Origin of the sequence: Streptococcus cristatus, assembly GCF_003943515.1 — a bacterium.
In the GTDB taxonomy this organism is placed as follows: Bacteria; Bacillota; Bacilli; order Lactobacillales; family Streptococcaceae; genus Streptococcus; species Streptococcus cristatus_D.
In genome coordinates this window covers 115,343-346,028 of the sequence record NZ_RJPT01000001.1, presented here as the reverse complement: position 1 = coordinate 346,028, position 230,686 = coordinate 115,343, and the positions used below count along the sequence as shown (strand labels likewise).

The 230,686-nt window shown below is 42.8% G+C and carries 224 protein-coding genes, 3 tRNA genes, 1 other RNA gene, 5 pseudogenes and 1 riboswitch (2 of these 234 cut by a window edge); of the genes and pseudogenes, 43 read left to right on the top strand and 190 right to left on the bottom strand.

The window, feature by feature from the left end; genetic code table 11:
• The 3 genes and pseudogenes from lepB to D8791_RS01775 form a co-directional block, all read left to right on the top strand.
• Nucleotides 1–541 carry the 3' portion of a signal peptidase I gene (gene lepB / locus D8791_RS01785; protein ID WP_125446053.1) on the top strand. The gene continues 89 nt to the left of window position 1, outside the view, so only the last 541 of its 630 coding nucleotides appear in the window; its start codon lies beyond the left edge, outside the window; the stop codon is at nt 539–541.
• Nucleotides 542–617: 76 nt separating this feature from the next.
• Nucleotides 618–2,984 (top strand): SF1B family DNA helicase RecD2, encoded by a 2,367-nt coding sequence (gene recD2, locus D8791_RS01780; RefSeq protein WP_125446052.1) that lies wholly within the window; start codon nt 618–620, stop codon nt 2,982–2,984.
• A gap of 527 nt (nt 2,985–3,511) precedes the next feature.
• A pseudogene (locus tag D8791_RS01775) lies at nt 3,512–3,795 on the top strand (transposase); the annotation flags it as partial.
• A gap of 88 nt (nt 3,796–3,883) precedes the next feature.
• On the opposite strand, the gene D8791_RS01770 reads toward D8791_RS01775, so the two are convergent.
• From D8791_RS01770 to dinB, 4 genes are all read right to left on the bottom strand, one after another.
• Nucleotides 3,884–5,923 carry a hypothetical protein gene (locus D8791_RS01770; protein ID WP_185760529.1) on the bottom strand — a complete coding sequence of 680 codons (2,040 nt, stop codon included), beginning with the start codon at nt 5,921–5,923 and terminating at the stop codon, nt 3,884–3,886.
• A 151-nt stretch (nt 5,924–6,074) separates the two neighbouring features.
• Nucleotides 6,075–7,289, bottom strand: coding sequence for a TRAFs-binding domain-containing protein (locus tag D8791_RS01765; RefSeq protein WP_223367936.1), 1,215 nt, complete (start codon nt 7,287–7,289; stop codon nt 6,075–6,077).
• A gap of 14 nt (nt 7,290–7,303) precedes the next feature.
• Nucleotides 7,304–8,140: a toll/interleukin-1 receptor domain-containing protein gene (locus tag D8791_RS01760; RefSeq protein WP_125446050.1), complete on the bottom strand. Its 837-nt coding sequence runs from the start codon at nt 8,138–8,140 to the stop codon at nt 7,304–7,306.
• 127 nt (nt 8,141–8,267) lie between these two features.
• Complete coding sequence (gene dinB, locus D8791_RS01755) at nt 8,268–9,332, bottom strand: DNA polymerase IV (protein WP_125446049.1); 1,065 nt, start codon at nt 9,330–9,332, stop codon at nt 8,268–8,270.
• Nucleotides 9,333–9,725: 393 nt separating this feature from the next.
• Between dinB and pflB the strand changes: the two genes are divergently transcribed.
• The 3 genes from pflB (at nt 9,726) to D8791_RS01740 (ending at nt 13,396) form a co-directional block, all read left to right on the top strand.
• Entirely contained in the window at nt 9,726–12,041 is a 2,316-nt protein-coding gene (pflB, locus tag D8791_RS01750; RefSeq protein WP_125446048.1) for a formate C-acetyltransferase, read from the top strand.
• Between the two features lie 118 nt (nt 12,042–12,159).
• Nucleotides 12,160–12,933, top strand: a complete 774-nt coding sequence (locus D8791_RS01745; RefSeq protein WP_125446272.1) for a threonine/serine exporter family protein — start codon at nt 12,160–12,162, stop codon at nt 12,931–12,933.
• A gap of 4 nt (nt 12,934–12,937) precedes the next feature.
• Nucleotides 12,938–13,396, top strand: a complete 459-nt coding sequence (locus D8791_RS01740) for a threonine/serine exporter family protein (protein ID WP_045498515.1) — start codon at nt 12,938–12,940, stop codon at nt 13,394–13,396.
• A 171-nt stretch (nt 13,397–13,567) separates the two neighbouring features.
• Here the strand turns inward: D8791_RS01740 and D8791_RS01730 are convergent, their stop codons facing one another.
• From D8791_RS01730 to D8791_RS01625, 22 genes are all read right to left on the bottom strand, one after another.
• Nucleotides 13,568–14,848, bottom strand: coding sequence for a hydroxymethylglutaryl-CoA reductase, degradative (locus D8791_RS01730; protein WP_125446047.1), 1,281 nt, complete (start codon nt 14,846–14,848; stop codon nt 13,568–13,570).
• Complete coding sequence (locus tag D8791_RS01725) at nt 14,845–16,023, bottom strand: hydroxymethylglutaryl-CoA synthase (RefSeq protein WP_125446271.1); 1,179 nt, start codon at nt 16,021–16,023, stop codon at nt 14,845–14,847. The genes D8791_RS01730 and D8791_RS01725 overlap by 4 nt, the downstream gene beginning before the upstream one ends.
• Nucleotides 16,024–16,311: 288 nt before the next feature.
• Entirely contained in the window at nt 16,312–17,622 is a 1,311-nt protein-coding gene (der, locus tag D8791_RS01720; protein ID WP_125446046.1) for a ribosome biogenesis GTPase Der, read from the bottom strand.
• A 42-nt stretch (nt 17,623–17,664) separates the two neighbouring features.
• Nucleotides 17,665–18,381, bottom strand: a complete 717-nt coding sequence (locus D8791_RS01715; RefSeq protein WP_125446045.1) for an NADPH-dependent oxidoreductase — start codon at nt 18,379–18,381, stop codon at nt 17,665–17,667.
• Entirely contained in the window at nt 18,378–19,277 is a 900-nt protein-coding gene (gene dnaI / locus D8791_RS01710; protein WP_125446044.1) for a primosomal protein DnaI, read from the bottom strand. The genes D8791_RS01715 and dnaI overlap by 4 nt, the downstream gene beginning before the upstream one ends.
• The gene (locus D8791_RS01705; protein WP_125446043.1) at nt 19,278–20,432 is read right to left on the bottom strand and encodes a replication initiation and membrane attachment family protein; all 1,155 of its coding nucleotides are present in this window, start codon (nt 20,430–20,432) and stop codon (nt 19,278–19,280) included.
• 6 nt (nt 20,433–20,438) lie between these two features.
• Nucleotides 20,439–20,912, bottom strand: coding sequence for a transcriptional regulator NrdR (gene nrdR / locus D8791_RS01700; protein WP_005591110.1), 474 nt, complete (start codon nt 20,910–20,912; stop codon nt 20,439–20,441).
• A 148-nt stretch (nt 20,913–21,060) separates the two neighbouring features.
• Nucleotides 21,061–22,392: an alanine/glycine:cation symporter family protein gene (locus D8791_RS01695; RefSeq protein ID WP_125446042.1), complete on the bottom strand. Its 1,332-nt coding sequence runs from the start codon at nt 22,390–22,392 to the stop codon at nt 21,061–21,063.
• 90 nt (nt 22,393–22,482) lie between these two features.
• Nucleotides 22,483–22,572, bottom strand: a riboswitch (glycine riboswitch).
• Between the two features lie 427 nt (nt 22,573–22,999).
• The gene (locus D8791_RS01690; RefSeq protein ID WP_009659051.1) at nt 23,000–23,548 is read right to left on the bottom strand and encodes a carboxymuconolactone decarboxylase family protein; all 549 of its coding nucleotides are present in this window, start codon (nt 23,546–23,548) and stop codon (nt 23,000–23,002) included.
• Nucleotides 23,549–23,730: 182 nt separating this feature from the next.
• On the bottom strand, nt 23,731–24,501 hold the full coding sequence (locus D8791_RS01685; protein WP_125446041.1) for an acetyl-CoA carboxylase carboxyl transferase subunit alpha: 771 nt from the start codon (nt 24,499–24,501) through the stop codon (nt 23,731–23,733).
• Nucleotides 24,498–25,361: an acetyl-CoA carboxylase, carboxyltransferase subunit beta gene (gene accD, locus D8791_RS01680; protein ID WP_125446040.1), complete on the bottom strand. Its 864-nt coding sequence runs from the start codon at nt 25,359–25,361 to the stop codon at nt 24,498–24,500. The genes D8791_RS01685 and accD overlap by 4 nt, the downstream gene beginning before the upstream one ends.
• Before the next feature lie 65 nt (nt 25,362–25,426).
• Nucleotides 25,427–26,794, bottom strand: coding sequence for an acetyl-CoA carboxylase biotin carboxylase subunit (locus D8791_RS01675; protein WP_045500622.1), 1,368 nt, complete (start codon nt 26,792–26,794; stop codon nt 25,427–25,429).
• A gap of 18 nt (nt 26,795–26,812) precedes the next feature.
• Nucleotides 26,813–27,235, bottom strand: a complete 423-nt coding sequence (gene fabZ, locus D8791_RS01670; RefSeq protein WP_125446039.1) for a 3-hydroxyacyl-ACP dehydratase FabZ — start codon at nt 27,233–27,235, stop codon at nt 26,813–26,815.
• On the bottom strand, nt 27,232–27,729 hold the full coding sequence (accB, locus tag D8791_RS01665; protein ID WP_125446038.1) for an acetyl-CoA carboxylase biotin carboxyl carrier protein: 498 nt from the start codon (nt 27,727–27,729) through the stop codon (nt 27,232–27,234). The genes fabZ and accB overlap by 4 nt, the downstream gene beginning before the upstream one ends.
• Entirely contained in the window at nt 27,730–28,962 is a 1,233-nt protein-coding gene (fabF, locus tag D8791_RS01660; RefSeq protein ID WP_045500616.1) for a beta-ketoacyl-ACP synthase II, read from the bottom strand.
• Nucleotides 28,963–29,013: 51 nt separating this feature from the next.
• On the bottom strand, nt 29,014–29,748 hold the full coding sequence (gene fabG, locus D8791_RS01655; protein WP_125446037.1) for a 3-oxoacyl-[acyl-carrier-protein] reductase: 735 nt from the start codon (nt 29,746–29,748) through the stop codon (nt 29,014–29,016).
• A 12-nt stretch (nt 29,749–29,760) separates the two neighbouring features.
• Nucleotides 29,761–30,681 (bottom strand): ACP S-malonyltransferase, encoded by a 921-nt coding sequence (gene fabD, locus D8791_RS01650; protein WP_125446036.1) that lies wholly within the window; start codon nt 30,679–30,681, stop codon nt 29,761–29,763.
• A complete protein-coding gene (gene fabK, locus D8791_RS01645; RefSeq protein WP_005591707.1) occupies nt 30,674–31,648 on the bottom strand; it encodes an enoyl-[acyl-carrier-protein] reductase FabK in 975 nt (324 codons plus the stop codon). The genes fabD and fabK overlap by 8 nt, the downstream gene beginning before the upstream one ends.
• A 130-nt stretch (nt 31,649–31,778) precedes the next feature.
• Nucleotides 31,779–32,003: an acyl carrier protein gene (locus tag D8791_RS01640; protein ID WP_005591706.1), complete on the bottom strand. Its 225-nt coding sequence runs from the start codon at nt 32,001–32,003 to the stop codon at nt 31,779–31,781.
• A gap of 54 nt (nt 32,004–32,057) precedes the next feature.
• Complete coding sequence (locus D8791_RS01635; protein ID WP_125446035.1) at nt 32,058–33,032, bottom strand: beta-ketoacyl-ACP synthase III; 975 nt, start codon at nt 33,030–33,032, stop codon at nt 32,058–32,060.
• Nucleotides 33,032–33,466: a fatty acid biosynthesis transcriptional regulator FabT gene (gene fabT, locus D8791_RS01630; protein ID WP_045500607.1), complete on the bottom strand. Its 435-nt coding sequence runs from the start codon at nt 33,464–33,466 to the stop codon at nt 33,032–33,034. The genes D8791_RS01635 and fabT overlap by 1 nt, the downstream gene beginning before the upstream one ends.
• A gap of 117 nt (nt 33,467–33,583) precedes the next feature.
• Complete coding sequence (locus tag D8791_RS01625) at nt 33,584–34,375, bottom strand: enoyl-CoA hydratase (RefSeq protein ID WP_125446034.1); 792 nt, start codon at nt 34,373–34,375, stop codon at nt 33,584–33,586.
• A 246-nt stretch (nt 34,376–34,621) separates the two neighbouring features.
• Here D8791_RS01625 and D8791_RS01620 point away from each other — a divergent pair, with 246 nt between their 5' ends.
• Entirely contained in the window at nt 34,622–35,989 is a 1,368-nt protein-coding gene (locus D8791_RS01620) for an aspartate kinase (protein ID WP_125446033.1), read from the top strand.
• Nucleotides 35,990–36,055: 66 nt separating this feature from the next.
• Here D8791_RS01620 and D8791_RS01615 read toward each other — a convergent pair whose 3' ends face one another.
• The 10 genes from D8791_RS01615 to D8791_RS01570 form a co-directional block, all read right to left on the bottom strand.
• Nucleotides 36,056–36,967, bottom strand: a complete 912-nt coding sequence (locus tag D8791_RS01615; protein WP_125446032.1) for a DMT family transporter — start codon at nt 36,965–36,967, stop codon at nt 36,056–36,058.
• 103 nt (nt 36,968–37,070) lie between these two features.
• A complete protein-coding gene (locus D8791_RS01610) occupies nt 37,071–37,367 on the bottom strand; it encodes a hypothetical protein (RefSeq protein WP_260473497.1) in 297 nt (98 codons plus the stop codon).
• A gap of 45 nt (nt 37,368–37,412) precedes the next feature.
• Nucleotides 37,413–37,769, bottom strand: coding sequence for a hypothetical protein (locus tag D8791_RS01605; protein WP_125378959.1), 357 nt, complete (start codon nt 37,767–37,769; stop codon nt 37,413–37,415).
• A 90-nt stretch (nt 37,770–37,859) separates the two neighbouring features.
• Complete coding sequence (gene gatB, locus D8791_RS01600) at nt 37,860–39,293, bottom strand: Asp-tRNA(Asn)/Glu-tRNA(Gln) amidotransferase subunit GatB (RefSeq protein ID WP_005591698.1); 1,434 nt, start codon at nt 39,291–39,293, stop codon at nt 37,860–37,862.
• Entirely contained in the window at nt 39,293–40,759 is a 1,467-nt protein-coding gene (gene gatA / locus D8791_RS01595; RefSeq protein WP_125446031.1) for an Asp-tRNA(Asn)/Glu-tRNA(Gln) amidotransferase subunit GatA, read from the bottom strand. Before gatA ends, gatB begins: the two co-directional genes overlap by 1 nt.
• Nucleotides 40,759–41,061: an Asp-tRNA(Asn)/Glu-tRNA(Gln) amidotransferase subunit GatC gene (gatC, locus tag D8791_RS01590; protein ID WP_048763476.1), complete on the bottom strand. Its 303-nt coding sequence runs from the start codon at nt 41,059–41,061 to the stop codon at nt 40,759–40,761. The genes gatA and gatC overlap by 1 nt, the downstream gene beginning before the upstream one ends.
• 202 nt (nt 41,062–41,263) lie before the next feature.
• On the bottom strand, nt 41,264–43,000 hold the full coding sequence (gene aspS / locus D8791_RS01585) for an aspartate--tRNA ligase (RefSeq protein WP_125446030.1): 1,737 nt from the start codon (nt 42,998–43,000) through the stop codon (nt 41,264–41,266).
• 311 nt (nt 43,001–43,311) lie between these two features.
• Nucleotides 43,312–43,869, bottom strand: coding sequence for a cysteine hydrolase family protein (locus tag D8791_RS01580; protein ID WP_125446029.1), 558 nt, complete (start codon nt 43,867–43,869; stop codon nt 43,312–43,314).
• Nucleotides 43,869–44,657 carry a GTP-sensing pleiotropic transcriptional regulator CodY gene (gene codY, locus D8791_RS01575; RefSeq protein ID WP_005591692.1) on the bottom strand — a complete coding sequence of 263 codons (789 nt, stop codon included), beginning with the start codon at nt 44,655–44,657 and terminating at the stop codon, nt 43,869–43,871. Before codY ends, D8791_RS01580 begins: the two co-directional genes overlap by 1 nt.
• Before the next feature lie 212 nt (nt 44,658–44,869).
• Nucleotides 44,870–46,084 (bottom strand): pyridoxal phosphate-dependent aminotransferase, encoded by a 1,215-nt coding sequence (locus D8791_RS01570; protein WP_125446028.1) that lies wholly within the window; start codon nt 46,082–46,084, stop codon nt 44,870–44,872.
• Between the two features lie 257 nt (nt 46,085–46,341).
• Here D8791_RS01570 and D8791_RS01565 point away from each other — a divergent pair, with 257 nt between their 5' ends.
• Nucleotides 46,342–46,797 carry a universal stress protein gene (locus D8791_RS01565; RefSeq protein WP_125446027.1) on the top strand — a complete coding sequence of 152 codons (456 nt, stop codon included), beginning with the start codon at nt 46,342–46,344 and terminating at the stop codon, nt 46,795–46,797.
• A 114-nt stretch (nt 46,798–46,911) separates the two neighbouring features.
• On the opposite strand, the gene uvrA is transcribed toward D8791_RS01565, so the two are convergent.
• Nucleotides 46,912–49,737, bottom strand: a complete 2,826-nt coding sequence (gene uvrA, locus D8791_RS01560) for an excinuclease ABC subunit UvrA (protein WP_125446026.1) — start codon at nt 49,735–49,737, stop codon at nt 46,912–46,914.
• A gap of 122 nt (nt 49,738–49,859) precedes the next feature.
• Here uvrA and D8791_RS01555 point away from each other — a divergent pair, with 122 nt between their 5' ends.
• On the top strand, nt 49,860–50,804 hold the full coding sequence (locus D8791_RS01555) for a magnesium transporter CorA family protein (RefSeq protein ID WP_125446025.1): 945 nt from the start codon (nt 49,860–49,862) through the stop codon (nt 50,802–50,804).
• Nucleotides 50,805–50,822: 18 nt separating this feature from the next.
• On the top strand, nt 50,823–51,497 hold the full coding sequence (locus D8791_RS01550) for a DUF1129 domain-containing protein (RefSeq protein ID WP_062123419.1): 675 nt from the start codon (nt 50,823–50,825) through the stop codon (nt 51,495–51,497).
• 31 nt (nt 51,498–51,528) lie between these two features.
• On the opposite strand, the gene D8791_RS01545 is transcribed toward D8791_RS01550, so the two are convergent.
• From D8791_RS01545 to gla, 11 genes are all read right to left on the bottom strand, one after another.
• The gene (locus D8791_RS01545) at nt 51,529–52,038 is read right to left on the bottom strand and encodes a GNAT family N-acetyltransferase (RefSeq protein ID WP_125446024.1); all 510 of its coding nucleotides are present in this window, start codon (nt 52,036–52,038) and stop codon (nt 51,529–51,531) included.
• A 97-nt stretch (nt 52,039–52,135) separates the two neighbouring features.
• Entirely contained in the window at nt 52,136–52,375 is a 240-nt protein-coding gene (gene rpsR, locus D8791_RS01540) for a 30S ribosomal protein S18 (RefSeq protein WP_000068664.1), read from the bottom strand.
• 40 nt (nt 52,376–52,415) lie between these two features.
• Entirely contained in the window at nt 52,416–52,910 is a 495-nt protein-coding gene (locus D8791_RS01535) for a single-stranded DNA-binding protein (RefSeq protein ID WP_061422217.1), read from the bottom strand.
• An 11-nt stretch (nt 52,911–52,921) separates the two neighbouring features.
• Nucleotides 52,922–53,212: a 30S ribosomal protein S6 gene (rpsF, locus tag D8791_RS01530; protein ID WP_002896497.1), complete on the bottom strand. Its 291-nt coding sequence runs from the start codon at nt 53,210–53,212 to the stop codon at nt 52,922–52,924.
• A gap of 177 nt (nt 53,213–53,389) precedes the next feature.
• Nucleotides 53,390–54,394 (bottom strand): type 2 isopentenyl-diphosphate Delta-isomerase, encoded by a 1,005-nt coding sequence (fni, locus tag D8791_RS01525; RefSeq protein ID WP_125446023.1) that lies wholly within the window; start codon nt 54,392–54,394, stop codon nt 53,390–53,392.
• Complete coding sequence (locus D8791_RS01520; protein ID WP_125446022.1) at nt 54,378–55,397, bottom strand: phosphomevalonate kinase; 1,020 nt, start codon at nt 55,395–55,397, stop codon at nt 54,378–54,380. The genes fni and D8791_RS01520 overlap by 17 nt, the downstream gene beginning before the upstream one ends.
• Nucleotides 55,387–56,334 carry a diphosphomevalonate decarboxylase gene (gene mvaD, locus D8791_RS01515; protein WP_125446021.1) on the bottom strand — a complete coding sequence of 316 codons (948 nt, stop codon included), beginning with the start codon at nt 56,332–56,334 and terminating at the stop codon, nt 55,387–55,389. Before mvaD ends, D8791_RS01520 begins: the two co-directional genes overlap by 11 nt.
• Nucleotides 56,316–57,194, bottom strand: coding sequence for a mevalonate kinase (gene mvk / locus D8791_RS01510; protein WP_125446020.1), 879 nt, complete (start codon nt 57,192–57,194; stop codon nt 56,316–56,318). The genes mvaD and mvk overlap by 19 nt, the downstream gene beginning before the upstream one ends.
• A gap of 178 nt (nt 57,195–57,372) precedes the next feature.
• On the bottom strand, nt 57,373–58,305 hold the full coding sequence (locus tag D8791_RS01505) for a serine hydrolase domain-containing protein (RefSeq protein ID WP_125446019.1): 933 nt from the start codon (nt 58,303–58,305) through the stop codon (nt 57,373–57,375).
• Nucleotides 58,302–59,039, bottom strand: a complete 738-nt coding sequence (locus D8791_RS01500) for a CppA N-terminal domain-containing protein (RefSeq protein ID WP_125446018.1) — start codon at nt 59,037–59,039, stop codon at nt 58,302–58,304. The genes D8791_RS01505 and D8791_RS01500 overlap by 4 nt, the downstream gene beginning before the upstream one ends.
• 192 nt (nt 59,040–59,231) lie before the next feature.
• Complete coding sequence (gene gla / locus D8791_RS01495) at nt 59,232–60,128, bottom strand: aquaglyceroporin Gla (RefSeq protein ID WP_125446017.1); 897 nt, start codon at nt 60,126–60,128, stop codon at nt 59,232–59,234.
• A gap of 102 nt (nt 60,129–60,230) precedes the next feature.
• On the opposite strand from gla, the gene D8791_RS01490 reads away from it, so the two are divergent.
• Nucleotides 60,231–62,522, top strand: a complete 2,292-nt coding sequence (locus D8791_RS01490) for a Xaa-Pro dipeptidyl-peptidase (protein ID WP_125446016.1) — start codon at nt 60,231–60,233, stop codon at nt 62,520–62,522.
• Between the two features lie 36 nt (nt 62,523–62,558).
• Here D8791_RS01490 and D8791_RS01485 read toward each other — a convergent pair whose 3' ends face one another.
• Nucleotides 62,559–62,972, bottom strand: coding sequence for a glycosyltransferase (locus D8791_RS01485; RefSeq protein WP_185760528.1), 414 nt, complete (start codon nt 62,970–62,972; stop codon nt 62,559–62,561).
• A 169-nt stretch (nt 62,973–63,141) separates the two neighbouring features.
• Between D8791_RS01485 and D8791_RS01480 the strand changes: the two genes are divergently transcribed.
• The gene (locus D8791_RS01480; RefSeq protein ID WP_061908727.1) at nt 63,142–63,441 is read left to right on the top strand and encodes a YbaB/EbfC family nucleoid-associated protein; all 300 of its coding nucleotides are present in this window, start codon (nt 63,142–63,144) and stop codon (nt 63,439–63,441) included.
• A 119-nt stretch (nt 63,442–63,560) separates the two neighbouring features.
• On the opposite strand, the gene purH is transcribed toward D8791_RS01480, so the two are convergent.
• The 22 genes from purH to rsgA form a co-directional block, all read right to left on the bottom strand.
• The gene (purH, locus tag D8791_RS01475; RefSeq protein WP_125446015.1) at nt 63,561–65,108 is read right to left on the bottom strand and encodes a bifunctional phosphoribosylaminoimidazolecarboxamide formyltransferase/IMP cyclohydrolase; all 1,548 of its coding nucleotides are present in this window, start codon (nt 65,106–65,108) and stop codon (nt 63,561–63,563) included.
• Complete coding sequence (locus tag D8791_RS01470; RefSeq protein ID WP_125446014.1) at nt 65,101–66,183, bottom strand: PDDEXK family nuclease; 1,083 nt, start codon at nt 66,181–66,183, stop codon at nt 65,101–65,103. The genes purH and D8791_RS01470 overlap by 8 nt, the downstream gene beginning before the upstream one ends.
• Complete coding sequence (gene purN / locus D8791_RS01465; RefSeq protein ID WP_125446013.1) at nt 66,180–66,734, bottom strand: phosphoribosylglycinamide formyltransferase; 555 nt, start codon at nt 66,732–66,734, stop codon at nt 66,180–66,182. The genes D8791_RS01470 and purN overlap by 4 nt, the downstream gene beginning before the upstream one ends.
• On the bottom strand, nt 66,731–67,753 hold the full coding sequence (gene purM / locus D8791_RS01460; RefSeq protein ID WP_125446012.1) for a phosphoribosylformylglycinamidine cyclo-ligase: 1,023 nt from the start codon (nt 67,751–67,753) through the stop codon (nt 66,731–66,733). Before purM ends, purN begins: the two co-directional genes overlap by 4 nt.
• Before the next feature lie 39 nt (nt 67,754–67,792).
• Entirely contained in the window at nt 67,793–69,235 is a 1,443-nt protein-coding gene (gene purF, locus D8791_RS01455) for an amidophosphoribosyltransferase (RefSeq protein ID WP_125446011.1), read from the bottom strand.
• 12 nt (nt 69,236–69,247) lie between these two features.
• Nucleotides 69,248–72,973, bottom strand: a complete 3,726-nt coding sequence (locus D8791_RS01450; RefSeq protein WP_125446010.1) for a phosphoribosylformylglycinamidine synthase — start codon at nt 72,971–72,973, stop codon at nt 69,248–69,250.
• Between the two features lie 67 nt (nt 72,974–73,040).
• Nucleotides 73,041–73,748, bottom strand: coding sequence for a phosphoribosylaminoimidazolesuccinocarboxamide synthase (purC, locus tag D8791_RS01445; protein WP_125372567.1), 708 nt, complete (start codon nt 73,746–73,748; stop codon nt 73,041–73,043).
• 184 nt (nt 73,749–73,932) lie between these two features.
• Nucleotides 73,933–75,279: a type I glutamate--ammonia ligase gene (glnA, locus tag D8791_RS01440; protein ID WP_005591666.1), complete on the bottom strand. Its 1,347-nt coding sequence runs from the start codon at nt 75,277–75,279 to the stop codon at nt 73,933–73,935.
• Nucleotides 75,280–75,309: 30 nt separating this feature from the next.
• On the bottom strand, nt 75,310–75,675 hold the full coding sequence (locus D8791_RS01435; RefSeq protein ID WP_005591665.1) for a MerR family transcriptional regulator: 366 nt from the start codon (nt 75,673–75,675) through the stop codon (nt 75,310–75,312).
• Between the two features lie 76 nt (nt 75,676–75,751).
• A complete protein-coding gene (locus tag D8791_RS01430) occupies nt 75,752–76,276 on the bottom strand; it encodes an FUSC family protein (protein WP_005591664.1) in 525 nt (174 codons plus the stop codon).
• A 243-nt stretch (nt 76,277–76,519) separates the two neighbouring features.
• Complete coding sequence (locus D8791_RS01425; RefSeq protein WP_125446009.1) at nt 76,520–77,719, bottom strand: phosphoglycerate kinase; 1,200 nt, start codon at nt 77,717–77,719, stop codon at nt 76,520–76,522.
• Nucleotides 77,720–77,962: 243 nt separating this feature from the next.
• Nucleotides 77,963–78,970, bottom strand: coding sequence for a type I glyceraldehyde-3-phosphate dehydrogenase (gene gap / locus D8791_RS01420; protein WP_005591661.1), 1,008 nt, complete (start codon nt 78,968–78,970; stop codon nt 77,963–77,965).
• A 239-nt stretch (nt 78,971–79,209) separates the two neighbouring features.
• Nucleotides 79,210–81,288, bottom strand: coding sequence for an elongation factor G (gene fusA, locus D8791_RS01415; RefSeq protein WP_125446008.1), 2,079 nt, complete (start codon nt 81,286–81,288; stop codon nt 79,210–79,212).
• Between the two features lie 278 nt (nt 81,289–81,566).
• Nucleotides 81,567–82,037, bottom strand: coding sequence for a 30S ribosomal protein S7 (rpsG, locus tag D8791_RS01410; protein WP_005591659.1), 471 nt, complete (start codon nt 82,035–82,037; stop codon nt 81,567–81,569).
• 19 nt (nt 82,038–82,056) lie between these two features.
• Entirely contained in the window at nt 82,057–82,470 is a 414-nt protein-coding gene (rpsL, locus tag D8791_RS01405; RefSeq protein ID WP_005591658.1) for a 30S ribosomal protein S12, read from the bottom strand.
• Between the two features lie 302 nt (nt 82,471–82,772).
• Nucleotides 82,773–83,390 carry a hypothetical protein gene (locus D8791_RS01395; protein WP_125387286.1) on the bottom strand — a complete coding sequence of 206 codons (618 nt, stop codon included), beginning with the start codon at nt 83,388–83,390 and terminating at the stop codon, nt 82,773–82,775.
• Nucleotides 83,391–83,405: 15 nt separating this feature from the next.
• A complete protein-coding gene (gene purR, locus D8791_RS01390) occupies nt 83,406–84,221 on the bottom strand; it encodes a pur operon repressor (RefSeq protein ID WP_005591656.1) in 816 nt (271 codons plus the stop codon).
• 201 nt (nt 84,222–84,422) lie between these two features.
• Nucleotides 84,423–85,367 (bottom strand): 3'-5' exoribonuclease YhaM family protein, encoded by a 945-nt coding sequence (locus D8791_RS01385; protein ID WP_125446006.1) that lies wholly within the window; start codon nt 85,365–85,367, stop codon nt 84,423–84,425.
• On the bottom strand, nt 85,357–86,613 hold the full coding sequence (locus tag D8791_RS01380) for a DNA recombination protein RmuC (protein ID WP_125446005.1): 1,257 nt from the start codon (nt 86,611–86,613) through the stop codon (nt 85,357–85,359). The genes D8791_RS01385 and D8791_RS01380 overlap by 11 nt, the downstream gene beginning before the upstream one ends.
• Nucleotide 86,614: 1 nt before the next feature.
• Complete coding sequence (locus D8791_RS01375; protein WP_125446004.1) at nt 86,615–87,247, bottom strand: thiamine diphosphokinase; 633 nt, start codon at nt 87,245–87,247, stop codon at nt 86,615–86,617.
• Nucleotides 87,240–87,899 (bottom strand): ribulose-phosphate 3-epimerase, encoded by a 660-nt coding sequence (rpe, locus tag D8791_RS01370; RefSeq protein WP_045500502.1) that lies wholly within the window; start codon nt 87,897–87,899, stop codon nt 87,240–87,242. The genes D8791_RS01375 and rpe overlap by 8 nt, the downstream gene beginning before the upstream one ends.
• Before the next feature lie 14 nt (nt 87,900–87,913).
• Nucleotides 87,914–88,792: a ribosome small subunit-dependent GTPase A gene (rsgA, locus tag D8791_RS01365; RefSeq protein ID WP_125446003.1), complete on the bottom strand. Its 879-nt coding sequence runs from the start codon at nt 88,790–88,792 to the stop codon at nt 87,914–87,916.
• Between the two features lie 99 nt (nt 88,793–88,891).
• Here rsgA and D8791_RS01360 point away from each other — a divergent pair.
• Nucleotides 88,892–88,974, top strand: a tRNA-Leu gene (locus D8791_RS01360).
• A 116-nt stretch (nt 88,975–89,090) separates the two neighbouring features.
• Here D8791_RS01360 and rsmA read toward each other — a convergent pair.
• The 6 genes from rsmA to D8791_RS01330 form a co-directional block, all read right to left on the bottom strand.
• Nucleotides 89,091–89,963 (bottom strand): 16S rRNA (adenine(1518)-N(6)/adenine(1519)-N(6))-dimethyltransferase RsmA, encoded by an 873-nt coding sequence (gene rsmA, locus D8791_RS01355; protein WP_125446002.1) that lies wholly within the window; start codon nt 89,961–89,963, stop codon nt 89,091–89,093.
• 20 nt (nt 89,964–89,983) lie between these two features.
• On the bottom strand, nt 89,984–90,838 hold the full coding sequence (locus tag D8791_RS01350) for an SDR family NAD(P)-dependent oxidoreductase (RefSeq protein ID WP_125387280.1): 855 nt from the start codon (nt 90,836–90,838) through the stop codon (nt 89,984–89,986).
• An 11-nt stretch (nt 90,839–90,849) separates the two neighbouring features.
• Complete coding sequence (gene rnmV, locus D8791_RS01345) at nt 90,850–91,446, bottom strand: ribonuclease M5 (protein WP_125387279.1); 597 nt, start codon at nt 91,444–91,446, stop codon at nt 90,850–90,852.
• Nucleotides 91,412–92,182, bottom strand: coding sequence for a TatD family hydrolase (locus D8791_RS01340; RefSeq protein ID WP_125387278.1), 771 nt, complete (start codon nt 92,180–92,182; stop codon nt 91,412–91,414). Before D8791_RS01340 ends, rnmV begins: the two co-directional genes overlap by 35 nt.
• Nucleotides 92,183–92,284: 102 nt before the next feature.
• Nucleotides 92,285–93,517, bottom strand: a complete 1,233-nt coding sequence (locus tag D8791_RS01335) for an MFS transporter (RefSeq protein ID WP_125387277.1) — start codon at nt 93,515–93,517, stop codon at nt 92,285–92,287.
• A gap of 133 nt (nt 93,518–93,650) precedes the next feature.
• Nucleotides 93,651–94,688, bottom strand: a complete 1,038-nt coding sequence (locus tag D8791_RS01330; RefSeq protein ID WP_125387276.1) for an ArsR/SmtB family transcription factor — start codon at nt 94,686–94,688, stop codon at nt 93,651–93,653.
• A 252-nt stretch (nt 94,689–94,940) separates the two neighbouring features.
• On the opposite strand from D8791_RS01330, the gene D8791_RS01325 reads away from it, so the two are divergent.
• Genes D8791_RS01325 through D8791_RS01315 form a run of 3 tightly spaced genes read left to right on the top strand, consistent with a single transcriptional unit; the run spans nt 94,941 to nt 97,065 of the window.
• Entirely contained in the window at nt 94,941–95,417 is a 477-nt protein-coding gene (locus D8791_RS01325) for a DUF2975 domain-containing protein (protein ID WP_041826919.1), read from the top strand.
• 8 nt (nt 95,418–95,425) lie between these two features.
• Nucleotides 95,426–95,644 (top strand): helix-turn-helix domain-containing protein, encoded by a 219-nt coding sequence (locus D8791_RS01320; protein ID WP_005591644.1) that lies wholly within the window; start codon nt 95,426–95,428, stop codon nt 95,642–95,644.
• A gap of 2 nt (nt 95,645–95,646) precedes the next feature.
• Nucleotides 95,647–97,065 carry a DUF4153 domain-containing protein gene (locus D8791_RS01315; RefSeq protein ID WP_125446001.1) on the top strand — a complete coding sequence of 473 codons (1,419 nt, stop codon included), beginning with the start codon at nt 95,647–95,649 and terminating at the stop codon, nt 97,063–97,065.
• Nucleotides 97,066–97,486: 421 nt separating this feature from the next.
• Here the strand turns inward: D8791_RS01315 and rpmH are convergent, their stop codons facing one another.
• From rpmH to D8791_RS01235, 15 genes are all read right to left on the bottom strand, one after another.
• Nucleotides 97,487–97,621, bottom strand: a complete 135-nt coding sequence (rpmH, locus tag D8791_RS01305) for a 50S ribosomal protein L34 (protein ID WP_000831905.1) — start codon at nt 97,619–97,621, stop codon at nt 97,487–97,489.
• 139 nt (nt 97,622–97,760) lie between these two features.
• Nucleotides 97,761–98,393 carry a ribonuclease P gene (locus D8791_RS01300; protein WP_125446000.1) on the bottom strand — a complete coding sequence of 211 codons (633 nt, stop codon included), beginning with the start codon at nt 98,391–98,393 and terminating at the stop codon, nt 97,761–97,763.
• A gap of 51 nt (nt 98,394–98,444) precedes the next feature.
• Nucleotides 98,445–99,455, bottom strand: coding sequence for an RNA-binding cell elongation regulator Jag/EloR (gene jag / locus D8791_RS01295; protein ID WP_125445999.1), 1,011 nt, complete (start codon nt 99,453–99,455; stop codon nt 98,445–98,447).
• A gap of 18 nt (nt 99,456–99,473) precedes the next feature.
• Nucleotides 99,474–100,289 carry a YidC/Oxa1 family membrane protein insertase gene (locus tag D8791_RS01290; RefSeq protein WP_005592102.1) on the bottom strand — a complete coding sequence of 272 codons (816 nt, stop codon included), beginning with the start codon at nt 100,287–100,289 and terminating at the stop codon, nt 99,474–99,476.
• Entirely contained in the window at nt 100,273–100,632 is a 360-nt protein-coding gene (rnpA, locus tag D8791_RS01285) for a ribonuclease P protein component (protein WP_045500481.1), read from the bottom strand. Before rnpA ends, D8791_RS01290 begins: the two co-directional genes overlap by 17 nt.
• Before the next feature lie 316 nt (nt 100,633–100,948).
• Nucleotides 100,949–101,596, bottom strand: a complete 648-nt coding sequence (locus tag D8791_RS01280; RefSeq protein ID WP_125445998.1) for a DUF6287 domain-containing protein — start codon at nt 101,594–101,596, stop codon at nt 100,949–100,951.
• Nucleotides 101,597–101,693: 97 nt separating this feature from the next.
• Nucleotides 101,694–103,151, bottom strand: coding sequence for a glutamate--tRNA ligase (gene gltX, locus D8791_RS01275; protein ID WP_125445997.1), 1,458 nt, complete (start codon nt 103,149–103,151; stop codon nt 101,694–101,696).
• 111 nt (nt 103,152–103,262) lie between these two features.
• Entirely contained in the window at nt 103,263–104,042 is a 780-nt protein-coding gene (locus D8791_RS01270) for an alpha/beta hydrolase (RefSeq protein ID WP_125445996.1), read from the bottom strand.
• Between the two features lie 160 nt (nt 104,043–104,202).
• A complete protein-coding gene (locus D8791_RS01265; protein ID WP_125445995.1) occupies nt 104,203–105,870 on the bottom strand; it encodes a ribonuclease J in 1,668 nt (555 codons plus the stop codon).
• A 462-nt stretch (nt 105,871–106,332) separates the two neighbouring features.
• Nucleotides 106,333–107,370 carry a zinc-binding dehydrogenase gene (locus tag D8791_RS01260; RefSeq protein WP_125445994.1) on the bottom strand — a complete coding sequence of 346 codons (1,038 nt, stop codon included), beginning with the start codon at nt 107,368–107,370 and terminating at the stop codon, nt 106,333–106,335.
• Between the two features lie 769 nt (nt 107,371–108,139).
• A complete protein-coding gene (locus tag D8791_RS01255) occupies nt 108,140–108,346 on the bottom strand; it encodes a CsbD family protein (protein ID WP_005591616.1) in 207 nt (68 codons plus the stop codon).
• A 34-nt stretch (nt 108,347–108,380) separates the two neighbouring features.
• Nucleotides 108,381–108,980 (bottom strand): Asp23/Gls24 family envelope stress response protein, encoded by a 600-nt coding sequence (locus D8791_RS01250; RefSeq protein ID WP_005591615.1) that lies wholly within the window; start codon nt 108,978–108,980, stop codon nt 108,381–108,383.
• A 13-nt stretch (nt 108,981–108,993) separates the two neighbouring features.
• Nucleotides 108,994–109,167: a DUF2273 domain-containing protein gene (locus D8791_RS01245; RefSeq protein WP_005591614.1), complete on the bottom strand. Its 174-nt coding sequence runs from the start codon at nt 109,165–109,167 to the stop codon at nt 108,994–108,996.
• A gap of 12 nt (nt 109,168–109,179) precedes the next feature.
• Entirely contained in the window at nt 109,180–109,746 is a 567-nt protein-coding gene (gene amaP, locus D8791_RS01240) for an alkaline shock response membrane anchor protein AmaP (RefSeq protein ID WP_125445993.1), read from the bottom strand.
• A gap of 45 nt (nt 109,747–109,791) precedes the next feature.
• Entirely contained in the window at nt 109,792–110,031 is a 240-nt protein-coding gene (locus tag D8791_RS01235) for a GlsB/YeaQ/YmgE family stress response membrane protein (RefSeq protein WP_015605856.1), read from the bottom strand.
• 283 nt (nt 110,032–110,314) lie between these two features.
• Between D8791_RS01235 and D8791_RS01230 the strand changes: the two genes are divergently transcribed.
• Nucleotides 110,315–111,796 (top strand): AcpB/EbpR/MafR family transcriptional regulator, encoded by a 1,482-nt coding sequence (locus D8791_RS01230; RefSeq protein WP_125445992.1) that lies wholly within the window; start codon nt 110,315–110,317, stop codon nt 111,794–111,796.
• A gap of 163 nt (nt 111,797–111,959) precedes the next feature.
• Here D8791_RS01230 and D8791_RS01225 read toward each other — a convergent pair whose 3' ends face one another.
• The 14 genes from D8791_RS01225 to D8791_RS01150 form a co-directional block, all read right to left on the bottom strand.
• The gene (locus D8791_RS01225; protein ID WP_125379008.1) at nt 111,960–112,718 is read right to left on the bottom strand and encodes an ABC transporter ATP-binding protein; all 759 of its coding nucleotides are present in this window, start codon (nt 112,716–112,718) and stop codon (nt 111,960–111,962) included.
• Nucleotides 112,715–113,581, bottom strand: a complete 867-nt coding sequence (locus tag D8791_RS01220) for an ABC transporter permease (RefSeq protein ID WP_125445991.1) — start codon at nt 113,579–113,581, stop codon at nt 112,715–112,717. Before D8791_RS01220 ends, D8791_RS01225 begins: the two co-directional genes overlap by 4 nt.
• Before the next feature lie 102 nt (nt 113,582–113,683).
• Entirely contained in the window at nt 113,684–114,178 is a 495-nt protein-coding gene (locus D8791_RS01215; protein ID WP_125445990.1) for a beta-class carbonic anhydrase, read from the bottom strand.
• 168 nt (nt 114,179–114,346) lie between these two features.
• Nucleotides 114,347–115,042 carry a TIGR00266 family protein gene (locus D8791_RS01210; RefSeq protein WP_125445989.1) on the bottom strand — a complete coding sequence of 232 codons (696 nt, stop codon included), beginning with the start codon at nt 115,040–115,042 and terminating at the stop codon, nt 114,347–114,349.
• Between the two features lie 75 nt (nt 115,043–115,117).
• On the bottom strand, nt 115,118–116,482 hold the full coding sequence (gene radA, locus D8791_RS01205; RefSeq protein WP_125445988.1) for a DNA repair protein RadA: 1,365 nt from the start codon (nt 116,480–116,482) through the stop codon (nt 115,118–115,120).
• A 10-nt stretch (nt 116,483–116,492) separates the two neighbouring features.
• Entirely contained in the window at nt 116,493–117,008 is a 516-nt protein-coding gene (locus D8791_RS01200) for a histidine phosphatase family protein (protein ID WP_185760527.1), read from the bottom strand.
• Between the two features lies 1 nt (nt 117,009).
• Nucleotides 117,010–117,453, bottom strand: coding sequence for a dUTP diphosphatase (locus D8791_RS01195; protein ID WP_125445986.1), 444 nt, complete (start codon nt 117,451–117,453; stop codon nt 117,010–117,012).
• 85 nt (nt 117,454–117,538) lie between these two features.
• Nucleotides 117,539–117,988, bottom strand: coding sequence for an 8-oxo-dGTP diphosphatase (locus D8791_RS01185; protein WP_125379015.1), 450 nt, complete (start codon nt 117,986–117,988; stop codon nt 117,539–117,541).
• 254 nt (nt 117,989–118,242) lie between these two features.
• The gene (locus D8791_RS01175; RefSeq protein ID WP_125445985.1) at nt 118,243–118,932 is read right to left on the bottom strand and encodes a gamma-glutamyl-gamma-aminobutyrate hydrolase family protein; all 690 of its coding nucleotides are present in this window, start codon (nt 118,930–118,932) and stop codon (nt 118,243–118,245) included.
• A 169-nt stretch (nt 118,933–119,101) separates the two neighbouring features.
• The gene (locus tag D8791_RS01170; protein ID WP_125445984.1) at nt 119,102–119,845 is read right to left on the bottom strand and encodes a 16S rRNA (uracil(1498)-N(3))-methyltransferase; all 744 of its coding nucleotides are present in this window, start codon (nt 119,843–119,845) and stop codon (nt 119,102–119,104) included.
• Nucleotides 119,846–120,799: a 50S ribosomal protein L11 methyltransferase gene (prmA, locus tag D8791_RS01165; protein ID WP_125445983.1), complete on the bottom strand. Its 954-nt coding sequence runs from the start codon at nt 120,797–120,799 to the stop codon at nt 119,846–119,848. It abuts the gene before it with no gap.
• 143 nt (nt 120,800–120,942) lie between these two features.
• Nucleotides 120,943–121,413 carry a GNAT family N-acetyltransferase gene (locus D8791_RS01160; RefSeq protein WP_125445982.1) on the bottom strand — a complete coding sequence of 157 codons (471 nt, stop codon included), beginning with the start codon at nt 121,411–121,413 and terminating at the stop codon, nt 120,943–120,945.
• Entirely contained in the window at nt 121,410–121,862 is a 453-nt protein-coding gene (locus D8791_RS01155; protein WP_125445981.1) for an NUDIX hydrolase, read from the bottom strand. Before D8791_RS01155 ends, D8791_RS01160 begins: the two co-directional genes overlap by 4 nt.
• Nucleotides 121,863–121,871: 9 nt before the next feature.
• Nucleotides 121,872–122,342, bottom strand: coding sequence for a DUF3013 family protein (locus D8791_RS01150; RefSeq protein ID WP_125445980.1), 471 nt, complete (start codon nt 122,340–122,342; stop codon nt 121,872–121,874).
• Between the two features lie 87 nt (nt 122,343–122,429).
• Between D8791_RS01150 and D8791_RS01145 the strand changes: the two genes are divergently transcribed.
• From D8791_RS01145 to D8791_RS01110, 6 genes are all read left to right on the top strand, one after another.
• Complete coding sequence (locus D8791_RS01145) at nt 122,430–123,698, top strand: replication-associated recombination protein A (RefSeq protein WP_125445979.1); 1,269 nt, start codon at nt 122,430–122,432, stop codon at nt 123,696–123,698.
• 265 nt (nt 123,699–123,963) lie between these two features.
• A tRNA-Lys gene (locus D8791_RS01135) sits at nt 123,964–124,036 on the top strand.
• Between the two features lie 484 nt (nt 124,037–124,520).
• Nucleotides 124,521–124,952, top strand: coding sequence for an Rrf2 family transcriptional regulator (locus D8791_RS01125; protein ID WP_125445978.1), 432 nt, complete (start codon nt 124,521–124,523; stop codon nt 124,950–124,952).
• Between the two features lie 77 nt (nt 124,953–125,029).
• Complete coding sequence (locus D8791_RS01120) at nt 125,030–126,034, top strand: NADP-dependent oxidoreductase (protein WP_125445977.1); 1,005 nt, start codon at nt 125,030–125,032, stop codon at nt 126,032–126,034.
• 13 nt (nt 126,035–126,047) lie between these two features.
• Nucleotides 126,048–126,884 carry an alpha/beta fold hydrolase gene (locus D8791_RS01115; protein WP_125445976.1) on the top strand — a complete coding sequence of 279 codons (837 nt, stop codon included), beginning with the start codon at nt 126,048–126,050 and terminating at the stop codon, nt 126,882–126,884.
• A gap of 1 nt (nt 126,885) precedes the next feature.
• Nucleotides 126,886–127,761, top strand: a complete 876-nt coding sequence (locus D8791_RS01110) for an SDR family NAD(P)-dependent oxidoreductase (protein ID WP_125445975.1) — start codon at nt 126,886–126,888, stop codon at nt 127,759–127,761.
• Between the two features lie 277 nt (nt 127,762–128,038).
• Here D8791_RS01110 and groL read toward each other — a convergent pair whose 3' ends face one another.
• From groL to D8791_RS01085, 5 genes and pseudogenes are all read right to left on the bottom strand, one after another.
• On the bottom strand, nt 128,039–129,661 hold the full coding sequence (gene groL, locus D8791_RS01105; RefSeq protein WP_125445974.1) for a chaperonin GroEL: 1,623 nt from the start codon (nt 129,659–129,661) through the stop codon (nt 128,039–128,041).
• Between the two features lie 23 nt (nt 129,662–129,684).
• Nucleotides 129,685–129,966 (bottom strand): co-chaperone GroES, encoded by a 282-nt coding sequence (gene groES / locus D8791_RS01100; RefSeq protein ID WP_048766103.1) that lies wholly within the window; start codon nt 129,964–129,966, stop codon nt 129,685–129,687.
• A 140-nt stretch (nt 129,967–130,106) separates the two neighbouring features.
• Nucleotides 130,107–130,289 (bottom strand): annotated as a pseudogene (locus D8791_RS01095) (DUF202 domain-containing protein); the annotation flags it as partial.
• A 57-nt stretch (nt 130,290–130,346) separates the two neighbouring features.
• Nucleotides 130,347–132,125: an ABC transporter ATP-binding protein gene (locus D8791_RS01090; RefSeq protein WP_125445973.1), complete on the bottom strand. Its 1,779-nt coding sequence runs from the start codon at nt 132,123–132,125 to the stop codon at nt 130,347–130,349.
• 1 nt (nt 132,126) lies between these two features.
• Nucleotides 132,127–133,833 (bottom strand): ABC transporter ATP-binding protein, encoded by a 1,707-nt coding sequence (locus tag D8791_RS01085; RefSeq protein ID WP_125445972.1) that lies wholly within the window; start codon nt 133,831–133,833, stop codon nt 132,127–132,129.
• 158 nt (nt 133,834–133,991) lie between these two features.
• Between D8791_RS01085 and D8791_RS01080 the strand changes: the two genes are divergently transcribed.
• Nucleotides 133,992–135,008, top strand: coding sequence for an NAD(P)H-dependent glycerol-3-phosphate dehydrogenase (locus D8791_RS01080; protein ID WP_125445971.1), 1,017 nt, complete (start codon nt 133,992–133,994; stop codon nt 135,006–135,008).
• A gap of 30 nt (nt 135,009–135,038) precedes the next feature.
• The gene (gene galU, locus D8791_RS01075; protein ID WP_125387238.1) at nt 135,039–135,941 is read left to right on the top strand and encodes a UTP--glucose-1-phosphate uridylyltransferase GalU; all 903 of its coding nucleotides are present in this window, start codon (nt 135,039–135,041) and stop codon (nt 135,939–135,941) included.
• Nucleotides 135,942–136,232: 291 nt separating this feature from the next.
• Here galU and D8791_RS01070 read toward each other — a convergent pair whose 3' ends face one another.
• The 12 genes from D8791_RS01070 to D8791_RS01005 form a co-directional block, all read right to left on the bottom strand.
• A complete protein-coding gene (locus D8791_RS01070) occupies nt 136,233–136,916 on the bottom strand; it encodes a rhomboid family intramembrane serine protease (RefSeq protein WP_125445970.1) in 684 nt (227 codons plus the stop codon).
• The gene (locus tag D8791_RS01065; RefSeq protein ID WP_125445969.1) at nt 136,900–137,436 is read right to left on the bottom strand and encodes a 5-formyltetrahydrofolate cyclo-ligase; all 537 of its coding nucleotides are present in this window, start codon (nt 137,434–137,436) and stop codon (nt 136,900–136,902) included. The genes D8791_RS01070 and D8791_RS01065 overlap by 17 nt, the downstream gene beginning before the upstream one ends.
• 20 nt (nt 137,437–137,456) lie before the next feature.
• Nucleotides 137,457–138,590 carry an N-acetyldiaminopimelate deacetylase gene (locus D8791_RS01060; protein WP_125445968.1) on the bottom strand — a complete coding sequence of 378 codons (1,134 nt, stop codon included), beginning with the start codon at nt 138,588–138,590 and terminating at the stop codon, nt 137,457–137,459.
• A gap of 88 nt (nt 138,591–138,678) precedes the next feature.
• Nucleotides 138,679–139,377 carry a 2,3,4,5-tetrahydropyridine-2,6-dicarboxylate N-acetyltransferase gene (dapD, locus tag D8791_RS01055; protein ID WP_048791915.1) on the bottom strand — a complete coding sequence of 233 codons (699 nt, stop codon included), beginning with the start codon at nt 139,375–139,377 and terminating at the stop codon, nt 138,679–138,681.
• A gap of 278 nt (nt 139,378–139,655) precedes the next feature.
• A complete protein-coding gene (locus D8791_RS01045) occupies nt 139,656–140,480 on the bottom strand; it encodes a hypothetical protein (protein WP_125445967.1) in 825 nt (274 codons plus the stop codon).
• Nucleotides 140,481–140,532: 52 nt separating this feature from the next.
• Nucleotides 140,533–141,450 (bottom strand): hypothetical protein, encoded by a 918-nt coding sequence (locus D8791_RS01040; RefSeq protein ID WP_223368184.1) that lies wholly within the window; start codon nt 141,448–141,450, stop codon nt 140,533–140,535.
• 75 nt (nt 141,451–141,525) lie between these two features.
• Nucleotides 141,526–142,875 (bottom strand): hypothetical protein, encoded by a 1,350-nt coding sequence (locus D8791_RS01035; RefSeq protein ID WP_125445966.1) that lies wholly within the window; start codon nt 142,873–142,875, stop codon nt 141,526–141,528.
• Between the two features lie 600 nt (nt 142,876–143,475).
• Entirely contained in the window at nt 143,476–144,825 is a 1,350-nt protein-coding gene (locus D8791_RS01030) for a glucose-6-phosphate isomerase (protein WP_000018244.1), read from the bottom strand.
• Nucleotides 144,826–145,089: 264 nt separating this feature from the next.
• An RNA gene (gene ffs, locus D8791_RS01020) (signal recognition particle sRNA small type) lies at nt 145,090–145,175 on the bottom strand.
• A gap of 38 nt (nt 145,176–145,213) precedes the next feature.
• Nucleotides 145,214–145,681 (bottom strand): tRNA adenosine(34) deaminase TadA, encoded by a 468-nt coding sequence (gene tadA, locus D8791_RS01015; protein WP_185760526.1) that lies wholly within the window; start codon nt 145,679–145,681, stop codon nt 145,214–145,216.
• A 181-nt stretch (nt 145,682–145,862) separates the two neighbouring features.
• Nucleotides 145,863–146,519, bottom strand: a complete 657-nt coding sequence (locus tag D8791_RS01010) for an HAD family hydrolase (protein ID WP_125445963.1) — start codon at nt 146,517–146,519, stop codon at nt 145,863–145,865.
• A gap of 214 nt (nt 146,520–146,733) precedes the next feature.
• Nucleotides 146,734–148,026 (bottom strand): adenylosuccinate synthase, encoded by a 1,293-nt coding sequence (locus D8791_RS01005; protein WP_048792129.1) that lies wholly within the window; start codon nt 148,024–148,026, stop codon nt 146,734–146,736.
• A 302-nt stretch (nt 148,027–148,328) separates the two neighbouring features.
• Between D8791_RS01005 and gshAB the strand changes: the two genes are divergently transcribed.
• The 3 genes from gshAB to D8791_RS00990 all read left to right on the top strand — a co-directional run bounded on the left by gshAB (nt 148,329) and on the right by D8791_RS00990 (nt 152,932).
• On the top strand, nt 148,329–150,581 hold the full coding sequence (gene gshAB, locus D8791_RS01000) for a bifunctional glutamate--cysteine ligase GshA/glutathione synthetase GshB (RefSeq protein WP_185760547.1): 2,253 nt from the start codon (nt 148,329–148,331) through the stop codon (nt 150,579–150,581).
• Between the two features lie 224 nt (nt 150,582–150,805).
• Nucleotides 150,806–151,651 carry a coiled-coil domain-containing protein gene (locus D8791_RS00995; RefSeq protein ID WP_005591556.1) on the top strand — a complete coding sequence of 282 codons (846 nt, stop codon included), beginning with the start codon at nt 150,806–150,808 and terminating at the stop codon, nt 151,649–151,651.
• A gap of 24 nt (nt 151,652–151,675) precedes the next feature.
• A complete protein-coding gene (locus tag D8791_RS00990; protein WP_125445961.1) occupies nt 151,676–152,932 on the top strand; it encodes a toxic anion resistance protein in 1,257 nt (418 codons plus the stop codon).
• Nucleotides 152,933–153,084: 152 nt separating this feature from the next.
• Here D8791_RS00990 and tpx read toward each other — a convergent pair whose 3' ends face one another.
• The 4 genes from tpx to D8791_RS00970 all read right to left on the bottom strand — a co-directional run bounded on the left by tpx (nt 153,085) and on the right by D8791_RS00970 (nt 156,245).
• The gene (gene tpx / locus D8791_RS00985) at nt 153,085–153,576 is read right to left on the bottom strand and encodes a thiol peroxidase (RefSeq protein ID WP_125445960.1); all 492 of its coding nucleotides are present in this window, start codon (nt 153,574–153,576) and stop codon (nt 153,085–153,087) included.
• 157 nt (nt 153,577–153,733) lie between these two features.
• The gene (gene scbA, locus D8791_RS00980) at nt 153,734–154,666 is read right to left on the bottom strand and encodes a metal ABC transporter substrate-binding lipoprotein/adhesin ScbA (protein WP_125372645.1); all 933 of its coding nucleotides are present in this window, start codon (nt 154,664–154,666) and stop codon (nt 153,734–153,736) included.
• A gap of 21 nt (nt 154,667–154,687) precedes the next feature.
• Nucleotides 154,688–155,524, bottom strand: a complete 837-nt coding sequence (locus tag D8791_RS00975; RefSeq protein ID WP_015605901.1) for a metal ABC transporter permease — start codon at nt 155,522–155,524, stop codon at nt 154,688–154,690.
• Between the two features lies 1 nt (nt 155,525).
• On the bottom strand, nt 155,526–156,245 hold the full coding sequence (locus tag D8791_RS00970; RefSeq protein WP_125445959.1) for a metal ABC transporter ATP-binding protein: 720 nt from the start codon (nt 156,243–156,245) through the stop codon (nt 155,526–155,528).
• Between the two features lie 148 nt (nt 156,246–156,393).
• Here D8791_RS00970 and D8791_RS00965 point away from each other — a divergent pair, with 148 nt between their 5' ends.
• Nucleotides 156,394–158,286, top strand: coding sequence for a M13 family metallopeptidase (locus tag D8791_RS00965; protein WP_125445958.1), 1,893 nt, complete (start codon nt 156,394–156,396; stop codon nt 158,284–158,286).
• 72 nt (nt 158,287–158,358) lie between these two features.
• Here D8791_RS00965 and D8791_RS00960 read toward each other — a convergent pair whose 3' ends face one another.
• Complete coding sequence (locus D8791_RS00960; RefSeq protein WP_125445957.1) at nt 158,359–159,060, bottom strand: ion transporter; 702 nt, start codon at nt 159,058–159,060, stop codon at nt 158,359–158,361.
• Nucleotides 159,061–159,240: 180 nt separating this feature from the next.
• Between D8791_RS00960 and leuS the strand changes: the two genes are divergently transcribed.
• Both leuS and D8791_RS00950 read left to right on the top strand, forming a co-directional pair.
• A complete protein-coding gene (leuS, locus tag D8791_RS00955) occupies nt 159,241–161,742 on the top strand; it encodes a leucine--tRNA ligase (protein ID WP_125445956.1) in 2,502 nt (833 codons plus the stop codon).
• Between the two features lie 180 nt (nt 161,743–161,922).
• A complete protein-coding gene (locus D8791_RS00950) occupies nt 161,923–162,612 on the top strand; it encodes a VIT1/CCC1 transporter family protein (RefSeq protein ID WP_125445955.1) in 690 nt (229 codons plus the stop codon).
• 82 nt (nt 162,613–162,694) lie between these two features.
• On the opposite strand, the gene tsf is transcribed toward D8791_RS00950, so the two are convergent.
• Together tsf and rpsB are read right to left on the bottom strand one after the other, a co-directional pair.
• Complete coding sequence (gene tsf / locus D8791_RS00945) at nt 162,695–163,738, bottom strand: translation elongation factor Ts (RefSeq protein WP_005591546.1); 1,044 nt, start codon at nt 163,736–163,738, stop codon at nt 162,695–162,697.
• Between the two features lie 81 nt (nt 163,739–163,819).
• A complete protein-coding gene (gene rpsB / locus D8791_RS00940) occupies nt 163,820–164,602 on the bottom strand; it encodes a 30S ribosomal protein S2 (protein WP_015605907.1) in 783 nt (260 codons plus the stop codon).
• 274 nt (nt 164,603–164,876) lie between these two features.
• On the opposite strand from rpsB, the gene D8791_RS00935 reads away from it, so the two are divergent.
• Nucleotides 164,877–164,947, top strand: a tRNA-Cys gene (locus D8791_RS00935).
• 198 nt (nt 164,948–165,145) lie between these two features.
• Here the strand turns inward: D8791_RS00935 and nusG are convergent.
• The 4 genes from nusG to pbp2a form a co-directional block, all read right to left on the bottom strand.
• The gene (nusG, locus tag D8791_RS00930; RefSeq protein WP_005591544.1) at nt 165,146–165,682 is read right to left on the bottom strand and encodes a transcription termination/antitermination protein NusG; all 537 of its coding nucleotides are present in this window, start codon (nt 165,680–165,682) and stop codon (nt 165,146–165,148) included.
• A gap of 294 nt (nt 165,683–165,976) precedes the next feature.
• Nucleotides 165,977–166,156, bottom strand: a complete 180-nt coding sequence (gene secE, locus D8791_RS00920; protein ID WP_005592084.1) for a preprotein translocase subunit SecE — start codon at nt 166,154–166,156, stop codon at nt 165,977–165,979.
• Between the two features lie 9 nt (nt 166,157–166,165).
• Nucleotides 166,166–166,318: a 50S ribosomal protein L33 gene (rpmG, locus tag D8791_RS00915; protein ID WP_015605910.1), complete on the bottom strand. Its 153-nt coding sequence runs from the start codon at nt 166,316–166,318 to the stop codon at nt 166,166–166,168.
• A 60-nt stretch (nt 166,319–166,378) separates the two neighbouring features.
• Nucleotides 166,379–168,601 carry a penicillin-binding protein PBP2A gene (pbp2a, locus tag D8791_RS00910; RefSeq protein ID WP_125445954.1) on the bottom strand — a complete coding sequence of 741 codons (2,223 nt, stop codon included), beginning with the start codon at nt 168,599–168,601 and terminating at the stop codon, nt 166,379–166,381.
• A 151-nt stretch (nt 168,602–168,752) separates the two neighbouring features.
• On the opposite strand from pbp2a, the gene D8791_RS00905 reads away from it, so the two are divergent.
• Nucleotides 168,753–169,640 carry an RluA family pseudouridine synthase gene (locus D8791_RS00905; RefSeq protein WP_125445953.1) on the top strand — a complete coding sequence of 296 codons (888 nt, stop codon included), beginning with the start codon at nt 168,753–168,755 and terminating at the stop codon, nt 169,638–169,640.
• 346 nt (nt 169,641–169,986) lie between these two features.
• On the opposite strand, the gene D8791_RS00900 is transcribed toward D8791_RS00905, so the two are convergent.
• The 12 genes from D8791_RS00900 to comW all read right to left on the bottom strand — a co-directional run bounded on the left by D8791_RS00900 (nt 169,987) and on the right by comW (nt 178,265).
• Nucleotides 169,987–171,180 (bottom strand): acetate kinase, encoded by a 1,194-nt coding sequence (locus tag D8791_RS00900; protein WP_061910225.1) that lies wholly within the window; start codon nt 171,178–171,180, stop codon nt 169,987–169,989.
• Nucleotides 171,181–171,215: 35 nt separating this feature from the next.
• Nucleotides 171,216–172,181 carry a class I SAM-dependent methyltransferase gene (locus tag D8791_RS00895; RefSeq protein WP_125445952.1) on the bottom strand — a complete coding sequence of 322 codons (966 nt, stop codon included), beginning with the start codon at nt 172,179–172,181 and terminating at the stop codon, nt 171,216–171,218.
• Between the two features lie 80 nt (nt 172,182–172,261).
• The gene (gene comGG, locus D8791_RS00890; RefSeq protein WP_125445951.1) at nt 172,262–172,660 is read right to left on the bottom strand and encodes a competence type IV pilus minor pilin ComGG; all 399 of its coding nucleotides are present in this window, start codon (nt 172,658–172,660) and stop codon (nt 172,262–172,264) included.
• Complete coding sequence (gene comGF, locus D8791_RS00885; protein ID WP_005591538.1) at nt 172,641–173,078, bottom strand: competence type IV pilus minor pilin ComGF; 438 nt, start codon at nt 173,076–173,078, stop codon at nt 172,641–172,643. The genes comGG and comGF overlap by 20 nt, the downstream gene beginning before the upstream one ends.
• On the bottom strand, nt 173,062–173,355 hold the full coding sequence (gene comGE, locus D8791_RS00880; protein WP_185760525.1) for a competence type IV pilus minor pilin ComGE: 294 nt from the start codon (nt 173,353–173,355) through the stop codon (nt 173,062–173,064). Before comGE ends, comGF begins: the two co-directional genes overlap by 17 nt.
• Nucleotides 173,321–173,755 (bottom strand): competence type IV pilus minor pilin ComGD, encoded by a 435-nt coding sequence (gene comGD / locus D8791_RS00875; RefSeq protein WP_125445950.1) that lies wholly within the window; start codon nt 173,753–173,755, stop codon nt 173,321–173,323. Before comGD ends, comGE begins: the two co-directional genes overlap by 35 nt.
• Complete coding sequence (comGC, locus tag D8791_RS00870) at nt 173,715–174,032, bottom strand: competence type IV pilus major pilin ComGC (protein WP_125404877.1); 318 nt, start codon at nt 174,030–174,032, stop codon at nt 173,715–173,717. The genes comGD and comGC overlap by 41 nt, the downstream gene beginning before the upstream one ends.
• Entirely contained in the window at nt 174,029–175,045 is a 1,017-nt protein-coding gene (gene comGB / locus D8791_RS00865; RefSeq protein WP_125446266.1) for a competence type IV pilus assembly protein ComGB, read from the bottom strand. The genes comGC and comGB overlap by 4 nt, the downstream gene beginning before the upstream one ends.
• Nucleotides 174,993–175,934 (bottom strand): competence type IV pilus ATPase ComGA, encoded by a 942-nt coding sequence (comGA, locus tag D8791_RS00860; RefSeq protein WP_125445949.1) that lies wholly within the window; start codon nt 175,932–175,934, stop codon nt 174,993–174,995. The genes comGB and comGA overlap by 53 nt, the downstream gene beginning before the upstream one ends.
• An 85-nt stretch (nt 175,935–176,019) precedes the next feature.
• Nucleotides 176,020–176,391, bottom strand: a complete 372-nt coding sequence (locus tag D8791_RS00855) for a DUF1033 family protein (RefSeq protein ID WP_061910210.1) — start codon at nt 176,389–176,391, stop codon at nt 176,020–176,022.
• 134 nt (nt 176,392–176,525) lie between these two features.
• Complete coding sequence (locus D8791_RS00850) at nt 176,526–177,794, bottom strand: CapA family protein (protein WP_125445948.1); 1,269 nt, start codon at nt 177,792–177,794, stop codon at nt 176,526–176,528.
• A gap of 243 nt (nt 177,795–178,037) precedes the next feature.
• Nucleotides 178,038–178,265, bottom strand: coding sequence for a sigma(X)-activator ComW (comW, locus tag D8791_RS00840; protein ID WP_185760524.1), 228 nt, complete (start codon nt 178,263–178,265; stop codon nt 178,038–178,040).
• A gap of 325 nt (nt 178,266–178,590) precedes the next feature.
• Here comW and D8791_RS00835 point away from each other — a divergent pair.
• Together D8791_RS00835 and D8791_RS00830 are read left to right on the top strand one after the other, a co-directional pair.
• A pseudogene (locus tag D8791_RS00835) lies at nt 178,591–179,516 on the top strand (transposase family protein).
• A 47-nt stretch (nt 179,517–179,563) separates the two neighbouring features.
• Nucleotides 179,564–180,097, top strand: a pseudogene (locus tag D8791_RS00830) (transposase); the annotation flags it as partial.
• A 40-nt stretch (nt 180,098–180,137) separates the two neighbouring features.
• Here the strand turns inward: D8791_RS00830 and D8791_RS00825 are convergent.
• Nucleotides 180,138–182,942: an SEC10/PgrA surface exclusion domain-containing protein gene (locus tag D8791_RS00825; RefSeq protein ID WP_125445946.1), complete on the bottom strand. Its 2,805-nt coding sequence runs from the start codon at nt 182,940–182,942 to the stop codon at nt 180,138–180,140.
• Nucleotides 182,943–183,101: 159 nt separating this feature from the next.
• Here D8791_RS00825 and D8791_RS00820 point away from each other — a divergent pair.
• Nucleotides 183,102–184,261: pseudogene (locus D8791_RS00820) on the top strand (IS256 family transposase); the annotation flags it as partial.
• Nucleotides 184,262–184,548: 287 nt separating this feature from the next.
• Here the strand turns inward: D8791_RS00820 and D8791_RS00815 are convergent.
• From D8791_RS00815 to D8791_RS00655, 33 genes are all read right to left on the bottom strand, one after another.
• Nucleotides 184,549–185,376: an acyltransferase family protein gene (locus D8791_RS00815; protein WP_260473496.1), complete on the bottom strand. Its 828-nt coding sequence runs from the start codon at nt 185,374–185,376 to the stop codon at nt 184,549–184,551.
• A gap of 72 nt (nt 185,377–185,448) precedes the next feature.
• A complete protein-coding gene (gene glf, locus D8791_RS00810; RefSeq protein ID WP_125445945.1) occupies nt 185,449–186,549 on the bottom strand; it encodes a UDP-galactopyranose mutase in 1,101 nt (366 codons plus the stop codon).
• An 11-nt stretch (nt 186,550–186,560) separates the two neighbouring features.
• On the bottom strand, nt 186,561–187,973 hold the full coding sequence (locus D8791_RS00805) for a flippase (RefSeq protein ID WP_125445944.1): 1,413 nt from the start codon (nt 187,971–187,973) through the stop codon (nt 186,561–186,563).
• A 40-nt stretch (nt 187,974–188,013) separates the two neighbouring features.
• Nucleotides 188,014–189,003, bottom strand: coding sequence for a stealth family protein (locus tag D8791_RS00800; protein ID WP_125445943.1), 990 nt, complete (start codon nt 189,001–189,003; stop codon nt 188,014–188,016).
• Between the two features lie 17 nt (nt 189,004–189,020).
• The gene (locus tag D8791_RS10755; protein WP_514133006.1) at nt 189,021–190,022 is read right to left on the bottom strand and encodes a glycosyltransferase; all 1,002 of its coding nucleotides are present in this window, start codon (nt 190,020–190,022) and stop codon (nt 189,021–189,023) included.
• Between the two features lie 16 nt (nt 190,023–190,038).
• The gene (locus D8791_RS00790; RefSeq protein ID WP_125445941.1) at nt 190,039–191,184 is read right to left on the bottom strand and encodes a glycosyltransferase family 1 protein; all 1,146 of its coding nucleotides are present in this window, start codon (nt 191,182–191,184) and stop codon (nt 190,039–190,041) included.
• On the bottom strand, nt 191,184–192,122 hold the full coding sequence (locus tag D8791_RS00785) for a beta-1,6-N-acetylglucosaminyltransferase (protein WP_125389913.1): 939 nt from the start codon (nt 192,120–192,122) through the stop codon (nt 191,184–191,186). The genes D8791_RS00790 and D8791_RS00785 overlap by 1 nt, the downstream gene beginning before the upstream one ends.
• Nucleotides 192,112–193,104, bottom strand: a complete 993-nt coding sequence (locus D8791_RS00780; protein WP_125389914.1) for a glycosyltransferase family 2 protein — start codon at nt 193,102–193,104, stop codon at nt 192,112–192,114. The genes D8791_RS00785 and D8791_RS00780 overlap by 11 nt, the downstream gene beginning before the upstream one ends.
• Before the next feature lie 16 nt (nt 193,105–193,120).
• On the bottom strand, nt 193,121–194,308 hold the full coding sequence (locus tag D8791_RS00775) for a polymerase (RefSeq protein ID WP_125445940.1): 1,188 nt from the start codon (nt 194,306–194,308) through the stop codon (nt 193,121–193,123).
• An 8-nt stretch (nt 194,309–194,316) separates the two neighbouring features.
• Nucleotides 194,317–195,123 carry a DUF4422 domain-containing protein gene (locus D8791_RS00770; protein ID WP_185760523.1) on the bottom strand — a complete coding sequence of 269 codons (807 nt, stop codon included), beginning with the start codon at nt 195,121–195,123 and terminating at the stop codon, nt 194,317–194,319.
• Nucleotides 195,110–196,486, bottom strand: a complete 1,377-nt coding sequence (locus tag D8791_RS00765; protein WP_125445938.1) for a sugar transferase — start codon at nt 196,484–196,486, stop codon at nt 195,110–195,112. The genes D8791_RS00770 and D8791_RS00765 overlap by 14 nt, the downstream gene beginning before the upstream one ends.
• A gap of 3 nt (nt 196,487–196,489) precedes the next feature.
• On the bottom strand, nt 196,490–197,206 hold the full coding sequence (locus D8791_RS00760; protein ID WP_125445937.1) for a tyrosine-protein kinase: 717 nt from the start codon (nt 197,204–197,206) through the stop codon (nt 196,490–196,492).
• 8 nt (nt 197,207–197,214) lie between these two features.
• Complete coding sequence (locus D8791_RS00755; protein WP_125445936.1) at nt 197,215–197,910, bottom strand: CspC family polysaccharide chain length determinant protein; 696 nt, start codon at nt 197,908–197,910, stop codon at nt 197,215–197,217.
• A 28-nt stretch (nt 197,911–197,938) separates the two neighbouring features.
• Nucleotides 197,939–198,670 carry a capsular polysaccharide biosynthesis protein Cps4B gene (gene cps4B / locus D8791_RS00750; protein WP_125445935.1) on the bottom strand — a complete coding sequence of 244 codons (732 nt, stop codon included), beginning with the start codon at nt 198,668–198,670 and terminating at the stop codon, nt 197,939–197,941.
• A gap of 3 nt (nt 198,671–198,673) precedes the next feature.
• Entirely contained in the window at nt 198,674–200,131 is a 1,458-nt protein-coding gene (cpsA, locus tag D8791_RS00745) for an LCP family glycopolymer transferase CpsA (protein ID WP_125445934.1), read from the bottom strand.
• Nucleotides 200,132–200,613: 482 nt separating this feature from the next.
• Entirely contained in the window at nt 200,614–201,213 is a 600-nt protein-coding gene (nrdG, locus tag D8791_RS00735) for an anaerobic ribonucleoside-triphosphate reductase activating protein (protein ID WP_015605938.1), read from the bottom strand.
• The gene (locus tag D8791_RS00730; protein WP_125445933.1) at nt 201,179–201,724 is read right to left on the bottom strand and encodes a GNAT family N-acetyltransferase; all 546 of its coding nucleotides are present in this window, start codon (nt 201,722–201,724) and stop codon (nt 201,179–201,181) included. Before D8791_RS00730 ends, nrdG begins: the two co-directional genes overlap by 35 nt.
• Nucleotides 201,725–201,733: 9 nt before the next feature.
• Nucleotides 201,734–202,231, bottom strand: a complete 498-nt coding sequence (locus D8791_RS00725) for a GNAT family N-acetyltransferase (protein WP_125445932.1) — start codon at nt 202,229–202,231, stop codon at nt 201,734–201,736.
• Nucleotides 202,232–202,286: 55 nt separating this feature from the next.
• A complete protein-coding gene (locus tag D8791_RS00720) occupies nt 202,287–202,424 on the bottom strand; it encodes a hypothetical protein (protein ID WP_005592063.1) in 138 nt (45 codons plus the stop codon).
• Nucleotide 202,425: 1 nt separating this feature from the next.
• The gene (nrdD, locus tag D8791_RS00715; RefSeq protein ID WP_125445931.1) at nt 202,426–204,621 is read right to left on the bottom strand and encodes an anaerobic ribonucleoside-triphosphate reductase; all 2,196 of its coding nucleotides are present in this window, start codon (nt 204,619–204,621) and stop codon (nt 202,426–202,428) included.
• Nucleotides 204,622–204,742: 121 nt separating this feature from the next.
• Nucleotides 204,743–206,299 carry a heme transporter CcmD gene (locus D8791_RS00710; protein ID WP_125445930.1) on the bottom strand — a complete coding sequence of 519 codons (1,557 nt, stop codon included), beginning with the start codon at nt 206,297–206,299 and terminating at the stop codon, nt 204,743–204,745.
• 35 nt (nt 206,300–206,334) lie between these two features.
• Nucleotides 206,335–206,481 carry a hypothetical protein gene (locus D8791_RS10280; RefSeq protein WP_185760522.1) on the bottom strand — a complete coding sequence of 49 codons (147 nt, stop codon included), beginning with the start codon at nt 206,479–206,481 and terminating at the stop codon, nt 206,335–206,337.
• Nucleotides 206,482–206,767: 286 nt separating this feature from the next.
• On the bottom strand, nt 206,768–208,303 hold the full coding sequence (gene cls, locus D8791_RS00705) for a cardiolipin synthase (protein WP_125445929.1): 1,536 nt from the start codon (nt 208,301–208,303) through the stop codon (nt 206,768–206,770).
• A gap of 181 nt (nt 208,304–208,484) precedes the next feature.
• The gene (locus D8791_RS00700; protein ID WP_125445928.1) at nt 208,485–208,982 is read right to left on the bottom strand and encodes an SP_0198 family lipoprotein; all 498 of its coding nucleotides are present in this window, start codon (nt 208,980–208,982) and stop codon (nt 208,485–208,487) included.
• Nucleotides 208,983–209,042: 60 nt separating this feature from the next.
• Nucleotides 209,043–210,275 (bottom strand): bifunctional folylpolyglutamate synthase/dihydrofolate synthase, encoded by a 1,233-nt coding sequence (locus D8791_RS00695; RefSeq protein ID WP_125445927.1) that lies wholly within the window; start codon nt 210,273–210,275, stop codon nt 209,043–209,045.
• Between the two features lie 175 nt (nt 210,276–210,450).
• Nucleotides 210,451–210,762 (bottom strand): DUF1292 domain-containing protein, encoded by a 312-nt coding sequence (locus D8791_RS00690; RefSeq protein ID WP_005591498.1) that lies wholly within the window; start codon nt 210,760–210,762, stop codon nt 210,451–210,453.
• Nucleotides 210,763–210,782: 20 nt separating this feature from the next.
• Nucleotides 210,783–211,202: a Holliday junction resolvase RuvX gene (ruvX, locus tag D8791_RS00685; protein ID WP_005591497.1), complete on the bottom strand. Its 420-nt coding sequence runs from the start codon at nt 211,200–211,202 to the stop codon at nt 210,783–210,785.
• Complete coding sequence (locus tag D8791_RS00680) at nt 211,202–211,468, bottom strand: IreB family regulatory phosphoprotein (RefSeq protein ID WP_005592119.1); 267 nt, start codon at nt 211,466–211,468, stop codon at nt 211,202–211,204. Before D8791_RS00680 ends, ruvX begins: the two co-directional genes overlap by 1 nt.
• Before the next feature lie 168 nt (nt 211,469–211,636).
• Entirely contained in the window at nt 211,637–212,194 is a 558-nt protein-coding gene (locus D8791_RS00675; protein WP_125387185.1) for an SP0191 family lipoprotein, read from the bottom strand.
• Nucleotides 212,195–212,237: 43 nt separating this feature from the next.
• Nucleotides 212,238–212,804, bottom strand: coding sequence for an SP0191 family lipoprotein (locus D8791_RS00670; protein WP_125387184.1), 567 nt, complete (start codon nt 212,802–212,804; stop codon nt 212,238–212,240).
• Between the two features lie 107 nt (nt 212,805–212,911).
• On the bottom strand, nt 212,912–213,310 hold the full coding sequence (gene spx / locus D8791_RS00665; protein WP_005591493.1) for a transcriptional regulator Spx: 399 nt from the start codon (nt 213,308–213,310) through the stop codon (nt 212,912–212,914).
• A gap of 85 nt (nt 213,311–213,395) precedes the next feature.
• Nucleotides 213,396–214,544 (bottom strand): recombinase RecA, encoded by a 1,149-nt coding sequence (gene recA / locus D8791_RS00660; protein ID WP_125387183.1) that lies wholly within the window; start codon nt 214,542–214,544, stop codon nt 213,396–213,398.
• 57 nt (nt 214,545–214,601) lie between these two features.
• Nucleotides 214,602–215,858, bottom strand: a complete 1,257-nt coding sequence (locus D8791_RS00655; RefSeq protein WP_185760521.1) for a competence/damage-inducible protein A — start codon at nt 215,856–215,858, stop codon at nt 214,602–214,604.
• 276 nt (nt 215,859–216,134) lie between these two features.
• Here D8791_RS00655 and relB point away from each other — a divergent pair, with 276 nt between their 5' ends.
• Nucleotides 216,135–216,545 (top strand): type II toxin-antitoxin system RelB family anti-toxin, encoded by a 411-nt coding sequence (relB, locus tag D8791_RS00645; protein WP_125445925.1) that lies wholly within the window; start codon nt 216,135–216,137, stop codon nt 216,543–216,545.
• 43 nt (nt 216,546–216,588) lie between these two features.
• Here relB and D8791_RS00640 read toward each other — a convergent pair whose 3' ends face one another.
• From D8791_RS00640 to ruvA, 4 genes are all read right to left on the bottom strand, one after another.
• Nucleotides 216,589–217,146: a GNAT family N-acetyltransferase gene (locus tag D8791_RS00640; RefSeq protein WP_125445924.1), complete on the bottom strand. Its 558-nt coding sequence runs from the start codon at nt 217,144–217,146 to the stop codon at nt 216,589–216,591.
• A gap of 71 nt (nt 217,147–217,217) precedes the next feature.
• Nucleotides 217,218–217,877, bottom strand: coding sequence for a CPBP family glutamic-type intramembrane protease (locus tag D8791_RS00635; RefSeq protein WP_125445923.1), 660 nt, complete (start codon nt 217,875–217,877; stop codon nt 217,218–217,220).
• Between the two features lie 4 nt (nt 217,878–217,881).
• Nucleotides 217,882–218,436 carry a DNA-3-methyladenine glycosylase I gene (locus D8791_RS00630; RefSeq protein WP_125445922.1) on the bottom strand — a complete coding sequence of 185 codons (555 nt, stop codon included), beginning with the start codon at nt 218,434–218,436 and terminating at the stop codon, nt 217,882–217,884.
• Between the two features lie 9 nt (nt 218,437–218,445).
• Nucleotides 218,446–219,036: a Holliday junction branch migration protein RuvA gene (gene ruvA, locus D8791_RS00625; protein WP_125445921.1), complete on the bottom strand. Its 591-nt coding sequence runs from the start codon at nt 219,034–219,036 to the stop codon at nt 218,446–218,448.
• A 169-nt stretch (nt 219,037–219,205) separates the two neighbouring features.
• Here ruvA and D8791_RS00620 point away from each other — a divergent pair, with 169 nt between their 5' ends.
• A complete protein-coding gene (locus D8791_RS00620; RefSeq protein ID WP_125445920.1) occupies nt 219,206–219,709 on the top strand; it encodes a helix-turn-helix domain-containing protein in 504 nt (167 codons plus the stop codon).
• Nucleotides 219,693–220,214, top strand: a complete 522-nt coding sequence (locus tag D8791_RS00615; RefSeq protein ID WP_185760520.1) for an RDD family protein — start codon at nt 219,693–219,695, stop codon at nt 220,212–220,214. The genes D8791_RS00620 and D8791_RS00615 overlap by 17 nt, the downstream gene beginning before the upstream one ends.
• 35 nt (nt 220,215–220,249) lie before the next feature.
• Here the strand turns inward: D8791_RS00615 and mutL are convergent, their stop codons facing one another.
• Entirely contained in the window at nt 220,250–222,193 is a 1,944-nt protein-coding gene (mutL, locus tag D8791_RS00610; protein WP_125445918.1) for a DNA mismatch repair endonuclease MutL, read from the bottom strand.
• Nucleotides 222,194–222,377: 184 nt separating this feature from the next.
• On the opposite strand from mutL, the gene D8791_RS00605 reads away from it, so the two are divergent.
• Both D8791_RS00605 and D8791_RS00600 read left to right on the top strand, forming a co-directional pair.
• On the top strand, nt 222,378–222,818 hold the full coding sequence (locus tag D8791_RS00605) for a LytTR family DNA-binding domain-containing protein (RefSeq protein ID WP_125445917.1): 441 nt from the start codon (nt 222,378–222,380) through the stop codon (nt 222,816–222,818).
• On the top strand, nt 222,815–223,285 hold the full coding sequence (locus D8791_RS00600; protein WP_125445916.1) for a DUF3021 domain-containing protein: 471 nt from the start codon (nt 222,815–222,817) through the stop codon (nt 223,283–223,285). Before D8791_RS00605 ends, D8791_RS00600 begins: the two co-directional genes overlap by 4 nt.
• Before the next feature lie 192 nt (nt 223,286–223,477).
• On the opposite strand, the gene mutS is transcribed toward D8791_RS00600, so the two are convergent.
• Together mutS and argR are read right to left on the bottom strand one after the other, a co-directional pair.
• On the bottom strand, nt 223,478–226,027 hold the full coding sequence (gene mutS / locus D8791_RS00590) for a DNA mismatch repair protein MutS (protein WP_125445915.1): 2,550 nt from the start codon (nt 226,025–226,027) through the stop codon (nt 223,478–223,480).
• 72 nt (nt 226,028–226,099) lie between these two features.
• On the bottom strand, nt 226,100–226,540 hold the full coding sequence (gene argR / locus D8791_RS00585; protein ID WP_062122804.1) for an arginine repressor: 441 nt from the start codon (nt 226,538–226,540) through the stop codon (nt 226,100–226,102).
• Nucleotides 226,541–226,665: 125 nt separating this feature from the next.
• Here argR and argS point away from each other — a divergent pair, with 125 nt between their 5' ends.
• Together argS and D8791_RS00575 are read left to right on the top strand one after the other, a co-directional pair.
• Complete coding sequence (gene argS / locus D8791_RS00580) at nt 226,666–228,354, top strand: arginine--tRNA ligase (RefSeq protein WP_125445914.1); 1,689 nt, start codon at nt 226,666–226,668, stop codon at nt 228,352–228,354.
• 51 nt (nt 228,355–228,405) lie between these two features.
• Nucleotides 228,406–228,672: a MarR family transcriptional regulator gene (locus tag D8791_RS00575; RefSeq protein ID WP_125445913.1), complete on the top strand. Its 267-nt coding sequence runs from the start codon at nt 228,406–228,408 to the stop codon at nt 228,670–228,672.
• A 46-nt stretch (nt 228,673–228,718) separates the two neighbouring features.
• Here D8791_RS00575 and nrdI read toward each other — a convergent pair whose 3' ends face one another.
• The 3 genes from nrdI to glgP form a co-directional block, all read right to left on the bottom strand.
• Nucleotides 228,719–229,180 (bottom strand): class Ib ribonucleoside-diphosphate reductase assembly flavoprotein NrdI, encoded by a 462-nt coding sequence (gene nrdI, locus D8791_RS00570; protein ID WP_125445912.1) that lies wholly within the window; start codon nt 229,178–229,180, stop codon nt 228,719–228,721.
• Between the two features lie 73 nt (nt 229,181–229,253).
• On the bottom strand, nt 229,254–229,772 hold the full coding sequence (locus D8791_RS00565) for an ABC transporter permease (RefSeq protein WP_125445911.1): 519 nt from the start codon (nt 229,770–229,772) through the stop codon (nt 229,254–229,256).
• A 193-nt stretch (nt 229,773–229,965) separates the two neighbouring features.
• Nucleotides 229,966–230,686, bottom strand: partial view of a glycogen/starch/alpha-glucan family phosphorylase gene (glgP, locus tag D8791_RS00560; protein WP_125445910.1) — the final stretch only. It continues 1,541 nt past the right edge of the window; the window shows 721 of its 2,262 coding nt (coding positions 1,542–2,262); the start codon falls outside the window, past its right edge; the stop codon is at nt 229,966–229,968.

The following is a 230,686-nucleotide window of genomic DNA, read 5'->3' as shown; positions in this document are numbered from 1 at the left end:
GCTGCTCTGGGCACCTGTCAAGGTAGACGGCCACTCTATGGATCCAACCTTAGCCAATGGTGAGTATTTGATGGTTTTGAAATACCAGTCCATTGATCGTTTTGATATTGTTGTAGCCACTGAGACAGATGCTGGTAAAGATAAAGAAGTTATCAAGCGAGTGATTGGCCTTCCAGGTGATACCATCCAGTACGAAAACGATACCCTATATATCAATGGCAAAAAAACTGATGAACCTTACTTAACAGAATACATCAAGAAATTCAAAAAGGACAAGCTCCAATCCACTTATGTAGGCAAGGATTATAAGGACAACGGAACTTTCTTCCGCAAGCTAGCCTCTCAAGCCCAGGCCTTTACCGTGGACAAGGAAGGTAGCCCCGTCTTTACCATTAAACTTCTAGACGATGAGTACCTCCTTCTAGGTGACGACCGAATTGTTTCCAAAGATAGTCGCCAAGTCGGTACCTTCCAAAAGGAACAGATTCAAGGCGAAGCTAAATTCCGCATCTGGCCAATCCTACCTTTCAAGACTTACTAATACTTAAGAGTATACCCCATCCAAACTCAGTTGACTACTCAGCTGGGTTTGCTTTTTAAAAACAGATACATAAACAATGACAGAATTTTATTTTTCAGGCACTATTGAGCGCATCATTTTTGAGAATCCCAGCAACTTCTTTCGAATCCTCCTCTTGGATATCCAAGACACGGATTGTGAAGATTTTGATGATTTTGAGATTATCGTGACCGGAACCATGGCCGATATTATCGAAGGCGAGGATTATACATTTTGGGGAAACCTAGTTCAACATCCAAAGTACGGACAGCAGCTAAAAATTTCCCGCTACGAGAGGGCAAAACCAACTAGCAAGGGGCTGGTTAAATATTTTTCCAGTGACCACTTTAAGGGTATCGGGGTCAAGACAGCTCAAAAAATCGTGGAACTCTATGGGGACGAAACCATTGACAAGATTTTAGCTGAGCCAGAAAAACTCAAAGAAATCACTGGCCTTTCTGCCAAGAACCGAGAAGCCTTTGTGACCAAACTGCAACTCAACTATGGAACAGAGCTGGTCTTAGCTAAACTGGCCGCCTATGGCATTCCCAACAAACTAGCCTTTCAGATTCAGGAAACCTACAAGGAAGAAACGCTGGAAATCGTCGAGCACTATCCCTACCAACTAGTTGAAGATATCCAAGGTATCGGCTTTAAAATCGCCGATCAGCTGGCCCAGCAGTTGGGAATTGAAAGTGATGCTCCTGAGCGTTTTCGAGCTGGCTTGCTTCATACCCTTCTGACCCAGTCCATGGAAACTGGCGACACCTATTTGGATGCTAGAGACCTATTGGCTCATACGATTGAGCTTTTGGAGAGTTCGCGTCAAGTAGAACTAGATCCCAGTCTGGTAGCCGATGAATTGGCTCACCTGATTGAAGAAGACAAAGTCCAAAATGTTGAGACCAAGATTTTTGAAAACAGCCTCTTCTTTGCCGAGGAAGGCATCCGCAGCAATCTGGTCCGCCTCTTGGAAAAAGGCCATCAGGATCGCTTTGAAGAGGGAAAAATCCTCGACGCCATCAGCCAAGCTGAAGATGATCTAGGCATCAACTATGATGGTATTCAGAAACAGGCCATTTTCGATGCTATCACGCAAAAAGTCTTTATCCTGACGGGTGGACCAGGAACAGGAAAAACAACGGTTATCAATGGTATTATCGCTGTCTATAGCCAGATTCGGGGCTTGGATTTGAAAAAGAAGGCAGATTTACCCATTCTCCTTGCTGCACCGACTGGGCGAGCTGCTCGCCGTATGAACGAGCTGACTGGCCTGCCCAGCGCTACGATTCACCGACATCTCGGTATGACTGGAGATGATGATACCAGTCATTTGGATGATTATCTAGATGCTGACTTTATCATCGTAGACGAGTTCTCTATGGTAGACACTTGGCTGGCCAATCAGCTCCTCAGTAATATCTCTTCCAATACCAAACTGCTTTTGGTGGGCGATGCAGAGCAGTTACCCTCTGTCAGTCCTGGCCAGGTATTAGCTGACCTACTGCAAATACCGAGTATCCCCCAGACCAAACTGGAAAAAATTTACCGTCAGAGCCAAGATTCGACCATTGTCACTCTGGCTAGCCAGATCCAAAAGGGACTGTTGCCAGAAGATTTTACTGAAAAAAAAGCGGATCGTTCTTATTTTGAAGCTCGAAATGAGCACATCCCGCCCATGATTGAACGAATTGCCAGCGCAGCTATTCGCAGCGGCATTCCTGCTCAAGATGTGCAAGTGCTGGCTCCCATGTACCGCGGACAGGCAGGCATTGACCAGATTAACAGCCTCATGCAAAATCTCATCAATCCTGTGGAAAAAGACCAGCTGACCTTTGAGGCACCTGACTGCCAATATCGACAGGGAGACCGGGTCATCCACCTCGTCAATGATGCCGAAAGCAATGTTTTTAACGGTGACTTAGGCTATATCGTCGACCTGCTCCCAGCTAAGTACACCGAGTCCAAGCAGGACGAATTAACCATCAACTTTGACGGCAATGAAATTAGCTACCAGCGCAGCGAATGGTACAAAATTCGCCTAGCCTATGCCATGAGCATCCACAAGTCTCAAGGTAGCGAGTTTCCCGTGGTTATCCTTCCCATTACCCGAAGCAGCCACCGCATGCTCCAGCGCAATCTGGTCTACACAGCTATTACCCGAGCCAAGAGCAAACTGATCCTACTTGGGGAAAAGTCAGCCTTTGACTACGCCATAAAAAATACCGGAACAGCCCGCAAAACCTATCTGATTGAACGTTTTGGAGATGTAGAATCCCCTCAAGAAATTATCCACATTCCTGTGGATAGGTTGGAAAAAGCTGTGGAAAACTACATCCTGACGGAGGAAAACTTACAGAAAATTAACCCTATGATTGGGATAAGGGAAGAAGATATTAACAGTATTTTTGGCGATGGCAATTAAATGGAAACCGAATCCAATAGGTTTTACTTTTTATGCTGTCACAGAACCTTACTAAGAAAGCCTCACAAGTTCCTTCTTTACTCAGATTCGACCAAGAGTGCTTTATCAAATATTCCCCTTTAAAACAGCAGAGTCTGAGACAGTTTTATACGAAAGCTTCAAAAAGTGCAAAATCTCTTCCTTATGTTACAATGAGGGCGAAAAATTTATATTAAGAAATGTGAGCTCATCTCCCTCGTCTCTTTTTAAGCTTCTTGTATTCTTTTCTAAAGTCAGATAATAGGAAAGTAGAAAATAAGCTAATTTTAGTAACGAAGATGACTAGAGAAATATCCATCCATAGCCAATATTAATCAAGAAACTTTATTTTTTAGCTATTGTAAACCGCAGAACGGAGAGGTTTTCTGTGAACACCTCTCTGTTCAAGAACAGATCAAGAAGAGTCCAATCTAATTTTCCCATAATACGATCAATGTAATTAATTTATAAAATCCTTCCCATTGAAGATTTTATAAATTTGAGTCACTCTTGCTTTTCATTTTCAAGGGAAACAAGCTAAGCATTTCTTTGGTCTCATTGAAAAACTATTTCTTGTGTAAATCCTATCTTTCTAACTGTTTTTCAGACCTTTTTGGAAGATAAGGATAAAACCATTAATAAACTAGGATTTCCCTACTCAAACACAAAACTAAAAGATGCCAACAAACCTCATCAAGGTTATCTAGCGAAATGCTCCCAGCTTTCGGAGCTTTGATAACTTTAGAATAGAATTCTTACCAATTTGAATATCAAAAAGGAGAGGAAAAATTGATCCTCTCCAGTAGATGACTTTTCGTTAACCCACTACAGTTGATAAAGAGTCGATTTTTTCTGTCTAACTTTTGGGGTACAATCAACAATTAATTTGTTTCACTTATTTTTGTGTTCCATATTTCTATCAATAAATCTATTCGTTCAACTGATTTATTGCTCCCGTATTCGTAGTAGATAAACCTTAACTTCTGCAATGTGTCTTGAATTGTTACTATATCTTTTATTCTTTTTCCAATTTTATATCTCCTATTTAAGTTTTTTCTTATTTCACATAAATAGAATTTTTTCTCACTTGGATTACTATTCACATCTAGCCAACAATAATAGAAACAAGAAATCCTTTCCAGTGTCTCTAACTGGTATTTGATATTTCCAGTTTCATTAGCTAAATTTAATCGTTCTTTAAGAATAGAAATAGCTTCCCTAAATTTTCCTTGATTCATAAGCTCCGTTGATAAATCATAAGCAATTTCAATTAAATCCTTGACTTTGGCAACATACTTAGCGCTTTGATATAGTAATTCTAAGATTTCTACACGAAGTGATAATGGGACACCATCATCATAAATATACTGGTACGCATCTTCTAAGTATTGAAACTGAGCCTCAACCGATCTTTTTGCTTGAAATTCGTTAGGCATGAAATGAGAATTCCTTTCTTCTAAAACCTTAACCAATTCAACATACTCTTTTAGTATTTCCATCGAATTACCTAACTCAATTAATCCATCATATAGAATACTAGAATGGTAATAAGGATTGTGAAAAAGCAATGGATCTGTTCGTAAAATGACATTCCAAAAATTAATAATGCTTTCGTAATTCTCTGTTTTACACCATTTTCTGTATAATTTCTTATTATCCTTAATAATTCTATAAATCGTTTGAAAATCAGAATCGTTTGAAATTGTATAAAATGTAGGTATAGTTTCTTCTAGTTTGTCAGGGTTACGATTTCCCCTAGCTTTAAATTTATTATCTATATCTATATATCCAAGCATAATACTTAAATAGTAAGAAAAAAAATCTCTTCCATAATCCATATACCAAACAGGACTATTGTTATCAAAACTTAGTCCAATAAATTGGTTATTATAAAATTCATTAGGGAATTGTACATCCTTTATTTTAAATTGTAACTTTAGTTTAGTTATTAGAGGAAAATCATCTCCTTCATGCAATGGAAGTAAAAACATTGTTTTCCCTTTAACTCCTAACTCCTCTACTAGATTTAATTCCCATGATACTCCCTCTGTATTTCCTACTAGAGATATTATTTTATTTACTTTAGGCAATAAATAAAAAATTTCTTTTTTCCACTTATCTTTGTTATCGTAATCATCAACAATTATCGTTTTAAAAAAAGTCCCTTTATACCATTTTTTTTTATTAGGATTAGCGACACCAATTAAAATTCCAAAACCAGAAGTATTTATTAAGCGAGATAGTCCCTCAGAAAAATTAATCAACGGAAAAAGTGCGAATCTTAAAATTGTAGGTCCAGCAATAAATGGGAAGTATATTAGATCATCATCTTTCACAAAAGGACGTAAAAATAACACAACAGGTTCTTGGCGATTAATTAGATTTTGAAAACTGAAGTTTTGTTTTGAGTATATTAATGCAAATAAATAGTCATATAATAGTTCTGAACATAATAACACACTGTAGCTGAACATTGCTATTTTAAGATTTGTTAAAAATTCTCCTCTAAAAGTAAGTAAAATCTGAAAAGCACTACTTGTCATTATTAAAGAAATCGTCCATATTAATAGTAAGCCCATTTTTTGCATAGTATTGTAACATATATAGTAACCTGCAACCTTTCCTCTTTGTTTATTCTCCAAAAAAGAATAAGAAAAGTTACATATTGAAAGAATAATGGAAAAAATGTACTTCCAACTTGTAGGAAACTTTGAAATATGAATTAATAATAATAATATAAAAAAAAGAAATGGAACTAACAGTGTAACCCTAAATTTAAACATTACCAATAATTCTTGAGCAACGTCACTCAACATGTACACCTTAGTATTTTCAGTTTGATTTAATTTATTGAGCTGATCGTATTGCTTTTCTACATCCTCTATCAGAATACTAGCACTCGCTGAAAAAAAACGAAACAATCTTTTAGAAACTGCACTACGATCTGCCAGAAAACAACAAATATGAACTATAATAACAATTATTAAAAAGTAAAGAAATATCATATTACTTCATACCACTTTATATATTAAATGAACAAGAACTCTACAAATAATATCCCCATATGATTCGCTATATTAAATGTTGTCTAATTTTTTCAATTTCATCTATTGTCTCCTGCAAAGATGCTTGCTCCCATGCCACACTTTTAGATTTAAATACGTCTAAATACTGTTTGTAAAGTGTTTCACATTCCAAATAGTAGTAAGCAACTGCTAAAGTTGCATATTTCCAATAGTCGTCTTCATCCGCATTTTCAGTAATCAGGTCTATAAGTTCTCTATAAACTTTGTTAGCTTCAAATTGATTATATTTAATCTGTTCCTTATCAGTAATATGTAAAAGCTGCAATAATAAACAATTAGCATAATTCTCCCCATTATAATAATCTTGTTTAACTATGTATCCTTTTCTATAAATATTTATCGCATCTTCTAAATAATCTGGATTTTTATTTACTCTATACAATCTCTTATATATAGCACCAGCTATGCCCAATGTTTCAGTATCAAGGGTCTTCTTTAACGGCAATTGCTGAATAATCTTTAACGCCTCCATTAAAGCTCTTGTCTCATTAGGAACCTTGGATTTATATGTAACAAGAGCCAATTGCTGGATAAAATAATCTTCCCCTGGTGATTTTTCAACTAATTTTTTCCAACAATTTTTTGATTCTACAAAATTTCCCTTCTTTTTAAAATCTTTCGCTTTTTGTAACAATTCTCCAATCGTATCCGAATAGTTTTCTGCATCAGAAATCAATTTACAATAATAATTGTTGTCGTATTGAAGAGGTTTTACTTTTGGAATATAGGTATATAGAGGGCTATCCGTTTGCTGTTTTTCTGATTCTTTAATATATTTTTTGAGTTTACTCATCATTTCATCTGATTCAGATTTCGAAATTTTTTCACCAAATTTTTTGTATCTATAGATACGAGAATGGTTTAGATCAAATGGAATATCGTGATCTTCTTGAATCATCATCACAGTAGAGAAAGGCTTCGCAGCATGTCGAACACCCAATTCATAAGCAGCATTTATATTATAAGTCGTCAAGTCGGCAATAACTAAATCTGCATGCAAAAGTAGTTCATACATGCTAACATCAATGATTGTTGATCCAGCAACATCATCTGCTCTAATTACTTTATAATTCTGAAATTCTTTCTCAAATAATGGTTTAATAACTTCATTATAGATTTCATCCAAATCAATTAATTCATTCGTTTTAAAATATGTTTTTTTCCCAAATCCCATCACAACAAAACAAACTTTATTTTTCATTAAAATCCTCTTCTCTAAAAAATTCTGATTCTTTTCCCATCTATATAAATATTTCTGAAATTCTTTCCTCCATAAGCTTCATCATGAAAAGATGTTATTTTATTCGGAATAAAAGTTATTGACTTTCCCTTCTTTACCATCTCTATAATATCTTTGTTATACTCTCGACTAAGTTGAATCCAATGAGACTCACCTTCATGAAAACCTTCCTCTATTGGCAGCAAGGTATCTAATTTACAAAATATATAGGCTTTTCTTTCATCTACTTCTGCAATTTTAGCAGTAAATTCTTTTTTTAAAACAGATATCTTTCGAAATTTTCCACAAGCTTCATCAAGCTCTTTTTCTAACCTATAATTATCGCAATTTAATTCAAAATGATGAAAAATAAAACCTAAAAATCTTTTCAACGCAGAACGACACTGACTATCTCCATTCAAAAAGACACCTTTTGAATTACTGTCTATACAGCTATTCAAAAATTTATCATCTTTTAAATTGAATCCTGGAACATAAAAATTATAGTAGTCATGTTTTTTTACCCACGTTGCCCCCAGCTCATTCAGACAAACTACACTAGAAAAGTAATCCGAGGAAAGTAGAAATAATACAATTGTCTTACCATTAAGATATTCTTGTAAATAGTCATATATATTTTTACCGAATGGCACATCATTATTTTCATTCGAAGTATAGATTAACTTATTATTAGTTAAACCTACACCAATCAACAATTCTCGTAATACATCCCCATACTCTTTATTCTTTGAATTATGACTCAAAAATATATTAACTTCATCATTCTCAAATTCATTAGAAGTACGTTTACCAAAAAAAGGAAAAGAAGACATCTTATCACCTCGAACTCAATATACAACTAATAGTACCAAATTATCTATAACTTTTCTACTGTACAGTACTTAAAATAAATTATCATATTAATCCACAAACAAAAGCATACATATTTCGTTATAATTCTTACCTAAACCCCGTCACTGTCAGTCCTAGCAGCCGGATACCTCGTGGTTGTTCTTCCAAGCTATCGTATATCTCATGCGCAGTTCGCTCGATTTGCTCCTTGTCTTGAGTGGCTAGAGCCAAACTTTTTCTTTTAGTCAAGGTTGAAAAATCAGCATAGCGGATTTTGAGGACAACCGTCTTGCCAGCTTTCTGGTGTTTCTCTAAGCTGAGAGCGACCTTAGCTGCCAAACGAGATAGTTCTTTTTTTATATCCTCCTCGCCATGGAGCAATTTGGCATAGGTTCGCTCCTTACCGATAGACTTACGGATACGATTGGACTTGACGGGACTATTGCTGATGCCACGCGCTTTCCGGTAGAGATCGAAACCAAAGCGACCAAACTTATCAATCAAGGTCATTTCCGGTATCTTGAGCAAATCTGCACCAGTATAAACTCCTATTTCATGCAGTTTCTCGACACTCTTCTTGCCCACCCCATGAAACTTAGCAATGTCCATGGACGCCAGAAAGGCCTCTGCCTCCTCGGGTAAAATAATCGTCAGACCGTGCGGCTTCTCATAATCACTGGCAATCTTGGCCAGAAACTTATTATAAGAAACGCCAGCTGAAGCTGTCAGTTGCAATTCATTCCAGATATCGTGCTGGATCAGCTTGGCAATTTTGACTGCAGATTTGATACCCAACTTATTTTCCGTCACATCCAGATAAGCCTCGTCGATGCTCATGGGCTCAATTTTATCCGTGTAGCGCTTGAAAATCTCTCGAACCTGCAAACCAACTGTTTGATATTTTTCATAATTTCCCGAGATAAAAATCCCCTGCGGGCAGCGCTCGTAGGCTTCCTTGGAACTCATAGCTGAATGAACTCCGAACTTTCTGGCTTCATAATTACAAGTCGAAACCACACCACGTCCACCCGTCTGACGCGGATCACTACCGATAATCACAGGCTTTCCCTTAAGCTTAGGATTGTCCCGCTCTTCGACCGAAGCAAAAAAAGCATCCATATCAATATGAATGATCTTTCGCGATGTATCATTGATTAGCGGAAAAATTAGCATGCTGTCTCCTATAAGTTAGATTAGCTCTTTAGCAAATTTTATCATTTTTAAAGCAAGTTTCAAAGGATTTTTATTCAAAAGCAAGACCGGAAAATGTGAGAAACTTTCTGAAGTACATAAACAAAGTATAAAAATAGGAATTTCAGTATTGGGCAAATTTCTACACAGTAACATTCAAAACAAGGACAAAATAATTCAACTTATCAGCTTCTTTCTACTATTTTCATTTACTATTTTCAAAATTATAAAACAGTTTGCAATAAAATATCAATCTGTATTATAAAAGAAAGCCTCTTTTAGCACTGAAATTCGTTTGTGAAACCGATTACCTTATGATATACTTTAATTATAAATGTAACAGTTTATTGTTGCTAGAATAAAGAGGAAAATCTAATGGTTGTTAAAACAGTTGTGGAAGCTCAAGATATTTTTGACAAAGCTTGGGAAGGCTTCAAAGGTGAAGACTGGAAAGAGAAAGCAAGTGTTTCTCGCTTCGTTCAAGCCAACTACACACCTTATGATGGAGATGAAAGCTTCTTGGCAGGTCCTACTGAGCGCTCACTCCACATCAAGAAAATCGTAGAAGAAACAAAAGCTCACTACGAAGAAACTCGTTTCCCAATGGACACTCGTCCAACATCTATTGCAGATATCCCTGCTGGTTATATCGACAGAGATAACGAACTAATTTACGGTATTCAAAACGATGAACTCTTCAAATTGAACTTCATGCCAAAAGGTGGTATCCGTATGGCTGAAACAACTTTGAAAGAAAATGGTTATGAACCTGATCCAGCTGTTCACGAAATTTTCACAAAATATGTGACAACTGTTAACGACGGTATTTTCCGTGCTTATACTTCTAACATCCGCCGCGCTCGTCACGCTCACACTGTGACTGGTCTTCCAGATGCTTACTCACGTGGACGTATCATCGGTGTTTATGCACGTCTAGCTCTTTACGGTGCAGACTACTTGATGCAAGAAAAAGTCAACGACTGGAATGCAATCAAAGAAATCGACGAAGAAACAATCCGTCTTCGTGAAGAAGTAAACCTTCAATACCAAGCTTTGCAACAAGTTGTTCGCTTGGGTGATCTTTACGGAGTTGATGTTCGTAAACCAGCGATGAACGTTAAAGAAGCGATCCAATGGGTTAACATCGCCTTTATGGCTGTCTGCCGTGTTATCAACGGTGCTGCAACATCCCTAGGACGTGTGCCAATCGTATTGGATATCTTTGCAGAACGTGACCTTGCTCGTGGTACATTTACTGAATCAGAAATCCAAGAATTCGTTGATGATTTCGTTATGAAACTTCGTACAGTTAAATTTGCTCGTACAAAAGCTTATGACCAATTGTACTCAGGTGACCCAACCTTCATCACAACTTCTATGGCTGGTATGGGTAACGATGGTCGTCACCGTGTTACGAAGATGGACTACCGTTTCTTGAACACACTTGACAACATCGGTAACTCTCCAGAGCCAAACTTGACAGTTCTTTGGACTGATAAATTACCATACGCATTCCGTCGCTACTGTATGCATATGAGCCACAAACACTCTTCTATCCAATACGAAGGTGTAACAACAATGGCTAAAGACGGATATGGTGAAATGAGCTGTATCTCATGCTGTGTGTCTCCACTTGACCCAGAAAACGAAGAACAACGCCACAACATCCAGTACTTCGGTGCTCGTGTAAACGTTTTGAAAGCTCTTCTTACTGGTTTGAACGGTGGTTATGACGATGTACATAAAGACTACAAAGTATTTGACATCGATCCTATCCGTGACGAAGTTCTTGAATTTGAATCAGTTAAAGCGAACTTCGAAAAATCACTTGACTGGTTGACTGACACTTACGTAGATGCTTTGAACATCATCCACTACATGACTGACAAGTACAACTACGAAGCTGTTCAAATGGCCTTCTTGCCAACTTATCAACGTGCTAACATGGGATTCGGTATCTGTGGATTTGCTAACACTGTTGATACATTGTCAGCTATCAAGTATGCAACTGTTAAACCACTCCGTGATGAAAATGGCTACATCTACGATTACGAAACAATCGGTGAATACCCACGTTGGGGTGAAGATGATCCTCGCTCAAACGAATTGGCAGAATGGTTGATCGAAGCTTACACTACACGTCTACGTAGCCACAAACTTTACAAAGACGCTGAAGCAACTGTATCACTTTTGACAATCACATCTAACGTTGCTTACTCTAAACAAACTGGTAACTCACCAGTCCACAAAGGTGTATACCTTAACGAAGATGGTTCTGTGAACTTGTCTAAACTTGAATTCTTCTCACCAGGTGCTAACCCATCTAACAAAGCTAAAGGTGGATGGTTGCAAAACTTGAACTCACTTGCTAGCCTAGACTTTGGTTACGCAGCTGACGGTATCTCATTGACAACACAAGTTTCACCACGCGCTCTTGGTAAGACTCGTGACGAACAAGTGGACAACTTGGTAACAATTCTTGATGGTTACTTCGAAAACGGTGGACAACACGTTAACTTGAACGTTATGGACTTGCAAGATGTTTACGACAAGATCATGTCTGGCGAAGATGTTATCGTACGTATCTCTGGATACTGTGTAAACACTAAATACCTCACTCCAGAGCAAAAGACTGAATTGACACAACGTGTCTTCCACGAAGTTCTTTCTATGGATGATGCACTTAGCTAAGCCTCTTTCCTAATTGTAAAACCAGCTGAAAATCAGCTGGTTTTCTTTTGCTTTGGAGAGATAGCTTTGAGCATTTGTGTTATAATAGAGTTATTGTGAAATGAAAAAAGGGGATGCAATGGCTGAGAAAATGTCTACAGATGAAAAAAATCTTAATCTGGCCGTCGATGTTATCATGCTAGCTGGGACTTTGCTATTACAAAGTGGTTCAGAGATTTATCGGGTCGAAGACACCATGATCCGGATTGCCCATTCGCAGGGCATCGTGGACTGCAATGCCTTAGCCATGCCAGTTGCCATATTCTTTTCCATTGAAAATACCAATATTTCTCGAATGAAGCGAAATATCCATACGAACTATAATATCGAGAAGGTCTGTGATGTCAATCAAGTCTCTCGCCAACTGGTTAGTGGTGCCATCAATCTAGAAGAAGCGCTTGAGCAACTAAAGGAACTTAAAATAAAAAAACTTCCTTATAGCAAAAAAGAGTTGATTACAGCTGCTACGCTCAGTGCTCCCTTCTTTTCGATCATGTTCGGAGGAAATTTCTACGATGCTCTTGGGGCTGGTATAGCGACCCTATTTGGCTTTTCTTTCTCCCTTTATGTCGATAAATACATTCGGATTCCTTTCGTATCAGCCTTTGCTGGGGCTTTCGTCTTCGGATTATTGGCCCAGATTTGGGCTCGCTACTCAGGCTTCGATTCAACAGCAGACTTGATTATCGCAGGGGCTGTTATGCCCTTCGTCCCAGGAATCGCTTTGACCAACTCAGTTAGAGATATCATGACCAACCATATCAACTCTGGAATGAGCAAACTCTTTGAATCACTCCTCATTACCCTTGCTCTCGGCGCCGGTACCTCTGTCGCCCTCATTCTTATGAAATAAGCCTATGACAATCTTGACTTTCTTACTGCAAGCCCTTGCCAGCCTACTGGCCATCATCACCTTTTTAATCGTTCTAAATGTCCAGCGGAGTATGCTGATTCCTGGCGGAGTTTTAGGTATGGCTACTTGGCTACTCTATCTCCTACTCAAGGGACCGACTAATGTTATCATTGCAACCTTCGTGGCTGCCATCATTGGTTCCTGTGCCAGCCAAATCCTCAGCATCATCTATAGAACGCCGGCTGTCGTCTTTATTTTGGCTATTCTAGCGCCTCTAGTACCTGGATATATTTCCTATCGGACAACCGCCTTCTTTGTGACAGGTGATTACAGTCATGCTATGGTCAATGCTACCTTGGTCGTTATCCTAGCCTTGGTCATCTCTATCGGCATGGCTAGCGGGACTGTCGTCTTAAAGATCTACAGCTACCTTAAGAAACATCCTCTTCACTATAAAAAATGAGAGTGGGACAGAAATCGCTAATTCGTTAGAATTCGATTTCGTCGTCCCACCTCCGCACAGTTGAGTAGGGCTGTAAAAGCTGATAAAATCAGCGTAATAGAGCCCACTCAACTACTGCGTCTTGCTCGATAATCCAAAGACAATTAAGAGGCTAGGACTTTTGTCCCAGCCTCATTTTTCTTTATGCATTTTGGTTAGAATTTCCTTAGCTTTTGCCTGATTAAATTGCTTCTCTTTGAGAAGTGCTGCAACAACAGCAGCAACCTCATCTTCCTGAGCACCGGCCAATAAAGCTAGAGATTTAGCTTGGAGCTTCATGTGCCCAGCCTGAATTCCCGTGGTCACCAGTGCTCTTAAAGCCGCAAAATTTTGCGCTAAGCCGACAGAAGCGATAATCGAAGCTAATTCTTTGGCTGTCGGTTGCCCCAATAAATCAAAACTAGCGACAACCATTGGATTAAGACCGATGGAGCCTCCCTTAGCCGCAACCGGCATGGGTAAAGTCAACTGGCCATAGAGTTTTCTTTCCTCTAAATTGGCCTTCCAGTTACTCAATCCTTGATAACGGCCCTCACGAGCGGCATAGGCATGGGCTCCAGCTTCAATGGCCCGCCAATCATTTCCTGTCGCCAAAAGAACTGCATCAATTCCGTTGAAAATGCCTTTATTATGCGTGCTGGCTCGATAAGGATCCTGTTTTGCAAATTGACTAGCTAGAGCGATTCTTTGAGCAGCTCGTTCAGCTTCTGCCTTGTCTCGACTGAGTGAGTGGAAATCAATTTCACAAGAGGCTGTTACAAGCGCTTCAGTCGCATAGTTAGATAAGATAGCCATCAAGCTCTGTCCACCTGTTAGCTCCTCCAATCGTTCTTTTAGGGCTTCTAGCATTGTATTAAGGATATTGGCACCCATGGCTTCCTGAGTGTCCACGACAAGGTAGAGAACTAGAAAGTCCGTCTCTCCCTCTAGGAAATCCGTTCTCAAATCACGCGCCCCACCTCCTCGCTTGACGATAGAAGGATGGGCTTGATTTGCCAATTCTAATAAGGCTGACTTCTCATTTTGGATTTGCTCTAAGGCTTTAGCTACATCGGGCACATCATAGAGTGCGACCTGCCCAACCATCTGCCGATTATGAATTTTGGTTTTGAAACCGCCGTTGCGCTTAATGATTTTTGCTGCAAAACTAGCAGCAGCAACGACAGAGGGCTCCTCTGTTGCAAAAGGTACCTGATAAACCTGCCCATCTATAAGAAAGTCTGGTGCAATCGAATAAGGTAAAGCCAAAACAGAAAGCACATTTTCACTCATTTGATTGGCAGTCTCCAGCGGCAAATGGCTTTGATTAGCAAGATTTTGCCAATTCTCAGTCTGGAGTAGTTCATGGGCTTTCAGAAACTCTAGTCGCTCTGCAGGCATTTTTTTAGAAAATCCAGTCCAATTTATTTTCATGATGGTTTCTCAACTTTGATATACTTGCGCTGGTGTTGGTCAATTTGAACCAAGGCGTAAACTTGGTCATCGTAGTAAGAGAAAACAGCTGAGCCATTTTCATCCAGCTGGGCCTCTGCAAAGAAAAGGTCTTCATAGGCTGCAACCGTCAGTTCTTGACGTTGATTTAATTTCTCCAAACGATTAGTCGTCAGCTGTTCTTCATAACCTTCTACCAGATTGGCACTGAAAATCTCAGCCACAGCACCACTCCCATAACTAAAGAGAGCAATCTTGTCACCAGCCTTAAGATTTTCAGAGTTTTCTAAGAGGGACAAGAGCCCCAAGAAGAGGGAGCCTGTGTAGATGTTTCCGACCTTTTGGCTATAGAGAATAGACTTGTCAAAGTTTTCTTGCAGACCCTTTTGCTCCTTCTGAGACAAGCTTTTATCCATAATTTTATTCAGCCCCTTCAGCGCCAATTTTGGATAGGGAAGATGGAAACAAATCGCCGCAAAGTCTCCCAAAGCTAAACCATGACGTTTTTGGTATTCGTTCCAAGTCGTCTTGAGGCAATCCAGGTACTGCTGGGTTGAGTAAACACCATTGACGTAAGGAGTCGTAGAGTAATTTGGTCGCCAGAAATCCATAATATCACGAGTCTGAGCCACATTATCTTCATTGAATTCAAGGATGCGTGGATTTTGACTGATCAACATAGCGACAGCGCCTGCGCCTTGAGTCGGCTCGCCTGGCGCCTCTATCCCGTATTTTGCAATGTCACTAGCGATGACCAAAACCTTGCTTTCTGGATATTGTTTGATATGTAGCTTGGCATAGTCTAGAGCAGCAGTTCCAGCGTAGCAGGCTTCCTTCATTTCAAAGCTACGAGCGAAGGGCTGGATACCCAAAAGACCGTGAATAAAGACCGAAGCCGCCTTGCTTTGGTCGATGCTAGACTCTGTTGCGACAATGACCATATCAATGGCCTGCTTATCCTCTACGGTCAAGATTTGTTCAGCGGCTGTCGCACCCAGAGTGACAATATCCTCAGTTAAAGGAGCAATGCTAATCTCCTTCATCAATAATCCCTTGCTGAGCTTGTTGGGATCAATCCCCCGCTCCTCAGCCAGATGATCTAATTTTAAAACATAATTGCTGGTCGCAAAACCGATTTGATCGATTCCGATTTTCATCATAAAGACCTCATTCAATTCATTTGATAGCTAATAGTATTCAGACACTATTTTACCATAATTAAGGCTAAAACTCTTTTAAAAACCATTTTTTAAGCTCAAATCCGACTTGAGACGGAGAAAACTCATCATCAAAAAATGAGAGAAACTCAATTTTTCCAATTCAGTTTCCCTCATCAATCTATTCCAAATTTTGAGCTAGCAAGTTTATGGATTTAAGGATAAGCTTCCCTCCATAAAGTCCTTGCAATATCCCTTGTTTTCTTTGTAAACAGGCTGAAGCAAGCCCTACTTCCGCTTCCTTGCAATCAAGTGAATAGGTGTTCCTTCAAAGACAAAGGCCTTGCGGATTTGATTTTCTAAGAAACGCAGATAAGAGAAGTGCATAAGCTCTTCTTCGTTGACAAAGATGACAAAGGTCGGCGGTTTGGTCGCTACCTGAGTCGCATAAAAAATCTTGAGACGTTTGCCCTTGTCAGTCGGTGTCGGATTAATCGCGATAGCATCCATGATAACATCATTGAGCACCGCTGACGGAATACGGGTATTCTGACTCTGACTGATTTGCTTAATCATTTCCGGCAGCTTATGGAGACGCTGCTTGGTTAAGGCAGAAACAAAAATAATTGGCGCATAAGACAAGTACTGGAACTGGTCTCGGATATCCTCTTCCCAGTCTTTCATAGTGTGGTTGTCTTTTTCCAGCGTATCCCACTTATTGACGACGATGATAATTCCTTTTCCTGCTTCATGGGCAAAGCCAGCGATTCGCTTGTCGTACTCACGAATTCCTTCCTCAGCATTCAGCACCATCAGAACGACATCTGAGCGGTCAATGGCCCGCATAGCCCGCATGACAGAGTATTTCTCTGTGTTTTCATAGACCTTTCCGGATTTGCGCATTCCTGCTGTGTCAATCATGGTAAATTCCTGACCTTCACTGTCCGTAAAGACCGTATCAATCGCATCGCGTGTTGTACCGGCCACTGGACTGGCAATGACCCGATCCTCACCCAAGATGGCATTGATCAAGCTAGACTTGCCGACATTAGGACGGCCAATCAAGCTAAACTTAATCATATCAGGATTTTCAACCACTTCCTCATGTGGAAGATTTTCAACGATCGCATCCAGAACATCCCCTGTACCAATCCCGTGGACAGAAGATACTGGGAATGGATCGCCCAAGCCCAGTGCATAGAAATCATAGATTTCATTGCGCATCTCGGGATTGTCCACCTTATTAACCGCTAAAATAATCGGCTTGTGGGTCTTGTAGAGCATCCGAGCGACATACTCGTCCGCATCAGTGATGCCTTCCTTACCAGACACGACAAAAACGATGACATCGGCCTCGTCCATAGCAATCTCAGCTTGGTGTTTGATTTGCTCCATAAAAGGTGCATCAACATCGTCAATTCCGCCCGTATCAATGACACTGAACTTACGATTCAGCCAATCTGCCGTCGCATAGATTCGGTCTCGGGTTACTCCTTCCACGTCTTCGACAATGGAAATCCGCTCTCCCGCAATCCGATTAAAAAGCGTTGATTTGCCGACATTAGGACGGCCGACAATGGCAATAGTTGGTAAAGCCATGTTTTCCCTCTTTCATTCTTTGGGACAGAGCAGAGCTCCGCCTTAGTTTTCTAATTTCTTTTCTTTGAACAGTTGGTCAATCGCTCGATTCGGCTCCTGACCAAATTGGGCTGCCAAACGCTGGCTCCAAGTATCCTGTGCCCGCTCACCAGCATACTCAGCCTGCACACGGTCATAGGTCTCGATGACTGAGCTGAGTTGCTCACAGTATTCTTCCTCAAAGACCACCGCTTCATAGGGCAGGCGTGGCTTGACAGTATGGTTTTGATTGGGTTTTCCTAAAGCCATACCAAAAACTGGATAAGTATAGTCTGGCAGATTAAAGAGCTGGGCAATTTTTGAAGCTTCGTAGCGAACTAAACCAATAATAACACCGCCATAACCCAGACTTTCAGCTGCCAAAAGGGTATTTTGCCCTGCCAAAGCAGCATCTACCGAGCTAATGAGGATATTTTCAGTTCCCTCAGGATAGAAATCTTCTGTATGTAGCGCAGCTCCCTTTTTAGCTCGATTGAGGTCTCCTACAAAGAGCAAAAAAGCTGATGCCTGAAGAATTGCTTTCTGCGGAACTAAGTCAAAAAGAGCCTCTTTTTTCTCCTGGCTGCGCACCACAATGATAGAGTAGGACTGGAAGTTTTTCCAACTGGAAGCAGCACGTCCAGCATCGATAATAGCGCGTAGTTCTTCATCTGAGATCTGCTCCTCCGTAAAGCGACGAACAGACGTATGAGCTTTCATCAAGTTAATTGTTTCATTCATCGGCGATTTTCTCCTTCTAGGTGTACTTCTTGAGCTAAAAATTTAATCCGCTCCATAACCCTCTTAGCCTGCCAAGTCTCATCGCCATTCTTAGAGCTGGCAAAGTGACGCTCTAAATCTGCAAAACTAAAGTTAGAAGTGAAGAAAGTTGGCAGATTTTCCTGCATACGGTGCTGGAGGATAACCTGCAAAATCTCATCCCGCATCCAGGGACTAGACTGCTCTGCACCGATATCGTCCAAAATCAGCACTTGAGCTGTCTTGACCTGGTCAATCTTGTCCTTAACTAATCCAGAACTAATGGCATTCTTAACATCCAAAACAAAGCTCGGATAGTGAAGCAGAGTCGTTGATACACTGCGTTTTTCTGACAAATCATGCGCCAGCGCAGCCATCATGTAGCTCTTACCCACGCCGAAATCTCCGTAGAGATAAACAGCCTTCTGATAATGCGGAAAATCCGCAACAAAACTGGTCAAGAGCTCGAAAGCCTTGTAGCGACCAATATCGTCTAAATCCACTTTGGCCAAACTAGCTTCTTTTAGACTGGCTGGCAGATTGATAAGGTTGAGACGGCTTCTAATCGCCTCCTGTCTCTCCTGCTCGATCAACTCAGGCGTTTCCTCATAGGCAACATCCGCATAGCCTTCATTTTTCACCAAAATTGGCTTATATCCCTTAGCAATATAGTTCTGATCTTCTAGCAGGAAGCGATCTCGTTCGGTAATGTATTGATTGAACTTAGAAATGCTACGCTGAATTTCGGTTGGAGACAGTTGTTCTCGACTGATAAAGGCAGCGATATCTGGATCTGCTAAAATCTGCTGGACTAATTTTTGATAATCAAACTGCTTCACCTTATTCATATGAGGCATTGCCTGTCCTATTTTTTCCATTTAATCGCCTCCTTCTTCCAGTCTTGCTAAAAGTCTTCTTTTTTGTTCTTCTAGTTCCGCTTGTTTTTCTAAGCTCGTTTCATTCTTGTAATCCGGCTGACTCCAGTTCGGCACATTGCTTTTAGCAGCAGCTGGGCTGACTTGCGCAGGACGACTATTCGTCTGCTGATTACGCTCACGGATTTTCAGGACTGCCTCTTCAGCCGAGGTCACCTTTTGATAAGAAAAGTCATTGGCCACCTTGAGGGCATACTTTTCATTGAGATTGGCCGAATCAACCTTATTAAAAGTCAATAGCAGGATGATATTGATAACTTCATCCAACAGTCCCATCTCTGCCAAATCCTGAATCAGTTTCCGTTCACTACGCGTAATGGCCGCTTGACGGGTTTTCTTGATTTCGGCCAAAAAGAGCAGCGGCTGCTTGCTTTTAGCTTCACGGATAATAGACTGCTCTTGCGGAGAAAAATCTCCCGAAACTGGTTTTTGCTGAATCTTTTGCTGCATCCGTTTCGTCGAAATCACATGTGACACAGCTGTTTCACGCGCTAAGACATAGGTCTCATACCAAGTCCATTTCTTCTGCTCCGCAATAGCAAACAAGTCCAAGAGATCCGATTTTTCATCCGCAAAACGCAAGCCATCCTGAGCCATTCTCTGTTTAAAATGCGTCAAATCAAAATCATTTTGGCGACTAGTTCTCGTCGGACTGACGTCATCCATGCCATAGATCTGGCTAAAAGAAGCACCGATTTTTTGTCCAGCTGGATTTTCCGGTCGTAGCTTATCTACTGCCGCCTGCCCAATCTTTTTCTCCAAAAGACTACTGTACACATGGTGAGCAAAGAAGTCCTCAGCGGACAAGATTGGATAGAGTCGGATGAAAAATCCCGTCTCCGTCTGGTAAAGCTCTAGCAAGCCAATAGCTGATAGGCGCTCCAAGCTCCTCTCCAACGCTTCCATACCAAAGTCAAGATGATTTAAAATATGGCTGAAAAGTCGCTGCTGAGCTCCGTTATCCCAAAAAGAAACCAGATAAAGATAAAGCGCCACTGCATCCTTGCCCACAATAGGTAGGTAATAACGGGTCAGCCCGCTCATATCCTGACTGACCTGGTTATTAGACAAGAAAGAAAAATGATCATTTGGTTTCATAAGGCATTATTTTTCCTTTTTCTTCTTAGAACCCTTGGTAATCTGCTTCAAAAGGCTTTCCAACTCGCCAACATCCTTAAAACTCCGATAAACACTGGCAAAACGGACATAGGTAATTTCATCCAGCTCGGCCAGCTCATCCATGACCAGAGAGCCAATATATTCGCTGGCAATTTCATTTTCACTCTGGCTGCGAAGTTTTTGCTCAATCCGATTGACCAATTCTTCAATCTCGTCACTTGAGACCGGACGCTTCTGAGCAGAGCGGATGATTCCGTTAAATATCTTATCCCGAGAAAATTGCTCACGCGTTCCATCTTTTTTGACAACGACTAGGGTTCTTTCTTCCACGCGCTCATAAGTTGTAAAACGATGCTGGCATTCCTCGCATTCACGGCGACGACGGATTGTATTTCCATCTTCTGCCTGCCGGCTGTCAACCACACTTGATTTGCTTCCGCCACATTTGGGACAACGCATGTCATTTCCTCCTAGAATCTTAATACTTCATTATACCATGTTTTGACCAATAACAAAAGACGAGAGATTTCTCGCCCATAAAAAAACTAAAGCTGGCAAAGCAGCTTTAGCAGGGTAACCTTCTTTCAAAAATCCAGCAAATGGAAACTCAGCCCTTCTTGTCAAAATACTTTCTGGTTTCAGCAATAATAACCGGAGACAAGGCCAAGAGAGCAATCAGATTTGGCAAGGCCATCAAGGCATTGACAATATCGGCAATGACCCAAACTGCTTCTAGCTCAATAAAGCCCCCTAAGAGCACCATAGTAACAAAGATAATTCGGTACAAGCGAATATATTTGACACCGAACAGGAACTCAAAACAACGCTCACCGTAATAGTTCCAGCCTAAAATTGTGGTAAAGGCAAAAAGAACCAGAAAAACGGATAGAAGGATTGGACCAAAATTAGCAAAGACAGTCGCAAAGGCTGCCTGAGTCAAGGAAACACCATTGAGATTACTATCCCAAACTCCTGTGATTAAAATTGTTAGACCTGTCAGACTACAAATAATCAGAGTATCAATAAAGGTTCCCGTCATCGAAATCAAGCCTTGCTCGACCGGTTCCTTAGTCTTAGCTGCCGCCGCCGCAATAGGTGCTGACCCTAGACCAGATTCATTTGAAAAGACGCCACGAGCTACCCCATTTTGAATGGCCATCCGCATGCTTGCACCAGCAAAGCCACCCACCGCTGCTGTTTGACTAAAGGCAGAACTAAAGACTAGCTGGAGAGTTGGCAGCAGACGATCTAGATTGACTGCTAAGACAGTCACAGTCCCCAAGATATAAATAGCTGCCATAAAAGGCACAACCTTGGTCGACACTCGCGCAATGGACTGAATGCCGCTAAAAATAACCAAAGTCACCAAAATAGCCAAGATAGAGGCTGTCACAGCTGAAGGTAGCTGAATGGTATTATGCATGGCTTCTGTAATGGAATTCACCTGCGTAAAGGTCCCAATCCCTAAAAGAGCCACCAAGACACCTGCTACAGCAAAGAAAATAGCCAGCGGACGCCATTTTTCTCCCATTCCCAACAAAATATAGTGCATGGGACCACCAGCAACTGCTCCGTGGGCATCCTTGGAACGATACTTAATCGCTAATAAACCTTCGGCATACTTGGTTGCCATTCCAAAGAAAGCAGCCAGCCACATCCAAAATAAGGCACCCGGTCCACCAACTTTTATGGCCGTCGCAACACCGATAATATTCCCCGTTCCAACCGTGGCTGCCAAAGCTGTACAAAGAGCAGCAAAGCTTGACACGTCTCCATGATGATCCTCTCCAGATACAAAAATTAAGCGAAAGGCGCGAGAAAGGCGCGAAATCTGTAGCAACCTCAGACGAAGTGTCAGATAAAGCCCTGTTCCAACTAATAAAATCAAGAGGGGAGGCCCCCAGACCAAAGAATCAATTTGATTCAGCAACTTCAACATAATTTCTATGCTCCTTTTCCACACCGAGAAAAAGAAAAGTACATGTTTACACATGTACTCTGGATGCCTGAGAATGACCGACTCCTGTCCTTCCCTTGCTCTGTCCTTTTACCTGAGAGTTTGAGCAGTTGCCTGCCTTGCCCCTTCGGTGCCAATCATGGTCTCTCCAGAGTTCCGTCCATTTCACAGTCATAAGACTCAAACGCTTATTTCTGAAAAACTTCATTCGGTGTTTATTCTAAATTTTCTATTATTTTAAAATAATATTCGGTTTTTGTCAATGTTTTATGAAAAATTTTGAATATTCTATAACCCCAAAAGGTTAGATAGAAAATTTATTCAAAGGTAAGATGATAGTAGCTCATAGAATCTCCTTGGTTACCTGTTGATGTAGTTATTTATGGTTTACACTGTTTGAAGTTCTGTAAGTTTTTATTGCACTATATTTTAAAATTTTTCATTCCTTAAAGTATTGATGACATTCTTCCAAGAGTTAGTCAAGAAAAATTTTAGAAAGTTCTGCTAGTTCAGCACTGGTTTCTTGCTTGACTTGTAGTCAATGAAAAAGAATGGGTCGTTCTAAAAAGCCCTTTCACCCCCTCAAAGACTAGGCATAAGGCTGCAATTCTGGATTGATTGGTGTATTTGCTAGATTATTGGCATAATTACAAAGAGTCGCAAGGCTGACTCCCAGAACCACATCCAGAGCATTCTCATGCGTATAGCCCGCTTCTAGGAAGTCTGCCAAAGCCTCATCTCCGACCCGCCCCTTGGTATTGATGACAGCAATGGTAAATTTAGCAAGCGTATCTAACTTCGGATCTGTATCAATTGGAGTACGATTGCGCAGAGCCTCCAAAAGATCATCATTCATTTGAATCTGCTTGATCGAAAAGGCTGTATGCCCCGCCACACAGAAAGCACAGCCGTTAGTAACTGCAGCCGTAATCTGCACTACTTCCCGCTCAGTCGGTGTCAGGCTGTTACGGCGATTGATGGCTCCAACCGTCCGATAAGTTTCCAAAGCCGTTGGTGCATTAGCCAAAAGACCGATAAGATTGGGAATGTAGCCACCGTTATCTTTTTGAACAGTTTCTAAAACCTCTTTCACCTCAGCTGGGGCGGACTCAATCGTATGGATAGTAAATTCTGACATATGAAACCTCTTTTCTTTTGATTAGCAACTATCTTAACATAGGTTCTACAGCTTGTATAATATATTTTTTATATGACCTCCATAAAGAGAATATATTGCTACATGTCAAACCAAAATATATTACCACCTTAACTGCCTCCATACCTCTCTCAAGTAAGAAAAAGAAGCCCTAAGGCTTCTGGCTAATATTTTCTAAAACGCTGATAGCGCTCTTCTAAAAGCTGCTCAAGGGAAAGTTTAGAAAGTTCCGCTAATTCGGTACTGATTTCTTGCTTGACTGCAGCTAAAAGCTCATTTTTATTAAAGCCGCGTTCGGGGATGACCTTATCAACGACCCCCATCTGCAAGAGCTCGTGCGAGGTGATTTTCATCATCTCTGCCGCCTCCATTGCTCGGCTGCCATCCTTCCATAAAATCGAAGCAAAGCCTTCAGGGCTGAGAATGGCATACATGGAGTTTTCCAGCATCCAGACCTTGTCAGCCACTGCCAAGGCCAGCGCCCCGCCAGAGCCACCCTCACCGATGATAATGGCAATAATGGGCACTTTCAGATCGCTCATTTCCATGAGATTACGGGCAATGGCTTCTCCCTGTCCGCGCTCCTCAGCACCAACGCCAGGATAAGCACCAGCCGTATTGATAAAGGTCACGACTGGACGGCCGAATTTCTCAGCCTGCTTCATGAGACGTAGAGCCTTGCGATAGCCTTCCGGATGGGGCTGACCAAAGTTCCGTCGCAGATTGTCCTGTAAATTGCGACCTTTTTGAATGCCGACCACTGTGACTGGCTGACCATTTAAGGTTCCGATACCGCCAATGACAGCACCATCATCACGGAAACTACGATCTCCGTGCAATTCCACAAAATCATCAAAAATTCCTTGGGCAAAATCCAGAGCTGTCAAACGGGACTGATCACGCGCTGCTTTGATAATCTGACTGATTTTTGTCATTGGTCACCTCCATGAAAGCTCAAGAGAGTAGCAATCCGATCCCGCAATTCACCACGCTTGACAATCGCATCAACAAAGCCATGGTCCAGCAAAAACTCTGCCTTTTGAAAGTCATCTGGCAATTTTTCCCGTACAGTAGACTCAATAACTCGACGACCAGCAAAGCCGACCAAAGCCTGCGCTTCTGCCAAGATAATATCCCCTTCCATAGCAAAAGAGGCTGTGACACCGCCTGTAGTCGGATCTGTCAAAACTGTCAGGTAAAAAAGACCAGCCTTTGAATGACGTTGTACAGCAGCAGAAGTCTTAGCCATTTGCATCAGGCTCATGATCCCCTCCTGCATGCGGGCACCGCCAGAAGCCGTAAAGAGGACGACTGGCAACTGATGCTCTGTCGCATACTCAAAGAGGCGGGTAATCTTTTCACCGACAACCGTTCCCATGGAAGCCATGATAAAGTTGGAATCCATAATCCCAAGGGCTGTTTTTTGTCCCTTGATACTAGCTGTCCCCGCCAAAACAGCCTCATCTAGGCCAGTCTTTGCCCGTGTCTCCGCCAGTTTTTCTCGATAATTTGGAAAACGCAAGGGATCTGTCGTCTCAATACCTGTGAACAATTCCTCAAAACTTCCTTCATCCACCGTCAAGCTCAGGCGCTCAAAAGCTGAAATCCGAAAAGTGTAGCCACAGCTTGGACAGACATGCTCTGCCCCCAAATCTTTTTGATAAATAATATGCTTACAACCTGGACACTTGGAAAAAAGCTCATCTGGAACTTCTGGTTTTGGCTGAGGCAAGGCACGAGAGGAACGATTAGGATTGATCCGAATATATTTATCCTTTTTTGAAAACAAAGGCATTGCATACTCCTTCATTAAATTTTAGAGTGATTCCGCTTCTTTCAAACAAAATCACTCCTTGTCATCTATTTTTTCTCTTGATAAGCCGGAAGGAACTTCTCCATGAGAAAGGCTGTATCATAATCACCAGCAATCACATTAGGATCTGAAATCAGATCCAGTTGGAAACTGCTATTGGTCACGACACCGTCGATTTCTAGTTCATAGAGTGCACGTTGCATCTTCATCAGGGCATCAAAGCGATTTTCCCCGTGAACGATGATTTTGGCAATCATACTGTCATAGTAAGGAGGAATGGTGTAGCCAGGATAGACTGCTGAATCCACGCGCAGGCCCACTCCGCCACTTGGCAGATAAAGATTGGAAATCTTGCCTGGGCTCGGTGCAAAGTTAAAGGCTGGATTTTCAGCATTGATCCGACATTCAATCGCATGACCGCGAATTTCAACATCTTCTTGACTAAAGGACAGCTCTTGACCATCCGCAATCTTAATCTGCTCTTTAACAATATCCACACCGGTGACAAACTCAGTCACTGGATGCTCTACCTGCACCCGAGTATTCATCTCCATAAAGTAGAATTCACCCTTGGCTTCATCCAGCAGAAACTCAATCGTCCCAGCATTTTCATAGCCGACAGACTCAGCTGCTCGAACAGCCGCTTCCCCAATCTGCTGGCGTAGGGTTTTCCCAATTGCCACAGATGGACTTTCTTCCAGTACTTTCTGATTATTCCGCTGCAAAGAGCAATCCCGCTCGCCCAAGTGGACCACATGCCCCTGCTGATCTGCCAAAATCTGCACCTCAATATGGCGCGCTGGATATATGACGCGCTCCATATACATGGCACCATTACCAAAGGCTGCTTTGGCTTCACTAGAAGCAGACTCAAAGGCTGCTACTAAATCCTCAGGCTTTTCAACCTTACGAATACCCTTGCCTCCGCCACCAGCAGAAGCTTTGAGCATGACTGGATAGCCAATCTTTTCGGCGACTTCCAAGGCTTCTTCAGAGGTATGGACTTCTCCATCAGAACCTGGGATAACCGGTACTTTGGCCTTAATCATCTGAGCCCGAGCATTAATCTTGTCCCCCATCAAGTCCATGACAGCACCTGAAGGTCCAATAAACTTAATGCCGACTTCTTCGCACATGGTCGCAAATTTAGAGTTTTCACTCAAAAAACCAAAACCAGGGTGAATGGCTTCCGCACCTGTCAGAACAGCAGCAGATAGGACAGCATTCATATTCAGATAAGAATCTGTAGACTTGGCTGGTCCGATACAAACCGCCTCATCAGCCAGTAGGGTGTGAAGAGCTTCCTTGTCAGCCGTTGAATAAACAGCTACCGTATCAATTCCCAACTCGCGAGCTGCACGAATAATTCTGACCGCAATTTCCCCACGGTTAGCAATTAAAATTTTACGAAACATGGTGAAATCTCCTCTTTCTTATTGACCAATCGCAAAGGTCAAGGTTCCGCTTGCTGCAAGTTTGCCATTAACTTCGGCCTTGGCCTCTACCACTGCAATGGTGCCACGGCGCTTGACAAACTTAGCCGTCATAATCAGCTGGTCACCTGGCACAACTTGCTTCTTGAACTTAACCTTGTCCATGCCAGCATAGAAGACCAGTTTGCCCTTATTTTCTTCTTTAGACAATTCCAGCACACCAGCCGTTTGAGCCAGTGCTTCCATGATTAAGACACCTGGCATAACTGGATACTGAGGGAAATGTCCGTTAAAGAATGGCTCGTTGATCGTCACATTTTTCAAAGCGACAATTTCATCTTCGCTGACTTCCAATACACGGTCCACCAAAAGCATGGGATAGCGATGCGGAAGCGCTTCTTTTATTGCATTGATATCAATCATTTGATGCGTACCAGCCCTTTCCCAAACTCAACCATTTCTTCATTCTGAACCAGAATTTCTGTAATCAGACCATCTTTCGGTGCTGGCACTTCATTCATGACCTTCATGGCTTCAATAATCATCAAGGTTTGACCTTTTTTAACTTGGTCTCCTACACTGACAAAAGCTGGTTTATCTGGACCTGCAGCTAAGTAAGCCACGCCAACCAAGGGACTTTCCACGACATCACCCTCAGCAGCTGGTACCGGAGCCTCTGGAGCCACCTCAGGTGCTGCAGTTGGAGCTGCTTGGGGAACTGTCTCAGCTACAGGTGCGCTTGCTGGCTGCACAGGAGCTATAACAGGTGCTGCACTGACTGCTGGAGTTGCTGCAACTGCGGCAGAACTTTCATTCTTGCTGAAAGTCAATTCATCACTTTGATTTTTATAAGAAAATTCACGCAGGCTTGACTGGTCAAACTGAGCCATCAAGTCCTTAATTTCATTGATATTCATCTAGCCCTCCCAACGCTTGAATGCCAGAACCGCATTGTGGCCGCCGAAGCCAAATGTATTGGAAATCGCATAAGGAATTTCCTGCTCCAAGCCTTGTCCATAAACGACATTCGCTTCAATATAGTCTGACAATTCACTTGTTCCGGCTGTTTTTGGTACAAAGTTATGGCGCATTGCTTCGATTGTAGCGATTGCTTCTACCGCTCCTGCAGCTCCAAGCAAGTGTCCTGTAAAGGACTTGGTTGAAGATACAGGTACTTCTTTACCAAGAACAGCTACGATAGCACCACTTTCTCCTTTTTCATTAGCAGGAGTTGAAGTACCATGGGCATTGACATAAGCCACTTGCTCTGGAGAAATCTCTGCCTCTTCCAAAGCCAATTTGATTGCCTTGATGGCACCTTGACCTTCTGGATGAGGTGAAGTCATGTGGTAAGCATCACAGGTATTACCGTAGCCAACTACTTCAGCCAAGATAGTCGCTCCTCGTTTTTCAGCGTGTTCCAGACTTTCAAGCACCAACATACCAGAACCTTCTCCCATGACAAAGCCATTACGGTCTTTATCAAATGGAATAGAAGCACGAGTTGGATCTTCTGTAGTTGATAGGGCAGTCAAAGCTTGGAAACCAGCAATGGCAAATGGAGTGATAGACGCTTCTGATCCACCCACCAACATGACATCTTGGAAACCAAACTTGATAGAGCGGAAGGCATCCCCAATCGCATCATTTGATGAGGCACAAGCTGTATTGATTGATTTACAAATCCCGTTTGCTCCGAAGCGCATCGCAACATTTCCTGAAGCCATATTTGGCAAAGCTTTTGGAAGAGTCATTGGCTTAACGCGTTTTGGACCTTTCTCATGCAATCGAATGACTTGATCTTCGATTTCCTTGATACCACCGATACCAGAAGCCACGATGACACCAAAACGGTCTTTATCGATTGCTTCTACATCAAGATTCGCATTTGTTACCGCTTCTTGAGCTGCATACAAAGCATACAAAGAATAATTGTCAAAACGATTGGTATCTTTCTTGATAAAGTATTTATCAAATGGAAAGTCTTGGACTTCAGCCGCATTATGAACAGCAAAATCGCTGTGATCAAACTTTGTGATGGGACCAATCCCAATCTTACCTTCTTTTAAACTATTCCAAAATTCTTCTGGTGTATTTCCGATGGGAGAGGTTAAGCCATAACCTGTTACAACAACTCGATTTAGTTTCATAGTGAACTCCTTTATGATAATTGGTAAACTGTCAAATCCAAATACATGCAATTACTGCATTGTCAGTCCGCCATCAATCGCGATGACCTGACCAGTAAGGTATTCCTGGCCTGCTAAGAATAGGGCAACATCCGCTACTTCTTCGGTATTGCCGAACCGTTTCATTGGGATTTGAGCCAGAGAAGCTTCTTTGATTTTTTCAGAAAGCCCGTCTGTCATATCCGATTCGATAAAGCCTGGGGCAATCACATTGACACGGATATTGCGCCCAGCTACCTCACGAGCAACCGACTTAGAAAATCCAATCAAGCCAGCTTTAGAAGCTGCATAGTTGGCCTGGCCGACATTACCAGTCAAGCCGACAACACTTGATAGGTTGATAATTGCTCCTTGGCGAGCCTTGGTCATTGGTTTCAAGACGGCTTGCGTCATATTAAAGGCTCCAGTCAGATTGACCTTCAGCACTTGCTCGAAGTCTTCCTCTGTCATCTTGAGCATAATCTTATCGCGGGTAATTCCAGCATTATTGACCAAGACATCTACAGAGCCCAAAGCTGCAATCGCCTCTTCAATCATTCGCTTAGCATCAGTACCATCAGACACATCGCCTGAAATAGCCACGACTTTGACCGGATAGCCAGCAAACTCAGCTAAAACTTGGTCTGAAATTTGACCGCGACCGTTCAAGACAATATTGGCACCTGCACTTGCAAACTTATGGGCAATAGCCAGACCAATCCCACGGCTAGAGCCAGTAATAAAAACATTTTTATTCTTTAATTCCATTGGTATTCCCCATTATTTTTCCAGTAGGGCTGTCAAAGTCTCCACACTTTCAACATGATAAACAACTGCTGATTTATCAATTTTTTTCAGAAAGCCAGACAATACTTTCCCTGGACCAATCTCGATAAACTCTGTCACACCAGCTTCTTGCATTTTAGCAATACTATCGTAGAAACGAACCGGCTCCATGACCTGACGAGTTAACAATTCCTTAATTCTGCCAGTTTCCATGATATCCGCCTCTGTATTACCCACTAGCGGAAGCTGAAAATCAGCAAATTCTGTTTCAGCCAAAACCCGAGCTAATTGCTCACTGGCTGGTTTTAAAAGTGCCGTATGGAAAGGACCAGAAACGTTCAGCAGAATCAAGCGCTTCACACCTGCTTCCTTAAGCAATTCCACCGCTTTATCCACCGCTGCCACATCTCCTCCAATGACGATTTGACCTGGAGTGTTGTAATTGGCAGGAGAGACGACTCCTAGCTGATTGGCTGTCTGGCAGGCCTCTTCAATAAGAGCTACTTCCGCATTCAAGACCGCAACCATCTTCCCAGAACCAGCAGGAGCTGCTTCTTCCATGAAAGCTCCGCGTTTAGCGACTAGAGCTAGCGCTGTTTTGAAGTCCAGCGCGCCAGCAGCTACTAAGGCAGAGTATTCGCCCAGAGAAAGACCGGCTACTATATCAGGACGGATTCCTTTTTCTGCCAACAGGCGATAAATAGCAAGAGAAGTTGTCAAAATTGCTGGCTGAGTATAGCGAGTTTGGTTGAGTTTTTCCTCATCCTTATCAATCAATTCCCGAACATCATAGCCTAGGACCTGACTCGCTTCCTCAAAGGTCGCCTTGACCACATCATACTGCTCATAGAGGTCACGAGCCATCCCCAGATATTGGGCACCCTGACCGGCAAAGAGAAAGGCCCTTTTAGTCATTTCTAGTTACTCCTGCCCAACGTTTTGCTTCTTGCTGAATCTTCTCAGCAGCGCCATAATAGATATCCTTGAGGATTTCTTCGACCGTTTCTTCCTTGCTGACTAAGCCGGCAATCTGACCAGACATGACGGAACCATTTTCCACATCGCCACGAACAACTGCATTAGCCAAGGCACCAGCACCCAGATTTTCAAAAACAGTCAAGTCTGGATTTTCTTGCTTGAAGGCTTCTTTTTCAGCCTTTTCAAAATCGCGAGTCAACTTATTCTTGAGCGCACGAACCGCATGACCAAAGTGCTGAGCAGAAATTGTCGTATCGATATCACGAGCTTTCAAAATCATATCTTTATAATTTTGATGAGCATTGGATTCCTTAGCTACAACGAAGCGTGTTCCGACCTGAACCGCTTCTGCTCCTAACATAAAGCCAGCCGCAGCACCAGATCCATCCGCAATACCACCAGCCGCAATAACTGGAATGTTAACTGCCTCTACAACCTGACGAACCAAGGTCATGGTTGTTAACTTACCGATGTGACCACCAGCTTCCATTCCTTCAGCAATGACGGCATCTGCTCCGATTTTTTCCATCCGTTTAGCCAAAGCCACACTTGGTACAACAGGAATCACCGTAATACCTGCCTCATGGAAACGAGCCATGTACTTGCTTGGATTGCCCGCACCAGTCGTTACCACTTTTACACCCTCTTCAATCACCAAATCCACGATGTCATCTACAAAAGGCGACAAAAGCATGATATTGACGCCGAAAGGACGATCCGTCAAAGACTTAATCTTGTCAATATTGGCTTTCACCACTTCCTTAGGAGCATTTCCGCCACCGATGATCCCAAGACCACCAGCCTTTGAAACAGCACCAGCCAAGTCCCCATCTGCAACCCAGGCCATACCACCTTGGAAAATAGGATATTTGATATCTAATAATTCTGTAATTCGTGTTTGCATAATACCTTCCTCATAATCATTGCTTAAGTAATAGCTTGAGCCCAAACCGCTAGATAGCAACCTTTTTACTTTGAAATTCAAACTATTACCTAAACAAGAGAGAATATCTTGCGATACTCTCAAATCTTTATTATTTTGTTTTTTCTTCTACGTAGGCAACCAAGTCACCAACTGTTTTCAAGCCTTCTTCAGTTTCGATTTGGATGTCAAATGCATCTTCGATTTCTGAAATTACTTGGAACAAATCCAATGAATCTGCTTCAAGATCATCGAAAGTTGACTCAAGTGTAACTTCTGATGGCTCTTTACCAAGTTCCTCAACGATAATTTCTTGTACTTTTTCAAATACTGCCATGGATAGACTCCTTTAAAAAATATATTTTTTATCTATGTGTTTCCACATGATTAACTAAATTGTAACAATAAGCGTGCCCCATGTCAAACCTCCACCGAAACCTGACAATAAAATAGTCTGATCTCCGTTCAGCTTAATCAAGTCCTGTTGGACACACTCAGATAATAAAATCGGGATGCTAGCTGCACTAGTATTGCCATATTCCATCATATTAGCAGGTAGTTTTTCCCGAGAAACTCCGAGTTTCTTAGCCATTTTATCTAAAATTCGGATATTAGCCTGATGCAAGAGCAGATAATCAAGCTCCTCCACTGAAAATGGACTCTCTTCAATGGTATTTTTGATAGACTGTGCCACATCACGAATAGCGAAATCAAAGATTGCTCGGCCTTCCATTTTCAAATAGCGGTCATCAACTTGCTTTTCCGAAAACGGAGAAGACAAACCAAGTCCACCACAAGTCAAACTCTGACCTCTCAAGCCATCAGTAAACTGATTTTCAGCCCAAAAATGCTGTTTTTCTGCCGCTTCAAGTAAGACTCCCCCAGCCCCATCACCAAATAAGACTGACGTCGCACGATCCGACCAATCAACGACTTTCGAAAGCGTTTCGCTACCGATGACCAAACCTCTTTGATAGCGACCAGAGGAAATGAACTTTTCTCCAGTTGATAAGGCAAAGATGAAGCCACTGCAAGCTGCCGTCAAGTCAAAAGCAAAAGCCTTGGCAGCTCCAATATTGGCCTGCACTCTAGCTGCAGTTGACGGCATCATAGAATCCGGAGTGATCGTCGCAACAATGATAAAATCAAGCTGATCAGCAGACAGTTGAGCCTTTTCTAGCAATTGCTCAGCGACCTTTGTAGCTAAATCACTTGTTGACTCAGTCCGAGATAAATGTCGCTGTTTGATACCCGTGCGACTTGAGATCCATTCATCACTTGTATCCATCATCTTGGCTAGATCATCATTTGTGACAATCTGCTCTGGAGCATAATGAGCTACTTGAGTAATTCTTGCATAGTTCATTATTTCAACTCCTCTAAAAAATTATACAAGTTCTGCAAACCTTTTTGCATTGCATTTTTTTCTTCTGAGGACATTCCTTCCACCACTTGCATGACCATGCGATTGTGGAATCGTTTATGAAGGCGATACAAGAGCCTCCCCTTCTTAGTCAAACTCAGATGAACTACACGACGGTCAATGGATGAACGGCGACGCTCGATATACCCTTTACGCTCTAAGTTATTCAAGCTAGTTGTGACAGTCCCCAAAGTGACTAACAATTCCTTTGAAATATCGCTTGGAGTCGCATTAGGCATGGTACCAATAACATCAATAGTGTGCATTTCTTTAATGGAGACATCTTTAAATTGACTGCCTCGGAGGCTGGACTCTTCAATAACCAAAACATTATTAAAAATGGATGTTAAATAATCATTGACTAATTGATAATTCAAACCAACACCTCCTTCATAAATACTTTGATATTCAAATTTTATCAGATCTCAAAATAATTTGCAAGTCCTTTTGAAAATTTATTTGATTTTCAAACAATTTTCTTATTCTGCAAATCGTTACTTACCTGTAAATTGTGGACGACGCTTCTCAGTATAAGCTTGGACACCTTCTTTGAAATCCTCAGTGAAAGCAAGGGACTTCTGTAAAGATAACTCCAACTCCGCATATTCTTTCCAACCGCTGAAAAGGCTCTTCCAGACCATTTCTTTCATGGCTCTGTAAGAATTCAGCGAGCCACGTTTTAGCTTCTTCAGTAGCTGTTCTGTTGTTTTTTCCAATTTTTCTGCTTCACAGACTTTATAGAGCAAGCCATAATCTAGTGCCTTCTCTGCGGTCAGAGCCTCTCCAGTCATAACCAAATGGGTTGCCCGAGTCACACCAATTGCCCGAGTTAGTAAATACAATCCACCAGCATCTGGCGCTAAGCCCACTCCCACAAAAGCTTGAATGAAGCGAGATTTCTCTGTCGCAATACAGAAATCGGCAGCCACAACCATATTGGCAGCAGCGCCTGCAACAGGGCCATCCACACTCATGATAACTGGCTTGGGTAGACGTTTCATGGCAAAGGAAATATTATTGACCAGCTCTGCAATTTTTACCAATGACTGGATATCGTCAGCACTGACAGCTCTTTGCATCTCAGCTAGGTCACCACCGACAGAAAAGACCTTTCCATTGGCATTGATCACTAAAAACTTCACTGCCTCATCATTTGCGGCCAGCTCAATCGCTTCTAAAATCTCCTCACACATCGGAATATTGAAACCATTTGAAACTTCAGGACGATTGAAGGTAATAGTTGCCACTTCATCAACTACCTTATAAAGAATACCATTAAAAGTCATTCTAACTCCATTCCCGACTGGGTACTTACAGTCGTTTTATTTTATAATTAAATAATTTGATGGTCAAATTACATTTATTCTAGCATAAAAGATGTAAGAAAGAAAACAAAAACTGGAAAATTTGATTTCATATTCGTTTTTTGCTTATTTTTTGAAAAGAAGCTTGGATGAAAAAGCGCTTCTGATAGATTTGCAAAATTTTCAGAATTTTGTTATAATTTTTCTAAATTATGTTTAGGAGTCTCCATGAAAGTTGTTAAATTCGGTGGAAGTTCACTCGCTTCTGCTTCACAATTAGAAAAAGTCTTACATATTGTAAAGTCTGATGCTGAGCGTCGCTTCATTGTCGTTTCTGCGCCAGGAAAAAGAGATGACCAGGATACAAAAGTCACCGATGCCCTGATTAAGTATTATCGCCAGTACATTGCAGGAAATGATGTCTCCAAGGAGCAAAATTGGATTATTAAGCGCTACTCCGATATGGTCTCTGAGCTAGGTCTAAAATCTGCAATTATTGAAAAAATCTCTAAGAGCATCATCTCCCTAGCTACTCTGCCAATTGAAAATAATGAATTTCTTTACGATACTTTCCTAGCAGCTGGTGAAAACAACAATGCTAAGCTCATCGCAGCTTACTTTAACCACAATGGCATTCCGGCTCGCTACGTCCATCCTAGAGAAGCTGGACTAGTGGTTTCAAGCGAACCAGGAAATGCTCGGATCCTTCCTTCAAGCTATGATAAATTGGAAGAACTAATCCATTCCGATGAAGTCCTTGTCATCCCTGGCTTCTTCGGTGTCACTCAAGATGGACAAATCTGTACTTTTTCTCGTGGCGGCTCAGATATTACTGGGTCGATTATTGCAGCTGGTGTCAAGGCAGATGTCTATGAAAACTTCACTGATGTGGACGGCATCTTTGCTGCTCACCCTGGGATTATTCACAAGCCACGCTCCATCGCCGAGCTTACTTACCGTGAAATGCGGGAATTAGCCTATGCAGGTTTTACGGTTCTTCACGATGAAGCCCTGCTTCCAGCCTATCGCGGAAAAATTCCACTCGTTATCAAAAATACCAACAATCCAGAGCACCCCGGTACGCGCATTGTCCATAAACATAGCGAAGATCATCCTCCTGTTGTAGGAATCGCTGGTGATTCTGGCTTCGTAAGTATTAACATGTCCAAGTATCTCATGAACCGAGAAGTTGGATTTGGTCGAAAGGCACTTCAGATTTTGGAAGATCTAAATATCGGTTGGGAGCATATGCCAACAGGAATCGATGATCTTTCCATCATTCTTCGTGAACGTGAATTAACTCCAATCAAAGAAGAAGAAATTTTGCGCCAACTTGTACAAAAAGCAGAAGTAGACTACGCTGAGATTGAGCATGACCTCTCTATTATCATGATTGTCGGCGAAAAAATGAAAAGTCATATCGGGGTGACGGCTACTGCGACTAGAGCTCTTTCTGACAACAAAATCAATATCCAAATGATGTCACAAGGTTCCAGTGAAGTTTCTATCATGTTTGTTGTCAATAAGAACCAAGAAAAAGAGGCCATCCGTGCTCTGTACAAAGCATTCTTTGGCAGCTCAGAAAGCAATGAATAAACCGAATAAGTAAACAACAAAGACCTAGCTCTGTATGGAGCCAGGTCTTTCCTTATTCTTTCTTGCTTATAATAAACCTTTTTTCTTTTCCAAGATCAAGTCCTTGACAGATATCAACAGGACAGCTAGCAAAATCATGCCCATACCTACAAAATCAAGCAGATAAAAGCGTTCATTCATAATGACAAAGGCAAAGAAGACCGCTGAAATAGGCTCAATCGAGGCTAAGAGACTAGATTTGACAGGACCAACCAAGCTTGTTCCCTTCAAAAAGACGGTGTAAGCAAAGATTGTCCCGATGACAATGATGCCGACCAAGGCCAGAAGGATATCCAAACGGAATTGCCACTGATGCTGGAACATACCGCTGAAAGGAAGTAGCAAGATACCTGCAATGGTCATCCCAATCCCGATTATCAGCATGCTTCCCCACTTTTTAATGAGCCCAATCGGCAAAAGAATATAAAGTGCATAAGTAAAAGCTGAGAAAATACCTAAAAATAAGCCTTTTGGCGTCATCGAGAGCTGATTGATCTGACCGTGGGTCGCAATCAGAAAGGTTCCTCCGATAGCCAAAATCATGGAGCAGACCTGAGCCACAGTCGGCGCTACTCTGTCTTTGACGCAAGTATAAGCCAAGACTCCCACTGGACAGAGATATTGTAAAACCGTTGCTGTTCCTGCATTCGTCTCATGAATGGCCGCTAGATAAGCATATTGATTGATGAACAAGCCTAAGACTGCAAAAAGTAAAATGTGTAACAGAGAGCTCTTGTCTTTCCAAATCTCTTTAAAAAAGTCTTTATTTGTCGCATAAGCCAGCATCATCAAGACTAAACCCGCTAGCAACAAGCGCACATTGGTTAAACTCAGCGCCGAAAAACCGTTCTCCATCAGATATTGACCACTTGTTCCCGATAAGCCCCAGGCAATCCCCGCAGCCAAGGTATAAAGGGTTCCCCTTAAAACTTTTGACATCCCCAACCTCTTTCTTTTAGCTTTGATCATTGTAACATAAACCATAAAGAAAAATCAGTCTGTTTCGACTGATTTTTTATGATTTAGCTGAGCTTAAAGATGTTTAATTCTCTATCTCAAGAAGTAGATAAGGCAGACCTAAGATATGCCCAATAATTCCTAGCATAGCCCGCATTCCAGAAGCTGTAACAAGTACCTTCTGGCCATCTTTCACTTGAATCTTATGCGATTTCATAAAACTTTGTCCAACCTGTAGTTCAGCACTGTCTCCCTCAAAAGTCAGCGTTTTACTTTCATCATTCGCAAGTTTATCCACAAGTTCTCCATTTAGATATACCGCAACATTTTGAGCTACTCCGACCATACCGGTAGCACGCATAATGGTAAATTTTGGTATCAAAAAATCCTTTATTTCAAGCTAACCTATCAACAAAAACTTTTCAGTTTATTCTTCAATCCTAGCTGAGTAAAAAGGCAGAAGAAACATTAAAACAATATAAAGAATTAAGAGAATTGCACGCACTAGACCACCAAAGAACAGGCCGAGCAACAAAACTCCTAGACAGATAGAAAAATTAGTAAAATTTGTTTCAACTAGCAAAGTTTGCCCTGCTTTAACTGTTACTGGCTTGGTTCTCATAGGAGCTGCTCCTACACGAACAACAGCTTCTTCTCCCTCAATAGGAAAGGACGCTTCGTCGCCATTCTGGATTGTACCAACCTTTTGACCATTGATTAAAATTGGAAAATTCCCAATGATCCCTACAAAGCCTGTTCCGCGTTTTACTTTAATTTCTGACATAAGAACTCCTTTATTTTTTATCTATTTTACCATAAGTTCCCTTCAAATAAAAGGCGAAAACCAGTCTCACGACTGGTTTTCTACTTATCTCTAAAGTTTCTCCAACTCTTCGTTCAGTAGTTTTTGTGCTACTTGTGGGTTGGCTTGGCCCTTAGTGGCCTTCATGAGCTGACCAATCAAGGATTTGGCCGCATTCTTATTGCCACCCTTATAGTCATTGATGGCTTTTTCATTATCCGCAAAGACTTGCTGGATAATAGGAAGAAGTTGAGCAGGGTCTGAAATTTGGATCAATCCTGCTTTCTGTACATACTCTTTTGCAGAGCCACCATTTTTAGCTAAATGGACAAAGACCTTCTTGGCAATCTTAGAAGAAATCGTACCGTCTGCAATCAGCGCAATCATCTCAGTCAGGTTCTCAGGCGTCAGCTCAATCTCAGAGATAGTCTTGCCTTCAGCATTGAGATATTGAGCCACTTCACCTTGGAGCCAGTTAGAGACCGACTTAGCGTCTCCACCTGCAGCAACAGCTGCTTCAAAGAAGTCTGACACAGCCTTCGTTGCTGTCAACTGCTTGGCATCATAGTCAGACAGACCGTAATCGCCCACATACTTAGCCCGACGTTCTTTTGGAAAGGCTGGCAGACTACTGCGTACTTGCTCAATCCAAGCATCTTCAATCTCAAAGATCGGCAGATCAGGCTCTGGGAAGTAACGGTAGTCCGCTGAACCTTCCTTGACCCGCATGAGCAAGGTTTCGCCAGTCGCTTCGTCATAACGACGGGTTTCCTGACGGATTTGACCACCGCTGCGTAGGATTTCAGCTTGGCGCTTTTCCTCAAATGCCAGACCCTTGCGGACAAAGTTGAAGGAGTTAAGGTTTTTCAGCTCAGTCTTGGTACCAAATTCTTCCTGACCGTAAGGACGGATAGAAATATTGGCATCCACCCGCATGGAACCCTCTTCCATCTTGACATCCGAAATGCCCGTGTACTGGATGATTTCCTTGAGGGCAGTCAGATAGGCATAAGCTTCTTCTGGACTGCGCATATCCGCTTCTGATACAATCTCAATCAGCGGCACCCCTTGGCGGTTGAGGTCCACATAAGAGTAGCCGTCACTGCCGTGGGTATTCTTTCCGGCATCTTCTTCCAAGTGGGCCCGCTCGATACGGATTTTCTTGGTCGTGCCGTCTTCTAGCTCAATCTCAATCCAACCATTGTAGCCAATCGGCTCATCAAACTGAGAAATTTGATAGGCTTTTGGATTGTCCGGGTAGAAGTAATTCTTGCGGTCAAAGTGCATCTTCTGGTGAATATCCATGTTCAAAGCCAGCGCAGCTTTAATACCATAGTCGATAACACCTTTATTCATAACAGGCAGAACACCTGGGAAAGACCAATCAATGATATTGGTGTTGGCATTTGGATCTTCACCGAAGTGAGCTGGAGCCGGTGAGAAAATTTTTGAATTGGTCTTCAATTCAACATGGACTTCCAGTCCGATAACTGTTTCAAAGTTCATTATTTTTCACCTCCAAAGATAACTGGCTGCTGTTTGTGATAGTCAGTCGTCGCTTCAAATGCTGCGGCTACCTGATAGATAGTCGCTTCATCGAAGTGGTTACCAATCAACTGCAGGCCGACAGGAAGACCATCTGCAAAGCCAGCTGGGATTGAAATGCCCGGTAGGCCAGCCAGATTGACTGGAATGGTCAAAAGGTCAGCCAGATACATGGCCACTGGATCTTGGTTTTGACTACCCAAATCATAAGCAACCGTTGGTGCAGTTGGACCTAAGATCAAATCATATTTTTCAAAAACCTTAGCAAAATCTTGCATAATCAGGGTCCGAACCTGACCAGCTTTCTTAAAGTAAGCATCGTAGTAACCAGATGACAGACTGAAAGTTCCCAGCATGATGCGGCGTTTCACTTCTTCACCAAAGCCTTCGCTACGAGATTTGACATAGACATCTTCTAGATTTTCAATGCCTTCTGCGCGGTAGCCATAGCGAATACCATCAAAACGCTGCAAGTTAGAACTAGCTTCAGAGGAAGCGATGATATAGTAAACAGCCACGCCATACTTGCTGTGGGGCAGGCTAACTTCTTCAACAATCGCACCTAGGCTTTCCAAGTGCTTGGCTGCTGACAAAATCGTTTCCTTGACCTTGCTGTCAATCCCCTCACCCATGTATTCCTTAGGCAAGGCAATCTTCATGCCCTTGATGTCTAGGCCAATCTTGCTGGTAAAGTCTGGCACTGCTTCTTGTGATGATGTAGAATCCTTAGGATCATTACCAGAAATAACATTCAAAAGCTGGGCATTTTCCTTAACCGTTTGAGAGAAAGGCCCAATCTGGTCTAAAGAAGAACCAAAAGCAATGAGACCAAAACGGGAAACACGTCCGTAGGTTGGCTTGAGGCCGACTACACCGTTAAAGGAAGCAGGCTGGCGAATAGAACCACCCGTATCTGAACCCAGTGATAGACGAACCTGACCAGAAGCAACAGCTGTCGCTGAACCACCAGATGATCCACCAGGAACCTTGCTGCTGTCCCAAGCATTCTTAGTCGTCTTAAAGTAAGAATTTTCACTGGATCCACCCATAGCGAACTCGTCCATGTTGGTCTTCCCAACGATAATCATGTCCTTACCATAGAGCTTCTCCACACTGGTCGCATCGAAAATCGGCTTGTAGTTATAGAGCATTTTAGATGCAGCTGTTGTCAAAATTCCCTTGGTTGAGATATTGTCCTTAACCGCTAACGGAATTCCGCTCATAAGATTGTCCGCATCAATGCCCTTGGCATCCAGAGCTGCAGCCTGAGCCAATGCTTCCTCTTCACTGATAGTGATGAAACTGTCCACGGCAGCTTCACGTTCTTTGATGTCTGCCAAAGTTGCCTGAGTTAACTCTACTGCAGAAATTTCTTTCTTGACCAGCAGATCATGCAACTCTTCAATGGTCTTGTGATTAAAAGTCATTAGGCATCTCCTCCGTCATCTAGGATGGCAGGCACTTTGATGTAGCCCCGCTCTTTTTCAGGTACATTTTGGAAAAGCTCGTCCCGGTTCCAGCCTGGCTGAGCCACATCTTCTCGCATATAGTTGATGTTAGCTGCCACATTGGAAGTGAAAGGCACACCCTCCGTATCCACTTCATTGAGCAATTCGACCATGTCGACAATTTTAGACAAGGTTGTCGCAAACTCAGCTGTCTCTTCTGGTGAAAAAGCCAGTTTTGACAGTTTTGCAACGTGACTTACTTCTTCTTGAGTAATCTTCATCTCTGATTCCTTTCATAAGATAGGCGAGCCTGAATACCAGTCGAAAATGATAAGTCTAAGAAAGATCTTTGTTTTCGAGGTATTTAACTCGCATTGTTTTGCTAAGATAGAGGCGCTAAGCTCTCGTAGCTACGACCTCTTTCTTTGACTTCTTCCTGATTTCTTCAGGAAATCGCATCATTTCATTTTACCATATTTCTGGCTAATTCTTCAATTCCAAATGCAGTTCTTTGAGCTGTCTTTGGTCAACCAAACTTGGACTTTCCAGCATAGGGTCAAAACCAGTACCATTTTTCGGAAAGGCAATGACTTGGCGGATATTTTCTTCCCCAGCCAAAATCATAACCAAGCGATCCAAGCCCAGAGCCAAGCCGCCGTGTGGTGGGAAGCCGTACTCCAAGGCTTCTAGGAAGAAACCAAAGTCCCGCTCATAGTCTTCTCGGCTCATGCCCAGCAGCTCAAACATCGCTTCCTGAGCCTTCCGATCATGAATCCGCAGACTCCCTCCACCAATTTCATAGCCATTTAAAACGATGTCATAAGCGTGACTGCGGAATTGGTCTGGCTCCTGACCTTCTTCAAAAATGCCCTGTGTGAAAGGATGGTGCATGGCTTGATAACGGTTTTGGTCTTCATTCCACTCCAGCAGCGGCCAGTCCACAACCCAGAGGAAATGAAGCAGACTCGAATCAATCAAATCCAAAGCTTTTGCAACTTCTATACGCAGATGGCCCAAAGCTTCCTGAGCCCGACGCTTCTTGGCCATGACTAGCAGAATCAAGTCTCCATCCTTGGCCTCAAAACGTGCTAGTAAATCCTGACTCTCAGCCTCAAAGGTGCTAGCCAAATCTCCAACTAACTGGCCATTTTCAACCTTTAGACTGGCAAAACGACTGCAGCCAAATTCCTTCATTTCCTGATAGTAGTGGCTCAGCTGCTTCTTGCTAAAAGCACTAGCCGCATCTGGCACACAGATTCCCATCACTTCCTCTTGGTTATCCAAGGCTTTCTTGATGAGGAGCGAATCATTGGACTGGCACAAATCCGTCAAACTCTTCAACTCTAAACCAAAGCGTGTATCTGGCTTATCAGAACCAAAGCGGCTCATAGCTTCTTCATAGCTGATCGTTGGAAAAGCTTCTGTCAACTCTAAACCATGAGTTTTCTTAACAACAGCCTTGAGCATAGCTTCAACCAAAGCGCGAATTTCTTCTTCGCTTGCAAAACTCAGCTCTAAGTCCACCTGGGTAAACTCTGGCTGACGGTCGCCTCGCAGGTCTTCGTCACGGAAACAACGAACAATCTGATAATAGCGCTCGAGGCCAGCTCCCATCAGCAACTGCTTGAGCATCTGAGGGCTCTGCGGCAGAGCGTAGAATTGATTTTTAAAGACCCGACTAGGCACCAAGAAATCTCTAGCTCCTTCAGGAGTTGACTTGGTCAGATAAGGCGTCTCGACTTCCAAAAAGTCCAAACGATTCAAATATTCCCGAATGGTTGAGGTGACCTGATGACGAAGTTTGAGGTTATGTGTCATCTTCTCACGCCGCAAGTCCAGATAGCGGTATTTCTGACGCAGGTCTTCCCCTGTATGGGCATGCTGGTCCAGCTCAAAAGGCAGGGCCTTGCTGCTAGCAATGACCTCAATCTTCTCTGCCCTCAGCTCAACCTGACCAGACTTGATGGCCCTGTTGACAAAACGCTCTTCCCGCTGAACGACTTGCCCTGTCACTGCAATAACATCCTCTTTGCCAATGTCTTCCAGCTTGGCAAAATCTTCAATCTCACCGCCAACGAAGACCTGAAGCAAGCCCTCACGGTCCCGTAATTCAATAAAGGCCAGCTTGCCGTGATTACGGATATTGGCCACCCAGCCAGTTGCGGTCATGGTCTGTCCGACCTGCTCTAAACCATAGTTCCCGATAAAAATTTCTTTCATGTTCTTTCCCTCTCACATCAATTTGTAGCTTCGCCCTGTTGTTCAGGATATTACCACGTTCTTCCATCGTCTTCACTTGAATCACGGCAAAAGAAAAGGGCCTCCGTCTCTAAAACAGACGAAAGCCGTGGTACCACTGTTATTCGCCGCCTTAAAAGGCAGCCTCTGCGCTCGTAACGTGAGCGGCGTTTGTGCTTGATCACACAAAAGATTACGAAACATGTTCTTCGGTTTTTGCTTTCTTGGTGCTGCTCTCAGCTATCAGCACTCTCTGTGCAAGTCAGCAAGCCTACTCTGCTTCTCTTTTACTCTTAAATTGTATTTATTATAGTCGAACCTAGGACATTTTGCAAGTGGTTTAAGGCAAATTTGTGATTTTCCTCTGACAGAGAAGCCACAGCTGGCTCTACCACTTGAATCTGATAACCAAGATTATAGGCATCGATCGCCGTATGCAGGACGCAAATATCCGTCAAGACTCCAGTCAAAATGACCGTATCTACCTTTCTTTCCCGCAGGCGGATATCTAAATCCGTGCCAGAAAAAGCAGAATAATGACGCTTATCCATCCAAAAGACCCGAGAGTCTGCTTGATGCTTCTCATAAAAATTAGCCAAAGGCCCGTAAAGATTGCGCCCGCTCGTTCCCTTGATATTGTGGGGCGGAAAAAGCTTGCTTTCTGGGTGAAAGGCGTCATTTTCATCATGGGCATCAATAGTAAAGAAGACATAGTCCCCTCGATCAAAAGCCGCCTCGGTCACTTGAGCAATAGCTTCAGAAATCGCCTGAGCAGGCGCTCCTGCTGTTAACTTACCCTCATCTGCAACAAAATCAACTGTATAATCAATGGAAATCAGTGCTTTAGCCATTAGTAGTCCCTCTTTTTAATTTCCTCAAAAACATCTGGGATCAGCACTTTCAGATAAGTCCCTTTCATTCCCAGCGAGCGGCTTTCAATAATCCCAGCGCTTTCCAGTTTGCGCAGAGCATTGACAATCACTGAACGGGTAATCCCGATGCGGTCAGCAATGACAGAAGCCGTCAGTTGACCTTCATTGCCATTGAGCTCACCCAGAATAGCTGAAACAGCTCTCAGCTCTGAGTAAGATAGGGTATTAACCGCCATGGTCACTGCCGTCCGGCGGCGGATATTTTTCTCATCCTCTTCCCGCTGGAAGTTAAGCAGCTGGATACCAACCACTGTGCTGGCAATCTCGACCAAAATCAAATCGTCATCCAAAAATTCTTTATCATTGCGCCAGATAATCAGCGAGCCCAAGCGAATTCCTGAAACATGAATCGGTGCGATAGTAGTCAAACCATCTGGAAATTCATCCTTGGTTTCCACTGGGAAAATCGTCAAATCGTGAGTTACAGGCAGATTGGCCTCTGTCTCATACACCATGTTTGCTTCTTGGACATATTCTTTGGGGAAAGTCTTGTCTTGGAAAAAAGCTTCTACACGATCATTATTTGTCTTGTAGCGCATGAAATAGCCCAAGAGACGGCCCTTGCTGTTGATGATACAGGCATTGCAATGAATAATATCAGCAAGCTGGCGAGTGATCGCATTGTAAGGAAGTTCCTCCTGAAGTTGCTCTTCTGAACGTTTCAAGATAGAAGTAATCTTCCTTGTTTTTTCTAATAGTTTTGCCATAGATTTACCTCGTATTTAGTCTCCTTGATTGTACCATAATCGACTGAAATTTTCAATAATTATCTGAAAATTGTGTATTGAAAAAAAATTCGCTACAATTCTGAAAGATTCAGAATTTGGCGATTGCGAAAAAAATCACTCCATCAAAAAAACCATTTAAAACAATTCTAAGACGAATTTGTTTTAAACGGTTTATGACTTGTATTTTATGCTTATCTGCGGTATTGGCGCAGGAAGCGCGTCATTTTTTCTTGGATCTGAGCTAGCTCATCTACCCGAGGCAAATAAACGATTCGGAAATGATCTGGGTCCTTCCAGTTAAAGCCTCGACCATGGACAAGAAGGACTTTTTCCTGCTTGAGGAAATCCAAGACAAACTGCTCATCATCATCGATACGGTACATTTCTCGATCAATTTTCGGGAAGATGTAAAGACCCGCCTTAGGTTTGACTGCAGACAAACCTGGAATATCTTGAATGGCATTGTAAATGAAGTTTCTTTGTTCATAGATACGGCCACCTGGCAAAAGCAATTCATCCACCGACTGGTGACCTCCAAGCGATGTTTGCACAACCTGCTGGGCCAAGACGTTGGAGCAAAGGCGCATATTAGACAGCATATTGAGGCCTTCGATATAGCCTTTGACGTGCCGCTTAGGACCAGATAGTACCATCCAGCCAACTCGGAAGCCAGCGATACGGTGGGATTTTGACAGGCCATTCATGCTGACACAGAAAACATCAGGAGCCAGACTAGCTACAGGCGTATGCACATACCCATCCATCACCATGCGGTCATAAATTTCATCCGCAAAGATGATAAGATTGTTCTGGCGAGCAATTTCCACAATTTCTAGCAAAAGTTCCTTAGGATAAAGTGCCCCCGTTGGATTGTTAGGATTGATGATAATGATAGCCTTAGTATTAGAGGTGATTTTTGACTTGATATCGTCAATATCTGGATACCATTCTGCCTGCTCATCACAGATATAATGAACCGCATTCCCACCAGCCAGACTAACTGCAGCCGTCCAGAGCGGATAATCCGGCATCGGTACTAAGACCTCATCTCCATCATCCAAGAGTCCCTGCATAGACATAACAATCAGCTCGCTGACTCCATTTCCAAGATAAATATCATCGATATCAACATTAGGGAAATTTCTGAGCTGGCAATACTGCATAATGGCCTTACGGGCTGAGAAAATCCCCTTAGAATCAGAGTACCCCTCACTATCACGCGCATTCATAATCAAATCATGAATGACCTCGTCTGGAGCGGTAAAGCCAAATTCAGCTGGATTTCCCGTGTTCAAGCGGAGGATTTTTTCTCCGTTGGCCCGCATCCGCATCGCTTCATCCAACACCGGTCCACGAATATCATAGGCTACATGCTCCAGTTTGCTGGACTTATTAAATTCTTTCATCCTATTTTCCTCAATTCATCTGAATGATTTTATTATACCACCAGAAAAAAAGATTGACAATCAGGAAGAATTTGGGAAAGCTTGTTTGAATTGAAATATACCTTATAACTTAGGAAAATACACGTATCCATCACAATAATTTCACTTGATTTCTGAATTTCATTTGCAGCTTTACTTTTTTTCTGAAAAGGTTTACAATATAAGTGAAGATATAAGAAACTCGAATCTAGTATTCGACAAAAGATGGAGGTAGCTTTATGACTCAACAAAAATATGAAAATATCATGGTCGCTGTTGACGGCTCTCGCGAAGCAGAACTCGCTTTTGAAAAAGGTGTTAATGTAGCACTGAGAAATGCTTCTCGCTTGACAATTGCTCACGTGATTGATACACGGGCTCTCCAAAGCGTCTCAACCTTTGACGCTGAGGTCTACGAAGACCTCCAAGAAGAGGCACAAAAGTTGATGACAGAATACAAGGAAAAAGCGCAAAAAGCCGGGATCAAATACGTTGATATCGTCATTGAACTGGGCAATCCCAAAACCCTCCTGTCAACTGACATTCCTGACGAACACAAGGTTGATTTGATTATGGTCGGGGCTACTGGTCTCAATGCCTTTGAACGCCTCCTAGTCGGCTCATCATCCGAATATATCCTTCGCCACGCGAAAGTGGACTTACTAGTCGTTCGTGACAAAGAGAAAACATTCTAAAAGTATCTAGTAGGCAGCTGCGATAGCTGTGCCCTACTTCCCTCATAACTGTAAATTAAAATCCCTCATTAGGCTAGCCTAGTGAGGGATTTGTGTTTTAGAACAATAAAAATCTTATTTCAGCTTACCTTTCAAATACTGACCGGTATAGCTGGCTGGGTTGGCTGCGACTTCTTCTGGTGTTCCTGTCGCAATAATCGTTCCACCACCGACACCGCCTTCTGGGCCTAGGTCGATGATATGGTCAGCTGTCTTGATAACATCCAGATTGTGCTCGATGACGAGGACCGTATTGCCATCGTCCACGAAGCGAGATAGCACATGAAGGAGCTTGGCAATGTCTTCAGAATGCAGACCCGTGGTCGGCTCATCCAAGATATAGAAGGACTTACCAGTCGAGCGCTTGTGAAGTTCGCTGGCCAGCTTCATCCGCTGAGCTTCACCACCTGACAAGGTTGTGGCTGGCTGCCCCAGAGTCACATAGCCTAGTCCCACATCCTTGATGGTCTGGAGTTTGCGGGCAATCTTGGGAATATGCTGGAAGAATTCCACCGCATCATTGACCGTCATGTCCAGAACCTGAGCGATATTCTTCTCCTTGTAGTGAACTTCTAGAGTCTCGCTATTATAGCGGGTACCGTGGCAGACCTCGCAGGCTACATAGACGTCAGGCAGGAAGTGCATCTCAATCTTGATAATCCCATCACCCGAGCAGGCCTCACAGCGGCCGCCCTTGACATTAAAGCTGAAACGTCCCTTCTTGTAGCCACGAATCTTGGCTTCATTGGTCTTAGCAAACAGATCGCGAATATCGTCAAAAACTCCAGTATAGGTAGCCGGATTAGAGCGCGGTGTCCGGCCAATCGGACTTTGGTCAATATCAATCAGTCGATCCACATGCTCAATGCCGCTGATTTTCTTGAACTTACCAGGCTTGGCAGAATTACGGTTGAGTTTTTGAGCGATAGCCTTTTTAAGGATAGAGTTGACCAGCGTTGACTTGCCGGATCCAGAAACTCCTGTCACAGCGATAAATTTGCCCAAGGGGAATCTGGCCGTGATATTCTGCAAGTTATTTTCCTGAGCCCCTGTCACTTCAATAAAGCGGCCATTGCCTACACGGCGTTCCAATGGTACTGGGATCTCGCGCTTACCTGACAGGTATTGGCCTGTGATGGATTTCTTGCTCTTGGCCACTTGTGCAGGAGTACCGGCTGCGACGATTTCACCACCGAAAACACCGGCTCCTGGTCCCACATCAATCAGCCAGTCAGCTTCCCGCATGGTGTCCTCATCGTGCTCAACCACGATAAGGGTATTTCCCAGGTCGCGCATCTTCTTGAGGCTGGCAATCAGGCGGTCATTGTCACGCTGGTGCAAGCCAATAGAGGGCTCGTCCAGGATATAGAGAACGCCACTTAGATTGGAACCGATCTGAGTCGCCAAGCGAATCCGCTGACTCTCACCTCCTGATAGAGTCCCAGCCGAGCGAGACAAAGTCAGGTAATTGAGGCCAACGTTATTGAGGAAGGTCAGACGGTCATGAATTTCTTTGAGAATAGGCCGCGCAATCGTAGCTTCATTGTCAGTCAAGCTAAGCTTGTCCAACTGAAGCAAATGATCAGCAATCGACAAATCTGAAATCTCACCGATGTGCAAGCCATCTTCGCCGCCAACCTTGACAGAAAGAGCCTGAGGACTGAGTCGATAGCCCTGACAAGCCGCACAAGTCAGCTCATTCATATAAGCCCGCATCTGCGTCCGAGTAAAATCACTATTGGTTTCATGGTAGCGACGGTTGATATTAGTGACAACCCCCTCAAAAGGAATGTCAATATCTCGCACACCGCCAAATTCATTTTCATAGTGGAAATGGAACTCCCGTCCATCTGAGCCAAAGAAAATCAGCTGCTTTTCTTCCTCCGTCAGATCCTCAAAAGGCTTATCCATATCAATGCCAAAGGCTGCCATCGCTTGCTCCAGCATCTGCGGATAGTAGTTAGATGAGATAGGATTCCAAGGCGCTAGCGCTCCTTCGCGCAAAGTCTTGCTAGAATCTGGCACGACCACATCTAGATCTACCTCCAGCTTAACCCCCAGACCATCACAGTCCGGACAGGAGCCAAAAGGCGCATTGAAAGAAAAGAGGCGTGGCTCTAACTCTGGCACTGTAAAGCCACAAACTGGACAGGCATAGTGCTCAGAAAAGAGCAGCTCTTGACCATCCATAGTGTCAATCACCACATAGCCCTCAGCAATCCGCAGAGCTGCTTCGACCGAGTCAAAGAGACGGCTGCGCACCCCTTCCTTGATGACAATTCTATCCACCACGACTTCAATATCATGCTGCTTGCTCTTAGAAAGCTCTGGCACTTCTGTTACATCGTAGACATCGCCATCCACGCGCACCCGGACATAACCGTCTTTCTGAATCTTATCAAAAACGGTCTTATGCTGGCCCTTTTTCTTGCGGATGACCGGCGCCAAAATCTGCAGTCGCTGACGCTCGGGCAATTCTAAAACCTTGTCGACAATCTGCTCAACAGACGAAGCCTTAATAGCTCCATGTCCATTGACACAGTAGGGCGTTCCAACACGGGCATAGAGCAGGCGCAGGTAGTCATTGATTTCGGTGGCTGTTCCAACTGTTGAACGGGGATTTTTACTGGTCGTCTTCTGGTCGATGGAAATAGCTGGGCTGAGACCATCAATCGAGTCCACATCCGGCTTTTCCATATTGCCCAAAAACTGCCGAGCATAAGCCGATAGACTCTCCACATAGCGGCGCTGCCCTTCTGCATAAAGGGTGTCAAAAGCCAGACTGGACTTGCCCGAACCGGACAGACCTGTTACCACGACCAGCTTGTCCCGCGGAATTTCCACATCAATATTTTTTAAATTATGAGCTCGCGCTCCATGAATCACAATTTTATCTTGCATCTCTTCCACACTTTACCTTTAAACTTCTTCTATTATAGCAAATTTTTCTGCAAACTTTTGCCCAAAAGACTAGAATTTGTAGTATAATAAGACGGTGCTTATAAACGATTCTAGGAGGAGATATGAAGCAAGTATTTTTATCAACAACAACCGAGTTCAAGGAGATTGATACACTTGAATCGGGAACTTGGATCAATATGGTCAATCCTTCCCAGAACGAATCTTTAGAAATCGCAAACGCCTTTGGCATTGACATAGCTGACCTACGAGCACCACTCGATGCCGAAGAAATGTCTCGTGTCACCATTGAGGATGAGTACACACTGATCATCGTAGACGTACCCATCACTGAGGAGCGGAATAATCAGACTTACTATGTTACTATCCCGCTTGGTATTATCATCACGGAAGAAGCGATTATCACGACCTGCTTGGAAAAATTGCCCCTGCTCGATATTTTCATCAATCGACAACTGCGCAACTTTTACACCTTCATGCGGTCACGTTTTATCTTTCAGATTCTCTACCGCAATGCCGAACTATATCTGACAGCCCTGCGTTCCATTGACCGCAAGAGTGAGCAGATTGAAAGCCAACTGCACCAGTCGACTCGAAATGAAGAACTGATTGAGCTCATGGAGCTAGAAAAGACCATCGTCTATTTCAAGGCCTCCCTTAAAACCAACGAGCGTGTGATCAAAAAATTGACCAGCGCTACCAGCAATATCAAAAAATATCTGGAAGATGAGGACTTGCTGGAAGATACCCTGATTGAGACCCAGCAGGCCATTGAGATGGCTGATATTTATGGAAACATCCTCCACAGCATGACAGATACTTTTGCGTCCATTATTTCCAACAACCAGAACAATGTCATGAAGACACTGGCTCTGGTAACCGTTGTTATGTCCATCCCGACCATGCTCTTCTCAGCCTATGGGATGAACTTCAAAGATAATGAACTGCCTCTAAACGGCGAGCCCCATGCCTTCTGGATTATCATGTTTATCGCCTTTGCTCTGAGCGGCTCTCTAACCCTCTACCTCTTCCATAAAAAATTATTCTAACCACCAGAAAGGACGCTTATGTCACAAGTAGTATCAGACAAACTAACCAAGAAAAATAAGGAATTTCTCCACATCGCCACTCACCAACTCCTCAAAGATGGCAAATCCGATGAAGAAGTGAAGGCAATCTTGGAGGAAATTATTCCAAACATTTTAGAAAATCAAGCCAAGGGTATCCCTGCCCGTGCTCTCTATGGGGCACCAACTTACTGGGCTTCTTCTCTCACTGCCAAAGAGCGCTATGATGCCGAGCATCCCAAGCAAAATGATGATCCAAAATGGATGATGCTGGATTCCGTCCTCTTCATTTTCGGTTTCTTCACCGTTCTGACTTCCATCGTCAATTTGGCATCTTCTAAACCCTCTGTTTACGGCATGACGACACTTGTCTTTGGTAGTATTGTCGGCGGTCTCGCTTTCTACGCCCTCTATCATTTCGTTTACCGTTTTTACGGACCAGACACTGACCGTAGCCAGCGTCCACATCTACTCAAATCTATCCTTATCATGCTAGTAGCCATTGGTCTTTGGACCCTTTCAATCATTGGTTCTAGCTTACTGCCCGACTCTCTCAACCCACATTTGTCAAACATTGTCGTTGCCATCATCGGAGGGATCACCCTAGCACTCCGTTTCTATCTCAAGAAGCGCTTCAATATCAAGAGTGCGACTATGGGACCAGCGAAATATTAAGCAGCATAGAAAAAGAGGTTTTCAACCTCTTTTATTTTGCTCTTTTTGAAAAGTATAACACCAACTCATCGTTATTCTCGCACGAAGCATAGGGCGTAAGTGGCTGATTTTGAAACCAAACTCCTGACCCATCTGGCATATAACCGCGACCTACATACAGTCGTTGTGCTGGACCATAGCCTTTATGTAGCCCAACACCCAAGCTGACCACATCTGAATAATGCTGCGCTACTTGCTCTGCTTTGTCCAATAAAGCTGTGCCAATTCCTCGCTTTTGGAAACTTTCAAAAACATTAAAATCCGTTAACTCAGTATAAAGACTAGCAAAAGGCCCATGCTTTGCCAATGGGATGACTGTAATGTAGCCAGCCAAAAATTCCCCAACAACCGCCACCAAAACTTGGCGCTCACCCGCCTCTTGCTCCAGAAAGTAGTTTTTTAAAATCTCTCTCCGACCAGGCCAGCCTTGCTGGATAAAAGCATTCGATAAGCCTTCAATATCCTCAAAAAGCATCTTTCTGATGGCTAGTTCTTCTGTCATGGCAAGCCTCCCATATCTCGATAGTTGCTCCTATTATAGCACTGTCCCTTCCTATCATCAAGACAGCAAAAATCCCTGCTAGAAGCAGGGATTCATATTAGTCTTCATTTACGAAAGGCATCAAAGCCATTACGCGAGCGCGTTTGATAGCTGTTGTTACTTTACGTTGGTTTTTAGCTGAAGTTCCTGTTACACGACGAGGAAGGATTTTCCCACGTTCTGAAACGAAACGGCTAAGAAGCTCAGTATCTTTGTAATCAACATATTCAATCTTGTTTGCTGCGATGTAATCAACTTTTTTACGGCGTTTGAATCCGCCACGACGTTGTTGAGCCATGTTATTCTCCTTTATATTATAGTTCTAGTTTTGTCCATTATTAGAATGGTAAATCATCGTCTGAGATGTCCATCGGGTTTGAATTGCCGAATGGGCTTTCATCACGAGAAAAATTCGGTACTTGGTTGAATGAGTCAGCATTACCATAGCTTGGTGCAGAATTTCCACCGAAGCCACCGCCACCAAAGCCACCTGAAGGTTGCCCTTCACGGCTTGCACGACTTTCCAGAAGCTGGAAGTTGTCTGCAACGACTTCTGTGACATAGACACGCTGGCCTTGCTGATTGTCGTAGTTACGAGTCTGGATGCGACCAGTAATTCCGATTAGAGCGCCTTTTTTGGCCCAATTAGCAAGATTTTCTGCCTGCTGACGCCAGATAACAACATTGATAAAGTCCGCTTCACGCTCACCACTTTGATTTTTAAAGTTGCGATTAACAGCCAGAGTAAAGGTTGCGACCGCTTGGTTTTGCGGTGTATAGCGAAGTTCAGCATCACGGGTCATACGTCCCACAAGTACAACGTTATTAATCATAATTTACCTTCTTAAGCGTCAAGTTTGACGATCATGTGACGAAGAATGTCAGCGTTGATTTTTGAAAGACGGTCAAACTCTTTAAGAGCTGCATCGTCGTTTGCTTCAACGTTAACGATGTGGTAAAGTCCTTCACGGAAATCTTGGATTTCGTATGCAAGACGACGTTTTTCCCAGTCTTTTGATTCAACAACAGTTGCACCGTTGTCAGTCAAGATAGAGTCAAAGCGTGCTACCAAAGCGTTTTTAGCTTCTTCTTCAATGTTTGGACGAATAATATAAAGAATTTCGTATTTAGCCATTGATATGTTCCTCCTTTTGGTCTAATGACCCCAAGACGCTGCAAGGGGTAAGTGAGGTTCACTCACAAATAATAATTATACTAGATTTTCCAACAAATAGCAAGAATAAATTTCGCTTTTCCTTGAATGATTTGCTAAAGCATTTTATCAACTAGACAAAGCACATAAGCTAGTGATTTATTGCACCTGCTCGGCTCCTTCTTTTAAGCGACCGTAGAGCAGATAGGGGACAGATTTTAAGTCTTGGAGGTTGCGGCAGGACAGGGCACACATCAACAGCCGTAAATCTTCTTTCCAACCATTTACAATAGCAATGACCTCTTCGACTGAGTGTTTTTCGACCAAGTCTAACATAGTCCGAGAAAGGCCGACTGCTTTGGCACCCAGAACCAAGGCTTTAACCATGTCTAGAGGATGGCGAATGCCACCACTTGCCAGCAACTCCACCTTGTCCACCCAGTCTTGGGCTGCCAGTAAAGCCTGAGCTGTGGTCTGCCCCCAACCGTTGAGGTAGTCTCGCTGACCGCTCCGCTGATTTTCAATATAGGCAAAGCTCGTTCCACCACGACCAGAAATATCAAAGGTCGAAATCCCTAGTGTCTGAGCTTCCTCAATCGTTTTCCGATCCATGCCAAATCCTACTTCCTTGAGGACAAGGGGAACTGGAAAATCTTTTCCATAGGCTTCCAGATGCTGCTTCCAAGTTCTGAAAGTCCGCTCTCCCTCAGGCATTAGCAATTCTTGCATGACATTGACATGTAGCTGGAGAAACAAAGGTTTCAAATCCGACACCGCCTGCAAGCCTGCTGCTACTGGTTTGTCAAGACCGATATTGCTGGCCAAGAGTAGGCTAGGCTTATCCTTTGCCACAACGTAAGAATCATCATCTGGATTTTTCAGAGCAGCACTGTAGGAACCCGTCACAAAGAGGATGCCGCAGGCCTCCGCCACTTTAGCCAGTTTTTCATTGATTTCTCGACCTTTTGGACTTCCACCTGTCATAGCATTGATATAAAAGGGAAAATCCCAGTCACGCCCAGCGAAATGAGTGGATAAGTCAATCTCGTCCAAATCATAGGCTGGCAAAGAGCGATGGATCAGTTCTATATCATCAAAGCTATTGTAGCCAAGGGGCTGTTCTAGGGCGTAGTTGATATGATCATCTTTACGACTTTGGCTCATAAGCACCTATCCTTTCTTGGTAGAGTAATTCCAGGCCAGCTTCTTGCCAGCGTTGGATCAAGGTTTGGCTATCTTCGGTAGCAAAAGACAAGGCGAAACCACAGTCTCCACCGCCAGCTCCACTGCTTTTAGCGACACAATCCAAGCCCTGACTCGCCTCTCTTAAGGCCTGTAATTTCTCCGTGTAAATCAGCGGACTGAGCCTGTCTAAGAGTTGGCTAGCAGTCGATAGACTACTCTTTACAGCTGTCTTATCCACAGACTCAAAAGCTTCTTTCAGACAATCCACCTGAAGCTGGGTTTGAGTCAAAAAGTCTTCGTTCAAGCTCGACTTAACCTGCTTGACAAGGTCACTCGAAATAGCCGGTTCTCTCGTCCAACCAACTAAGAAATCACAGGCCAAACTAGGCTGGATGGGTTTGATTTCATAGCCCCAATCTTGCTTTAAAATCTCTAATAGACTTGTGTCGACCAATCGCTGGCGGATTGCCAGCCGATCAAAAGAACGATAGTAAACCAGTTGTTTATAAGCAATGCAGGCCAAATCACCCATGGAGCCATTATCCCCCCGCTTGAGAAGCACTACTGCAGCTAGTCTAAAGAGGAGGTCAGAGCTTAGTTTCAGCTGATAAAAGGCAGCCATAGCCTTGATCGTCAAGACAACCACACTGCCACTAGAACCCAGCCCAAACTTACGCCCGTCTTTCTCCATTTTTCCTCTGATGGTCAGAGCAAATGGGCGCAATGGGCGTTGCAGCAAGCTGAGATAATCGTTCATCAGCTGAATGGTCTCTTGAATCAAGCCATAGTCCGCGTCTGGCTCTAGACTGGCTTTGTGGCTAAAGAGATCCGAATCCAGCTCATAGCTGTCCGCCGCCTCAATCTCTGCCCGCATATAGATGGGAATATTCTTAATCAAAGCCGCATACCCAGGGCTCAGAACAGCGTATTCTCCAGCTAGATAGAGCTTTCCGCAGGTCTGGACTTGCATCTTAGTTTCCATCAGGCAATTCCTTCGTTTTGGAGACAATCAGACGGTACTGATTCTCAAAGAGGGGCGCCAAGTCTTCCAAGTCCTCTTCAAGACAGAGAACCTTGACATTAGGGCCAGCGTCCATGGTGAAATAGCAACGATGTCCCTGACCTCGGAGCTGGCGAACAAAGTCCATTGCAGCATAGCTTTCCTCCGTCAGATAAGTAAATGGAGGCGTGGCTGTCTCTGTCGTTGCATGCATCCGCAAAGCATTCTCCTCGGTCAATTGCCCAACTTTCTCAAAATCATTATCCTTTAAGTAAGCCAGCATATCCTGATAGTCTTGAGTCGACTGGTCAATCCAAGCCTGAAAATCTTTGGAAGTTTCAGCACAAAGTTGCATACCGAGTCGACTAGAAATCGGCTTTTTCTCATCATGAAGCACCAACATAATCATGGCTAGCTTAAGGTCGGTTTGCACAGGATAAATTGCTCCGCTATCCTTGTCCCATGCTGCCAAAGGACCAAAGAAGGAGCGGGCTGATGATCCTGAAGCAAACTTGGCCAACTGGGCCAGCTCCTCAGTATTGTAATGAGTTTCAAAATAAGCATCACAAGCCTTGACCAGAGCAGATAAGCCGCTGGAACTAGAGGATAAACCTGCCGCTGTCGGCATATTGTTACTGGTATCAATCCGCACCCAGTCACTTGGCTCCGTGCGAAAACGGTCAATAATTCGACTGACTTTGGCATGTTCTTCTGGGCTTTGCAGTTGCCCATCGATATAAAATTCATCGCCAGCAGCCTCAGCCGAAAGTGGACTTAACTGGGTTTGGGTATACATATTCTCTAAAGTCAAGGAAATACTACTAGTAGCAGGAATCATCCGCTCGGCATCTGCCTTGCCCCAATACTTGACAATAGCAATATTGGCGTAAGACTTGACACTTACAGGCTTTCTATCCATATATTGCTGGCTCCTTTCTCTCTCAAAAGACGGGCTAAGTCTTCCGCCTCTTTCTTTTCTTTTATTAGCACAATCACGCAGCCACCTAGACCACCGCCACTCATTTTGGCTCCAAGAGCCCCATTTTCAAGCGCCAGCTCGACCAAGTCATCAGATAGCTGGCAAGAAACTCCCAACTGAGCTAGTTTGCCGTGAGCCTTAGTCATAGCCTGACCCATGGTCAGCAAATCTTTGAGATGGATCGCCTTTTCAACAATTTTCGTCAAATTTCCCAACTCCTGTAAGAGGGGCAGAACCTCCTGACCCAAGCTTTCCACCTTTTTGATGGCTTCCCGCGTGTGTCCGTGAATGCCCGTATCCGCAATCAACAGATAGGCGCTCAAATCTAACTCAATCTCTGAAAATCCGACATTACGGATAAACTTGATGGCTACATCACTAAGACAGGTCTTGGCATCCAGACCACTTGGATTCATATGGGCAATCATCTCTGCTCGATTGGCCAGAATTTCCAGCGTTTCAGGATCCAAGGCCTCTTCAAAGTAGTCAAAAACCGCACGAATGGCTGCGATGCTGACAGCAGCAGACGAACCCATGCCCCGCTTTTCTGGCACCATGGAATTCACCTGACAGCGAATCTGAGCACCTTGCTTCCCTAAGTGCCCCAGACAGGCAAACACAGCCATAGACAAGGTATCTTCCTCATAGAGAGTCCAAGGCTTCTCAGAAGGGAATACCTGACAAGTCACTTCGATATTATTGAGAGGCAAAGCCAAGGCTGGATAGCCATAGACCACCGAATGCTCTCCCATCAGAATAATCTTGCTATGTGCCTTGCCGACACCCTTCTCTTTCGTCATACTTTCTCTCTATTCTTCCTTCTATCTTCTATATTTTAATATACTTTTGGAAAAAAAGCGATCTTTTCCTGTTTTGGCTGGCCAAGGCAAGTCGAACAGTCAAAAACTCCAAGCAAGTGCCGGAGTTCTATCCTATTTCAACATCAGCGACTGACCTTTAGCTTCGGTAAGGAGGATGCTACCACTCTTTCCTGATTAGATCCATCAGTTCATTGCGGTCTAAAATCCACTGGGCACGTTCATCCTTCTCATAGGTGCGATTGGACAAAAAGATTGCAGCTTTCTGCTCCGCCCGATTGCACATGATAAAAGTACCCGTATAGCCAGTATGATCCAGCCATTCTCCCTCCAAATTCCAAGCTAGACTGCGCGTCTTGCCTGGCTCTGAAGCAAAGTTTTGGCTCAATTTCTCTGCAAATTCATCCTGCAAATAATGCTCTAAAAAGATCTGCAAATCCTCAAGCCTTGAAAAAAGCCCAGCACTACCAGCATGCTGGCCTAAGACACGCGCTTTGGGATCATGAACCACACCCGCTTTAACACCACCAACAGTCGGAACCGCAGAAGCTACTGGTCCAAAGCTAGTTTTCCGCATCGCCCATGGCTGAAAAATCTTTTCTTCAAATAACCTGTCCAAATCCTCCCCATAGATATCCTCCAGCATAAAGCCCAGCAGGAGAAAATTAACATCTGTATAATGGAAGGTTTTGTCATCCTGCACTGTCAAGCTATTGAGAGCCGCCTTTAATTCTTGAGCATTGAGCCTATCCCGATTGGGAATAAAGGGATCAAGCCCAGAAGTATGGGTCAAAAGCTGACGCAGGGTCACCCGATCATCATGAAAGGCAGGATAATAGCGCCGCAAAGGCGCATCTATATCCAAGTCACCACTCTGAAACAGAAATGCCACCAAGGTTCCTACGCCGACCACCTTGCTGACACTGGCTAGATCATAAACCAGACCTGCTCGCGTTGCTGACTGATTGGCTGGGTCTGCCAAGCCCAGATAGAAACTCTGCCAGTGTCCATCACGATAAAGAGACAAACTAGCCCCAGGATAAAGCCCCGCAGCAAGCTGCTGATCTATCTTTTCTAAAATCCGCTGGGTCATAGTTGCTCAAACCATAGTTCAATATTACTTTGATCTTGGCTAACCAAGAATTTTTTAGATTTAGGGACAAAAAACTCCTGTGTCGCAAAAATCGATGACAGTTGTTCCACATTAAAGTCCGCCACCAAACATTTGAGCATAGCCAAATCCCAAGTTTTCGTATTATCAGCTGTCAAATCTTCTCCTTGGGCTTCCTGCACATCTAAGAAATCCAAGACATTGCTTACTGGCTGATAAAAGTCCTTGACAGCCTGCAAATCTGGGGCACGAAGTTCAATCTTTTCCACTTCAAATTGACTCAATCCGATAAAATCGTCCTGCACTGCAAATGCAGGAGTTTCTTGGACTGGTTGCAGACAAGTCACCTTCTCTTCCGCATGGAGTAAGATACGATCACCTTCCGGGGAAGTCGCTTCAAAAGCATAACCTTTCTCCCCACGATATAAACTATCAACTTCAATCCCTCGAGCCAACAAAGCCTCAATTTCTGACGCTTGTGCCACCCTGATCACTAAGCGAGCCAATTTCTTTGCCCCTTTTACTCGGCGAGAGCGCATGCTTGGAGATTCTTCTAAAATCAATCTTTCTGTTTTAGTTTGATCGCCCAAAGACAACTGGGCTCCTTCTTCTAATAGGGATTTCATCCCTAGCGTTTTGCTATAGAAATCTTGATTTAGGTTCCGATTATTTACTTTTATTACTGGAACAATTCTTGCAACATGATTCACACTCATAACTTCCTCCAAACTATTTTATTGTAATAAATTTTCATTTTTTTGACAAGAAATTATGCGCAAACCAACAATTTTCAGAACATTTCCACTATCCTAATCTAACAGACCAAAAATATAAAGCAAATCGCATTTTTCTATTAGTCAGAAGCCAACAAAAAAAGACCGAGATTTCTCTCAGTCTTTCGATAGATATTATCCGTAAATCGCTTTAAACAAAGCTACTGCTGCAATACCAGCTGCAATTGGTGCTACAACCGGTACCCAAGAATACCACCATTTTGAATCGCCCTTGTGTTCACCAAGGATTGATTTTGGCAAGATAAAGTGCAAGATACGAGGTCCGAGGTCACGGGCTGGGTTAAGGCCTGGTCCAGTAGGACCTCCAAGTGAAGTTACCAAAGCCATGACAAGGAAACCAAGTGCCAAGTGAGCGACAGCAGATGAACCATTTGTTGCTTGTGCAAATGTATTGTGAATAAGACTTTGAACATCTGATTCTGCTACTTTCTGACCAGCTTTAATTGCTTGATCAGCTTGTTGTTGTACATTCTTCTCAATAAGAACTTTCAATTCCGCACCGAAGTGAAGTTTAGTCATGCCCATCGCTGCAAAGAAAAGAACAAATGAACCAACAAACTCATTGATAAAGCCATTGATTGTTGCTGCTTTACGAGATTCAGGTGTTCCATGATCTAGACTTGAAATGGTTGAGAAAGTACCCAAGATATTGTTTGGATTTTCCGTTTTCAAGTAGTAAGGACGATGTGTCGCTACGACCAAAGCCTGTCCGAAGATCGCACCCAAAACTTGAGCAATAATATAAGGAGCTACCTGAGCCCATGGGAAGTAACCGCTAATTGCAAGCCCTAAAGTGAAAGCAGGGTTGATGTGGTTACCTGAGGTATTTCCAAACATCAGAGCTGGAATCATAACCCCCATACCGTAACCAACGGCAATGACCAACCAGCCACTTTGATGACCTTTAGTTCCTTTTAATTCAACATTGGCAACAGCACCATTCCCCAAAATGATAAGGATGGCTGTTCCTAAAAATTCCGTGGCATATTTAATAGCCCAACTGAAATCCATCTAATTTCTCCTTTAAAATTTTTTAGACAATCTATATTTTATCAAGTATAATGGATAATGTAAAGGTCATTTTAAACAAAAATAAGAAAAAGAGGGAAAAATATGCGCTTCAATCAGTATAGTTATCACAAGACAAATCCAGACACCATGCGCCAAGAATTAGCTGACTTGGGCTTTGTTTATGAGCCACACCTTTCTGACAAAGACAATCTCCAAAGCTTCCTACAACGTTGTTTCTTTCTCTATCAGGATAACGACTACTTACTTCGAGCTTGGGCCGCTGATAGCGAAACTGACCTGTTGACCTTCTTCGAATCAGACCGCGAACTGACAGCTGAGGTCTTCTATATGACTGCCTTTCAGCTCTTGGACTTTGTGCCTTTTGTTGATTTCACCGATCTTGAGAAATTCCGAACAGAAAGCAACTTCCCTATCGTTTACGACGATCTGCTAGAAAACCTCTATCAGTTGCTCAACACTCGAACAAAAAATGGCAATCTGCTGGTTGATAAGCTGGTCAGCGAGGGATTGATTTCTGAGGACAATACCTACCACTACTTCAACGGCAAGAGCTTGGCAACTTTTACCAGCTACGATGCCATCCGCGAGGTCGTTTATGTGGAAAGCCGAGTTGATACTGATGGAGACGGCCTGCCAGATTTGGTCAAGGTTAGCATTATCCGTCCTCGTTACCAAGGGCAAATCCCTGCCGTCATGACCGCTTCTCCCTATCATCAGGGAACCAACGATCCGGCTAGCGACAAGGCTCTCCACAATATGAATGTAGACTTGGCAAAAAAAGAGCCTCATCAAATCACAGTACAAGATACTAAGCTCAAATTGCTCCAACTGGACGCGCCAGCTCCAGCCCAAGAAGTCTCTGAAGCTGAGGAAAAATTGGGGCATATCGGTACCTACACGCTCAATGACTACTTGCTACCACGCGGTTTTGCCAATCTCTATGTGTCTGGCGTGGGAACCAAAGATTCTCAAGGCCTGATGACCAGCGGCGACTACCAGCAGATTGAGGCCTATAAGAACGTCATCGACTGGCTCAACGGCTGCTGCCGAGCCTTCACCGACCACACGCGCCAGCGGGAAATCAAGGCCACTTGGTCCAACGGAAAAGTAGCTACGACCGGTATCTCCTATCTGGGCACCATGTCCAACGGGCTGGCTACGACTGGCGTAGACGGGTTGGAAGTCATTATCGCCGAAGCTGGTATCTCTTCTTGGTACAACTACTACCGCGAAAATGGCCTCGTCACAAGTCCTGGCGGCTATCCAGGAGAGGATTTTGAATCCCTGACCGAACTGACCTACTCCCGCAACCTGAGGGCTGGTGACTACCTGCGTCATAATGATACTTATCAGCGAAGCCTAGAGCAACAGCGCAAAGACCTAGACCGGCAAACCGGAGATTACAATCAATTTTGGCATGACCGCAACTATCTGCTCCATACAGATAAGGTCAAGGCCGAAGTCGTCTTCACCCACGGCTCTCAAGACTGGAATGTCAAGCCTCTCCATGTTTATAATATGTTCCGAGCTCTGCCAGCTCACATCAAAAAGCACCTCTTCCTCCACAATGGTGCCCATGTTTACATGAACAACTGGCAGTCCATTGACTTCCGCGAATCCATGAATGCCCTCCTCAGCAAGAAACTGCTAGGCCATGCTTCAGACTTCGAACTGCCACCAGTCATCTGGCAGGACAACAGCCAAGCTCAAAATTGGCTCACTCTGGAAGACTTCGGTGGACAAGAGCACTACGCTCATTTCCATCTAGGTAAAGGCTCTCAAGAGATTCAAAACCAATATTCAGAAGAAGATTACAATCGTTTTGCTAAAAACTACCAAAGCTTTAAAAACGAACTCTTTGACGGCAAGGTTAACCAGATTACTCTGGATTGGACTTTAGAAGACGACCTCTTCCTTAACGGAGCCACCCAGCTCAAACTGCGCCTTAAATCCAGCACGGACAAGGGGCTGATTTCTGCCCAACTACTGGACTTTGGACCAGCTAAACGCCTCACTCCAATTCCGATACCGCTTGAGCCTAGAGTCATGGACAACGGCCGCTACTATATGCTGGACAATCTAGTTGAGTTGCCTTTTACCGAAACGCCACACCGTGTCATCACAAAAGGCTTCCTCAATCTGCAAAATCGGACAGATTTGCTGACGGTCGAAGAAGTTACTCCTAACCAATGGATGGAATGTAGCTTTGATCTGCAACCAACCATCTACAAGATGAAAAAAGGCGACCAGCTCCGCCTCGTCCTCTACACTACAGACTTTGAGCATACTGTTCGTGATAAGACCGACTATCAGCTGACGGTAGATTTAGGGCAATCTAGTCTAGACTTGCCGACCATGACATCACTTTCATAAAACCTAAAAGACGCTGAAATTCAGCGCCTTTTTCTTCTACTGTACATTGAAATATTTTTCTGCATATTTTTTATAATCTGGCTTTTCCTTGCGGTTCATAGCAAAGAGCATACTACCTGTGAGATAGTCATCGTCTGAATCAGGAATTAGCATAATAGCAACATTTTTATCTTTCTCAGGAAAGACTATAGAAAATATTTTGCCATTATCTTTCCGAGTCAGGCCATAATAACTCACCCCATTTTTAAAACCAACAGCATTTTGAGTATACTTATACTCTTCTTCGTTGACAATGATAGTCTTGTCTTTTATTTCAATGGTCGTTTGTTCACCTCTAACATCCTGAACATTCCATTTCCCCTGAATTTTGGGGCTACCACTACAGCCGATTAAGATGAAGAGGGATGAGAGCACTACCAACAGCAAACCTTTTATCTTCTTATTTTTCAAGTTGTCTTCTCCTTGGTATATAGATTCATGACCATTCTACTATAAAGACTAAATCTTTGTCAAACCTTCTAGAAATGTTCTTCTTGCCACTTTTCCAAAAAATGATATAATTGAAGAGTGAAGATTGCTAAGGGGCTCAGCCCTTGCGAGAGAAAGGAAAGAAAATCTTATGATGAATATGCAAAACATGATGAAGCAAGCCCAAAAACTTAAAAAAGACATGGACATTGCTCAAGCAGAATTAGCTGCAACTGAATTTGTTGGAAAATCTAGCCAAGATTTAGTTGTAGCAACTCTTACTGGTGATAAAAAGGTTGTCAAAATTGACTTTCAGCCTGCTATCGTAGACCCAGAAGATATGGAAACTCTATCTGATTTGACTAGCCAAGCTATCAATGCTGCTATCGATCAAATCAACGAAGTAGCTAAACAAAAACTCAGCGCTTTCCAAAGTGGACTTTCTTTCTAATTCTGCTAAGTCCCTATAAAAATCAACTCCCAAAAGATGATATATTCATTCTTTTGGGAGTTTTTTTGCGCAAAAAAATTGGAGAAAAGATTTAAGCATTTTCTCCAATATAAATCTCCTTAATGTCTAAAATGTCTCACGCCTGTGAAGACCATGGTCAAACCATATTTATCCGCCGCTTCGATAGATTCTTGGTCACGGACGGAGCCACCTGGCTGGATAATCGCCTTGATGCCAGCTTTGGCGATTTCTTCCACGTTATCCGCGAATGGGAAGAAGGCATCTGAAGCAAGCACAGCGCCGTCAAGGCGGTCTTTAGCTTGGTCAATGGCGATGCGAACAGAAGCCACACGGTTAGTTTGACCTGGGCCAACGCCAAGTGTCATGTGGTCGTTGGTCACAATGATACCGTTTGATTTGACGTACTTGATGGCTTTCCAAGCGAACTCAAGGGCTGTCGCTTCTGTCTCGGTTGGTTGACGTTTGGTCACCACTTGCCAATCAGCTGGGCTCTCTTTGACCACGTCTTGGTTTTGCACGAGAAGTCCACCGACAACACCTGTGTATTCTGCTTCCACTTCACTAGCCTCTTGAGCGTCAAATGGCAAGGCAAGGATACGCAAGTTTTTCTTTTTGTTGGTCAAAATGGCTAGCGCCTCATCTGTATAGCTCGGTGCGATGATGATTTCAAGGAAGACGCCGTGCATCTTCTCAGCGGTCGCAGCATCCACCTCACGGTTGAGAACGACAATACCACCGAAGATAGACACTGAATCAGACTCATAAGCATAGTCCCAAGCAGTCTCGATGTCATCAGCTTGACCGATTCCACATGGGTTCATGTGTTTGAGAGCTACAACGGTTGGACGGTCTTTGAAGTCACGGATAATACGAATGGCAGCATCAGCATCACGGATATTGTTAAAGGACAATTCCTTACCGTTAAGCTGTTTCGCTGATGCAATTGAGTAGTCTGTCGGCAAAGCTTTTTGGTAGAAGTCCGCATCCTGCTGAGGATTTTCCCCATAGCGCATGGCTTGCTTGAGGTCATAGGTCAAAGTGAGTTTTTCTGGTTTTGCTTCGCCCACTTGAGCTGTGAAGTATTCTGCAATCAAGGCATCATAAGCTGCTGTGTGACGGAAAACCTTAGCCGCCAAACGTTGACGCGTTTCGTAAGTCGTTTCACCATTGGCTGACAATTCGTCCAAAACCACAGCATAGTCAGCAGGGTCTACCACAACTGTCACGCTGGCATGGTTTTTAGCTGCTGAACGAAGCATACATGGCCCACCGATATCGATATTTTCCACCGCATCTGCATAGGTCACATCTGGCTTGAGAATCGTTTCCTTGAAAGGATAGAGATTGACAACTACAAGGTCGATGAGCTCAATCTTATTGTTCTTGGCTGCTTCTAGGTGACTATCCAAGTCACGACGAGCAAGGAGGCCACCGTGGATATTTGGATGGAGGGTCTTGACGCGACCGTCCATCATCTCTGGAAAACCAGTCACGTCATCGATCGCAATGGTCTCCACCCCAGCATTGTCAAGGGCAACTTTGGTACCACCTGTTGAGATGATGTCCCAACCAAGTTTTTTGAGTTCTTGGGCAAATTCAACAATGCCCGCTTTGTCTGAGACGCTGATTAAGGCGCGTTTAGTCATTATTATTCTCCAATCTGAACCGGTTATTATAGCGATCTACCAAGCGTTTCGTTTCTTCTTCATTAAATTTTAATGTGCACAAAGTAGGATTTCTTCCATCAAGATAGGCGATAAATGATAACAATCCAAAACTTTCTCCTTTTTCCCTAAAAGCTCTCTGATCTTGATTTACTGAATTATTGAAAATATAATCTTGAATAATAGATGGTAATTGGAATGTAAGTCTATATTGTTCATCACCTCCAGTTGGTTCAATTATCCATACATCATTCTCATTGTCATTCCAAGTGATAGTTACTTCTTGATGTGGGTTTCCACGTAGCGAATCACGAAACACATCATCATTATCAGGTATAAGTGCTATGATTTGCGAACTCTTTGTGCTCGCTATATAAATACTTCTAACAGTTTGCATTTTGTCTACAAATTCATTTACAACTGATTGTTGAATATTGAAATCAAACCATCTATAAAGTTGATCATAGCTTAAATTATTAATCCGACTAGAAAACTTTTCTTTAAAATGATTAAAATCATCACTACTAATATCATCGCCACTATTACTGTGACTAAAAAATAATTCATCCACAATTTGATTTATAAAATCTCTAATCCATCTATAATAACCAGACGATAAGTCCATTAAGTAAATCTTATGGGCGATAGCCAATCTTTGAGCATCATTTGTAAATCCTGATGTAGAAAAAAGAGCATAATTATAATTATATTTAGGTAGCTTTAACTCTTCACTTGTCATCTCAACTGTGGAATAATTAGTATTTACATCTTGTAGAATACCTATTCCCATTCTAACTCTATCAATACCTACCTTATTACTTGTATAGAATTTAGCCTCTAAAAATAAACGTATAGGATAAGAAAATGGTGGTGTAATACGAAATGTTCCTAACGAGTCAAATTGATGATAGCCACCTCTCCCTTTAACATTTAGGCCATTCCTATCTAAATCTACAATCTCATTTTCTGCACTCGTTACTAAATCATATCCATTAACTTTTAATAACTTAGCCAATACAATTTCTAATAAATATCCTTTGGCTTGTGATTTTTTCATTGTTTTCTCTCCACTCCCAAGCTACCCAGAACCTCCGGATACAGCTTGTACTCCGCTTCATGAATGCGAGCTTCAAAGCTTTCGATGGTATCATCAGCTAGACGTGGTACACGGACTTGTTTGATGACCTTGCCTGTATCCACACCAGAGTCCACCCAGTGAATGGTCACGCCACTCTCAGCAATCCCAGCATTCCAAGCATCCTCAATCCCATGAGCACCTGGAAATTCTGGCAGGTAGGCTGGATGAATGTTGATGATTCGATCTTCATAAGCCTCCAATAAGGTTGGCCCAACGATTTTCATGTAGCCGGCGAGGCAAACCAAGTCAATATGGTGTTCTTCCAAGAGTTCGACAAGGGCTGCTTCGTAGTCTGCCTTGTTCTCGAACTCCTTGAGTTCAAAAGCATAGGACAGAACGCCGAGATTGTCTGCACGCTCGAGCACATAGGCGTCACGATGGTCTGAAAAGACAAACTCCACCGGAAATTGTTCGGCAATCACCTGAAAATTTGAGCCATTACCAGAGGCAAAAACTGCTATTTTTTTCATTTGATGATGACACTTTCGTTTTCTTTCTTGACGATGCGACCAATTTCATAGACTGGTTCATCCAGCAATTCCTTGACACGATCTACATTTTCAGGGCTAACTGCCAACATGAGTCCCACACCCATATTGAAGATTTCAAACATTTCTTCGTGTTTGATTTCACCGTATTTTTCAAGAGCTTTGAAGATTGGTAAGACTGGAACCTTGCTTTCCTCAATCTCTGCAGCCAAGTTATCTGCAAACATACGAGGGACATTCTCGATAAAACCACCACCTGTGATGTGGGCAATGCCGTTGACCAGCCCTTCCTTGATGAGTGGCAAGACAGCCTTGACATAGATACGAGTCGGCTCAAGAAGGACTTCCTTGAGTTTCTTGCCTTCCAATTCTGGCAAGACTTCCTCACCTGTGTAGTCCGCAAAGACACGACGCACGAGTGAGTAACCATTGGAGTGAATACCACTCGAAGCAAGTCCGAGAAGAATATCTCCTTCTGCCACCTTTGAACCGTCAATGATTTGAGATTTTTCAGCCACACCGACCGCAAATCCAGCCAAGTCGTAGTCATCTTCGCCATACATACCCGGCATTTCAGCCGTTTCCCCACCGATGAGAGCAGCGCCTGCCTGCACACAACCTTCTGCCACACCAGCGACGACTTGTTCTAGCTTGGCTGGTTCATTCTTCCCTGTCGCCACATAGTCGAGGAAATAGAGGGGTTCAGCGCCTGCAGCAATGATGTCATTGACACACATGGCCACACAGTCCTGCCCAATCGTGTCATGCTTGTCATACTTGATAGCCAGCATGAGCTTGGTTCCGACACCGTCAGTCCCTGAAATCAAGACAGGCTCTTTGACACCTGTTTTTGAAAGGTCAAACATGCCACCAAAACCACCCAGAGCTCCCATGACACCTGCACGCTCCGTACGAGCTACGTGCTTTTTGATCCGTTCAACAACTTCATAACCCGCTTCAACATCCACACCGGATTGCGCATAAGCATTTTTATTTGTCATTTGTTTATTCCTTTCCTTTAATGGAGAGCCTTCTTCCGCCTATTTATAAAAGCTGGTCTTTTCTTCCAAACTTCTACGATAGTCTGCTTCATAGTCGTAGAGAGGAGTTGGGTAGTCGCCGTCAAAGTAAGCGACACAGAGACCACCGTTTGGCGCATCTGTTTCGATGCCGATAGAATCAATCAAACCATCAATCGAAAGATAAGTCAGACTATCCGCACCAATGATTTGGCGAGTTTCCTCGACCGTATGATTGGCCGCAATCAGCTCCTGACGCGTCTGGATATCAATCCCATAGAAGCATGGATAAGCTAGCGCAGGACTGCCAATAGCAACGTGAACCTCGGACGCACCCGCTTCTTTCAAAAGCTGAACGATACGGCGAGAGGTCGTCCCACGAACAATGGAATCATCAATCATGACCACACGTTTGCCTTTAACAACACCCGAAACGGCAGACAGTTTCATCCGTACCCCTTGCTCCCGCAATTCTTGAGTCGGTTGGATAAAGGTGCGTTGCGTGTATTGGTTTTTGATCAGCCCCATTTCATTTGGCAGACCAGATTCTTCTGCAAATCCCATGGCTGCACTGAGTGATGAATTTGGCACACCAACCACGATATCTGCTTCATGCTTGAATTCACGCGCCAATTGAGCTCCCATACGTTTGCGGGCCGTATGGACGTTAACACCATGGATATTAGAGTCAGGACGAGCAAAGTAGATATACTCCATAGAGCAGATCGCGAGCTGAGTATCATTCGTATAGCTATCGTACTGAATCCCATTGTCATCCACGATTACAATCTCTCCTGGTTTTACATCACGAATCCACTCAGCACCAATAACTTCAAAAGCACAGGTTTCGGAGGAAACCACCACCGCTCCGTTGGTCATTTTCCCAATAGAAAGCGGACGGAAACCATTAGGGTCAAGCGCCGCAATCAACTTGTCCTCAAACAACAAGATATAAGCAAAGCCACCTTTAACAAGACTGAGCGCTTCCTTGATTTTGCCCATCAAACTAGGATTGTGACTACGACGAATCAAATGAGCTAAGATTTCTGAATCAGAGGTTGAGCTGAAAATAGCACCTCTTTGTTCCAATTCTTTCTTGAGCGATTCGGCATTGGTCAGATTTCCATTATGGGCCAAGCCAAACTGCATATCATGAAAGCGAAAAATGAAAGGCTGGATGTTATCTACAGAAGCTTCTCCTGCGGTCGCATAACGCACATGACCGATGGCAGCAGTTCCTGTCAGTTTATCCAATTTGGTAGGATTTTTGAAAACTTCTGATAGAAGCCCCATATCACGATGGCGCTTCAATTGCCCCTGATCATTGGAGAGGATTCCAGCCCCCTCCTGACCACGGTGCTGAAGACTGTGGAGCCCAAAATAGGTCATTTTAGCAGCATCTGGATGTCCCCAAATACCGAAAACACCGCATTCTTCATTAAGAGATTTTACTTCATATGTCATTTTTTATACCTTTTATTTCCCTGTGAAATAACGCACAGCTGACGCGAACAGGTGCTGGTCTTTATTTCCTGGGATATTTTGGAAAAGACCGTCTTCATAACGTTCTGAGTGTCCCATTTTACCGATGATTTGGCCGTTCTTGCTGGTAATTCCTTCGATGGCATGGACAGAACCATTCGGATTATACTTAGAATCCATGCTTGGTTTACCCTCAAAGTCAACGTATTGGCTGAAGATTTGGCCATTGTCACGGAGCTCCGCAAATTCCTCAGCTGTCACGACAAATTTCCCTTCACCGTGCGATACTGGGATGGCATGGATATCGCCCACTTGCACGCCAGCCAACCATGGTGAGTTGGTATTGGCAATTCGAGTTTCCACCATCTTGGCCACGTGCTGGTTGGCATCATTGTAGAAGAGGGTTGGACTAGTACTGTTAGCATCCTCGAAGTTCCCGTACGGAAGAAGACCTGATTTGACCAAGGCCTGGAATCCATTACAGATACCGATAATCAAGCCACCACGAGCAATAAAGCTATCAATGGCTGCACGCACTTTTTCATTAAGCAAGATATTGACAATAAATTTAGCTGATCCATCTGGCTCATCCGCAGCCGAGAAGCCACCTGCAAAGAAGAGGATATTAGCCTTGCCGATGTTGTCAACCATAGTTTCAACTGACTTGACAATGGCTTCTTCATTCAAGGTCACAAATGGCACCAAGTTGACCTCTGCACCTTCTTTTTCGAATGCCTTGGCTGAGTCATATTCTGAGTTGGTACCTGGGAAGACTGGGATGTAAACCACAGGTTTTTCAATAGTTTCCTTGGCTTTGATGACTGCCTTAGAAGCGACAGCTGGCACTTCTGCCAATTCTTTGGCTTGTGCAAATTCAGTTGGGTAAACTCCTTCTAGTTTTCCTTGGAAGGCACTATCCAGTTTCTGTCCATCTAGCTTCACACCGTTGACAAGGAGAGCAAAGTCTGCGCTCGTTTGACCGATCTTCTCTACCCCAGTAATTTCTTCAGGAGAGGTGAAGACAAATCCGCCCAATTGAGCTGTCAAAGCCGTTTTAAGTTCAGGCAAGGTCACCTCTGCACCGATATGGTTCCCAAAGGTAGCAAGGGCCAAACTTTCGACGATACCACCGTATTTGACAGCTGATGCAGATGTTACTTTGTGATCAGCTTGGATGGCTTCAAAGTGAGCAAAGTTAGACTTAATCAAGTCAAAATCAATCTCTTGTACCAAGGCTTGACCTGGGATGTAGTAGATGTTTTCACCAGCAGTCTTGAACTCAGGAGAAAGCACCTTACGGCCATCTGCTGTTGTCACCCCAAAGGCAACCAAGGTTGGCGGTACAGTCAATTCTTCAAAAGTACCAGACATGGAGTCCTTACCACCGATAGATGGCAAACCAAGTTGGATTTGTGCTTCGATAGAGCCTAGAAGAGCTGCTACTGGCTGACCAAAACGCTCAGCCTGCTTGTCCATGCGCTCGAAATATTCTTGGTAAGAGAAGCGAGACTTGGACCAGTTGGCACCAGTAGCAACCAAACGAGCAGTTGCTTCGATAACCGCATAAGCAGCACCGTGGTATGGAGACCATTCTGCCACGTAAGGGTTGAATCCTTGGGCCATGACTGACGCAGTGTGAGTCACACCGTGTTGAACTGGCAATTTCTGTACAGATGCCTCAGTTGGAGTGAGTTGGTAGCGACCACCAAGTGGGTGATTGACCGTTGAACGACCGACCGAACAGTCAAAGATGGTTTGCAAGCCTTTTTGACTCGCATGATTCAAATCAGATAGAACCGCAAGGGTATCAGCTTCAAGTGTGTCAGCGCTTGTTGTGCGTTCTTCTGGAAGTTTGACATCCTTGTCCACTACCTTGGCATCGACAACCACGCGCACACCATTGGTATCAAGGAAACGACGCTCCAAGTCCACGATTGTCTCACCATTCCAGTGCATGACTAGATTTGGTTTCTCAGTCACTGTCGCAACCACAACAGCATCAATATTTTCTTTGTTACATTCAGCAACGAAGACATCTACGTCCTCAGGACGAACCACGACCGCCATCCGTTCTTGTGATTCAGAGATGGCAATTTCTGTACCGTTCAAGCCTTGGTATTTAAGAGGAACCTTGTTGAGGTCGATTTCAAGACCGTCTGCCAATTCACCGATAGCTACACAGACACCACCTGCACCAAAGTCGTTAGATTTCTTGATAAGACGAGTGACAGCGCCATTACGGAAAAGACGTTGAATCTTGCGTTCTTCGATAGCATTCCCTTTTTGAACCTCAGCTCCAGCAGTTTCCACAGACTCAACCGTTTGAACCTTAGAAGAGCCCGTCGCACCACCGACACCATCACGGCCTGTCTTACCACCAAGAAGAATGATCACATCGCCTACTTCCGGTTTTTCACGGACAACGTTGCCCTTGGGAGCCGCACCAACAACGGCACCTAACTCCATGCGTTTAGCTACAAAGCCTGGGTGGAAATACTCACGAACGTAGGTCGTCGCCAGACCAATTTGGTTCCCATAAGAAGAGTAACCGTGAGCCGCTGTCTTAGAAATGACTTGTTGTGGCAATTTACCAGCGCGAGTTTCTGAAATCGGTACTGTAATGTCACCTGCACCCGAAATCCGCATAGCTTGGTAAACATAAGAACGTCCTGACAATGGGTCACGAATGGCGCCACCGATACAAGTAGCCGCTCCACCAAATGGTTCGATTTCAGTTGGGTGGTTGTGGGTTTCGTTTTTAAACATGAGGAGCCAAGGTTCCTTGATACCATCCACATCCACTTCGATTTCGACTGAGCAGGCATTGATTTCATCAGACACTTCCATGTCATCCAAACGTCCATTAGCACGCTCATAACGACCAAAAATAGTCGCCATATCCATCAAGGTTTGTGGTTTTTCAGACCGACCTAGTTCCTCACGCATGGCAATATACTTATCATAGGTCGCCTGCAATTGCTTTTGGAACTTAGAAGCTGAGAAATCAATCTGTCTCAACTCGGTCTCAAAAGTCGTGTGACGACAGTGGTCAGACCAGTAAGTGTCCAAAACCTTAAGCTCTGTTTCCGTCGGCACGCGCCCGATTGACTTGAAATAGTCTTGGATAAAGAGCAAATCGTCCACTTCCATAGCCATCCCTTGCTCTGCCTTGTAGCGGGCAAAGTCTTCTGCTGTATAGCTTTCAAAGAATGTCAATTTAGGAATGGTCTTGTCTGACTCTGAAAATTCCTGCTTGGCAATCCCTGTCGTGATGTCCTTGAAACGAGAATCAACTGGATTGAGCAGGTAGTTCTTGACCGCTTCCAACTCAGTCGTATCAATATCTTTATTAACCAAGTAAAGTTGGGCTGTGTTGACTGTCACGTCACTAGAACTTCCTAGCAAAAGTAAGGATTCCTGTGAAGAAGCTGCGCGCTGGTCAAACTGTCCTGGCAAACTTTCAATGGCAAAGAAAGCATAGTTGGCAAGATCCGCCTGCACAGCCGCTTCATCCAAGACATGGTCTGTCACCTGCTCAGAGAAGATGTGTTTCTCTGCAGGCGCAAACAAATCCTCTGCCAAATCAAAGACATCATACACTTGCACAATGCGAATACTTTTCAAAGTTGACAGTCCCAAGTTATGTTGGAGTTCTCTCACCAAACTCTCTGATTTGACCTGAAAATCAGCCTTTTTTTCAACAAAAATACGTTTATCCATTAATTCTTATCCCTTTATTTCAGCTCTTGCAATATTCCCAAACGAACTCATGGTTATTGCAAACAGATTATTTCAATCCTTGCAACTTTTCCCAGACAATCTCATAAACGTCTGTCAATTCACCCAAGCCACGGCGGAAAACATCCTTGTCCATGTGGTTGCCATCCGCATCCCACAAACGGCAGTTATCTGGTGAAAATTCGTCTGCCAAGATAATCTTGCCTTCCTTATCAAAACCGAATTCTAGCTTAAAATCAATCAACTTAAGACCAATCTCAGCAAACCAAGCTTTCAAGAACTCATTGATACGACGGGTTTCTTCCTTCAAGTAAGCAATCTGCTGGTCATCCGCAATCTGTAGGAATTTCACATGCTCGTCATTGATAAAGGGATCATCCAAATCATCGTTTTTATAGTAAAATTCGACGATCGGCGTTTCCAAGGCGATCCCTTCTTCCACACCAAAGCGTTTAGAGAAAGAGCCCGCCGTATAGTTGCGCAATACCACTTCCAAGGGAATAATATCAACTTTCTTATTAAGCTGATCTGTATCTGAGATTTTCTCGATAAAATGCGTTGCTACACCGGCAGCGTTCAACTTTTCAAAGATAAAGGCTGAAATCTGATTGTTTAAGACTCCCTTACCCGCAATCTGCTCCTTTTTGACACCATTAAAAGCAGTTGCTTGATCCTTGTAGCGGGACAAAATCACCTGCTCATCTTCTGTCGCAAAAATATCCTTTGCTTTTCCCGAATATAACAACTTGTTTGACATTTTATTATTCGCCTTTCGTGTTTTTATGCTTTAAGTGTATCACTTTTAAATATATTTTACAAGCTTTTCCCGTACATTCTGGATACAAAAGCATGAAAAAGATTGGAAATACAACAGTTAAAAACTGAAAATATCTTGTTTCCATACAAAAACAGGACTTTTTCAAGTCCTGTTTTAGAATTCATTAATATAAGTCCAAATAATTATCAATTTCCCATTGGGAAACGAAGGTCGCATAGCTAGCCCATTCAATCCGCTTGGCTTCAACAAAGCTAGTATAGATATGGTTACCCAAGGCTGCCTTGACGACCTCATCTTCGGTTAAAGCCTTAAGGGCATTATGGAGAGTAGATGGCAGGTCTGTAATACCAGCTTCCTTGCGCTCCTCAGCTGTCATCACATAGATATTTTCCTCGATTGGAGCTGGCGCTTCGATTTTATTTTCCACTCCATGCAGTCCCACTTCTAGGAGCACTGCCATAGCAATATAAGGATTAGCCATAGGGTCGACTGAACGCAACTCCAAGCGAGTTCCCATGCCGCGCGATGCTGGCACCCGAACCAAAGGCGAGCGATTTTGCCCAGCCCAAGCGATGTAAACCGGCGCCTCAAAGCCTGGCACCAAGCGTTTGTAAGAGTTAACCGTCGGATTCATGATAGCCGTATAATTATAAGCATGCTTAATCAAGCCACCCAAAAAATAGTAGGCCGTTTCAGATAACTGCATTCCTTTTGGATCCTCTGGATCATAAAATGCATTATTTCCATCTTGGTCAAAGAGGGACATATTGCAGTGCATACCAGAACCAGCAATACCAAACTTGGGCTTAGCCATAAAGGTCGCATAGAGGCCGTGCTTACGAGCAATGGTTTTCACCACCAACTTGAAAATCTGAATCTTATCACAAGCGCGAAGCACTTCATCATACTTAAAGTCAATCTCGTGCTGACCGACTGCCACCTCATGGTGACTCGCTTCTACTTCAAACCCCATCTTAGTCAAAACATTGACAATTTCTCGACGGGTATTATCCGCCAAGTCTGTCGGCGCCAAGTCAAAGTATCCACCCTTGTCATTCACTTCCAGTGTCGGATCGCCATTTTCATCCAATTTGAAAAGGAAAAATTCTGGCTCAGGACCAAGATTAAAAGACTTGAAGCCCAATGCTTCCATATGTTTGAGAGCTCGCTTTAGATTACTACGAGGATCTCCTGCAAAGGGAACATGTTCTGTCGTATAAACATCACAGATCAAGCCTGCTACACTGCCATTTTCATCTCCCCAAGGAAAAACTGTCCAAGTATCCAAATCAGGATAAAGATACATGTCAGATTCATTGATCCGAACAAATCCCTCGATAGACGAACCGTCAAACATAGCCTTATTTGATAAGACCTTTTCAAGCTGCTCATCCGTTGCTGGAATTTCAACGTTTTTCATGGTTCCCAAAATATCAGAGAACATAAGACGGATAAAAGTGACGTTTTTTTCTTTTACTTCGCGACGAATATCAGCTGCTGTAATGGGCATGGGTAACTCCTTATAGTTTTAAAAAATAGTTTATGGTCGACGCATGTGACCAAAGGTTGGCAGAGAAGAGCCAAAACGACCTTGCTGTAAAATATCATTGTGGAGAGCTCGACGGACTTCCTTTTCACTAATCGTTTTGTGGGATTTAGCTTCACGCTCAGCATATTTCTTTTTAATAGCAGCGATATTATAGCCTTCAGAAATATAATCCTTAATTTCCAAAAGTCGGTCCATATCATTCAGAGAATACATTCGACGATTGCCCTCATTCCGAAGGGGAGTGATGAGGTTTTGCTCCTCATAATATCGAATCTGACGGGCAGATAAGTCCGTCAACTTCATAACGCTACCTATGGGAAAGACTGCCATATTTCGGCGAAACTCTTTTTCCTTCATTTTTTTCCTCTCTATGCACTATTATAACTAATTTTTTTTGTATGTCAACAATCAATGTGAGATTTTCTCACACATTTTAATTTATAGACTTAAAGAAATTCTTAATTCTATCCACATCCGAATTTACAACTATTGCGACAAAGACCCCCATAAAGGTTTCAAAAACTCTAGCAAAAACGTATAAAATAGTATCTTCTGGACTAATGGAGAGAGTGATAATCAGCATAGCTGAAACACCACCAATCACCCCAGCCTTATTGTTCATAGCAACATTGGTCATGATCGTCAGCATCGTACAGATTGGCACAAATACTAAGGTCACCCAAAATTGGCCGTTCAATAAATTTCCCAACAGATAGAATAGCAAGGCATAAAAGCCCCCGACACTATTTCCTAAAATACGGGAAGTTCCGAAATGAACACTTTTATCAAAATCTTCTCGCAGGCTAAACACCGCTGTCAAAGCTCCAATTTGGAGCCCCTTCCAGCCAAACATGCCAAAAATGAGTAGGACAATAAAAACCGCTATCCCTGTTTTCATCGTCCTCATACCCAAGCGAAACTTTGATTTATCAAATTTGTACTTACTAAAATAGCTCATGCCTTTTCCCTTTTAAAAGTAAACTATCTCTATTCTAACATATTTTCTAACAAAAAGGCTCTGTCCATCCAGTTTATTGTTTGTATCCTACAAGAATGCATAGCCAGCTTCTACTGTATTTCTAACTATATTTCCCATTATTGATTACTCATTAGGAAAATAGAAGCCAAAAGCCCATTTCCTCAGACACCTACGTGGACAAAAGAAAAAGAGTTGGTTTCCCAACTCTTTTCGTTACAAATATCATTTTTCAGTCAAAGCTGCAAGTCCTGGAAGAACTTTACCTTCAAGAAGCTCCATAGAAGCGCCTCCGCCCGTACTAATCCATGAGAACTTGTCTGCACGGCCAAGGTTGATCGCTGCAGCAGCTGAGTCACCACCACCGATGATTGATTTTACGCCAGGTTGTTTCACGATAGCGTCCATGACACCGATTGTACCAGCTTGGAAGTCTGGGTTTTCAAACACACCCATTGGTCCGTTCCATACAACTGTTTTCGCACCAGTCAAGGCTTCGTCGAATTTAGCGATAGATTTAGGACCGATATCCAAACCAAGGAAGCCTGGATCTACTGCTTCACCTTCAGTATCTTTCACTTCAGTGTAGTCAGCAAATGCGTTTGCTTCTTTTGAGTCAACTGGCAAGATCAATTTGCCGTTTGCTTTTTCAAGAAGAGCTTTTGCAACATCCAATTTATCTTCTTCTACAAGTGAGTTACCGATTTCGATACCTTGCGCTTTGTAGAATGTGTAAGTCATCCCACCACCGATAAGAACTTTATCAGCTTTTTCAAGCAAGTTTTCGATAACACCGATCTTGTCTGAAACTTTTGAACCACCAAGGATCGCTACGAATGGACGTTCTGGAGCTTCAACTGCTTCTTGGATGTAGGCAATTTCGTTTTCAAGAAGGAAACCAGCAACTGCTTTTTCAACGTTTGCTGAGATACCAACGTTAGATGCGTGTGCACGGTGAGCTGTACCGAATGCATCGTTTACGAAGATACCATCTCCAAGTGATGCCCAGTATTTACCAAGTTCAGGATCATTTTTAGATTCTTTCTTGCCATCAACATCTTCGAAACGAGTGTTTTCAACCAAGAGAACTTGTCCATCTTCTAGAGCATTAACAGCGGCTTCCAATTCAGCACCACGTGTAACACCTGGGATAAATTTAACTTCTTGTCCCAATTTAGCAGCCAAGTCAGCAGCTACAGGAGCGAGTGATTTACCAGCTTTGTCTGCTTCTTCTTTTACACGGCCAAGGTGAGAGAAGAGGATTGCACGTCCACCTTGTTCAAGGATGTACTTGATAGTTGGAAGAGCTGCAGTGATACGGTTGTCGTTTGTAATCATGCCATCTTTTACAGGTACGTTGAAGTCAACACGAACGAGAACTTTTTTCCCTTTCAATTCAACGTCTTTAACAGTCAATTTTGCCATTAGATATGACTCCTTCTTTTTTTATACGTGTTAATTATATCACAAAATCTACAAAAGTGATAGCAAAAATTCATGGCTTATCCTTTTCTCCAATTAAAGATAGATGAAAGACTACACGATTCTCATTTTTCTGATAAATGCTAATGCTGCTAGATGATCGAGTTGATTTCCAATAGCCACTCCTTCAAGCTGTTCTACAAAACAAGAAGAGATCCATTCGGATCTCTTCTTTATACAATTGAATTATTTAGCGATTTTTGCAAAGTATTCAAGAGTACGTACAAGTTGTGCAGTGTAAGACATTTCGTTGTCGTACCATGATACAACTTTAACCAATTGTTTACCGTCAACGTCAAGAACTTTAGTTTGAGTTGCGTCGAACAATGAACCGTAAGACATACCTACGATATCTGAAGATACGATTGGATCTTCTGTGTAACCGTATGATTCGTTAGCTGCTGCTTTCATAGCTGCGTTTACTTCATCAACAGTAACGTTCTTTTCAAGAACTGCTACCAATTCAGTAACTGATCCAGTTGGAGTTGGAACGCGTTGTGCAGAACCATCAAGTTTACCGTTCAATTCTGGGATTACAAGACCGATAGCCTTAGCAGCACCAGTTGAGTTAGGAACGATGTTAGCAGCACCAGCGCGAGCACGACGAAGGTCACCACCACGGTGTGGTCCGTCAAGGATCATTTGGTCACCAGTGTAGGCGTGGATAGTAGTCATCAATCCTTCTACAACACCGAAGTTGTCTTGAAGTGCTTTAGCCATTGGAGCCAAACAGTTTGTAGTACATGAAGCACCTGAGATAACTGTTTCAGTACCATCAAGAACGTCGTGGTTAGTGTTAAATACGATTGTTTTAACATCGTTTCCACCAGGAGCAGTGATAACAACTTTCTTAGCTCCACCTTTAAGGTGTTTTTCAGCAGCATCTTTCTTAGCAAAGAAACCAGTTGCTTCAAGAACGATTTCTACACCGTCAGTAGCCCAATCAATTTGTTCTGGGTCACGTTCAGCAGAAACTTTAACGAATTTACCGTTAACTTCAAATCCACCTTCTTTAACTTCAACAGTACCATCGAAACGACCTTGAGTTGTGTCGTATTTCAACAAGTGTGCAAGCATAACTGGATCTGTAAGGTCGTTGATGCGAGTAACTTCAACACCTTCTACGTTTTGGATACGACGGAAAGCAAGACGACCGATACGACCGAAACCGTTAATACCAACTTTAACTACCATTAGTGATTTCCTCCTTATGAAAATCAAAAAAAATTTTATGTGAAAAGAGTAACTTGAATCACTACAAATCACCTTTCAACATATCTATTATATACCTTATTAAGTAAAATTGCAACTGATTTCATTATTATTAACAAGTAACAAATTTTCTTTCATGTATTTTCGATATTTTTCATAAATTTCATATTTCGATTCCAAAAAGAAAAAACGCCCGCTAGAAGCGAGCGTCGTGTAGTGAATTATTCACCACGGTGTTTCTTAATGATTTCTTCTTGTACTGACTTAGGTACATCTTCGTAGTGGTCAAATACCATCATGAAGGTACCACGTCCTTGTGTTGCAGAACGAAGAACAGTCGCATAACCAAACATTTCAGCAAGAGGAACATAAGCACGAACGATTTGGCTGTTACCATGTGCTTCCATACCGTCAACACGTCCACGACGAGCTGTTACGTGACCCATAACGTCACCAAGGTTTTCTTCGGGAACAGTGACGGTTACAAGCATCATCGGCTCAAGGATAGCTGGTTGTGCAGTCTTAGCAGCTTCTTTCAAAGCAAGTGAAGCCGCAACCTTGAAGGCTGTTTCAGATGAGTCGACATCGTGGTATGAACCATCGTAAAGTTTAGCTTTCACGTCAACGATTGGGTATCCAGCAAGGACACCATTCGCCATTGACTCAATCAAACCTTTTTCAACCGCTGGGATGAATTCACGAGGAACCACACCACCGACGATAGCATTTTCAAACTCGAATCCTTTTCCTTCTTCGTTTGGAGTAAATTCAATCCATACATCACCGAATTGACCTTTACCACCAGACTGACGTTTGAAGAATCCACGTGCTTGAGTAGAAGCGCGGAATGTTTCACGGTAAGATACTTGAGGAGCACCTACGTTCGCTTCAACCTTGAACTCACGACGCATACGGTCAACAAGGACATCCAAGTGAAGCTCACCCATACCAGAGATAACTGTTTCACCAGTTTCAACGTTTGTTTCAACGCGGAATGTTGGATCTTCTTCAGCCAATTTTTGAAGGGCAATACCCATCTTGTCTTGGTCTGCTTTAGATTTTGGCTCAACCATCAATTGGATAACTGGTTCTGGAACGTTGATTGACTCAAGAATGATTTTAGCTTTTTCATCTGTCAATGAGTCACCGGTTGTAGTATCTTTCAAACCAACGGCAGCAGCGATATCACCTGAGTAAACTGTGTCAATTTCTTGACGGCTGTTAGCGTGCATTTGAAGGATACGTCCGATACGTTCACGTTTACCTTTAGAAGTATTCAATACGTAAGAACCTGATTGAAGTACACCTGAGTAAACACGGAAGAATGTCAAACGACCTACGAATGGGTCAGTCATGATCTTGAAGGCAAGAGCTGCGAATGGCTCTTCATCAGATGCTGGACGAGTTTCTTCTTCGTCTGTATCTGGGTTGATACCTTTGATCGCTGGGATGTCAAGTGGGCTTGGAAGGTAGTCGATAACCGCATCAAGCATCAATTGAACACCTTTGTTCTTGAAGGCAGAACCACACAATACTGGGAAGAATTCAACATTGATAGTTGCTTTACGGATACCAGCTTTCAATTCTTCATTAGTGATTTCTTCACCCTCAAGGTATTTCATCATCAATTCTTCATCAGTTTCAGCAACTGCTTCCACCAATTTTTCACGATATTCTTGAGCTTGTTCAAGGTATTCAGCTGGAATATCTTCTTCAAGGATATCTGTACCAAGGTCGTTAGTATAGATTTCAGCTTTCATCTTGATCAAGTCAATGATACCACGGAAGTCATCTTCAGCACCGATTGGCAATTGAATTGGATGAGCATTTGCTTGAAGACGATCGTGAAGTGTGCTTACTGAGTAAAGGAAGTCAGCACCGATTTTGTCCATTTTGTTAGCAAATACGATACGTGGAACTCCGTACTCAGTTGCTTGACGCCAAACTGTTTCAGTTTGAGGCTCAACACCTGATTGTGAGTCAAGAACGGTAACCGCACCATCCAATACACGAAGAGAGCGTTGTACTTCGATTGTGAAGTCCACGTGTCCTGGTGTGTCGATGATGTTTACGCGGTGGTTGTTCCATTGAGCTGTTGTCGCAGCAGATGTGATAGTGATACCACGTTCTTGCTCTTGCTCCATCCAGTCCATTTGTGACGCACCTTCGTGAGTTTCACCGATTTTGTGGATTTTACCAGTATAGTAAAGGATACGCTCAGTTGTAGTTGTCTTACCAGCATCGACGTGAGCCATGATACCGATATTACGAGTTTTTTCAAGTGAAAATTCGCGTGCCATGAGGTTAGTTTCTCCTATTTTTTTATTTTACAATCTATTATAACATTATTTAGAAAAAACGGATAGGCAGGACCTACCCGTTCTCAATGTTTATCTTGTTTTTTGTTGGTTTCAACTTACAAGACGATCAATTGAATTATAGCTAAGAATAATATTTTTAGCTAATTTGAACCCGAGCGAGGCCCTGCGCAAAAAAGACAAACTGCTTTGTGTTCTTCAAACACTACATCAGTTTCCTATTTTTGCCTTGTGCCTTTAGCGCTCTTAGTATCATGATCTTACCAACGGAAGTGTGCGAAGGCACGGTTAGCTTCAGCCATACGGTGAGTATCTTCGCGTTTCTTAACTGCTGCACCAGTGTTGTTAGCAGCATCCATGATTTCTTTTGCAAGACGATCTTGCATAGTGTGTTCACCACGACCACGTGAAATTGTTACCAACCAACGAAGTCCAAGTGTAGTACGACGTTCTGGACGAACTTCAACCGGTACTTGGTAGTTTGAACCACCGACACGGCGTGCACGTACTTCAAGAACAGGCATGATGTTTTCCATCGCTGTTTCAAATACTTCAAGTGCATCATTTCCAGTAGCTTCTTTGATTTGCTCAAAAGCTCCGTAAACGATAGAAGCTGCTGTACCACGCTTACCATCAAGCATAACGCGGTTGATAAGACGAGTAACTAATTGTGAATTGTAAAGCGGATCTGGCAATACTTCGCGCTTAGGCGCACGGTTTTTACGACTCATTTATCTTTATCCCCTTTCCTTATGCTTTTGGACGCTTAGTACCGTATTTAGAACGGCCTTGCTTACGGTCAGTAACACCTGCTGTATCAAGTGCACCACGAACGATATGGTAACGTACCCCTGGAAGGTCTTTTACACGTCCACCACGAAGAAGCACCACGCTGTGCTCTTGCAAGTTGTGTCCAATACCTGGGATGTAAGCTGTAACTTCGATCAAGTTGCTCAAACGTACACGGGCAAATTTACGAAGGGCTGAGTTAGGCTTCTTAGGTGTCATAGTTCCGACACGAGTTGCAACACCACGTTTTTGTGGTGAAGATACGTTTGTTTGAACTTTTTTGTGGCTGTTGTAACCAACGTTCAAAGCTGGTGATTTAGATTTTTCTACTTTTGATTTACGCGGTTTGCGAACCAATTGGTTAATTGTAGGCATCTACATTCTCCTGTATTTTTTTAATTTTGGTGATGATATACTTGGTGACAGCTACCATCTGTGTGTACTTTTGCAACATTTGTCAGCACGTCTCTGTACACTTTTGAGAGACCAAAAGTAAAAAGTACCGTCTATCATTGTAACACGTAAGCATATCCTCGTCAATAGGTTTTCTTAATTTTTTACTTATCTTCACTTCTTAATCAACCTTTTGCTTGATTATTATCATCTTAAAGATCTGAAAATTGCTACAACTAATTGGTGATAATTACTTAAATACTAACAAAAATAGCTATTCAATCTTATTTTTCACTTGAAGTCTGGGAAGGAACCACCGTATTTGAAGAGGCGCCCGAAGTATCTGAAGACGGGCTTGGTATCTCCGAAGATGGACTTGGGGTAACTTCTGGACTAGAGGATGGTGCAGGAGTCGAACTTTCTTGTGGCTGTATTCGTGGTTCGATTGAGATGGCAGGTGTTCGATAAACTGGCGCAACAGGCGTAGGAGAGAATGACTGCTGCTGGTCTGAATCAGGTTCAGTGGATTCCTCAGGTGTTTTCATTGCATCTTTTACGGCTTGAATTCGACCTTGAAACTTAGCTTTAGCGTCCTCATCTTTTACCTTGTCAACCGCTGCTTGTGCTTGAGTCAAACTTTCATCGGTACGCTCTTCTTCTAACTTTTTAACAGCTACTTCAGCATCCTGAATCGTATTATCTTCTGACGATGCTTTCTTAGTAGAACTAGCTTTACTGGAGCTTGAACGTCTACTATAACTGACTGTTTTGGCGGAGCCCGTATTCTTCTGAGCTGGTTTTAAAAATATAAGTCCAGAAACCAAGATAAGCAGCATTATTGCCAGGATCCCTAAACGAACAAGGTTAGAAGCTCTTTCTAATTTATCAAAAATATTTCTCATAATTCTTTCCTAAAGTTAATCAAATATATTCCCAATCTCAACATCAATCGTATTTGATTTAACGTCGATATTGGTCACCTTTAACAGCGATTTGTATTCCAGATGATCGCGATTGGCTTGCGCATTGTCCGCAAAGACCGCTACTCCTGCCAACTCCGAATCAAACTCAGACAGAAGGCTAATCATCCCATTAACCGTTCCGCCTCCCTTGAGAAAGTCATCGACAATCAGCACTCGACTTCCAGCCTTTAGGCTACGTTTTGAGAGAAACATTTTCTCAATTCGATCTCCGCTAGAGCCAGAGACATAGTTGACACTGACCGTAGAACCCTCAGTGATTTTCAAATCGCGACGGACAATGACAAAGGGAACATTCAAAACATTAGCGACAGCATTGGCCAAGGGAACCCCCTTAGTCGCCACTGTCATAACGGCATCAATCTTTTGATCTTTAAAAGCTTTGGCAATGATGCGACCGATATTATTGAGGATAGATGGCGTACTGAGCAAATCTGATAAGTAGATGTAGCCGCCAGGCAGGATTCGATTACTTTCAGACAGTTGATCGCGGAGGTCTTGAACGATAGCCTTGGCCTCCTTTTCTGAAATGGAAGGAGTAAAGACGACACCTCCTCCAGCACCGGTAATTGTCTCAATTGTACCAATTTCGATTTCTTCAAAGGCACGTTTGATAATCACGATGTCTTCTGAAATAGAAGACTTGGCAGACTCATATTTTTCTGCAAATGTATTTAAACTTGTTAATTGGTAAGGATGGTTAATCAAGTAATTGGAAATAACCACCATGCGCTCACTTCTTCTTAATTTCATTTTTTCACCAATTCGACTCCATCAAAATCAGCCACAAACTAATCTGAGAACGTAGTTCTTCTCGCATAGAGCAGTAATTCAATTCTTTCGATTTCAAAGTTTGGAGTGATTTCTATGAATATTTATTTTATTTTTTTCATTATATCATACTATATCAAAAAAACGAACATTATACTAAATATAATGCCCATTTTTCGTATTTCACTTATTAATTTTTGGTTTATAGAAGGAACGATTTTCCAGCGCAAAGATTTTATTGGTCATTTCTCCTGGAGCAACGAGAGACAGAGCCGTGGTCATCATCATCATTTCCGCATCCAGATTGTCAATCATGTGCAGGATTTCGGCCTCCATAATCTTTGGACGAACGGGACTGCCGTATTCGAGGAGACCGTGATGACTAAGAAGGACATGGCGCAAAACAATGACATCTTCCTTGGTATCATCAATTTTCAGCTCCGCCAAGGTTTTGGTCAGTTCCTCATCAATCAGCGCAATATGGCCAATCAGATTGCCTCGGACAGTATATTCCGTATTTTCTGGACCGCTCAACTCAATGACCTTGGCCAAGTCATGCAGCATAATCCCTGCAAACAGAAGGCTCTTATTGAGCTGAGGATAGATGTCACCAATCGCATCCGCTAGCTTGACCATAGTAGCTGTGTGAAAAGCGAGTCCTGATTCAAAAGCATGGTGATTGGTTTTCGCTGCTGGGTAAGAATAGAATTCCTTATCGTATTTGCTGTAAAGCGAGCGCACAACCCGCTGCCAGACTTGATTTTCAATCTTGAAAATCATTTGCGCCAGATATTCCCGCAGTTCTTTTTGATCAACGGGTGGTTTTTCTTTGAAATCAGCAGGATTGTTGGGCTCACCAGCCTTTGGCAGACGCAGAGTCAACTGATTAACCTGAGGGGTGTTATTGTAGACTTCGCGGCGTCCTTGCATGTGAACGACCTTCCCCGCTGTAAATTCTGCCACATTATGGGGCTGGGCATCCCATAATTTCCCTTCAATCACTCCAGTGTCATCTTGGAAAGTGAAGGCGAGGTAATTCTTCCCAGCTCTGGTCTGTCGGACTTCGGCTGACTTAATCAGATAAAATCCTTCAAACAGTTCATCCTTTTTCATTTGATTAATTTTCATAGTCTTCCCTTTCATCTGGAATATCGAGCAAGTGTAAGTGAAGGTCTTGGTCAGACAATTCAATGTGCCGTAGCGTTCTTTCAATGGCATTGGTTCGGCGAGTCAGTAGCTCATCAATGCTGCCAGAAGCGTTCTTCAAATGTTTCTGAGCCTTGGCTAGAATGCCGCCAAATTTATTAAATTCCAGCTTGACACTGCCCAGAACCTTGCTGATGTCATCTGCGCTACGCTGAATGTTCAGGGTTTTAAAGCCAACCGAGAGAGAATTAAGCAGGGCTGACAAGGTAGATGGACCCGCAACAACAATTTGCTCATCTCGCCGCAAACTATCGAAAAACTCTGGATTGCGAACCACTTCGGAATAGAGACCTTCCGTCGGCAAAAACATAATCCCAAAATTAGTCGTAGCTGGCGGAGCTAGATATTTACTGTTGATATCCTTTGCAAAGCGCTTGACACTAGCCAACAACGACTTACGGTGAAGTTCAATTTCTTCCTTGTTGCCCGACTCATAAGCTTCTTCCAAGCGGTAGTAATCCGCCAGAGGAAACTTGGAATCGATGGGCAGGTAGACATAGTCCTGCTCCGTCTGTCCCGGCAATTTGATGGCATACTCCACGCGCTCACTAGAACCTGCCACTGTGGCAAATTCCCGCTCATACTGGCTGGGGGTCATGATGTCTTCGATAATTTGTCCCAGCTGGAGCTCGCCCATAATGCCACGGGTCTTGGTATTGGAAAGAACCTTATTGAGGCTGCCGACATCCCGAACCACTGTCTGCATCTCTCCTAAACCACGATTGACAGACTCTAGCTGCTTGGACACCGTCTCAAAGGAGGTCTGCAGGCGACTCTGCAAAGTCTTCTCCAATTTTTCCTCAACGGTCTGGCGCATCTGCTCCAGCCGCAGGTCATTGGACTCCTGAATCTGACGCATCCGTTCATCGGTTTTGTCTCGATTTTTGCTGAAACTATCCGCCATTTCAGTTCGCAAATCCGTCAAATGAAGGTGCAAATCTGTTCGAACTTCTGCTAGTCGATCTCCCAGAACAAGTTCCAGCTCTTTTTGCCGAAGAGCTTCCTGCTGTCTTTCTTGCTCAAAGCGGTAGTCCAGCTGGTCGGACAAGTGATCCTCCTGCTCTTCTAACAAGACTTTGATTGCCTGCTCCTGCTGCCCCTGTCTCTGCCAGAAGAAATAGAGAAAGACCAGATTGATGATAAGCAGGATGATGATGATATACTCCATATCAACTCCTATCTTTACTGTAAATAACAACCGTATAACCTCTGTCAAAGGATAAAAATACAGGTCTATCTATAAATTCGTTAGAAGCATAGACTTTTTTAAAGAAAAAATTCCTTTCATTTAAAGGATATTTAGCTCCTTCAATGGTCAAAGGAACATCCTCTGTCGGCAGAAAGGCCAGATAGTCCATGCCTTCCACCGGCTTGATCTCATGACGGCCAGAGGGAACATAGCAGATGCAATTCTGGGCATCCACTAAGATCAGCTGCTCCATATAGGGAGCGATTTTATCATTGCTGGGTAAGAAAACATTGGCCAGAGCATGATCTAGACGACCGCCAAAGGCGCCGAAAATCGTCAGATAAGCATTTGGATAGCGCTCAAAGCAAGCCAGAACAGCCAATTCTAAGTCCGTATCATCCTTTTCAGGCTGAGCCTGAATGACTTCCTTGGCGCCAGCTTTTATGCGCAGCAATTCTTCATCGGAAACAGAATCAAAATCGCCAATCGCTAAGTCCAGAGGCAAGCGCTGCTTTAGCAGATAAAAGGCGCCACGATCAACTCCGACAAAAACATCAAAATCCCGATTGACCGCAGTCAAATCACCGCCAGCAAACAGAGCAATTCTAGGCATCTAACGCATCCCTCAAAGTCTGAACTTGATGGCTGACATCACCTTTGAAGACATAGCTACCGGCCACAAAAATATTGGCGCCAGCTTCTCTAGCCATCTGAATCGTCTTATCGTCAATCCCACCGTCCACTTCAATATCAAAGTTCAGCTGATTGGCCTCTCGCAGAGCGACCAGTTCACGAATCTTACCCATAGTTTCGGGCAGAAAAGCCTGACCCCCAAAGCCTGGGTTGACTGTCATCACTAAGACCTGATCCACTAAATTCAAGACATTTTTTATCGCTTCAACCGGTGTTCCAGGATTGATGACGACACTAGGCTTGACACCTGCCGCCCGAATCTTCTGCAAAGCTCCATGAATATGCGGCGTTGCTTCCACATGGATGCTGATAATATCTGCACCCGCTCGAGCAAATTCCTCAATATGATGCTCAGGATTGGATACCATGAGATGGCAGTCAAAAACCATCTTGCTGTGGGGACGCATACTGGCCACAACCCCAGCCCCAAAGCTGATATTGGGTACAAAATGGCCATCCATGACATCCAAATGGGCATACTCCGCTCCGCTAGCTTCTAGCTTTTTCAACTCAGTCTCAAAATTAGCATAATCCGCACTCAGAACAGAGGGAGCAATTTTAAATGTTTTCATGATAGTTCCTTTCTCTATTTAGGAAGTTTTTTAGCTGTCTTTTTATAGGTTTCACGACGGTTCTCGATTTCACTGAGAAATTGCAGGTAATTTTCGAAACGAAAAGCAGCAATTCGCTCGGCTTCTACGGCTGGTTTGACAGCACAAGCCGGCTCGTGCGTATGGGTACAAGTGCGGAATTTGCAGTCCCGACTGATTTCGGTAATTTCTGGAAAGGCGACGTTCAGATCTTCTGCCTTGTCCACCTCATAATCCAGAGAAGAAAAGCCCGGAGTGTCCGCAATTTTTCCGCCATTCAAGTTATAAAAGCTGACCGCCCGTGTCGTATGGCGACCACGACCCAGACTTTCAGAAATTTCTCCTGTTTCTAATTGCAAGTCTGGTGCAATTTTATTGAGCAGAGTGGATTTCCCAACACCAGTCTGACCCATAAAAACAGTGATTTTCCCCGTCAGAAGTGGCAATAACTCCTCAGTGGTTTTAACAACCTCATAGCCGATGGCCTGATAGGCCTGTACATAGACATCCAAGCTCTGCTCATCTTCAAGCAGGTCTAACTTGCTGATGTAGATAATAGGATGGATCTGCTTATGCTCCAAAAGCACCAAAAAACGATCCAAGAGATTGGCATTGAAGTCCGGCTCCTTCGCGCTCATGATTACAACTGCCTGGTCAATGTTGACAATAGGTGGCCGTACCAAACTATTTTTACGCTCGGCTATTTTTAAAATGTAGCCTTCAGAATCCTTGTCCGCTGAAAATTCGACATGGTCGCCAACATAAGGCGTCTGACCTTTTTTACGGAAATTTCCACGTGCTCTCGTCTGATACACCTGCCCATCTGACTCTACATAATAAAAGCCAGCCAAGGCTTTGATAATTATTCCTTGCAAGACTGCTCCTTTAAAGTTAATACAATTATTATATCAAAAAAACATATATTTGGCTTTTACTATTGGCATTTTCAAAAAATATGTTATAATAAAAAGCAAGCGGAGGTGGTGGAACGGCAGACACGCATGCTTCAGGCGCATGTGCCCGTACGGGTGTGAGGGTTCAAATCCCTTCCTCCGCATCGAACAGGAACTCTTGTCCAAGTTGACAAGAGTTTTTCTTTTGAAAAATTATGAAATCGTCTTGAAATTTCTTTCAGAAAAACCGGCCCTTTTGAAAAGGACCGGTTTTCAAATCTTATAATCCTTGTTCCTTCAAGGCATCCGCCAGACGGGCAAAATCTGCCAAAGTCAAGGCTTCCCCCCGAACACTTGGAGATAAGTCAGCTCGTTCTAAAGCCGCTGTCAATTTACCTTTAGTCTCCTCAGACTTCCCAAAATGACTGGTCAGATTGTTCCAGAGCGTCTTGCGACGATGGACAAAGCTAGCCTTGGAAACCTTGAAAAAGAATTTCTCGTCTTGGACTTCAACTGCTGGCTGGTCTCTGCGCACCATCTTGAGAATGGCCGAATCCACATTTGGCGCTGGCACAAAGACTGTCCGCGGCACAATGAAAGCAACCTTGGCCGTCATGTAATACTGGACCGCAATCGACAAACTGCCGTAGGCCTTGGTATTAGGCTGAGCCGAAATCCGATCCGCCACCTCTTTTTGCATCATCACGACAAACTCACTAAAAGGAATCCCGCTCTCAATCAAATGCATGAGAATCGGCGTCGTAATGTAGTAGGGCAAGTTTGCCACCACTTTGATAGGCAGGTCAGGATTCTTAAACTCTGCTATGTACTGAGCCAGATCAACCTTGAGAATATCCTGATTGACCACGGTCACATTGTCAAAATCGCGCAGAGTATCCGCCAAAATCGGAACCAGTCGATCATCAATCTCAAAGGCCATTACCTCGGCGGCACTTTCCGCCAAAAATTCTGTCAAAGCCCCAATACCAGGACCAATTTCAATGACATTGACATTTTTATCAATCTCGGCTGTATCCACAATCTTCTGGAGGATGTTGGTATCCGTCAGGAAATTCTGACCGAAGGATTTTTTAAAAGTGAAACCGTGACGCTCCAGAATGGCACGGGTCACACTATAATCTGCAATTCTCATTTTCTCTCTTTTCTAATTCGTTATTCGTTATCTTTTAAGGAGGTCATTTGCTCTAGCAAGGTGTAGAGTTTTTTCTGTTCTTCTTCCTCGTAAGCAAATGCATTAGCCTTAACTTCTCTACATTTCTCGTCATACAAAAAGCCCTCATAGCCATCTTCTGTAGATAAGGCTGTATAGACTTTCGCCATTTCTTCAGGACTAATCGAAAATCTCGACTTAATTTTATACAGATTTTTCATAAAAGCGCTGAGGTGATCATAGCGGCGCATATCTACTTTGACATTGGTTACACGGATTGCTTGAATTTTGATGCCTTTCCACTGTTTCCGCATATAAAGTGACAGCATCAACAAGGCCAGCTTATTCTGATAATAAGTCTTGGCAGGACTGTAATGTTTTTGACCGGATAAATTTTCAAAATCAAGCTTCATGAAAGGATAAAGCACCAGTCCTTGGGAAGAAATATTAATAATCCGACCATTCTCAGACTTTTCCAACAAGCCTCTCAACAAAGCAGAAAGTAAAAAGGGAGCAACCACATTGGTCGCAAATTGTTTTTCCAATCCGTCTTTGGTAAGAATAGCCTTCTTGACCGATAAGTCAAAATCGGCCGCATTGTTAATGAAAACATCTAAAGTCGCTTCTTTTTGGATATACTGTTCTACCGCTTTCTTGACACTTTTCATCTCAGATAAATCAACCAAGATATAATCTACATGCGGATTTTCTGTTTGTTGACGGATTTTCTCACAGGCTTGCTCAGCAGCTTCTTTTCTCCGGCAAAATAGGGTCACTGACCACTCTTTTTCAGCTAACTGTCTAGCAGCCTGGTAGCCAATACCACTATTGCCGCCTGTAATAATTACTTTTTTCATTTCTGACTCCGTTAGACTGAATACTTAAGCATGGCTTCTTCCACTTCTGCCAAGGTTACTCCAAACAGTTCCAAGCGTTTGAGTAGCTGTTTGCCATTGGAGTAGCCAATACGAAGCTCTTCCCCCAGATACTCTCGGCGCTGACGGCTGTCGCTTCCTAGGAGCAATCCCAGCCGCATGAGGTCATTCTTCGTCACATCAAAATCACTGCTTGACTCAAAATGGCTGGTTACCCCAGCGAGGGCTGTCTTTAAGTCTTCAAAGCTAGCATGCTCAATGCCTAACGAGCGCCCTTTGGTCTTGGACTTAGGAGCTGCTTCGTCACGCTTGAGGAAGGCATGTTGGACAGTGGGAATTTCCGTCATAATCAGACGGCGAATCCGCTCGCCATTGAAGTCGGGATCTGTAAAAACAATGACTCCATGTAAGTCCTGCAAGCGACGAATCCGTTCAATATCCGCATCGCCAATGGCAGAACCTCTCGTTTCATAAGTCTCAACATCAAAATAGCGCTTGAGATTAGCTGTGTCATCACGCCCTTCCACAACGACCACTTGGGGGATTTTTATCTTTTCAGTCAAGTCCAAACACCTTCTTTGCATTGGCATAGGTTGCTTTCGCCACTTCTTCGACCGTCAGCCCACGAAGTTCAGCAATTTTCTCCACAACATAGCGGGTATAGGCTGTTTTGTTTTCTCGGCCGCGTTTGGGAACAGGTGCTAGGTAAGGCGCATCCGTCTCGACGAGAATTTTATCCAAAGGCAAGTTCTGCGCAGCCTCCTGAATATCCGTCGCTTTTTTAAAGGTGACGACTCCAGAAAAGGAAATCATCATCCCCAGCTCGATAAAGCGCTCAGCCATTTCCAAAGAACCTGAATAAGAGTGCATGATACCGCCCCGAGGGCCTACACCCTCACTCTTGATAATCTCATAGGTGTCTTCTAAAGCGTCGCGCGTGTGGACGACAAAAGGCAGGTCTAACTCTTTCGACAGCTGGATTTGTCGGCGAAATGCTCGCTCTTGCACTTCCTTAGGCGCTGTCATCCAGTGATAGTCCAGCCCAATCTCGCCCAGAGCCACCACTTTTGGATGACCAAGCTTGTCCAGCAGATAGGCTTCCACAGCCTCATCATAAGTCCCAGCCTCAGTCGGATGCCAGCCAATCGTAGCGTAAATCTGCTCATAACTATCGGCCAACTCCAAGGCGCGCTCAATGGTCGGCCGGTCAAAACCGACAACATTCATATTGCTAACGCCCATTTCTGCAGCCAACTGAAGCTCTTCTGCCTCTCGACCAGCAAATTCTTCCACATTTAAATGCGTGTGTGTATCAAAAATTTCCATGCTTTACTTCCTTGTATTTCCTGCCTTTCATTATACCAAAAATGACCTAAAAATGCAGAAGTCACTCTATCCAAAGTAGAAAAATGAGAAAATTATTATTCGTCAACTATCCGTATCCAAATCTCCCATCGGAATAATGAGCCAGACAGACAATAACAGCATTAATACAAGTGGAGGAAGAATGTAGTCAATCCCCATACTACTAGCAAGGGCTATCAAGAGCATAGATAAAATACTTGGAACGGTCATGCTAAATAGGTTAATGGCTGACTGGATGGCTCCCATGGACTCTTCTGGTATCAGGCTGAAGACAGATTTTTGCAATCTAGGACTCAGCAGACCTACCACAACGGCACAAACAAAGGTCGCTATCAAGACAAGTAAAAAATTCTGCAAGAAAAAACCACAAAGGATAAAGCCTTCAAACAATTGGCTAGCATACATAACAAGCTTGGTCGACAGTTTTTTCAGTAAACTGCCACTCAACATATTCCCTAAAATCAACCCAGCAGAACTGAAAACAATCAGCAAGGCAAGGGACTGGCCTACCTGCATGTTCCAAAAAGTTTTTTTGAGCAATAGCAGAGTCGCTACTGGCGTCAGGATATTTAGAATAACTTGACCCAAAGATGAAATCAAGAGCAGTCTCACAATGTCTTTCAAGTCCAGCAAGACTTTCAGAGAAGCTAACAGGTGTTTCCAATAATTTTCTTTAGTTAACTCCTTGTCATGGCCGAGGGTCGGCTCTAAGTCATGCAGATGCTTACTAATCTGTCGAAAGCCCAAGTAGGCCAGCACAAAAGTCAAGGTATTTAGGCCGGCCAAAGCTCCGATGCTCATCCAAGTAATGAGAAAACCACCAGCCAGATTGCCCAAGATATGAACCAGACTCATACTAGCCTGTCGAAAGCCCATAGCAGAGGTCATATCCTGCTCAATCACCTTTATGTAGACGGGTGTCAGCATGGCACCTGAAAAATAACTCAGACTATCCGACAGAAAATTTATCAAGCAAATCACAAGCAGAATCAAGAAAGAAAAATCTTGCCCAAACAGCAAAAGCGTCACCAAACTATATAGTAGGATCTTGCTAAATTGTATGAGTAGGTATTTCTGGGTACGGTTCTTTTGAAAATCTGCCGCAACTCCAGTAAAAACTTGAATAAACTGGGGCAAGGTTTCAGAAAGCGAAATGATGAAAACCGCAAGTGGAGCAAAGGAATAGGCAGAAACATAGTTCATCAAGGCTAAATAAAATACAATATCGCCAAAACCTGAAATCCATTGATTGATGAGCAACTGACGGAAATTTCTGTTTTTTAGAAAGATATTCATAAAGCAACTCCTTTATTTTTGTTAGAGTTTTATTTAACAAAAATAATAGCAATTTATTAAACAGTTGTCAACAATTGGTTAGACAATTGCTTTACAAAAATAAAAACCTAGGATAAATCTAGGTTTTCTTCAGCTATTTCAAGTCCTGATTGAACTTCTCTATAATTTTTTGAATCAGTTTTTTATTGACCGTGTATTTCACAGAATCGTCATCCATCACAAGCTCCAGCAAGCCAGAGTTTAGCAACTTCTGCGTATGGAAAGAGATAGAAGCTCTTGTGAGGCCTAGCTTTTTCGCAATATCTTTATTCTTGGCATGTGGCTGAATCAGCTCAATCAAGACTTTATAGCGAGTTTCATCTCCAAGAGTTTTCAGTGTCAGAGCGAGTGTTTCGTCATCAAGCTCCGATCCTGTCTGTGACACCTGGGAACTTCTCGTCGAAACGACCAAGAAATAAGAGCTAAAATCAGGAATTTTTTCAAAAAAGAAATCTATAAATACAGGTGACAAGACAAAGACATGTGTTTCATTTGCAAGTAACTTATCTTTCAGCGCTTCATCATCAAACATGTCAGATAGGCTAAAATCTTTTTCAAAAACCAAGACTTCCTGCTCAAATCGCTCATAAATCGGCTGATAAAGTTTGAAGACTTCTTCCAGTAAAGAAACTAGCCGATTCCGCAGCTGCTCTGGATGCTGAATGGCTTGATACCAGTACCATTTATTCTCTGGAGACTTGTCACTAGCCTCTAGAAAAGCCAACAAATCTTCCTGACTTCTGTTGGCAACCCTTCCAACAGAAAGCTTGAGTTCTAGGCAATAAAGAATTTGATCTGTGTCTAAAGCTCTCAAACACTCCAGTAATTCCTCTAAATTGCTTGGATCTTCCCCTTTTTCCAATAAATAGAGATAAAGGAGCGGAGCCAGCCCTACCGTAGCTTCTTCAAATAAACCAACAGCAACCAGCTCGCTTTTCAGAGGGAGTAAAGCCTGATAAAGCTGATCATAATAGGGCTGCACATCAAGCAACAGCTCCTTTTGATCCTGCCGCAAATCCTTCCACATATACTTATCTTCCCTTGAAACGATAGCAGGTGCCATGAGAAATTCATATATTTTACTACGGTAATGAAGATTTTTTAGACCCACGGACTCTTTCCTTTCTTGCATTATTCTCTCGATCTCCGATCAGCAAAGCCAGACTACTCCTGCCTTTCATTATACCAAAAAAGTCAGTTAAAGGGGCAAGAGCTTTACTTTCTCTCCATCTATTCCAGCGAGTATTTGTTATTTTTTCAGCGCTTATCAAAAATAATTTTACTGTTTTTTGATAAATTTTTATTATTTTTCGATATTTTGTTATTGATTATCGATATGTTTTGTGATATAGTAAATAAAACTAGAAATTATTTGGAGGAATCCATGTCAAAGACAAGACAAAAAACAGCTGAAGATATAAGCATTGTGCTTACAAAAATCAGCCTCAGCATTTTATTTATTGCTTCCATTGTCCTGATAGCCATCGGACCTTGGGTAGTCAGCCTAGTCATCGAATTTCCCTCACCTTTCTTTCAGGGAGAAAGCCGCTATTGGATATTGTTGCTTCTAGGCTATGTCTTGGGCTGCCTGGCTCTGACCTGTATCGTGCATCTCTATCGACTCCTCAGCCGCATCGGGAAAAATCAGGTCTTTATCAGACAGAATGTTCAGTATATGCGCTATCTGGGCTGGGAAGTCGGAATGGTCGCCCTCATTTCTTTCTTTATGGGCTTGACAGTCTATATGCCCATGCTCCTCGTAGCCGTTTCTTGCTGCATTTTAACCTTGATTATTCGGGTTATCCGCAATGCTTTTGGCAAGGCAATTGAGCTGCAAGAAGAAGTAGACTACACGATTTAGGAGGGACTATGATTCAGATAAATTTAGACCTTGTCATGGCTCAAAAACGGATTAGTGCTGGACGCTTAGCAGAATTGATTGACCTCACCCCTGCCAACTTGTCCATCTTGAAAAATAACCGAGCCAAGGCAATACGTTTTTCAACACTTAATGCCCTTTGTCGGGAATTGGACTGCCAGCCCGGCGATATTCTTGAATATATCACAGATGAAACCGAGGAGGAATAATCATGGAAACACCATCACAAGGACAGATGACGGGACAACCCTACCTTCCTTTTGAAAAAGACCAAGAACGAAAAAGCATCTTCACAGCTTTAAATATAAAGGAACTGAAGAATTTTAGAATCAGCTCTCTCATTCTCTATTTCTTGGCCTACTTTTATACAGTTGCCATTGACGGCAACAAGACCATTTACTTTTTTCCTATTGCGATTGGTTTGATTAGCCTGACCGAGTGGTTAGTAAGAAAAATGCCGACAAGCTTGCCTCAAATCGAAAAGGATGCCTCTACTGGACTCGAGTCCAAGCTTTTCCTGATTCTCAGTCTGACTCAAGCACTGGCACTCAGTATCTGGGGCTTTCACCCGCAATTAGAGATTTTTCAAGCTTTGACTCTCCACATCTCCTTTTCTTTTTATATTCTATCGCGGACGGGTTGTCTCAATCAAGGTCGCTTGGGGATCATGGTTTGGTACGATAGCATTCAGGCCTTTATCATTCTACCTTTTAGAAACTTTTTCGCTGGTCTTCAAGTCTTTGCTCTGAGTGATAAGGCTTCAGATGCAACTACTGAAGACGGCGATTCTTCTAAAAAAGCAGTCCAAAGTACGATGATCGCAAGTAGCCTTCTTATTGCTGGTATGCTTGTCTTCTTCGTTTGGTCACAACTCAGCCAAGTCTCTGATCGATTTGCTCTTTTCTTTAGCGATACAGCTGATGCCTTGCATCTTTTCTTTGACTTGATCTTTTCAAATCTTGATACAGATGCCATCGCCCTTCGCCTCTTCTTGGCCCTACCTATCGGCCTCTATCTCTACAGTCTGATTGTTGGCAGCTTACTGAATCAAAAGAATATCAAAGTTACCTATCAAAGCTTCCAAAATAAAATTCAGCCACTGCGGATGTTTCCTGCTTTTACAGCCTATATCATCATCGGCAGCCTCTGCCTGACCTACGCTCTCTTTTTCCTCGTTGGTTTAGGAGAATTAAGCGAACTCCTTAGTGCTGGTACTAGCCTCCAAACTATTTCTCCTCAAAATGCCTCAACCGTAGCTGTTGCTGGCTTCTGGCAACTTGTTCGAGTATCACTTCTAAATTTCGCTGTCCTAGCCGCCTTTTATTTGCTGGCTCAAAAACCTCTCTGGGACCAGAAAGGTACTCGTCTAGCCAGCACTATCCTCTTTATTTTCGCCTTTTTGCTGGCCTTGCTTGCTGGCTGGAAACTCTTTGGTATCTATATCTATCTTTATGGTCCAACACCATTGCGCCTGATTTCAGCCTGGTTTATCCTCGTTCTACTGGTCTGGTGTATTCTGACTCTGATTCGTTTCTACAAGCCCATCCAAGCGATCCGAATCGGTATCTTCTACGCCCTTATTAGTTTCACGCTACTTTGCTATCTCTATCCCCTGCTCTTAGCTGCTTGATAGAGAGCATACTTATACGCCAATATAATTATCAAAAAGAGGCTGGGACAAAAGTTCTAGCCTCTCAATTGTCTTTGGATTGTCGAGCAGACGCAGGGGTTGAGTGGGCTCTACTACGCTGATTTCATCAGCTTTTACAGCCCTACTCAACTGTGCGGAGGTGGGACGACGAAATCGAATTCTAACGAATTACCGATTTCTGTCCCACTCTCTTTTCTTTTATTCAAACTAGATAAGATACACCTAGAAACCACCTAGGCTAGCACGTTTACCTTCCACTTCATGTAAAGTTCCTATTCTGCATGGACTCCTTCATAGCAATACTAGCCACCCTTAAACCATAGAAGCCTATTTTATCAAGAACAATAGAAAAACCAGCGGTCTCGAGTCTCCACTGGTTTCTTTATGGTAATCGTTTGGATTATGCAGCCAAAACTTTGCGTCCTTTACGACGACGAGCTGCCAGTACGCGACGACCGTTTTTAGTTGACATACGGTTACGGAATCCGTGTTTGCGCGCACGACGAAGTTTACTTGGTTGATAAGTACGTTTCACGATGAATACCTCCTCATAGATTTTGTATTCGTTTAGCCGGCTATAAAGTGATCAGTTACTAAACATACTTTACTATTCTATCGGATTCTCTCCTGTTTGTCAATAGTATTGGAAGAATTGTTTCTTTTTGGAAGCGAAATCATTCAAATCGTGTCGCTTCATAGAAGGGAATCAAGGCAGTCATAGCCTGCTCAAGCTCCGACAGAACTTCCTGCTGGCTTCTAGCCTCGGAAAGATTGACATCATATTTGATCAAAACCTTGCGGACTAATCCTGTAGCCACCTGCTGGCTTAGATGCTGCCTATTTGCCTCAGTAGCCTCGAAGCGTTGACTCACACCATCTTTCTGGGCAAAATAATAAGCTGGCGGTTGAATGGGCAGATTCAGCACCCGATTTTGCTTGCTGAGGCTGTGCTCATCTTTCTTGCGCTCCATGAAGCTCACCTCCAGCGACACTCCGAAATCTTCTGCAGTTCCATACAAGCGCAGAGCGAACATGGGCTCTGTGATTTCCCCATAGCCTCTTAGATAATTCCAAAAATGTGGGCGTAAAATCTGAGCCTGATTCATCCAATTGCTGGTCCGCTCCAGACTCAGCTTAGGATAGAGAGCCTGAAAGTCTCGGACCAAGTTCGCAAACTCCTGCCGAGCGGCCTGACCTCTAGCTTTCAAATCCAACATTGTCTCTCGCAGTTCCCCTGCCTTGTCTGGTGAAATGTATTTACTTCCTTGAACAGTCAAAAACGACTCAATAGCTGGAAAAAGTGACATAGAATTTTCTCCTTTCTGTATCTAAAAACCAGCTGAGCAGCTGGTTAAGATTTATTCCGAATCAATATCTACAACAACGTAGCGGTTAGGCTCATCGCCTTCTGAATAGCTAGTCACACCATCAATTCTTGAGATGATCCGGTGGATGATTTTACGCTCACTATTGGACATAGGATCCGTATGTTGGCTGCGACGATCTTCTAGAGCACGCTGAGCCAATTTTTGCGCATAGCTTTGCAAAACTTCTGCACGATGCTCCACATAGTCATTCACGTTGATAGAAATGTAGAAGCTCTTGGAATATTGATTGTAAAGATAATTCTGAGCCAACAGCTGCAAGGCTTTCAAGACTTTACCGTGGTAACCAATCACGCGCCCTGGCTCATTCGTATCGATTTGCATATTGATTGTCCGGCGATTGTGGCTACTAGAAAGAGTCGCTTCAACATCCATTTCATCCACAATCTTTTGCACATATGCGGTCACACTTGCGACAACTTCTTCAATATCACAATCATCCTCAACCTGGATCCCCAAGTCAAAGAAGGACGACTCAGCTGTCTCTTGCTGACTAGGTGCCACTTCTGCTAAAGAGCTGTCTTCCTCTGAGTCTTTCAGAGTCTGTGCTTCATCAACCGCTTGACTGGTCTTTAAGAAATCAATTACACCTGTTTCTTCCAGAATGGTACTGGCGTCTTTATCGTTTTTAAGAATTTCAGCCTTGACTTTTTCTGAAACAGCTTCACCTTCACCCTCGGCCTTCTTGATAGCTGTCACCACTCGCCCTAAGTCGACTGTTGCTTCACTAACACTTTGTACCGGCTCGTTTTGTGCATTGATTTCCTCAGGAACTCCTTTTACCGCCTGTTGGTTGGCCTTGGCCACAGTCGTTTCAGCAATCGGCTCCACATCTACCTGCGCAGGTTTCTTGCCAAATAAACCGAGAAAACCTTTCTTTTCACGTGAAACAACAGTAATATGTGCTCTCATTCGTGGGATATCCAGCGTTTTTAGTCCATTTTGAATCGCTTCTTCAACACTTGCTCCTGTAAAAATAACCATCTGCAAGAATCCTCCTTTTTACTTTTTCTTTTTCTGTGCTTTTTGAAGGGCACGTTTTTTCTTCATTTCCAATTGGCGCTCCGCCTTTGCTTTTGCTTCACGTTCAGCAATAATCTTAAAAGGATTGCTCAAAAGCAGGGTCTGACCGACTTGATAGGCGTTAGAAACTGTCCAGTAAAGAGCGACCCCGCTGGCTGCATACACCGCAAAGAAGAAAATCAATACCGGCATCAGGTAGGTCATCACTGCCGTCCCACCATTTTTCTCTGGCAAGGCTTTATTGGATAGCCAAGTGCTAAAGAAAGTAAAGAGAGCAGCGAGAATAGGTAGGATAAAGGTCGGATCTGTTGTTCCTAGATTGAGCCAGAGGAAGTGACCTGTTTTCAAAAATTCAACCCGTGTCAGAGCTTGAAAAAGTGCTACAAGCACTGGCATTTGGATAAAGAGCGGAAGGAATGCAGCATAGGGATTGACTCCCATTTCTTTATAAAGCTTGCTGGTTTCCTCTGCCAAAGCTGCTCTACTATCCATATCTTTGCCCGGATATTTTTCCTGAAGCTTCTTGATATGAGGCTGAACTTCCTGCATCTTTCTGGATGAGGTCGTCTGAAATTGAAAGACTGGCAACAAGACTGTCCGAATAATCAACGTAAAGAGAATAATCCCGATTCCTGTACTTCCATTAAAGGACAAGAATTGAATCATCTCCGCAAAGAAATAAACTAATTTCTCCCAAAAATCACTTGAATTAGCTGTCACTTCGCTGGTGCCACAAGCCGTCAAAATAAGCAGCGAAGCCGCTAAAAGAAATCCTATCTTACTCTTCTTTTTCACAAACAAATCCTTCCTGATAAATTTTTGCAACTTTTAAGACATGCAATAAATTTTGTTCCACTTGATGGTAGTCTAGAGTTTCAACTCCCTTGCGAGCAATAACAACAAAGTCATCCTTGGTCAAATCCGCCCGATGCTGAATCAAGACATGACGAATCTTTCTTTTGATACTATTGCGGACAACTGCATTGCCCAGCTTTTTACTAACTGAAATCCCCACTCGAAAATGGCGCTGTTCTTTTTCTAATTTATAAACGACAAACTTTCGATTGGCAAAATTCTGCCCAGCTTTAAAAATCGCCTTGAAATCTTTTTCGCTCTTAACGCGATAGTTTTTTCTCAAAACTCAACTCCATCCACCAAAATTAACTCTATTATACCATATTTTCCCAAAAAGCCAATAAGGGCTAGGTACGAGACGAGCTTCCTTTTTAGAATAGTTTTACCGAATGAAAGAAGTAGTTTGGAGAGAAGAAACCAACCGCTCAGCTCCAAAAAAGAGTCCGGGACAAAAGTCCTAGCCTCTCAATTGTATTTGGATTGTCGAGCAAGACGCAGTGGTTGAGTGGACTCTACTAAGCTTATTGCATCAGCTTTTATAGCCCTACTCAACTGTGCGGAGGTGGGACGACGAAATCAAATTCTAACGTGCCCCACTCTCATTTTACACGGTAAAAAACGTCTGGGTGCTCTGAGATACCTTGGGCAATGATGAAGCGATCTCGACTGCTGTCAGTCGGATCCTGCCCGCTAACAGTCTCTCCTGCTGGCAGCTTTTTCCCTGCTGGAATAATAGACAGGGCAGCACCTGTAAGATTATGCCAACGAATATTTGTGCGATAAATTCCATTTTCATCCAGACCAGCGTAAACCAGCTCCAACTTGGCAACATCTGATACAAGTCCCTTGGCATCAAATGTATAAGTGACGCCATTGGCATCCCGCCAAGTACCAGCCATGCTAGAAAAGTCCCCAGAAGCAATGGCCTGCATATCTAAACTAGAGGTAGCGGCAGGTTCTCTTTCTTCCTTGCTTTCTGACTTAGCAGAAGACTCCTTAGTTGCTGGCTCCGAAGGTTCTTGACTGTTTTCCTGACTGCTAGAAATAGAAGTGTCCGAACTACTTGTTTCGGTAGAAAGCTCTGTCGAACTTTTGCGCGTCTCAGACTTTTTGGAAGGAGCCGAGCTAGTTGAGCTGACCTTAGAACTACTAGAAGGCGAAGTCGGCTGGTCTTTCTTTTGACCGCAGGCCATTAACACAGACGATGCCACCAGAGTTCCAGCCAAGAGAATCATCCATTTTTTCATCTTTAGCACCTCGCAATATTTTCCTGTTCTTGTAACATTATTGTAACATAAATACAGCTTTTTAGAAAGCAAAAACCAGCTCGAAAGCTGGTTTATCTTATTGAATTTTTTTCAACATATTGTCGATATGCTGGATAGATTTTTCACGACCTAATAGGTAAATCGTATCTGGCAACTCTGGACCGTGCATTTCGCCAGAAACAGCGATACGGATTGGCATGAAGAGGTTCTTGCCCTTGATACCTGTTTCTTTTTGGACTGCTTTGATTTGTGGGAAGATGTTTTCTGTCACAAATTCTTCATCTGTCATTGCTTCCAGTTTTGCTTTGAAAGCTTCCAACACCACAGGTACAGTTTCGCCGGCCATCACTTCTTTCTCTGCTTCCGTCAATTCTGGGAAATCTGAGAAGAAAAGGTCTGTCAATGGCACAATCTCATCCACTGACTTCATTTGTGGTTTGTAGAGTTCTACCATTTTCTCAGCCTTGTCGGTCAAGCGTCCTGCTTCTTCCAAGTATGGTTTGGCCATTTCAAAGATAGTAGCAAGTTCTGCTCTCTTGATGTAGTCATTGCTCATCCAGTCCATCTTTTTCTGGTCAAAGGCCGCTGGAGACTTGCTGAGGCGGTTTTCATTGAAGAGTTTGATGAGTTCTTCACGAGAGAAGATTTCGTCTTCCCCACCAGGATTCCAACCAAGAAGTGCGATAAAGTTAAAGACTGCTTCTGGTAGGTAGCCCTTTTTACGGTAATCTTCAATAAACTGGAGAGTGTTGGTATCGCGTTTAGACAATTTTTTACCCGTTTCAGAGTTGATAATCAGGGTCATGTGACCGAACTCTGGCGCTTCCCAACCAAGCGCTTCATAAACCATAAGCTGTTTTGGTGTATTGGCAATATGGTCGTCACCACGGATAACATGGGAAATTTGCATGTCATGGTCATCGATGACAACGGCAAAGTTGTAAGTTGGGTAACCATCTTTCTTTTGGATCACCCAGTCACCACCAATATTGCCACCTTCAAACTCAATATCGCCTTTGACCATGTCCGTCCACTTGTAGATACCAGCTTCATTGACAGCCAGACGAACCGTTGGAATGATGCCCGCTGCTTCACGCTCTGCGATGTAAGCTGCCTTTTCATCTTCGCTCATGCCAAGGTATTCGTTGATGTAGCGAGGTGTTTCACCAGCTGCTTCTTGGCGCTCGCGCTCAGCAGCCAATTCTTCTTCTGTAACGTAAGAGTTGTAAGCCTTGCCTTCAGCTAGTAGTTGGTCGATGTATTTCTGATACAATTCCAAACGCTCTGATTGGCGGTAGTTTTCATGTGTTTCTGGACTTTCATCCCAGTCCATGCCCAACCAACGAAGGTTTTCAAGCTGTGAACGTTCACCATCCTCAACATGGCGCTTGCGGTCAGTATCTTCGATACGGATGATAAAAGTTCCGCCATGATGACGAGCATAGAGGTAGTTAAAGAGCGCCGTACGCGCATTTCCGATGTGTAAAAGTCCTGTTGGACTTGGTGCATAACGCACTCGAATATCTTTTGTCAATTTTCGATCTCCTATTTGGGAATAGCAGGGATATCTCGCTCCTGCTTTCGTATTCAAACGTCATTATTATATCACATTCTCGACCCAGAATCCGCTGAATCGTATGATTTTTTAAGACAGTCTTTCTTCGAGGACAAAGTCAATTGGTAGCCAAGCTAAAACCTGCTCCATATGCTTTTCCCAGTAGTACCACTCATGCGTACCTGGACTGTGGCTGTAAGTAATATCCAAGCCCAAGTCTTGCAGATTTTTCACAGCCACCTGATTGGCCTCGTAGAGAAAATCCTCTTCACCGCACCATGCCCAAAGCTTGGTCTTTTTATCAGATTGCTTGGCTATGTTCTCCAGCGAATGAGGACTGCTGGTCCAGTCTTTATAGTCTCCAAAAATCCCTCGCCAGTAGGCTGGTGTTGCTATTTCAACATCATCTGGATGACTATCAAGAAAACTCAAAGCCCCTGAAAGACTAGCTGCGCATGAAAAACGGTTAGACTTGAGAGCCAGCTTAAAGGCTCCGTATCCGCCCATGGAAAGACCAGCGATAAAATTCTTCTCCCGCTTGTCAGACATATTGGGGAAAAAGCGCTTGAGCACCCGTGGCAGCTCTTCAGCGATAGCCTCGTAATAGTTAAAACCGTATTGAGTATCGGTGTACCAGCCATTGCTGGTATTCGGCATGACAACAATCAAGTTAGTCGAGCGAACCAGACGTTCGATATTTGAGCGCTTAAGCCAGCTATTGTGATTACCGTTCATACCATGAAGCAGATACAAAACAGGAATATCCGTATCATCTGGCTTTTCCACGCGCGACGCATCTGGATAGAGGACATTGACTCCCCACTCCATCTCCAAGGCTTCTGAATAATATTCTATCTGCATCACTGCCATCTTTTTTCTCCTCTTGTATAAACTACTGTTCTTGACCAGGCAGCACAGCCAGCCACACTCTGAAAGCAAAGCCTGTTCTGCGACCGCCAAAAGATAAGAAAAAGCCGATATTCGACTTTCTCTCTGCAAAATACTGGGAAAGTTGCTCCCTCGAGTGACTCTAGCGAACTTCCATGACAACTGGAAGAATAGCCGGCCGTCGTTTGGTTTGTTCGAAGAGGAACTTGGCCAAACTATCACGAACTGTTCCCTTAAGTTCGCCCCAGTCAAAGTTATCCTGAGCCAGATAGTCTTCCACTGTCTTATTGATCAGGTCAGTGCTCTCTCGTAAGATATCACGGCTCTTCTTGACATAGACAAATCCTCGAGTATGAACCTTGGCTTTAGAAATAATTTTCTTCTCCTTACGATTGACTGTAAGGGCCACGATGAAGATCCCATCTTCAGACAAGACCTTGCGGTCACGCAGGACGATATTGCCCACATCACCGATGGCATTCCCATCAATCATGACATCGCCTGCTGACACTGCTCCAGCTGGTACAAAGTCGCCATTTTCATAAGCCATGATGCTGCCACGCTTAGGTATCAAGATATTTTCTGGTAAAATCCCAACTTCCATGGCTGCCTTGGCATGGGCGTCCAGACCACGATACTCTCCCTGAATCGGGAAGAGGTACTTGGGTTGCAGTAAGTTGAGCATGAGCTGCAAATCACGCGCATTGGCATGGCCAGATACACGCAAATTTTGGGTAATCAGCTTGACCACGCCACCAGCTTGGTAAATCATGTTTTCCACACGCGCTACGACTGCTTCCTTGGCAATAGATGGCGTTGTAACGATGTAAACCAAGTCTCCGTCTTTGATTTCTACATAGCGGTGACGACCGATGGACATCTTGCGCAGACCGTTAATGGGCTCGCCCATCCGACCCGTCTCCAGGATAATCAGCTCATGGTCTTCAAACTTAGACATTTCCTTAGGCTTGATCAAAAGGCGTTCATCCGCCAAGGATAATTTCTTGAGGCGGATAGCCGTACGGACGATATTTTCAATATCAAAGCCTGTCAAAACAACGCGACGACCTGTTTCTGCCGCAGCTTCAAAAACCTGTTGGATCCGAGACAGGTTGCTAGCAACCGCTGCTACGATGACACGGCCATCCCAATCCGAAATCGTGTCCGTAATTTCACGGCCAACCTCGCTCTCACTAGCCACTTGCACTGTGCTATCAGCGTTTGCTGAATCACTCAGGAGAGCTAAAACACCCTCACGGCCAATCTCAGCCAAACGGACGAAATCTGTCGCATAAGATTCGCTGGCAGATTGGTCAAACTTGAAATCTCCCGTATAAACAATATTGCCTTCACGCGTCTTGACAACGATTCCCAGACTCTCTGGAATCGAGTGGGTCGTCCGGAAGAAAGAGACAACCGTTTCGCCAAATTCAATCTCGGTATTTTCATCGATAACATGAAAATCATTGAACTTCTTCACGGCGTCATTGCTTTTAACAAAGAGCTTGGCTAGCTCAATCGTCAACTCCGAACCGAAAACCGGTACCTTGGCTTCTGTCAAAAGATAAGGTAGTGCACCGATGGCATCCGCATGACCGTGGGTTAGAAAGACACCTGCAATTCGGTCTTTGTTTTCAAACAAATAATCCATATTGGGAATGACGACATCTACTCCCAACTGCTCATTTTCTGGGTACTTGAGCCCAGCATCCAATACAAAAATGGAATCATCCACTTCGGCGACGTAGAGGTTTTTCCCATTCTCGCGCACGCCGCCCAAAGTAATCAGCTTAATAGTGCTTTTACTCATTTTTACTCCTATTCGATTTTAGAATCTCATTTATCAAAGATTCCTTGATTTTATTACTAACGGTCCTTGGCAAGCCAAGTCGAATTACAGTTTTGCAAACAAAGTTTGCACATCTTAGTCATTATAGCATTTTTTCACGCTTTTTTCAAAACAAAGGAAACTCATAGAGCAAGCTAGACATCTAAGAATAGGTATTTGATACAGCAAGTCTCTGGCCACTTCTTCCTGATTAAAAGTGTAGCTGCGCTCTAGTCAATCTCTTCTCTAGCTCCACTATAACAAAAAAAGAAGACGCTAGCAACGCCTCCTTTTCGACTTCCTAAAAAGCCACTCTTTCTTCTATAATTTGTGGAAGACTGAAAATCCTGTCCTAATCCTTGCAAATCGTTTTAGTGATATCTCAAAATTCCAAATTCCTTTGAGTGCCTTTAACATCCCCTAGCATGATACTCTTGACAAACCTTAGTCAAAGACAATCAAGGCCTTAATGGTCTTCCGCTCATCCATATCTTTATAGGCTTGGTCAATCTCTTCCAGTTTATAGCTGGAAGTAAAGACACGGCCTGGATTGATGTCGCCATCAAGGACTGCTTTCAGCAAGACTTGCTTGTCGTAGGTTGTGACAGAGGCTGCACCACCTGCCACTGTGATGTTTTGAGCAAAGGTGGAACCAATCGGGTGCTTTTCGCAATGAGGAACACCAACAAAACCTAATCGACCACCATTATGGAGGACACCAAGGGCTTGGTCAACAGCCGCTTCTGTTCCGACACATTCAAGCGCAGCGTCGGCTCCGCCACCGAGGATTTCGCGCACCTTGGCAATGCCTTCTTCTCCACGCTCAGCGACCACTGCTGTCGCTCCTGATTCAAGCGCCATCTTTTGTCGGTCTTCATGACGGCTCATGAGGACGATTTGGGAGGCTCCCCGCATCTTAGCTGCGATAACAGCGCATTGCCCAACAGCCCCATCCCCGATGACAACTACCTTGTCGCCTGCTTTCACATCTGCCACACGCGCCGCATGATAGCCTGTCGGCATGACATCAGCCAGCGCCAAGAAGGACTTAAGCATCCCTTCTGAATAATCTGCTGGCCGACCCGGAATTTTCACCAAAGCCCAGTTGGCATATTCGAAGCGCATATATTCCGCTTGCACCCCATCTGACCAGTTATTGCCAATATGCCGGTCACAAGTCCCATCATATCCTGCTCGGCAAGCGTCGCAGTCTCCGCATCCATGGGTAAATGGAGCAATGACAAAATCGCCTGCTTTCACAGTCGTTACTGCATCACCGACTTCCTCGACAATCCCGATCGCCTCGTGTCCACTGTTCATGCGCCCAGGCTTCACCTGCTCATTTCGATAACTCCACAGGTCAGAGCCACAGACACAGGTACGAACAATGCGGATAATGGCATCATCTGGGTCTAGAATTTGCGGATGATCCATTTCTACTAGTCCAACTTGACCAGCTTTGAGATAAACTGCTGATTTCATTGCATTTCTCCTTGTGTTTTGCTAACTATATTATACCACTTTTCAGGTAGATAAACTAAAAAAGCCAAAAGAGCTGTGGGGACATTTTCTTCTCCAGCAAGCGCTAATGCCCTACCTCATCGCTTTTTAAAAGCTGCTTTCTTAGTCCTCACTAAGTAAAGCCAGACTCCTCCAACAACGGCCTGAATCCATCAAAATGACCTCTAGCTTGACTCGGCTAGAGGTCTGACTTACCTTGCTGATATGGGAGCAATCAGTTTATCCTATTCGGAACTGACTAACAATTGATTGTTGATTCTTTAATTTATTAAATTTTTAATTCCTTTAAGCGCTAATGATTTTCTTTTATCTTAGCATTAGAAATATTAATCACAAAGCAACTATCGGTTAACATCTCGAAGACTGAAAACCATCTAAAAGCTTCTACTTTCTATCCCACTGTCATAATCAGATAGGCTAAGCAGGCCTACCCAATGATTTAACCAATAGTCTAGTAAAGCAACGACTTATATGTTACAAATAAATATATCAGCAAAGCAAATCGAATGCGAAATTTAGTTTTTCCTTTCCCTATCTTTACTTCTATTATACTCCTCCTAGCAAAAGATTGCAAGCGTTTACACTATAGAAGTTGAAAATATTTTAACATAAAAGAATGAATATAAAAAGGAAAGGAGACCTTTCAATAAGGTCCCCTTTAGACTGTAGATGATTCCTATAAGTTGCTATAGTTAATAAGGCTTTTTAAAAAGGAAATCAGCTATTAGACTTATTTTTCGTCGTCTTTATGAAGCATGTTTTTCACACCTTCAATAGCGCCTTCAACTGCATCTTTTGCATCTTCAGCAACTTCTTTGACTTTAGAAACAACTTTTTCAGCTGCTCCTTCTTTTTCAAGCTTTTCGTCACCGATTACTTTCCCAACACCTTCTTTGACAGCGCCTTTAGCTTGGTTGAATTTTTCTTCTGTTGACATAACTATGTCCTCCTTTATTTCTTTTTGTTTTTAATTAATGTACGCGAGCTTTTTCACTTGATGAAGCAGCATCTTTAACAGCTTCTACACCTTCACCAACTTTTTCTTGAACGGCTGAAAAACCACCGCTAAGACCAGATTTTGCTTTTTCGAATTGCTCTGAAGCAAATTCTCCTGTTGATTCAGCAACATCTGTCACTCGATCTTGAAGGCTAACTGAGTCAGCTTCATGTTGTTCTTTCGTTTTAATATCAACAACATTGACATTTACTTCAACAACTTCCAAATCAGTCATCTTAGAAACTTCCGCCACAACAACATCTTTAATTTCCTTGTACAAGGCAGGAACATTCTTTTGATATTCCACTACTACGTTCAAGTCAACAGCCACTTGTTCTTTACCAACTTCAACATTAACACCATTCGTTACGTTATCAGTGTTAATCAATTTATCTGCTAAATTAGAGAAGAAGCCACCATCAACAGCTAGCAAACCTGAAACTTTCTCTAAAGAGAGACCAATGATTTTTTGAATGACTTTATCTTCGTAAGTCAATTCACCTTTTACTTCATGAGTTGCTTGCGCAACTTCCTTTTTAGCAACATCTTTAAAATCTTTATTTGTATTTGACATAAGAAACTCCTTATTATTTATTTAATATATTTTTTTGTTGTATATAATATCCGATTCCTGCTCCTATGGCAGCGCAAATCAAGACAAATAGCGTCTTAAAGAAGCCAAAGGATAGGATAAAGCAGGCTAGAACACCGCCCGCTAATCCAGATAGGATTAGATATTGATATTTTTTAAACCATTCCATTTTGGTACTTCCTTACTTTACACGACTAGTATTTTTTTTAGCCTGCGATTTTGGTTTGAAATCTGATACAGAGATTTCAAGCTTGACATCATGATTGAGACCGAAGAATTCTGTTAATCCAGTAGCAATTTCTTCTTGAATCAACTGACTTCTTTTGATGATGTTTTCTGACGGAACAATTGCTCCTTTAACAGAAACCATACATTTGTTTTTCTGGCTATTTACGGAAACTGTAGGATCTTTAATAAAATCATGGTCTGTCACCAGACTACGAACAAATCCTTCTATCGCTGAATTTTTCAGCATTAGTTTACCATCCGCATCAGCTAACTGAATTTCCAAACGTCTCTTAGGATAAAAAATTATCACTAACATCAGCAACAATATTAAGCTTGCTAAAACCAGTGTCCCCCAGAAAACATATCTAGATAGATAGTATCCTACAAACGGAATTTTTTTCCAAGTGAATAACTGGAGCCCTAAACCGCTAACTTTATGAAAATCTAGTAAAACAGGAATCAAAATCGTCAAGATTAAAATACAGAAAATAAGGGAAAGTATTTTTCTTGATTTTGACATATTGAATCCTTTCATCATTAAATTATATTTGTACAAAAAGCAATTCTATGCTTTCTTTCCTACAAAAAACGATACAACTGCAACTACAATAACTGCACCGATAATAGAAGGAATCAAAGCCATGCCAGCCAAACTAGGTCCCCAAGTTCCTAAAAGAGACTGACCAACAGCTGAACCAACTAAACCTGCAACAACGTTGGCGACAATTCCCATAGAACCGCCTTTTTTTGTTATTGATCCAGCAACCAGACCAATAAGCCCACCGATAATAATTGACCACAACATAGTGATTCTCCTTTCTAAATCAAAATTATTTAATATTATTTTTGATTAATATAATTATATAATTTTTCGTAAAAAAAGTATAATCATTCAACTTGGAATTGTTCCCAAATTTATGTACTATAGGTACGAAAAAATAAGAGAACGCTTCCATTATTTGTTTAAACGCGTATCGCGTTTTTTCTTTTTTTAAAAAATACTATTGAATAAGCATAATCACTCATAATATGATATAATTGTATAATAAAAAAACAATATATGAACTATCTAAGAAAGAAAAAATATTATGAGAGAATTATTATCTAAAAAAAGCCTCAGGCAATTAGAATTGTTAGAATTACTCTTTAAAACTAAACGTAGGTTTTATATTTCTGAACTAGCCGAACGATTGAACTGCTCAGAACGGTTGGTAAAAGAAGACCTATCCTATGTCAGGTCCTCTTTTCCTGACCTGATCTTTCACTCTTCTACTAGTGGTATTCGTATCATGAATACGGATGACAGTGATATTGAGATGGTCTATCATTATTTTTTCAAGCACTCAAGTCATTTTTCCATTTTAGAGTTCATATTCTTTAACGAAGGGTGTCAAGCTGAGGATATTTATAACGAGTTCTATATCAGTTCTTCCTCGCTCTATCGTATCATCAGTCACATCAATAAAACGATAAAAAAGCAATATGATTTTGAAGTTATTCTGACCCCTGTGCAGATCGTTGGGAATGAGATTGATATCCGTTACTTTTTTGCACAATATTTTTCGGAAAAATATTATTTCCTGGAATGGCCATTTACAGACTTTCCTCAAGAGCCTTTGTGTCAGTTGTTAGAGATTGTTTATAAAGAGACTAGCTTCCCTATGAATGTATCGACTCATAGGATGTTAAAGTTGCTGCTCGTTACGAATCTCTATAGAATACAGTTTGGACATTTCTTGGAAGTTGAGAAAAATTCTTTTAATGAACAATTGATAGAATCTTTTATGCAGGTTGAGGGGATAGATGAAGTAGTAGATAGATTTGCTACAGATTACGGCATTTCTTTAACTAAAGAAGTAATCGGTCAATTATTTGTTTCCTACTTCCAAAAAATGTTTTTCATTGATGAAACACTATTTATGGACTACGTAAAGTCTGATAGGTATGTGGAAAAGTCCTATCATTTATTAAGTGATTTCATTGACCAGATATCATCCGCATACAATTTTAAAATAGATAACAAGAACCATCTGATTTGGCATCTACATAATACCGCACAACTGCACCGCCGGGAATTATCAACAGAGTATATTTTGTTTGATCAAAAGGGCAATACAATCCGAAACTTTCAAAATATTTTCCCTCAATTTGTTTCAGAAGTAAAAGAGGGAATCTTGAATTACCTTGAAACCTTGGGTATCCATAGTAACCAATTGCATGTCAATCATTTATCCTATACCTTTATCACTCACAGTAAGCATTTGGTTTTGAATCTGTTGCAAAATCAACCTAAATTAAAGGTGCTAGTGATGAGTAGTTTTGATCAATATCATGCAAAATCCATAGTAGAAACCCTTTCATATTATTGTAGCAACAATTTTGAACTGGAAGTTTGGAACGAATTAGAATTATCCATCGATTCTTTAAAAGAATCACCTTATGACATCATCATTTCTAATTTTATTATCCCACCGATTGAAAACAAGAGGCTGATTTATTCCAACAACGTTAATACGGTTGAGTTAATATCCTTACTTAACGCCATGATGTTTATTGGAATAGATGAGTGAGCAAGATTTTCATAAGATAAAAAACCGCGATCTAGCGGTTTTTATTGATTTATTTGAGAAAATGTTAAAAAAAGATACAGTCCTGTGGAAAACAGAACTATATCCGTTTAATAACTATTCACTGCTTATTTCCTTTGTCAGCCTTACAAAAAACTAGTCAACTTTACTCAAACAAGCTATAATAGTCCGCTATGGTCATCTTGGCTTTTTCTTCTTGCTTGAGATCTTGGATGATCTGACCTTCCTTCATGACAATCAGACGGTTGCCGTATTTGAGGGCATCCTCCATTTGGTGGGTAATCATGAGGGCCGTCAGCTGGTCTCTGCGGACAAAGTCGTCAGTTAGCTCCATAAGAGCCACACTGGTCTTGGGATCCAGCGCTGCTGTATGCTCGTCCAAGAGAAGTAGCTCTGGACGTTTGAGCGTCGCCATGAGCAAACTCAAAGCCTGTCTCTGACCACCTGATAGAAACTCAATCGGCGTATCCAGATGTTTTTCCAGGCCATTGCCAATCTTATCAATGGTCTCCTGAAACTCCTGCCGATAGCTATTCAGTCGACGAGGAACTAGGCCACGGGATTCGCCACGAAACTTAGCAATCAGCAGGTTTTCCGCCACTGTCATCCGAGGAGCCGTTCCCATCTTGGGATCTTGGAAGACACGCGACAGATATTTAGCTCTCTTTTCAGGAGAAAAGTTGGTCACATTTTCGCCCAGGATATAAATACTGCCGCTGCTCAGAGAAAGCGTACCGGCAATCACATTAAAAAGAGTTGACTTCCCTGCTCCATTGCCGCCCAAAATCGTGATAAAATCATGCTCATGAATCTCCAGCGACACATCATTTAGGATGACCTTTTCTTCATCAAAGCCGTTATTGACCCGCTTGCTGGCATTTTTTAATTCTACAATCGCTGTCATTTGCTTAACTTAGCTCCTTTAAAGAATTTATTTTTCAAGGTCGGAATCATGAGGCAGACCGCCAAGATAACCGCACTATAGAGGCGGAGATAGCTGGTGTTGAAACCAAGAGCGATGACACCCCAAATCAGAAACTGATAGGCAATCGCACCAACTACAATGGTAATCAGGCGCTCAGCCAAGGTCAGGCTCTTAAAGAGAACTTCCCCGATAATCAGACTAGCCAAACCGACGACGATAACCCCAATCCCGCGGGAGACATCAGCATAGCCTTCCTGCTGGGCAATCAGAGCACCAGACAAGGCAATAACGCCATTAGACAAGATCATGCCCATCAATTCCATGCGGCCAGTATTGATACCGAAACTACGCGCCATATCAAGATTGTCCCCAGTTGCGATGTAGGCCTGCCCCAGCTTGGTATCTAGGAAAAAGAGCAGAGCGACAATAACCAAACTGACAAAAATCAAGCCTGTCAGGAGATTATTGATTTCCCCAGAGAAGGGCAAAAAGTCCTGAATCTGCCGAGTTCCCAGCAAACCTAGATTGGCCCGCCCCATAATCATGAGCATGATGGAATGACAAGAGGTCATGACCAAAATCCCTGACAGCAGGGTCGGAATCTTGCCCTTGGTATAGAGAAGCCCAGTCGCCAAACCTGCCAGACAGCCTGCCAATACCGCAGCCACCGTTGCCAAGAAAGGGTTCACCCCTTTGGTGATTAAAGTGACGGCTACCGCCCCACCTAGAGGAAAGGAACCTTCAGTCGTCATATCTGGAAAATTCAAAATTCGAAAAGTCATGAAAATCCCCAGACCCAAAATGGCCCAGACCAGACCTTGTGAAATAATGGAAAGAATCATCTTATTGTCCTAACTAAATTAAAATCGTATTCTATTTTAACACAAAAAAGCAGCCAATTTCAATGCCGAAATACTGACAGATAAATTGGCTTTCCTAGGTAATTACTGAACGACGGTCATTCGCCCTGTAGCAACGTCATACACCGCTCCTGAGATCTCCACATCATCCGGGATTAGGGGTGATTGGCGGAGAAGCGCCACGTCTTCCCGCACACTTTCCTCCACATCTGTAAAAGGAAGGAAATCCTGACCGCTAACATTAACGCCCAGCTCTTGATTGAGAAAAGCAGTAAATTCTTCATTTTTGAAAGTCTGTGCACCGCAATCCGTATGGTGCAAGACTACAATTTCCCTCGTACCCATCTGCTGCTGTGAAATAACCAGCGAGCGAATCATGTCCTCCGTCACCCGCCCGCCAGCGTTGCGCAAGATATGAGCATCTCCTAGCGCCAAGCCCAGAGCCTGAGCCACGTGTAGCCTAGAGTCCATGCAGGTCACGATCGCTACCTTGGTCTTGGGCTTAATCGGCAGGTGGGAGGTTCCATGCAGGTCCACATAGGCTTGGTTGGCCTTCATAAAATTTTCAAAATAGGACATTCTTTCCCCTTACTAGAATTTATTTGATGTTCAAATTATTTCCTACCATCTTATCATCTTTTACCTATTTTGTCAGTTTTTTAACCCTATATAAAGCAAAAATGTCCGCTTTTTATGAAAAAATGAAAGAAAAATTTAAAAAAGATGCGGAAATTCATCCGCACCTTTTTATGACCCTTTTGCGATATAGCGACTGAGTGAGCCCGCAAAGCTTTGAAGATTGAGACTTTGAACATAGATTTCTCCAGTGCCTCGGAAGGTGTTTACAACTCCCTCTCCCGTTCCAATAGACTGCCAGAAACCATTTTCTAGATGGATATTATAATCCAAGGACTGACTCCAAGCTACGACATGGGCATTGTCAATGGTTACTTCTTGGTTATTTAGTTCAATTTTCTTAATCGAACCAAAGGCATTGGCCAAAAGAGTCCCCTGCCCTTGAGTCGTCATAACGAAGAGGCCACCTTGACCACCAAATATCGCCTTGCCAACAGACTGACGCTCCATCGTATAGTAAGCTGTACCATCCAGAGCCAGAAAGGCACCGTCATTGAGCCGGTATTGCTTTTCTCCCAGATAAAGAGGGATAACTTGGCCAGGAACTTCTGGTGCTAATGCTAGAAAACCGTTATCGGATTGGGCGACAGCCTGGGTGACGAAGGTACTTTCACCCGACACCATGGAACGGCCGACTGCCTTGACAAAGCGGCCCAAACCTGAACCGTTAGCATTGAGCTGAGTGTTCAAGGTCACATTAGGGGTGTGATAGACCATACTGCCACGCTGGATAAAGACTGTTTCTCCTTGATTGAGGTAGAGGTCAACGAGTGGAAATTGCATGTTGCTATCCATGGAAAATTGCATAAGAGTTCCCTCCTTGTTTTTTAAGAAAATTATAGCAATAATAAAATATTTTTGCAATCTAAAACAAAGAAATTATTAAGCAAAAACTTTTTTCAAGACTTCCCCAATTGTTGTCACACCGATGACTTGGATATTGTCTGGAACCTCGAGGCCGTTCAGAGAGTTTTTGGGAGCATAAATCTTGGTAAAACCTAGTTTTGCCGCTTCGTTGATGCGCTGCTCGATGCGGTTGACCCGACGGATTTCACCAGTCAGGCCAATTTCACCGATAAAGCATTCTTGGGGATTGGTCGGCAAATCCTTGTAGCTGGAAGCAATGGCTACCGCTACTGCCAAATCAATAGCCGGCTCATCTAGCTTGACGCCGCCAGCTGACTTGAGGTAGGCATCTTGATTTTGCAGAAGGAGGCCAGCCCTCTTTTCCAGAACCGCCATGATGAGGCTGGCTCGGTTAAAGTCCAATCCAGTCGTGGTTCGTTTGGCATTGCCGAACATGGTCGGTGTCACCAAAGCCTGCACCTCAGCTAAAATCGGCCGCGTCCCTTCCATGGTCACAACGATGGAAGAGCCTGTCGCACCGTCCAGCCGTTCTTCCAGAAAGACTTGGCTTGGATTGAGCACCTCGACTAGGCCGCCAGATTGCATTTCAAAAATGCCAATCTCATTGGTCGAGCCAAAGCGGTTCTTGACTGCTCTCAAGATACGGAAAGTGTGCTGACGTTCGCCCTCAAAATAAAGTACTGTGTCCACCATGTGCTCTAGCGTTCGGGGGCCAGCTAAGGTTCCTTCCTTGGTCATGTGACCAACGATAAAGGTCGCGATATTATTGGTCTTGGCCAGCTGCATGAGCTCGGCTGTCACCTCGCGAACCTGAGAAACAGATCCTTGAACACTGGAAATTTCCGGCGACATAACCGTCTGTATAGAGTCGATAATCAGAAAATCTGGCTTGATTTTCTCAATCTCTGTGCGGATATTTTGCATATTGGTCTCGGCGTAGAGATAAAATTCACTATCAATATCACCGAGGCGTTCCGCCCGCAGCTTAATCTGCTCAGCTGATTCCTCCCCGCTGACATAAAGGACGGTGCCCTGATGAGAAAGCTGAGTGGATACCTGCAGAAGCAGGGTGGACTTCCCGATGCCGGGATCCCCGCCAATCAAGACCAAACTGCCCGGCACTACTCCACCACCCAGCACACGATTGAACTCGTCCATGTCCGTCTTGGTTCGGTTGACATCAATCGAAGTGACCTCAGCCAGCTTCATAGGCCGAGTCTTTTCGCCCGTCAAGGAAACACGTGCATGCTTGACCTCAGCAGCCTCTACCTCCTCAACAAAAGAAGACCAAGAGCCGCAGTTAGGACAGCGGCCTAGATACTTGGGCGAATGGTATTCACAATTTTGACAGACAAAGGTCGTCTTTTTCTTAGCGATGATAAACCTCTTTCTATATCTCTATCTCACATTCAATCACTTGGCAAAAATCAATTTGCTCATTTGGCACAAACTGACGGATGAGCATGCGATGAGCTACAAGGACTACTGTCTGGTAGTCTCGATACTTTGCCATACAGTCTATAAAACGAGCCTTCATCTGCTCAGCTGTCTCATACTGAATAGGACTACTGGGGGGCAAGGCTCCATCATTTTCTAAAAACAGGCTTCGAGCTTTTTCAAAATTCTCCATTCCCAGTTCATAGACCTGCCATTCGTGTAGCAAAGGCTCCACTCTCAAAGGAAGGTCAGTGGCACAAGCTACATAAGATGCCGTTTCTAAAGCTCGCGTCATTGCAGAAGACACCAGCAAATCAGCTGAACGCATTAAAGGATGCTGGCAAAGTCCCTGAGCCTGCCGTCTTCCCTGCTCAGATAAAGGCGCCAAATCTAGACCAAAGCCAGTACAAGAACGCTCCTCTAACTCATGGTAATCAGGCTCACCATGGCGCACAAAAATCACTTTCATCTCAATGCCCAGTAGAGCCAAATCCGCCTGTCCGCACACCGTCGGCTACATCCCCATCCGCAATCAAAAATGGTGCGAAAACAGCTTGCACAATTCGATAACCCACTTCCAGTACAACCTCTTGGTCTGTGATGTTTTGCATCTGAGCAAAGATATGGCCTTCATTTCCAGGATTAGCATAGTAGTCGCCGTCAATAACCCCAACGGAGTTAATCAAAACTAAACCTTTTTTACGAGGATTGGACGAGCGGTCGTAAAGATAAAGCACCTCGCCCGGCTGCATATAGGCCTTGACACCCGTCGGAACCAGCTTAATCTCCCCCGGCGCAATGATGGTGCGCTCTGCTACTTTCAAGTCATAGCCCGCTGCGTGAGCCGTCTCTCTCTTGGGTAATAAATCTTCATTTGGAAAGCTGGAAACCAGCTCGAATCCGCGAATTTTCATACATTTCTCTTTTCTATTTTTACTGTCCCTATTATACTAAATTCGCAAAAAACAAGCAAAAAAACCGCCGATTGGGCGGTTCTCCTTAGTATAAACCTTTGACGACCTCTCCATCCTCTAGGTAGGTAAACTGCTCCGTCAAATCTGACGTAAAAACCTGATACATTTCCTGAAAGCTCACGGCCAGCGAGTAGCAGTCAAGGTCTTTGCGGTCAATCCAGAATACCTCGCCTTCTTCGGATGAGACCAGTTCTCCCTCAAAACGATTGGTCTTGTAAAGAAAAACGATATAGCGCTCATCTTTTTCAGTGTAAAACTGCTTGACACCACACAAGCGAGGCTCATAGATCGTCAGCCCCGTTTCTTCCTTGATTTCCCGTATCACTGATTTGACAAAGGACTCACGATGTTCAACATGGCCACCTGGAAAGCAGAGGCCCGTCCAATCATCATTTACTTTATTTTGCACTAAAATGCGGTCCCCATCGTAAACCATACACATATTTGTTAAAATAACTCGTTCTGCTCTCGACATCTCTGCTCCTCCATCTACCGACCGATTCGCTCGGCCCGCTGTGACTCATTATAACATAAAAGTGATCAAATTGATGAAAATCCAGATTTCTCAGCCCTTCCAGCAAAAAAACCGCCGATTGGGCGGTTCTTATAGGGAGATTATTATGAAAAAGAAAAGTTTTAGGATTTCATCAAATAAAGTTAGGAGGTCTTCATTTGATGGTTATATTATATAAATCTTATCTTAAAATTAGCTAAAAATAATTTAAAAATTTATAATTCTTGCAAAAGATATTGAAATAGTTCTAAATTGCCCTTTTCTTCGTTGATCAAAAACTCTGGATGCCACTGAAGGCCGATGATACGGCTGCCGTCCACAGCCTCGATCGCTTCGATGGTATTGTCCCTTGGGTCAAAGGCGGTTGCTCGAAAATTCGGTGCCAAGTCCTTAATACTTTGGCGATGGACAGAATTAATCTGGCTGGCCTGACCAAATAAGCGCTCCACAACGCTGCCTTTCTCTGTACGAATGGAGTGCGAAGTCCCAAATGGTTGCCCCTGCCAGTGATTGTCAATCTGCTGATTGAGCGTGCCACCAAAAGCGACATTGACCAACTGCAGACCACGGCAGATAGCCAAGACGGGCTTACCCTGACGAATAGCCTCCTTCAGGAGAGCCAACTCAAACTCATCGCGAGCCAGATTGTAATCATCGCTATCAATGACCTTTTCCTCCCCATAAAACTGCGGATGAACATTTTGACCACCTGATAGGATCAGCTTATCAATGGTTTCTATATAGTCCTTGACCAGACTTTTATCCCCAACAGGAATCACCATGGGCAGACCGCCGACTAGCTTGATGCTTTCCGCAAATTTGCAGGATACAGATGAATGAAGGTTTTTGCCCGCCTGATCCACTGGACAAAGATTAGCCGACACTCCAACAATTGTTCTGCACATAGATGATTCCTCCTTAACTTGATATAGAATATCTTACCATTCCACCTCTCAGCCGTCCAATAGTATTTTTTTAAGCTGGCCATAAAAATTTTTTATGTCAAGAACAGTTTTCCACAAAAAAGGATATAGTAGCGACAGACAAGAAAAAATCAGCAGAAATCCGCTGATTTCATTTTTCTAATTCAAGCATGACACTGACTGCGGTCAAGGCATAAAGCGGAGCGGTTTCAGCCCGCAGGATCCGTGGACCTAGACCTGCTGAGACAGCCCCTGCTTGGCCAAAAGCTGCTATTTCATCTGGCGACAGACCACCCTCTGGTCCGAAGATAAAGAGCAGTTTGTCTCCCCTATCCAAGCCTTTCACAGCTTGCACTAAAGCAGCACCTTCGCCCTCCTTTGCTGCTTCCTCATAAGCTACGACAATAGTGTCAAACTGAGCTAGCTGAGCCAGAAAATCTGCCTTTTTATCAAAGAGTCGAACCTCAGGGATCAGATTGCGCTTACTCTGCTCTGCTGCTCCCTGAGCAATTTTCTCCAGTTTTTCACTCTTTTTAGCCAGTTTTTTACCATCCCACTTGGCCACTGACCAGTCAGCTGGAAAGGCCCAGATAGTACTAGCTCCTAGCTCCGTTGCCTTCTGAGTGATAAATTCCAACTTATCGCCCTTGGGAAAGCCTGAAGCAATGGTCACTTGAACCGGCAGCTCGGTATTGTCTGCTAGCTCCTCTACGATTTCCAAACTCTGCTGACTAGGATCCAATACTCGGGCCAGCCGTTTTATGCCATCATCAAAGACCAAAACAACCTCATCACCTTCTTTCAGGCGCATAACCTGAAACATGTGCTTGCTGGTTTCCTTGTCCTCGATGGTGACAGGGGAGCTAGCACTTCCTTTTATAAAATACTGCTGCATCTAACCACCTATCACGCCTGAAATGTCCTGCGTTTTCTTAAAGACACAGGCATTCCATTCGCCCTGAATCATATGCGTTTCTAGGAAAAATCCTGCTGCTTCTGCTGACTCGCGCACCATTTCCCACTTCTCAGAAATAATCCCACTCATAATCAGATAGCCCTCATCCTTGACCAGACGGTAGGCATCCTCTGTCAGATGGATGAGAATATCGGCCAAAATGTTGGCAACAATGACATCTGCCTCGATTTCTACCCCTCGGAGAAGATCCCCCGGCGCCACATGGATGTTCTCCATACCAGGGTTGAGCTCAATATTTTCCTGAGCCACGCGCACTGCCACCTCGTCTAAATCATAGGCGTAGATATCCTTAGCGCCCAAGAGTGAGCTAGCAATAGAGAGAACTCCGCTGCCCGTGCCTACATCCAGCACCGTTTCTCCGCCCCGCAAGACCTGCTCCAGAGCAAAGAGGCTCATCTTGGTCGTCGGGTGAGTCCCTGTACCAAAGGCCATGCCAGGATCCAGCTTGATAATTTTCTCACCAGCTGTCGCTTCATACTCCGTCCATGATGGCACAATAGTCAAGTCATGGGTGATACGAGCAGGCTCAAAGTATTTCTTCCAGTTATCCGCCCAGTCTTCCTCAGCCAGTTCCTGCCGAGTCAGCTGAATATTGCCCGTCTCCAAGCCGAAGCCATCCAGCTCAGCCAGTCGCTCATTGGCCTGGGCTGCAATAGCCTCTATATCCACTGAATCCGGATAGTATCCCGTAATCTTGACCCGCTCGCTCTGCTCAACTTCTGGAAAAAGCTCACCATACTGGTCAACCTGCCCCAGATAATCTGCGCTGTCATCGATAGCCACACCCTGACTGCCCAGCTCAATCAGAATATTCGAGGCTGCTTCCTCCGCCTCTCGCTTCACTTCAATCGTTAATTCCTGCCATTTGTCCATGTTTAAAATACCAAGCCCGTAAAACACAAAGTCAAAATAGGAAATTCTCTGACGACGCTTGCGTCTAAGAGAGCTTTATCTTTTTGCCACAGTGTTTAGGGCGGGTTCAGTTTAGAAATTTAACTGAACAATCCTTTCTTTGTTTATTTCATTGTCTTCGTCATATAGACCATATCCATGCCCTCTTTTTCGGGCTCCGTATGGGTCTGATGATAGCCGTTTTTCTCATAAAAAGCCACCATGCCTTTATCCTGGAAAACCGTACACAAATCCCATCTGATAACGGTGGAGAATTTCTCCTCAATCAGACCAAGGCCTTCAGAACCATATCCTTTATTCTGGTACTGCGGCAAAATCGCTACGGTTCCAATCCAGCCTGCTGTCTGTTCGTCATTTGTATTCAAGCGAATAAAGCCAAGAATCTTCTCGTCGTCTTTGACAAAATAATAAAAACTATTGGGCCGCTCAACCAGCTTCCAGCGAATCCGCTCTCGCTCCTCCAGATAGGGGTCGTATTGATCCTGATATTTTTCATAAACAGCCTTAAAACTCGCTCGCTGAATGGCAATAATGGTCTCTAAATCCTCAGCTACCGCCCGCTCAATATGAATCATGCTCGCACCTCCAAATAATCTCTCAACCTGTCCTGCAGCTGCGGAATAACCTTTTCATCTGCTAAAAACTGGCTCACATCCATCATCTGATAAGCCTGTCCCTCATCGCCAAATACGATGCTGGCACATTCTTCCTGAGTAATGGTTCCCACCATAAAAATAGAGGTTTTGTCTGAATCAAGCATTCCTTGATATTCCTTAGCCCAGACAATAGCCGCTTCTTCAAGCTTCAAACCAAGCTCTTCGAAAACTTCTCTTCGGACGCATTCAAAAGGTGTCTCCTCGCCCTCGCGGCCACCGCCCGGCAACTCCCACATATTGGGCCAAGGGATGGTTGAAATATCGTCTCGCAAGATAGTCAGTAGCTTATCATCACAAATCAAGGCAATCTTGCAGCCAGAAAATTCCATCCGTTTGTGCAGCAAATCTAATTCTTCTGCATTTTCCATAAGCGCCTCCTAATACCTCGGATAGGGATAAAAGTCTGTCTCAATCAAATCCGCTCTGCCATTTTCAAAAGCCTCAGCATTCCAAGCCATCTCAAACTCTGCTGCCTCTGGATCTGCTAAGAAGTCCATGAGCACATCGAGGCCAGACTCAGCTGTTTGGCTTAGGAAATCCACGAAATAAGCCAGAAACTCCCGTGACAGCCCCTTCTTAGGCTCATAGGGCAGGGCAGCCAGATAGTCCTCGGCCTCAAAACGAGACTTGACCGGATTATAGAAAAGCACGGCTTCCTCAAAGTAAATATCCTCAGCCGAGGCATTGCCTTCAGCATCAACCGTCTCAATCCCGCCTGGGTTTTGCACCTCAAGGAGAAAGGCCACTTCCACCGCGTGATTCTTCTTGTCCCAGTTTATCTCATAGTCAAAAGGAAAGCTCTTCCCCATTTCCTCGTCCAATATCTCCAAAAAACCGTACTTAGCCATGATTTCCTCTTTTCATTGTGATAAAATATTACTATCTATAATAGTAACACAAAACGCTAAGAAAAACACTTGCAGAAAGGAAATCTTATGCCAGAAAACCTCGCCCTACGCATGCGGCCTACTGACATTGATCAGATCATCGGCCAGCAATATCTGGTCGGACCAGGGAAAATCATCCGTCGCATGGTTGAGGCTAACCGCCTGTCCTCGATGATTCTCTACGGGCCACCCGGCATCGGCAAAACCTCCATCGCCTCGGCTATTGCCGGTACAACTAAATATGCTTTTCGGACCTTTAATGCCACCGTAGATAGCAAGAAGCGCCTGCAGGAGATCGCTGAAGAAGCTAAATTTTCTGGCGGACTGGTGCTCCTGCTAGACGAGATTCACCGTCTGGACAAGACCAAGCAAGATTTCCTGCTGCCACTACTAGAAAGCGGGCTAGTCATTATGATTGGGGCGACGACGGAAAATCCTTTCTTTTCTGTCACTCCCGCTATTCGCAGCCGGGTTCAGATATTTGAGCTTGAGCCCCTCAGCAACAAAGACATCCGGACAGCCATTCAGCTAGCTTTGACGGATAAGGAACGAGGATTTGATTTCCCAGTGGAGCTAGACGAGGAAGCCTTAGACTTCATCGCGGTCTCTACCAACGGAGACCTGCGCTCCGCCTATAATTCACTGGACCTAGCCGTACTCTCTACCCCAGAAGATGACAAGGGCATCCACCACATCACGCTTGATGTGATGGAAAACAGCCTGCAAAAGAGCTACATCACCATGGATAAGGACGGGGACGGCCATTACGATGTCCTCTCTGCCCTGCAGAAGTCCATCCGTGGCTCCGATGTCAATGCCAGTCTCCACTACGCAGCTCGGCTCGTTGAGGCAGGAGACTTGCCTAGCCTAGCTCGACGCTTGACCGTTATCGCTTACGAAGATATTGGTCTGGCAAATCCTGACGCTCAAGTCCATACCGTTACAGCTCTAGAAGCAGCTCAGCGGATCGGTTTTCCTGAAGCTCGTATCCTTATCGCCAATATTGTTATTGACCTTGCACTTTCGCCCAAGTCCAACTCAGCCTATCTAGCCATGGACAAGGCCTTGGCTGACCTAAGAAAGAATGGAAACCTCCCCATTCCCCGCCACTTACGCGACGGTCACTATACCGGCAGCAAGGAATTAGGCAACGCTCAGGACTATCTCTACCCTCACTCCTATCCTGGCAATTGGGTCAAACAAGACTATCTACCTGATAAGATAAGAGATGCCAATTATTTCACTCCCAATGAAAATGGCAAATACGAGCGAGCCCTGGGATTGACCAAGAATAAGATTGATGACTTAAAAAAATGATGGCATCGTTTGCAAAAAATCACATTTTTCTCTTGAATTTTTCAAAATTTATGGTATTATAGTTATAGAAACGCTGTGGTGTACGACTTCACACTTAAGTGTTGACCGACTATTTTTTGTATTATTAGGGAAACAAAAGACTTCTAACAGCGTGCAGGCCGTGTCACGCGGAAGCAGCTTCAGTTAGAGCGAGTTGCCCACCTGCTTAATTGCGCGGGTTCAATACAAATCGTGAAGGTCCGGCACCAATACAGCTTTTTCTGTTGCCTCCTTAGCTCAGTTGGTAGAGCAGTAGACTCTTAATCTATGGGTCGCAGGTTCGAGCCCTGCAGGGGGCATAGAAAGTATGACTTAAAAGCCTTGGAATCCAAGGCTTTTTCATTATTTAAACGACCTCTGCCCCATTTTTTGCCCCTCATTTTTTATGAGCAATCTTTCTAAATACCTCTGGTTTGAAAACTTTCTCTTCTAAAGTATGAGTATAGACTTCCACTGAGCTTGAAATATCTCGATGCCCTAAAATTTTTGTAATAACTCCAAGGTCAACATCTTCGTCCCATAGAGAGCCAGCCTTTTGTCGTGATAATAGAGCAAACAGCTAATTCCTCGAGTAATACATGCAAAGCTACACATGATCAATATTTTTCCTGCCCCATTTGCTTTCTAAATAGAATTCGGAAGACAGGGTAAATTGCAGATTATTTATTTTATCCTACTCTTTTTAAAATATTTTTTAAAATTTAAAACAAAAGTCTTGCTTTTCTTTTTATTTACGATATACTTGTTCTTGTATCTGATACAGATTTATAAAAAGGAGTTCATATGGATACAAAATTCTCAGTTGCTTTGCATATCCTAACAATGATTAGCGAGAGCAAGGAAACCCTAAGTTCTCAAGCATTAGCTACTAGTGTTGGGACTAACGCTAGTTACATTCGTAAGGTAATCGCCTTATTAAAAAATGTAGACTTAATTAGTTCCCAGCAAGGAAAAACTGGCTATCGACTCAATAAATCTCCAAAAGAAATGACTTTACTTGAGATCTACTATGCAACTCAAGAAATCAATCACATCAGTTTATTTCCTGTTCACCAAAATAGCAACCCTGATTGCCCCGTTGGAAAACATATCCAAGGAGCAGTTTCGCCACTTTTTGCCAATGCCGAATCTCAGTTAGAGAAGGAACTAGCCCACCAAACCTTAAAAGATGTCATTAACAATCTTTATAAAGAAGCCAAACAAAAACGAAACTGATTTGCATGCAGATCAGTTTAAAAAACGCTAGACATGTATCTGTATCAGATACAGCTAAAAATAGAAAAGAGAAGACAATGAAAGTCGCACAACACACTGCTTATAACAAAAACAATATCACACTGAACATTACAGAAATCGCTAAACCAAGTATCACAGACAAAGAAGTTTTGGTCAAAGTCACCGCAGCTGGGGTTAATCCTCTCGATAACATGATCTCTCGTGGTGAAGTCAAGATGATTGTCCCTTACAAACTCCCACAAACTGCAGGTAATGAAGTTGTTGGAATTGTTGAAAGCATTGGAAATAAAGTTAACAACCTTCAAGTAGGAGACCGTGTCTTTGGACGTCTACCGCTTGACCATATTGGCGCCTTTGCAGAATACGTAGCTGTCGATAGCCAAGCCTTAGCCAAGGTTCCAGACTATCTATCAGACGAGGAAGCTGCTGCTGTACCTTTGACTGCCTTGACCATCATGCAAGCCTTAGAACTCATGGGAGCTCAAGCTGGAAAAACCATCTTTATCTCTGGTGGTACAGGCGGTGTTGGTGGAATGGCCATTCCAATCGCTAAAGCCAAAGGTTTGACAGTTATCACCAATGGGGCTGGAGATAGTGCTGAGCGTGTATTGACCCTAGGAGCAGACCGCTTTATCGATTACAAAACAGAGGATTATACAAAAACTGTTAGCCAGGTTGATTATGTCCTCGATACTCTCGGTGGAGCTGAAACTGAAAAACAAATGTCTATCATGAAAAAAGGTGGTCATCTTGTTTCACTTCGTGCCATGCCAAACGTTGCTTTTGCCAAACGCATGAATCTGCCAAAATGGAAACAGATTATTCTCGGCTTAGCAGGTCGTAAATTTGATAAGATGGCTGACAAATACGGCGTTCACTACCATTTTATCTTTGTAAAAAGTAATGGCGCTCAATTACAAGAGGTATCTGACCTATTTAGCAAATTAGAAATCAAACCATCTATCGATACAGTTTATCCATTTGAAGAAGTGAATAGCGCCTTAGACAAAGTCGCTAATGGTCGCTCACGTGGAAAAACAGTCCTCAGCTTTAAGAAATAAAAAGGAAAATACAATGTCATATATTACAACTAAAAATCAATACATCACTGTCCAAGAAAACCAAATCGCCTATCGCGAACTCAGCAAAGGCAAATCAAAACTACCACTTCTGATGCTGGTCCATTTGGCAGCAACTCTCGATAACTGGGATCCAAGACTATTAGACTTGATTGCTGAAAAGCATCATGTCATTGTAGTCGATCTTCCTGGTGTTGGAGCCAGTCAAGGAAAAGTTGCTCCGACTATTCCTGGAATGGCTGAGCAGACAATTGCCTTTATCCAAGCACTTGGTTACGATAAGATCAATCTCCTCGGTCTTTCTATGGGAGGTATGATTGCCCAAGAAATCATCCGAATCAAGCCTAATTTGGTCAACCGTCTCATCTTGGCAGGAACAGGACCTCGAGGTGGGGTTGAAATGGACAAGGTTACAGGGAAAACTTTTAGTTTTATGTTTAAAGCTGGACTGGAGCGCATTGACCCTAAACGCTATATCTTCTATAACCATGATGAACAAGGAAAAATTGAAGCCTTGAAAGTTCTAGGACGAATGGGTATGAGGACCAAGGAATTCGCGGATAAAGACATGAATGTTCCTGGCTTCTTGACTCAACTCAAAGCTATTAAACGTTGGGGGAAAGATCCTCAAGACGACCTCAGATTCATCACCCAACCAACCTTAATCGTCAACGGGGACAAGGATATGCAAGTACCAACGAAAAATTCCTATGACATGCATGAGAAAATTAAAGATAGTAAGCTGATTATCTATCCAAATGCAGGTCATGGTTCTATCTTCCAATATGCAGACGAATTTTCAAAAGAATTAAAAGCTTTCTTGGAGGACTAAGATGGTCAAAACGATTCTGATTACAGGTGCTACTGACGGTATCGGTAAACATTTGGCAAAGAAATTAGCCAGTGAAGGCCATCATGTCATCCTCCATGGTCGAAATCCTCAAAAACTTGAGCTGGCACTTCAAGAGGTTCGTTCAGTCTCCTTGAGAGGCAGAGTTTCTAGCTACCTCGCAGATTTTTCAAAATTAGACGATGTTTATCGATTTGTAGAGGAAATCAAGAGAGACTTTAAAAGTATCGATGTCTTGTTTAACAATGCAGGCCTGTATGCAGGGAAAGAACGAAAAGCGAGTGCTGAAAATGTCGAGTTGACTTTTATGTTATCCGTTCTCGTTCCCTATATTTTAACAACTGAGCTAAGTTCCTTGTTAGAAAAAGCGGCTGACGGCCGTGTCATTAATACTTCTTCCTATATGCATCATTTTGCCAAGGTCAAGGATTTGGACTTTGGTTTTGAGAAAGAATACAATCCAGGATTGGCCTATAATAATTCCAAACTTTACACGATTTGGATGACACGCTATCTAGCAAGGGATTTCTTTTTAAGAGGTTCAAATATCACTATTAATGCCTACCATCCGGGCTTGATTTCAACTAACTTAGGGAATGATTCCAGTGATGAAAAGACGAAAAAGTCTCTCTTCGGACGCCTGATGAAGTCTCTCTCAAAAAATCTAGATGAAGGGATTGAAACAGGCTACTATCTCACCTTATCAGAGGAAGTCAGGGGCTTGACTGGCTACTATTTTGATGAGAAGAAAGTGAAGTCAGTATCTGAAAAAGGCTACACACTTGAAAAAGCTAAAACTTTAATCACTTATTGTAATGATAGAATTGAGTTGTTCCAAAATAAGTCCGAAAAAGTTTAGCTTTCTTACTCCTTGATTACTATGCAGAGCTAATTTTCTAAACTAAAGTATTCTCTACTGCTATAAGATTATTTGTCCCATTTTGAATTAATTACATTTACAATCACTCCAAGCAGCTTTCAAAAATCATTTACATTTCAACCTTTTTCATTATTTTACAAGCTTTCGTCCCATTATCCGTACAATAAAAAGGCTTCAAACCATTGTTTTGGATCAATAGTTTGAAGTCTTTTTTACTTTATTGATTTCAAAAAAGTTGTACTTTCTTCGATGTGTCTTACATCATGCCGCCCATCATGCTTGGGTCCATAGCTGGTGCTACTGGCGCAGGTTCTGGCTTATTAGCCACAACAGCTTCTGTTGTCAAAATCAAGCTAGCTACAGAAGCGGCATTTTGCAAGGCTGAACGAGTCACCTTAACTGGGTCAATGATTCCAGCTTCAATCATGTTGACCCATTCGCCAGTCGCAGCATTAAAGCCTGTACCAGCTTCAGAGTTTTTCAGGCGGTCAATGACGATTGAGCCTTCGAATCCTGCATTCAGAGCGATTTGACGGACAGGCTCTTCCAAGGCGCGAAGTACAATATTGCGACCTGTCGCTTCATCTCCTGTTAATTCGAGACCAGCAACTGCAGCCAATACGCTGACAAAGGCTGTACCACCACCAGAGACGATTCCTTCTTCTACCGCTGCACGGGTTGCGTTAAGGGCATCTTCAATGCGGAGTTTCATTTCTTTAAGTTCGGTTTCGGTTGCGGCACCGACCTTAATCACAGCTACACCACCAGACAATTTCGCCAGACGTTCTTGCAGTTTTTCCTTGTCAAACTCAGAAGTTGTACTTTCGATTTGTGATTTGATAACGGCCACACGATTGGCAATGGCTTCAGGATTGCCAGAACCTTCCACAATCACAGTGCTGTCCTTGTCAACAGTGACCTTAGAAGCTTGTCCAAGCGCTTCAATAGTCGCATCTTTGAGCTCCAGACCAAGGTCTTCTGTAATCACTGTACCGCCTGTCAAGATGGCAATGTCTTCCAGCATAGCCTTGCGACGGTCACCGAAACCTGGCGCTTTAACAGCCACAACGTTGAAGGTTCCACGAATCTTGTTAAGAACAAGTGTTGGCAAAGCTTCACCATCCACATCATCCGCAATAATCAAGAGCGGACGGTTGGTTTTCAAAATACTTTCCAACAATGGCAGAATTTCTTGAATGTTAGAAATTTTCTTGTCTGTAATCAAGATATAAGGGTTGTCCAGATCAGCCACCATTTTTTCACTATCCGTCACCATATATTGAGACAGGTAGCCACGGTCAAACTGCATTCCTTCTACAACATCCAGCTCTGTTTCCATACCTTTGGACTCTTCGATGGTGATAACGCCATCGTTGCCAACTTTTTCCATAGCTTCAGAGATGTACTCACCGACTTTCTCGCTGCGAGAAGATACGGCAGCAACCTGAGCAATCGCTTCCTTGTTAGAAACCGGAATCGCTGTTTCTTTCAGAGCGCTGACAGCAGTCGCAACTGCTGCTTCAATCCCGCGGCGGATACCGATTGGATTGGCACCAGCAGTGACGTTTTTGATGCCTTCGCGGACAATAGCTTGGGTCAAAACAGTAGCAGTCGTTGTTCCGTCTCCAGCAATATCATTAGTTTTTGAAGCAACTTCTGATACTAGCTTAGCACCCATATTTTCAAAATGGTCTTCCAGTTCGATTTCCTTGGCAATGGTCACACCGTCATTGGTGATGAGGGGTGAGCCAAAAGATTTTTCCAAAACAACATTGCGCCCTTTAGGGCCCAAGGTTACCTTGACAGTATCTGCTAAAATATCCACACCACGAACCATTGCACTGCGTGCATCTGATGAAAATTTAATATCTTTTGCCATCTTTAAACCTCTTTCTTCGATTTTTACTCAACAATTGCAAGAATGCTTGCTTCCCCAACAACCAAGAATTTCTCATCCTGATCTTTAACTTCAATGCCAGCATGGCTTTCAACTAAAACCTTATCACCTGGCTTGACACTTGGTGCAACCAGCTCTCCGTTCAACGTACGGATGCCTTGGCCAACTGCGATGACTTTTGCTTCTTTTGTCGCATCTTGTCCTGCACCAGCAATGACAAAGCCACCAACTTTCTGTTCTTTTTCTTCTACTTTTAAGACCACACGGTCACCTAATGGTTTTAACATCTTTTTCCTCCAAAGATTGAATTTTAGCACTCTATGACATCGAGTGCTAATCTATAGTTATTATTTTATCACTTGGTCAGAAATAGTCAAGAAAAAACTTTGCCGAATGACAAAGTTTTTGGGGAAATTAATTGGAAACATTATTGAACTAACTTCAGTTTCTCTTCAAAATCATCAATAACCTTTTGCAGATTTAGTCTACCCTTGTAGATGCCATAGCCAAAGACCAGCATGACAAGAATTCCCAAAACAGCTAAGATGACTCCTACGATGAACAGAAGCAGATTGGTTCGATGAAAGAGATAGATCAGGACAAAATTGATTAATTCCTTTCAAAAAACGAAGGTAGCCTCATGAAATAGCTCCGTTTCTGTATATATTTATTCAAATACAAATTGATTGTGGTAGAGCTCAGAATAGAAGCCACCTAGATGCAGCAATTCATGATGATTGCCTCTTTCAATGACTTCCCCATCTTTTAAGACAATAATCTGGTCCGCATTCAATATAGTCTTTAAGCGGTGAGCGATGACAAAACTGGTTCGACCTGCCACAATAGCCTCCATCGCGCTCTGGATCTTGCTCTCGGTCACCGTATCAACATTGGAGGTGGCCTCATCCAAGATCAGTACTTGAGGATCGGTCAAAAGGGTTCGAGCAATTGAAATCAATTGCTTTTGACCTGTTGAAAAGATGTTTTGATCATCATCTACGATTGTATCGTATTGATCAGGCAAGCTTTCAATATACTCGTGAATATGAGTAGCACGCGCAGCGATTTCAACCATCTCCTGACTGGCATCCGGCACTCCAAATCTAATATTGTCTCGAATGGTTCCGCTGAACAAGACAGAATCTTGCAAAACGATACCTACATGACTGCGCAAGCTATCCAAGTCATAGTCTCGGATATCGCGCCCGTCAAATTCGATACTGCCCTTATCCACATCGTAAAAACGATTGATCAGGTTCATAATGGTCGTCTTGCCCGATCCTGTCGGTCCTACAACAGCTATCATCTTGCCTTTTGGCGCTGAGATGGAAACATCCTTCAAAATCGGCTTACCTTCGACATAAGAGAAATCCACATGCTTTATCTCGACGACTTCTTTCAGCTCGGTAAAGGCTGGTGCATTCTGCGGGCGCACTTCCTCAGGCGCATCAAACATTTCCTGAATCCGATCCGCACCAGTGAAAGCCAGCTGCAGGCTTCCCCAGCTTGCCGCAACCTGAATGATAGGCTGATAGTACTGTTGAGAAAACTGTGTAAAGGTTGAAATCAAACCAATGGCTACCGAGGTCTTCACATTAGGATCATTGAGCATAATGGCTGAACCCACAAAAATCACGATCGCCGTATTGATCAGGCTCATTCCGTTCATGACAGGAAAGAGCAAACCAGAAAAAGCACGTCCCTTAAAGGTTGCTGACCGAACCTTATCATTTTGCTGGACAAAGCCTTTGATGACTTCTTCTTGCATTCCCTGCACAATGACTGCCTTCTGGCCGGAAATCGTCTCATCCATGTAAGCATTAAGCTGACCGACTTCTTTTTGCTGCAAGTCTGTGTACTTGCGAGCCAGCTTGACGATGGACACCAAGACAATGATGGCTACTGGCGTGCTGGCAATCGTCACCCAAGCCAAGGTCGCATGCCGCATAAACATAATGACAATCAAACCGATGTAGAGAGCGATATTGCTCATCACTTGGACTAGACTCTCGTTGAAAGCCTGCAAGATATTATCCAAATCACTGGTAAAACGCGACAAGATATCCCCGTCTTGATGGCGGTCAAAGAAGGAAACGGTCAAGCGAGCCAATTTTCCAAAGAGACCCTTACGCATTTCATTGGTTGAGTAGGAAATGATCCGACTCATCAATAGCATGTAGATCAAGCTAGATAGCGAAAGGAAGATGAAAGCCAGCGCCAAATTCCACATGATTCCTTGGAAAGCGGCAAAGTCTGAAACATCGCCTGAAGCAAGCTTGCCACTCGCAAAAGCACTACCCAACTCCACCAGCTCACTAATGGCTAGACCGGTAAAAATCGGAAAGAGAACCTGTAAAACCGTCGAGATGATAATCATAATCATAACAACCAAAAAAGCCAGTTTATACTGTTTAAAATATTGCCAGAAAAATTTTGCTGTCTTCATATTAGTCCTCCTTTCCTTTTTGAGTCTCATAAATTTCTCGGTAGACATCATTTGTAGCAACCAAGTCTGCGTGTCTACCTTGGCCAATCAAGCGTCCTTGATCTAGCACCAAAATCTTGTCCGCATGGACAACGGAGCTAATCTTCTGGGCAATAATGATGGTTGTGGTTCCCTTCAAATCCTTGTTCAGCGCCTCTTGAACTAGCTTTTCGGACTTGGCATCTAGAGCTGAAGTCGAGTCATCTAGGATAAGAATATTAGGATTGCTGACGACACCCCGTGCGATGGATATTCTTTGCTTTTGTCCACCGGAGAAATTATTTCCCCGTTCTTCGACTTGGCTGTTGTAGGTATCTTCCATGCGATTGATAAACTCGCTCGCCTGAGCAATGCGCGCCGCCTGTTCTAACTCTGGCAGGCTAGCATTTTGCTTTCCTTGACGCAGATTGTCCGCAATCGTCCCCTTAAATAAAATAGCTTTTTGCAGAACGATGGAGACATTTTTTCTCAGCGAAGCTTCATTAATGTCGCGCAAGTCCTTGCCACCAATCTTAATAGAACCTTCCTGAGGATCAAAAAGGCGTGGAATGAGCTGGGCCAGAGTTGATTTCCCTGCTCCCGTCGCTCCGACAACACCAATCATCTCTCCTGGTTTGACTTCAAAGCTAATATCCTTGAGCATAGGCTCTGTATCTGTCGGATAGGTAAAGGTCACATGGTCAAAGACCAGACTACCTTCTAAATCTTCTTCAACTTCATTCTTGAAGGTCATCGCTGGCTCTGTATCCAAGACCTCCTTGATCCGCCGAATTGATACCATTGCACGCGTAACGGTATTGCCCAAAAATCCAACCATGATGATAGTAAACATGATTTGATTCAAGTAAGAAATGAAAGAGACAATTGAGCTAACCAAGCCTGGATCCATCTGTATCATGCTAGACAAGAGCCACATGGTCAGATAGACAGCCCCGTAGCCGACGATCATCATCATCGGTTGAACGATCGAAAAGGCATAACCAATAAAGAGATTTTGCTCCAAAAGTTCATCTGAAACTTGCGTAAACTTCTGATACTGCTCTCTCTCCTGCACGAAAGATTTGACGACACGGACGCCACGCAGATTTTCTTTGGCAATCGAATTGATCTTTTCTAAGAGAACTTGAAATTTGGCAAAGCGTGGACCCATCAAGCCCATCATCACTCCTGTCAAAAAGAAGACCAAAAAGACCATCAGGACAATCACCCACCACAAGGAAGGAATGGTCACCACCGCCAAAATAAAGGAACCTAAAAATAAAATAGGCAGGCGGAATAAAATCTGAAACATCATCATGACCAAATTTTGTACTTGGTTGATGTCGTTGGTCATTCGGACGACGAGATTCCCCGCATTGAACTGTTCAATATTGGCATAAGAGAAGGTCTGAATTTTCCGAAAGGTTTTTTCCCGTAAATCCGACGACACACCTTGGGAAATATAGGCTGCCAGAGTCACATTTGCCCCGCCAGCGAGCAAGCCAACAAGACCAAAGCCTAGCAACCATGCCCCCAAACGATAGATTTCTTGCCGATTTCCTGCCAAAAGAGCATTTAAGACATCCTTGAGATACAGGGGCTGCAACAGCGAGCTAGCCAGCATCAGCGATGTCATAAGAAGAGATAAAAAGATAAATAATTTATAGGCTGATAAAGCTTTTCTGAACATAATTCCTCCTCGTAGATTTTTAACTTTGTTTAGCTTCCTTACTATATCATAGATAAAAACAATGTCAAGTAAGAAATTTCAGTTATTATATGGTACAATATAATAAATAACTCTAAAAGCAAGTGAGTCCTTTTGTAGGTCTCGTACAAGGAGAAAAGATGGATAATCAACGAATTGCTGTGATTGGTCCTGGTTCTTGGGGAACGGCTCTATCGCAAGTCCTCAATGATAATGGCCATGAAGTCCGGATTTGGGGCAATATTGCAGAGCAGATTGACGAGATCAATAACCAGCATACAAACAAACGCTATTTCAAAGATGTGGTTCTAAGCGAAGAAATCAAGGCTTATCACGACTTGAAAGATGCCCTAGCAAACGTAGATGCTGTACTTTTTGTCGTGCCGACCAAGGTGACCCGTCTGGTAGCCAAACAAGTTGCGCAAACCTTAGATCACAAGGTAAAAATCATGCATGCATCCAAGGGACTGGAGCCCAATACCCACAAACGGATTTCAACTATTCTGGAAGAAGAAATCCCTACAGACTTGCGTAGCGAGATTGTTGTTGTTTCAGGCCCTAGCCACGCTGAGGAAACTATCGTTCGTGACATTACCCTGATTACCGCAGCATCTAAGGACCTTGAAACCGCTAAATATGTGCAGGAACTCTTCAGCAACCACTATTTCCGCCTCTACACCAATACTGATGTCGTTGGAGTGGAGACAGCAGGTGCTCTGAAAAACATCATCGCAGTCGGAGCTGGAGCTCTCCACGGGCTGGGCTATGGTGACAATGCCAAAGCTGCCATCATCACACGCGGTCTGGCTGAAATTACTCGACTTGGTGTCAAACTTGGAGCCAGCCCTCTGACTTACAGCGGTCTTTCTGGTGTCGGCGACTTGATTGTCACAGGAACTTCTGTCCACTCTCGCAACTGGCGGGCCGGCGATGCGTTGGGTCGTGGCGAAAAATTGGCTGATATTGAAGCTAATATGGGCATGGTTATCGAAGGAATCTCTACCACCAAGGCAGCCTACGAACTGGCTCAGGAGCTCGGTGTCTACATGCCAATTACCCAAGCTATTTACAAGGTCATCTATGACGGCCATGATATCAAAGATGCTATTCATGATATGATGAATAATGAATTCAAAGCTGAAAATGAATGGTCTTAATTTACAATATTTTTTATAAAGGAGAAATTTATGTCAAAAGTCAGAAAAGCAATCATCCCTGCAGCCGGTCTCGGAACCCGCTTCTTGCCAGCCACTAAGGCACTGGCCAAAGAAATGCTGCCAATCGTTGACAAACCAACTATTCAGTTTATCGTCGAAGAAGCTCTTAAATCTGGAATCAAAGACATTTTGGTTGTCACAGGGAAGTCAAAACGCTCCATCGAGGACCACTTTGACTCCAACTTTGAGCTAGAATACAACCTCAAAGAAAAGGGCAAGAACGACTTGCTCAAGTTGGTGGATGAGACCACTGGTATTGGCTTGCATTTCATCCGTCAGAGCCATCCGCGTGGACTCGGGGACGCCGTACTTCAAGCCAAGGCCTTCGTCGGAAATGAGCCTTTTGTGGTCATGCTGGGGGATGATTTGATGGACATTACCAATGACAAGGCAGTGCCACTCACCAAGCAACTCATGGATGACTATGCAGCAACCCACGCATCTACAATCGCAGTTATGCAAGTTCCTCATGAAGAAGTCTCTGCTTACGGCGTTATTGCACCACAAGGCGAAGGCGTCAATGGCCTCTACAGCGTTGAAAAATTTGTTGAAAAACCAGCACCAGAAGATGCACCAAGTGATTTGGCCATTATCGGACGCTACCTGCTAACGCCAGAAATTTTTGAAATTTTGGAAAAACAAACTCCCGGCGCTGGCAATGAAATTCAACTGACTGATGCCATCGATACCCTCAACAAGACTCAGCGCGTTTTTGCCCGTGAATTCAAAGGCGACCGCTATGATGTCGGTGACAAGTTTGGCTTCATGAAAACTTCTATCGATTACGCCCTCAAACACCCTCAGGTTAAGGATGATTTGAAGCAATACATTATCGATTTAGGCAAAAAATTAGATAAGAAAACGAAAAAATAATAGAAGTGCATAAGCAATAGATTAGCTAATGCAACAGCTTTTAACACTATACAGGAAAACACCTAGATTTACTAGGTGTTAGATTGAAGAAAAAGTCCATTTTGGACAATTTCTTCAATCTTTTTCTTTTGCTGGATAAAGTAAAAAAACTCTTAAAAATGATGTCATATCAGCATCTCTAAGAGTTTTCATTATATGGTAATCAACCTCTATCAGCAATTTTTCTATTGCTGACAGAGGTTGGCCACATTTTGGAATACCGCTTTAAAAAGCGGTAATTGAATTCATTTCTCAAAAAATTGGTCGTTGAAAAGTCAGAAAAATCAAAATAGCTGCTAATCCAAGGTAGGCTGCCAGTGCTAAAAATCGTTGAGTCTTGCTAAAAGCGTAGCGTTCTCCCGATACTGGTAAGATCACAGCTCCTAAAGCTCCGCCAACTAGACCGCCCAAGTGGCCTGCAAGGCTAATTCCCGGTAAAAAACTCATGACCAGATTGACAGCCAGTAGGCTCATATAGGACTGACCCAGCTGCTGCAGATAGTAGTTTCGCGTAGCATAACGAAGCACAACAACGGAAGCAAAAAGGCCGAAAAGAGCAGTAGACGCCCCGGCTGCCAGGCTATTGGGTGAAAAATAGACCACAAATAAATTCCCCATAATGCCTGACATCAGGTAGAGTATCAAAAATTTCCATGAGCCAAAGATAGCTTCAATCTGCCGACCAAGGAAGTAGAGGGTCAGCATATTGACCACAAAATGCTCCAAGCCAATATGGATAAAAATAGCAGCAAAAACCCGCCAAAACTGCTCCGGCAGCGCTTGAATCGTATAACCGTGCACGGCTCCAAAGTGATACAAGGCTTCGGAACTGCTGTATTGAAAACCGTAGGAAAGAAACATCAAGGCAAAAACAAGGCTCGTTAGGATAAGCAGGATGCTTGTCACAGGATAGTCTCTATCAAAGATTTGCTTCATAAATAAGTAACTCCTTTACCGCAACATCATGTTGAGCTGGTAAAAATTCTGCCTGTTGGACAGCATAAATAGTGCTGATGGATGCTCCTGCAAAATCAGCCAGATAACGGTCATAGTAGCCGCCGCCGTAACCAATCCGAAAACCTTGAGAATTAAAGACCACGCCTGGCACATGAATCAGATCAATTTCTGTCTTGTCCACAGCCTCTTCACTTATCGGCTCCATAAGTCCAAAAGAGCTTTTTTGAAGGCGACTTTCATCATAATCCACAAATATCATCCGACCCTGGCCATAGGTCTTAGGCACTAAAACCCGCTTGCCATCCAACTGAGCCTGCTTGATAAAGGATGCAGTTGAGACTTCATGCGGCATAGAAAGATAGGTAGCGATAACCTGAGCTTTTTGATAAGCTGCTGAACTGAGCAAGTGCTGGGTCAGCCAGTTATCTGCCTGCTTTTTTTCTTTTCCTGCAAGTTTCTTCATCTGCTTCAGTACAGTTTGTCTCAGCTCTTTTTTCATGCAGCTCGTCCACCTTTTCCTTATCTTTCGTTGATTTTATAATCTAGGAATTTCCCAATCTTTTCAATAGCAAAGGGCAGTGCTGCCTCGTCCGGTGTCATCTTGGGATGATGGAGGGCATAGGGACTGTCCACTCCCAGCCAGAACATGACGCCCTTGACCTTACTGAGCAGATAGCCAAAGTCCTCGCCTGTCATAGCCGGCGCAATATCAATCAGCTCCACTCCTTCTTCCTTCTGGAAAAAGTCCATCAATTCGTCTGCTAGGTCAGGATGATTTTCTACAGGTAGGTAGCCACCTTGTTTAAGCTCCAAGTCCAATTCCAGTCCGAAACTTTGGGCTATGCCCTCTGCTATTTCCCGTAAGCGTTTCTGGGTCAAGAGGTTCATCTCCTGAGTCAGGGTCCGAATGGTACCATGCAGAAAAGCTGTTTCTGCGATGACATTGTTGGTCGTGCCAGCATGGAGCGAACCAAAGGTCACAACCGCTCCCTCGATAGGATCGACATTGCGGCTGACAATGGTCTGCACCTGGGTGATAAAGTAGCTAGCCGCCACCAAAGCATCATTGGCTTCTTGAGGAAAGGCCGCATGGCCTCCCTTCCCCTTAAAGGTCAGCTTGACTTCACAGGTGCCAGCAAAGAGAGTTCCTCTATTAGTGGCAATATCACCGACCTTGAGGTCCGGCCGCACATGGAGGCCGTAAAACTCATCCGGCAGCCAGTCGCCAAAAGCACCGTCTTCGTACATGAGCATTCCACCAGCTTCATTTTCCTCTGCAGGCTGAAAGAGAAAGAGCAGATTGTGGGTAGGCTGAGTGCTCACAGCTTGCTCCAGCAGTCCTAGAGCGACCGTCATGTGCATATCGTGTCCGCAGGCATGCATGCGACTTTCATGGGTACTGGCAAAGTCCAGTCCGGTCTCCTCCACAATCGGAAGGCCATCGATATCCGTCCGCCAGCCAATCGTCTTATCCGGTGAACTTCCCTTGATAAAGACCAAAATACCCGTCCGCCAAGTTCGGATTTCCACAAAGTCTAGACCTGCTGTCAGTCCATCAATGACCTGCATCAAATAAGCATGAGTCTTGTATTCTTCCAGACCGATTTCTGGTATCTGGTGTAAATCGCGGCGAATGTTCAGATAATCAAGCATTGTTTCTTTCCTATAAAATCTTGTCAGTGCAAACAAAGAGTCAGACCGCCCCCGATGAAGTTCAAGGGCGGCTATCTTTTAACCAATATTAAAGAGTACGCAGAGCGTCTTCCAGAGCTGTCTTCTGCTGCGTCTTCTCATCAATTTTTTTGATAACTCGTGCTGGAACACCAGCAACCACTACATTTTCAGGAACATCCTGGGTCACAATCGCACCAGCTGCAACAACGGAACCACTGCCAATTTGTACACCTTCAATGACAACCGCATTGGCACCAATCAGCACGTTATCGCCAACCCGAACTGGCTCAGCACTAGCCGGCTCAATGACTCCTGCCAGAACCGCACCAGCACCGACATGGCTATTTTTGCCAACAATCGCTCGGCCGCCCAGAATAGCACCCATATCAATCATGGTACCAGCACCAATTTCTGCACCGATATTGATGACTGCCCCCATCATGATGACAGCATTATCACCAATTTCAACTTGGTCACGGATAATAGCACCCGGCTCAATACGGGCATTGATGTCGCGCTTGTCCAAAAGCGGCACCGCTGAATTGCGGGCATCCTGCTCTACAACATAGGTCTTATTTTCTTCTAAGTTCACGAGGAGTGGCTTGATTTCTTCCCAGTCTCCAAAAAGAACATTGCCTAATTTCACAACAGACCAAGGGATTGATCCGTGCAATTCTCCATCAAAGGTTACCTTGACAGGAGTTTTTTTCTTGGCATCAGCGATAAATTTGATAATTTCTTGAGCGTTCATTTTCGTAGCAGACATGGCGTCACCTCTTTGTTCTTTCTATTCTTTGTTGGAGTCTGGGACAAAAGTCCTAGCCTCTCAATTGTCTTTGGATTGTCGAGCAAGACGCAGTGGTTGAGTGGGCTCTACTACGCTGACTTCATCAGCTTTTACAGCCCTACTCAACTGTGCGGAGGCGGGACGACGAAATCGAATTCTAACGAATTACCGATTTCTGTCCCACTCTCTATCTCTTTTATTTCTCTATTATAACACAATTTGGCTATACAGTTAGGACTTTATTAGCAGCTAGTATGCTATTTAGTCTCTTTAAGTTTATTCAGATGAAATTGGCCATCCTTTCCCTTTACAAAGTTTAAATGGAAGAAGGTTTTATCTTCTGCCCTATAGCCCATAGACATACTGTAATATCCTTTCACCACTGCTTTGTAGTAGTTGTTGGGAAGCCCCAAATGTTCTATCACTTCTAGATCAGTGATGCCAGTTTCTTCATTTGATGTCATTCCCTTAAGGAAAGAAAGCCGTTCCCCTGTCAAATCCTCATTTTGATAAATATTATAAGCTATGCTAGTAAGATGTAGACCTGAACCAAAATCCCAGAATTGAAGGACGGCAAAGCCTCCTCCCTTCAAATCATAGATCAGTGATAATAATTTATCCTTCTTGCCAATCACCGTTTCATCGCTGCTTTTAGCTAAACCATGTTGACGAACAAAATTGGATACTGTTATATTTTTATCCTCGTCCTCTTCAATCTTATACTTTATAAAATCCCTTGGTTCCCAATCCAAAACTTCGGCATTTGAAGAAGAATATTTTGCTTCTGTTCTTACTAACGGATTCTTTCTGTAAGAATTGGTCCAATTCCCGATTAAGACAAGTAGACCGATAACAAGGCCTATCAGGGCTAGAGCACTCACTAGCTTGAAAAATGGTGATTTGTGTTTAAACTTTGCGGTTCTCTTAAAAGTTGACTTTGATTCTTGTCTTGTGCCTTCCTTGAGGTTTGTTTCAGCTAGCAAACTAGCTCCTTCCTTAGACTCTCGTTTTATGGGTTCCCTAGTTCTACTAAATTTTCCCTTATGTTCCCTTCGTAATTTTTCTAAATCTCTTTTTCCCATTCTTCTATCCCTGTCTATGTTAAGAAAAAATCCATGCTCTCAGTCTAGGCTCTCAGACCGTACTTGTCATCATACTGGTGAGGCGGTAAGTTCCATTCACTTCGTCAAAATACAAAGAAACTGACATCTTTTCCTTAGTTGGATAGCTCATACTAAAAAAATCAACTTGCTTTTTAAGCGTTTTATGAGCATAAATACTCTTTGGCATCCCCAGTTCTACAATAGCTTGCTTGATTTCCATCCCTTCTCGCTTACTTTGAGGAATGAGCGATCGATAATCATCAACTGTCTTCGTAATCGATTCCCCAGCATTCTGGAAGAAAGTAACTGATACTGTAGAAAGCTCCATTCCTCCTCCAGCATTCCTAAGGTGCATATCAACAACTCCTTTTCTTCCTACCAAATTATAGGAAAGTGTCACCAATTTACTGCCCTTCACGCTATTATCCTCACTCCCAGAACTGGCTTTTCCATACTTCTTAACGATATCCTCTGGAGACACATTAGGTTCGTTCATAGTTTTAATCAATTCTAAAATCTCTTCGAATGGAAAATCGACCTCTCGATTCTTTTCAATAAAAGCTGAATTTTCCTCCGTCAGGATCTCTATCCTATTTTCTGATTCTGTCGGAACAGTATTAACAGACGATATAGCTGATTGATTTCCTTCTGACTTAAAAGTTGGTCGCATATACACCATCAATAAGCTAATCAATCCTACTAGGCCTGCAGCCATCACTAGAAGATAAGCATAACGAGATAGCCAAGAAGATAGCACAGACTTTGCTAAAAGCTGGCCATTAGGATTGACTGCTGACTCTGTTCGCTGCTTTTCTTTCCTTGCTTCTTCCTTTGTCTGTTCGAGGGCAGCTCCTCCCCGTTCCCGCTGGCTCTTGACCGACGAAGTGTTTCTAGCTTTAAACTTGGATTTGTGCTCCCGCCTCAATGCTTCTAAATTTCTATCTTTCACCTTTTCACCTATCAACTAAATACTTGATTGCTCATTCCCTTTCTACAAACGGCTGATTCTTCTGCTAGGCAAGCACTACTGAGCACCTGCTTCTCCTGCTTCGCTTGCCAAACCTGAGCTGTCTTTCAGTCGATAGCTCTGAGTGTCATCTTTTTCAAAAGAAAAACTAACCTCTTGACCATCCTCCAAACGATAAGAAATCGATAAAGTCGTATAGCTCAAGATTCCCCCATGCCAATCGAGGCGCTCTGGAAGTCCCAACTGACTGACAATCTCTTGGTAGGTCTTTCCTTTCTCTATACCAGCAAGTTCTTGGCGAGTGAGTTGAGCATTTCGGTTTGGTAGATGCGCACTACTGAGATGCGTACATTTTAGGGATTCCAACTTAGGAGTTTCAGAAGGACCAAGATAGCTTTTAAAAGAGAGGTTAACTTTCGCCTCTGTCCCTGCTTGTGAATAGTTTAAATCTATTGTCTTGATTAGGTCATCTTGGTTCGTTTCCCTACCAGATTCAGCTTTCCCTAACTTTGCAACCACCTCGTCGACCCTTGTCAGATTTGGAACCGATGAAGTGAAGTCTGAGAACAAAGAAGTGATATCATCATAGGTAATATGAAACTGATACTCCTCTTTCTTAGCAATCCATTCTGGACGATTATCAGATTTTAAATCTTGATCCTTTCCATATGAGTCTAACATACGAGAAATAGCTGCGGCTTTTTCTTTATCTTTTACCTTTTCCATCTCTAGCCACGTCATTCCAGTCTCAGCCAAAAAAGTCATAATCCCCAAACTAGAAAGTACCATCACCCATATCTTAGAAAAGAATCCTAGTTTTTTCTTCTTAAACTCTACTTTATCTATCTCTCTAGCAAGCTCATTAGCGCTTATTCGCGGAGAAAGCTTTGTCTGCTTTGGTTCAACAAAGCCTGACACCGGCTGGCTAGCTTGATTTCCACGAAGGACTTGGTTTTGTTTTTTAGCTTTCAGTGATTCTAAGCTAGAAATGAGACGCTTCAGCTCTCTCTGCTTTAATTCCAACAAATTCTGTGATAGAAGCGACAAAGGCTCCTTCACCTGCTGAGCTCCTTCTAATCGCTCAGAAAACACCGGCTGGTCTTGAAGACTTGTTTTAGCCCCATAGCCATTTTTATCCTCTATCGAAGAGACGGCAGACGGCTCATTGCTTGAGCTCTCTATTGGAAATGCCACTTTTGATGGAGACGAAACGGAAGGACGAGCTTGATTTTCTTCCGGGCTCCCCTGCGCTTCTTGCAATCCAGTAGATGATTTGATATGTTTGTCTTCCTTGGTTTTCCATTTGGATAGAAAGGATGATTGGCTATTTGCTGGCTTTTTCGTTTGGGCCTTCTTGAATTTCGATTGATGTTTCTGCCTCAAAGCTTCCAGATTTCTCTTTCCCATAGCTCCTCCTTATCTATTGGTTCTTCTATCATTAAAAAGACGATTCGTCTAATAGTTAACAATTCTTGCTCGCTGAATGCTGCTATTCCCTTTTCTATAACCATACCGGTCAAATAGCTGCACAAACTGTCAGGATGGCTACCTTTTATAAAATAACTATTTGAAGACAGTAGCCTAGCGTGAAACTTGTCATGCTAATATAACTTTATTCCAGTATATCATATTTTGAACTGGCTTAGCTTGAAAGTACACAAGCAAAAAGGCACGAACTCTCTTCCGTGCCCATGAAACCAACTATATATGACTATTTTTGTTTCACTTTTTCAGCCAATAATAACTTCATCAGGACTCCTTTCCAATCTTGGTTTCCTATTTTTTTCCATAGTCGTCCAAATAGTAGTAAGTTCAACTTTCTAGAGAAAAGTATATCCCATTGCTACTGCATCTTCTCTGATTGTAACATATAATCAGAGAAAGGAAAACTGTTGCTGAGTCGACAAGTAAGTGAAAAAGCCAGATAGCGGACTGGCTTACAAAGTATGATTGAAGTTGAACTTCAAAACAGCAAAAAACCTCCCCAAAGGGAGGTTGCATTTAATATTACAAACGTGCGTTAAGCTCTTTGCTCAATTCTTCAAATCCTGGTTTACCAAGAAGGGCAAACATGTTTCGTTTGTAAGCTTCAACACCTGGTTGGTCAAATGGGTTGATAGCATTCAAGTAACCTGAAAGGGCGATAGCCAATTCGAAGAAGTAGATAGTGTAGCCAAGAGTGAAAGCATCTTGCTCTGGAAGAGTCACATACATATTTGGTACATCACCGTCTGTGTGGGCAAGAAGAACACCGTCCGTTGCTTTTTTGTTTACAAAGTCAACGTCTTTTCCTTGAAGGTAACCAAGTCCGTCAAGGTCTTCTTCCAAAGTAGGGATAATCACGTTCTTACGTGGTTTGTCAACACGGACAACTGTTTCAAACATGATACGAGTTCCTTCTTGGATAAATTGACCCAATGAGTGCAAGTCTGTTGAGAAGTTAGCTGAAGTTGGGTAAATCCCTTTTTGGTCTTTCCCTTCTGATTCACCAGCCAATTGTTTCCACCATTCTGAGAAGTATTGAAGTGATGGCTCGTAGTTTACTAAGATTTCAGTTGCATAGCCTTTGCGGTAAAGGATGTTACGAACGGCTGCATATTGGTAAGCTTCGTTTTCAGCAATCTTGTCTGAAGTGTAGTCTTTACGAGCTGCATTCGCACCTTCCATAAGGGCTTTGATATCAGCTCCTGATGCAGCGATTGGAAGCAAACCAACTGCTGTTAATACTGAGAAACGTCCACCGATGTCGTCTGGAACCACAAATGTTTCCCAACCGTTGGCATCTGCTTCAACCTTAACAGCACCTTTTTGGCGGTCAGTTGTTGCGTAGATACGTTTATTAGCTTCTTCTTGACCATATTTCTTAACCAGGAGTTCTTTGAAGACACGGAAAGCGATCGCTGGTTCAGTTGTTGTACCTGATTTAGAAATCACGTTTACTGAGAAGTCTTTGTCAGCTACATACTCTACCAAGTCAGCAAGGTAAGTAGATGAGATTGAGTTCCCTGCGTAAAGGATTTGTGGTGCTTTACGCTCTTCTTTTGTTTGCAAGTTTGCAAAGTGGTGGTTCAAGAAGTCAATGGCTGCTTTGGCACCAAGGTAAGATCCACCGATACCGATCACAACCAAGACATCGCTGTCTGATTTGATTTGCTCAGCAGCCTTCAAGATGCGGTCGAATTCTTCGCGGTCGTAGTTTTCAGGAAGGTCCAACCAACCCAAAAAGTCGCTACCAGCACCAGTTCCTTTACGGATCAATTCGTCTGCTGCAGTTACCTGTGCTTGCATGTATTCCACTTCATGTGGAGCTACAAATTTATCTAAAACTTTTGAATAATCAAATTTAATATGTGACATGATATTCCTCCATTTTTTCTTCCACTCTATCATATCGCTTTCATACTTTTTTAGCAAGTAATTCCTTCAATGAAAACGCTTTTAGTTGATATTTTGTTAAAATTTTTACAATTTTGCAAATCCTAGACCAGAAGCGAACGCAATCGTTTGCGCAATCTGCTATTTTTACCACAAAATCCCTGCTCTCAATTTCATGGGTAGGTTGAGATTTTAGTTTTTCTCCAAGATTCATCTGCGCCTTTTAGGCTTGATTCGTTAAAAGGCATAGAAAAAGAGCACACAGTTCACTTCGCTTAGGGCTGCTGGATTCCTCCCCTGACCCGCTTCACGCAGAACTGTTGCTCCACTAATTAGTATAACACAAACTTTCTTTTTTGGCTAATTTTCTTTACTTTTTCCTGCGATTTCTGAAAAAGTTCTGCATAATCGCCGCACATTCTTCTTCTAAAAGGCCGCTTTCAACCTCTACGCGATGATTCAACCGCTCATCCGTCAGGATATCGTAGAGACTGCCCCCAGCCCCGAATTTCTGGTTTTTCGCTCCATAGATCACCTTTGGAATCCGAGCCAGACCGATGGCGCCACTGCACATGACACAGGGCTCAATCGTGACAAAAAGCGTCGTATCCAGCAGGCGCCAACTATTTTCACGCTGATTGGCCTCCTCAATCGCCATGATTTCCGCATGCATAACCGCCCGCTGCAGCTCCTCACGTGCATTATGCCCGCGTCCGATAATCTGACCATCCTTGACCAAAATACAGCCAATTGGTATTTCATCATTGGCGAGGGCAATCTCCGCCTCCTTCAGCGCCTCCCTCATAAATATTTCTTTTTCCTCTATCGTGTAATCCATCTTTTCCCTCTTCCTTTTAGTTTCTTTGTTCATTATACCACAGGCAGCTCATGACTCACAAAAAAGCCGCCGATTGGGCGACTCTTATGGGAGATTATTATGAAAAAGTTTAGGAGGTTTAAACAAAGTTAGGAGGTCTTTGTTTATGCTTCTAGTATAGCTGGCCTATCTTAAATAAAGCTTAAGCTCTCTGAGTATTGATAATTTTAGCAATTTCTCCAACTTCTTGGGCAATATAGGTGGCTCCGGCTTCTTCCAATTCTTCCCTGCTACCAAAGCCATAAAGGACGCCGATAGAATCAAGCTTTTGCGCTTGAGCCCCAAGCACATCGTGCTCCCTGTCTCCAATCATGATGGTATGCGCCAAATCTGTAATCTGATTTTGTTCTAAAGCATACTGGATAACATCGCTTTTTTTACTACGTTTTCTATCCATGGTCGCACCAGCTACAAAGTCAAAATAATCATACAAGCCAAAGTGCTTGAGAATCTGAATGGAAAATTCTTCAGGTTTTGACGTAGCTACAATCAACTGTTTGCCAGCCTGCTTCAGAGAAGCCAGCAAGTCAGGTATACCTGGATAGACCTCATTTTCATAAAGGCCTTTTTCAGAAAAGTACTCATGATAGTAGTCAATGGCCTTTAAACATTCTTCCTTAGAAAATCCATAAAAGCGCTCAAAAGACTCCTGCAAGGTCGGACCGATAAAAACTCTCAATGCCCTCTTGTCTGGCACTTGAATCCCATATTTTCCTAAGGCATAGACCACTGAGTTGGTAATCCCTAGTTCTGAGTTGGTCAAGGTACCGTCTAGGTCAAATAAAATCGTTTGATACATTTTTTCCTCTTTCTGCTTTCAAAAAGAGGCTGGGACAAAAGCCCTAGCCTCTCAATTGTCTTTGGATTGTCGAGCAAGACGCAGTGGTTGAGCGGGCTCTACTACGCTGATTTCATCAGCTTTTACAGCCCTACTCAACTGTGCGGAGGTGGGACGACGAAATCGAATTCTAACGAATTATCGATTTCTGTCCCACTCTCTTGTCTTCATTTGCTTATAAACTAGACCAAACACTTTCCAAGATATTGGTTTGCTCGCGACCTGGTCCAACTGAGAAAGTCGAAATGCGAACTCCAACCAGTTCGCTGACACGGCGAACATAATTGCGGGCATTTTCTGGCAGGTCTTCTAGACTGCGGACACCAGTGATGTCTTCTGACCAACCTGGCAATTCTTCATAGATTGGCTTGCAGCGCTTGAGCTGCTCCAAACTTGCTGGATAATGGTCGATTCGCTCCCCATCCAAGTCATAGGCCACACAGATTTTGACTGTATCCAGACCACTCAAAACGTCAATAGAGTTGAGGGAAAGATTGGTAATGCCTGATACGCGGCGGCTGTGGCGCATCACAACGGAGTCAAACCAGCCCACACGACGCGGACGACCAGTCGTTGTACCGTATTCATGACCCACTTCGCGGATACGCTCGCCCACTTCATCAAAAAGCTCCGTTGGGAATGGGCCATCTCCGACACGGCTCGTATAGGCCTTGCAGACACCAACTACCTTGTCAATCTTGCTTGGACCAACACCTGAACCAATCGTCACCCCACCAGCAACTGGATTAGACGAGGTTACAAATGGATAGGTCCCTTGGTCAATATCCAGCATAACGCCTTGTGCCCCTTCAAAGAGGACACGCTTGCCTTGATCCAGCGCATCATTGAGAATGACTGATGTGTCGGTCACATACTGCTTGATTTGCTGACCGTATTCATAGTATTCTTCAAAAATATCGTCAACGCTCATCGCTTGGCTATCGTACAATTTCTCAAAGAGGCGGTTTTTCTCAGCAAGATTCCGCTCCAAACGCTCTCTGAAAATGTCTTTATCCAAAAGGTCCGCGATACGGATACCAACACGCGCAGCCTTGTCCATGTAGGCAGGACCAATTCCCTTGATCGTCGTCCCGATTTTATTGTCGCCTTTCGCTTCCTCTTGCAGGCGATCCAGCTCGATATGGTAAGGCAGGATGACATGGGCACGGTCTGAAATGCGCAAATTATCTGTGGTAACACCTTCTTGGTGCAGATAAGCCAACTCCTTGACCAGAGATTTAGGATTGACCACCATCCCATTTCCGATCACTGAGATCTTTTCTGGGAAGAAAATTCCTGACGGAATCAAGTGCAATTTATATTTTTTTCCGTCAATCACAATCGTATGTCCAGCATTATCACCGCCTTGGTAGCGGGCAATCACTTCAGCATTGGCCGAAAGGAAATCCGTAATTTTCCCTTTTCCTTCATCTCCCCATTGGGTCCCTACAACAACAACTGATGTCATAATTTCGTCTGAGCTACGAGAGCTCTTCCTTTCTTAATCTACAAGGCAGGAGTTTCACCTGCAAACGTATCTTACACTTTATTATAAGAAAATTTTGAATTTTTTTCAAGATTAGGTGTCTTTTAAATTTGGATTTTCACTTTTGAAAACGAATGATTCTTTTTAAAATTATCTATTTTCCCGAAATATATCCAATAAATGGAAATAAAAGTTCGGAAATTTACCAAAAACGTAGTGAATAGTTGTTTTCTGGCCTTTTTTATAATAGACTGAAAGTACTATACTAAGGACGGAAAAACATGATGACTATTGATCGTTTACTCGAAAAGCTAGACCCTGCCAGCCCGATCTTACAGGCGACTTTTGGACTGGAAAGAGAATCCCTACGCGTGACAGAGGCAGGGACACTGGCATCAACTCCCCATCCCAGCTCTTTGGGCTCTCGGAGTTTTCATCCCTATATCCAGACGGATTTTAGCGAGCAACAGCTCGAATTGATTACGCCCATTGCCTCTTCAACTCAGGAGGCCCGTCGCCTGCTAGGTGCCATTACCGATGTGACTGGACGCTCTATCTCGCGAGAAGAACTCATGTGGCCCTTGTCCATGCCACTCCAGCTTCGAGAAGACGAGATTGAGATTGCTCACCTCGAAAATGCCTACGAGCTCCGTTATCGTCAAGGTTTAGCAGAAAAATACGGCAAACGACTCCAGACCATTTCCGGCATTCATTACAATATCGAGTTAGGAAAAGATTTGATGGCGGCTCTCTTTGAGGCTAGCGACTTTTCTTCCTTCAAGGATTTTAAAAATGCTCTCTATCTCAAATTGGCTCGTAATTTCCTCCGTTTCCGCTGGTTCTTGACCTATCTTTATGGTGCGGCTCCACTGGCAGAAGCTGGCTTTTACGATGAGCCAGTTGAGGCTCCTGTCCGTTCACTCCGAAATAGCCAGCACGGCTACGTCAATGACAAGCATATCCATGTATCATTTCGCTCGCTGGAAAGCTATGTCTCGGACATCGAGGACTATGTCGAGTCAGGCGATCTCAGCGCTGAAAAAGAATTTTACTCAGCCGTTCGCTTCCGTGGACAGAAGCACAATCGTGCCTATCTGGAGCAAGGTATCACTTATCTGGAATTCCGCTGCTTTGACCTCAATCCTTTCGACGTTTTGGGTATCAGTCAGGAAACCTTGGACACGGTTCATCTCTTTCTCTTGGCTCTATTGTGGCTGGATGATGTGACAGATAGTGATACACAGCTACAAGCGGCTCATGCTCTCAACGATGCCGTTGCTTTGGCTCACCCCTTGACGCCCCTACCTACAGAGGCCGACAGCTCTGCTATTCTCCAAGCTATGGAAAATGTGACCCAACATTTCAATCTCCCTGAGGCCTACCGTCAATTGCTAGCGCAAGTCAGAGCTACGCTGACTGAGCCCAAACTGACTCTGGCAGGGCAATTATTGCCTCATATTGAGAAAAATTCCCTCTCAGCTTTTGGACTGGCAAAAGCACGGGAATATCGAGATTACGCCTGGACTGCGCCCTACGCTCTCAAGGGCTATGAAAAGATGGAACTTTCCACTCAAATGCTCATGTTTGACGCTCTCCAGAAAGGCCTCCATCTCGAAATCCTAGATGAAAATGACCAATTTCTCAAGCTTTGGCATAGTCAGCATGTGGAGTATGTCAAAAACGGAAACATGACCTCCAAGGATAACTATGTCATCCCTCTGGCCATGGCCAATAAAACCGTCACCAAAAAGATTTTGGCTGCAGCTGACTTTCCTGTTCCGGCTGGGGCGGAGTTTTCTTCTCTCGAAGAGGGACTGGCCTACTATCCTTTGATTAAAGACCGACAAATTGTTGTCAAACCCAAGTCAACCAACTTCGGACTGGGCATCTCTATCTTCCAAGAACCGGCTAGTCTGGAAGCTTATCGCAAGGCTTTGGAGATCGCTTTTTCAGAAGACGCTGCTGTCTTGGTGGAGGAATTCATCGCTGGAACGGAATACCGCTTCTTTGTCTTAGACGGTCAATGTGAGGCAGTCCTCTTGCGCGTGGCAGCTAATGTCGTTGGAGACGGTCAACACACCGTGAGAGAATTGGTTGCCATCAAAAACGACAATCCCCTGCGCGGTCGAGACCATCGATCACCGCTCGAAATCATTGAACTGGGGGACATTGAACTGCTCATGCTGGACCAGCAAGGCTATGGACCAGATGATATCCTGCCTGCTGGTGTCAAAGTTGACTTGCGGCGCAATTCCAATATTTCTACTGGCGGAGACTCGATTGACGTCACAGACAGCATGCACTCATCTTATAAGGAACTCGCTGCAGACATGGCACAAGCTATGGGAGCTTGGGCTTGTGGCGTTGACCTAATCATCCCTGACAGCTCTGCTATTTCTACCAAGGAAAATCCCAACTGCACCTGCATCGAGCTCAACTTCAACCCCTCTATGTATATGCATACCTATTGTGCTGAGGGACCGGGGCAAAGTATCACCCCTAAAATACTGGCCAAACTTTTCCCAGAAATGGACTGATAAAACAAGAATCGCAGGGGATTCCGTGCGATTTTTGCTTGCCCACTTGTGATAAAAAAGAACTCTTACGCTTGCTTGCAGGAAAGGAAGCAAAGCTCTTTCTTGATGAGGCAAACATTCTCATCAAATCTAAAAGTGCATCTGAATATATCAATCTTTCTCCTTCAAAAACTAGCTTTTATGTTAAAATAGAGATATCACATTGAGAAGAAAGAGAAAGGTTCATGTCGAGAAGAAAGAATTATTCTAACCAGCAGCCGGAATGGTTTAGCTGGATTTGGATACTTGCAATTATTTTTGGTTCTGGAGTGGTAGCCAGCTATCTGATCCCCATTGCTATTTTAGGAGGTATTGGCTACGGAATCTATCGCTACCAAAGACAGAAAAGAGTTCGTATTGAAGCTAAACAAGCCAGCATTGGCCGTATTGAAGATTTAAAAGCAGTGATTGGTCAGGCGGACCGCCGTATTAAAGAATTAGAAAGCTACCAAGAATACGGCAAGAAGGAAGACTACCAAGATTTGGCCCTGCAAATTCTTCCCCAACTCACCTATATCAAAAACGTTGCTAAGGAATTACGAGATGAAATTCCTGCATCTGTCTACCAGCGCATTCAGACTAAAATTACTACTGTAACCGAGGAAATTGATAAACAACTGCAAAAGATTGAACGAGAGAAAAGGCAAAAGGAAGCGCAGCCAAAGAAAACGAGTCTAGAAGAACTAGCCCCAGAATTGGTCGCTACGGTTCGCAATATTCAGATTGATCACGAGGCCATTCTTCAAAAAATCTCTCAATCTGAAAGCAACAACAAGGAAGAACTGACTGCCATCCATCAGTCCCAGATGGAGCACTACGAAGATATTTTACAAGGCTACCTCAAAATCAAAGCCTCTCCCAAAGATTTTTACAATGCAGAGGAGCGGCTAGCCAAGGCCAAAGCAGCTATCGAGCAGTTTGACTTGGACCTAGACGAAGCGCTGCGCCAGTTAAACGAAGCTGATTTGAGGGACTTTGACATCAGCCTGCGCATCTTAGACAAAGAAAAGCAAACAGACACCGGCCTTTAAGCTAGATAAACCAAAGGAGAAACTATGAGCCAAGAATTTAATTTTGATATTGATAAAATTGCTAACAATGCCATCAGCAAAAGCGACAAAACAACAGAAATCATCGGAGCCAATACGACTCAAGAAAATGGCCAGCTAACTTTTCTGGAAAAGCTGACCCCTGAGCAACAGAATGCGATTACGGCCAAAGCTCCTCAGCTTGTGGATAATTTCGTATCGGACCAGAATGCCTTGCTGGACTTTGGCCAATCTGCTGTAGAAGAAGTCAACGGTACTGTCAATCGTATCTTAGCCGAGCAGAAAAAATTACAAATTCCTCAGGTAGATGAGCTCTTAAAAAACACCAACAAGGAACTCAATGGCTTTGTCGCAAAATACAAGGATGTTCAAGTAGCGGAACTGGATAAGAAACCTAATTTCTTGGAAAAACTCTTCAAACAGAGCAAAAATACCCTTCAAGAATTCTATTTCGACTCACAAAATATTGAGCAGAAGATGGACGGCATGGCTGCAACCGTCGTCAAGCAAGAAGACGTTCTGGCTCGCAATATTGTTTCTGCTGAAATGCTGATCGAGGATAATACCAAATCGATTGAAAACCTAGTCGGAGTCATTTCCTTTATCGAAGCGTCTCAGCAGGAATCCGGCAAACGAGCGCTCAAGCTGCAGGCTGAAGTTGCTCAGCTAGATATGACAACCGTTGACTATCAAGTCAAATCGCAAGAATTAGCCCGAATGACAGAGGTGGTCAATACCTTAGAGCAGCAACACACTGAATATGTCAGCCGTCTCTATGTGGCTTGGGCAACCACTCCTCAGATGCGCAATCTGGTCAAGGTTTCCTCTGATATGCGCCAAAAGCTTGGAATGCTCCGCCGCAATACCATTCCAACTATGAAACTGTCTATCGCCCAGTTAGGCATTCTCCAGCAATCGATGAAATCTGGTCAAGTAGCTGACGCCATCTCTAATGCGAATAACGCTGCCCTACAAATGCTCGCTGAGACCAGCAAGGAAGTCATCCCTCAGCTGGAGCGGATTTCCCAAAGCCCTACTATCGCTGTTGAGTCTGTCACTAAGTTGGCAGAAAGCCTCGTCGCTCAAAACCAAGGCATTATCGAAGCCATTGATAAAGGACGGGAAAAACGCGCTCTGCTAGAAGCAGCGGTCATCCAATCTGCAGAAACCATCAACAACTCTGTCAAACTGCGTGATCAAAAGATTATCCAAGCGCTGTTGGACCAAGGCAAGGAAGCCCAGAAAGAATTAACTTCAGAATAAGTAAAAGAGCCATCCAGTCTCTTTCAAATCGTAGACAAATATCAAAACTGATGTTTGTCTTTTTGTATTTTCCAAATTTTTTAGTCAAGAAGACAAAAATACACTCAACTCTTATGAAGAATTAAGTGCATTTTTTGGAAAAGTATAATTCTTTACAGACTTTTGACTGCAGCAATGGCTGCATCATAATCTGGCTCGGTATTGATGTTGTCCACATATTCAGCGTAGGTCACAGTGTTATCTTCATCCAGAACTAGAACTGCGCGGGCTAAAAGGTGCCATTCATTGATGAGGACGGCATAGTCGCGACCAAAAGAATGGTCAAAGTAGTCTGATAGCATGACAGCATTTTCGATGCCTTCAGCAGCACACCATTTGCCTTGGGCGAAAGGCAAGTCAACTGAAATCGTGATAACAACGGTATTATCCAAGTCAGAGAGTTCTTGATTGAAACGACGAGTCTGAGTTGAGCAGACACCAGTATCGATAGACGGTACGATGCTGAGGACTTTCTTTTTACCAGCAAAGTCAGCCAAAGTTTTCTTTGAAAGGTCAGTAGCTGTTAGGCTAAAATCGTGGGCTGTGTCGCCGACTTGCAGTTGTTGGCCCGTAAAGGTTACGGGATTTCCGAGAAAAGTTGTCATAGGAAGTCTCCATTCATGTTTGATAGCTCCATTGTACTGCGAATAGTAATTTTTTTCGAATAATTTGACCGAAAATTTGAGAGCGACTCCATATAAAGCTTGTCCTTCAGAAATAAAGAGGTTAGGATTTTATCTTCCCAACCTCTTATTATTATTATTATTTAGACAGACCTTCTGCGATCTTTTCTAAGTTGTATTTCATCATGCTGTAGTAGCTATCACCCTCTTCGCCTTTATCAGCGATTGAGTCAGTAAAGATTTTAGCGTAGATTGGAATGTTGGTGTCTTTAGAAACGGTCTTCATCGGACGGTCGTCTACACTGGATTCGACAAAGAGAGATGGCACTTTGGTCTTGCGTAGTTTTTCAACCAAGGTTTTAATTTGGTCTGGAGTCCCTTCTTCTTCAGTGTTGATTTCCCAAATGTAGGCAGATGGCACATTGTAGGCCTTAGAGAAGTATTTGAAGCAACCTTCGCTGGTTACAATCATTTTCTTTTCTTCAGGAATGTTGTTGAACTTCTCTTTAGCTTCCTTGTCCAAAGCGCTTAGTTTTTCCACATAAGCTTTAAGATTTTTCTCGTAAGTTTCTTTGTTAGCTGGGTCTTTTTCGCTCAAGCGCTTGGCAATGTTTTGAGCATAGATGATACCATTTTCCAAGTTGAGCCAAGCATGTGGGTCTTCTTTCCCTTTTTCACTTTGGCCTTCCAAGTAAATCACGTCCACGCCTTCGCTGACAGCATAATAGTCCTTGTTTTCCTTCTTCTTAGCATTTTCTACTAATTTTGTGAACCAAGCATTACCACCTGTTTCAAGGTTGATCCCATTGTAGAAGATCAGATCCGCTTGGGAAGTCTTTTTGACATCTTCAGGCAGAGGCTCGTATTCATGTGGGTCTTGGCCGACAGGTACGATACTGTGCAAATTGATCTTATCGCCAGCGATATTCTTTGTAATATCCGCAATAATCGAGTTGGTTGCAACAACATTCAATTTTGAAGAACCAGTCTCGGTACTGCTTTTTTGACTAGAGCAGGCTGCTAGGCCGACAAAAGCCAGCAAAAGCAGAACTAAGAAACGACATTTTTTCATTGGAAATCCTCCATAAATATATTATTTTACTTTTCTTTTTAAATACCGCTGTTTTGGTGCGATAAAAAATGAAACCAAAAAGATCAGGGCAGAGGTTAGAACGATACTCGAACCTGCTGCAACATTAAAACTATAACCGATGAAGAGACCTAAAACAGATGCACCAGCCCCCAAGGCAGATGACAATAAAATCATGGTCTTGAGACTCTTGGCATAGAGATAGGCTGTCGCAGCTGGTGTAATCAGCATGGCCACAATCAGAATCGTTCCGACACTTTGCATAGCTGTGACAGAAACCAGAGTCAAGAGAATCATCAGTAAATAGTGGTAAAAATTCACCTTCATTCCCATAGCTTGGGCTAAGAGCGGGTCAAAGGAGGTCAGCAAAAGCTGCTTGAAGAAAATAGTGATGACCAGCAGCACCAAAATACCCACGCCAATACTAATCCACATATCAAGGTCTTGTACCGCCAAGATATTCCCAAAGAGAATATGGAAGAGGTCGGTCGAACTCTTGGCAACGCTAATCAAAATGATCCCCAGAGCCAAGAAGGAAGAAAAAGTAATCCCGATAGCCGTGTCACTTTTGATAATAGAATTGCCCTTGATGTAAGTGATAATAATAGAAGCTAGTAAACCAAAGGTAATGGCACCGATGAAGAAATTAATCCCCAAAATATAAGACAGGGCCACACCGGGCAGCACCGCGTGAGAGATGGCATCCCCCATGAGTGACATGCCCCGCAGAATGATAAAGCATCCAACGGCACCGGCCACCACTCCAATCACAATGGCTGTAATCAAAGCATTTTGCAGGAAATGAAAGTCATGTAAACCTTGAATAAATTCCTGAATCATCCTAGGCACCTCCATTCATAAAGAGCTGAGAGCCGTAGGTCTTCTGCATATTTTCTTTGGTGAAGGTACTCTCGGTTGATCCGAAAGCGACGACTTTTTTGTTAAGTAGTAAGACCTGATCAAAATAAGCGACCACCTTGCCCAAGTCATGGTGGACAATCAAAATCGTCTTCCCGTCTTTTCTTAGCTGACGGAGGGTCGCCATGATAATCTCTTCGCTGACCGAGTCAATCCCAACAAAAGGCTCATCTAGGAAAATATAGTCCGCCTCCTGAACCAAGCAACGGGCAATCAAGACCCGTTGAAATTGCCCGCCAGACAACTGGCTAATCTGCCGCTCAGCAAAATCTTCTAAACCAACGATTTTCAAAGCCCGAGCAACCTTTTCCCAGTCAGACGCTTTGAGGCGTTGAAAGAGCTTGATCTTAGGATACAAGCCCAGAGACACACACTCCTTGACCTTGATAGGAAAATTATAGTCAATGTGAATTTTTTGCTCTACATAAGCAATCTTGCTTAATTCTTGCTTCATGGGTTTTCTATCTAGAAAGGTCTGCCCCTCACTCTCAACAATTCCTAACATACCTTTTATGAGAGTTGACTTTCCAGCCCCGTTTGGTCCGATAATCCCTGTGATAGTCGGTCCTTTTATTGTTAAAGAAGTTGCTTCTAAGGCCAGCTGTCCTTGATAACGGACACTTAAACTTTTCATTTCAATCATTGTTACACCTCTTTTGTTTTAATATACATTAAAATGAAAATTAAGTCAAGTTAATTTTTAAAAAATCCTTAAAATCAATATAGGAAATATTTGAAAAAAGGAGCTAATTTTGATAAGGTTATATCAAAAGCATGAAAGTGAGAACAAGATGACACGTTTACAAGATGATTTTTATGATGCCATTAATGGTGAATGGGCCAAAACAGCGGTTATCCCAGATGATAAGCCCGTAACTGGTGGTTTTACAGATCTGTCAGATGAGATTGAAAAGCTGATGCTCTCCACTACTGATCAATGGCTGCGGGGTGAGGAAGTTCCTGATGATGCTATTTTGCAAAACTTTATCAAGTACCATCGTTTAACAGCTGACTATGACAAACGGGAAGAACTCGGTACCAAGCCTGTTTTGCCTTTGATTGCGGAATACCAAGCACTCAACTCCTTTGCAGAATTTACCACAAAGATTGCCGAGTTTGAGCTGGCTGGCAAGCCCAATTTCTTTCCTTTTGGTGTAGCGCCTGACTTTATGGACGCCCGTATCAATGTCCTTTGGGCAGATGCACCAGGTACTATTCTCCCAGACACAACCTACTATGCCAATGGGCATCCTCAAAAGGACAAGCTCTTGAAAAAATGGCGTGAGTCTTCCGAAGCTTTGCTGCAAAAATTCGAATTTTCAGCAGAAGAAATCCAAGATTTGCTGGATAAGGTTTTAGAACTGGATGCTCGAATTGCTAAAGTCGTTCTGTCACGTGAGGAAAGTTCAGAATATGCCAAGCTTTACCACCCTTACAAGTGGGGAGACTTCAAGACCTTAGCACCGAATCTACCTTTAGATGCCATCTTCACCCAACTCATCGGGCAAATTCCTGACCAGATTATCGTACCAGAGGAGCGTTTCTGGCAGGCTGCCGACCAATTCTACTGCGAAGAGACTTGGCCCCTGCTCAAGGCCGTGCTTATCTTTAACGCTATCGCATCAGCTGAAGCCTACTTGACTGACGAAATCCGTATCCTAGCAGGTGCTTATCGTCGCGCCCTATCTGGAACACCTCAAGCTCAAGACAAGAAAAAAGCTGCCTTTTACCTAGCTCAAGCGCCTTTCAATCAAGCCATCGGACTCTGGTATGCTGGACAAAAATTCTCCCCTGAAGCCAAGGCCGATGTGGAGCAGAAGGTAGCCAAGATGATCCAAGTCTACAAAGAACGCCTCGCAAGCAATGACTGGCTAACACCAGAAACTCGGGACAAGGCCATTGTAAAACTCAATGTCATCAAGCCTTATATCGGCTACCCAGAGGAGCTGCCTGAGCGCTATGCAGACAAAATTGTGGACGAAAATCTCAGCCTCTTCGAAAATGCCCAAAAACTGCGACAAGTGGAAATTAAGTATGGTTGGAGCAAGTGGAACCAGCCAGTGGATTACAAAGAATGGGGAATGCCAGCCCATATGGTCAATGCCTACTACAATCCTCAGAAAAACCTGATTGTCTTTCCAGCGGCTATCCTGCAGGCACCTTTCTATGACCTGCACCAGTCTTCTTCAGCCAATTATGGCGGTATCGGTGCGGTTATTGCCCATGAGATTTCCCATGCCTTTGATACCAACGGCGCTTCCTTTGATGAAAACGGCAGCCTCAACAACTGGTGGACAGAGCATGACTACCAAGCCTTTACTGAGCGGACTCAGAAAGTCATTGACCAGTTCGAAGGTCTAGATTCCTACGGCGCCAAGGTCAATGGCAAGCTGACCGTTTCAGAAAACGTAGCGGACTTGGGCGGTATTGCAGCGGCTCTCGAAGCAGCCAAGAAAGAAGCGGACTTCTCTGCGGAGGAATTCTTCACCAACTTTGCCCGCATCTGGCGGATGAAGGGACGCGAAGAGTACATGAAGCTCTTAGCCAGCGTCGATGTCCATGCGCCCGCTAAACTTCGGACCAATGTCCAGCTACCTAACTTTGACGACTTCTTTACGACCTTTGATGTCCAAGAGGGAGACGGCATGTGGCGCAGCCCAGAAGAGCGCGTAGTGATTTGGTAAAGGACTTCAATAATATTTAATTAAACAAAAAACCTGCTCAGGAAGGCCATTAGAGCCTTCCCGAACAGGTTTTTATAGTTCTTTGATTTCTTTCATATAGCCGGCCGTGATGATACCGGCAGGTAGAGCCACAATGGCGATTCCTAAAAAGGAAGAAATCATGGTAATAATTTTTCCAGTCGTTGAAACTGCGTAAATATCACCATAACCAACCGTCGTCAGGGAGATGGTTGCCCAGTAGAGGGCGTCAAAAAAATTAGGAAATGTGCTAGGCTCGACATTAAAAATGATAAGGGCAGAGATGAAGATATAGCCGAGAGCCAAAAGACTCACGATCATCAAACTCTCCTTCTGCTTTTTTAAGACATTGGTCAATATTTGGATATTTTTAGAATAGCGAATAAACTTGAAGACGCGCAAGATCCGAAGCATGCGCAAAATCTTAAAGAGCCGCAAACTATTATTCAACAAAAAGAGGGATGGCAAAATGCAGAGCAAGTCAGCCAGCGCCAGAAAGGTAAATGGATAGAGGAAAAAAGAAAACTTCCCCTTTTCCAATTTATAATCGGCCGTTACAAGCCGAAGGATATAGTCAATAATAAAAATAATCGTTGACACAAAATCCGACCACATGAAGATTCCTGTGTGACTCTTGGTGGTCAGGGGGATCAGGCTGACAATAATAGTCAGGAACATAAGCACATCATAGGCTTTTTCAATCGCATTTTCCTTTTGATGGGGCTCAATAATCTGAAATAAAATCTTTCTTGTCATCCTCAACCTCACTTTTTTAAACTTGCTTTCATTCTATCTATTTTTAAAAATAAGTCAAGGCCAAGCCGCAAAGATTTTCTTCATTCTCCTTCGTCGGTTACTTTCAAAATCCCTTGAAAATGGTATAATAGATAGAAACGTGTCTAGAACACAGAAAAGATCGTTGGAGAGTAAATGATTATGGCAACTTACAATCACAAAGAAATCGAGCCCAAGTGGCAGAAATACTGGGCTGAGCACCATACATTCAAGACAGGTACGGACAAAGACAAGCCTAACTTTTATGCGCTGGATATGTTTCCTTATCCATCAGGAGCTGGTCTGCACGTAGGACACCCTGAAGGCTACACGGCGACGGATATCCTCAGCCGCTACAAGCGCGCGCAAGGCTACAATGTCCTTCACCCAATGGGTTGGGATGCCTTTGGTCTGCCAGCCGAGCAGTACGCTATGGATACAGGGAATGACCCGGCTGACTTTACAGCAGAAAACATCGCCAACTTCAAACGCCAAATCAATGCGCTTGGTTTTTCTTACGACTGGGATCGGGAAGTCAACACCACTGATCCTAACTACTACAAGTGGACCCAGTGGATTTTCACCAAGCTCTACGAAAAAGGCTTGGCTTATGAAGCTGAAGTGCCAGTAAACTGGGTTGAAGAGCTGGGAACGGCTATTGCCAATGAGGAAGTCCTGCCAGACGGCACTTCTGAGCGCGGTGGTTATCCAGTCGTCCGCAAGCCTATGCGTCAGTGGATGCTGAAAATCACAGCCTATGCAGAGCGTTTGCTCAATGACTTGGAGGAGCTGGACTGGCCTGAGTCTATCAAGGACATGCAGCGCAACTGGATCGGTAAATCAACCGGTGCCAATGTAACCTTCAAGATTAAGGACACAGACAAAGACTTCACCGTCTTCACGACTCGTCCGGACACTCTTTTTGGTGCGACCTATGCTGTTTTGGCTCCGGAGCATGCTCTCGTCGATGCCATTACAAGTGCAGAGCAAGCCCAAGCAGTAGCAGACTACAAACATGCAGCCAGCCTCAAATCCGACCTGGCTCGGACTGATTTGGCTAAGGAGAAGACCGGTGTCTGGACAGGAGCTTATGCCATCAATCCTGTCAATGGCAAGGAAATCCCAATCTGGATTGCCGACTATGTGCTTGCAAGCTACGGAACTGGTGCCATCATGGCTGTTCCTGCACACGACGAGCGCGACTGGGAGTTTGCTAAGCAGTTTAACTTGGAAATTATTCCGGTTCTAGAGGGTGGCAATGTTGCTGAGGCTGCTTACACAGAAGATGGTCTGCATATTAACTCTGGTTTCCTAGATGGTTTGGACAAGGCTGCCGCTATTGACAAGATGGTTGCTTGGCTGGAAGCAGAAGGTGTCGGAAATGAAAAAGTCACTTATCGTCTGCGCGACTGGCTCTTTAGCCGTCAGCGCTACTGGGGCGAGCCGATTCCAATCATTCATTGGGAAGATGGCACTTCAACGGCTGTCCCTGAAAATGAACTACCACTCGTCCTGCCTGTAACCAAGGATATCCGTCCTTCTGGTACTGGTGAAAGCCCTCTGGCCAATCTGACTGACTGGCTGGAAGTGACTCGCGAAGACGGTGTCAAAGGTCGTCGTGAAACAAACACCATGCCTCAATGGGCAGGTTCTAGCTGGTATTACCTGCGTTACATTGACCCTCACAACAATGAGAAATTAGCAGACGAAGAGCTGCTCAAGGCTTGGCTGCCAGTTGATATTTACATCGGTGGCGCGGAGCATGCCGTGCTCCACCTCCTCTACGCTCGCTTCTGGCATAAATTCCTTTATGATCTTGGAGTGGTTCCGACCAAAGAACCTTTCCAAAAACTCTTTAACCAAGGAATGATCTTGGGGACTAGCTACCGTGACCACCGCGGTGCTCTAGTAGCGACAGACAAGGTGGAAAAACGCGATGGTTCTTTCTTCAACATCGAAACGGGTGAAGAACTGGAGCAGGCGCCTGCCAAGATGTCTAAGTCTCTGAAGAATGTGGTCAACCCAGACGATGTGGTGGAGCAATACGGTGCCGATACCCTTCGTGTCTATGAAATGTTCATGGGACCGTTGGATGCATCCATCGCTTGGAGCGAGGAAGGTCTGGAAGGCAGCCGCAAGTTCCTAGATCGGGTCTATCGTCTCCTTAACTCTAAGGAGCTGGTCACTGAAAATAGCGGAGCATTGGACAAGGTATACAACGAAACAGTCAAGGCTGTCACAGACCAGATTGAAGAGCTCAAGTTTAACACAGCTATTGCTCAACTCATGATCTTTGTCAATGCTGCTAACAAGGAAGAAAAGCTCTATGTCGAATATGCCAAAGGCTTTATCCAATTGCTGGCGCCTTTTGCACCGCACTTGGCTGAAGAACTCTGGCAGGCAGTTGCCCAAACAGACGAGAGCATCTCCTATGTAGCTTGGCCAACTTATGACGAAAGTAAACTGGTCGAAGCAGAGGTCGAAATCGTAGTTCAAATCAAGGGTAAAGTTCGTGCTAAGCTAGTCGTAGCCAAAGACCTGAGCTGTGAGGAACTGCAAGAAATCGCTCTGGCAGATGAGAAAATTAAATCTGAAATTGCCGGCAAAGAAATCGTCAAAGTCATTAGCGTGCCGAATAAATTAGTTAATATCGTGGTGAAATAATCAGTTTGCTACAGCATTATAGTGATGATAAAGAAAGGAGTCATTCAAAACGGCTCCTTTTTTCAGTGACTTTCTTCTCTTAAATCGTCGGACTTTTCTCATTTTCCTACTTTCACTTGCTATCCTCATTCTCTTTATTTATAATGATTATAAATAAAAAGAAAAGAGAAAAGTTTCAGAATGGAAGAACATAAGATTGACAAAAATTTTAGTGGACGCCTGAATATTTTGCGGGCTGGGGTTTTGGGGGCCAACGACGGTATTATTTCTATCGCAGGGGTGGTCATCGGGGTGGCCAGTGCGACGGAAGATGTTTGGATTATCTTTCTATCTGGTCTGGCTGCTGTCTTTGCCGGTGCCTTTTCTATGGCAGGCGGGGAGTACGTATCCGTCTCCACTCAGAAGGACACTGAGGAGGCTGCAGTGGCTAGAGAGCGAGAACTCTTGGAAAAGAATCCCGATATTGCTAGACAGTCCCTCTACGCCTCCTACGTCCAAAATGGTGAGTGCGAGACTTCTGCCCAACTCTTGACCAATCGCGCCTTCTTGCAGGATCCGCTCAAGGCCTTGGTAGAGGAAAAGTACGGCATTGAGGTCGAAGAGTTCACCAATCCTTGGCACGCAGCCATATCCAGCTTTCTAGCCTTTGCCATAGGTGCAATTTTCCCTATGCTGACCATCGTTCTGCTTCCGGCTGCCTATAGGATTCCAGCGACCGTCCTTGTTGTAGCTCTTTCCCTCTTGGGAACCGGCTATACCAGCGCAAAATTAGGACAGGCACCCATTAAAAATGCCATGATCCGTAACCTCACTATCGGACTTTTGACCATGACTGTCACCTATCTCCTAGGCCAATTCTTCTCAATTTAAAAGAAGAACTATTCAGGCCAGCATAATAAAAAAGATTGAAAAGAAATAATTTCTCTTCAATCTTTTTTGTTATAAACTTAGATTAGTTTTGGCCAAGAGCAGCTGCCATTGTTGCTGCAACTTCTGATTCGAAGTCGTTAGCTGCTTTTTCAATACCTTCACCAACTTCAAAGCGAACAAACTCAACTACTGAAGCATTCACTGATTCAAGGTAAGCTTCAACTGTCTTGCTGTCATCCATGATGTACACTTGTGCAAGAAGTGTGTAAGCTTGGTCAACTTTAGTGTTGTCAAGCAAGAATCGATCCATTTTACCTGGGATGATCTTGTCCCAGATTTTTTCTGGTTTGCCTTCAGCAGCCAACTCAGCTTTGATGTCAGCTTCAGCTTGTGCAATCACTTCGTCAGTCAACTGAGCTTTAGAACCATACTTCAAGTGTGGAAGTGCTGGCTTATCAACCATAGCGCGGCTTTCATTGTCTTGATCAATAGCATGGTTCAATTGTGCCAATTCATCTTTAACAAATTGCTCATCCAATTCTTTGTATGAAAGAACAGTTGGTTTCATCGCAGCAATGTGCATAGAAATTTGTTTCGCAAGAGCGTCATCGCCACCGTCAATCACTGAAACAACACCAATACGGCCACCGTTGTGTTGGTAAGCACCGAAGTGTTGAGCATCAGTCTTTTCAACCAAAGCAAAACGACGGAATGAGATTTTTTCTCCGATAGTTGCAGTTGCAGATACGTATGCAGCTTCAAGAGTTTCACCTGAAGGCATTGTCAATGCAAATGCTTCTTCGTTATTAGCTGGCTTGCCTTCTGCAATAACTTTTGCAGTAGCATTTACCAATTCAACGAATTGAGCGTTTTTCGCAACAAAGTCAGTTTCAGCGTTGACTTCAACGATAGCTGCAACGTTACCATCCACGTAAACGCCTGTCAAACCTTCAGCGGCAACACGGTCAGCCTTCTTAGCTGCTTTTGCCATACCTTTTTCGCGAAGCAATTCAATCGCTTTTTCGATGTCACCATCAGTTTCAACCAATGCTTTCTTAGCGTCCATGACACCAGCACCAGATTTTTCACGCAATTCTTTTACAAGCTTAGCTGTAATTTCTGCCATTTTTCTTCTCCTATGTTTACTATTTTTAAATAAAGGGGCCGGGCTGAGCCCCGCCCCTTTAGGTTAATTGACTTATGAAAATTATGCGTTGTCGCCTTCTACAACTTCAACGATTTCTTCGATTGAGTCTGCTTGAGTTTCAGTTGCAGCAAATTCTGCTTCAACAGTCGCTACAGCGTCCTCACCTTGACGACCTTCGATAACAGCATCAGCCATTTTCGCAGTGATCAATTTAACGGCACGGATAGCGTCGTCGTTAGCAGGGATAATCACATCGATATCGTCTGGATCAGTGTTTGTGTCAACCATCGCAACTACTGGAATACCAAGTTTCTTAGCTTCCTTAACAGCGATTTGCTCTTTATGAGGGTCAACGATGTACATTACATCTGGGATGCGAGGCATATCTTCGATACCACCCAAGAATTTTTCAAGACGAGCACGTTGTTTGTTCAAAAGTGCTACTTCTTTCTTAGGAAGAACTTCGAAGATTCCTTCTTCTTCCATACGTTTGATTTCTTTCAAACGAGCAACACGTTTTTGGATAGTTGTCCAGTTTGTAAGAGTTCCACCCAACCAACGGTGGTTGATGTAGTATTGACCAGCACGTTCTGCTTCTTCTTTTACAGCTTCAGCAGCTTGCTTTTTAGTACCAACAAACAAGATAACTGCATCGTTTGCAGCTGCATCACGCATGAAGTCATAAGCTTGATCTGCGTATTTTACAGTTTGTTGAAGGTCGATAACGTGGATACCGTTACGCTCAGTGAAGATGTACTTAGCCATCTTAGGGTTCCAGCGACGAGTTTGGTGACCAAAGTGAACACCAGCCTCAAGAAGTTGTTTCATTGAAATTACTGCCATGAGTAAATTCTCCTTTTTGTTTTTTTCCTCTCTTAGATTTCAGCTCGCAGAGCTACCAATCGGCAACGGCTCCACAATTCATCTAAAATGAGTATTTCTGCCGTTTAAACGGCATCTACTATCATATCAAATTTTCTAGCTTTTGACAAGTCTTTGGCCACTATTTTCTCGCTTTGATTCAGCCCATCTGCTAGCATCCTTCAAGAAATTCTCACTTAAGTCAGGTCAGCCTCTTGACGAATAGGCTGTTTTACGATAGAATAGTAAGAGTTGTGGCGGTATAGCCAAGTGGTAAGGCACGGCTCTGCAAAAGCTTGATCGTCGGTTCAAATCCGTCTACCGCCTTTTTTATCGGTTTAAATCCGACTTTATACTAACCAAAAGCCTGAAAAATCAGGCTTTTTTGTTCGCCTTTCTTACATCATTGGTCAAGTTTAATGAATTGTAATGATACCAGAATGACCAGCTTTTATCTAAAATCTCAGAGCTGCTAACAAAAAAGAGCGGAAAGTGCTTTCCGGCTCCTTTTAGTGCATTCCAAAATTATAATTCAGCAATTTGGCTGAGGTTGACTTCTGCAACCGTGTCATTTCCAAACATAGAGATAATCATCTTGACTTTATTATTGTCAATTTCCGTGATTTTACCAGTATAGTTAGCAAAGGCACCGTCAATGATGCGAACTGTATCGCCCACCTTGACATCCAAGTCAAATTCTTGAACCGTTTGTCCCATAGAAATCAGAATGCTGCGGATTTCTTCTTCCAAGAGCGGAGTTGGTTTCGAACGGTTTCCGTGTGAACCCACAAATCCAGTTACGTTTGGTGTATTCCGCACGACAAACCAAGCTTCGTCCGTCATGACCATCTCAACCAATACATAACCTGGGAAGCGGTTTTCTTCGACTTCCTTGCTCTTGCCGTTTTTCTCGACTTGTACGGTCTGAGTCGGAATTTCCACGCGCAGGATATTTTCCAGCATATTATAGGTCTGGGCACGTTGCAAGAGATTTTCCTTTACCTTATTTTCATAGCCTGAGTAGGTTTGCAGTACAAACCAGCCTTTATCAAAACTGTCCATGTTTTGTCCTTTCCTAAATAAAAAAGCCTAGGGCTTCTGCTTGATATCTAGCCTTATTATACCATAAAATCTAAAATTACAAAGCATTTTGGTAAATATTTTACAGACAAATGAGAGTGAGACAGAAATCGGTAATTCGTTAGAATTCGATTTCGTCGTCCCACCTCCGCACAGTTGAGTAGGGCTGTAAAAGCTGATGAAATCAGCGTAATAGAGCCCACTCAACCACTGCGTCTTGCTCGACAATCCAAAGACAATTGAGAGGCTAGGACTTTTGTCCCAGCCTCATCTTTCTTATGAAAACATGTTGATTATGCGGAAGAGACCGCTGGCAACTACCTTATCAAAAATATAGATGACAACAGCAAAGAATGCTGTGTATTCCATTACGGAAAGGAAATCAGTCCATCTTTCTTTACGGGTAGGCCAAGTTGTATCTCGTAGCAAAACGAAAACATCTTTAATGAATTTCACAACTATCTCCTATCTGGTTTCTTTATGCAGCGTATATTTACTGCAGTGTTTACAATATTTATTCACTTCTAGACGCGTAGGTTTTGGAGTGCTACTAAGTTTGATTGAGTAGTTTCGTGACCCACAAACTGTACACGCTAGACTCGCTTTTTTTAATGCCATGACGCCTCCATTCCCCTTATTATAGCAGTTTTCTACTTCTTTGACAAGCCGTTTAGACGATTAATGGAACCACCCAGTAATGGTATCCCATAGATTTTTGGCTTTTTCAGTAATTCCAGACTCATCGATAGCTTTCTTGGCATCATCTACCAGGTTTTGCGCCCGCTCCTGGACATCTTTCAGGAAGTCTTTATTTTCGCTAGTCGTATTCGTTTGACCAGTACCGTAGGTATCGACTGGGGAAATTCCATTTTCAGCATAAGCATTTTTCTGACCCGAGAAGGACGTTCCTTCTGTATAAGGCAGGATGGTGTTGGCTACATTGCGGAAAATAGCCGAAGCTTCATTGGCACTTGTACCAGTCAGATAGTGAGTTTCATCCGTCTTAGGGAAGCCCAGCCATTGGCTGATAACCACATCTGGTGTGTAGCCGATGACCCACTGGTCTCCTGACAAATCAGGGTTAAAGTCAGTCTCTGTCGTTCCTGTCTTTCCAGCCATTGTATAACCATAAGGAGCCGCATAAACTCCCGTTCCGTTTGAGAAAGTTCCCAGCATCATACTAGTCATCTTTTCTGTGGTTGAGCGATTGAGAACGCGGGTAGAAGTCTGCCGGTGGGTTTTGACAACCTGACCACTAGCATTTTCTATCTTGGTGATAAGATGGGCATCATTCATAACTCCATCATTCGCAAAGACTGAATAGGCTTGAGCCATCTGAAGTGGATTGGTCGTCACGCCGCTTCCTAGAGCCACACCTAGATTTTGTTCCACCTTGTCCATATTAAGACCAAACTTTTTGCCGTATTCAAAGGCCTTGTTCACGCCTAATTCATCCACTGTTGAAACCGCGGGAATATTGAGGGATTCAGCCAAGGCTTGATACATTGGAACCGTCGGTGAACTTTGGATATTGCCGTAGTTATTAACCTTATAGTCACCAAAAACGGTCCGACTATTATCTAGTTCCTTATCCGTTGACCAGCCGGCTGCTATAGCTGGGCTGTAGGCCACCAAAGGCTTGATGGTTGAGCCTGGACTACGAGCAGACTGAGTCGCGTAGTTGAAAGTCCGAAAAGCAGAGCCATCAGCACTGTTGACACGACCAACCAGAGCCCGAACACCACCCGTCTTAGGATCCAGCGCTACGCTTCCTGACTCGGCCCTCGTTCCGTCTTCAGCCTGCGGGAAGAGATCAACATTGCTATAGATGACCTGCATGCTGGCTTGGTAATTTTGATCCAATTCGGTGTAAATCCGATAGCCGTTGTTGACGATTTCTTCTTCCGTCAGACCGTAATCATTGACCGCTTCATTGATAACTGCATCAAAATAAGATGGGTAGCGGTAGTCTTCTGACTTGCCCTCATAGGCATCAACTAGCTGGCCTCCAATGCCAACCGTCGCAGCCTGATCCGCCGTCGCCTGATCAATGTAACCTGCCGCCACCATATTTTGAAGAACGGTGTCACGACGGTTGGTCGCATTCTCAATCGAATACAGGGGATTATATAGTTCTGGTCCTTTGAGCATGCCTGCTAGAACAGCCGACTGATCTAGACTGAGCTGGCTGGCAGATACACCAAAGTATTTCTTGCTGGCATCTTCCACTCCCCAAACGCCATTTCCAAAATAAGAATTATTGAGATACATGGTCAGGATTTCCTGCTTGCTGTATTTTTTGTTAATTTCCAAAGCTAGGAAAAATTCCTTGGCCTTCCGCTCAATGGTCTGATCCTGAGAAAGATAGGCATTTTTGGCCAACTGCTGCGTGATAGTCGAGCCACCACCCGAACGCCCCGCAGTCAAAATGGCTAGAAAGAAGCGACTGTAGTTAATCCCGCCATTCTTATAAAAGGATCGGTCTTCTGTCGCAATCACAGCGTTCTGCAAATCCTGACTAATCGCATCCAATTCGACATAGGTTCCTTTTTGCCCAGACAAGCTGCCCGCTTCATTTCCATCCTTATCATAGATCAAGGTCGTGGCTTTAAGAGCATTCTGCAAGTCTTTGACATTAGTCGTCTTAGCTACATAAAAAAGATAGCCACCAACCACCAGACCAAAGGTCAAGCCGAGAATCAAGAATATCTTGGTCAGATGAAACCGGCGCCAAAAGCGGCGGAAGGGATGCTGAGACAGGGGCTTCTTCCGACTCTTGCCTGAGCGACTGTATCTAGGTTCAGGAGTCTCACCCTCCAGCTCCTCAGCAACCTTCTTCTCAGGATGATCCGTTTTAAACAGATTGACTAATTTTTCAAATATATCATTTAATTTCTTCATAAAACATATTTTATCACCTTATCCATGCAGACACAAGGCACGACTCTGCTACTTTCTACTCCTTTTAGCTTTCTTTAAGGAAATAGCAGGGCTCCTTTCCTCTTTCCAACGAAGCATTTCCAAATGGGCTAGTTTTTGCTACAATGAAAACATGAAATTTACTATTACCATCCCCGCAAGCCTGCCTCCGATGACCGTCAAAGAATTACTAGAAGACCAACTGCTCATTCCTCGCAAGATTCGTCACTTTCTCCGAACCAAGAAACACATTTTGGTCAACGGTGAGTCCATCCATTGGCAAACTTTGGTCAAGCCTGGTGACAGCATTCAACTGACCTTTGACAAAGAGGATTATCCAGAAAAAGAACTCCCCGCTGGCCAGCCTCATCTGGTCGAGGAGCTCTATCAGGACGAGCATCTCATCATCGTCAACAAGCCAAACGGCATGAAAAGTCACGGCAATGAGCCGACAGAAGTCGCTCTGCTCAACCATGTGTCAAGCTATGTCGGACAGACCTGCTATGTCGTCCACCGGCTAGACAAAGAAACCAGCGGCGCCATCCTGTTTGCCAAAAATCCCTTTGTCCTCCCCATTCTCAACCGCCTCTTGGAAAACAAAGAAATCTCCCGTGAATATTGGGCCCTTGCTCAAGGAAAATTTCCCAGCAAAACTATCGTCTATAAAGATAAAATCGGACGCGACCGCCATGACCGAAGGAAACGACTCATTGATCCGAAAAAGGGCCTCTACGCTGAAACTCATGTAACCCGACTCAAGGACTTTGGAAATACGACTCTGGTCAAATGCCAATTAAAAACAGGACGGACTCACCAAATCCGCGTCCATCTCGCCCATCACGGCCATCCCATCGTCGGTGACCCCCTCTACCATCCTCAACCCCAAGGTCGCCTCATGCTCCATGCTCACCGCTTAACATTGACTCATCCATTCACCCTAGAAACCATCAACGTGGAAGCACCGTCAGAGAGTTTTGAAGCAGAAATCAAACGGTACAGAAGCAAGGCTAGAAATCGATAGCTTGCCTGATTGCCGAGTCTCCAAGGCTAGCACTCCAGACACTCAACTAGCTGCAGCCTCTAGAAGAGTCAGATTTTTTACCAAAAAATATAAGTAGCTTCAAAGACGATTCCCTACCGGACATCGTCTTTTTCTTCTCCTCTAATTAGCAACTTAGCACGCCAGATACAAACAAGTATCTACCCGTTCTTTATAGATCATCTACCTTGTGTCAAATTGATTTCCAGTCCATACTTGACTATTAGTTCTTACTGCTACAAGCTCCGACCCGCTTTGAATCATCCTATCTGACCAAAGAATAATCACAAAATCACAAGAAAAAGCTCAGCTAGGCTGAGCTTTTTGATTATTGATTTTTAAAACGTTCTACATCACGCGCAATGACTAACTCTTCATCTGTCGGGATAACCAGAACTCTGACTTTAGCAGCTTCTGTTGAAATATCTCCTGTAGCACCAAAGAAATTCTTCTCTGGATCGACATCGCAGCCAAACCAAGAAATTCCTTCGATAACCATGCGACGGATAGTCACAGAGTTTTCACCGATACCAGCTGTAAAGATAATGGCGTCTGCTCCATTTAAAACAGCTAAATACTGACCAATGTATTTTTGAATGCGATCCACAAAAATTTCATTTGCCAATTGTGCCTTTTCATCACCTGCACGCATAGCTTCGTGAATATCGCGCATATCACTTGATTTCTCAGAAACGCCCAACAGTCCAGATTCACGGTTCAGAATTCGACTGATATCTTCTGGCGTGTTAAAGTCATCTGTATGCTGCATCAAGTATGGAATAATCGCTGGATCGATGTCACCCGTACGTGTTCCCATCATAACTCCACCAAGAGGAGTGAAGCCCATAGAAGTATCCACTGAGCGCCCTTTATCAACTGCCGTGATAGAAGCACCGTTTCCGATGTGGCAAGTGATAAGTTTCAATTCTTCAATCGGTTTACCCAAAAGTTTGGCAGCTTCGTGGGCTACATACTCATGGCTAGTTCCGTGCGCTCCGTATTTACGAACCTTATTTTCAGTGTAATACTTGGTTGGCAATGGATAGCGATAAGCCTTTTCTGGCATAGTTGTGTGGAATGATGTATCAAAAACAGCCACACTGGTAATGTCTGGAAGAAGTTGCCTGAAAGCACGGATACCGTCAGCATTAGCAGGATTGTGTAAAGGAGCTAGCAGAGACAACTCTTCAATCTTTTCCAACACATCGTCAGTCACAAGAGCTGATTCTTTGAAATACTCGCCTCCAGCTACGACACGGTGCCCAACACCTGTGATTTCATCGTAAGATTGAATAATTTCAAACCGTTTCAAATCGTCCAATAAAATTTTCACAGCTTGTGTATGGTCAGCAATATCTAAGGTTTGGCGTTCAGAACGACCATCAAATTTAACCGTAGAGATTGAGTCCTTGAGACCAATCCGCTCAATCAAACCTTTAGCCAGCACCTTTTCTTCTGGCATTGAATAAAGTTGCCATTTTACACTCGAACTTCCAGCATTGATAGAAATAGTTTTTGACATCTCGTCACCTCTTTAAGCGTTTTCAAACTATTATATCAAAAATTTGTTTGAATTTCACTAACTTTGACCCAGTTTTGAAAACTTTCACGAAACTTCAAGATTTCATCCTGACTTTGCAAGTCCTGCAAAGGGTAGATAAACGGCTGAATGTCTGATTCGCCTTGTTTTCTCAGGACAAATATCGTCTTAGCATTCTGTCGGCTCGCGAAAATCTTCTCTGGTAGGGAAATCATTGCCAAGAGCTGGGCACTAGAAAGCAGCCATTTTTTCAGCAGATGACTTTGAGGGCTCGTCAGCAGATTATTTGGCGCGAGAAAGATAGCATAGCCCCCCGGTTTCAAATATTTTAACGATTGCTCCATCAAGAGATGATGGGCGTAAGTATGCTCGTCTGGACTGGCAACCTCATAACGAGCCGCCACGGCATCATCTGGATAATAGCCCACTGGCAAATCGCTGACAATCAAGTCGCTTTCTTTCAGAACCTGAGGCCGCACCGAATCTCCTTGAGCAAAGTGTGCCTTAGAATTCATAACTTCGGCAATGCTGGCAGACAAATCAATCAGCAAATCGTCAATTTCTAGGCCCAGATAATCCATATTCTTTTGCGTGTGGTTGAGCAGAGTCTCCGCCAAATTGCCTGTCCCACTACCGATCTCTAGCAAATCAACTCTCTCGTCTTGGGCCAACTGGTCAATCAAAAAACTCAGCAAAAAGCCGACCGAATCCGGTGTGAACTGGTGATTAGCTTGGAGTGGCTCTGTCTGAGAAGCCTTCATAAAAATAAACTGATAAGCCCGACGCCACTCCTCCTTGGTCAAATGCAAGGCACGGAGTTTCTCATTATTTTTCAGAATTTCTTGTAATTCTGTATCTCCGTCCAGATAAATCCCATTTTGCTCAATCAAGGCATCATAAAAATTAGTCCCCAGCACATTTTGGATATTTTGCACGTTTTCTAAAAGTAGATGAAAAGCTCGTTCTATTTTTTCAAATTTCATGGCATCCTCCGTTGTCTTATGATACCAAAAAGAAGCCCTCTTTCCAAGGGCTATCGGATTACAAATCTTTTACATTTATATTAGTCGCTTCTCTTGTCAGTTGAAGGAGAGGACTCTTTACTTTCTTTGGCATTTTTGGAGTCTTTGCCATCTTTAGCCTTCTTCTCTGGCTCCTTTTTGCTCTCAAAATAGAAAGAATAGCTCTTCTGATTGGCGAGTTGGCTACTGACTTCCAGCATATTTCCCTGCCTGCGATAATGGGTGCTCCCTTGGTCGAAGACTAATTGCCCGCTCTCCTCTGTGGCAGTCTCCTTGGTCAAAACAGCCAAGGCATAGGCTTCTGTCCGATCCCGATTGGCTTGAAAGAGGCGCTGATTGGCCACCTGCCGATTCAGATAAAATTGCAAGAGCAAGCTAAAGACAGCTGCCATGAAGAGGGCATAGAGCAAAATGCCTGCCTTAACTTTTATCTTGAACACGATAGATGTACTCTCTTTCTAAATTATTTTCAAACCGGAAGCGAAAGCGAACAAGGTCCCCCTCCTGACTGACCGGAGCAGCTTTAAGTCCATAGATCATGGGTTGATAGCCACGTCCCGAAGCATCCGTCTTGCGAAAATCATCACTCCGAGATTTGCCCAAAGCTATATGTTTGCCATCCTGTTTGACATAGATTTTGTCGTTTTCGACTCGGTCAAATTGGCTGCGCGATAGCTCCGTCTCCAACTGATCGACAAATAAGAGCCATTCCTGCTGCTTATTTTCCTGTTGATGTCGCAGTTCAAAAGCCAGAAGCTTGGTCATCGACTGAAAGACCAACATGCCACCGCTCAAGACCAGCAGGGCGACTAGAGTCTCTAAAAGTGTAAAAGCTTTGATTTTAACGTTTTTTAACACTGAGCACCTTCTCCTCTTGGTGATAGACGGTTAATTGCTGGTCTGTTTTAACCTGGCGGACTGTAATGCCGTTGACCGTCAGATTTTCCTGCCCCGTCTGCATGGCCATCCGAGCAACCCGTAAGACTTCCTCCTCCTGCAATAAGCGAATCTGTTCCTGACGCGACTGACTAATCTGCCCAAGCAGGAGGCTGGCAATAGCCGCAAAAACCGCCATTGCCACCAAGGCCTCCAGCAAAATGCTAGCCTTCATTCGTCGTCTTTTTAAATTTTCCATTACCCATATAAAGCTGGTAAACAACCTTTTTATCCTCCGTTTGAAAAACAATTTTGCTGAGCGAAGAATTCCCGCCAGCCTGATCAAACTGAATAGTCTGAGGAGCATGTTCCTGCAAAGTCTTGGGAAATTCTACTTGCTGATAGCCGTTGGAAATCTTACAGTCCGAAATGGTCAATTTGATCTTTTCATGTCCAGCCACACTTAGTTTTTGGCTCTCCTGATAAAGATGCTCAAATTCTAGGAAAAACAGCTGCTCCTGTACTTGATTGAAACCAGCCTGAACAGAGCCAGATAAACCTAATAAAATGAAACTGACCACAAATAAAGCCAGGAGACTTTCTAACAGCGTAAAAGCCTTAATCCGCAACTGCACGAGGTTCACTGCTGTTTTTTCCATAGTAAGCCTTATAGGATGCTACCTGCTTATCGGTAATCCGACCATCAGCAACCAATTTCCCTAGAGTAGCTTTTTCATTAACATTCTTCAATTCATAAAGCTCAGCTTGACTTTCTACCACCTTGACTACGGCCGCATTGCCCGTATCTGAAACAGCATCCTTCTGCTTAGTCAAATTCGGGACAAACAAGAGCATCAAGACGCTGATGATTAAAAGAACGACTAACATTTCCACCAGAGTGAAAGCTTTGACCTTCAAAGTTTTTAATTTTTTCATAATTGAATCTCCATATTCTGATAAATTGGCAGCAACATGGCTGCATAAAGTAAAACGATCACGAGGGCGACAAAGACGAAGACGAGAGGCTGTATCAAATTCATGGCACGATTGATTCTCAGGAAAAACTCTTCCCAAGTCTTTTCGGCATACAGCTCCAATTCGTCACCCAACTTGGACTTGACCTCCCCGTACTCGATGATTAAGGATAGCTCTTTCTTAAAGAAGGGGTAGGTGCCGACCTTCTCGGCATAGCCCTGACCTGCACCTAGAGCCGTCTCCAAGTCTCGTCCCAACTCCTGAAAGAGCTGAGAAGGCTGGTCCTGCATGATGAGAAAGATCTGACTCAATTCCAATCCTTGCCCAATCATATTTCCCCATTCACGCGCATAGTAGGCCGTCAGATAGGCTCGAACGAGCGTTCCAACAAAAGGAAACTTGGCCAAACGGCTGAAAAACCTCATTTTAGAGCTCTTGCGATAATAAAACCAGCCACCGCAAATCAGCAAGCAATTCACCAGAACGCCTCCCAGAAAGATCTGCGGTAGATAATGAATGAACTGAGTAGCCATATTTTGACTGTCCAACTGAGGCAAGAGATAATTACGCAAGCCCAGCATAATCAGTACTAAAAATCCAAGCAGCATCAAGGGATAAGTCCCCACCTCAATCAATTTCTTACGGACCTTGGATAGATTTTCCAGATAATCCTCGATTTTACCTAAACTTAGATTTAGATTTCCATGCAACTCTGACAAAGATAGCTGGGTGACCACATTATCTGAAAAACCTAAACGCTTCATAATCTGGGAAAATGACTGGCCAGCAGCCAAACCCGAACGCATTTCCGCGACATAGGCCTCCTCTAAAAGGGCACTCCGCCGTAGGAAATCGACAATCTCCGCAAGATGGAAACCGCTGGTAAATAGATTGCGGAACAGCTCGATAATTTTCTTTTGCTTAGGCGTAGATAATTTTTTCCGCCTGCCTTTGATCAGCTGTGATATGTCCATCTGCAAAAAGCTGGTCAATCTGCTGGTTCCAGAGACTGGCTTCATGCTTTTGATAGTCTTGGTTGACAAAGTCGATCACACCTCCTCCCCCGATTAAGCGCTGATAACAAACGCCCTGTAACACCATGCGCAGCTCATCCTCACTGACACCCAGCTCTAGCAGGCGCTCATACACTCCGCGAATGCTCTTAGCATGGATAGTTGAAAAGACCGTAGCCCCTGTCAAACTAGCCCTTACCACCGCTCGGGCCGTTTCTTGGTCGCGGATTTCCCCGATAATCAAGAGATCCGGCCTGTGGCGCAGAGACAGCTTGATGAGGCTGTCATAGGTCATCCCGATAGTTTCATTCAGCTGAAGCTGGAGCATGTTTTCCTGCTTGATTTCCACAGGGTCTTCGATAGACATGACCTGTTGTTGGCCAAATCTCATCTGAGCCAGCTGGTGCATCAGCGTCGTCTTTCCACTACCAACTGGTCCTGAAAACAGATAAAGGCCGCGAGAATTTACTTTTTTACGAAGATCAGGCAGATTGTCAAACCAGAAACGCAGCTCACGCTCCTCATCATGTAAGAGCCGAATCACCAAGCTCTCATAGCCACGGTAATCCCCGACGGTTGACAGACGAAGTGAGACCGTCACATCTCCACAATCATAATCACAGGAGCCTAGCTGGCTGCGCCTCTTCTCCCCGACATTCATGCCTGAGACAAACTTAAAATGGCTTATGACTGACGATAATAAATCAAAATCATAGGTCTGAATAAAACGCCGCTCATCTCCCACCCGCATATAAAGCTCATAGCAGGTGCTCTTGGGAATCAGATAGATATCTTGGGCCGCTTCCTGCCTGGCCAATTGAATTATTTCCTTTGCAATTTTTTGAACCATAAGTCCTCCTCACCTTACTATTCGCACAAAATGAGAAAAAATAAAAAAAGAATGAAGAAATTTTCTCCATTCTTTAACTTTTATCCTATCTAGCCCGCACCTTAATTTTGCAAATACGGTGTTTTTCAGTAGCATTTTGCTTGCGGTAGCCTGGACGATACTTGCTCTTGGGGATCTTACTTTCATTTTCTAACAAAAGCAGGGAGTGGTATTGCTGAATATCTTCATTGCACTCCTCACACCAACGTTGATCGGCCGGATCCCAGAAAATCGTCATAAGATCACTGCGGCTTTTATAAAGTGGCGACGCCTCAGACATCTCTAGCCAGCGGTGCTTATAGTATTTGAGGGCGGTATAATAATCATCGAAATACCTTTTCTCAATGATATCGTCCTCCCAACCGTCTAAAAACCACCAGGGCTCATAATCGCCATACATTTCTATTACGCTGTACATACCTGTCCCCTTTTGTATCCTATATTATATATAAAATTCTTTGATAATGAAACTATTTTGCTCGTGGGCTCTATAATAGTTCGTTTCTCATCAAAGAAAAGCAAAGAAACAAAAGGGAGTGTCCTTTTTTGTGCTTATTTCCAATTCAGATGCACATGCTCTTTCATTTCCTTATAGGCCGTATCAATCCGATCTTTGGTCGCCTGATCCAGCTGATTGCGATATTTTCCACCCTCGATGAAATCTTCTAAGATAAGCGTTTGATAAGTGTAAAGCGGGTAACCCTCTGGCGAATAAGTTCCCTTTTCCACACGGCTGACCCAGCTGGGATGCGCCTGAGCTGTTTTGATAATGGTCCCCTTGTCCGTCTTTTCAATGGTCACATCCATCAAGACGCCACGCTCGGTCCATTCAGCCGTGTCCACACCAGCCATGGTTTCAATCCGCTGATTGGAGATAAAATTCCCCATAGAATAGATAATCAACTTCTTCTGACCATCTTTTTCAAGGATTTCTGAGGGTTGCACCACGTGCGGATGTCCGCCAAAAATGATGTCCGCTCCCCAATCCACCATCTTATGATAGAGCGCTACCTGCTCCTCATTTGGCTCCAGCTGGTATTCGATCCCCGTCTGCGGCATGACTACTGTAATGTCCGCTTCTTTCTCCGCCTGCTCAATCTCAGCCTTCATCTTCTCCTCATCAAAGGTCGATAGGTGATGATCAATCTCCTTCTGACTGAGATTGGACTCCAAGCCATTAAAGCCATAGGAGTAAGCCAAAATAGCAATCTTGATACCTTTTACCTCTTTGATCAGGATGGGCGATTTATCCCTGTTTTTGTGAGTATAGACACCGACTGGGCTAATTCCGTGATCTTCAAAGGCTTTGGCAGTCGTAAAGACTCCCTCAAGCCCTGAGTCTAGGATGTGATTATGGGCCAGATCCACCACTTGGTAACCAGCATCTTTGATGGCGGGGACAACAGCCTCCGGAGCATTGAAAAGCGGATAGCCTCCCAAAGGATAGTCTGAGCGAATGGTCCCTTCAAAATCCCCCAAGACCAAGTCCCCTTGCTGGAGCCAGTCCTTGACATAGGTGAAATTTTCCGAAAAATCATAGCTACCATCGGCCTTTTGAGCGCTCATATAAAGCCCATCATGGTACAAAAGGTCGCCATTAGCCATAATGCGCACCGTTTTCGAGTCGGTCTTCTTTCCTGCAACCGAGGAGGACTTAGGAGCATCTTTAGCAGCATTCCTACCGCTTCCCTTAGACATCCCCATGATGCTTTGGAAGAATAAAATTGCTGCCGCTGATACAAATACTGCTCCCAGCAGGGCAAGGATAAAAGCACGGTTACTTCTTGCTGCTTGTCGCTTGATTTCAGATCTTTTCTCCATTTTGCCAACCTCCATATTACTTATATTTTATCATAAATTATCCTCCTAAGGGAATTAAAAAAGAGTCTGGGACAAAAGTCCTAGTCTCTCAATTGTCTTTGGATTGTCGAGCAAGACGCAGTGGTTGAGTGGGCTCTACTACGCTGATTTCATCAGCTTTTACAGCCCTACTCAACTGTGCGGAGGTGGGACGACGAAATCGAATTCTAACGAATAACCGATTTCTGTCCCACTCTCTAAATATCAAGCCGAGCTCAACATCAAGGACTGCAAATACCAGCGGTAAGCTGCCCGATAATGATAGGCATTAAAAAACTTGATCTCCCCAATATCATAGCGTATCAGATAGTAAATCAGATAGCGCAGATGCAGACTTTCCCACTCCATGCTAGCCTTTTGACAATGAGCATACTCAGCCTCAAGCTCCCCATAGTAATCTCTGAATTGATTATAAATTTTTTGAATTTCCATCATAACTCCAATCTTTTTGCTTTAACACTAGTTTAACGCAAAAAGGAGGGGATTAGGGACAAGAAAGGTATCTGGTCTCATTTTAGAGCCAAAAGGTAGGGGTAGTCACTAGAAAATGACATTTCAGGGAATATTTTTGACATTTGGGGGTTAGGGGGTAAGCCTTTGATAATCATTTACGATTTAATACTCTAAATTTAGAACTCAACTTGAATAGTTTACACTAAACTAAACAAAAATTATAAAGGGTTCTACATTAAAGGAATAAGAAAATTTTATGTTTAGAAAACCACGTCGCATTTTTGCAGATGACTTCAAACAATAGATCATTTCCCTTTATACTACTGGGAAAAAGGATAGTAACGTTATTATGGAATATGATCTTACCCCTTTAACTTTCTATAATTGAGTCAAACAAGCCAGAACTACTAATTCATTTAAAACTATTAATAATTTTACGGATGAACAGTGAGAATTCATTACTCATAGAAAGGGTAATAAAGAACTTAAAATGCAGATTGATATCCTAAAAACAAGCAACAGTGATGTTGGCAAAAAGGAGAAAAATAACTGCTAACAAGGATGATACAGCATTTCTACCATGTGTAGATTCCTAAAAAACAAGAAATTTAGCTTTCACGACGTCTAATCCATCGAATCATGAAGAGATTAAACTTGATCTAAGCGTATCAGAAAGCAAGTTTCAACACCCATTAAAAAAGAAAAAATGAAACTCCAGCTCCAATCATGTAGACAGAGAATTCGACAACTACAAGTCCTTAGAAGTGTTGGTAACTGATTTGACTTATGTCCGAGTTGGGATACGTTGAATCTATGTCTATTTTATCATCTATCTCTATAACCTAGAAATTATAGAGTTATCCGATGGCTAGCCCAAGACAAATGACTTAATCAAAGAAGCTTTACGGAGCATTCCTTATGCTTTAACTGAGGTCTATCTCTTTAATTCTGGTAGGACAAAAGAGTTTGACAATGCTTCAATTGATGAAATACTTCAATCTTTCAATATTGCTCATTCACTGAACCAATCTGATTGTCCCTACGACAATGCTTTAGCTGCAAGTACTTAACATGCTTTCAAGCTTGAATTACTCAATCAAGAGAGTATTCAAGCTTAAAAATAATTAACTATTAATTAAGACAAGAAATTATGTCCACTAGTGAAATATTCACCGGTTTCATGACAATCTTAATTATCAAACACCCATGACAATGAGGTTAATGAGTTAAATCAATACACTTTATAAATTTTGTACAGCAAACTGTTGCCTTTTCAACAACATCTCAGCCGTGCTATGAGCCGTGTTCGTGTTCAAATCATGAATCAATTGGATCGAAAATCGCACGAGTATAAGGCACTGAAACGCTACTGGAAACTCATCCAACAAGATAGTCGCAAACTAAGTCATAAACGCTTTTATCGTCCGACTTTTCGTACGCATTTGACCAACAAAGAGATTCTGGAAAAGCTGCTCTCTTACTCTCAAGAATTCAGAGAACATTATGAAATCTACCAACTCTTGCTTTTTCATTTTCAAGAGAAACAATCTGAACATTTCTTTGGACTCATTGAAGATACAATTTCTTGTATAAATCCTATCTTTCAAACTGTTTTTAAGACTTTTCTTAAGAACAAAGATAAAATTATCAACGCCCTTTCCAACGCCAAACTAGAAGCAACCAATAATCTCATTAAACTCATCAAACGCAATGCCTTGGGTTTTCGGAACTTTGAAAATTTCAAAAAGCGTATTTTTATCGCTCTAAACATCAAAAAAGAAAGGACGAAATTTGTCCTTTCTCGAGCTTAGCTGACTTCAACCCACTACAGTTGACAAAGAGCCACAAAAATCATTTTTCTTCTTTTTTTCTTGCTATTAATCCTAAAGAAGTAGTTGCTGCAATAATCGCAAATACAATTGATAATTTTGAATTTTTCATACCTGTCGTAGGAAGTTTTTGGTTGCTCCCTTTATTAACAGCCAGTTGATTTACTTTCGGTGCCATATAAACTACTTGAGATTTTGAAACTGCTTGATTAGTTTTGCCTTTAATATCATCTCTAGGAACAACTGGTTGAACTGGTAAATTCTCTTTCTTGGTACCTACCAGAATGATTTCGTCAACAGGTTTCTCTAATACCTCTTCACTATCAACTATACGACCAACTTCTTCTCCAGAAGATTTAAAGACTATAGTCTTAACTTTTTTACGACCATTTATACCTTTAAGTTTAACAACACGCTCGCCTTCTTTAAGTGATGGGTCTAATTCTTCCACAATATTAAACTTGATGTCTTCTTCTTTAACTTCTTCATAAAAATTTAATTCAGGATTTTCAGGTTGAGTCAAAGTAGAAATATATTGTTTTAGAAGTTTTTTATACTCTTCTTCGAATTTAACTAGCTCAGTTTGTTTCTCAGCTAAGGATTTATGAAGTTCTTCAACCTTGGCATCCGCATTTTTTTTAGCTACTTTAGCAAGTTCCAATTCTTTTGCTGCATTTTCAAGAGAACGTACTAATTCTTCTGCTTGATCTTTAGCAGCTACTTTAGTCATCACTAGAGATGCAGTAGCCTGAACATCTTTTTCAGCTTTAGCTAATTTAGTTTGAGCAACTGTAAGAGTCGTCTTCGCTTTTTCAGCAGCCTGCTTAGCAGTTGCTAACGCTGCTTTAGCCTTATTAAGCTCGTCAGCTCTATTAGTCGCATCTTGACGTAAGTTGTTTAATTTAGCTTCAGCGTCAGTAAGAGCTTTTTCAGCAACTGTAAGTTTATTAGTTGCATCAGTAAGAGCTTTTTCAGCAGCTGGTAACTGTGCCTTGTATTGCTTCGCAGTCTCTAAGTTGTTTTGTGCTTTAGTAACATCAGCTTTAGCATCATTAACTGCTTTTTCAGCTGCTTGCTTTTTCGCACTATATTCTTTTGCAGCTGTTGGATCATTTTTAATTTCAGTCGCATCGAATTTACTAGGATCAGTTACAATACTATTTCTTTCTTGTCCTACAGCTTTGTTCTCTCCAGCTGTTTGGAAATTGTGAACGAAGATTTCAAGATTAGTGAAGTATCTGTACTCTTTCCGTTGATTTACATACGGGTTTGGATTGAATCTAACAGATGCAGTTACACTTGTTGCATTGTACTCAGAAGCTTTGCGTCCTAATTTGTTTCCTTTTCCATCTTTACGGAATGCAATGCTTCCACCAATAGATAAAGCATTTTCCCATGCACGGTGAGAATTTGCCCCTGTATAGTCTTCGTTATTAGTGAACATTTTACTATTATATGCTTCGAAGATGTATTCTTTTAATTGACCCATTGTCATTTTAGGTCTACGTGTACTATTTTGCATTAAAGTATTTAGATTTTGAGCAGATTTGAATACTTCACTATCTTCTGTTTTTTGGAATGTTTTTGCATTTGCAAAAATTATATCACTTTGGTTTTGATTCTCACCAGTTTTGTACGACAAACCATTTGCTTTTGCTGCAGCATTAATTCTATCGTAGTCAGGTTTAGCGTAAGTTTCTGTAACTTTTGCATATTTTTTGTTACGTGCATCAGCAGCTTCATTTGCGAATTTTTCCATACCTACAGTTGTTTTAACTTTAGGATTTCCTAGTTGTTCGCGGATTTGGTTAACAATGTGAAGACCGAATAAGTTAATCTCTCTCTTTTGATCAGCTGTTAAGTTCCAAATATCAACTTCACGTTTGTCAGTTGTATTAGTGTAGGTATTTTTAGCCATATTAGTTTTTGCTAATTGTTTTAATTTTTCAGCATTAGCAGTTACTTCAGCTTGATTTCTTGTGCTAAGTTCGTTGGCACGTCCATCACCAGTGTTATTTGGATCATTTTCACCCATTAATTTAGCACGTTCGTTTAATGCAGCTGCAAAATCAGCTCCTAAGTTAAATTTAACATCAGAGAAATCGTATCCTTGTGGAGCTTCTCCAAGATCTTTAAGTGCTTTTTCTTTTTCTGCTAAAGCTTGTTTTTTTATAGTTAAATCGTTTTCTTTAACAGCCAGATTCTTAGCTGCAGCTTCATCAGCTGCTTTAGCTGTATCTTTTGCTTTCTCCGCAGCTTCTTTTGCTTTTTCAGCTTTTGCTCTTTCAATAGCAGCTTTTGCTTTAGCCTCTTCAGCTGCAACTAGAGAAGGAACTCCATTTTCTAAGTCTTGTACTTTTTTAGTAGCAGCTTGTACATCTGCATTCGCTTTTTCGATTTCTGATTGTTTTGTTGCTACATCTTTAGCAAGAGCATCTCGAGTAGCTTTTTTTGCATTTATATCAGCCTTAGCGATATCAGTATCAATACTAGCTTTCGTAGCATCAACTTTAGCTTTTTGGATGTTTGCTGGAGTTGCTTCTTTTGCTATCTCCGCCGCAGCTTTTTCATTCTCTATCGCTTGTTTTGCATCAGCTTCTGCCTGCTTTAAGCTAATTTCTTTTTGCTCGATTATTTCTTTAGTCTCTGTTACTTTTTTCTCAGCATCTGAAACTTGCGTATCAGTAACTTGCTTCAGAGATTCTGATTCAGTAGCCTCGTTACCAACTGGTTGATTGCTTGTTTCATCTGCACTTACTTGTTGAGCAGATAATGCCATAAAAGCCGCCGCAGTTGACACCAATGCTGTTTTAATTTTTTTATCCATTAGTTTATAGTCTCCTAGAAATTTTATGTATAATCAATATTAATTATATCATTTTTTTGATTCTTTTCAACTTATTTATTCATATAGTACAATAGGGTAAAAAGGAATAAATCCGTTATAGTAAAATAGTGAAATATTACTAGAAAGAAATTTATTCCTATGTCCCCGTTTACCACAGAGTCGCTTCACTCCCTAGCCCAAAAACAAAATATCAACGAATTTTTCCGTTCTTCCATTGAAACAGCTATGAATGATCTACTTCAAGCAGAATCATCCACCTTTTGAGATATGAACTTTATGATGAGAAGTTTATAATATCGGTAGCAGTCGTAATGGAGCTTATTCAAAAAAATTTTAAAACTAAATATGGCAAGATTCATCTGACCATCCCTAGAGATCGAAATGGGAATTTTAGTCCAGCTTTAATACCAGCTTATGGACAGCCTGATGATTATTTATAAAATATAATTATTAAACTTTATCAGATAGGGATAACGACTCGGGAGATCAGCGATATCCTAAAGCGCATGTACGGTCATCACTATAGTCCAACCACAATTTCCAACATCTCAAAAGCAACTAAGGAGAATGTGGCTGTTTTTCATGACCGAACATTAGAAGCTAATTATCTGTCTTATTTCTTGACGGAACTTACCTTCCATTAAGACGAGAAAATATCAGTAAAGATGGCACTTGTAACCACACCATAAGGACCGAAAACTATTCTAGGTTACGAGATTGCCCCAAATAAAAACAATGCTTCTTAGTCAGATCTTCTGGATAAGATTCACAAATACGGGAGCCAGCTAGTTTCCCCTGTGGCGATAAATGGATTTAAGGGACTTGACCAGATTATAGGAAGGCCTATCCATTAGCCAAGTAACAGTATCGGTTGATTCATGTCAGCCGCAATCTAGCTAGTAAAGTGAAACGAACCGATAAAGCAGTTATTCTGATACAGTATAAGAGGATTTATCGTTTGAATACGCCGAAAGAGGCAGAATAAGCCCTAGATACCTTTATCATCGAATGGAAACCCAAATACGGGAAAGCAAGGGAGAATCTAGAGTTAATGGACGTTCTTTTAACTCTTTATCAGTTGCCCCATCAGATTTGGTTTAGTATCTACTCAACCAATCTCATTGAATCACTCAACAAGGAAATCAAATACCAAATGAAGAAGATTTTCCCCTAATGAGAAAACTCTGGAGCATTATTTGGTGACCTTGTTTGAAGATTACAATTCAGGCAAAGTTAACGAATATCGAATATATAGAGGAATTGGGCAATGTTCTGGCACGCTGGAAAGCCTATTAATTAACATTCCTCAGCTCTACTTAAGTGTTTACGCAAAATTATTGACAGAATCTATATTACACTACATTATTCTCTATTTTTGTTTTTTTAAATATTTCATTGGGTAAAATACAAAATCTCCATAAGGTATTTTTTTAGCTACATAAAGTATGATAATCGAACCAAACCAACCCATTAAGAGTCCCAAAATTACATGAAGGAAGACATTCCCAACACCTAACTTCAATAAAGTTATTCTAGTTACAGAAACTATTGGGGCATGTAACAGATAAATTACTAAACTATCTTTTCATATCTTTCGGAAATATTCGCCAAAACCTTTTACCGTATTCAAAATCGGATAAGAAGCCATGGCTAGAATTACAGACACTGGAAAAATGAGTCCATTTAATCCAGGTCTGTCATATGAAATATAGAAGGTAGGTGCAGATAACTGCCAATAAGTTAAAAATACTGTTATGGCGACAAGTGTCACACAACTAATCGATTTCCATCTATTTGCTAGCCGCTTCCAAATACCCGAGTGTTTAAGCCAAGAACCTAATAAAAAGAAGAAAGCCCAGAGTAAAATTTTCTGCACCACATAGATATTTACAGGTGTAAAAATAGAAATAAAATAAGCAACAATGCTAATGATAAATAAATGACGGTAGGATTTTATCCAAATAGAAAGGAAGGCAACGACTAGGTAAATCCACCAAAGAACATAGAGATACCAGGATACACCAAGTGGTGTTTGATAGATATTTACTAAATCCCAAAAAGAAGCTGCATTTCTTACCGTTGCACCACCTATTTTTTGAAGGATAAACTGTACAATTGAATAAAACAAATACGGAATTCCTAAGATAATTGTTTTTTGTTTTACAAATTTCACATAGCTCTTCAAGTCCGCAACTGGTTTAAAGAAAAATCCTGACAAGGCATAGAATACCGGAATATGGAACAAATAAAAAATCTGCGTCACAAATAATAACCATTGATTGCTATCCTCAAATCGTTTAGATTCAAACAATCCTAAAACAACATGGCCAAAGACAACCATTAAAACTGTTAAACCTTTCCCAAAATCTATCCATTCGATACGTTTAGGATTCTGTTGACTGTAAGCATTCATTTCTTTCTCTATCTCCTATTAAGATTAATAAAATGAGGAAAAGAAGTATTTCCTCATTCTAACATCAAATCTTTAGCTACCTAACTCTTCTTCTACTACATTAAGGGCTCGTTCAATAACCACATGCATATCATAATATTTATAGTCCGCTAAACGCCCACAGAAGATAACCTTATCATTCTTTGAAGCTTCCTCTTGGTACTTAGCAAACATCGCATTATTTTTCTCATCGTTAATCGGATAGTAGGGTTCATCCCCACGTTTCCAGTCAGCCGGATATTCACGCGTGATAACTGTCTTTGGCTGCGTTCCATATTCAAAATGCTTATGTTCGATAATACGAGTATAAGGAATCTCACGCTCTGTATAGTTCACTACAGCATTCCCTTGATAATTTTCCTCGTCCAAAGTCTCATGTTCAAATCGAAGGCTACGGTATTCTAACTCTCCGTGTTTGTAGTCAAAATATTGGTCGATCATTCCTGTGAAGACAACTTTGTTAGCAGATGCTTCCAACTCTTCTCGATGAGCAAAGAAATCTACTCCAAGTTCAACTTCTACATCTTTCAGCATGTTTTCGATAATCACATTATAACCACCAATAGGAATCCCTTGATAACGGTCATTAAAATAGTTATTATCAAATGTTAGACGAACTGGAAGGCGTTTAATGATAAATGGAGGCAGTTCTGTCGCTGAGCGACCCCACTGCTTTTCAGTATAGCCCTTGATCAATTTTTCATAGATATCCGGACCAATCAGCTTGATAGCTTGTTCTTCCAGATTTTTCGGCTCAACATCCTTCATATCAGCTGTCTGCTCAGCAATTTTATCTTTCACTTCCTGTGGAGTTTTTGTCCCCCACATAGCATAGAAGGTATTCATATTGAAAGGAAGGTTATAGAGACTTCCTTTATAGTTTGCGACAGGTGAGTTGATATAGTTATTAAACTCAGCGAATTGATTGACATAGTCCCAAACTTTTTTATTAGAAGTATGGAAGATATGGGCACCATATTTATGGACATTAATACCTTCTATATTTTCACAGTAGATATTTCCACCAATATGATCGCGTTTATCAATCACTTTTACTTTTTTACCACGTTTTGTAGCCTCGTATGCGAAGATTGCTCCAGACAAACCAGCTCCGACAATAAGATAATCGTACATAGTTAACTCCATTATTTTTTAATGATTTGTTTTAATTCTTTCACATCTATTACTTTCATAGATAGAATTGTAAAAAGATAAATGATTCCACCAAGCACTGCAAATGCTAGAACATTTATAGTCGGCGAAAAGTGTATGAATGTTTTTGAACCCAGCAAAATGCCATACATAATAGCTGATGCTAGGATAATTTTGGCCATAGATCCAATAATAGGAACTTCTTTGAGATATACGCGGGTGAAAAACAATTGGATTCCCCATACAAGAGACTCTGTCAAGACTGAAACTATTGCTGCTCCTACATAACCAAGTTTAGGAAGAAATAACAAATTCAAACCAACACTGAGAATTGCAGGCACAGTTGTTGAAACCATAAATTCCTTATTTTTATTGTGTGGAATCAAAATTTGAATTCCCATAATATTGGTCCAACCGATAAAGAACATGCGGAAAATCATAATAGAAATTGCATAGCGTGCATCTTGAAAGTCCTTCCCAAGGAAAAATTGAACAAAATCATCATTAACAATTAAGATTCCAGCTATAATTGGAAAAATAACTAAATTATAAATCAAGAAAGCTAGCTCATGCATCTTGTTCACAGCTTTATGATCACCCTTTGATAATAGACTAGATACTCGTGGCAACATGACACTCCCTAGTGAAGTTACTAAGGTCAATAAAATATTCACCAATTTCAATGCTTGATCATAAATTCCCACATCTCTCGTAGAAGCTAGCGCTCCTAACATCGTACGATCCAAAGTAACATAAAGCGAGATGGCAATCTGCGGTAAGAATAGCAAAATAATAGGCTTCAAATGATGTTTGGCGTATCCTAAATCAAAATGTGGTTTTCCAATAAATTCACGGGCTGGGACCCACATACTTAACTGACCTAACAATTCAAATGCTGTTAGAAGAAAAACATACAAATATAAATCACTAGCTGATTTTATAAACAAGAAAATAGCACTTACACCAACAAGCTTCACTGTGATATTCCTTGCCGTAATCTTACGAAAATCTTCTAACCCTTGAAATAGCCATGAAATATCTAGGCCTTTAGAAACCAAACTCAATCCCAATATATACGCCACTGGATTTTGCATTGTAGAGATCCCCATGCACAAGAGAATATATAAGAGAATCGATAATAATGCTGCACCAAATTGTAGGGTATATATACCCCAGAAATTTTTTTTGATTTCCTTTCGGTTACCTGAAATCTCCTTAGTCCCATAGTTAGCAACCCCTAAAGTCGCTAACAAGATGAAATAGGTAACAATAGAATTAAAATAGCCATATATCCCCAAATCATCTGAGCTAAAGACTCTAGTAACATAAGGTGTGGTTATTATTGGTAGAATAATAACCAATAATTGATATGAGAGATTATATGCGTAATTTTTTAGAACTTTCATTATTTTTTACTTCTAAACATATTTTTATTAATCTGCAAATTTACAATTCAAAACTTGATTTATCAGGGAATTTAGATTGAAATGCTTGATGTATTTTTTGATCATATTCAGAAAATTTCCCATCTTCATCCGTATCGTTGATACAAATAATTTTGTATTTCTCATTTTGAATAGCTTGCTGTATTTGTTCAACTTCCCAAATATCAAAGTACTTCCCAAAATGAATCGATTGAGGCATAAACTTACCTGATTCCACATTCCAGTGAGACATGACATAATGACTAATATCTGATAATTGTCTAAACCTATGGGAACTAACCTCCTCCAACAAATTCATTTCCTTTTCCCAGACTAAATTAAAGGNCGATTTCAAATGTGACAAACTAATATGATAATTTTTATATCCTAAAATCCCCGAATAAAAAATACTGAAAATATTACCAACTAAATACTTTCCTAATCTTAAACTATAAAACTTGTGCCATTCTGAAAATGGTTTCCTTTTCCGTTGAAAATGTTTATTCATCAGAATTGTATTATTTAACTCAATATGATTGAAACTTTCACGTGGAATTATAGGTAAGTAAATACCGAAATCTTTTGGAAGATTTTCTCTAAAGAAATCATCTGCTGTAGTAGGAGCAGCAAAATACATATCATCATTTAACAGTATAAAGTTCTCACTTAACTCTTCGATTCTATGTAAATTCAATTCAATCACATTAGAATTATAAGTCGGAAGATATTCCAGAGGTATATAATCACTATGTTTTACAATTTTTAATTTTGGATTCTTTGTATTCAACCATTCTGGTACATGCCCGTAAGTTATAAAGAAAATTCGGTTAATCCAACCTGCATAGCGTTCAACTGCCCGAAACCAGTACTTGAAATTCTCTGATGGTCTGTAACGATTTGCATTATTTGATTCTGACCATTGAGCACCAGATTCGTATAACCTCTTTTCTTGTAACCATTCAGGGTCTGTACCATCAACCCAAGTAATCACAAGATCTATTTTATTATTCATATGTTTCTCCAAAGAATTTATTCAATTATCTTATTTACTGCAGATNTTAAATAATATCCTTCTTTAAGCTTTTTCATAATGTTTTTAGCATTAGTTACTAGTTGCAGATATTCATCCTGACTGAGTTTTTCCAGTCTTTCAGATAATTCAAATAGACTATTAACTGCTAAACCAACTCCATTTTTTTCAACAAAGTTTGCTTCTGCTGAATCTTTCCATACAATAACAGGCAATCCCGAAGAAAGATACAAAGATAACTTATGAGGATTATTATATCTTAAATAATTTCCTGTCACTCCATCGCAAGTATCTAAACTTTCTCCATCCCATACTAATCCAAATCCACCATTTAAATGATTAGGAACTTCTTCTGGAGCAAAAGCACCTAAATAAGAAACATTAGAAACATCTTCTGTAGGATGATATCCAATCCCCATCAATTGAAAACGAATACTAGGAACCTTATCCAACTGATACAAATATGGACTTTTATCAGGTGATAGATTCCCAGCCACTGTAACTGTTTTTGAATATTCAATTGATGATGATACGCTCTTATCATTTAAATAATCAAATATTTCTAAAACAACTAGTCTCTTTTCATCTACTCCATACCTAACAAACCAATCTTTCATTTCTTCATTATGAACAATGATTGAATCAGCAAAAGATAGCATTTCATCAAACTCTTTCTGGTAGAATGGATCATCATAAATCCCTCTGATTAGTTCCACATCATGAACTAACGAAATTATTTTTACTTTTTTGTTTTTCAATTTTAAAAGACTCGGTGTTCTTCCAAAATGATTTCTACGATAAGGATGTTGTAATAATAAAACATCTCCTTCAGACAATTTATTTAAAACCTTATTCCACTGTTTATAAAAAGAAAGTTGTCTTATTATTTTAGAAACAGGTGATTTATCCTCAGGCTTATGGCGTACAATCTCTATTTTTTCGAATCCTAATTCTTCCAAAATATTAACACAATCATTAGTGGCTTTACTACCAGCGTGCATGTGTGTCCCATACGATTCAACAATCTGATACTTTTTCATTCATTTCTCCCAAGAGTATATTCTGTAAGGTTAATGCTTGAGTTTCAATTTCAAATCCTTTTAATTTAAACATCTTCTCAATCTCAGACTCAGTGGCTCTAGGTTTTTCCAATAACTCAAGTATAGCTTTTGCCCAAACAGTAATCGAGGCATCTAGAGATAGGTAACGGATTGAATCTAATATTTTCAATTCTGTCGTAACTGCATCACTCACCAAAACCGGCAATCCATTCGCTTGAGCTTCTACAGCAGATAGAGGTAACCCCTCAAATATTGAAGGCAAAACAAATAAATCTAAGGAGCTTAACCATCTCTTCATATCCTTCTGACTTCCTGCCAACAAAACTTCATCTTCAATTCCATAAGATTTTATCTTTTCTTTGATTAAATCTACGGTTGAATTTGCACCTGCAACTTTACCAATAATTACTAAGCGAAGATTAGGATTTTTCTTGTAAGCTTCATAAAAAACATCTATTAAGAATGGTTGGTTTTTTTGGATATCTAGTCGGCCGACATTCCCAATAACTCTACAATCATTCCATCCTAACTCTGTTCTAAGATCAAGTCTATCCTTTTCTGAAAATGAAAAGTTATCTACTTCAATAGCATTTTGTATAATTTGCGCACCTGATCGGATTTTATCGATGAACATATAATCCGCAGCTATCCCTGAACAGGCAAAAAAATGAGTAGCTATTTGAGGCAATTTCAAACGATTCAGATTGTGTAAAATTTGTCTTACTTTATTCCCCTTGAACATTGAACTATGACTATGGATGATTCGAGTTTTTATACCATATTTTTTTGCATATTTTAACAGATCGAGATTGGGAATTGCCATCGCATTATACCAAATCGCATCATATTTTTTTCCTTCCGTAGCAAAAAATTCTCTTAATTCTCTCATATATTTAAGAGGATTTTTTCCTTTACGAGGTAAATAATACACTCTTGATCCTTTTGAAATAATCTCGTCTTCAAATACAATCGGTTCTCTAGTTCTTTTAATAAAATCGACTTGAAACTTAGATGGATCAAGATGACGATAATAGTTCATTATAAATGTTTCAGTACCAGCAAGAACAGGAGACATTCCTGTCATTAAAATTTTATAGACCATTACATCTCCTTTGTTAACTCAATAACCAGTTTCTTCGTTTGCGGATATTTCTCAATATCAAATTTTCTTGAAAATAGGTATCCCTTTTGTGCAGCATCTCTCAATTCATGTAAATCTTTTTCACTATCAGTCCATGTATATGGTTTTCCATCCCACCAATTAATATAGCGTAAGTTACCTTGAAACTCTTCTTTATAGCCATGGTTAATTGATGAATCGAACACACTATAGTCTGTTCGTTCTTTATTTAAAATCATTGGTAAAAACACTTCGTCATTGAGAAAAGATTTCCTAAACATCTTCTCAATATCTGCTTCTCTATCTATCAATAATTGCACAATATCGCTTGGTAATGAGACCCACTGACTGGCTTTCATAGGACTAACATTAAATAATTTATACCGATCAACTCTGAGTAGTTTTTGAATCCATACCTCTAAATTACGATAAATCTTGAATGCAAGCTTACCTATGGCACCAGGTAAAGTGCGATAGGTAAAACTCTCAAAAAAGTGATAATATTTAAATCTATTTATATCCTCACCGTTCTCCTCTATATTCATAAAAGTAAGGAAGGAATAATTTGGATAATCATCAAAGAAATTATGGATTCTCTGTTGAGAACTCAATGGTAAGTCTACACCACTTATTAAATGATAAAAATAATAAGATTCTCTCCTAGACGCTGCTTTAAATAAAAGCATTTCAGCTTCAATTTGTGAATATCCACCCCAACTAACTGCAACTCTTTCTGTAAAATAAACATTTGATAGATTGGCACTAGATTCAATAAAACTCTTATGAGAGTCATTAAAATTTGATTTTTTATCAACATGAATAAAAATATCGTTATTTTGATGATCCAATAAAGAAACTAAAAATGCTAGTTGTTTAAATTGACTGTGTGCTAGTATTAGATATGCGTGCTTATGCACCATAATTTTTTATCCTTATCATAGTATTTATTGCATTTGCAAATAAGTTGTACGAAGTTGTAAAAAGTATGATCAGTATTTTTCTACTAACAGGAATGGCCTGTCTTAGTAAAATTTTCTTATTTTTCTTCAATTCGTCTATCATAGACTTTATTTGAACTTTATGTACTATACGAATATTTTTATAATCTAAAGAAAGAGCTATTTCTGTTAAAAGAGCTAGGTCTGCTCTATAACGATTAATTTGAGCCCATTCTTTATACCTATCATTATTACTTGCTTTAGCATACTGGCATACTAAATCCCAACCCTTTAAAACATCAAAATGTTTAGACGTGAATTTAGCTGTCAAACCTGAGTTATTGATAAAATAATTGTATACAATTTTATCAGTAACAACTATTGTTTGAGAATTTAAAATGTATCGGAACGTTGTCGGAACATCTTCTGCAAAGAAACCTAAGGGAAATTCAATTCCTTCGACAACTTTTCTTCTATACAATTTATTCCAAACGTAATATTCAATAGTCTGACTTTCAATCTTAAAATATCGTTTTGCGTATTCTTCTTGTGTTAATAATTCTGAAGTATGGAAACTTTTTTGATGATTCACAACATCTGAAGTCCTATATACCCCACCAACAACCATATCTGCATTTTGTTTTATAGCTTGTTCCAACAAAAATTCGACGGCATCCAATTCTAGCCAATCATCCGAATCTACAAACATGACAAAATCACCTGATATATATTTCAAGCCAGTATTTCGCGCCTCAGACAACCCTGCATTCTTTTGGTGGATAACCTTTGCTCTAATTTCCTTGCTAACAAACTTTTTACAAATTTCCCCTGATCCATCAGTCGAGCCATCATTGACCAAAATAATTTCTATATTTTTATATGTTTGATTCTTTACAGATTCTAGGCAACGTTCTAAATATGATTCAACATTATAAACTGGAATNACCAAACTAACAGTTGGCATAAGAGTTATTTCTCCTTTACATTATTATCTCACTTTCTGAGTATCTATATTTTCTATAGATTAACGAACCGATTAAAATCCAAAAAATATTATAATAGATATTCAATATCAAATCGTCAATCAAAGCATGGAAACTCAGGGAAATTAGAATAATACTTAAGACAATTTGTCCCTTTTTCAAAAGCTTTACTAAAGTTGCAGTCAGTAAAGTTAAAATAATAATTAAAGCTATCAGCCCAAAATGTTGAAGAATCTGAATATATAGATTATCTACATATAAATATGCATCCGTACTACGCTCTCCTTGCATACTCAAACCATTCCCGACCCAAGCAATTCTCTGCCCAAGCATCCCATAACCATATAAACTTAACGAACGATTTGATAAATAAATACGCCCCCCTAGGAATTGATTTGCTTGATGGAAGAAATGATTTAAGAAAGCATTTGAGGTACTTAAGTAATTTTTTGAAATCCAATAACTTAAATAGGCATTAACAAAATAGGTAAGCGTGAAAAGCTTTAATAAAAGACTAATTTTCTCAATAACAGTCGGGATTAGCTTCATGGCTAAATTAGCTAATAGTAACAAACAAGAACTTATAAAAGCCAGTCGTGAATCAGTTTCTAAATATAGGTACATTGAAACTAAAAATAATATGAGAAGACGCTGATACGACACTGTTTCTTGCTTTAAAAAAAAAGATATGGCTATGATATTCAGCATAATTGTCGATGGAAATAGCGAATATCTAAAGCCAAGATAGTGCCGAACTCTAGTTGCTGAAAACTCGATGTAATCAGGAATTAAACCTAGCTTACTACTCAGTATCACAAGGAACAACATAGCAATACTAATGATGAAGGCTATTTTGACGACTTTTGAAAAGGGTATATCCCTCAGGCTATATATCAGAGATAACCCTAAGACCATAAACGAAGTATAGCTCGTTACACTTCCTATGATAAAGTAGAGCATAGCCCCCCCTAGCAAACCTAATAGAGACTCAAAGCTATTACTCCCAGATATAAATTCTTTCAAGAGCATTAACAAAATTATCAAGAAAATCGCAGCATTATATAGCATAGGGGATATAAACTGAGCGTAAAGACTTACATTCAATAGTGAAAATAAGAGGAATATAGCTAATGCTACTAGTCCTAAAATTTCCGGCAGTGAATACCTTTTGATAGTGATTTTCATATTCCCTCCTAGAAACTCTGTCCATACTTCTTTCCGAAAAATTTAGCCATTAAGAAAGATTTCCCTTTTTCAAACAAATCTATTTTCTCCATATACATAAATGGCACTTCTTTAGGCGTTATTCCTTTTTTATCTAACCAAACATTAAATAACAACTCACTAACTCGCCCAAATAACCGTGACTCAAATGGAGTATAGCCGGTCAAGTCCATCTGTTCGTACATAGTATCCAGAATAGAAAAAAGCCACGGTAAGTAGTCATCTAATAGGTCTTTTTTCATGATAAACATATTAAACATATAAGCGCTTCTTTGTTTCATCACTTTATCAAAGGGTGAAAGATACTCTGGACTCTTTTGCTCAATGATTCTCCTAGCAAGATCTAGATGCTCTCCGTTAAGAGTATGGGCATAATGAGAATAAAGTGTTTCAATATAATACTTTCGTTTCTTTGGAACTATTATGTCAGATTTCTCTAATAATGTTTCAACATTAGATCGAGACAAAATGATGTCATCCATATTGACATTTTCATTATATCCTTTAGATTTATTCGTAAAGTAGCGACGGTAATGAACTAAACCTAAGTAATCGTAATCAAGATTCTTCCATGCCCAATAAAGTCCCGTCAACTCACAATAATATGGATTTAGAGAGGATATATTATCGCCAGTATTATCACCGATAAAACCAATATCTGCTTTACCATCTCTCCCAACATGTATTGGAAGGTAGAGGCTATTGTCTTGAGGCATTTTAACCTCTTTATGTGTTGCCACAATGATTTTTACATTTATCACCCTACTTCGCTCCATCTTTCATTAGTACGACTTTGACAGTCTTTAGTAAAATTTTAATATCTGACCAGATGGTCCAATCATCAATATAAGACACATCTAGCTTTACAACATCATCAAAATTCGTGATTTCACTGCGGCCGCTAACTTGCCAGAGGCCTGTGATACCTGGTTTGAAACTCAAACGTTTTTTCTGATCAGGCGTGTATTTTTCATACTCATCCACAGTTGGGGGACGCGTACCGACTAGACTCATATCGCCTTTGAGGACATTCCAAAACTGAGGCAACTCATCCAGACTTGTCTTGCGGATAAAGTGTCCAATCGGAGTAATGCGAGGGTCATTATCGACCTTAAACATACCATCTGACATCGTATTTTGCGCCATCAGCTCTTTTTTGCGCTCTTCAGCATCCACAGCCATGGACCGGAATTTATAAAATTTAAAGATACGACCATTTTTCCCAACTCGATCTTGAGAGAAAATAGCTGGACCACCATCTTTTTTGATCTGAGGCACTAGGAAAATAGCGGCTATCCCACAGATCAATAAACCAAATAGGGCACCAACAATATCCAGAAGTCGTTTCAAAAGGACATGGTAATAACTATAGAAGCGGGTTGAAAACGTAACAATATTAAAACCAGCCACATTGCGAATGCGCTTCTCGCCATTGGTTGGAAAATCTAGGGCATTGATATTAACATTAACGTCGATTCCCATATGCTCAAACTGAGAAATCAAATCTTCCAAGCGATAGAGGTCACTAGGTAGGTTGATAAAAACCTCATCCACTACCGACCGGGTTGCGTACTCAATCATATCTTTTTCCAGCACCACATCAAAAACAGAGCTTGTAAAAGAAGGATCATCCACTACTGTTACTGCCACTATCTGACCAGCAAAGTCTTGTGCTTTTTCAATTTGAGCAAAAAATTTTCCTACCCTAGCGCTTGTAGTAATGACAAAAACTTTCGTACTGTTCTTTGATCTAGCATGAATAGAAGAATAGTAGTTTTTGAACAAAATATTGGCCGCATAAACTAATAGACCATTTAGTAAGATGAAATAAATCAGCCCCCGGCGCGAGATAGAAAAATGTTCCTCCATAATAAAGGAAGCAAAAGTGACAAAGAGGGCATAGAAAGCACTGTATTTTAAAGTTTGGATGAACTCTATAAAGTAACCTCTACGGAAAAAATGATGAAAATAATTACTAATATAAAAAGCAAGAATATGAAGCAAAGAGAGAATAAAGACACTTGTCCTTGTCAAGTCAGAATTAGAAATAAAGCTTACTAAAACAGCTGCTAGCATAGACACTAGCAGTTCCAATACAGCTACTCCTAACTCTTGGATTTCCCTTTGCTTTCTAAACATACATTACTTCTCGCTTTTCTTTTCTTCTTCTCTCAAACGATCTCCATAGTTTCCGTAGGAACCATAGAAACCGTATTTATCTGCTTCGACATTATATTTATTTAAGATTACACCAAGGAAAGGAGTAGAGGACTGCTCCAGCTGGGTCTTAGACTTTTGAACCATTTTCCGTTTCACTACATTACTAGCAACGACTAACATGCTTGCATCACAAAACTTGGAAATAAGAGTCGCATCTATGACCATACCGATAGGAGGAGTATCCACAATAATATAATCATAATGGCGACGGAGAACATCCATCATTACCTCAAACTTTTCGCTCTGCACAAGTGCCGTTGGATTTGGTGAAGCTTGCCCTGAAGTGATAACAAAGAGATTTTCCTCATCCGTTTCACACAAGCCTTGCGATAAGTCTGTATTTCCAGACAAGTACTCTGTTAGACCTGTGATTTTCTCACTACTCCTAAAAACACCACCAAGCATCTTAGAATTTCGAATATCCGCATCAATCAAAAGAGTCTTGTAACCCGCATTAGCAAAGGTCAGGGCCAGATTCGTTGATGTTGTCGTCTTTCCCTCTCCCGGGAAGGTAGAACTCACAGCAATCACCTTGATGTTCTCGCCACTAAGTTGGATATTGGTTCGAAGAGCATTGTAATACTCCTCTACCCTCGAAATAGAAAGTTTTTTCTTTTTTGCTAACTCTAGTATTGGCATTGTATCTCCTAACCTACCTTACTCATATCTGGGATGACACCAAGCAGGGTCATTCCTAGGGTTTCTTCGATATCTTCTGGCTTCTTGACACGGTCATCAAGGATTTCCACGCTCACTACTACAAGCACCATCAAGACACCACCCGCAAGCACTCCAATGATAGTATTGCGACGGATATTTGGAGAAGACGGTGTTTTCGGCGTTTCCGCTTCTTCCAGCGTTGTAACATCAGAGACCTTGGTAACAGCGATAATTTTCTCAGCAGCGACTTCACGTAAGGTATTGGCGATACGGCTTGCTTCTGCCGGATCCGCATGCGTAACCGTAATAGACACAATCCGAGTATCTGTTGGTACAGTCACAGTTACCTTAGATGCCAAGTCAGATGGTGAACCTGACAGTTTCAATTCTGAAATGACGGATGCCAAAACATCTTGAGACAGGATAATTTCCTTGTAGTCCTTTACCAGATAAGAACCGGCCTGCAAGTCTTGGTTTGTCAAGGTAGGATTTTCGCCCTGCTGACGATTAACAACGTAGATACGCGTCGTGCTCTTATAAGTAGGTTTGGCAATAAAAACGCTATAACCTAGAGCTAAAATCCCCGTCAATAAGGCAGTTAAGATAATTAAAAATTTCCGTTTCCAAAGTATCTTTAACAAAGACAACACATCGATTTCGATTATTTGATTTTCTTGATTCATGTATTTACTTTCTCCAGAGTTTGATTGATTAAATAAACTCGTTACTTAATAAGATTTCTTGGTTTGTCTTAAAGAGTTCTTCCGCACGCGCAGCTCCATATTTTTTCACGATAAGCTGATAGGCCTTTTGCATATAAGGCGGTCTGTCATCGAGATTGTGCATATCGCTGGCAACGAAATGAACTAAGTCCCGTTCTAGAAAGAACTGAACACGCTTTTTCATAAATTTGTAACGATCACCAAAGAGCTTGGGTTTCAAAACATTTGAACTATTGACCTGCATATAGCAGCCCATATTGATCAATTCGCTGACTCTATCTTCGTCATTTTCCAGACAGTGATAGCGCTCGATATGAGCCACCACCGGAGTCATTCCGAGGCGGATAACATTACCCAAGGCTGAGTGAATATCCTTATATGGTGTATTCATACTAAACTCGATCAAGACATACTTGGTGTCGCCTAGACTGGGAAACCTTCCCTCTTCCAGCTTTTGCAAGATATCGCTAGTATAGTAAATCTCAGCTCCGTATAGCACGGTCAAGTCGTCAGCAACCTGCTTGGCTAACTCCTGTACCTGCTTGAAGTTTGCTGCAATCTTTTCTTCGGGCGTTTCAAACATGCCCTTTCGGCGATGAGAAGTAGAAATAATGGTACGAACGCCCTGCCGATAGCTTTCTTCGAGCAGACGTCGGCTATCCTCTAGTGTCTTAGGACCGTCATCCACATCAAAAATGATATGCGAGTGAATATCAATCATGCTTTACTTCCCTTCCATCACTTCTTGGATCGCTGCTTTGGCTGCTGCCAAGCTATTTTGATCAATTTCCATCATGTAGAGATTAGCCTCAGGCATGGCATGGGAAGGCAGACCTGTATTTCCAGTTCCAGTCAAGGCCTGAGAAGTCACATTATAACTTCCACCTGACTCTAACTGAGTATTGATCAGATTCATCATCGTTTCCAAGCTCATATCGGTCTGGACAGAATCCTGCAGCCCTGAAAGAATGGCGTTGTAATTTTTCAGCGCATCTGTCGAGGTCAACTTTTTAATGACTGCTGCAATGACCTTTTCTTGGTTCTTACCACGATCATTATCTCCACCATTTAGAGAATAACGCTCACGGACGAAGCCTAGAGCTTGGTCAGAGTTAAGATGGACCTTACCTACAGGGAAATGGTAATTACCGTGCAGACTAGTAAACTCTTGGTCGTTCTCAATATCAATCCCACCCAGCAAATCAATCAACTTGAGGAAGGAAGTGAAATTCAGACGCACATAATAATTCAAATCAATGCCGTAGAGATTTTCCAAGGTGTGAACTGAAGCATCTACACCGTAAATACCTGCATGTGTCAGCTTATCTGGCTGATTGAGCCCACCGTCCGCAATTGGAACATAGGCATCGCGCGGCGTCGTCGTCAGCAAGACTTTCTTGGTCTTACGGTTGACTGTCATGATAATGTTGACATCCGAGCGTGACACAGAAGAAATTGGTCCATAAGTGTCAATACCACTGACATAGATATTAAAGACCTCTGCATTCGGATCTTGCTTGCCAATGGCTGTATCAATCTTCTTGCTTATCTTGTAAGTATAGATTTTTTTAATTTTTGAAGCATAGTCAGGATCTTCGCCACGAATCGTATCTTCAAAGACGCTATTCAGGACCATAGCCTTGGCTTCACCAGAAGTCAGCGACTTATAGGCAGCGAGATAAGAAGATGCTGTATCTACTGTCAGCTCATGCCCTTGTGTCTGACTGATATTTTTCATCAGCGCTTGGATATTGTCTTGGTCATTGCCTGATGGGGCCAAAACATTTGTCAACTGTTTGAGGTCCTTAACATCACTATCCGCCGGCACCACGACACTCATTTCATACTCAGAGTAGTTGGAAGTGGAATTAACGCCAGTCGACAAGTCAACCAAACCCTTTACAGCATACATAGACACTGACCCCACAAGCAGGGCTACTATCAAAATAGCACTGGTGGTCTTTCCTGCCTTACCCTTGAAAATCAGGAATCCTGACAAGGCTGCCACTGCTAGGATGAGGACTGCCACTAAGATATTCACATAGCGAAAAGCTAGAAAATGATAGCGAAAAATTGTGAAAATCAAGAAGGCCGCTAACAAAGTATAAACACCCAAGAGGGTGCTATTAACTATTTTTAATCGATTGCTTTTCTTTTTAGATTTCTTTGTTCTCTGATACATTTCCCTTACTACTTTCTGTATGAAATTACTCTATTCTATTGTAGCATAAAAATATGATTTTTTTAAGAAATTCTTAAGAAGATTACATAATTGTAAAAAAATCCTATTCTTTTGTCAACGACTTCAACTTTGAAATCGAATTCAAGATAAAACACAGAAAATAAAGAGTCTGGGACAAAAGTCCTAGCCTCTCAATTGTCTTTGGATTGTCGAGCAAGACGCAGTGGTTGAGTGGGCTCTACTACGCTGATTTCATCAGCTTTTACAGCCCTACTCAACTGTGCGGAGGTGGGACGACGAAATCGAATTCTAACGAATTACCGATTTCTGTCCCACTCTCCTTTTTCTGATAAAGAAAATAGAGCTTGGCTCATGAACTCTGAGAGCCACTTGCATCATAAGTAAGCATCTTTAAAAATTGTAGACAAAGTTGAACTAAATGTCCTATTTTTATACTAGGAATTCTGATCCAATCTAGACGATTACAGCAGCCCATCTCGGTCCACTTGCTCATAGGCCTGGAGCCCATCATTAAGCTTGTCCCAGATGACTACTTGGCCTGACTGAAGGGACTTCTGCACATCAATGATGCGTTGATTGGAGGAACCGCGAAACTGCAGCATGAGGTTCTTCTTTGTAATATCAAAACGGCCATCCACCAAGATGTCAATCAGACTCAGCAGCTCCAGCTTATCCTCCGTTTCCAGCATCATCTCCTCCCAGGTGTAGCCCGTCCAAGACCAGATATCCTTGTCCGGCAGCTCACGCCGAATCCGCTTGACCAAGGGCAGGAGAATGCCTGTATTGAGAAAAGGCTCGCCGCCTAGGAGAGTCAGCCCCTGCACATAGGGCTCCGCCAAGTCTTTCATAATCTGCTCCTCCAACTCTTGCGTATAAGGAATGCCAGCGTTGAAAGACCAAGTTGCTGCATTATAGCAGCCTTCACAGTGAAACATACAGCCACTGACATAAAGGGAGTTGCGGACGCCTTCGCCATCCACAAAGTTAAAGGCCTTATAGTCAATGATTCGACCCTTACTCAGCTCCTCACTTTTCCATTCTTGAGGTTTGGGATTGTTCATCTTCATCCTCCAAATTAATCCAGTAACGCTGACTTCTGTCGATTGTATTTTCGTAAACACCGCCAGCAGAGAAAATCGTGCGGCGACTGGCTTCGTTGTCTTCATCGCAGGTAATCAGCACTCGTTCTAGTCCTTGCTTTCGAGCCTCTGCCAGCCCTAACTCTAGCTGCAACTTAGCCAAGCCTTTTCTGCGTTGACTGGGGCGAATAGAATAGCCAATGTGACCACCCTCCACAAATAATTTGTCATTCAAGGACAAGCGCAGGGCTAAAAAGCCCAGAGGCAAGCCAGTCTCATCAAAGGATAAAAATTGAATGGCGGGAACCCAACCTGCTGGCAGATTCTCAGTATCCTCCTGCTGCTCTACAATCTTTAACCAATCCTCATAATCCTTTGCTCGCTTCCAAGTGGAGCCCATGCCACCGTGCATATAGGATTTTGCTGCATCGAACTCAGCAATCATTTCTAAAATTGCGTCTTTATCTTCCAAAGTTGGTCGTTGTAACTTCATAAACTATCCTCAATCTAAATCAATCCAATAGCGCTCTTTCCCGCCTCGAATATCCTCCAAAACTCCACCATTAGCTAGAATCACTGCTCGACTGGCAGCATTATCACAATCACAAGTCACTAAAGCACGTTTGATATTTTTACTTTTAGCTACTTGCAAGCCTTGTCGCAGCTGCTCTTTGGCCAATCCTTTCCCACGCGCAGAGGGACGGATACTATAACCGATATGCCCGCCTTCTTGGAGCAAATGGTCATTGAGCCGTAAGCGCAGATTGAGAAAGCCCACAGCCTGACCATCCGCAGCAAAAGAGACCAGTTGGATGTAAGGCACAAAACCTTGCGGCAAGCCTAGACCTGCCTCAGCTAGCTGAATGGTCTCCAGCCAGTCCTCATAAACAAAATCCGCTCCTCCAAAGAAGCCGTCCTGTCGGCTACCAGCTGCTTCAAAGTCAGCCAGCATCTCTAAAATCTTTTCCTTGTCTTCTAGTTTCGGTCGTCTTAGCTCCATAGTGCCTCCTGATACGAAGAGAGTGAGACCGCCTTGCGCCCCACTCTGACTTCTATTATTTCTTGTTTTTTTCTAAAAATTGCTGACGCAGTTTGGCCAATCGCTCTTTTTTGCCATTGCCTCCCCGCGAATGTTTTTCATGGAAACGCTGCACCTGAGCCTTTCCTTTGTCGTCCAATTGATACTTTCCCATCTTAATTTCCTTCGTACTTAATAGTTGAGCCATTCATATGCTTGACCCGAGCTGATATTTCCTTGTGGCGGCCATTGACCATTGGACGGGCTTGCGGGTTTCCTAAGTAACCGCAGGTCCGCTTCACCACATCGACCGTCTTGGGATCGCTGTTGCCACAGTTTGGACAGGTGAAGCCCCGCTCGGTTGGCGTGAAATCTCCCTCAAAGTTACACTTATAACAACGGTCAATTGGTGTATTGGTTCCCAGATAGCCAACCCGATCATAGGCATAGTCCCAGACAGCTTCCAAAGCCTTGGGATTTTGCTGCAGCACAGGGTATTCACAGTAGTGGATAAAGCCGCCTGAAGCACCCACTTCAGGATAAATCTTCTCAAAATCCAGCTTTCCAAAAGGCGTTGGATTTTTCCGCACATCGTAGTGGAAAGAGTTGGTGTAGTACTCCTTGTCAGTGATATCTGGAACGATGCCAAACTTCTCTGTATCCAAACGGCAGAAACGGTCAGTCAGACTTTCGGATGGCGTCGAGTAAACAGAGAAATGATAGTCATACTGATCTGACCATTCTTCCACTCTACGCTTCATATCTTTGACAATGGCAACCGTAAAGTCCTTGGCTTCTGGATTAGTTTCCCAGTCGCCACCGTAAAAGACTGCTGCCACTTCATACAGACCGATATAGCCTAGGGAAACCGTTGCACGACGGTGAGTAAAGAGCTGGTCTACCTGATCATACTTGCCCAAGCGTTGGCCAAAAGCCCCATACTGATAAAGAATCGGTGCATTGGCTGGACTGGCTTCTTTGGTCCGCTCCACTCGGTAGACCAAAGCGTCCTCAGCGATATTCATCCGCTCATTAAAGAGTTCCCAGAATTTATCCAAATCCCCTTCGGATTCAAGCGCAATCCGTGGCAGATTGACAGTAACGACACCCAGATTCATACGGCCGGAATTGACTTCCTGACCATTTTCATCTTTCCAGCCTTGTAGGAACGAACGGCAGCCCATCGGTACCTTAAACGATCCAGTCAATTCGATAATCTTGTCGTAGGAAAGGACATCTGGATACATACGCTTAGTAGCACACTCCAGAGCCAGTTCTTTGATGTCGTAGTTAGGCGTCCCTGGCTCGAGATTGAGTCCACGCTTAAGGGTGAAAATCAACTTAGGGAAAATTGCTGTGCGGTGCTCGCTTCCCAGTCCCTTGATACGGATATTGAGGATGGCCTTTTGAATTTCCCGCTCAAAACGACTGGTGCCCAGACCAAAGCCCAGCGAAGTAAAAGGAGTCTGACCATTAGAGGTAAAGAGAGTATTGATCTCATACTCCAGTGACTGCATGGCGTCGTAGATGTCCTTCTTGGTCTTCGCCCAGGCGTATTCTTCCTGCTTAGCCGGCAAAACCCATTGCTCCGCATCTTTGAGATGCTTTTGATAATTAAGCTCAGCATAAGGCGCCAAGACTTCATCAATCCGATCGGCCGAACAACCACCGTACTGGCTGGAAGCTACATTGGCAATAATTTGTGAGATTTGCGCTGTCGCAGTCTGGATAGACTTGGGACTCTCTACTTCTGCATTCCCAATCTTGAAGCCATTTTTCAGCATGCCGTCAAAGTCAATCAAACAGCAATTAGTCATCGGTGTATAAGGGCTGTAGTCCAAATCATGGTAGTGGATGTCCCCCTTCTGGTGGGCATTAGCCACATGAGGCGGCAGCATCTTAAGCCCAATGGATTTGCCGACAATCCCAGCTGTCAAATCCCGTTGGGTATTGAAAACATCGCTGTCCTTATTAGCATTCTCATTGACTACCGTACGATCTTTGTTGAGGAGCTTGTCAATGGTAAAGTTGATATCAGTCGCTTTTGAGCGCTCAAAATCCCGTTGGGTGCGGTAAGTGATGTAGTTCTCCGCAATGGCGTATTCCTTGGCATTCAAAAGCTCATGCTCAACGATGTTCTGAATCTCATAGATTTTGACATACTTAGCGAAGCGGCTGCTGATTTCTGCCACAACACGGTCTGTAATGGTTTCGAGCTTAGCTTCCAGCATAGGCATCATGGGACCAAGGTCCTGAGCCGCTCGTACCATAGCCTTATAGATCTTAGTCACATCAAAAGCTACTCTCCGGCCGTCTCGCTTCTCAACGTAGATGGTAGGCGCTGTATCAAATTTTGCTTCTCTTAAAATCATCACAAACACTTCCTCTTCTCAATTAATCATCTACCAAACATTATATCACTCCAAAATAAAAAATCAATATGTTGTGGTAAAAATGTCAATTTTTTATTTTACACACAACATATTGATTTGATTACTTACTTTGATAAAGCTTGAAGTGATTGAGTTTTAGGTTCACTTCTTCGTAATCTTGAGAAATTTTCTTTTTTATATCTGAAAAGAGTTTCACATCTTTATTGACTAAAATAAACTTCGGACTCGCCTCGTTTAAAGCGTTGCGCAATAAAATGCGATTTTCCTCCGTTCCTGTATAAAGCGAAGGACTCAGTAGAGAAACAGCCGATAAACGCTGCGCCTTGTTATAGAGGCTAGCTGTATTGTCCCAAGCATAAATGCTATCCTTGGCAGTGCTATTTTCACGGATATGTTGGGCTACCAGATTTCTCTCAGCGGAAACTCCGCTGGATAGAATATACTCATTTACAAATGGATAAGCTAGGAGGTAAAGCATCGCAAGCAAAGGTAGAAAGAGTTGCTTACCCAAATAACGATTCCAGCTAGAAGTCTTGGTAGGCTTACGGTGACGTCTTTCATGACCATCCCTGTCTCCACCTGTATCTAGCCACAAGGCTAGTAATAGTAGGGCAAAAGGCAGAGTTGTCAACAATTGATAAGCGCCCTTCTCTGGCAGACCTAAAACTCCAACAAAGCTAATAGGGAGGCCTAGCAGCCCAATAAAGCGCATGCCACGCGCAGCAGTTGGCTCTTCTTTGAAAGCAAAAGCCGTCATCAGCGCTGTCACAAAACCTAAACCTAGGAAGAGCAAACCATAATAGAGCAAATGATCTAATAAATAGCTGCTATTGAGACGAAAAGCCTCTAGAACATAAGTCACTTGGCTAATCGCCACACCAAAAGAACCATTCAAAACTGTATAGTAGCCCAGTGGATAAAAGACTAAAGAAAAACCTAATAGACCTGCCAGCAATTGATAAAAGCCACGCGCTTTTCGCTTGTCAGCGATATTGTACAGAAGCAAAAACAGCGTCGTCAATGAGTAAAAAAGCAGGCTAAAAGCCGGCTCGATTAGAAAAGCCAAGGCTCCAACCATCCCAAAACGAATAAAAGACTCATCGCGGACACGCCCTTGTAAGTACTTCACGAGATGGTACAAACTCCGAAAGATAAATGGGAAAGCAAAAATAATAGAATAAGTTCCGCCAAATCCCAGTGTCAGTACAAACAAATAGAACAGGATTGTAATCTGGCGAGCTAGACCACTTCTAACCGTTATTTGTGAAATTGTCTGGAAGAGATATATTCCTGCCAAGGTCAAAGCCACTACTTGGAAAAGTAAAAACAATAGCTGACCCAAAAATAAATTCCCCAACCAGCTTACCAAATAGTAGAGAAGACCGCTGGTTCCATAAATATTTGCATAGGCAACTTCTCCCTGAGTCAAGGCCCAGCCAGCATATAGATTTTGTGATTGCAAATTGGTGGATAAGTTGGTTAGTAGAGGGTTGATGACACTGGTCAAACTGACCAAAACGCTCCAAAAAAATAGTTTTAAAGAAGGAACTGGCTCGATTATTTTCTCTAACCGCCGTCTCTCACTCGTATTTTGCCAGGTTTCTGCGGACATAGATACTAAAATTTCCACGTTTTCCTGCTGATTTCTATCGTTCATAAAAGTTCTCCTTGATTTCCATACTCTATAGTATATCAAAAAACACTCTTTCTGTCAGCCTTATCTTGGCTCCCTTTCTTTTTCTGGCTCTTCTTTGCCAAGCGCTCCAAATCGCGGAATTTCAAGTAAACTAGCCGCTCTTCTGGACAAGAAAGCTGATAAATTATTTTTGCTATTTCCATCTATAATCCTCCTTTGATTCTCTGTCCTCTATTTACTATTCGTAAAATAAAGACAGTAATCACAAGAAAGCATGATGTGTAGCTAATGTCTCAGCAAAAGACAGAAAAAAGGGGCTGGGACAAAAGTCCTAGCCTCTCAATTGTCTTTGGATTGTCAAGCAAGACGCAGGGGTTGAGTGGGCTCTACTACGCTGATTTCATCAGCTTTTACAGCCCTACTCAACTGTGCGGAGGTGGGACGACGAAATCGAATTCTAACGAATTACCGATTTCTGTCCCACTCTCTTTAAAGTAGCGGAGCAAATAATTGCATGATTTCCTTCAATAAACGTTGGTACCAGCTATTCTGGAGGGTTTCAAGAGAAATTTCTTTGGAAACATCAAACAAATCTTCAAAATCCTGCTTAATGTCCGCAATCGTTTCTGTCTGATACATAAGAACCGCATTTTCATAATGATGCACCAGACTACGGTAGTCAAAATTAATGGTTCCGACCACGGCTAACTCATCATCTGAAATAACGTTCTTACTGTGGATAAAACCAGGAGTGTACTCGTAAATCTTAACACCAGCCTCTAGCAAGTCTGGATAAGCACCACGAGTGACGATCTGAATCAGCTTTTTATCAGGAATAAACGGAGTCACAATGCGAACATCCACTCCTCTCATGGCTGCATTTTTGATATCCTCTGTCAAATCATAGTCAATAATCAAATAAGGGGTCGTGATATAGACATAATCGATGGCTTGATTGATAATATTCTGGTAGACAGCCTTGCCCACCTGTTCCTTATAAATCGGCTTGGGGCCACTACCATACGGAATATAAAGCCCTTTGCCTTCCACTCGCTGGCTATCAAAATGATAACGGTCAAAGTCTGTAATTTCCCCGCGATTAATGTACCAATTCATCAAGAAAAGACGTGTCAAAGCCTTTACTGCTCGCCCTTCCAGACGGACACCGCCATCTTTCCAATGCCCGAAGCGCACGATATGGTTGATATACTCATCTGCCAGATTAATTCCGCCTGTATAGCCGACTTGCCCATCCACCACTAAAATCTTGCGGTGGTCACGATTATTATAGGCCACCGTCATCCGCGGAATCACTTTGTTAAACTTATGGGCATCAATTCCCATCTTGCGCAGTCTTTTCGTGTAATCTCCCGAAAGGGTCGCCATACAGCCAATATCATCGTAGAGCAGCTTGACTTCAACTCCCTGCTGGACCTTATCTACCAAAATCTCAAGGACACGATTCCACATCAAACCTGGATCAATGATATAAAACTCCAGAAAAATGAATTTCTTGGCCGAACGCAAATCATCCAGCATGGCCTCAAACATCTCTTCGCCAAGAGGGAAATATTGCGAAGCCGTGCCATCGTAGACATCGGCATTGTGATCCATACTCAGCAAAGACTTGACAATACCAAAGGCTGATTTATTTTCCTGCTTGAGTTCGACTCGCAGGTCATAGCTGTTGTCCTCTCGAAACTTCATTGAGTCCATTTTTTCCAGCTGCTGGATTTCTTTTTTGGAAAGGCGTCGCTCCCCAAACATCAGATAAAGCAAGAAGCCAAAAACGGGCACAACTGCGAACAAGAGCCAGGTCACCTTGCTTTCAGGAGGCATATTCCGATTGACAATCGCCAAGATAGTCCCAATATATAAAGAAACAATGACAAGGGCTGATAACCAATTAGGCACCAACTGATTAAAATAGAAAAAGGCCGCAAAAACAAGAAATAATTCCAGTAACATGATAATGATGCTGAAACCATACTTGGACATCAGCAAACGAAACTTGCCTAGATTCATCCTAATCCTTCCTCATCTCACATTTTATCTAGTATAACAATAATTAGCAGCAATTTCAAAATTTTTTCAAAGAAAATGGCCTCTAGTCCAAGATTAAAGGAAGCCCCAAGACTCCGTTATTCACAAACACAAAAAGCTGGAGCGTCTGTCCAGCCTTTTTAGGATATTCCTTTTTTGAAAATTATTGCTTGGTGAAGACGATTGTGTCGTCATCATCGTTTTCCTGCGACAAATCTTCCAGAGTCAGTTGATTGCCCTCTACGCGATAGCGCTTAACGTCATCCCCAACAATCATGGTTTGATTGGTTGGATCAATCTGCATCTGTTCAATTTCCTGCTCACCGTCGTGTTCGACTTTGGTCAGGGTTCCTTTATTTCCAGAAACTTCTAGAGTTAAAGCATCACCTTCATGAGTGGCCTTATAAGTCCCATCTAAGTCACTAGCAGCCGTTTGACTGGAAGTAGAAGCCTCTGAACTACTAGTATTTACGCTACTGTTTGTATTGCTACTTGCCTTGCTATTTGATGACACTGTCTCAGATGACTGAGAAACGGAGGAACTCGCTTGAGATTGAGCAGCTTGATTGGATGGATTTTGGCCAGAATTGCCACAAGCTACCAATACAAAAGCGGTCATAGCCGTAAGGGCTGAAAGAACTAATTTTTTTGAAACTTTCATTTTGTTTCTCCTTTCTTTGTTCCACTTCTATTTTACCAAACAGGGCTTTCTATGGTCAACTTATACACTCTGGAGGTAGGCTCGAACCTCTGCAATAAAATAAAGTGAACCCGTTACAAAAAGAACTTGGTCGGCCGTCTGCTCTTGTTTGAAATTCTCGATAAAGGCTCTGTAATCCGCCACATAGTCAAAGTCCGCAGCTTCTGCCTGCCCCACAGATTCCCCGTAGTCAAAGCTGGTCACCGTCACCTGAACCTCCGGCAGAGCCTCCTGCAAATAGTCCAGCATGCCGCTATAATCCTTGCGCTTCAAAGCTCCAAACAGCAGGCTGCATGTCTTGCCCTTCTGTCCCTTGATAAACTCGACCAAACGCGCCAGAGCTGGCAAATTATGGGCACCGTCCAGATAGATATTCGGACGAATTTCCTCTAGCCTCCCCGCCCAATGGGTCTTCCGCAAAGATGAAGGAAGCATAGAAAAATCAATTTCCCAGCCCATTTGCTTCATAAAAAGCAGAAAGGCCTGCAAAGCCAGCGCTGCATTTTCTTCTTGGTAAGTACCTTGCAATCCCAAGACCAAATGCGATAAAATCAAGTCTTTATTCTTAAAAGAACCATCAGAAAACGAAAAATTTCGCCTGTATTCATACAAATCCAAGTCCAAACTTGCTGCCCGCTGTTCACAGACCTGACGAGCCTCCTCTGGCAAGGGACCAATGACTGCAGAGCGACCGCTCTTGAAAATGCCAGCCTTCTGCTCCGCAATCGCTGTAAGCGTCTGCCCCAGCGTTTCCTGATGATCCAAGCCCACCGATGTCACCACTGCAACTTGCCCATCCAAGACATTGGTCGTGTCCAAGAGTCCGCCAATTCCCACTTCGATGAGAGCCAGATCAACCTGCTCCTCTCTGAAATAAAGAAAGGCTAGCAAGGTCAAGATTTCAAAATAGGATAGCTGGTCGTGAGTCTTGACCAATTCACTCTCCATCTCCTGAATCTGCCGCCCCAAGCGAACAAAATCAGCATCCGAAATCGGCAGGCCATTGATACAAATACGGTCATGGACGCTGATCATATGCGGAGATGTAAAGCTAGCTACCTTTTTCCCTTGATCGGCAAATAGATTCCGCATAAAAGCAATGGTAGAGCCCTTGCCGTTCGTTCCCGTCACATGAATGACGGGGTAAGCCCCTTCAGGATTCCCCAGCAAATCTACCGCTCTCTGCATCCGTTCCAGACCTGAACGAAAGTTTAGGCCAATACGACCGTTCAACCATTTTTCAATTTCATTCATCATTTTTCCTACATAAAAAGAGAAGCGAAGCGGACTTCAAATGTGAATCACCACTCGCTTCTCTCTCTTTTCTATTCTTCGTAAAGAAACTAGCTGTGGCCAAGCCATGATAAATTCTCCAACTGGCTGGCTTCCTAATTTCTAAGTCCGGGCTAAAAAGGTCTTCCAGACCTTTTTACTCCTCCATAAAGCTGTTGAAGACTTCTTCAATCATATCCCACTCTGCATCAGAGTCTTCTGGAATTGGTTCCAATTCGCCTTCTGTGCCGTCTTCATTTTCAGTAAATGAGTAAGCTTGGATTTCAACTTCGCCGTTCTCATCTTCTTCAGCATTTACTGGTACCAAAAGTACGTAATTTTTTCCAAACTCTTCCTTACCATCAATGGTCAGAAGAATTTCAAATAGATTCTCGTTCCCTTGCTCATCTACCAAGGTAATCAATTCAGGCTGTGCCTGTTCGTGGTCATGGTTATGATCGTGTGCCATAATTGTTTCCTCAATTCTTTCTAAAAGTTTCTATCTAAATAATTTTGTAAAATTAGCTGAGCCGCCAATTTATCAATCACTTTTTTGCGCTTGCTGCGGCTGACATCTGCCTGTTCAATCAGCATGCGCTCAGCAGCCACTGTCGTCAGACGCTCGTCCTGATACTCGACCGGAATTTGGAAAAGCTGGGCAATCTTCTCACCATAAGCCTTACTCGCTTCCACTCGTGGACCGCTGGTATTGTTCATATTTTTAGGGAGGCCAAGCACAAACTTGTCCACCTTATATTGCTCGACAAGCTCCGTCAAACGCTCAAAACCGAACTGCTCTTTCTCTTCATCAATCTGAATGATTTCAAGCCCCTGAGCGGTGAAGCCAAGTGGATCGCTAATTGCAACGCCTACTGTTTTCGAGCCGACATCTAGTCCCATAATTCTCATCAGAGGTCAATGCCTTGCCCTTTCAAATAATAACGCACCAGTTCTTCTACGATTTCATCGCGTTCATATTTACGAATCTGATTTCGAGCATTATTATAACGAGGCACATAAGCGGGATCTCCACTCAGCACGTAACCTACGATTTGATTGATTGGATTATAGCCCTTATCATTGAGTGACTTGTAGACATCGGTCAAAGTCTCGCTAATTTCTTTTTTGTTTGAATCATCAAGATTAAAACGTACAGTTTCGTCTGTAAATCCCACAATTACACCCTCTTTCTCTAAGAATACCATCATTATAGCATAATTACAGCAGTTTCACAAACTTAATCCATGTAAATTTTCTACTTTTTCGACATTTTTTCAACTATTTACCGCTCCTTCCCATCAAAAAACTAGCCCTTTTTCAAAGACTAGTTTTCATCAAAAATATTAGGACGGATTGCTAATTTCCTTGCCCCCTTCATCCTGGAAGGATTTGATAAATTCTTCTGGAGTCTGAGACTTCATTTGGCTAAAAATTGGCCCATAGGTCGGTACTTTAGAAGCCGCATCATAATCAAGATTTGTCGGATCAATAATAAAATCAATATCAACAGTGCCTTTTTCAGTCACTTTAACATTCACTTGAATACCTTTTACTTGTTCAAGTTTATCCACTCCTGAACTTTGCTTGAAGCTCTTGCTCACCTCTTCTTGCAGAGAGGACAAGTCTTGACCAGCTAAGGCAGACTTAGCTTCTTCTGGTAAATTTTGTGAAATAGCAATATTCACCTTTTCATACTTCTTGCCCGCGTAGGTAACTGTCAAGGTCATCGTTTGATCGAGCCCTTGTACCTTTTGATTTAACTGATAAGACTTGGTAACCGATTTATCTTTTACCTTGCTTTGAACAGACTGATTGCTACCAGCTTTTCCACTATGTGATTGTTGTCCACAAGCTGTCAACACCGCCAAGCTAGCCATTAAAAGTACTACTGATTTTTTCATTTCTTTCTCCTTTTTGGTTTTCTATGATTGACAAGAAGCTTCCTTACTGTTGCTCCTCAGCCCCGTTTATCAATAAATTATTGATATATTCTTCAGGTTGCATCTTTGTCATTTCTTTTAGATTGCTATTTTTAAAATAATTTAAAGTGAGTGCCTTTTCAATATCCAAATTGTCAAAATCGTAAGTTGATGTGATTTTCAGTTCATTTTCATTAAGAATCTGAACGGTTCCAGTGAAACCAGCAACAGTTTTTGCTTGAGTATAGTCCGTATCCTTTTGCATTGATTCATCCAAAAGTCGCTGAGTCTCCTCCAGCCCCACTTCTTTAATCGCATTTTTGATACTATCATCCGTTGGAGTAATTCTCTCCATAATCACCTTGATAAAGCGTTTCCCTTGATAAGTAATAATTTGACTAGATTGAATTCCTTGCTCATCTTTGGGGAAAACTAGTTTCTTGGTGATAACTTCCTGCTTTTCAGCCTGACTGATAATGGGAAGATTAGTTGTAATTTCCTCTTTTTTCCCCTTTGGCTTGTCCGCTTTCTTATGAGCGCAGCCAGTCAATATCACAGCTGCTAAGCCAAAAATTAGTAAAAATTTCTTCACGTTCCGTCCTCCTCAGAGATATTGTATCATAGTTTAACCGCTTGTCAATCATTTTTAGGTAATGAGACAGAAAAAAGGCAACCTAAAAGGCGCCTTTCCTTATCTAATTATAGAGCTGCTCGTAAGCGAGCCTCTGTATTCTCAACATTGCGCACTGCACGAGGTAAGAAGGCACGGATATCATCTTCCTTGTAACCAACTTGGAGACGCTTGTCATCCACCAAAATCGGACTTTTCAGAATCCGCGGTGTTTCCATGATGATGTCAATGACTTCGTTTACACTCAAATCTTCAATATCAACACCGAGTCCTTTTGCATAACGGTTTTTTGAAGATACAATGCTGGCAATGCCATTTTCAGTTTTTGCTAAAATATCAAGAATTTCTTCTTTGGTAATTCCTTCCTTACCAAGGTTTTGCTCCTTGTAAGTCAATTGATGGGCGTTTAGCCAGGTCTTTGCTTTTTTGCAGCTAGTACAACTTGAAACCGTATAAATTGTGATCATGCAAGTACTCCTTTCGCTACACGATACTACTATCGTAGTATATTATACCACAAAAACCATCGGTCTTGCGACCTATTTTGAAAAATTATTCCTCAATATCAAAGGCATCGTCTAGATCAAGAGTCACTTCTTCTAATTTTTCAAGAGGAGCCTCAGCCTTACCCTTCACTGCTTCTGCTGGCTCATCTTCCTCAATCAAGCCGTAACGTACACGGACTTGACGGTCGATTTCATCAAAGACTTCTGGATGATCAGCCAAATATTTCTTCGCATTTTCAGATCCTTGACCGATTTTTTCATCATTGTAAGAGTACCAAGCACCCGCTTTTTTGATGATATCCAAGTCAGTCGCAATCTTAATCAGCTCGCCTGTCTTAGAAATACCTTCTCCGTACATGATTTCCACAAAGGCTTCCTTGAATGGTGGAGCCACCTTGTTTTTAACGACCTTGATTTTAGTTTCCTTACCGACATTTGTATCTTTCGCATCGCCCGTACCCTTGATTTGGGTATTGCCACGGACATCCAGACGAACAGATGCGTAGAACTTCAAAGCACGTCCACCTGGTGTTGTTTCAGGATTTCCAAACATAACACCAACTTTTTCACGAAGTTGGTTGATAAAGATGGCAATCGTCTTAGTTTTGTTGATAGAAGCAGACAGTTTGCGCATGGCCTGACTCATCATCCGAGCCTGCAAACCAACGTGGCTGTCACCGATATCGCCATCGATTTCTGCACGAGGTACAAGAGCCGCAACTGAGTCGACAACGACCAAATCAACGGCACCAGAGTCAATCAATTTTCCTGCAATTTCAAGACCTTGCTCCCCTGAGTCTGGTTGTGACAGCAGCAACTCATCAATGTTTACACCCAGAGCTGCAGCGTATGACGGATCCAAAGCGTGCTCTGCATCGATAAAGGCTGCGATGCCGCCTTCTTTTTGAGCTTGAGCAACTGCATGAAGGGCAACGGTTGTCTTACCAGAAGACTCTGGACCATAAATCTCAATAATCCGCCCCTTAGGATAACCACCCGCACCGAGGGCGATATCCAAAGCCAGAGAGCCTGAACTCATGACTTGAACCTTTTGCTCCGCTCGCTCGCCCAAGCGCATAATAGCTCCCTTACCGAAATCTTTTTCAATATTCTTAAGAGCGTTATCCAAAGCTTTTTGGCGTTCATCTCCAAATTTCTTTGTGATTTCATCCAAATTTTTCTGTTTTTTTGCCATTTATTTCTCCTATTTTTTCTAAAATATCTTTTGGCCATCTTTTTATTATACCAAAAATCAGTTCTTTAATAAAGTTTTTCGTACGAGGTTGAAGGCATGCATAACAGCAATCTTTCGCACATCACGACGGCTGCGTCCAGCAATATTTACCTTAATGGTTTCCGTTCCTGATTCACTCGCTAAGCCGATAAAAACCGTTCCAGCTGGATGACCTTCCAGTGAATCTGGTCCAGCCACACCTGTCAGACTGACAGCCAAGTCACTCTGAGTCAGCTTTCTAGCCTGCTCTGCCATTTTCCCAGCCGTAAAAGCTGAAACGACACCATGCTTCTCCAGATCTCCCAACGGGATATCCAGCATCCGGCTCTTTTCTTCCATGCTGTAGGTGACAAAGCCACCTGAAAAAATAGCTGAAGCTCCAGCAAAATCAGCCAAGGTCGCTTGAAAGAGGCCAGCTGTCAAACTCTCCGCCGCCGAAATCGTCTTCCCTTGACTCTTCAGCAAGTCGAAAGCCACCTGAGCCAAGGAATTGTCATCTCCATAACCATAGAAAATCTCGGACAAAGACTGCCCCTCAAAACTCTGATACGCCAAAATAGACTTTTCCACAGCCTCAAACTTAGTATCCGCTTCTGCCTGACTCAATGCCTTGGTGGACAGTCGCAAGGTCACTTCGCCCGTCTTTGCATAAGGTGCAATGGTCGGATCGCTTTGTTGATCAATCATTTCAGCCAAAATAGTCACTAACTGACTCTCACCAATACCGAAGAAGCGGAGCACCCGTGAATACAATTTCTGGCCTGTGGATAAGAGGGGGACCAGCTCGTTATTAACCATAGGCTTGAGCTCGCTAGGCGGGCCAGGCAAGACTACATAGGTCACTCCGTCTGCTTCTAACAATCCTCCAACAGCTAAGCCGGTCGCATTTGTTAACGGCGTCGAGCCTTCGACCAGCTGAGCCTGACGCTCATTGTTAGGTGTTCGAGCATAATCTGGTCGGCTAGCAAAAAAGCAATCTAGCTTTTCCACAGCCGCTGGGTCGAAGCTCAAATCTCGACCGACAAATTTAGCCAAAGTCTGCTTGGTCAAATCGTCCTCTGTTGGTCCCAAGCCCCCTGTCAGGATAATTAAATCACTGCGCTCTTTGGCAATTTCTAGGACAGAGAGAAGACGGTTTTCATTGTCCCCCACTGCTGTCTGAAAATAGACATCAATCCCTAGACTCGCTAGCTTTTCAGATAAAAATTGGGCATTGGTATTGACAATCTGACCTGTCAGAATCTCGGTGCCCACAGCAATAATTTCTGCTTTCATAGAACCTCCTACCTTACTATTCGGAATTGGCTTTATTTTATCACAAAAAAGAGTAAAAAAGTTGATTTTCATTTCAGGAAATAAAAAGAGCTGTCAACTTGATTGACAAAGTTGTCAACATCCTGTGGATAACTTTTGAAAATCTGTTTGTTATGGAGAATAACTGGATTGTTAGGCAGATGCTATTGGCAAAGAAACTTTTTCTTTTTATAATAAACATGAAAAGGATGTAAAGAAGAAACTTATTTATTTCACTAGAAAAGAAAGGGAAGCATCATGAAAATTTCTCAAGTTCTCAAAGATATTCGTCAACAACATCAACTCACTCAGGAAGCCTTGGCTGAAAGACTCAAGGTTTCCCGCTCTGCCATTGCCCGCTGGGAAAGTGGAAAAGGAATCCCTGATATTGGCAATCTCATCGCTATCAGTCGGGAGTTTGATCTCAGTCTAGACCAGCTCATCAAGGAGGACGAGCGTTTGGAGAAAAAGGTCATCGAAGACAGCAAGGCCAAGAAATGGCATTATTTAGTCATCCTCTACCTTTTTTCCATCTTGGTTTACATTGGTGTCTTTGCTTATTTGCACCATATCTTTATGGCAGGCTTCCTCGTCTCTACTCTCTTTATGCTTTTCTATGAGCTGCGCATCTTTATCAAGGAAAAGATTTGGATGCAAAAGGAAGAGTAATAATATTCACACTGTATAGAAAAGGCTTAGACAACTATCTTGTCTAGGCCTTTTTTTCGTCATTCTTTAACTGACTTTCATAGCGGAGACGGATGGTTGGCTCTCCGCGAAGGCTAAGGCCCTCCTTTTCCCACATCAAGGTCATCCCAATTTTTTCTAAAACTCCTTGACTAGCAAGATTGGGCTTAGTCGTGTGGGCAAGAAATATTTTTACCCCCGGCATGTTCTGAGCCAATTCTTTCAAGGCTAAGGCTGCTTCAGTTGCGTAACCTTTTCTGTGATAGTCAGCATTGACAGTATAGCCTATTTCCGCCGTTTCTTGTTCCGTATCTATTCGAAGAGAGATATTGCCAATTAATTTACCTTCAGATTTCAGCTCAATACCGTAGCGCCCCAAAGGAGCACTTAAATTATATAAAACAAGACTCTCTCTGCTCTCTTCTATGCTTTGGTGCTCTGGATAATCATATTTTAATAATTCTCCATCTGAAGTATATTCATGATAATCCAACAAATCATCCATAGTCATAGGACGTAGGAGGAGACGCTCCGTCTCCAAGATACGATTCTCTGCCAAATATACTAAGGCTTTATTATCCATCCTTCACTTCCTTTCTGAATAACCTCAAAAGTTACTAGAGCACAATATCTTCTTTTTATTGACTTAGTAGTCTACTGGCTTATTGAAAAAATTGTAACCACAAAAGCAATGATATTATTGCAACAATGGAGGGCAATTGGATACCAGATATTTTTGTCCTTTCTCAGATACAGGAGCGAGAGAAGAAGTCCTCCGCCAAGATAGGAAATTACTGTCACCCACTCTGACAAGTCCCAGCTGTGCATATGAAGGGTGGCAAATAGAAAGGTGGTTAACACAATACCTAGCCAGTTAGAGAATTTTGCCAAGAAAGTGCCTAGGAAAAAGCGACGGAAGAAAAACTCTTCAACAATTGGCCCGATAAAGCAACCGATCACCAAGATTAGAAAGGGGTTTTTCAACAAGGCACCTTGAATACTAGCATCATTCTGCCCCTGCAATGGCAAGCCCAGACTCTGTTTAATCAGAACTGAAAGCTGGTTGCAGGCAATGGACAGGAGGAAAACAAAGAACATATACAAGGAGATCGTTTTTAGAAATTCCTTCTTCTTGGTCAGAATCAAGGCCAGCTGCTCCTTTAATTCTTCCCGATAAGCTAAGATTCCCAAGATAAATAAAAGGAAATAAACTGGGTAAATCAACCAATTTATCCCAATCAACTGCAAGCCTCTAGCTAGGAATAAGATCGTATAGAGGGTGATAAAAATGAGGAGAAATTTTCTTGTTTTCATTGTTCTACTTCCAATCACAATTATTTTCATGGTCATTGATAAGGCCAGCTGCTTCTAGAAATGAATATACACAAACAGGACCGACAAATTTGAAGCCTTGCTTTTTCAGCGCCTTGGACATGGTTTCTGACAGCTCTGTCTTAGTCGGAGCTTCCTTGTAGTTCGTAATTTGATTGTCAATCGTTTTGAAGTCTACAAAAGACCAGATATAGTCATTAAAAGAGCCAAACTGCTTTTGAACAGCCAAAAAAGCTTGGGCATTATCCCTAGTCGCATAGATTTTCATCTTATTGCGGACGATATTAGGATTATCCAAAAGAGCATCCAAGTCTGCATCCGTCATTTGGGCAATTTTCTGGGCATCATAGAAATGAAAAGCTTCTCGGAAGGCTTGGCGTTTATTCAGAATGGTCTCCCAAGAAAGTCCAGCCTGATAGGTCTCCATGCAGAGCAATTCAAATAATTTCTGATCATCATGGAGGGGCTTGCCCCACTCCTCATCATGATAGGCTACATACAAGGGGTTGTTCATTTTTACCCAGCCACAACGTTTGGTCATATCTTCCTCCTATTTCACCAACATCTTAAGAGCGGACTTGATATAGTTTTCTGCTGTATCCGTCGTTCCTTCAAAGAATTTCTTGATTTTATTGAGCTCAGCAGCTTTGTAGCCCAAAGCCAGCATGGCTTCCATGGCTTCTTCCAGCTCCTGATTATCCGCAGTCTGGACGGGCGCCTTGCTTTCTGCTAGGCTGCCTGCCGCCACTACCTTGCCTTCCAAGTCTAACACCATCTGCTGGGCTGTCTTCTTGCCAATCTTAGGAAACTTGGTCAGGTAGGTGATATTTTTCTGCTCAATGGCTTGCACTAAGCCAGCATTATCATCAGCCGCAATGATGGCTAAGGCAGACACTGGGCCAATACCTGAGACTGAAATCAAGTTGAGAAAGAGCTGCTTCTCCTCCTCGGTCGCAAAGCCGTATAAAAGCTCCGCGTCTTCTCTCACCACTTGGTGAACATAGAGCTTGGCTTCCTGATGGAGATGACTTGAGTAAGCATAAGGATTGGCCACATGAAGAATATAGCCGATAGAGTTGACTTCCAATACAATGTATTTGGCTGTAATTTTGCTGATGATTCCTTTAAAATATTCGTACATAATCTTCCTTCTTTTTGTATCATTTTGCCTATCTAGTATATCATATTTTCTACCGGAAAACTGCAAACTCAAGTGCAACCAGCGGTTGACAAAATGTACAGGAAGCTGTATTCTCAAGATAAATAAAAGCTGTTAGGATAGAGTTAGCAAAGAAAAGGAGGCTGCAATCATGAAACTCGCTGATAAATTATTTGAACTAAGAAAAGAAAAAGGCTGGTCACAAGAAAAACTGGCTGAACAGATCAATGTCTCTCGCCAAAGCATTTCCAAGTGGGAGTCTGGTCAAGCGCTACCAGAACTCGAAAAAATTGTAGAACTGAGCAAGATTTTCCAGGTTACGACAGATTATCTGCTTTTAGGAGACAGTGACAAGCCAGAAATAAAACCCGTCCTCTCAGAAGACGAAAAAGATCACTACTATAAGGAAGTAAAATCTTATGGCTTCTGGCAGGTTCTATATATTTTTGTATCAGCTCTGGCTATCTTTCTCTTTTTCGCAGGTTCTAGCTTTCCAGCAAAATTCACTGCGCTGGTCTGGTTAACCTTTTTCCTCTTAATCGCATCAGCAATGGCTATTAACAAGGCGCTAAAAATCAAGAAAAAGTATCTGGACAAGGTGATTGGCCTTGATGATTCTAAGGAAGAAGGTGCTCAAGATGAAACTAAAAACTGACAATCTCATACCTGTCAAAACTCGTCTGAAAGAACTCTTTGGCGACTGGCTCTTCATCTCAGGCTATCTCATTGCTCTTTTTTTACTAGCTATGGGCTTTTATAATCTGGTTCTAAAAGGTATTCCTGCATTCACTGAAGCCCAGAGCCAACTTCTGGCTTTTTCTACCTCAGTCCTGCCTCTAACTATTATCTTTGGTTGGCTAGACTATAGAAAAGGAAGTTTTGGCAAGCGTTGGGCAGGTTTACAGTTGGTTTACAAGCATAGGAGCCTTGCCCACAGCCTTTTGCGCTCTGCTATCAAGTTTTTCCCTTGGCAGCTGGGACATATGGGAGCTATCCGTAGTGCTTATCAAGCAGATACCCTGTCAATTTTCTTGTCAACTTCAGCAGGGATTCTCTTCTTGATCTTTCTGCTGATGGGATTGCTTCGCAAGGACAAACGCCATCCAGCTGATTTGATAGCTGGAACGCAAGTTCAGCTCAAAAATTCAAAACAGCTCTAGTTCTATGACTAGGGCTGTTTGATTTTCTATAAGGTTTAGTATTTCCCCAACTCCCGCAGGCTAGTATGATTTTCCTGAATGCGACGGAACATTTTTTCCATATCCGACTTGGTAAAGTTGACCAAGACCGGCCGGCCGTGTGGACAGTTGTAAGGATTGTCACACTGGGACAGCTGAAAGAGCAAGTCACGCGCAGAGTAGTCATCCAGACTATGATTGGCCTTGATGGAGCGTTTGCAACTCATCATAATGGCTAGCTCTGCTCGATATTTCTTGATAGAAACTTCCTTGGTCAGGAGAAGCATATCACACATCTCATAGATGCCGACCTCAATCTCCTCTTCCTTGAACCAAATGGGATGCTCACGGAGGATAAACTGGTTGGCTCCATACTCTTCTAAAAAGATGCCAGCATCTTCTAACAGCTCCATCCGCTGCTTGATACGCAACATATCGTCCGCTGGAAATTCAAAGATATAGGGCACCAAGAGCTGCTGCTGGCTATTGTCCACATCCCCAATCTTCTCCCGATAATACTCATACTTGACCCGCTCTTGGGCAGCATGCTGGTCAATAATGTAAAGACCGCCCTTGCCCTGAGCAAAGAGATAGGTGCCATGCATCTGGCCGAAATATTCTAACTCTGGGAAGCTTGATTTCTCTTCCTGTTCTAACTTATCCACAGCCCGCTCCAGACTGGCCTGGTCTAGCTCTGGATGGTCCAGTTGGTCATAGCTGGCAGGCTTTCTCTCTGCGAATTTGACCGAAGTCGGTTGTGGTTCTGCTTTTTCATCTGTCGCTTCATGAACAGACTTTGCTGACTCTTCAAAGGATAGCTGTTGCTCGGCCACCTGTGGCTTGAGGAAGAAGTCATTCTGCTCCTTATCGTAATAGAGGCGATTTTCCTTCAGCGGAAGACTGGTCTGTTCGGGCTTAGTCGCACGCTTAACAGTCGATTTGGCTAGATTTTCCAAAGCATCTGGGATAAGGTCCTGCTCCTTGAGACTAGTCGCAATGGCTTGCGAAATCAAGGCCATGAGTTCGCGTTCTTTAGAGATCCTCACCTCTTGCTTGGTCGGATGGACATTGACATCGGCCAGATAGGGGTCAATCTGAATATTGATGACCGCTAGTGGAAAGCGGCCGACCATAAGCTTGCTGCCGTAGCCGTCCAAAATAGCACGATTAAGTAGGAAATTCTTGATATAGCGGCCGTTGATGAGAATCGTAATATAATTCCGATTGGCGCGAGTCAGCTCAGGCAGGCTGACATAGCCGCTGACTTCAAAATCCAAATCCGAAGCAGAGATTTCCACCATTTTCTTAGCTGTTGCCAAACCATAGATTCCTGCAATAGCCTGACGCAGATTGCCACTGCCGGCAGTCCGTGTCATTTCGCGTCCGTCGCTGACAAGGGTGAAAGCCACCTCTGGATGGGCTAGACTAAGCCGATTAATCACATCAACGATATGGGACAGCTCAGCCTGCTGGCTCTTCATATACTTGAGCCGGGCCGGAGTATTGAAGAAGAGATCTTCTATCTTGATTTTCGTTCCCACCGGACTGCTGGTAGGCACATGCTCTTCAATCTCGCCACCCTGAGCAACCAGCAAAGTTCCGTGCTGGCCGGCTTCCGTCGCTGTCTCAATAGTAAAACGTGAGACAGAAGCAATGGAAGGAATAGCCTCGCCCCGAAAACCCAGTGTCCGAATCCGAAAGAGATCCGCCTGCTTCTTGATTTTACTAGTAGCATGGCGTCGAAGAGCCAGAGGGACATCTTCGTGGTCTATACCCTCACCATTATCCGTTACCTGGATAGTCTTGAGTCCGGCCTCCTCGATTTCGATGGTAATCTGACTTGCACCCGCATCAATTGAATTTTCCACTAGCTCCTTGACCACGCTGCTAGGTCGCTCAATGACTTCACCGGCCGCAATCTGATTGGCTAGAATTTCTGGAAGTTCGATAATTTTTGACATCTTTTTCTCCGTATTTGTTCTGCTATCTATTATAACACATTGGGCTCTTTCTAGCAGAGGGCAACCTTGTCTTGACCATTCTGTCCGCCAGCCAAACCATATAGACACAAATAGCTGCCACATAGACAAAAGGGCTTGTTTTCGCTGCCAAGTTGCGGTTTAATAAAGGTGAAAGGAGGAAATTATGAAAGTTAAGCTAAGAATCGATTCTCAAGTCGCCGAAGACTCCGTCAGCATTGAGGCTCGCCTCATGACAGAAAGCATTCAGGAATTGGTCCACTTTGCTCAACATCTAGGCAAAGAGGACAAGATTCATGTCAAGAAAGAGGACGAAATCTATCTGCTGGATGCTAAGGAAATTCACCGACTCTATACAGAAAATCGTCAGGTTCGGGTCCGAACGGCAAAAGACAGCTATCGAGCTCAACAAGCTCTTTATCAATTGCTGCAGGTCCTGCCGAACTATTTCCTGCAGATTTCTCAGTCGGAGATTATCAACAGCCGGCAAATCAGCCACCTCAAGCTGACTCCAAATGGTATGATTCAAATATTTCTGAAAAACGGTGATCAGACTTACTCGTCCCGCCGCTATCTCAAATCCATTAAAGAAAGGTTGCAATTATGAAAACTCGTCTTAAAGAACTCTTTTTCGGAGGGATTGGAGGGATTTTCATCGGTCTCTTCTTCTCCATGATTGTTTCTTATTTTTACAGTCCAGCTTATCTACCGCTTCACCCTGACTCGCCTATTGGTCACTTCTTTTTGAGCCAGCATGTCCATGTTTCCCTCATCATGCTCTACTGCATGCTTGTCTGGTTTATCATGGGAGCTATTTTCAGATGGAGTGGAAGCTTCTTTCAAAGAGATTGGAGCATCCTGCGCTCCGTCGTTAGCCACTATGGCGTGATGATTCTAACCTTTGCACTTTTAGCAAATCTAGCTGGATTTTTCCCAAGAGAAAAAATACTCAGTCTGACACTGGCTGCCGTTGGGGAATTCACCCTCATTTATCTGATTATTTCAGGAATCATCTACTACCGCACCTACCGCAACATTCAAAAAATTAATAGCGGCTTGTCTAGCAAATCGTGAAAAATAAAAAGAGAGTGGGACAGAAATCGGTAATTCGTTAGAATTCGATTTCGTCGTCCCACCTCCGCACAGTTGAGTAGGGCTGTAAAAGCTGATGAAATCAGCGTAGTAGAGCCCACTCAACCACTGCGTCTTGCTCGACAATCCAAAGACAATTGAGAGGCTAGGACTTTTGTCCCAGCCTCTTTGTTTTTACAGCTTTTTCTTGAGCTCGGCTACCGCCGCCATGACTTCCAAGGGGGTCATATTGTAGATGTCCAAGTCTCGGAGTTCAGTCAGGACTGGATTTTCCGGCCCTTCTGCAAAAAGAGACATCTGCTCCGCCACTTGCGACCGTGTTTGTCTAGATTCAACAGGAAGCTCTGAGTCAAGGCCTGTATCCTGACTTTCCAAATGACTCAAAATGCTATCCGCCCGCTCCAGTAATTTCTCAGGAAGTCCGGCAATCTTCGCCACATGGATTCCGTAGGACTTGTCAGCCGGACCCGGCTCAATCTTATGCAGAAAAGTCACCTGCCCGTCCTTCTCCAAGGTTGCCACATGGACATTTTCCAAATGCTCCAAACTTTCCTCTAAGGCTGTCAGCTCATGATAGTGGGTGGCAAAGAGGGTTTTGGCTCCAGTATAGTGATGAATATGCTCGATAATGGCCTGAGCCAGCGCCATCCCATCGTAAGTAGCCGTCCCACGGCCCAGCTCATCAAAGAGGATGAGCGAACGCTCGCTGGCTTGCCGAATGGCCCGATTGGCCTCCATCATCTCCACCATAAAGGTGGACTGGCCGGACACCAAATCATCTGCTGCACCGATGCGCGTGAAAATCGCGTCGAATAGTGGCAGACTGGCAGACTGAGCTGGCACATAGGATCCCATCTGTGCCATGATGACGATGATCGCCAGCTGGCGCATATAGGTCGATTTTCCGCTCATATTAGGCCCGGTAATCAGCTGGATGTCCGTTCCCTGGTCCAGCAGAATACTATTTGGAATGTAGCTTTGGGCACCCATCACCTTTTCCACAACAGGATGGCGGCCTTTTTCAATCTGTAGACGGCGCTCCGCAGTAAAGACAGGGCGCACCAAATGCAGTTGTTCTGCCACCGCAGCAAAACTCTGCAGGACATCCACAGCTGCTAGTGTTTGTGCCAAGGCCTGCAAGCGCTGGATGTATTTGCCAACTTCCTCGCGAATCCGCATGAAAATCTCGTATTCCAGATTAGCAGATTTTTCACGCGCCTCCAACATCTCTCCCTCAATCCGAGCCAGCTCTTCCGTTCCGAAACGCTCTGAATTTTTCAGGGTCGCCTTGCGGAAGAAATGACTGGGAACATGAGCCAGCTGGGAATTGGTCACGTGGAAATAGTAACCATCTTTTTTGTTGTAATCAATCTTTAGATTGCTGATGCCGCTGTTAGCACGTTCTTTAACTTCCAGCTCCGCAATCCATCCGGTCCCCTCCCTCAGCACAAGCCGATACTGATCCAAGGTCTCATCAAAACCAGTCCGAATAATATTGCCCTCGGTGATGATATGAGGTGCATCCGGCGAAATGGCCGAGCTAATCAAGCCTGCCAACTCTGGAATAGGATCCAAGCCCTCAATCAAACGAGCTAGATGCGGACTGCCGATTCCTTGCAAGATAGCCTTAATCTGAGGCACATTGCCCAATGTTGCTGCCAGCTGCAGCAGATCCTTAGGATTGGTCTTGCCAAAAGAAACTCGACTAGCCAGCCGCTCGATATCATAGACTCCCTTGAGGCTCTCCGTCAAATCACTCCGCTCAAAGAAATGATCCAGAAAAATCTCAACGACATCCTGTCGCTGGCTAATTCGCGCTTCATCAATCAGCGGACGCTGGATCCAAGAGCGCAGCATGCGGCCACCCATGGCCGTCTTAGTCTCGTCCATCAGCCAATAAAGACTGCCGTGCTTCTTGCCCGAACGAGCATTTTCTGTCAAATCCAGACTCGCCTTGGTGGCATAATCCATTTGCAGAAAATCCTTGATTTCATAATGCTGGGCCTTCTTCAAATGACTGAGCTCCCTCATCTGGGTCCGGTGCACATACTCCAGCAATTTCCCTGCTGCCTGACGTTCCATAGGAGACAGCTCCTCGCCCAGCAGCTGGACATCGTCCAAGGCCGTCTGTACATAGGACAGTAAAAGATTCATCTGTCCAGCCAACACCTGCTCCTCAGCTTCTGGCAAGGTATAGCCCAGCACCACTTCCCTAGCCTTCAAATTGCGAATTTCCCCGCAGACTAGGCTAAAGTCCTCTAAACTAGTCACCTGAAACTCACCGGTCACCAAGTCCATATAAGCCAGACCATAGAGGCCCTCTGAATAATCCAGAGCCACCAGAAAGTTATTAGCAGAGTCCGGCTTAGTAGAGTCCACCACCGTCCCCGGTGTGATAACCTGAACGACCTCCCGTTTAACAACACCCTTGGCTTCCTTGGGATCTTCCATCTGCTCCGCAATCGCCACCTTATAGCCTGACTCGACCAAAACATCAATATACTGCTGAGCCGAATGATAGGGAACTCCAGCCATGGGAATGGGATTTTCTGCATTTTTATTGCGACTGGTGAGAGAAATCTCTAAAATCTGGGCGGCATTGACCGCATCATCATAAAACAACTCATAGAAATCCCCCATCCGAAAGAGCAAGAAAGCATCTGGATAGTCCTTCTTGATATCCAAATACTGCTGCATGCCTGGCGATAACTTTTCTACTGCCATCTCTATCCTTTCTAAAAACAAACGAGGTCAGGACTTGCGTCTCAAACCTCTCCATCAATCCTAAGCTTTTGGCTATTCCATACCTTCTTTGACACTCATCTCGATTTCTCTAGCCGCTTCCTGATCCCGGCAAATCACGAGCAAGGTATTGGCCCCTGCAACGGTTCCTAAAATACGACTATCCAGAGAACCATCTACCACATTTGCCAAGACCGTCGCTTCGCCCAGTCCTGTACGGAAAACCAGCGTAAACTCCGCTCTAGAAACAGCCTGAACATGACTGGCCAAAAATCCAGCTAGGTCCAACTCCTCTGCTTCATGAGCCAGCACATAGTAGACTTGCCCGTCTTTCTTCAGCTTGGTCAAACCAATCTCTCTTAGGTCCCGCGAGAGGGTTGTTTGGGTCACAAATATCCCCTCATCTTCCAGTCTTTTTTGAATATCCTTTTGTGTTCCTAACTTTTCTTCCTTGATCATCCATTTAATAAGCTGATGACGCTCGCTTTTTCTCATACTCGACCTCATTGACTGAATATTTATACTTTCAATTATATCAAAAAATCTATCTTATACCAAAAAAATTGAAGATTCCTCATAAAATATGATAGAATAGTAACAAAAGACCCAAAGGAGCAAATATGGATAATAAACAATTAATCGCTAGCGAGTTGGCCAAAGTTATTGACAGCTTGGACCAAAGCGCTATCTTTAACCTACTAGAGCAACCGAAAAGTTCAGATCTTGGAGACATTGCCTTCCCAGCTTTCTCACTTGCAAAAGTAGAACGCAAGGCTCCTCAAGCTATCGCTACGGATATTGCTGAAAAGATCGACCCAAGTCACTTTGAGAAAGTTGTCGCAACTGGACCTTATGTCAACTTCTTCCTCAACAAAGCTAAAATCTCTGATCAAGTTATCAAAGAAGTCATCAAGGAAGGCGCTGACTATGGTCAACAGAACGAAGGTCAGGGCGGAAATATCACAATTGACCTTTCCAGTCCTAACATTGCAAAACCTTTCTCTGTCGGACACTTGCGTTCAACCGTTATTGGAGATGCCTTGTCCAATATCTTCCGCAAGATGGGCTACAATACCATCAAGATCAACCACTTAGGTGACTGGGGCAAGCAATTTGGCCTCCTCATGGTTGCCTACAAGAAATGGGGCAACAAGGAAGCCGTTGAAGCTAACCCAATCGATGAACTCTTGCAACTCTACGTTCGCATCAATGCCGAAATCGAAAACGACCCAGCCTTGGATGAAGAAGGTCGCCTTTGGTTCAAGAAACTGGAAGATGGCGATCCAGAAGCAACAGAACTCTGGCAATGGTTCCGTGACGAAAGTCTCGTTGAATTTAACCGCATCTATGAATTGCTCGGCGTTGAATTTGATAGCTTAAATGGTGAAGCCTTCTACAATGACAAGATGGACGAAGCCGTTAAAATTTTGGAAGACAAGGGTCTCCTGAAAGAATCAAAAGGCGCTAGCATTGTGGACTTGGACGATGTCAACCTGCCACCAGCTATGATTAAAAAATCAGACGGTGCTACGCTGTACATCACCCGTGATATTGCCACTGCTATGTACCGTGCACGCACTTACAACTTCGTCAAGAACGTTTATGTCGTTGGTCAAGAGCAATCCAACCACTTCCGTCAGCTCAAGGCTGTCCTTAAGAAGATGGGATTTGACTGGAGCGATGACATGATCCACGTGGACTTTGGTCTGGTTACAAAGAATCGCCAAAAACTTTCAACACGTAAAGGAAACATCATCCTTCTGGAACCAACTCTGCAAGAAGCGATCAGCCGTGCAAAAGCTCAAATTGAAGAGAAAAATCCAAATCTGGAAAACAAAGAAGCTGTTGCCCACGCAGTTGGTGTCGGTGCCGTTAAATTCTACGACCTTAAGACTGACCGCCGCAATGGTTATGACTTTGATTTGGAAGCGATGGTTTCCTTTGAAGGTGAAACTGGACCGTATGTACAATATGCCTATGCACGTATCCAGTCTATCCTGCGCAAAGCAGACTTCAAGCCAAGTCTTGACGCTAACTACAATCTCAACGATGCTGAAAGCTGGGAAATTATCAAACTGATCCAAGACTTCGCTCGCGTGGTTAAACGTGCATCTGATAACTTTGAGCCATCTCTGATTGCCAAATACTCGATCAGCCTAGCTCAAGCCTTCAATAAATACTATGCTCACACTCGCATCTTGGATGAAACTCCGGAACGTGACAGCCGTCTAGCTCTCAGCTACACCACTGCTGTTGTGCTGAAGGAAGCTCTCCGCATGCTTGGTGTAGAAGCACCAGAAAAAATGTAACCCTACACAAACCTTCCAGTTTTGGGAGGTTTTCTTAGGAAGAGATATTTTATGAATGAAACTGCTTATATTTTAGTTGCCCTTAGCTTGGTCATTCTCTTTTTGTACAACAAAAGAGAAAAGGTAAAGTTGCAGATTTTGCTGCAGCAGGAACTCCTAAAAAGTGATCATTTTCGACAAGAACTCCAAGAAAAAATTGCCACTAGTGAAAACCAAAATGACCTTATAGCTTACGTTAACAAAAACTATCGTTTAGGAATTTTATATTCAAAAGAGCTGGTCGAAACTATCACCGGCAAGCAAACAAGTCAAGAATAGAAACAAAAGCCGCTCGGTCAAAAATATTGATCGAACGGCTTTTTTCTTATGCTTTTATTCCGTACAATTCCTCGATAATGCCAGCTACTTTTTTAATATCGCCTAACATACCACGCATTTCAAAATCAGCTAAAACCGGGAAGCCAAAACGTTGGCTGTATTGCTTAGCAGTCAGGCAGTACTGATTATTAAAGTTACGGTTGCCACTTCCGATAACTCCCAAACACTTGCTAGCATTTTGCCCATAGGCAATAAAATCGGCTACATCCGTCGTGAGAATTTCGACATCGCCATTATCCACACCATTACCACCTTCCAGATAGGTCGGTAGAAAAGTGATGAAGGGATTGGCCATTTCAAAGAACGGATGCCCCTCTTTCACTAAGTCTTTGATGTGAATTTTCTCAATATCTAAACTCGGATGCTGCTCTAATAAATAGTCGCTCAAACGACGGACAAAACTCTCTGTATTGCCGCTCAAGCTGATATAGACTAAGGAAACTTTCATATTTGCTCCATTCTAAAAAATAACATTTATCTGCCCATCTAGATTATCAGCAGTAAATGTTATTTGCTAAATCTTAATCTTCTTCAGCCACTTCTACAGTATCAGCTTCCTTTTGCTGCTTGATCAGCTTAAAGATAACAATGGAAAGGAAGATAAGACTAACAACAACAGAGAAGCCAATAGTAAAGTTCAGGCCTAGTATCTGAGATGAGAGTAAGGATGGATCTGAAAAAGAAGACGTTGCAATCCCTTTTGCTACCACATAACCATACGCTGTTCCAATCAGACCAATAAGAACGTTCGCGATGTAAATAAGATTGGCTTTGAAAATATCTTTCTTAAAAACGAAGAACCAAGCTGCAATCAAAAGAAGCAAGCCAACATAAAAGAAAATATTATTTATTAGCGAACCTGACAGTTCAGCGCTCTTACTAAAGTAAGTTGCATACTGAGATTTTGCTGGCTCATTAACCCCTTTTAGCAAGGTTTCCACGGCATCATTTGAAGAGGAGAACTTCGAAATAAGCCCCCACAAAGTGCCTACTGTTTCTAACCCCAGTAAGACATAGAGATAAATTGGTTTCTTTTTCATAACAACCTCCTGTAAAGAAATACTTTTTCTTATTATACACCCAAAAGAAAAGACTGACAAGAGACAAGGTCTGCTACGATTTTAAAAGCTCTATCTACCAGAAAAGCTTATCCTCCAAGGTTACTTACTCGAGTCTTCTAACAAGAGAAAAGCCAAGACAGGACTGTCTAGGCTTTTTAAGTTATTCAATTTATTAGTTATCCAAATGCCATACTTCGTCATTGTATTGTTGGATTGTACGATCTGCTGAGAAGAAGCCAGCTTTTGCAATGTTAACGATCACTTTATCCAACCATGCATCACGGTCTTCGTAGTCAGCAAGCATTTGCTCTTTGACTTTGATGTAGTCTTCCAAATCAAGAAGCGTCATGAACCAGTCTTTGTTGATCAATTCATTGTAAAGACGTTCCAAGCGTTCTTTCTTACCTACTGCAAGAACAGCATCGCTGATGATAAAGTCAACCAACGGTTTGATAGCTGGACGAGCGTAAAATTCGCTTGATTTGTAGGCTGCTTTTGCGTAAAGGTCGATAACTGTTTCTGAATCTTCACCAAAGATGTAGATGTTGTCTTTGCCAACCAACTCAGCGATTTCCACGTTAGCACCGTCCATAGTACCAAGTGTCAAAGCACCGTTGAGCATGAATTTCATGTTACCAGTACCTGAAGCTTCTTTAGAAGCAAGTGAAATTTGCTCAGAAATATCACCAGCTGCAATCAAGAAGCTTGATGCTGTAACGTTATAGTTCTCAACCATAACCACTTGCAAGTGTGGTGCCACTGCTGGGTCATTCGCGATGATTTCTGACAAGCAAAGGATCAAGTGAATGATGTCTTGGGCAATTGTGTAAGCAGGCGCTGCCTTACCACCAAAGAAGACAGTGATTGGGCGAGCAGGAATGTTACCAGCCTTG

Coding starts and splice junctions, on each gene's coding strand:
- recD2 (WP_125446052.1), top strand. CDS start 618: ATGACAGAATTTTATTTTTCAGGCACTATTGAGCGCATCATTTTTGAG.
- D8791_RS01765 (WP_223367936.1), bottom strand. CDS start 7,289: ATGAAAAATAAAGTTTGTTTTGTTGTGATGGGATTTGGGAAAAAAACA.
- D8791_RS01760 (WP_125446050.1), bottom strand. CDS start 8,140: ATGTCTTCTTTTCCTTTTTTTGGTAAACGTACTTCTAATGAATTTGAG.
- dinB (WP_125446049.1), bottom strand. CDS start 9,332: ATGCTAATTTTTCCGCTAATCAATGATACATCGCGAAAGATCATTCAT.
- pflB (WP_125446048.1), top strand. CDS start 9,726: ATGGTTGTTAAAACAGTTGTGGAAGCTCAAGATATTTTTGACAAAGCT.
- D8791_RS01745 (WP_125446272.1), top strand. CDS start 12,160: ATGGCTGAGAAAATGTCTACAGATGAAAAAAATCTTAATCTGGCCGTC.
- D8791_RS01740 (WP_045498515.1), top strand. CDS start 12,938: ATGACAATCTTGACTTTCTTACTGCAAGCCCTTGCCAGCCTACTGGCC.
- D8791_RS01730 (WP_125446047.1), bottom strand. CDS start 14,848: ATGAAAATAAATTGGACTGGATTTTCTAAAAAAATGCCTGCAGAGCGA.
- D8791_RS01725 (WP_125446271.1), bottom strand. CDS start 16,023: ATGAAAATCGGAATCGATCAAATCGGTTTTGCGACCAGCAATTATGTT.
- der (WP_125446046.1), bottom strand. CDS start 17,622: ATGGCTTTACCAACTATTGCCATTGTCGGCCGTCCTAATGTCGGCAAA.
- D8791_RS01715 (WP_125446045.1), bottom strand. CDS start 18,381: ATGAATGAAACAATTAACTTGATGAAAGCTCATACGTCTGTTCGTCGC.
- dnaI (WP_125446044.1), bottom strand. CDS start 19,277: ATGGAAAAAATAGGACAGGCAATGCCTCATATGAATAAGGTGAAGCAG.
- D8791_RS01705 (WP_125446043.1), bottom strand. CDS start 20,432: ATGAAACCAAATGATCATTTTTCTTTCTTGTCTAATAACCAGGTCAGT.
- nrdR (WP_005591110.1), bottom strand. CDS start 20,912: ATGCGTTGTCCCAAATGTGGCGGAAGCAAATCAAGTGTGGTTGACAGC.
- D8791_RS01695 (WP_125446042.1), bottom strand. CDS start 22,392: ATGTTGAAGTTGCTGAATCAAATTGATTCTTTGGTCTGGGGGCCTCCC.
- D8791_RS01690 (WP_009659051.1), bottom strand. CDS start 23,548: ATGTCAGAATTTACTATCCATACGATTGAGTCCGCCCCAGCTGAGGTG.
- D8791_RS01685 (WP_125446041.1), bottom strand. CDS start 24,501: ATGACAAAAATCAGTCAGATTATCAAAGCAGCGCGTGATCAGTCCCGT.
- accD (WP_125446040.1), bottom strand. CDS start 25,361: ATGCCTTTGTTTTCAAAAAAGGATAAATATATTCGGATCAATCCTAAT.
- D8791_RS01675 (WP_045500622.1), bottom strand. CDS start 26,794: ATGTTTCGTAAAATTTTAATTGCTAACCGTGGGGAAATTGCGGTCAGA.
- fabZ (WP_125446039.1), bottom strand. CDS start 27,235: ATGATTGATATCAATGCAATAAAAGAAGCGCTTCCGCATCGCTATCCC.
- accB (WP_125446038.1), bottom strand. CDS start 27,729: ATGAATATCAATGAAATTAAGGACTTGATGGCTCAGTTTGACCAGTCA.
- fabF (WP_045500616.1), bottom strand. CDS start 28,962: ATGAAACTAAATCGAGTTGTTGTAACAGGTTATGGCTTAACCTCTCCC.
- fabG (WP_125446037.1), bottom strand. CDS start 29,748: ATGGAATTAAAGAATAAAAATGTTTTTATTACTGGCTCTAGCCGTGGG.
- fabD (WP_125446036.1), bottom strand. CDS start 30,681: ATGACTAAAAGGGCCTTTCTCTTTGCCGGTCAGGGTGCCCAATATCTG.
- fabK (WP_005591707.1), bottom strand. CDS start 31,648: ATGCAAACACGAATTACAGAATTATTAGATATCAAATATCCTATTTTC.
- D8791_RS01640 (WP_005591706.1), bottom strand. CDS start 32,003: ATGGCAGTATTTGAAAAAGTACAAGAAATTATCGTTGAGGAACTTGGT.
- D8791_RS01635 (WP_125446035.1), bottom strand. CDS start 33,032: ATGAACTATGCAAGAATTACTCAAGTAGCTCATTATGCTCCAGAGCAG.
- D8791_RS01625 (WP_125446034.1), bottom strand. CDS start 34,375: ATGACTTTTAATGGTATTCTTTATAAGGTAGTTGATGAAGTGGCAACT.
- D8791_RS01620 (WP_125446033.1), top strand. CDS start 34,622: ATGAAAGTTGTTAAATTCGGTGGAAGTTCACTCGCTTCTGCTTCACAA.
- D8791_RS01615 (WP_125446032.1), bottom strand. CDS start 36,967: ATGTCAAAAGTTTTAAGGGGAACCCTTTATACCTTGGCTGCGGGGATT.
- D8791_RS01605 (WP_125378959.1), bottom strand. CDS start 37,769: ATGTCAGAAATTAAAGTAAAACGCGGAACAGGCTTTGTAGGGATCATT.
- gatB (WP_005591698.1), bottom strand. CDS start 39,293: ATGAACTTTGAAACAGTTATCGGACTGGAAGTCCATGTTGAATTGAAG.
- gatA (WP_125446031.1), bottom strand. CDS start 40,759: ATGACTTTTAATCACAAGACCATTGAAGAGTTGCATGATCTGCTGGTC.
- gatC (WP_048763476.1), bottom strand. CDS start 41,061: ATGAAGATTACTCAAGAAGAAGTAAGTCACGTTGCAAAACTGTCAAAA.
- aspS (WP_125446030.1), bottom strand. CDS start 43,000: ATGAAAGAAATTTTTATCGGGAACTATGGTTTAGAGCAGGTCGGACAG.
- D8791_RS01580 (WP_125446029.1), bottom strand. CDS start 43,869: ATGGCTAAAGCACTGATTTCCATTGATTATACAGTTGATTTTGTTGCA.
- codY (WP_005591692.1), bottom strand. CDS start 44,657: ATGGCAAAACTATTAGAAAAAACAAGGAAGATTACTTCTATCTTGAAA.
- D8791_RS01570 (WP_125446028.1), bottom strand. CDS start 46,084: ATGAAAGAATTTAATAAGTCCAGCAAACTGGAGCATGTAGCCTATGAT.
- D8791_RS01565 (WP_125446027.1), top strand. CDS start 46,342: ATGACTCAACAAAAATATGAAAATATCATGGTCGCTGTTGACGGCTCT.
- uvrA (WP_125446026.1), bottom strand. CDS start 49,737: ATGCAAGATAAAATTGTGATTCATGGAGCGCGAGCTCATAATTTAAAA.
- D8791_RS01555 (WP_125446025.1), top strand. CDS start 49,860: ATGAAGCAAGTATTTTTATCAACAACAACCGAGTTCAAGGAGATTGAT.
- D8791_RS01550 (WP_062123419.1), top strand. CDS start 50,823: ATGTCACAAGTAGTATCAGACAAACTAACCAAGAAAAATAAGGAATTT.
- D8791_RS01545 (WP_125446024.1), bottom strand. CDS start 52,038: ATGACAGAAGAACTAGCCATCAGAAAGATGCTTTTTGAGGATATTGAA.
- rpsR (WP_000068664.1), bottom strand. CDS start 52,375: ATGGCTCAACAACGTCGTGGCGGATTCAAACGCCGTAAAAAAGTTGAT.
- D8791_RS01535 (WP_061422217.1), bottom strand. CDS start 52,910: ATGATTAATAACGTTGTACTTGTGGGACGTATGACCCGTGATGCTGAA.
- rpsF (WP_002896497.1), bottom strand. CDS start 53,212: ATGGCTAAATACGAAATTCTTTATATTATTCGTCCAAACATTGAAGAA.
- fni (WP_125446023.1), bottom strand. CDS start 54,394: ATGAGCCAAAGTCGTAAAGATGATCATATCAACTACGCCCTAGAACAG.
- D8791_RS01520 (WP_125446022.1), bottom strand. CDS start 55,397: ATGGAAACTAAGATGCAAGTCCAGACCTGCGGAAAGCTCTATCTAGCT.
- mvaD (WP_125446021.1), bottom strand. CDS start 56,334: ATGGATAGAAAGCCTGTAAGTGTCAAGTCTTACGCCAATATTGCTATT.
- mvk (WP_125446020.1), bottom strand. CDS start 57,194: ATGACGAAAGAGAAGGGTGTCGGCAAGGCACATAGCAAGATTATTCTG.
- D8791_RS01505 (WP_125446019.1), bottom strand. CDS start 58,305: ATGACCCAGCGGATTTTAGAAAAGATAGATCAGCAGCTTGCTGCGGGG.
- D8791_RS01500 (WP_125446018.1), bottom strand. CDS start 59,039: ATGAGTGTGAATCATGTTGCAAGAATTGTTCCAGTAATAAAAGTAAAT.
- gla (WP_125446017.1), bottom strand. CDS start 60,128: ATGGATTTCAGTTGGGCTATTAAATATGCCACGGAATTTTTAGGAACA.
- D8791_RS01490 (WP_125446016.1), top strand. CDS start 60,231: ATGCGCTTCAATCAGTATAGTTATCACAAGACAAATCCAGACACCATG.
- D8791_RS01480 (WP_061908727.1), top strand. CDS start 63,142: ATGATGAATATGCAAAACATGATGAAGCAAGCCCAAAAACTTAAAAAA.
- purH (WP_125446015.1), bottom strand. CDS start 65,108: ATGACTAAACGCGCCTTAATCAGCGTCTCAGACAAAGCGGGCATTGTT.
- D8791_RS01470 (WP_125446014.1), bottom strand. CDS start 66,183: ATGAAAAAATCACAAGCCAAAGGATATTTATTAGAAATTGTATTGGCT.
- purN (WP_125446013.1), bottom strand. CDS start 66,734: ATGAAAAAAATAGCAGTTTTTGCCTCTGGTAATGGCTCAAATTTTCAG.
- purM (WP_125446012.1), bottom strand. CDS start 67,753: ATGACAAATAAAAATGCTTATGCGCAATCCGGTGTGGATGTTGAAGCG.
- purF (WP_125446011.1), bottom strand. CDS start 69,235: ATGACATATGAAGTAAAATCTCTTAATGAAGAATGCGGTGTTTTCGGT.
- D8791_RS01450 (WP_125446010.1), bottom strand. CDS start 72,973: ATGGATAAACGTATTTTTGTTGAAAAAAAGGCTGATTTTCAGGTCAAA.
- purC (WP_125372567.1), bottom strand. CDS start 73,748: ATGTCAAACAAGTTGTTATATTCGGGAAAAGCAAAGGATATTTTTGCG.
- glnA (WP_005591666.1), bottom strand. CDS start 75,279: ATGCCCATTACAGCAGCTGATATTCGTCGCGAAGTAAAAGAAAAAAAC.
- D8791_RS01435 (WP_005591665.1), bottom strand. CDS start 75,675: ATGAAGGAAAAAGAGTTTCGCCGAAATATGGCAGTCTTTCCCATAGGT.
- D8791_RS01430 (WP_005591664.1), bottom strand. CDS start 76,276: ATGAGCTATTTTAGTAAGTACAAATTTGATAAATCAAAGTTTCGCTTG.
- D8791_RS01425 (WP_125446009.1), bottom strand. CDS start 77,719: ATGGCAAAATTGACTGTTAAAGACGTTGAATTGAAAGGGAAAAAAGTT.
- gap (WP_005591661.1), bottom strand. CDS start 78,970: ATGGTAGTTAAAGTTGGTATTAACGGTTTCGGTCGTATCGGTCGTCTT.
- fusA (WP_125446008.1), bottom strand. CDS start 81,288: ATGGCACGCGAATTTTCACTTGAAAAAACTCGTAATATCGGTATCATG.
- rpsG (WP_005591659.1), bottom strand. CDS start 82,037: ATGAGTCGTAAAAACCGTGCGCCTAAGCGCGAAGTATTGCCAGATCCG.
- rpsL (WP_005591658.1), bottom strand. CDS start 82,470: ATGCCTACAATTAACCAATTGGTTCGCAAACCGCGTAAATCAAAAGTA.
- D8791_RS01395 (WP_125387286.1), bottom strand. CDS start 83,390: ATGAGAAATATTTTTGATAAATTAGAAAGAGCTTCTAACCTTGTTCGT.
- purR (WP_005591656.1), bottom strand. CDS start 84,221: ATGAAATTAAGAAGAAGTGAGCGCATGGTGGTTATTTCCAATTACTTG.
- D8791_RS01385 (WP_125446006.1), bottom strand. CDS start 85,367: ATGAAAATTAATCAAATGAAAAAGGATGAACTGTTTGAAGGATTTTAT.
- D8791_RS01380 (WP_125446005.1), bottom strand. CDS start 86,613: ATGGAGTATATCATCATCATCCTGCTTATCATCAATCTGGTCTTTCTC.
- D8791_RS01375 (WP_125446004.1), bottom strand. CDS start 87,247: ATGCCTAGAATTGCTCTGTTTGCTGGCGGTGATTTGACTGCGGTCAAT.
- rpe (WP_045500502.1), bottom strand. CDS start 87,899: ATGAAAACATTTAAAATTGCTCCCTCTGTTCTGAGTGCGGATTATGCT.
- rsmA (WP_125446002.1), bottom strand. CDS start 89,963: ATGAGAATTGCAGATTATAGTGTGACCCGTGCCATTCTGGAGCGTCAC.
- D8791_RS01350 (WP_125387280.1), bottom strand. CDS start 90,838: ATGAAAAAAGTAATTATTACAGGCGGCAATAGTGGTATTGGCTACCAG.
- rnmV (WP_125387279.1), bottom strand. CDS start 91,446: ATGCCAATGCAAAGAAGGTGTTTGGACTTGACTGAAAAGATAAAAATC.
- D8791_RS01340 (WP_125387278.1), bottom strand. CDS start 92,182: ATGGAAATTTTTGATACACACACGCATTTAAATGTGGAAGAATTTGCT.
- D8791_RS01335 (WP_125387277.1), bottom strand. CDS start 93,517: ATGAATATCTTTCTAAAAAACAGAAATTTCCGTCAGTTGCTCATCAAT.
- D8791_RS01330 (WP_125387276.1), bottom strand. CDS start 94,688: ATGCAAGAAAGGAAAGAGTCCGTGGGTCTAAAAAATCTTCATTACCGT.
- D8791_RS01325 (WP_041826919.1), top strand. CDS start 94,941: ATGTCAAAGACAAGACAAAAAACAGCTGAAGATATAAGCATTGTGCTT.
- D8791_RS01320 (WP_005591644.1), top strand. CDS start 95,426: ATGATTCAGATAAATTTAGACCTTGTCATGGCTCAAAAACGGATTAGT.
- D8791_RS01315 (WP_125446001.1), top strand. CDS start 95,647: ATGGAAACACCATCACAAGGACAGATGACGGGACAACCCTACCTTCCT.
- D8791_RS01300 (WP_125446000.1), bottom strand. CDS start 98,393: ATGTCACTTTTTCCAGCTATTGAGTCGTTTTTGACTGTTCAAGGAAGT.
- jag (WP_125445999.1), bottom strand. CDS start 99,455: ATGGTTATTTTTACAGGAGCAAGTGTTGAAGAAGCGATTCAAAATGGA.
- D8791_RS01280 (WP_125445998.1), bottom strand. CDS start 101,596: ATGAAAAAATGGATGATTCTCTTGGCTGGAACTCTGGTGGCATCGTCT.
- D8791_RS01270 (WP_125445996.1), bottom strand. CDS start 104,042: ATGGCAGTGATGCAGATAGAATATTATTCAGAAGCCTTGGAGATGGAG.
- D8791_RS01265 (WP_125445995.1), bottom strand. CDS start 105,870: ATGAGTAAAAGCACTATTAAGCTGATTACTTTGGGCGGCGTGCGCGAG.
- D8791_RS01260 (WP_125445994.1), bottom strand. CDS start 107,370: ATGAAATCAGCAGTTTATCTCAAAGCTGGTCAAGTTGGACTAGTAGAA.
- D8791_RS01255 (WP_005591616.1), bottom strand. CDS start 108,346: ATGTCAACAGAAGAAAAATTCAACCAAGCTAAAGGCGCTGTCAAAGAA.
- D8791_RS01250 (WP_005591615.1), bottom strand. CDS start 108,980: ATGTCAAATACAAATAAAGATTTTAAAGATGTTGCTAAAAAGGAAGTT.
- D8791_RS01245 (WP_005591614.1), bottom strand. CDS start 109,167: ATGGAATGGTTTAAAAAATATCAATATCTAATCCTATCTGGATTAGCG.
- amaP (WP_125445993.1), bottom strand. CDS start 109,746: ATGTCAAAATCAAGAAAAATACTTTCCCTTATTTTCTGTATTTTAATC.
- D8791_RS01235 (WP_015605856.1), bottom strand. CDS start 110,031: ATGTTGTGGTCAATTATTATCGGTGGGCTTATTGGTCTGGTTGCTGGA.
- D8791_RS01230 (WP_125445992.1), top strand. CDS start 110,315: ATGAGAGAATTATTATCTAAAAAAAGCCTCAGGCAATTAGAATTGTTA.
- D8791_RS01225 (WP_125379008.1), bottom strand. CDS start 112,718: ATGACAGCGATTGTAGAATTAAAAAATGCCAGCAAGCGGGTCAATAAC.
- D8791_RS01220 (WP_125445991.1), bottom strand. CDS start 113,581: ATGATTCTTTCCATTATTTCACAAGGTCTGGTCTGGGCCATTTTGGGT.
- D8791_RS01215 (WP_125445990.1), bottom strand. CDS start 114,178: ATGTCCTATTTTGAAAATTTTATGAAGGCCAACCAAGCCTATGTGGAC.
- D8791_RS01210 (WP_125445989.1), bottom strand. CDS start 115,042: ATGCAATTTTCCATGGATAGCAACATGCAATTTCCACTCGTTGACCTC.
- D8791_RS01200 (WP_185760527.1), bottom strand. CDS start 117,008: ATGAAAGTGATTTTTGTGCGCCATGGTGAGCCTGATTACCATGAGTTA.
- D8791_RS01195 (WP_125445986.1), bottom strand. CDS start 117,453: ATGAAAATTCGCGGATTCGAGCTGGTTTCCAGCTTTCCAAATGAAGAT.
- D8791_RS01185 (WP_125379015.1), bottom strand. CDS start 117,988: ATGTCGAGAGCAGAACGAGTTATTTTAACAAATATGTGTATGGTTTAC.
- D8791_RS01175 (WP_125445985.1), bottom strand. CDS start 118,932: ATGTGCAGAACAATTGTTGGAGTGTCGGCTAATCTTTGTCCAGTGGAT.
- D8791_RS01170 (WP_125445984.1), bottom strand. CDS start 119,845: ATGCAGCAGTATTTTATAAAAGGAAGTGCTAGCTCCCCTGTCACCATC.
- prmA (WP_125445983.1), bottom strand. CDS start 120,799: ATGGACAAATGGCAGGAATTAACGATTGAAGTGAAGCGAGAGGCGGAG.
- D8791_RS01160 (WP_125445982.1), bottom strand. CDS start 121,413: ATGATTCATATTGAGCGGGCGGTAGCTGAGGATTTAGAGACCATTATT.
- D8791_RS01155 (WP_125445981.1), bottom strand. CDS start 121,862: ATGGAAAATGCAGAAGAATTAGATTTGCTGCACAAACGGATGGAATTT.
- D8791_RS01150 (WP_125445980.1), bottom strand. CDS start 122,342: ATGGCTAAGTACGGTTTTTTGGAGATATTGGACGAGGAAATGGGGAAG.
- D8791_RS01145 (WP_125445979.1), top strand. CDS start 122,430: ATGCCAGAAAACCTCGCCCTACGCATGCGGCCTACTGACATTGATCAG.
- D8791_RS01125 (WP_125445978.1), top strand. CDS start 124,521: ATGGATACAAAATTCTCAGTTGCTTTGCATATCCTAACAATGATTAGC.
- D8791_RS01120 (WP_125445977.1), top strand. CDS start 125,030: ATGAAAGTCGCACAACACACTGCTTATAACAAAAACAATATCACACTG.
- D8791_RS01115 (WP_125445976.1), top strand. CDS start 126,048: ATGTCATATATTACAACTAAAAATCAATACATCACTGTCCAAGAAAAC.
- D8791_RS01110 (WP_125445975.1), top strand. CDS start 126,886: ATGGTCAAAACGATTCTGATTACAGGTGCTACTGACGGTATCGGTAAA.
- groL (WP_125445974.1), bottom strand. CDS start 129,661: ATGGCAAAAGATATTAAATTTTCATCAGATGCACGCAGTGCAATGGTT.
- groES (WP_048766103.1), bottom strand. CDS start 129,966: ATGTTAAAACCATTAGGTGACCGTGTGGTCTTAAAAGTAGAAGAAAAA.
- D8791_RS01090 (WP_125445973.1), bottom strand. CDS start 132,125: ATGAAGACAGCAAAATTTTTCTGGCAATATTTTAAACAGTATAAACTG.
- D8791_RS01085 (WP_125445972.1), bottom strand. CDS start 133,833: ATGTTCAGAAAAGCTTTATCAGCCTATAAATTATTTATCTTTTTATCT.
- D8791_RS01080 (WP_125445971.1), top strand. CDS start 133,992: ATGGATAATCAACGAATTGCTGTGATTGGTCCTGGTTCTTGGGGAACG.
- galU (WP_125387238.1), top strand. CDS start 135,039: ATGTCAAAAGTCAGAAAAGCAATCATCCCTGCAGCCGGTCTCGGAACC.
- D8791_RS01070 (WP_125445970.1), bottom strand. CDS start 136,916: ATGAAGCAAATCTTTGATAGAGACTATCCTGTGACAAGCATCCTGCTT.
- D8791_RS01065 (WP_125445969.1), bottom strand. CDS start 137,436: ATGAAAAAAGAGCTGAGACAAACTGTACTGAAGCAGATGAAGAAACTT.
- D8791_RS01060 (WP_125445968.1), bottom strand. CDS start 138,590: ATGCTTGATTATCTGAACATTCGCCGCGATTTACACCAGATACCAGAA.
- dapD (WP_048791915.1), bottom strand. CDS start 139,377: ATGTCTGCTACGAAAATGAACGCTCAAGAAATTATCAAATTTATCGCT.
- D8791_RS01045 (WP_125445967.1), bottom strand. CDS start 140,480: ATGGGAAAAAGAGATTTAGAAAAATTACGAAGGGAACATAAGGGAAAA.
- D8791_RS01035 (WP_125445966.1), bottom strand. CDS start 142,875: ATGGGAAAGAGAAATCTGGAAGCTTTGAGGCAGAAACATCAATCGAAA.
- D8791_RS01030 (WP_000018244.1), bottom strand. CDS start 144,825: ATGTCACATATTAAATTTGATTATTCAAAAGTTTTAGATAAATTTGTA.
- tadA (WP_185760526.1), bottom strand. CDS start 145,681: ATGGATTACACGATAGAGGAAAAAGAAATATTTATGAGGGAGGCGCTG.
- D8791_RS01010 (WP_125445963.1), bottom strand. CDS start 146,519: ATGTATCAAACGATTTTATTTGACCTAGACGGTACCTTGACCAACTCA.
- D8791_RS01005 (WP_048792129.1), bottom strand. CDS start 148,026: ATGACATCAGTTGTTGTTGTAGGGACCCAATGGGGAGATGAAGGAAAA.
- gshAB (WP_185760547.1), top strand. CDS start 148,329: ATGACTATTGATCGTTTACTCGAAAAGCTAGACCCTGCCAGCCCGATC.
- D8791_RS00995 (WP_005591556.1), top strand. CDS start 150,806: ATGTCGAGAAGAAAGAATTATTCTAACCAGCAGCCGGAATGGTTTAGC.
- D8791_RS00990 (WP_125445961.1), top strand. CDS start 151,676: ATGAGCCAAGAATTTAATTTTGATATTGATAAAATTGCTAACAATGCC.
- tpx (WP_125445960.1), bottom strand. CDS start 153,576: ATGACAACTTTTCTCGGAAATCCCGTAACCTTTACGGGCCAACAACTG.
- scbA (WP_125372645.1), bottom strand. CDS start 154,666: ATGAAAAAATGTCGTTTCTTAGTTCTGCTTTTGCTGGCTTTTGTCGGC.
- D8791_RS00975 (WP_015605901.1), bottom strand. CDS start 155,524: ATGATTCAGGAATTTATTCAAGGTTTACATGACTTTCATTTCCTGCAA.
- D8791_RS00970 (WP_125445959.1), bottom strand. CDS start 156,245: ATGATTGAAATGAAAAGTTTAAGTGTCCGTTATCAAGGACAGCTGGCC.
- D8791_RS00965 (WP_125445958.1), top strand. CDS start 156,394: ATGACACGTTTACAAGATGATTTTTATGATGCCATTAATGGTGAATGG.
- D8791_RS00960 (WP_125445957.1), bottom strand. CDS start 159,060: ATGACAAGAAAGATTTTATTTCAGATTATTGAGCCCCATCAAAAGGAA.
- leuS (WP_125445956.1), top strand. CDS start 159,241: ATGGCAACTTACAATCACAAAGAAATCGAGCCCAAGTGGCAGAAATAC.
- D8791_RS00950 (WP_125445955.1), top strand. CDS start 161,923: ATGGAAGAACATAAGATTGACAAAAATTTTAGTGGACGCCTGAATATT.
- tsf (WP_005591546.1), bottom strand. CDS start 163,738: ATGGCAGAAATTACAGCTAAGCTTGTAAAAGAATTGCGTGAAAAATCT.
- rpsB (WP_015605907.1), bottom strand. CDS start 164,602: ATGGCAGTAATTTCAATGAAACAACTTCTTGAGGCTGGTGTTCACTTT.
- nusG (WP_005591544.1), bottom strand. CDS start 165,682: ATGGACAGTTTTGATAAAGGCTGGTTTGTACTGCAAACCTACTCAGGC.
- rpmG (WP_015605910.1), bottom strand. CDS start 166,318: ATGGCATTAAAAAAAGCGAGTCTAGCGTGTACAGTTTGTGGGTCACGA.
- pbp2a (WP_125445954.1), bottom strand. CDS start 168,601: ATGAAGAAATTAAATGATATATTTGAAAAATTAGTCAATCTGTTTAAA.
- D8791_RS00905 (WP_125445953.1), top strand. CDS start 168,753: ATGAAATTTACTATTACCATCCCCGCAAGCCTGCCTCCGATGACCGTC.
- D8791_RS00900 (WP_061910225.1), bottom strand. CDS start 171,180: ATGTCAAAAACTATTTCTATCAATGCTGGAAGTTCGAGTGTAAAATGG.
- D8791_RS00895 (WP_125445952.1), bottom strand. CDS start 172,181: ATGAAATTTGAAAAAATAGAACGAGCTTTTCATCTACTTTTAGAAAAC.
- comGE (WP_185760525.1), bottom strand. CDS start 173,355: ATGGAAAATTTAAAAAGACGACGAATGAAGGCTAGCATTTTGCTGGAG.
- comGD (WP_125445950.1), bottom strand. CDS start 173,755: ATGGAAAAAACAGCAGTGAACCTCGTGCAGTTGCGGATTAAGGCTTTT.
- comGC (WP_125404877.1), bottom strand. CDS start 174,032: ATGAAAAAATTAAAAACTTTGAAGGTCAAAGCTTTCACTCTGGTGGAA.
- comGB (WP_125446266.1), bottom strand. CDS start 175,045: ATGGACATATCACAGCTGATCAAAGGCAGGCGGAAAAAATTATCTACG.
- comGA (WP_125445949.1), bottom strand. CDS start 175,934: ATGGTTCAAAAAATTGCAAAGGAAATAATTCAATTGGCCAGGCAGGAA.
- D8791_RS00855 (WP_061910210.1), bottom strand. CDS start 176,391: ATGTACAGCGTAATAGAAATGTATGGCGATTATGAGCCCTGGTGGTTT.
- D8791_RS00850 (WP_125445948.1), bottom strand. CDS start 177,794: ATGGAGAAAAGATCTGAAATCAAGCGACAAGCAGCAAGAAGTAACCGT.
- comW (WP_185760524.1), bottom strand. CDS start 178,265: ATGGAAATTCAAAAAATTTATAATCAATTCAGAGATTACTATGGGGAG.
- D8791_RS00825 (WP_125445946.1), bottom strand. CDS start 182,942: ATGGATAAAAAAATTAAAACAGCATTGGTGTCAACTGCGGCGGCTTTT.
- D8791_RS00815 (WP_260473496.1), bottom strand. CDS start 185,376: ATGAATGCTTACAGTCAACAGAATCCTAAACGTATCGAATGGATAGAT.
- glf (WP_125445945.1), bottom strand. CDS start 186,549: ATGTACGATTATCTTATTGTCGGAGCTGGTTTGTCTGGAGCAATCTTC.
- D8791_RS00805 (WP_125445944.1), bottom strand. CDS start 187,973: ATGAAAGTTCTAAAAAATTACGCATATAATCTCTCATATCAATTATTG.
- D8791_RS00790 (WP_125445941.1), bottom strand. CDS start 191,184: ATGGTCTATAAAATTTTAATGACAGGAATGTCTCCTGTTCTTGCTGGT.
- D8791_RS00785 (WP_125389913.1), bottom strand. CDS start 192,122: ATGGTGCATAAGCACGCATATCTAATACTAGCACACAGTCAATTTAAA.
- D8791_RS00775 (WP_125445940.1), bottom strand. CDS start 194,308: ATGAAAATCACTATCAAAAGGTATTCACTGCCGGAAATTTTAGGACTA.
- D8791_RS00770 (WP_185760523.1), bottom strand. CDS start 195,123: ATGGAGCGAAGTAGGGTGATAAATGTAAAAATCATTGTGGCAACACAT.
- D8791_RS00765 (WP_125445938.1), bottom strand. CDS start 196,486: ATGTTTAGAAAGCAAAGGGAAATCCAAGAGTTAGGAGTAGCTGTATTG.
- D8791_RS00760 (WP_125445937.1), bottom strand. CDS start 197,206: ATGCCAATACTAGAGTTAGCAAAAAAGAAAAAACTTTCTATTTCGAGG.
- D8791_RS00755 (WP_125445936.1), bottom strand. CDS start 197,910: ATGAATCAAGAAAATCAAATAATCGAAATCGATGTGTTGTCTTTGTTA.
- cps4B (WP_125445935.1), bottom strand. CDS start 198,670: ATGATTGATATTCACTCGCATATCATTTTTGATGTGGATGACGGTCCT.
- cpsA (WP_125445934.1), bottom strand. CDS start 200,131: ATGTATCAGAGAACAAAGAAATCTAAAAAGAAAAGCAATCGATTAAAA.
- nrdG (WP_015605938.1), bottom strand. CDS start 201,213: ATGAACAATCCCAAACCTCAAGAATGGAAAAGTGAGGAGCTGAGTAAG.
- D8791_RS00730 (WP_125445933.1), bottom strand. CDS start 201,724: ATGAAGTTACAACGACCAACTTTGGAAGATAAAGACGCAATTTTAGAA.
- D8791_RS00725 (WP_125445932.1), bottom strand. CDS start 202,231: ATGGAGCTAAGACGACCGAAACTAGAAGACAAGGAAAAGATTTTAGAG.
- D8791_RS00720 (WP_005592063.1), bottom strand. CDS start 202,424: ATGGGAAAGTATCAATTGGACGACAAAGGAAAGGCTCAGGTGCAGCGT.
- nrdD (WP_125445931.1), bottom strand. CDS start 204,621: ATGATTTTAAGAGAAGCAAAATTTGATACAGCGCCTACCATCTACGTT.
- D8791_RS00710 (WP_125445930.1), bottom strand. CDS start 206,299: ATGAACGATAGAAATCAGCAGGAAAACGTGGAAATTTTAGTATCTATG.
- D8791_RS10280 (WP_185760522.1), bottom strand. CDS start 206,481: ATGGAAATAGCAAAAATAATTTATCAGCTTTCTTGTCCAGAAGAGCGG.
- cls (WP_125445929.1), bottom strand. CDS start 208,303: ATGAATCTAGGCAAGTTTCGTTTGCTGATGTCCAAGTATGGTTTCAGC.
- D8791_RS00700 (WP_125445928.1), bottom strand. CDS start 208,982: ATGAAAGTTTCAAAAAAATTAGTTCTTTCAGCCCTTACGGCTATGACC.
- D8791_RS00695 (WP_125445927.1), bottom strand. CDS start 210,275: ATGAATGAAATTGAAAAATGGTTGAACGGTCGTATTGGCCTAAACTTT.
- D8791_RS00690 (WP_005591498.1), bottom strand. CDS start 210,762: ATGGCACACGATCATAACCATGACCACGAACAGGCACAGCCTGAATTG.
- ruvX (WP_005591497.1), bottom strand. CDS start 211,202: ATGAGAATTATGGGACTAGATGTCGGCTCGAAAACAGTAGGCGTTGCA.
- D8791_RS00675 (WP_125387185.1), bottom strand. CDS start 212,194: ATGAAAAAATCAGTAGTACTTTTAATGGCTAGCTTGGCGGTGTTGACA.
- spx (WP_005591493.1), bottom strand. CDS start 213,310: ATGATCACAATTTATACGGTTTCAAGTTGTACTAGCTGCAAAAAAGCA.
- recA (WP_125387183.1), bottom strand. CDS start 214,544: ATGGCAAAAAAACAGAAAAATTTGGATGAAATCACAAAGAAATTTGGA.
- D8791_RS00655 (WP_185760521.1), bottom strand. CDS start 215,858: ATGAAAGCAGAAATTATTGCTGTGGGCACCGAGATTCTGACAGGTCAG.
- relB (WP_125445925.1), top strand. CDS start 216,135: ATGAAAATTTCTCAAGTTCTCAAAGATATTCGTCAACAACATCAACTC.
- D8791_RS00640 (WP_125445924.1), bottom strand. CDS start 217,146: ATGGATAATAAAGCCTTAGTATATTTGGCAGAGAATCGTATCTTGGAG.
- D8791_RS00635 (WP_125445923.1), bottom strand. CDS start 217,877: ATGAAAACAAGAAAATTTCTCCTCATTTTTATCACCCTCTATACGATC.
- D8791_RS00630 (WP_125445922.1), bottom strand. CDS start 218,436: ATGACCAAACGTTGTGGCTGGGTAAAAATGAACAACCCCTTGTATGTA.
- ruvA (WP_125445921.1), bottom strand. CDS start 219,036: ATGTACGAATATTTTAAAGGAATCATCAGCAAAATTACAGCCAAATAC.
- D8791_RS00620 (WP_125445920.1), top strand. CDS start 219,206: ATGAAACTCGCTGATAAATTATTTGAACTAAGAAAAGAAAAAGGCTGG.
- D8791_RS00615 (WP_185760520.1), top strand. CDS start 219,693: ATGAAACTAAAAACTGACAATCTCATACCTGTCAAAACTCGTCTGAAA.
- mutL (WP_125445918.1), bottom strand. CDS start 222,193: ATGTCAAAAATTATCGAACTTCCAGAAATTCTAGCCAATCAGATTGCG.
- D8791_RS00605 (WP_125445917.1), top strand. CDS start 222,378: ATGAAAGTTAAGCTAAGAATCGATTCTCAAGTCGCCGAAGACTCCGTC.
- D8791_RS00600 (WP_125445916.1), top strand. CDS start 222,815: ATGAAAACTCGTCTTAAAGAACTCTTTTTCGGAGGGATTGGAGGGATT.
- mutS (WP_125445915.1), bottom strand. CDS start 226,027: ATGGCAGTAGAAAAGTTATCGCCAGGCATGCAGCAGTATTTGGATATC.
- argR (WP_062122804.1), bottom strand. CDS start 226,540: ATGAGAAAAAGCGAGCGTCATCAGCTTATTAAATGGATGATCAAGGAA.
- argS (WP_125445914.1), top strand. CDS start 226,666: ATGGATAATAAACAATTAATCGCTAGCGAGTTGGCCAAAGTTATTGAC.
- D8791_RS00575 (WP_125445913.1), top strand. CDS start 228,406: ATGAATGAAACTGCTTATATTTTAGTTGCCCTTAGCTTGGTCATTCTC.
- nrdI (WP_125445912.1), bottom strand. CDS start 229,180: ATGAAAGTTTCCTTAGTCTATATCAGCTTGAGCGGCAATACAGAGAGT.
- D8791_RS00565 (WP_125445911.1), bottom strand. CDS start 229,772: ATGAAAAAGAAACCAATTTATCTCTATGTCTTACTGGGGTTAGAAACA.